The sequence below is a fragment of the Rhodanobacter sp. OR87 genome (genome assembly GCF_000473345.1).
In the GTDB taxonomy this organism is placed as follows: domain Bacteria; phylum Pseudomonadota; class Gammaproteobacteria; order Xanthomonadales; family Rhodanobacteraceae; genus Rhodanobacter; species Rhodanobacter denitrificans.
On the sequence record NZ_AXBJ01000006.1, the window covers coordinates 1 to 200,029 of the forward strand.

The window sequence follows — 200,029 nt, forward strand, 5'->3', positions numbered from 1 at the left end:
AAGCGGCTCAATCGCTTCACCCTTCGCGGCCAAGCGAAGGTGGACGGCCAATGGAAGCTGTTCGCGCTGGTCCACAACATCGAGAAGTGGGCGAACTACCGCAAGGCGGCCTGAGCGGCACAAGGCGCGCCATGGGCGCCTGGGACGCCCACCCATCGCGTCAGATCAAGCCGGGCAACCCGTAACGCGAAACCCCAAGAAACCACGCCGTTGAGTGACGTGATGCAACGGCTGTCATTTTGGCCGTCTATCCATCCGTGGAAAGGGCTTTTTCTACAGCCTCAACGCTTGAGTTAAGCGGCGGCGCAGCCGTCCGCCTTGAACGAGTAGTTAGATGCAGCGACCGGTCAATAAGGTATTGGCACCCATTTGACTATGCGCCGTAGGAATTTGGCAAGGCCAAATTGGATAGTGATAGAACCTGAAATAATGGCCATATAGAAAGCCAGCTTTGGTGCATGTAAGGCCTCGCATGCCTCGTCAACAACTACCACCCAGGTGAGGCTCGTGACTATGAGCGCCGAGATCAGGACAAATCTAGCCTTGCCGTTTATTGTTAGCCAAGTTTTACAATGCTCACATCTGTATTGCTTCAGAGTGCCTCGTCTTGGCAGGTAGTCCATTAATGATGGCTGGATAGTATGGCCGCAGATAGGGCAGGAAGAGTTCATGGCATCTAACGCTGGAGTTAAGCGGCGGCGAAGCCGTCCGCCTTGAACGAATTGTTAGACGGCGGCTCTGCGCACTGATGCGCTATACCGGCCAACGTAGCTAACTGGCTCTGGAAGCCGCCATTGCCGAAGAGCCGTAGAAAGATCCACTCTGGACCAATAGTAGATCTGTGCTCTGCGCCTTGGGAAATGAGCTGCTCAACGATCATTGGTGGAAGGCGCAGCGTTACTCCGCCCATGCCCTCCGCAAATCCAAACGCTAGAGTGCCTACGTACACCACGACGTATCCGAAATTTTGCCGATCGGAGCAGTACAGACGAACGTTCGGTAGCTTTTTGACGGCCTGCCAAAGTGGAATTGCGATGTCCGAATGTGCGGACCTTTCGGCTAAGTAGGCCAATACCTTTTGGTTCTGACCGTGCTGCAGTGCTTCTGGGAGGCTTGCGATCATTTTTCTCCGCCGTCTAACGCTTGAGTTAAGCGGCGGCGCAGCCGTCCGCCTTGAACGAACTGTTAGACAGCATTGCCGCTGGAAGCCTTGCCTGCCTTTGTTGCCTTTGCGTATGCCACCAAGACCAAGAGCGAAATGGCGACAGGCACGATAAGACTTGTAACAAGTGGCGAAACTAGAGACTGAAAATTTTGGCGCAAAACATGAATGGCTGCCGCGTCGACTAGCCAGACTGCGATGAAGCCTACTAGGAACGGAAGCCATTTGTATTGCAAACGAAACATGCCGCGGCATGCCAGAAAGCTGAGTGCCCACCATAGGCAAACGCTCGGAAGACAGTATCCCAGCAGCCCAGCAATATAGGCGGTCATTGATGCAGGCACTTCCATGGACGTTCCCCTTGCTGTCTAACGCTTAGTAGACCCCAAAAGTGGGGTGTTGCACCGAGTATGCGGCTCCGACCCTGACCGCACAAGCCGACAATTCCTAAAACGGATCAGGATCTTGCGCGGCAGCGCCGTCATCGATGCGGGTACAAGCAGCCGTGTTATCCGACACTTTTGAGGCTGTATCAGTTACACAGGCAAAAGTGCGGGTGTAACGGGTGCGAAAATGCCGTGGCTGCCGGATCGGGTGCAGGCACATGGGGAGAGAGGGAGGCGGTTTTGCGTTTCCGGGGTGGGAAGCCGCCCCATCCATGCCCGGCTCTCTTTACGCCTCGGAATTCCACGCCACCTGATTGCGGCCCTGGTGCTTGGCCCGATACAGCGCGACATCGGCAGCATTCACCAATTGCTCGACGTTCGCGTCGACGGCAGTGGCCCCGCCCACACTGGTGGTGATGTCGATGCGGCTGCCTTCGAACACCGCCGGTGCCGCCGCCACGGCGGTGCGCATGCGCTCGGCGAGCGCGGCGGCACGCGCAGGCTCGATGGCGGGCAGCAACAGCATGAACTCCTCGCCTCCGTAGCGCGCGAACAGGGTGCCGCGCGGCAGTCCCACGCTGCGGATCACCGCGACGAAATGGATGAGCACCGCGTCGCCCGCGGCGTGGCCCCAGTTGTCGTTGATTGACTTGAAGTGGTCCAGGTCGAACATCAGCACGCTGCAGCCCTGCCCGCGCGCGCGACAGGCGTCCACCAGGCGGGCGCCCGCCTCGATCAGCGCGCTGCGATTGAGCAGGCCGGTGAGCCCGTCGGTACGCGCCAGCCGGCGCAGGTCCAGGGTCAGCCGCTCGGCCAGCATCAGGGTGAACCCGGTGCTCAGCAGGAACGAGGACAGGATGCCGAACAGGTAATTCCAGGTAGTGAGCAGTTCGTCGAGCGGCGAGTGCGCGAGCAGTTGCGGAAACAGCACCACCACCGAACGCAGCAGGTAGAACAGCGCGTCGATGATGAAGATCAGCGCGGTGAAGCTGCAGGTGCTGCGCATGTCCCGCGGCGAGCGCCACAGCAGCACCCAGACCATCCACGCGTCCCAGACCACGCTGTAGCCGCCGAACATCAGCGCCGAGACCGTCTGCGTCGGCGGCGACAGGTAAACGTCGACCTGGCAGGCGACGAACAGACCCACCACCGCCAGCGGCCAGCGCCAGCGCAGCGGGTAGCACAGGTGGATGGCGATGCCCATCAGCATCAGCGCGTTGGCCAGCGCGATCAGGCCGCCGCCCACGACCGTGGAGAGCAGGCTGCCGTTTTCGTTCAGCCCCTGGGTAAGCGCGGCGGCGGTTATGACCCAGAACGCGGTGGCCCAGATGCGCAGCGCCGGCAGGCCGCGCAGCACCAGCCCGAGCAGGGTGAAACTTATCGAGATGGCGATGCCGATGGCCGCGCCGATGACGCCGAGCGTAAAGAGGTCGAAGTGCATGCCGGTTCCCGTATGCCGACCGAAAGCCGGGGTCGGCGTGCCGCTTCCGTGATGCGCACGCGGGACCTTCGGGCCGCCACGCCCCGCAAGGTAGCACGGCAGGAAACCGGCATCCCCGGCCGATACCGCGTCGCGCCAGCCTCAGCCCGCCCGCCCCCGCCGTGCATATTCCGCCGGCGGACACCCCACCAGCGCCCTGAAGTCGCGGATGAAATGCGCCTGGTCGAAGTAGCCCAGCTCCAGCGCCAGCCGCAACCAGTCCACCGCGTCACCGGCATCGACACGCTGCAGCGCTTCGTGCATGCGGTAGCGGTTGATCACCCACTTCGGGCCGATGCCTACGTACTGGTTGAACCATCGCTGCAGCGTGCGCGGAGTCAGCGGCCAGCGCGAGGCCACGTCGTCGAGGGTACGGATGCTGCGATCCGTGGCGATGGCGTCCACCACTTCGCCCACGCGCAGCGCCTGCGTATCGGGCGGCGGCAGGCGGGCGGCGAGGAAGTCGCTGGCCAGCGTCACCATGCGTTCGTCGTGCGGCTGCGCGTGCAGGATCGCCTCCAGCCGCGCCGCATCCTCGCCGAACACCTGTTGCGGCGGGATCGATCGGTTGCGCAATGCGGACACCGGCTGCCGCAGGAAGCCGCGGAACCCGCCGGGACGGAACTTCACGCCGAACACGCCGCCGCGCCCTTCCAGCGTGGTGCTGAAACGGTCGGTGTGAATGCCGTGGATGCGGCTGCCGCCGGCTTCGCACACCAGGTGTACGTTCGGGTGCGGCAGGGTTTCGCGCAGCTGCGGCGGGCCGCCCTGCAGGTCCCAGCGCACGATCCAGTAGTGCTGCACCACGCCGGCCAGTGCGGGCGGTGGCGCGATACGCGCATGATGGAACACGCCCGCCACCGGCGCATGGCGCAGCACGCCGCGAGCCTCGCCGACGCCCTCGTTCATTGGTGCCACGCGCGGCAGATGGCACCGGCCTGTCGCGTTTTTACAATCATCGATGCTCCAGCCGTGCTCTCATGTCGGCACGCGACACCACGCAGGAGTTTCCCACGAAGGACACGATGCTGTTCCTGCTCGCCGTCGCGGCTTCCCTGCCTTCGGCAGCCCTTGCACGAACCCCCACGGAGCCCGTTCCCATGCACGCCGCCGGCAACTTCGACGTCAAGATACAACCGCAGACCCCCGACAACCCCCAGGCCAGGGCCTCCGGCCTCGGCCGCCTGTCGCTGGACAAGCAGTTCCATGGCGACCTCGACGCCACCAGCCAGGGCGAGATGCTGGCGGCGGGCGACGGCACCATTTCCGGCGCCTACGTGGCGCTGGAAAAAGTCAGCGGCAAGCTGCACGGCCGCAGCGGCAGTTTCGTGCTGGTGCACCGCGCGCTGATGGTCGACGGCACGCCGCAGGAGTGGAGCGTGGCGGTGGTGCCCGGCTCCGGCACGGGCGAGCTGGCCGGCCTGGACGGCGCGATGACGATCACCCTCGCCGGCGCCAAGCACAGTTACAATCTGAGCTACACCCTGCCAGGCCACTGCGCGGCCTGACCGCGCCACCCCGGAAAGCGCCGCCATGAACCAGCCCACGGAAGCATCCGGCAGCGCCACGGCGAAAACGCCTTCCGTGCTGCGCCGGATCCCGGCCGGCATCTGGGCGCTCGGCCTGGTCTCGATGCTGATGGACACCTCCTCGGAGATGATCCACGCGCTGCTGCCGGTGTACCTGGTCGACGTGCTCGGCGCCTCGGCGCTCGCGGTCGGCTTCATCGAAGGCATCGCCGAAGCCACCGCGGCGATCACCAAGGTGTTCTCCGGCGCACTGTCGGACTGGCTGGGCCGACGCAAGCTGCTGGTGGCGATCGGCTACGGCCTGGCCGCATTCACCAAGCCGGTCTTTCCACTGGCGGGCACGCTCGACTGGGTGGTCGCCGCACGTTTCGTGGACCGCATCGGCAAGGGCATTCGCGGTGCGCCACGCGATGCGCTGATCGCCGACCTGGCACCGGCCGAACTGCGCGGCGCCTCGTTCGGCCTGCGCCAGTCGCTCGACACGACCGGTGCGTTCCTCGGCCCCGCGCTGGCGATCATGCTGATGTGGCTGACCGCCGACAACATTCCGCTGGTGTTCTGGTTCGCGGTGCTGCCGGGCTTCGCCGCGTTCGCGCTGGTGGTGTTCGGCGTACGCGACGCGCGGGGCGACAAGGAGGGAAAACCCGCGCGCGCGCCATGGTCGCGCGCCGAGCTGGCACGCCTGCCGCCGCTGTACTGGGGGGTGGTGGCGATCGCCGCGGTGTTCACCCTGGCCCGTTTCAGCGAGGCCTTCCTGGTGTTGCGCGCGCAGGAACTGGGGCTGGGGTTGGTGCTGATCCCGCTGGTGCTGGTGGTGATGAACGTGGTGTACGCGCTGTCGTCCTACCCGGTCGGCGTGCTGGCTGACCGCTTCGACCGCGGGGCGCTGCTCGGGCTGGGCGTGCTGGTACTGGTGGCGTCGGACCTGGCGCTGGCCTTTGTCGGCGGGCTGGCCGGGCTGGCGCTGGGCGTGACGCTGTGGGGCCTGCACATGGGCATGACCCAGGGCCTGCTGGCCGCGCTGGTCGCCGACGCCGCGCCGGCCAACCTGCGCGGCACCGCGTACGGCGTGTTCAATCTGGTGAGCGGACTGGCCCTGCTGGCGGCCAGCGTGGTGGCCGGCGAGTTGTGGGATGCGTTCGGCTCGCACGCCACCTTCCTCGCCGGCGCCTGTTTCGCGGTCGTGGCGCTGCTCGCACTGGTGCCGGTGGCGCAGCGGGTGCGCCGGAACCGGCCCGCGCCGGGCTGAGCGCCGCGCCGCAGGCCACGCTCAGCCCCAGGCATGTTCGGGGTAGAAACGCTGCATCATCCGCGCGACATAGGCCACCAGGTTCGGCTGCACTTCCACCGCCCGGCGCAGCGGCGTGTCGAAGAACGGTGTGGCGGTGCAGGCGAGCATGCCGAAGGCGGTGGCGTCCACGGCACTGGCCGATGCCCCCATGAAGTACGGGCTGTTGCCGAGCAGTTCGGCCAGCGCGTCGATCGAGCGCGTGCCCAGTTCGGCGATCTTTCCCGGCGCATGCCGGCCCAGCCCCTGCGCGTGCAGTTCGGCGAACTTGCGTGCCTGCATGTCGCGGCGCAATGGCGCCCGCTGCGCCTCGGGCGCATCGTCGACGAAGTGCGCCGGCCCCTTGGCGAAGCCGTCCGGATCGATCCAGCGGAACCAGACCATCGCGAAGTACAGGTGGTCCTCCAGCAGGCGCTCGATCGCCCAGGCCTGCGCCCGCTGCTGCGCGTCCAGCCCGGCATCCAGGTCCACGCCGTACCTGCGCTCGATGTGCGCACGGATGAAAGTGGAATCGCCGACCACCTCGCCATGGTCGTCGATGAAGGGCAGCTTGCCGTTCGGCGCCTGCGGCGGAATCGTCGAGACGCAGCCGTAGGCCAACCCGGCCATCTTCAGCTGCACCTCGGTCTTGAGCACGAACGGGCTGGTGTCGGGCAGGCCGAAGCCGGCGCGGCTGGCGTACAGGGTGAGGCCGGTGGACGACATGGCGAACTCGATGACGGAAGGTGCGCGCACTCTGGCGTGGTGCTGCTGACAGCCTCGTGTCAGCAGCGCCGCCGCGCGATGTCGATGCCGCCGGCGCCCGTTCGTCATCCAGGTAGTCCCGAGCCCAGGAGAACCGTGATGAGCCCTGCCCCCACCCTCGTGCCCGCCGCCGAGCTCGCTGCGCGCAACCCCATGCGCTTCCCCAACGAAGGCGATGGCTACCGCCGCGCGCGCACCGCCTTGCTGGCCGAGGAGATCGAGCTGCGCCGGCACATCGAGCGTGTCGCCGAGCTGCGCCGCGCACTGCCGCCCGGCGGCGAGGTGACCGGCGACTACCGCTTCCGCGGCGAACACGGGCCGGTCGATTTCGCCGGCCTGTTCGGCGACAGGCAGACCCTGGTGGTCTACAGCTACATGTTCGGCCCGCAGCGCGCGCGGCCCTGCCCGATGTGCACCTCGCTGCTGGGCGCGTGGGACGGCGAGGCGCGCGACGTGGCCCAGCGCGTGGCGCTGGCCGTGGTGGCGCGTTTGCCGATCGAGCGCCTGGTCGCGTTCAAGAACGAACGCGGCTGGCGCGACCTGCGGCTGTACTCGGATGTCGACGGCGCCTACAGCCGCGACTACTTCGCCGTCGACCCGGACGGCGGCGACGGCGACCAGGCTGCCTTCAACGTGTTCACCCGCCGTGACGGCACGATCCGCCACTTCTGGAGCGGCGAGATGGGCTTCGAGAGCGCCGACCCCGGCCAGGACCCGCGCGGCGCGCCGGACCTGATGCCGCTGTGGACCATCCTGGACTGCACGCCGGAAGGCCGCGGCACCGACTGGTACCCGAAGCTCGACTACCCGATCTGATGCTTGCGTCGGGTCGGCAGCAGATTTCTGCCGACCCGGACGCGCGACGCTTGATGTGCCGGACAATCCGCCAGACGAGCCGCGTATTCAACTCGAGGGGTGTGTCTCCAGCTGACGTACTTCGCACGTGATGTCCCACTCGTCGCCGTGGACTTTCAGAAAGCGCTCGGTCCAGTGGATCGCCTCCTCCATCGACTTCGTCTCCATCACCGCGTAACCGCCGATCACTTCCTTCGCCTCGGTGAACGGACCATCGACTACGCTGATCTTGCCGTGCGAAAGCCGCACGCGGACGCCTTCCGAAGTCGGCCTGAGCCCCGCGGTGTCGAGCATGACCCCGGCTTGGGTCACTTCTTCCAGCAGCTTGCCCATATCGCTCATCAGCTGCTCGCTGGGCTGCAGTCCGCAGTTCTCGTTGATCCTGATCATTGAAAGGAATCGCATCGTCCTCACTCTCCTGTGGGTTTACGGCAGAGCCACGCGGCAGGGCCACGCCGGCCCGCCCAACGTGCTCCTGCCATGGCGACGAACGGCTCCGCGCCGGATCGACACCTGCCGCCGCAGGAGCGCATCCGGCGCCTTCCTACGAAAGCGGGTTCTGCCCTGGTGCCCCGGCATCCGCCTCGCAACGGCCATCGGCGCAATGCCCCGCCGCCGACGCAACGCCCGTCGCCTCGAGGCGTTGCTGCCCCGCCTCGACCAGCAGCGCGCCGATCTCCGCGCCGAGCAGCAGGTCGTCGTACTGGCCGAACACATGGTTGCGCAGGCGCCCCTGCGCGTCGATCAGGATCGCGGTCGGCGTGCCCTGCATGGCGTAGGCGCGCATGGTGCGCGGAATCGGATCGCCGTCCGGGCCGGGCGCGTCGATGCCGACCGGGAAGCCCACGCGATACTCGTGCAGGAACGCGCGCAACGACTCCGGCCCCATCGCCGCATGATGCTCGAACACCGTGTGCAGGCCGACCACCGCCAGCGGCGCACCCTCGAACAGCTTCGCCACGCGTTGCGCCTGCGGGATGCCGTGCGCCACGCAGCCCGGGCAGAGCATCTGGAAGGCGTGCAGCAGTACCACCTTGCCGCGCAGTTGCGCGAGCTCCAGCGGTTGCGGCGTGTTGAACCAGGCCGTGGTCTGCCAGGCGGGAGCCAGTGGCGGCATCATCGGAGATCTCCATCCTTCATGTGCGGGCAGGTCTGCCGCGTCATCTGCTGGAACACGACTTCAGCCACGCAGCGTACCTCTTCCTGGCTTCGGCGGCGGCGTGCCCCGCCAGCGGGATACGCTCGCACGCGCAGCGCGGCACACCGGACTCAGTGCGGCAACGCGGCCTGGCGATCCTGCAGGAAGCGGCGCACGGCGGGATCGGCGGCGAGGCCGATCGCGATGTCGTAGGCCTGCCGCGCCTCGCGGCAGGCGTGCGTCCGGGCCAGCAGCGCCGCTCGCGCCGCCCAGTAGGGCTGATAATCGACGAGCCGGCCATTAGCGGCGAGCGCGTCGACGAGCGCGAGCGCGGCCTGCGGACCCTGCACTTCCGCGATGGCCAGCGCGCGGTTGAGCGCGACCACCGGCGAGTCGCACAGCGCCAGCAGCGCGTCGTAGAGCTGCACCTCCGGCGCCCAGTCGGTGCGGCCGCTGCGGCAACGCTCGACATGCGCCGACTGCAGCGCGGCTTCGAGCTGGTAGCGGCCGATACGGCCCAGCCGGCTGGCGCGCAGCAGCAGCGCCTCGGCTTCGTCGATCATCGCCGCATCCCACCGCGCGACATCCTGTTCGGCCAGCGGCACGTAGTCGCCTGCCTCCGTGCGGCGCGCGTAACGGCGCGCTTCCGCGTGCAGCATGCAGGCCAGCAGGCCCAGCGCCTCCGGCTCCTGCGGCAGCAGCTCGGCGACCAGCCGGGCGAGGAACAGCGCCTCCGCGGTGAGGTCGCGGCGGATCGCATCGGTGCCGCCGGGATCGCTCCAGCCTTCGGCGAAGGCGGTGTAGACGGCCTCCAGCACGCCATCCAACCGCCCGGCCAGTTCGTCGCGCGCCGGCACGACGAAGGGAACGCCGGCCTGGCGGATCTTCTGCTTCGCTCGCCCCAGCCGCTTGCCCATCGCCTCGGGCGAGGCGAGGAACGCCGCGGCGATCGCCTTCGCATCCAGCCCAAGCACCACCTGCAGCATCAGCGGCGCGCGGATGCCGGTATCGATGGCCGGATGCGCACAGGCGAACAGCAGCGCGAGGCGCCGATCCGGGATGGCCGCATCGTCCCCTTCCGTCACCGCGCTCTCCTCGATCTCGGCGAGGATGCGCAACTGCACGGCCGCCACCTCGCCGTTGCGATGCTGCCGGAACCGGTCGATCCCCTTGCGCCTGGCCACGGTCAGCAGCCAGGCTTCCGGATTCGCGGGGCAGCCGTTGCGCGGCCAGTCCGCCAGGGCCGTGGCAAACGCCTCGGACAAGGCATCCTCGGCCGCTGCCACGTCATGCAGGGCAGCGGCCAGGAAGGCGACGAGCTTGCCGTAGCTGCGGCGGACCACCGCATCCGCCGCACGACCTGCCTGCGCGGTGCGATCCAAGCTACATGCTCCAGATCGGCCGCACTTCGACAATGCCGTGACTCGCGGCCGGGCAGCGCGCCGCCCAGGCGAGCGCGGCGTCCAGGTCGGCCACGTCGATCAGGTAGTAGCCGGCCAGTTGCTCCTTGGAGTCCGCATAGGGGCCGTCCAGCACCTGCGACTTGCCGTTCGCCACGCGCACGGTGGTCGCGGTCGTCGTGCCCTGCAGGCGGTTCGACCCGACCAGCGCGCCCGCCGTCTTCAACGCCTGCGTATAGGCCCCGTAAGCCGCGACACCTTGCTCCTGTTCGGCCGGCGACATGCGCGCCCAGCCGCCTTCCTCCGCATACAGCATCAGTAGATATTGCATCGTGATTCTCCGTTCCGGGTGATCGGCGGGCAGCATGCTCCACCTTGCCTATGACGCGTGGGGTCCCGCGATTTGGACAAGACCGGTCTTGCAGGGCGATGGCGGTGCATCCGGCCCGTCGCCCTACCCGCCCGGCGCATGCACTTCCGCGATCAGCGTGGGAAGGAGTTCCGACACGGTCGGGTGGATCGGCACCGTGTGCTGCAGCTGGGTGGCGGTGGCGCCCACGCTCATCATGTCGATGATGCCGTGGATCGCCTCGTCGCCTTCGACACCGAGGATCGCAGCGCCGAGGATCGCCTTCGTCTGTGCGTCGACGATCACCTTCATGAAGCCCTGCGTCTCGTCCCTCTCCACCGCGCGGCCGACCCGGCCCATCGGCCGCTTGCCGACCAGGAACGGACGGCCGCGCTGGCGCGCCTGCGCCTCGTTGATGCCGACGCGGCCCAGCGGCGGGTCGATGTACAGCGCGTAGCCGCTGACGCGCTCGCTGAGCTTGCGGTGTTCGCCGTCGAGCAGGTTCGCCGCGACCATCTCGAAGTCGTTGTACGCGGTATGCGTGAACGCGCCGCGGCCGTTGCAGTCGCCCAGCGCCCAGATGCCGGGCACGTTGGTGCGCAGCTCGTCGTCGACGGTGACGTAGCCGCGCGCATCCGTCGCCACGCCGGCCTGGTCGAGGCCGAGGTCGCCGGTGTTCGGCACGCGCCCCACCGCCACCAGCACGTGGCTGCAGGCAAGCCGCTCGCCGTCGAGCGTCACCGCGAGCGTTTCGCCGGCGCCCGCGAACGCGAGCTCGGCGACGCCGGTGCGAATGTCGATGCCTTCGCCTTCCAGGATTCCGCGCACCGCCGTCGACACGTCCGCGTCCTCGCGCCCGATCAGCTGCGGGCCTTTTTCCAGCACGGTGACGCGGGCGCCGAAGCGCCGGTACATCTGCGCATACTCCAGCCCGATGTAGCTGCCGCCGACGATCAGCAGATGCGCCGGCACGCGGTCCAACTCCAGGATCGAGGTGTTGGTGAGGTACGGGACATCGCGCAGGCCGGGCATCTCCGGCACCGCCGCGCGGCCGCCGACATTCAGGAAGATCTGCGGCGCGGCGAGCCGTTCGTCGCCCACGCGCAGGGTGTGCGCATCCTCGAACTGCGCATGGCCCTCGATCACGGTGCAGCCGTCCATGCCGTCCAGCCAGGTGCGCACGCCGTGGCGCGCGTTCGCGATGACGGTATCGGCACGCGCCTTGACCCTGGCCATGTCGATGCCCACCGCGCCCGTCAGCACCACGCCGAAATCGGCCGCGCGACGGGCCATGTGCGCGGCGCGCGCACTGGCCACCAGGGTCTTGGTCGGCATGCAGCCGGTGTTGACGCAGGTGCCGCCGAACAGCTTGCGCTCGACCAGCGCCACCGACCGGCCGGCGCGGGTCAACCGGTTCGCCAGCGGCGGCCCGGCCTGGCCGGCGCCGACGATGATGGCGTCGAAGCGGCGGCTCATGGCGCTGTCGCCGCGAACCGCGACGCGCCTCGCGGCGGCAATCCGCAACAGTGGAGAAGCATGCCGTCACTCCCTGCACGAAAACGGCTGTTGTATCGCGAAGCACCGAACGGAGCCGGCAAATTTCCGTGAAGCAGCCGTCCATCGGAACGTGGCCGTTCACTCCCCCGTGGAGGGCGGCGCATCGAAGCGGTACGCCGTGCTGCGCGCCGACGCCCGCTGGCCGAACTCGCGGGCGAAAGCCGTGAGCTGGCCGTAAGGCGCCAGCGGGACGGTGGTGCGGAAGGCCAGATGCTCGACCAGGCAGAACAGCGACGCCTCCAGCAGGCTGAGGTCGCGCGGCGGCAGCGCCTCGATGACCGCCACCAGCCTCTCGTCGAGCCACGCCAAGGTGTTGCGCAATCCCGCGGCGGCCTTGGCGAAGTAGATGCTGTCCGCCGGCAGGTGTGCGATCTGCGTGCCGAAGCTGAGCTGCACCTGCGCCTGCATGGCGTGCCAGACGAGCTCCTGCACATTGCGCGCCTGCAGCTCGCGCACGTCCTCGGGCCAGACGACGCGCCGGCGCTCGGGCGCGGATTCCGCCAGCACGCGGCAGATGTTCTCGGCGCCGAACACCGTCACCCCATCGATGGTGAGTACCGGCAGCTTGAGCGCGGGATTCCCCGCGTAGTCGCGCGCCTCGAGCGACGCCAGGTCGTAGACCGGGGCGAACTCGCAGGCCACGCCCAGCTCCTGCGCGAACACGCGCACCAGGCGAGTGAAATGCGAACTGCTGCGGCCGGTGATCCGCGGCGCCGGACTCACACGGGTCGTGTCATTTGCATCAGACAAGGCACTACCTCCTGCGTTTCGTCAATCAACCGCGGCTTTCACGGATTCCCCGCCGATCCGCCCTGCGCGAACGCGACGAAGCCTTGCATGAACTGGCGCAGCTGCTCGTCGGTGCGCGCATCGGCGATGGCGCCGTCGGCATCGAACACGCTGCCCGCGCGCGACACCAGCAGGCGGCCGCCGCTCCACAGCTCCGCACCGATGGTGCGCAGCACCGGAAGCCAGGCGTTCTGCGACAGGATGGTGCCGAAGCCGCCGGGTGAGGCGCCGATCAGCGCCACCGGCTTGCCGGCGAACACGCGCGGGATGTCGGCCGGCGGGCGGGTCAGCCAGTCCAGCGCGTTCTTGGTCACGCCGGGAATGCTGTTGTTGTATTCGGGCGTGGCGATCAGCAGGCCATCGGCGGCGGCAATCGCCTCCTTGAGCGCGGCGACCTCGGCCGGAATGCCGTGCGCGGCTTCGTCGTCGGCGTTGTACAGCGGGAAGGCGGCGATCGACATGACCCGCAGCCGGCTGCCGGCCGGCATCGCCGCGACCGCGGCACGCAGCAGCGCGGCATTGAACGAGCCTTTGCGCAGGCTGCCGGAAAAGCCGACCAGTACGGCCATGTTCCACCTCGGAGCGGCGACGGTAGCGGCAAGGGTAGCGCGGAAACGACGGCAGGCAGGGCGGCCGGACCAGCCCGCCTGCGTCACGCCGGGCAGCGGCCGGGTTACGATGCCGCTCCTTCGCTGCGCCGTCGTTTTCAGGAAAGCCCGCCGTGCCGCACTACTCCGGTCCCCTGCTCACCCGCCCCGTCGCCGCCTCGCTGCTGGCCGCGCGCGACGCCGGCGCGGATGCATGGCCCGGCTCGCTGGATCTGGGGGCATCGACCGGCGAAGCCTCGCTGCAGGCCGACGCCTGGCTGTGGCGGCAGCGGCGCTACCCGTACCCGTCCGCGCTGAAGGACCGCACGATCTACTACTGGGACGGCGACGCATTCGCGCCGGTGGCGCGCTACGCCGGCTCGCTGATCAAGCTGGTGCCCACCGAATGGGGCGCACCCACGTTCGAGATCGACGGCATCAAGATGCTGCCCACGGCGAAAGCGTCGCCGCTGGACGACGCGCGCCGCAAGGTGGCGCTGGTCGAGCCACGCGGCAAGGTGGTGCTGGATACCTGCGGCGGGCTGGGCTACTTCGCCGCCTGCTGCCTGGTGGCCGGCGCGACGCGCATCCACTCGTTCGAGAAGAACGCCGACGTGCTGTGGCTGCGCACGCTCAACCCGTGGTCGCCCGATCCCGAGTCACCTGCCAGCGGCGGCCGCCTGCAGCTCGCCCATGCCGACGTGTCGCAGGCGATCGCGCAGCTCGCCGATGCCTCGGTGGACGCGCTCTTGCACGACCCGCCGCGCTTCGGCATCGCCGGCGAACTGTACGCGCAGGCGTTCTACGACCAGCTGGCCCGCGTGCTGCGCAAGGGCGGCCGGCTGTTCCACTACACCGGCAGCCCGAACAAGCTCACCAGCGGCCGCGACGTGCCGCGCGAGGTGGCCAGGCGGCTGGAGCACGCCGGCTTCAAGGCGCAGCCGGCGCTGGATGGCGTGCTGGCGACGCGGCGCTGAGCCGGCGTCCGGACAGATACAGAGTCGGTCCCCGCGCCGTTCCGGCCCTCGCCTACTTCCGCGCCGCAATGATCTCGCCGAGGTAATCCGGCGTACCCTCGATGCGCACCAGGTGCGGGTACTGCAGGCCGTCGTGGTAATCCACCGGCAGCGTGCGATAGGCGCCCTGGTATTTCAGCAGCAGCTGGATCGGCGCCTTGCTGCCTTTCGCCGCCGTGATCGCATCTTTCAGCACATCGTCGCTGTAGTTCTGGCCGTTCACCGCGACGAGGGTGGCGCCGGCGCTGACCCCGGCCTTGAACGCCGGCCCCTCCCAGCGCACGTCGTTGATCTTGCCACCCTTGGCCATGGTCAGGCCGATCGACCAGGCGAAGTTGTACAGGTGGCGTGACGATTGCGGCCGGCTGTTGTACTGCTTCTCGTAGGCGCTCTCCTTGTCGGTGTAGACCAGCTTCCAGCCGGTGCCCTCGATGCCGTCCAGCAGCGGCGGCATGCGCGTATCCACGTGCGCATGCAGGAAGCTCGCCCAGTCGTACTTCGCCACGCCGTTCAACGCGGCCACCACGTCGTCGAAGGTGTAGGTTTTCGTCACGTAGCTGCCGTTGTCGACGCCGAAGAACGCGCGCGCGAAATCGTCCAGCGACTTGCGGTCGTGGGTCAGCGCGCGCAGCCTGGCGTCCACCTCCAGCCACATCATCTGGCCGGCGCTGTAGTACTCCTCGCTCATCTGCCAGCTGCGATACGGCAGGCCCGAGCGGCGTGCAGCGGTCGGGTCGTTGGTGGTGTCCTCGAGCGTGCGCCACCGGAAGCCCTCGCGGTTGCGGTCGTAGTTGGCCGCCACCATCGCCAGCGCGTCGCGGAACTGTTCGGGCGTCCACAGGCCGGCGCGCGCGGTCAGCACGTAGCCCCAGTACTGCGTCTGCCCCTCGTACACCCACAGCAGCGAATCGCCCATCGGCACGTTGAAGTTGGGCGTCCACAGGTCGGCCGGACGGCGGAACTTGCCGTTCCACGAATGGGTGTATTCATGCGCCAGCAGGTCGCGGCCGGGCGCGTTGTCGTCCCAGGCGGTGAAGTAGTCGGCACCCAGGCCGTCCTCGCTGGACTGGTGGTGCTCCGTGCCGTTGCCGCCCAGCTGGTCCGACAGCGAGAACAGGAAATCGTAGTGGTCGTAATGGTGCGAGCCGAACAGTCTGGTCGCCTGCACCGCCAGTGCGCGATGCGCCTGCACCTGTTCGGGCGTCATGGCCAGGTACTTCGGTGCGTCGGCGACAACGTCCAGGTGCACCGGCGCCCCGCCGGGCGGCGTCAGATCGACGCGCTTGAAGTACTGGCCGGCGTAGACCGGCGAGTCGACCAGGTTGTTGAAGGTCACCGGCCTGAACGTGGTGGTATCGCCCGACTGCGAGGCCGGCTCCAGCGCACTGCCGAGCTGCCAGCCGTGCGGCAGCGTCAGGCTGGGCGCGAAGGTGATGCCGCGGGTGAAATGGCCGGCCGGATACAGCGCCAGCTTGCTCCATTCCATGTCCATCATGCGGTCTGTCATCTCGAATCCGCCATCGCGGGGCGACAGGTACTGGAACTCCACGTCGATGCTGGCGACCCCCGCGGGGACGTCGAGGTGGAACGCGTACACGTCGTACTCGTCACGCTTCCACGCCAGCGGCTTGCCGTTCGCGCTCAGCGCGAGGCCGGCAAGCATGGCGATCGGGCCGGTCGGCGAGTGGTCGCCGGGAATCCACTGCGGATACAGCAGGGTCAAGGCGCCGGGCTGCACCGGAATCGTCTCGTGCACGCGGAAGATGCCTCGCGCGGTGTCGCCGGCATCGACATGGATGGCGATCGTGCCGGGGTACGGCACGTCCTGCGGCGGCGGCACTCCGGCACCCGGAACTTGCTGCGCTCCCAGGGGAGCCACCGCGAGCGCAATCAATACGGCCACGACCCCGCACGCCACCCGGCGGGATACGGCAGCCGGCAACCCGGCGAAAAAGGCAACGGACATGACGACTCCAATGGGCGGGAGAAGGACTCGCGCCAACTTAGCACTGCTCGACCACGAGGTGAGCGTCTACCGCGGCGCCACCTTGCCGATCCAGCACCCGCTGGTTCGCCGCATGGCGCTGCGCAACCAGCTCGGCTCCGAACTGACCGCCGGGGAAACGGTGGTGCTACCGCTCGCCGCGCCCTTGAAGCAGAATCGGGCCATGCGCGAGCGGCTGGCGGCGCTGGACCAAGGAAGTCCTGCATCGCCCGACACGCTGTGGCCATCCGCGGCGTTTGCAGAACGCATGCCCGGGGAATCCGAAAAAGGGGGAAACATGCCGGATACGATCGAACTGCTGGAAACCATCGGCCAGAACGCGGCGCTGCGCCATGCATCCGCCGACGAACTTGCACCGATGCTCGAACAAGCGAATGCATCCGAAGCCCTCAGATCTGCCGTTGCCGCCGGCGACAGCTCGCTACTGTCCAGAGAGTTCGGGCACAAGCTGAACAAGGCACCGCAGATCTCCAATGCCCCGGGACACGAGGAAGACGAACCCGACCACGATGGCGGCGACGAACCGCGTCATCCACCCGAACCTGATCGCCACGAGCCGCGCAAACGATAGTCTCGCGCGCCATGCCCGTCGGCCGGCAAGGAAGAGGAAGGGGGACCGCCCTGGCCGCCCTGCTTCTTTGCGCCCTGGCGCTGGCAGGTCGCGCTACTGATCCTCCCCGGATTACCGACGCAAGCGCCTTCCTCGACCAGACCGAGGAGCTGCGCATCAGGGACCACCGGCAGTTCATCGAACGACTGGCGCAGATCCATCGCGAATCGCCCGCGCTGACGACGGCCGAGCAATGGCATCTGCGCTATCTCGACGCGCTCGAGTCTTCGCTGGAGGGCAGCTACGCCACAGCGGAGCAGCCGCTGCGCGATGTGGTCGGCCATTCAGGCGATCCGACGCTTGCCACCAAGGCATCGGCGCTGCTCATGAACAACCTGGCGGTCGGTCGCCGCTATGAAGACGCCTTCCAACTGGCCCAGCAGCTCACGATCGACCTGCCCCGAATCCGGGACAAAGAGGCCCGCCTCCAGGTCCTCAGCTACCTGTCCCAGACGTTGAACCTGGCCGGGCAGACCAATCTGGCGATCAAGTACGCCCACATGATGGAGGACATCGATCCTTCGAAGACGACCTCGTGCTACTCGCGTACCAAGCTGGTGGCCGCGCTCTACAACGCCAAGCGGCTCACCTCCGCGAGTCCGGAACTGCAGCAGGTCATCGAGACATGCGAAGCGGCTGGACAGCCCATCATGGCGACGACCATGCAGCTCATCCTCGGCACGCTCCACCTGGAAGAACACCAGCCGGCCAAGACCTTGGCGCTGCTCGACCGGATAGCGCCCGGCATCCGGATCAACCATTACTACCCGCACACGCTGTCCGCGCAGGTGCAACGAGCTCAGGCGTATGCACAGCTGGGTAAAGACGATGACGCCCAGAAGGCGGCACTCGCCGCCTTGGCGATGGCCGGCCCGGACGACGTCAACGACTATCTCAAAGATGCGTATGAAGTGCTCTACCTGGTCACCAAGCGGCACGGCAACACAGCCGCCGCGCTTGCCTACTACGAACGCTATGTCGCCCAGGACAAGGGCTCGCTCAATGATGCCTCCGCACAGGCATTGGCTTACCAGACGGTCCAGCAGCAGATTCTGACCCGCAAGCTGGAAACCGAAGAGCTTGGCAGGCAAAACAGTGTCCTCAAGCTGCATCAAGCATTGGACGCCAAGGCCGCGGAGACCGACCGGCTCTACATCACGCTGCTGATCATCCTGCTGGCGGCCATCGCGCTCTGGCTGCTCCGCACCATGCGTTCGCAGAGGCGCTTCAAGCGCATGGCGATCCGCGACGGGCTCACTGGCATCCTGAACCACCAGCACTTCATCCACGAGGCCGATCGCATCTTGCGCCTGCTGGAGAAGAAGCTCGGCCACGCCTGCCTGATCTCCATCGACCTGGACCACTTCAAGCAGATCAACGACACCCACGGCCACGCCATGGGCGACGCCGTGCTGAAGCGGGCCGTGGCGATCTGCCAGCAGCACCTGCGCCCCAGCGACCTGTTCGGCCGCCTGGGCGGCGAGGAATTCGGCATCCTGCTGCACGAGTGTTCCCGCAACCAGGGCCTGGACATCGCCGAGCGCATCCGGATCGCGATCGGCACGACGCCGATCGAGAAGGACGGGCAGCACATAGCGATTTCCGCCAGCGTCGGACTGGCCTCCACCGATACCTCCGGCTACGGGCTGCAGCGGCTGTGCAAGGAGGCAGACGTCGCGCTGTACCGCGCCAAGCGCGCCGGGCGCAACCGGGTCGTCGCCGACGCCGGCAACCTGGCCGAAGCCTGAAGCCCCGCGCCGGAGCAGCGGCATCGACGTGCGTGAAAGCCTGCCGCCGGGCGGGCCGCTCGCGTTCCGGCCCCGCACCCCTTCAGGAAACCGGCGCCGTGCCGATGACCGTAGCAAACCCGAAGGATCCATCGATGCTACGCCACATCCGGATGCTCTTTAGCGCAACGACGCCACCCGCGGGAAACGGGGGCCACCGGCCACGTCGGCCATGCCTGCCGGGCGCGTGCCACCGGCGCACGGACGCACATGGCGAGCCCGGCCGCAGCAGCACCGCCCACCGCAGCGAATGGCCCGCATGATGGTCGACCGCAGCAACCCCACCCGCGCAGGCAATCGCGTCGACTGGAGCGATCCCCAGTTGCAGAAGCTGCTGAGCAAGATCGAGGACTGGGACCTGGACAACCGCGATAACTTCCCGCGGGAAGAAGTGCAGGTGCAGATCGGCTGGAGCGCCGGCGGCGGACGGACGGCGGTGCTGGTGTGGAAGCGCGACAAGGTCATGGTGCTGGAAGCCAGCTTCCCGATTCCCACCGCCGAATATGTACGCGTGGACCGCTTCTACGGCGACGGCATGCGCAGCGTATGGGGCGTGGTGGTCGAAGGCCGCGCCGGCAGGCGCGCGGAAGACTGCAGCAACGGCGTGAGCATCTACTGGCTGCACGAGTGCTGACCGCCGGCGCCGCTCGCGCCATGGCGCCAGACCGGGTACCGCCAGCGAGCGCGAATGGCGCGTGCTGCCCTGCCTTCAGCCGATGCGCAACTTGTTCAGGAACAGGCCGTGCTCGCGGTCCTCGATGCGGTAGCCCTCGCGTCCTTCGATAATCCAGCCCCACACGCTGCGCGTGCCACCCGCCTGCTGGTTGTCCACGCGCACATGGTCGCCCTGTGGCAGCGGAAACCGGGTCACCAGCACCATGGTCTGCTCGTCGATCGAAATCAGCTGGGCCGGCTTGCTCACGACGGAGTTGGCCGTCCACCCGGAGCTGACGTGGATCTGCACTTCCTGCGGCGGCTGGTCGCTGCGGTTGTCGACCTTCCAGCCGTCGACTTTCTGCAGCAGCGCATCCAGATGCGGATCATTCCAGTCGACCGCGCCGACTGAAACGCTCGATCGTGACTTGTCGTGGCCCATGAGGCTGACCCCTGCCGGGTGAGTGCGAATGGACATGCAGACCGGTTCCCCGCAGCCAACATACCAGAACTCCGGCCCGGCGACGGGCTGCGGAGAAAGCAGCCATGGCCATGATCCGTGCCACCGAGGCAACGAGGCGAAGCCCGCGCCGCGAGCGGCCGCGGCATCCGCCCGGGCGCTTCTGGCGTATAAGCTGTCTGACCCCCTGGCCCGAGGAATCGCCATGAACGCCTTGTTGAAATTCGCCGCGCTCGCCCTCGTCGGCAGCGCCACCCTCGCCGCACCGGCCCTGGCAGCACTGAAGGAAGGCGCCAGGGCGCCCGACTTTTCTGCGCCAGCCTATCTTGCCGGCCAGCCGTTCACGTTCAAGCTAGCCGATGCCCTGAAGAAGGGGCCGGTGGTGGTGTATTTCTTCCCCGCCGCGCACACCCCGGGCTGCAACCTGGAAGCGCACCTGTTCTCAGAGGCCATCGACCAGTTCAAGGCGCAGCACGCCACCGTGATCGGCGTCACCGCCGGCAATACCGCGGAACTGGCGGCGTTCTCGCAGGAAACCGAGCATTGCGGCGGCAAGTTCGCGGTCGCCGCCGACAACGGCGCGAAGATCGCCAGGGAATACGATGCACTGCTGCCGCTGCGGCCCGGCTGGTCGGACCGCACGTCCTACGTGATCGCCCCGTCCGGGCAGATCGTGCACGTCTATTCGAACCTGAGCCCGAAGAAGCATGTGCAGGAGACGCTGGACGCGGTGAAGGCGCTCGGCAAATAGCGCGGCGCGAAGGCCGGCTCGCCCCGGGGCGAGCCGGCCGGTCCTGCCTGTCCGGCAGGTGGTCGAAAAGAGCGACCCTGCCCTCTCCAGCGCACCCGCCCGGTTGTCCGTCGCTGGCTGCGCCGGATCAGGTGCCTGGCGTGCCTGACTGGCGGCACGCCTTGTGTGGCCCGCCCCCGCCCACGCGCTTTTCGACGCCGCGGCGGGGACGCAGCCGGCTCACGGACCGATCGCCGAGATGCGGGTGGCCCAGTTGCCCAGCGCACCGCGCGTACCGCCGCACTGGAACCGCGGGGCAGTCAGGTACTGGCTGAGGGTGCAGGTCTGGGCGATGTATTCGGAGGCAGTCCAGATCGTGTTGCCGTCGGCCGCCGCCGCGCCGTAATCGCCCCAGCGCGGACGATCGCCGGCGAGGTAGGGGATGCCGGTGAAGCCGTCCCACGGCCCCGCACCCGCCGCGGCGATATGCACCTCGCCGGCGCCGAGCTTCGCGTCCAGCCCGGCATAGCCGGCGCCCGGATGATCGTTCGGGCCGACCACGGTGAACGCGATGACGCCGCGCCCGCTTTGCGTGACGGCCGCCGCACCGTAGGTCAGGTTCGCGTCGGGCAAGGCCAGCGTACCGTTGGCGGAGAGACCGCCGGACGCCGGATTGATGACGAAGTAGTTGATGCCCGAGCCGTGGCTGCCATCGGCCAGCAGCACGTCGGTATCCAGCGTGCCCCAGAGCTTGCCGTTGGCGTAGCTCACCTGCTGCATGCGCGAGTCGTTCACCGCCATCGGGCGCGGCGCCGGATAGACGATGTTCGGGTAGCCGAGATAGGTCGGCGCGCAGCCGGTCAGGGCAAAGCAGTCGCGCAGCGGCGCACTGCCCGGCTTCTGCCGCGCCAGGCTGCTCGGCACGGCATAGGTCTGCACGGTCAGCGGCGACACGTTCAGCGTCAGCGCCGCCGGCGCGCTGTCGATGGCCTGCGTGTTCGACACCGACCACAGCCACAGCGTGTTCGAGACGCCCGAGTCGTAGAACACCGCGTCCGAGCTCAGCAGGTACTCGGTGCCGCCGCGCGTGTCGACATACTGCCCGCCGGAGGAGATGGCCGGCCAGACCGTGAATGCGGGCGCGGGGATGCTCGGGTCGCCAGCGTTGAACAGCGCCACGTTCGGCGCAGCGGCACCGGTTGCCAGCGCCTGCTTGGAGATGGCGTAGATCTGCGCGCCGTAGAAGCCGTTGTCGAACAGCGCGAACTCGTTGGTGGTCAGGAAGATCGCATGGGCATCGGCGCCGATGTGCGGGTAATCGCCCAGGCAGAAGCCGCCCGCGCAGCTGTGGTCTGGCGTGCCGTCGGTGCCGTTGTTCTGCACCGGCAGCCGGTAGATGGTCCAGGCCCCAGTGGGGTCGGCACTCTGGCTGACGGCGATGTCCAGATGGTTGGTGCCGGCCAGCGACGAGGTGGTGCCGACGCGGTCCAGCGTGAGCACGACCTGGAACCAGCGCTGCGTGCCGGCATCGTAGTAACAGGACGGGTCGGTGATGCTCGGCCCGTACGCCCCGGTCGTGCGGTTGATCGCCGCGGGGTAGCCGTAGAAGGTGTTGAGATCGACCGGACCGACGAGCTCGTTGCCGGCCTTGTCATAGATCGCCAGCACGTCGTTGACGCTTTCCATGACGAAGCCGTTGCCGGCGCACAGGCCCTGGTCGGGCGGCTCCACCGAGAACTGGTTGCCGCCGTTGGCATAACGCTGGTCATGGAAATCGAGGCCATCGAAACCGCCCAGCAGCTGCGGGTTCGCCTTCGCGCGGCGGGCCGTTCCCATCCGGTTGCTGCCGGCGTGACCGCGGGCAATGCTGCGGTTCACCACTGGCTGCGGCCCGAGTTCGCCGCCGGCGCCCGAACCGGCCTCTCCCGCGGTCATGGCCGGATCCAGTTCCAGGTTCGTCAGCGCCTGCCCGCCCACGGGCGTGGTCGTGGGCGTGGTGGTACCTGCCTTGTGCAGCTTGAGGGTGGTTGGCGTCGCCGCCAGCGCGCCGGTGGCAAACGCCACGGCCGCCACTGCGACGAGCAGTCGAGTCTTCATCATGTCGGTCTCCCGTTCGTGAGTAGGTGACCGCGTCCCCTGGGACGTCGGGGTCGGTCGTGCCGACGGGCGTCCACGCAAGTACGCATATTGGACATATGCGCCCGGCCACGATACGCGCGCCCGAGGGAAGTCGCCATCCCCCCGCTGGAACCAGCCGGTTCGCGCCGGCATGCCGGCGCCGAAGCCGCCGATCCGCGGGCGCGGGGTTGCTGCACACCGCGTGCAGACGGAAGGCCGGATGGGTTTGCGCCAGCGCCGCCAGCCGCTGGCCGAACACCTGTTCCCGCGCACTGCGCACGCCGTAGTAGAGGTGTACGCGACGCCCGGGCTGCGCGGCGAGACACCCGCGCAGCATGCACAGCGGGGCGTGATCCCGATGCCGCCGGCGATCAGCACCACCGGCACGTCGAGGCCGGGATCGAGCACGAAGCGGCCGGCCGGCGCCTTCACCTTGAGCACGTCGCCGACGTGCACCGCGTCATGGAAATGGTTCGCGACCTTTCCCGCCGGAAGCTCCGGCCGGCCGGAGCCGGCGTGCGCTTGACCGTGATGCGATAGTGCGTCGGATCGGGCGGCGCGGACAGCGAACAGCAGCGGACGAGCGGGCTGGCCTGGTCGTCCCCGGCGACGGCGGCGAAGGTCAGGAACTGGCCGGGCAGGAACGCGGGCAACGCCGCGCCATCCAGCGGGGCCAGGTAGAACGAACAACGGATGGAAGCTTGGGCATGGGCCGAAATCGCCCGTCTGGACGAGCTCAAGCTACGCCACGCGCCGATACCCATATTGACCATGATGAAAAGAGCCCGAAGGCGCTGCGGACCCTGCGAGCGGCGGCGCGGCGGCGCGCCGACTTCCGCCTCTCGCGCCAAGCCGAGGGGCACCGCACGAAAATCACCGGCTGATCTGTATCAGTGCGGCCCACAGGGCCGGGTCGTATAAAAGCGACAACTCTCCGGGAAGGAGAGTATCGATGCGATTTCGAGCTGCCGTCGCATTCACGCTGCACGGTATCCCGCCATGCATCGAGTGCATGGCCACAAGAGTGCATCCCATACGCGACCGGGCTTTTGCGACAACGGTCGTACCACTCGACCTCGACCCGCCAGGACAGACCCCGGGAAGGATTATTTCCGGGATTACCCATGAATGTCGGAAGACCCATACAGAGGGAACGCGACGCCATGTCGCAACAAACCACCGGGCTGCTGCTCATGGCGTACGGCACGCCGCACGGTCCCGACTCCATCGATTCCTTCTACACCCACATCCGTCACGGACAGCGTCCATCCGACGCGCTATTGCAGGAGCTCAGGAACCGCTACCAGGCCATTGGCGGCACCTCGCCGCTCGCCCGCATCACGAAAGCGCAGGCAGACGCGCTGGCGACACGGCTGAATGCCCGCCACGCCGATCAGCGATTCAAGCTGTACATCGGTCTGAAACACGCGGAGCCGTTCATTGAAGATGCCGTCGAAGCCATGCACCACGATGGCATCACGCAGGCCGTTGCCCTGGCGCTGGCACCTTACGATGCCAACGCCAGCGTCCACGGTTACGGCGAGCGCGCACAGGGTGCAGCTGCGTGGCTGGGCGGACCTGCGATAACGGTCGTGTCCGACTGGTGCCGGCAAGGAAAATTCGTACGTTACTGGGCCGAGCAGATCCGGACTGCCCTCGCGGTCATCCCCGAGGATGACCTGCGCACGACCGTCGTCATTTTCTCCGCGCACAGCTTGCCCGCGGCGATGCTGGGTCCCCCCGACCGCTACCCGCGCCAGCTGGAAGAAAGCGCACGATCAATCGCCCAGGCGGCACACCTGAAACACTACGCAACCGGATGGCAGAGCGCAGGAAGAACCGCGGATTCGTGGCTGGGCCCGGACATCCGCGAGCTGACCCGTGATCTGTGGAGCAGCGGCGGCTACCGCACCTTCGTCTACTGTGCGACCGGATTCGTCGCCGACCATCTCGAGGTTCTCTACGACCTGGACGTCGAATGCCGGGCGGTCGTAACGGCCCTGGGAGGGCGTTATATCCGTCCCGCCATGCCAAACACCGCCACCCTGTTCATTGATTGCCTGGCCGACGCGGCAAGCGACGCTTTGGCGCACCAGGCGGGGGTGCCCGCATGACCGGGCAGCCGCTGCACGCCGCCATTATCGGTGGCGGCATCACTGGACTCACCGCGGCCTTCTATCTGCAACGCCGACTGGAGGACATGGGCTCGGCGCCGAGGCTTGCGTTACTGGAGTCGGAGCCTCGGCTCGGCGGGAAGATCAGGACGACTATCCGCGACGGCTTCCTGATGGAACACGGCCCCGACTCCTTCGTGGCGAGCAAGAAGAGCGCCTACCAGCTCGTGCAGGACATCGGCCTGGAAAACGAGCTGGTACGCAACCACACGGGGCAGGCCTTCATCGCGCGAGGCGATCGGCTCTATCCGATCCCTGCCGGCACGATGATGGGCATTCCCGTCAGGCTGTGGCCGCTCTTGAGGTCGCCGCTGCTCTCCCCGCTAGGCAAGATGCGGGTAGTCCAGGATCTGTTCTGGCCGCGGAAGGAAACCGGCGGCGACCAGCCGGTCGGCGATTTTTTCCGAAGGCATCTGGGGAATCACATCGTCGATCGCCTGATCGAGCCGCTGCTGTCGGGCATCTACGCCGGCGACATCGACCACTACAGCCTGCAGGCCCTGTTCCCGCAGATCCATCAACTGAGCAAAAACCGCCGCAGCCTGATCCGCGCGATGAGCGGAGCATACGCCCATGTCAAGCAGGCGCCCGCCGGCAAAGCCCAGGGGCAATTCCTCAGCTTCAAGACGGGGCTGCAGTCACTGACCGCGCGGATCGAAAGTCGCCTGAAGTCGTGCACGATCATGAAAGGCAGCCCCGCAAGAGCCATCCGCAGGCAGGGCGGGCACTATCGCGTGGAGCTGGACGATGGGCGCACGCTGGACGCCTGCTCGATCATCCTGGCCGTACCGGGCTCCGCCGCCGTGAAGCTGTTTCCTGCCGCAGGAAATGCCATCTCGCCCGTGCTGCTGACTCCGCCGACGTCCGTCGCCAATGTCGTGATGGCGTTCCCGCAGGGAACCGCAGGCATGTCGCTGAACGGCACCGGCTTCGTAGTGCCACGCGGGTCGGGGCATGCGATCACGGCGTGCACCTGGGCGCACCTCAAATGGCCTCACGTGGCCCCGAACGGCGCGGCGTTACTGCGCTGCTACATCGGTGGCCCGCATGACGCGCAACTTGTCGACGAGTCCGACGCCACCATCGTCGACACCGTCATGGCCGATTTGCGGCACCTCATGGCGCTTCGCGAAACACCGGCCTTTTACCAGGTGACCCGCTGGAAGCACGCGATGCCGCAGTACTCGGTAGGCCATCTCGAGCGCCTCGGGGACACCCGCAGGACCATCGCCACGCAGTTCCCTGGCGTCTTCCTGGCCGGCGCCACCTACGGAGGCGTGGGCCTGCCGGACTGCATTCGACAGGGGGAGCAGGTCGCGCACGACCTGGTCGACCATCTGGCGCAAAGAAACCTGTTGAACTCACGAGAGGCATCACATGTTGATTGAAAACCTTGGCACGACTCGCGAGAAGCTCCTGGACAGCCTCGAAGGCCTGACGGAAGAGCAGTTGAATGCGAAGCCGCATACCGGCGGGCCCTCGATCGGCCAGATCGTTCACCACCTTTACGCGAGCGAGCGGGAAACCGCGGCCATGGTGCTCGATGCACTGCAGTCCCGCAGCGGGAAGGTCGAGGAAAAGGACGCGTCGCTTCTGGCGGCCGGCCTGCAGCAAGGCTGCGACGAGGAGCAGGCAACCGCCGAGCGATTCACCAAGGCGCAGCTGATCCGCTTGCTGGAGGAATCGCGCTTCAGGGACCTGCAGTCGGTATTCAACGAAACGCACGAATGCGTCCTGGCCGAGCGGTCACTGGAGCATCCCGCCTTCGGCAGGGTCAGCCTGAAGAACCTGCTCGACACCATCTGGATCCACGACGAGCTTCACGGCAAGCAGATTGCGGCGATCAGGCAGTCGCTTTGACACTCCCAACATAGTCACGGAAAGCAACCAACATGCGAACTCAGTACACCGCACAGCTGGCGATAAAGTACACGTCGGCATGGCACGAATCGGAGAAGGGCGACAGGATCGCCGCCATCAAGGAAGTGGTCGACATCTTCCGGAAATACGAAGACCGGGTGGGATTGCGTGGAACCTACGTGGTCCAGGGCTTCCAGGCCCATACGGACATCCTCTTCTGGATGTTCGCCGATCATTTCAACGACATCCAGGATCTGCAGCTGGAGATCAGGCGCTCGTCCTTTGGCCGGTATATAACCACGCCCCACGCCTTTACCGGAGTCACCAAGCCGTTCGAATTCTCCGAACACCCGACGTCCTTCGCGATCGGCATGCGGCCGAGGGAATACCTGTGCTTTTACCCCTTCATTCGCAAGCCGGAATATTATCTGTTGCCGAAATGGGAGCGCAAAGCACTCATAGGGGATCATGGCGATATCGGCCACGAATTCACGCCCGACATCCTCACCAATGGCGTTTATGGCTTCGGGCTCGGCGATTACGAGTGGCTGTTGACCTTCGAAACCAACGATCTGCAACGGCTCGTCGACTGCGTGCGAAAGCTGCGGGAGTCCAAGTCGAGACTGTATATGCAGGACGAGCACCCCTTTATCGTGGGGCGGTATTTCGAACTGGAAGCCGGCCTGTTGCAATATGGCTGACAACGAGGGGTGGCACCGGGAGGTGGCCACTCCGACCTACGCCCAGTTCGCGGGCCTTCAGGCCGACGGCTTCGGCCACCGTCACGGCGCAGCGTGGCAGCAGTCACCCGGCGGAGAGCGCCGCCGGTGCCGCCCCGTCGCCGCACCCTTCACGGCCCCAGGATCCGCGGCACGAGCGCGTGCCATCCCGGCGTGTCCCACAGCAGGTGGACGGCGACGGCGAAAGGCAGGTACAGGCCCAGCCATACCAGGTAGGCCCGGTGCACCGTCCGATGCCGGGCCACGTCCCACACGAACAGCGGTGATACCGCCAGCAGCGTGTAGAGATCGGTCGAGAGCGGGCTGACCGGGGCGGTGGTCGGCAGCCAGGCGATCCGGTCCATCGCCGCCTGCAACGGCGTGGCGACGGCCAGGAACATCATCCGCTTGTGAAAGCCGGGATCGGCGTGCCGTGCCCGCAACGCCAGCACGATGCAGAGCGGAAAGAAGATGCCGATGCGCGTCTGCAGCAACGCGATGTTGTCGAGGAAATGAAGCGTCTGCCGCAACTGTTCCCGCACCGGCGGCGGTGCTGCCTGGGCGCCGTTCCAGACCTGCTGGTAGATCGTCGGGACGAGGATGAAGCCGACCACGACGATGGCCGGAACGAGCACGAAGGCCGCGCGCCCCAGCAGCATGTGTCGATCGCGCCGGCCGGTCGCCATCAGCCAGGCCTGGGTGAGCAGCAACAGCAGGAAGGCGCCCATCAGGACCGCGTGCACGTGCAAGATCGGCGGGAACGGCGGCCTTGCCCCGGCCCGCACCATGGCAAGTTTGCCGAGCGAGTCCGGAATGAAGCCGGCCAGCGTAATGGCGATGAAGAAAGCCGCCATGAAAACCCAGATCCAGCGGTCGATCGCCAGGGCAAACGGCCTGGCAGGCACATAGAGCGCTTGCGCGTGGTTCGTGGTCATGACGCCCCCGATTAGCTCTTTCCACAGCGGACGGCTCGGCCCGGATCGGCCACCGTGTCGATCACGGTGCCGGGAGCACGGCTGAGCCCGATGGCACATCGCGCCGCCATTTACCCGGGGAAACCCAGGAGCGCGGTGGCGTTCGTGCCTGCCCCGAAACGTTGTTTCCCCCTCACTACTTCATCGCACATGGCGCGCGATCGAACACGGCGAAGCATTCGCGCACGTCGCCCATGGTGAGCCTTCCGGAGTGGAGCCGCAACAGCCGGCTGGATGGCCAAAAACTGCCACGGACAATGTGGCCGTGGAAGGTGTTGCCGCCCGGTTCTGGACCGGATCGCGACGAACCGGCCCGTGCGCGGAAAGCGGAAATCGCGCGCCCTTTTCCCGCCGACTCGGGCTAGGCTATCCGTCGCTTCCCCCTGTGCCCGAACCCGACCATGGGAGAACCACGATGATCCGTCGACCCTTGCTCCTGCCGCTGCTGGCGGTCCTGCTGGTGGGCTGCGATCCGGCGCCGAAGGCGACCCGCGACGCGGTATCCGCCGCCGAAGCCACCCCGCCGCTGTTCGATACCTTCGGCGACCTGCACCACGACGTGGCCACCCGCGTGCCCGCCGCGCAGCGCTATGTCGACCAGGGCCTGCGCATGGCCTACGGCTTCAACCACGAGGCGGCCGGGCGCGCCTTTGCCGAGGCGGCGCGGCTGGACCCGCAATGCGCGATGTGCGTGTGGGGCCAGGCCCTGGTGCTGGGGCCGAACATCAACCTGCCGATGGACCCGGCGCACGCGAAAGACGCCACTGCCCTCGCCGCGCGCGCCGCGCGCCTGGCCGCCACCGCACGCCCGGTCGATCGCGCGCTGATCCAGGCGCTGCAGTTGCGCTATGCCGACCCGGCGCCGGCGGATCGCGCACCGCTGGACCGTGCCTATGCCGACGCGATGGCGCGCGTGGTCGAGCAGTTCCCCGAAGACGACGACGCGGCGACGCTGTATGCGGAAGCGCTGATGGACCTCTCGCCCTGGGCGTACTGGGAAAAGGACGGCAGCCCGGCCGAGTTCACCCCGCGCCTGCTCGGCGAACTGGAACGCGTGCTGGCGCGCAACCCGCGCCACATCGGCGCGATGCACTACTACATCCACGCCACCGAGTCCTCGCCCGACCCACGGCGCGCCGAACCCTGGGCGGATGCGCTGGCGGCGCTGGCGCCCGGCTCAGGCCATCTGGTGCACATGCCCGCGCACACCTACATCCGCGTCGGCCGCTACCACGACGCCACCCTGACCAACCTCGCCGCCACCACCGCGGACACGGATTTCCTGGCGATGTGCCGCGGCAGCAACGGCGTCTACCCGCTGGGTTACGTGCCGCACAACTGGCACTTCGCCAGCATGACCACCGGCCTGACCGGCTCGCGCACGCTGGCGCTGCAGGCGGCCGAGCAGACCGCCCGGCGCGCCGACCGTGCCGCGATGGGCGCGGCGCCGATGGAGTTCATGCAGCAGTTCGTGGTCACGCCGCTGCTCACCCGGGTCCGCTTCGGCGATTGGGACGCGATCCTCGCCGATACCGCCGCGCCGCCGGCACTGCCGTACCCCGCCGCGATCCGCCACTTCGCCCGCGGCATGGCCCAGGCGCGCAACGGTGCCCTGGCCGAGGCCGCGCGCGAGGCCGCCGCGCTGCACGCGATCGCCATCGACCCGGCCATGGCCAAGGTGAGCTTCTTCGACATCAACCACGCCGACGGCGTGCTGCGCGTCGCCGATGCCCTGCTGCGCGGCGAACTGCTGCGTGCGCGGGGCAAGCACGCGCAGGCCATCACTGTGCTGCGCGAAGCGGCGGCCGCCGAAGATGCCCTGGCCTACAACGAACCGGCCGACTGGCCGCTGCCGGTCCGCCCCTACCTGGGTGCCGCGCTGCTCGAAGCGGGCGACGCCAAGGGCGCGGCGGAAGCCTTCGAGCAGGACCTGAAGACCTACCCGCTCAACGGCTGGTCGCTGTTCGGCCTGGCGCAGGCGCAGCAGGAACTCGGTCAGGCGGATGCCGCGCGCGAAACGTCAGCGCGGCAGGTGGCCGCGTGGCAGTGGGCCGATGCGCCGCTGACGGCGGCGCGGTACTGAGCGCTGCTGCAAAGGGAAACGGGGCGTCCCAAAGGGGCGGAGGGAATCCGGCAACCAGGCCTTCCGACGCGGCCTGGCGCCGTTGCTCCGGCCTCCCGACGGCGCGGGTGAGCCATCGACAGCAAGCCTGCGGCATGCCACGTCGTCCGCGCCTCCAGCTTCCCGGGGCACCCCTTCATGTCGCCCGGCGTGGCGTCAATCGTTGCGCGATCTTCGTCGACGACCTCGACCGCAACCACGTCCACGACCTGCTGCGCGAAGCCATGGCCGAGCAGTTGCCGGACGCACATGCCTACGTTTTCGTGGGCAACCACGGGCACCGGCTGCCGGCGCCGCCGGGCCGCAAACTGCCATCGACGTGCCGGCATACCCTGGCGGGGACGGTTCAAGTCCTGCCTGGTCGACACCGACCGTTGCCCGATGACCGCCCACCCTTACCTCGAGCTCAGTCCCGTGCGCGGCCATGGTGGCGCTGCCCGAGCGGTACCGCCGGTCAAGCGTGCACGTGCGTCCCGGCTTGCGGAAAGACAAGCTGAGCGCGCCTCGCCCCGCCTTCCTTGCGCAAGACCACGATCCCGGATGCGCGCGGCAGCCTAGCGGGCCTGGCGGCGTGAAGGTCCCGGCGAGGACGCGCTGCCGAGCATCGTCCTCTTGTTGCGCAGATGCGTCCGTGCCTGCTCCATCACCGCTTGCCGCAGGTGGCTCAGCGCCGCCGACGGCGAGCCGGGGGCGGCATGCAGGCACAGCTCCACGCCCGGCAGCGACGGCAGGCCGTGACGTTCATCCAGGCGCATCAGCGTGGGCGGCAGGTCGGCACCCGTGCGCACGGTGATGCCCAGGCCCGCGGCCACGCCGGCCCACAGGCTGTGCAGGCTGGCGGTGACGAAAGCCGGCCGCCAGGCGATGCCGGCCCGATCCAGCGCCGCCGTACCCGCCTGACGGAAGAAACACGGCGGCTGGTAGAGCGCCAGATCCAGCACCGTATCCGGCCGCACGACCTCGCCCGTACCTGCCGGTCCGATCCAGGTCATCGGCAGCGTGGCCAGACGCTCGGCGTCCGCGCGCCCGCCCTGGTTCATCGCAAGCACCAGGTCGAGCTCGCCGCGGTCGAGCCGTTCGAGCAGCAGCCCGTTGCGTTCGACCAGCACATCCACCCGCACCGCCGGGTAGGCCTTCCGGAACTGCCCCAACGCCATCGGCAACCAGGACTCGGCGAAATCGCCCGGCAGGCCGAAGCGCACCGTGCCGTCGATCGCCGCACCGCGCACCGCGTGGACCGCTTCGTCATTGAGTTCCAGGATGCGCCGCGCGTAGGCGAGAACGCGGTCGCCCGCCTCGGTCAGCACCACGCGGCGGCCCTGCCTGCGGAACAGCGGCTGGCCCAGCTGCAACTCCAGCTTGCGCATCTGCTGGCTGATCGCCGAGGGCGAGCGCCCGACCCGCTCCGCGGCACGCGCCAGTCCGCCCAGGTGCAGGATCGCCACCAGGCTGCGCAACGCGTCCATGTCGAGATTGGGGAGCGGCATCGGTAAGCAATTCGAAAGTATTACCCTCGAATTATTCGGTTTTCCCGCGTTTCGGCAAGCCCTACGATCGGCGCCTCACCCACGCATGCGCCACCCGATTCGAAAGAGGAAAACCCCATGAGCCTGTACCGTACCTTCTCCCGCCTTGCCGCCCTCGCCTGTCTGCTGCCCGGCCTAGCCTGGGCCTCCGGCGCCGGGGCGGCCGATGCCCGCGGCGATGTTTCGCTTGCCGGCACCTGGACGCTGGTGGCGGCCGACGTGCTGCATCCGGACGGCACGCGCTCGCACGACTACGGCGATGCGCCGAAGGGGCTGCTGCTGATCGACCGCGCGGGTCACTACTCGCTGCAGATTTTCCGTGCCGACCGCCCGCGCTTCGCCAACCCGGACAAGGCCAAGGCCAGCGCGCAGGAATATCGGGCGGCCGTGATGGGCGCAAGCACCCACTACGGCATGCTTGCGGTCGATCCGGGCCGGCACCAGCTGGTGTTCCATATCGAAGGCGCCTCCTTCCCCAATTGGGAGGGACAGCAGCAAAGCCGCGCCTTCGAGTTGCGCGGCGACACGCTCAGCTACCGGGTACCGCCGCGTCCGGACGGCAACGTGCCGATGTCGGTCTGGCGGCGCATCGGCGACTGAGCCGCCCGTAAAACCGGGGCAGAGGCGACGCTGCCGAGAACGTGCACTCTGCCTGCCTTGTTCCGGCAAGGGCTGGCGCTAACCGCCTGTCCGACAGCGAGGCCTGCCGATATCCTGCAGACGGGTCAGGTTGCGCGCAAGCCAGCCACCGCGCTCGAGAGAGCGCCCCTGTTCGGAATCCACGACATGCAGCCCAGCCAACGTATCGAGGCGTACTTGCGGCATATGCAGGGCGGCGGAATTGCTCGGAGCAACTTCGCGCCGCCGATCTGGACCGGCTTGTGCTCCGTAGGCATATTCCTGCCGCCTCCACCGTTTCTGAAATTACCGGCGATGATCGCGATATCGGCCGTTTCGGGCGTGTTGCTGGTTCTCGTCCTGTGGGTTGTCTTCGGACTCATGGCGCTGCTCCGCCCCATCACGGGACATCCGCCACCCTTTCGACGTTCTTGTGGACGGCCCCGATCAGCGCGGCTCTCATGGCGATCGGCAACCCGATCTACTATCGACGCATGGCGCGCCGACACGGTCTCGCAACCTGGTAGAAACCGCCGGTCCGGCTGGCGTCGGGAGGACGCCAACCGGACCGGCCAATCCGAGGTACCGCCAGCCGTACTCAGTGCGCGTCTTGCGCCACGGCCACGCTGTGCTCCTCCGCGCCATGGGCGGTGCCTGCCCCCACCCGATCCACATTCTCGACGTAGTGGATGTACTGCACGTAGTCGTTCACGTAGGCCCGGCCGTTCGCGACACTGGTATCGGCGCTGGCCCGTGCCGCCCGTGCCGCCGCGTAGCGCGCACGGATGCCGTGCTCGATCTTGCCGGTGATTTCGGTGACGAGTGCATCGACGTTGCCGCCCTTCAGGGCGGCATCGGCGGCGGCCACGCTTGGCTCGATCCCGCCGGCGGGCTTGATGACGCCGTCGAAGGCCACGCCCTCCGAAGCGCGATGGACTCGAACCAGCGTTTCGAAGAAGTGCATGTCGGCCAGCTGGCGGGCTTCCGGGCTCAGCTGACGCAGCTTGCGGGCCTGCGCATAGGCGCGCTTGACGGTCGCCTCCTCGGTTTCCGGCACCCACTTCAACAGCGGGGTGATGTCGCCGGTATTGAGGGCGACGGTAGCCTGGGTGATGACCGGGCCGTCTGCCGCATCGCAGTGGGCGGAGGCGGTTCCGACCATGCCGAGGCCGAGTGCGGCGGCGACGCCGACGGCGATCACGCGTTGGCGCAAGATGGAAAAGTTCATGGAGTGCTCCTGTTGAATGGTTCGGAACGAAGCGCCGAGCCGGTACCGACAGTTCGCGGCCCGATCCCTTCGCTGGGAACCATGATGGGGTCCGCCAGTGGCGGCGTCGTTCGCACGCACGCACTCGAACGCCTCCAAGATCAAGGCGTTATTTGCCTGATAAACAAAGAGTTGCTGGTTCGACCTTGAGCACAACCGAAAGTCGATCCGAAGGCCGCCGCTGCCTTGCCATGGCGGACCGGACTACCCGCAGGTTTCGTCGTGCCTGCCGGACACCGCCGTTCGCCGGGATCGCGCCACCGGGTGGTTCGGCCCGTCAGTCGAGCGGCGCACCGGCGGCGACTGAACGTGGGCAGCGCGGTACTGGCTGGGGGTCATGCCGGTCGATTTGCGGAACGCCGTGTTGAAGACGGATTTCGAATTGAAGCCCGCGTCGTACATCACCTGCAGGATCGTGTCCGTGCAGGTGCGATCCGCCAGCCGGGCCTTCGCCTCTTCCACTCGGTAGCCACTGATGAACTCGAAAAAATTCTGGTCGAAGCCCTGGTTCAGCAGGTGCGACAGCTCGCGCGGCGCCACGGCCAGCGCGCGGGCGAGCTGCGCCACGGTCAGGTTGGAGCCCAGATGGGGGCGCTGTTCGCGCATGTACTGCTGCAGTCGCTGCCTGAGCGCCTGATCGTCGTTGGCCACCGTCGCAGGCGGCGGCGATGCGGCTGCCGCCACCTCCTCCAGCAGCGCCGCTTCCTCGGCATCCAGTCCGCGGAAGATCACCGGTTGGCGCAATGCATTGAGCAGCAGGTAATTGACGAACACGAACCCGGTCACGCCGGCAAAGCCCACCACCCAATCCGCCTCGCCGGGACGCTTGAAGATGTGTGCGGAAAGGCAGTACAGCAAGCTCACCAGCCACACCGCGAAATAACCCAGCAGCAGCGAGCGCAGCCACGACAGCTGCTTGTTCTCGAGATCGGAAAAAACCCGCCGCAGGCCCGCACCGAAACGCGAAATGGCGCGGATGGTTGCGTACAGGTAGCCAAGCACCACGGCGTGGATGGCCACCGCCAGCAGCGGCGAGGTCAGCACACCCGGATAATCGCGCCGCTGCAGGATCTGCAGCTTGATTGCGCTCGGCTGCTGGTAGTACTCCACGATCAACACCGCAGCGACCACCCAGAACAGCAACGTGTGCACCAAGTGCTCCTTGCGCAAGCGGAAATCGCGGAGCATCAGCGATTTGGCATACAGATACAGCGTGCCAGCCTGCAGCAACCCGAGCAGCGTGCCGAGATAGGCCAGCCCTGGATGGCGCAGCGTGAGCCCGGTGCCGTAAAACAGGATTTCCGTCAGACCGCCGGCAAAACTGATCAGAGTGACCAGCAGCAGCCGATTGCTGGTCGTGCGGATGTTCTCGGGCAGCAGCAGGAACGCGGCCAGTGCCAGCGCCTGGATGATGCTGGTCACCAGCAGGATGTCGATCAGCGAAAACTGCATGGCGCGCCCCTCGTCGATTCAGGCCGGATAGCCGGTGATCCGGCGGATCTTCCGGTACAGCGGCCGCAGCTGGCGGTACATGCGCAGATACACCTCGGCATACAGCTGCTGGTAGATGCGTTGCGCCTGCGGGTCGGGCTGGAACACCTGGCCGACCCGGGTCATCGCCCTGATCGCGGCCGGGAAATCCGGATGCAGGCCGAGCCCCACCGCGCAGCAGATCGCCGCGCCCAGGCCGGAGGTTTCGTAGACCTGCGGGCGTTCGGCCGGCAGGCCGAAGACGTCGGCGGTGAGCTGCATGGCCGCCTCGCTTTGCGAGCCGCCACCGGAAACACGCAGCCGGGTGATCCGGGTGCCCGAGCGCCGCTCGATCTTCTCCTTGCCCTGGCGCAACGCGTAGGCGAGGCCTTCCAGGATCGCCCGGTAGACATGCGCGCGGGTGTGCACATCGCCGAAGCCGATGATCGCGCCCTTGGCCTCCAGCCCCGGATCGCGGATGCCGGGCGACCAGTACGGCTGCAGCGTCAGCCCCATCGAACCGGGCGGCACCGCGTTGACCAGCTCGTCGAACAACGCCTCCGGCTCGACGCCCAACGCCTGCGCGCGCTGCATCTCGCGCAGGCCGAATTCCTGCTTGAACCAGCTGACCATCCAGAAGCCGCGGTAAATCATCACCTCGGTATTGAAGTGATCGGGCACCGCGGCCGGATACGGTGGAATCATCGGCACCGTTTCCAGATAGCTGCGCCGGGTGGTGTTGATGGTGGCGGTAGTGGCATAGGACAGGCAGGCCGTGTCCGGCTCGACGCCGCCAGCGCCAAGCACCTCGCAGGCCTTGTCGGCGCCGGCGGCAATCAGCGGCAGACCTTCCGGAATGCCGGTGTGGCGGCTGGCTTCGGCACTGATGCGGCCAAGCTGCTCGCCCGGCTTGCAGAGCTTCGGCAACTGCGCACGATGCACCGGCATCGCCTGCCATTTCCAGTCGCGCGGCGCCGCCCAGCGCAGGCGCTTGTAATCGAACGGCAGGTAGGCCACGCAACAGGCCACCGAATCGACATACTGCCCGCACAGGCGCTGACTGAGAAAGCCCGACAGCAACAGCACCTTGTGGGTCTTCGCCCAGATTTCCGGCTGCTGCTGGGCAACCCAGTTGACCTCGGCCTGAGCGCGGAAATAATCCACCGTCGCCTGCGCGCCGGCCAGCTTGAACAGCCAGCCCCACGGCCCCTTGATCCGGCCACGCACCTCGGCGCGGCGCTGATCCAGCCACAGGATCGCCGGGCGCAGCGGCCGGCCGTGTTCGTCGACGTTGATCACGGTGCCGCGCTGGGTGGTCAGCGACACGCCCCTGATCAGGCTGCGGTCGATGTCCAGCTGCGCCCACAAGCGCCGACAGGCCTCGCCCACGCTGGTCCAGTAATACTCCGGATCCTGTTCGGCCCAGCCCGGCTGGGTGGAGTAGTACGCCTGCAGCTCGACCTTGCCCTTGCCGATCAAATGGCCGTCCATATCGAACAGCAACGCGCGCACGCTCTGGGTGCCGTTGTCGATCGCCAGCAGGTAGCCTTGCCCGCTCATGGCTCCGCGCCCTCCGCTGGTTGCCGCACTGCCACGGGCTCGGGCAGGCTGTAGCAACGCCGCCAGAGTGCCAGATAATCCTGCTGCTCACGCTCCCAGCGCTGGTCGCTCCAGCCCAGCCGCGGCTGGCACAACGCGCGGATGCGCGGCAGCTCGGCCAGCGCACCGCCGGCCAGCAGCAGGCCCAGCCGGGTTCGCCGCAGCAGCAGGTCGTCGAGGTGCAGCACCAGTTCGTTGTCCGCCGCCCACGCCAACTCCGCCCACAGCGTTTCGGTCGCGCCGACCCGTTCGCTGCCGACGCTCGCCAGCAGCGCCAGCAATCCTGGCAACGCTCGCCCGTGACGCCCGCGCAGGCGTCGCTGCCGGGCCGGGCTGAGCATCGGCAACGGTAGCGGCTGGCACGGGCCGAACACCGCCGCCGGCGGGTCACCCAGCGCGCGGCCGACGAATCCGGCACAAGCGCGCAGCACTTCCAACGCGAGCGGGCGGAAGGTGGTCAGCTTGCCGCCGGCCAGCGTCACGCAGCCCGGTTCGATCCACAGTGCGTGCTCGCGGTTTTCGTCGGAGGGTTTGCGGGCTAGCGCGCCGGCGCTGACCACCGGCCGCACGCCGGCCCAGGTGGACAGCACGTCGCCGGCGCGGACCCGCGCGCCGGGGAATACCTGCGCGATCGCGGCGAGCAGGTAATCCAGCTCCTCGGTGCTGATGCGCGCCTCCATGTCCAGCGGGTCGTGATGATCGAGATCGGTGGTGCCCACCACGGTGGCGCCTTCCCACGGAAACACGAACACCGGCCGCCGGTCGGCGGCGTGCATGAAGCTGATGGCGTGCGCCACCGGCAGCCGCCACGCCGGCAGCAGCAGATGGCTGCCGCGCAGCGGGCGGATATGCCCGGGGTGGCTCGGGTGGCGCAACTGATCCGCCCACGCCCCGGTCGCCTGGGCCACCGCCAAGCTGTGGAAGCGGTAGCGCCGGCCACTCTCGGCGTCCTCGGCGAGCACGCCGACGACCCGGCCGTCCACGCGCAACAGCTCTACCACCCGCATGCCGTTCAGCGCCTCGCCACCGTCGGCGCGCGCCTCGCCGAGCACGCGCAATACCAAGCGTGCATCATCGGTCACCGCGTCAAGGAAGCGCGTGCCGCCGAGCAGACCTTGCTGTTTCAGACCCGGTGCCAGATAGCGCAGCGGCGGCGGCGGGTAATAGCGATGGCGGCGCTGGCCGGCCAGCGCGTCGTACACCGTCAGCAGGCCGCCGAAAACTTTCGGCCCAGGGAAGTCGCCGCGGTAATGCGGCAGCACGAAGCTCAATGGATCGACCAGCCCGGGGGCCTCGTGCAGCAGGCGCTGGCGTTCATGCACCGAAGCACGGGTCAGCCCGAACTGGCCCTTGGCGATGTAGCGCAGGCCGCCGTGCACCATCTTCGACGAGCGGCTGGACGTGCCCCAGGCGAAATCGCGTTGCTCAAGCAGCAGGCAGCGCCAGCCGCGCCGCGCCGCCTCGCGCAGGATGCCGGCGCCGCAGATGCCGCCACCGACCACCAGCAGATCCCACTCCTGCGCCGCCAGCCCGGGCAGCGCATGTTCACGCCAGGCAGCGTTCCAGGCGGTGTTGCTCACGACTGCTCGATCAGCACGCCGGGCACCAGCTGCTGCTGCGGATCGAAATGTGCGGACAACGCCCGCAGCGTGGCCATGCCCAGCGCACCCTTCTCCACCGGCAGGTACGCGGCGTGGTCGCGACCCACCCCGTGCTGATGGCTGATGGTGCCGCGCTGGCCGACGATGGTCAGGCTGGCCGCGTGCTTGAGGCGCTGCCAACGCGCCAGCGCTTCGGCATAACTGGCACCTGGGCGGAACACGTAGGTGGTGTACAGACTCGAACCCTCGCCGTAGGCGTGCGACAAATGGGTGAACACGTGCACCCGTTCGCCTTCGGCAGCCAGGCCCTCGCGCAGACTCGCTTCGACCTGCTGCAGCAGGTTGTCGACGTTGCTCCAGTCGGTGGCGGTTTCCAGCGTGTCCACCACGTAACCGGCGCTCCACAGGCTGTGCCGCAGATACGGGAACCCAAAGCGGTGCTCCGCCCACTTGCGGCCCAGCACCCGGCCGGTGAACACGCCGCCGAAACCCTTCAGCAGCTTTCTGGCCTGCCGCAGCGAGGCTGCGTTCTGCACGCGGTTGCCGGTGACGCCGAAGGTGAGCATGCACTTGCCGTCACCGGCACCGCGCAACGCCAGATACTTTTCCAGCCAGGCCATCGGCCGCGGCTGGCCGGCCAGCACCAGCTGGGTCTGTGTCTCGACCGCGCCGGACAGGCGCAACATGGACAGCGGCACGCGCGCCTGCACCAGCTGGCGGACCGCCTGCATCGCCTGGTTCCAGTCGGGCAGGAATACCGCATAGAAATGCTCCTGCGCGGCCAGCCGGGTGATCCGCACCTTGACCTCGGAGAGGATGCCGAAGCGACCTTCCGAGCCCAGTACCAGCTCGCGCAGATCCGGCCCGGCGGCGGACGCCGGGAAGGCCGGAATCACCAACGGGCCGGCGAAGGTTTCCAGCGTGCCGCCGGCAAACAGCTGCTCGATGCGGCCATAGCGCAGCGACTGCTGGCCACTGGAACGGCTGGCCACCCAGCCACCCAGCGTGGACAGCTCCCACGATTGCGGAAAATGGCCCAGCGTGTAGCCGTGTGCGCGCAACTGGCTTTCCACTTGCGGCCCGTTGGCGCCCGGGCCGAAGGTGGCGAGCAGGCTGTCCTCGTCGATCTCGAACAGCTGGTTCAGGCGTTCCAGCGACACCGTCAGCACCGGCCGCGCGGACGCCTGCGGGTTGATGTGGCCAACCACCGAGGTGCCGCCGCCGTAGGGAATCACGACCACGTCGTGCGTCCTGGCCCAGTCCAGCAGCTCGCGGACCTGGGCGGCGGTTTCCGGACAGGCGACGCCGTCGGGAAATATGCCGAACTCGCCGGAGCGCATCGCCAACCAGTCCGGCAGGCTCTGCCCGCGGGCATGCCGCACGCGCTCCTCGGCACCCACGCTGACCAACGGATGCGCCGGCAGTCGCGAAACCGGCACCGTGCCCAGCACCTGCGCCAAGCTGGCATCGGCCAGCCGTTGGCCGGGGCCCACCCGCGCGGCGAGAAACGCCTCGCCGGCGGCCGGCAAAGCCATGACGGTCGTCTCTTCGCCCCAGCCGTTCCAACGCCGCATTGCCCACTCCGAGTGCTGTCGCCGACACTCCATACTATCGCGCATGTCGCCCGGTTTTCTGCACCCCTTCGGTCCCTCGCCGTCACCCATGGCGGCTCCGGTGAACAACGATCGGAGCACACGCAATTTCCTGAAACCGAGCGGCGCGGTATTGGCCATGGGCGCGGCCGGTGCCGCCACCGGCGGATTGCAAAATCCCTGCCGACGTTCCCATAGTTGCGAACGCAACCCCCTCCATGAGGACCCCCAGCACATGAAGACTGCCGCTCTGGGCTCGGCGCTTGTTTCGCTTGCCTGCCTCTTTTCCATCACCGCATTCGCGGCGCCTCCGACGAGCCGGGATGCGGCGAAGATCACGCCCGACATGATCCAGACCGCGTCGGACATCCCGGCCGGGGGAAACTGGGACCGGAAACCGGGACGGAGGAAGTTAAACGACCCTGAAATCCGGAAACCGGGACGGAGGAAGTTAAACGACCCTGAAACCCGGCTTGCACTTACCCACACCATCTGGTCTTGCCGATGCCATCCGCTGCTGTGCACGCAGACACTGGGGTACCAATCCACGGTCCCTCACATGCCTCGGAAACCGGGACGGAGGAAGTTAAACGACCCTGAAATCCGGCTTGCACTTACCCACACCATCTGGTCTAGGCCAGAAACAGAAACCGGAAACCGGGACAGCGGAAACCGCGGAAACCGGGACGGAGGAAGTTAAGCGACCCTGAAACCCGGCTTGCACTTACCCGCACCATCTGGTCTTGCCGATGCCATCCGCTGCTGTGCACGCGGACACTGGGGTACCAATCCACGGTCCCTCACATGCCTCGCCAAGCTCGCCTGGAAATTCCCGGGGTACCGCTCCACATCACCCAACGTGGGGTCAATCGATGCGCCATCTTTCTTGATGACGAAGACCGGCGCCACTATCTCCGTCTGCTGGGCGAGAGCGCCGCGAGCCACGGTCTGCGCATTCACGCCTACGTTTTGATGGGCAATCACGTGCACCTGCTCGTCAGTTCCGACGAGTCCGGCCAGGTATCGCTGGGCATGCGCCAACTGGGTCAGGCCTATGTCACCGCTTTCAACCGTCGCCATGGGCGCACCGGAACGCTGTGGGAAGGGCGCTTCAAATCCAGTCTGGTCGACTCGGACCGCTACCTGCTCGCCGCCTATCGGTATATCGAGCTCAACCCGGTTCGTGCCGCGATGGTCGAGAGGCCCGAACATCACCACTGGTCCAGCGTGCACGCCAACCTGGCACTTTGCGAAGACTCATTGGTGACACCCCACGCCTGTTTCATCGAGATGGGGACTACGCCACAGGTGCGCGCCGAAGCCTATCGGACATGGCTCAAACAAGGCGTCAGCGACGACGAGCTGATCGCCATTCGCCAGCACCTGCAGCAGGAACGCGCCTTTGGAAGCAAACGCTTTCAGGCCATGGCGGAAAGAACCTTGGGGCGTCCGGTGAATGTGCGGCGACCCGGGCGGCCGGGGCGAGACCAAGACAAACCCAAAGGCATTTAACTTCCTCCGTCCCGGTTTCCCGCCCGGCGCGGTCCCGGTTTCCCGCCCGGCGCGCAGCAGAACCACACGATAAAGGGGCAACCCGCCGCCTTTCGTCGCTGTTCCAGCTGCTGCCTGGACGGTTACGTCAAAGCCTTTTTACTGGGGATTGATGCAGATCACCACGACCCGTCTACGATCAGTCCATCATCATGTAACGCGAATCATTCGTATCGACACTCGGACGAGCTGTGCCCTTTCGCGTGCGTGAAATTTTGCTTGCGTGTCGATACGCCTCTTGACCAGGGAGAGTCTCTGACCATGACTGAAGTCCAGCAATTGGCGACCTTTGTCCACGGTGCCCAGTACGTACAAATCAGTGCGCAGGCAGTGGAACAAATCAAGATCCGCATCCTCGACACGCTCGGCGTTGCCATCGGCGCACTCGATGCGCCACCTCTGCGGGCGATCCGCAAGCTCACCGAATCACTCGGCGGCAACAGCGCTTCCACGTTGATTGGCGGTGGCAGCTCGGCGCCCGACCGGGCGGCGTTCTACAACATCGGTCTCAGCCGCTATCTCGATTTCATGGACAGTTACCTCGCCCCGGGCGAGACCTGCCATCCATCGGACAACATCGGTGCGGTGTTGGCGGCGGGCGAAAGCGTCAACGCCAGCGGCAAGGATTTGCTCACCGCGGTGGCAGTGGCGTACCAGGTGCATACGCGGCTGTCCGATGTGGCGCCGGTACGAGCCAAAGGTTTTGATCACACCGTGCAAGGCGCATACGCCGTAGCCGCCGCGGTCGCCAAGGTAATGAAACTCGACGCGTCCAAGACGGCTAACGCGATCGCCATTTCCGGCACCGCCAACAACGCCCTGCGCGTCACCCGCACCGGCAATCTGTCGAACTGGAAAGGCCTGGCCTACCCGCAAGTCGGCAAGGAAGGTACGCACGCGGCGCTGCTGGCCAGCGTGGGCATCAGCGGCCCCGAGCAGGTGTTTGAAGGCAACAAGGGGTTGAAGGAAACCATCACCGGCCCGTTTGATATCGACTGGTCGCGCGAAGATCTGGAAAGCGTCCTGCGCACCATCATCAAGAAGCACAACGCGGAGATCCATTCGCAGTCGTCGATCGATGCAGCCATCGAGATCACCGCTCGGCCCGGTTTTCGCGCTGATGCAATTCGGGCGGTGCACATCACCACGTTCCAGGTCGCCTACGACATCATCGGCGGTGGCGAGGAAGGCGACAAATGGCATATTCGCAGCAAGGAAGAGGCGGATCACTCGCTGCCGTACATGGTGGCCGTGGCGTTGCTGGATGGCGAGGTACAACCGGCCCAGTACGCTGCCGAACGCATCGTCGGCGCAGACGTGCAGGCGCTGCTGCAAAAAACCACGGTGACACCGGACGCCGCATTTTCCGCCCGCTTCCCGAAGGAAATGCCCAGCAAGGTGGAAGTGGAATTGAACGACGGGAAAATATTCTCTGCCACCGCGGCGGCTTACAAGGGGTTCACTTCGCAGCCGCTGGATTGGGCCAGTGCCTGTGAAAAATTCGATCGGTTGGTGACGCCTTTTGCGGGCGCTGAACTGGCCGACAAGATCGCGCGCACCGTGCATGAGCTGGATACCCACAGCGTGCGCGACTTGACCGCATTACTGGCAAAGGTTCCGTCGCAGCGCCACATCTCGGCTGCCGCCTGATCCCTGCACTACCCCCTGCAACGAAAGGAGAAATACCATGGCTACCACCAGTTTCGACTTCGTTCCGCGCGCGTATCGCCCCGACAAACCCCGCTCGTTCGGTCTGACCGAAATCCGCGGTCCGTATTACGCCACCTATGGCACGCGGCATCTGGAAGACGTGCTGGACGTCGCCGGCCAGTGGGTCGATGGCGTCAAATGGGCCGGCGGCTCGTTCGCCCTGCTGCCGCGCGAACAGGTACGTGCCTTCAGTGATCTGGCACACAAGCACAACGCCTACATTTCCTCGGGCGGCTGGATCGAAACGGTATTGCGCTACGGCCCGGACGCCGTGGACAAATACCTGAAAGAAGCCAAGGAAGTCGGCTTCGATGTGATCGAAATTTCCACCGGCTTCATCACCATCCCCACCTCCGGCCTGCTGCGCCTGATCGAGCAGGTCAAGAAGGCCGGGCTCAAGGCCAAACCGGAATTGGGCATCCAGTTCGGCTCCGGCGGCGATTCCACCGAGACCGAGTTGGCGGCCGAAGGCAAGAAGGATGTGGGCGATCTGATCAATCGCGCCAAGAGCGCGCTGGATGCCGGCGCCGACATCATCATGATCGAGTCCGAAGGCATCACCGAGAACGTGGTGACATGGAATACCGCGGCGGCGGCTTCGATCATCAACGGCGTGGGCCTGGAGCACGTCATGTTCGAGTCGGCCGACCCGTTAGTGTTCGAGTGGTACATCAAGAACTACGGCAACGAGGTCAACCTGTTTGTCGACCACTCGCAGATCCTGCAGCTGGAAGGCCTGCGCCAGAACATCTGGGGCAACAAATCCACTTGGGGCCGCATTGCCAATCCGGCACCCGCAAAGGGCTAAGTAACCCGAGGTGAGGACCTGCAACACGGCGTTCTGGCAGGTTGCCGGTGACAACCGCTGTTGTGCAAAAGGTGTCAGGGACAATTTGAACATCCCTGCGGCGAGACCGGGACCGGGACGGAGGAAGTTAAATCCCGTTCCGGTGTCCTTCAAAGCTTGAGCTTGTGTATTCTCGCACCAGCTGCCGCTCCCTCGCCGACCACACCGGGCAGAACGCCTCAACTACAACTAAAGCGGGTCAGAGCCCGTTCCATCAGATTCACTGCTGCGTCTCGGGCGGTGCGCAGGGCGGACGCTGGCGCAACGGCCCATCATCACCTCTATCTCGCGCTGGAATCGCGGCGAACCAAGCACGCGTTGCTGTTGGACATAGGCACGAATCTCGGCCAGACGATCCGCGCTCAATGCATCCTTGAGTAATGCTCGATAGGCGACGCAACGTTCCGCCGCATCAGCGCCAAGACGCAGGTATTCCGCGTGTGGGACCACCATCGCGTCTGGCAGCAATTGCGCATTAGCGTGATAGCTCGACCACGCATGGTTCCCCGGGTCAGCCACCATGGCGGCACGGACCGGGTTCAACTCGATATAGCGATAACAGCTAAGCAGGTAGCGCTCGGTATCGGCCAGACAAGACTTGTAGCGGCCTTCCCACAACGTGCCGGTTCGTCGATACCGCCCGTTGATGTAACCCACGTATTGCCGACCGAGGCCACTGCATCATCCGCGACACCGCACCAGCCGATGAGGGTGTCACCAGCACATGCACGTGATTGGTCATCAACACATACGCGTGCACCACACAGCCGTAACGGATGGCGGATTCCCGCAACCCGGCGAGGTAACGACGATAGCCGTCCTCCACGTAGAAACACGGCTGTCGATCGTTCCCTCGCTGCACGACATGTGCGGCACGTCCGCAAGATCTGGCCTGGGTTGGCGGGGCATCCGGCTTCTCCGTGGCAAACACCACGTCAGCCTGGCAACCCATCGCCGCCCCGCCTATCAGGCTTCCCTCGTCCCCACGTCGGCCCGGCCAAACCTTCTTGGTAAGGGGCTCTGACCCGGTTAGCTTCTCGTACGGGTTTGCGGGGGGCAGCGCGGGATGCGTGCTGACTTGCATCATGTGCGTTTGGATGGCTGAGCGTTACTATGCCGCGGTTTTGCGCAGACGATGGCCGGGCAACGATGCCCGGTCAGCGCGCGTGGTCAACAAGGAAATTCGCTCATGTTTCTTCGAATCAGTACTCTGGCGCTCGCCGTCGCTGGTGCGCTCGGTGCCAGCTCGGTCGCGTGCGCGCAGGACACCGGCGCCGTACCACCAGCTACCAACCTGCAGACGGTGGTGGTCACCGGTACGCGTACGCTCGACCGCACCATGGCCGACTCGCTCGCCCCCGTCGATGTGTTGACGACGGCCGATATCACGGCGACCGGCGCCACGGATCTGCCCAGCGCGTTGAACGTGTTGCTGCCGTCGTTCAATTTCCCCCAGGCCACTTTGTCGGACGCCACCGATGCCAACCTGCCGGCGCAATTGCGCGGGCTATCGCCGGATCAGAGCCTGGTGCTGATCAACGGCAAGCGGCAACATCCCACGGCCACGCTCAACAATGTTGAAGTGATGGGACGTGGGTCGTCGCCGGTTGATCTGTCGGCGATTCCGCTCAATGCCATCGAACGGATCGAGGTGCTGCGCGATGGCGCCGCCGCGCAGTACGGTTCGGACGCGATTGCCGGCGTCATCAACATCATCCTGAAGCAGGGGCCCGGGCACGGCTCGGTCAACGTGGGGCGAGGCATGTGGGCGGGCAGGCAGGGCGGTACGTCGACGGCGGGCGCTGACGCCGGCTTCCGCATTGGCGACGGCTGGCTGCGCGTTGCGGCCAACTACCAGAACCAGGACCCGACCAATCACGCCGCTGTCGATCGCCTGTTTCCCGGCGATTCCAGTTACGGCCGCGTCACCTTCCACTACGGCATGCCCGAGAAGATCGCCAGGCAGGCCGCCATCAACGGCGAATATCCGCTCGGTGAGCACGCGACGCTGTATGTGGCGAGCCTGTTCAACAAGCGCGATGTGAGTTCGCCGGGTTTCTTTCGCTGGCTGCCCATGTACGAGGGCGCGAGCCCCGCGGCCGCAGCGGTTTACCCGAACGGCTTTTTGCCGGTGGAGAACAGCGCGATCCGCGATGACACCTCGCAACTCGGTGTGCGCGGTGAAGTGGCCGGCTGGCATTACGACGTGGGCGCGGCGACCGGTGGCAACCACTGGAAACTCGACACCTCGAATACCTTCAACTATTCGCTTGGTGCCGACTCGCCCACCGCGTTCTACATCGGCACGCTGACGCTGCGGCAGAACCAGCTCAGTGCGGACTTCAACCGCGATTTCGACATGCCGTGGCAACACGCACTCGGCGTGGCGTGGGGCTTGATCACGCGCGAGGAGACTTTCGCGATCAAACCCGGTGATTCGGCCTCCTATGCCGGTGCTGGCGCGCAGGTGTTTCCCGGCTATCAACCCACCGATGCCGGCTCGCACAGCCGTCACAACCAAGCCGCTTACGTCGATCTGGAAACCGATTTCACCGACAAGTTCTCGGCTGGGCTTGCCGCGCGGCAGGAGCATTACAGCGACTTCGGCAACACCACGTCGTGGAAGCTTTCGGGTCGCTACACGATCACACCGGTGGTCGCGCTGCGCGCCTCCGCGTCGACCGGCTTCCGTGCGCCGTCGCTGCAGCAGGAGTACTACTCCGATACCGCCATCGACATCATCAACGCCAGCTCGGGGCACCAGAGCTTGACCACGGTGCGTACTTTCCCGGTTGCTGATCCGGCCGCCATCGCGTTGGGCGCCCAGCCGCTCAAGCCTGAGCGCTCGCGCGATTACAGCGCCGGGCTGGTGCTGACGCCGGGGTTCGGCCCTTACGCCACGCTGGATTTCTACCAGGTGGATATCAGTGACCGCATCATCCTCAGCGAAGATCTGACCGGTCCGGTGGTTGAGGATTACCTCACCTCGGTGGGCATCCCGTTCGTCAGCGGTGGTCGCTTCTTCACCAATGCGGTCAATACGCGTACGCGCGGCGTGGATCTCGTCGGCACGTGGCCGCTCACCTTTGGCGCGAACGATCTCAAGTTCACGGGCGGCTACAGCCACAACCAGACGACGATTCGCCACATTCGCGCCAACCCGCCGCAACTCGGCCTCGCCGGGCTTGAGTTGCCGGTGATCGGGCGCGAGGAGGCGGGCATCATCACCGAGGGTAGCCCCCACAATAAAGCGTTTGTCGACGCGAACTGGCGTCGTGATAAGTGGACGCTGCACGCGCAGCTGACCCGCTACGGTGCGTTCACCTTTGTGGTACCGGTGCTGCCGGGCGATCAGACCTACGCCGCGCGCACGCTCACCGATCTCTCCGTCAGCTACCGCGTGGGCAACTGGACGGCGACGTTGGGTGCGAACAACCTGTTCAATGTCTACCCGCAGCACAGCAGCCCGACCAACGATTTCTACGGTCTGCTGCCGTACCCGGAAGGCTCGCCGTTCGGCTTTAGTGGTCGCTACGTGCACGTCAACCTTGGCTATCGCTGGTAAGCGATGCCGGCAAAAGGTATCAGGGACAATTTGAACGATAGCTCGACCACGAGTACTCGTTCGGCTGGGCCACCATCCACGCGCGAACCGGATTGAGCTCGATGTAGCGACTGCAGGCCAGAAAGTAGCGCCCCGAGTCCACCAGGCACGCCTTGTAGCGCCCTTCCCACAGCGTCCCCGTGCGCCCGTGCCGACCATTGAACGAGCCGACGTAGTTGCGCGCAAAAGTGTGCATCAGCCGCGACACCCCACCCGCCTCGTCAGGCGTCAGCAGCAAGTGCACGTGGTTATTCATCAGCACATAGGCATGCAGCCTGCAGCCGAACCGCAACAACGCCTGCCGCAGGCACTGCAGATAAAGCTGGCGATCCTCATCGTCCAGAAGACATGGCAGACGATTGTTGCCCCGCTGCACCACGTGCTGCGGAACGCCGGCGAGTTCGAAGCGTGGAAGTCGCGCCATGCCGGACAGGATCACTCAGCGCCCGCCCCGCTACGATCAGTGCGAGCCGCGCCAGACCCTCATCCCACCAGCCCGGCTGCTGTCAGAAATTGTCCCTGACACCTTTTTGCAGGAAAAGCACGCCGGTACGCTGATCAAGCCGGCGGCAACCGAGTGAGTTCGCTGCGCGGGCCTGCCCTGGCGGTGCCCGCGTGAGCGCGCCGCCAACCAAGGCAGGTCAGAACCGAATGACACTTGCTTAAGGGCAGTCCACTGACCCGGCCGGCTTCCTGCCGCCCACGCGGGCGACCAAGGCCGGCCAGCGCCAAGGGTAGGGTTTAACTAGCCACGCCCCCTTTATTCCCTCTGACCTTAGGTATCCGAACAGCTACAAGTGAACCCGATCACTGCCTTGTTGCGGCGGCCTTGCATAGCCGTTCGACGAAGCCACTGCCGTGCCGCGCAGCGCGTTCGTCCGAAGGTGCAAACTCGGTGATCGTCAGACCGACCAGATCGGCGGCAACGCTGCGCACCAAGGCAAGCCCGGCGTCGAACGGCAGCTTGCCATCGGGATAGGCAACGTGCGGGAATTCAGCAGGATCGAGCGCGTCCAGATCGAAATGAATGTGGATGGGCCCCGAACCGACCTGTTCGGCGATGCGTTGCCCGGGTTCCAGCCACCTCAGGTCACGAGCTCGCTGGAACGCCCAATCGCCCTCATCGCCAACATGTGCCGAGAAATAACGGAATTGTGTCGGTGACAGCGGTGTCGAAAGCAACGCCTGCAGCTCGACTGGAGCGGAACCCAGGATCGCGGCCACCGGCATGCCGTGGAAATTGCCGCTGGGCGTCGTGTTTACCGTGTTCGCGTCGAGATGCGCGTCCACCCAGATCACGGTCAGGTCCGGATATCGTCGACGCAGGTAGTCGATGACCGCAATATCGCAGGCGCAATCCCCGCCGGCGGTCAGGATGCGCCTGGGCTGCCTCGCATCAAGGATCGCCTGGGCCGAACGGAATTGCTCGGCGATCGCTGTCCAGCGCCGGACACCGCCGCTGGCCTCGCCCCCGCCAGCCTCCGGGACACGCTCGAGTGGCCCGTAGTTGCGGCAGACATCGGCCGCGGCCTGCGCGCCCCGACGCAGGTGTTCCGGGCGTCCCGAGCCTTGCCATTGCGGATAGGACAGCACCAGATCGAATGGATGATCGACAGCTTGCACGATTTCGCCCCCCGGGAACGTCGGATCAGCAAATCAAGGCGAATCAAAGCGGGTCAGAGCCCGTTCCGAAAGCATCTTTGTTCCGTCGCGGGCGGTGGGCGGCACGGACGCTGGCACAACGGCCGATCATCGCCTCGATCTCGCGCTGGAATCGCGGTGTGCCAAGCGCGCGCTGCTGCTGCACGTACGCACGAATCTGGGCCAGGCGATCATCGTCCAATACTTCCTTGAACAGTTGCCGGTAGGCAACTCAGCGTTCCGACACATCGGTACCAAGACGCAGATATTCGACGTGTGGCACTACCACTTTGTCCGGCAACGCCTGCGCGTTGGCACGGTAGCTTGACCACGCATAATCGGCCGGATCGGACACCATGGCTGCCCGCACAGGGTTCAGTTCGATATAACGATAGCAGGTGAGCAGGTAGCGCTCGGTATCGACCAGGCAGGACTTGTAGCGGCCTTCCCACAACGTGCCGGTACGCCGATACCGTCCGTTGATGTAGCCCACATACTGACGACCCAGCCACTGCATCATCCGCGACACCGCGCCAGCCGACGACGGTGTCACCAGCAAGTGCACGTGGTTGGTCATCAGCACGTACGCATGTACCGAACAGCCATAGCGGATGGCTGATTCGCGCAATCCGGCAAGATAACGTCGGTAGTCGTCAGTCACGTAAAAGCATGGCTGACGATCATTGCCCCGCTGAACCACATGCTGCGGAACACCGGCAAGATCAGGTCTGGGTTGGCGCGGCATCCGGAGTCTCCTCGTCACCGCTCCAGCCTGCCAAGCCGACCACGTCCTGCCCATCAGCCTCCGCCCCTCACCACGTCAGCCGCCACGAACCGCACCTGTAAGGGACTCTGACCCGGTTACGACCTACGACCGATTACGACCTAGGCTTGGAGACACGAGGCTTGCTCTGCTTCACCTGCGGGGCCGTACTTTCCGCTCGCTGTTTGCGAAGATCCTGAAAATGTACGGTCGGCAGTGTCGCGAGTCCCAAAGGCATGCGAGCTGTCAGGTTGCAAACCTGCTCGCGAATCGCCGACCACAATAGCGATGTGCCGTTCACGACGACGATATCCTCGATGTCGCCGAGTGTTTCCGCGCCCTTTGCGACACGAATAATTGCACCGGCCTCGATGTCGACGAGGTAGGGTGAGGGCTTCGAGGCGCTACCATCGTCTGGGACCTTGTTGTCGATCACCACTCGCAAAGTCAGCAAGAACTCCTTTCCCTCGGAATCTTCCTTAGTGACCGGCAATAAATTCACGTGGGTAGCAATCAGGACGTTATCGAAGGTGAGATTCTGGTCGACTTGGCTCGGCCTGTCCGCGTCCAGTGTTGCCACATTCACTTCAACGCTCACGCGTCGGAAGGACAACTGGTGTAGTTGAATCGGCGCCGCCTTCATGCGTAGCTAGCCCCTGAGGAAGCGTAACAACCATCATTGGCGGGGGGGCTGTTCACCATTTCCGCATTCCAACTCTCGAAATGGGAAGTTGACCCAAGAGCATCGCGGCTCGCCTGGACCACGCTTGCCAACAGCTCTCGCTGCGTCTGACTCCTTGTTGTCGAATCGACTACGCCATCGAATATCTGCCATAACACTTTGGCCCCACGCTCATCCTCACACCGTGCTTTCCACAGCGGCAAGTCAACACCCGCATCGTCAGCAAGAAGCTTGCACACATCCGGTTTCTGGATGGCAAGTTTCAGTAGCTTGGTGGTGCTCTCGTCCGGGTAGCTTGTTTCATTCTCATAACGCGAGAACGCGATCTTGCCTTTGCCAAAGACCTTCGCCGCCGCCTGTTGCGTGATCCCGTAACGGCGACGCAGCGCAAAAATCTCCTCACCCAGCAACAAGCCGCCGTACTCGGCCTTGCGCGCCTTCAACCGGACAAGATTCTCCTCATGCTGGGCCACGCTGGTGAATTCGGCCTCACAAGACGCGCAGCGAGAGGTCAACAGCGTCACCGGCACTATTTTCCCGTGGGGGTGGAACTCGCGCTGGTAAGTCGTCGATACCACATCAACGGAACGACAGACAGGGCAGCGACGCTGCTTGGCGGTCTGGACATTCATTTCATGCACTCCGGGGACTCTCATAGATGCGCGCTGATCATCACCAGCGTCAGCGCACCGTCTTCGTCAATGGAAAACTTCAGAAAAAACTCAAGACCCGCGCTACTCCGGCATCGCCGGGTTTCGTCATAGCGAATGGCATATGCATCACATGCGCGCCAGCGTCCCGTTCTGTCCAGGCACCATTCGGAGTTTTTGAAGTCACCGCCGCTTTTCCGAGGGAGCGGTTTGAGGCACCGAAAGCAGTCCAACAGATTCCGCATAGACCAGGAGAGATCCTGGACGTTGTTCTCACACTTAAGCGTAGCCAACCAGACATCTTCATCGTCAAGCGCTCCACTATGGATGGCAGCTTGCAGCCCAGCCAGGTCGATCAATGGCTTTCGGCCGATCTTCCGGGCCTTGGCGGACGGTTTTGGCAGGGTCGCCGGGTCAACCAGCCAAAGCGTGGCCATCTAATTTATCACCATGATAAATATTTTGCATCCTTTGTGCATAGTCGGCGACTACTCCTGTTCAGTCAAGCGCGTTCGATGGCCGGCCGCAGTGCGGGCTGGCAAGGCCTGATATCACGATGCTTGCCGAACCCGGCGACCGCGCGCAATGGCGGCGGGCCGCCATTCGTTCAGGGGTTTCCTGGGTCCAGTCGTGCCGGCTGAGCTGCTCGCCCAGGCAGCTGCGGAAATAGTCGTCGGGGGCGTACTTCCGGTCTGGAAACGGGGTCACCATTTCGCCCGTGTCAAACGATCAAAGCCTATAGGCCCCCACCCTCGTCGCATCCACATTCGGCCACACCGGACACAACGCCTCCACCGCATCCATCAACTCCATCCAATCCGACAGATCGCCCCTGCCCGCCTGCACGGCATCCAGCACGTCGCTGCCGACCAACGGCTCGCGGACACCTTCATGCTCTGTCGCTGGCGATTTCGGCGAGTAATTCATCCAGCATCTCCTGGCGATCGAACAGCGCGAAGTACCCCTGCACTTCCTGCATGTTGAGCCGGCCACGCTGCGCGCGCAACAGCGCGCGGATGTCTCTGCTCGACCAGGCGGGACATGGGTTACATATTGCGCCGGTATTCGCCACCCACCTCATACAACGCATGACTGATCTGCCCCAGCGAGTTGTACTTCACCGCCTCGATCAACTGCTCGAACACATTCCGCCGATCCCGCGCCGTCGTTTGTAGCACCCTCAAGCTATCGGCAGCCAACGCATTGCGCGCCTCCCCATACCGCTTCACGTTCGCGATCTGCTGGCCCTTCTCCTCCTCCGTCGACCGGATCAACTCAATCTCGGTAGCAATCTCCCCGCCATGATCCTTCGGCAGGAACGTATTGACCCCAATCAGCGGCAACGACCCATCGTGCTTCCTTGTGCTCGTAATACATCGACTCTTCCTGGATCTTCCCGCGCTGGTACATGGTGTCCATCGCGCTCGAAAACGGGACGGAGGAAGTTAACCCCCTTGGTGTTCTTCAAAGCTTGAACTCGAACTGCTTCGCCATCGGGTGTTTCCCCCTCGGCCACACCGGGCACAACGCCTCCACCGCCTCCATCAACTCCACCCAATCCGACAGATCGCCCCTACCCGCCTGCGCGACATCCAGCACGTCGCTGCCGACCAGCGGCTCGCGGACACCTTCATGCTTTGTCGTTGGCGATTTCGGCGAGTAATTCATCCAGCATCTCCTGGCGGTCGAACAGCGCGAAGTATTCCTGTACTTCCTGCATGTTGAGCCGACCACGCTGCGCATGCAACAGCCCACGGATGTCGTCGAGGTCGCGCGTGCGGGACGGGTTGTTGACCAGAGCCTGCAGCTTGAAGCCGATCAGGCCTTCCGCGCTGATGACGCGCAGCGACCCCATGGCTGTGGAACGTTCCTCGGCGTTGGCGAGCAGACGTCGTGCCGTCGGGCGATGCGCGAACAGCAGATCCAGGCCTTCATCCTCGCGCAGGTAGTTGGCCGCATCCTCGCTGCGATGGACACAGCGATAGCCGAGCGCGAGCAGGATTTCGTGCAACCGATCGGCATCATCCGCGTCGGCGAGAAAATCCACATCGCGCGTGGCGCGTACCACCTGGTGTGCAGCCAACGCCAATCCACCGATCAGCGCAGGCGTCGTCTTGCAGCCGACAAACGCGGCAACGGCCTGCTTGATCTGCTCGACCAGGCGGGACATGGGTTACATATTTCGGCGGTATTCGCCGCCCACGTCATACAACGCATGGGAAATCTGCCCCAGCGAGTTGTACTTCACCGCCTCGATCAGCTGCCCGAACACGTTGCGCCGATCGCGCGCCGTGGTCTGCAGCACCTTGAGGCTGTCTGAGACCAGCGCATTCCGCGCCTCCCCATACCGCTTCACATTGGCGATCTGCTGCCCCTTCTCCTCCTCCGTCGAGCGGATCAACTCGATCTCGGTAGCAATCTCCCCGCCATGATCCTTCGGCAGGAACGTATTGACCCCGATCAGCGGCAACGAGCCATCATGCTTCTTGTGCTCGTAATACATCGACTCTTCCTGGATCTTCCCACGCTGGTACATGGTGTCCATCGCCCCAAGCACGCCGCCGCGCTCGCTGATCGCCTCGAACTCCTTGTACACGGCTTCTTCGACCAGGTCGGTGAGGGTGTCGACGACGTAGCTGCCCTGCCACGGGTTCTCGTTGAAGTTGAGGCCGAGTTCCTTGTTGATGATCATCTGGATCGCCACGGCGCGGCGCACGCTTTCTTCGGTGGGCGTGGTGATCGCTTCGTCGTAGGCGTTGGTGTGCAGGGAGTTGCAGTTGTCGAACAGCGCGTACATCGCCTGCAGCGTGGTGCGGATGTCGTTGAACTGGATTTCCTGCGCGTGCAGCGAGCGGCCTGAGGTCTGGATGTGGTACTTCATCATCTGGCTGCGGCTGCTTGCGCCGTAGCGCTCGCGCATGGCGCGGGCCCAGATGCGGCGGGCGACGCGACCGATCACGGTGTATTCCGGGTCCATGCCGTTGGAGAAGAAGAAGCTCAGGTTGGGCGCGAAGTCGTCCACCTTCATGCCGCGGGCGAGGTAGTACTCGACGATGGTGAAGCCGTTGCTGAGGGTGAAGGCGAGCTGGCTGATCGGGTTCGCGCCGGCTTCGGCGATGTGGTAACCGCTGATCGACACCGAGTAGAAGTTGCGCACCTTGTGGTCGACGAAGTACTGCTGGATGTCGCCCATCATGCGCAGCGCGAATTCGGTGGAGAAGATGCAGGTGTTCTGCGCCTGGTCTTCCTTCAGGATGTCGGCCTGCACGGTGCCGCGCACCTTGGTCAGCGTGTCGGCCTTGATGCGGGCGTAGGTTTCCGCATCGACCAGCTCGTCGCCGCAGACGCCGAGCAGGCCGAGGCCGAGGCCGTCGTTGCCCTTGGGCAGCGCGCCGTGGTACTGCGGACGCGGCACGTTCTGGTATAGCGCAGCGATCTTCTTCTCTGCCGCGGCCCAGCGGGCATCGTCTTCGCGCAGGTACTTCTCGACGTTCTGGTCGATGGCAGTGTTCATGAACATCGCCAGGATCATCGGCGCGGGGCCGTTGATGGTCATCGAGACGGAGGTGCTGGGCGCGCTCAAGTCGAAGCCGGAGTACAGCTTCTTCATGTCGTCCAGGGTGGCGATGTTGACGCCGGAGTTGCCGATCTTGCCGTAGATGTCCGGACGCGGCGCGGGGTCTTCGCCGTACAGGGTGACCGAGTCGAATGCTGTGGACAGGCGCGTGGCGGCACCGCCCTGGCTGAGGTAATGGAAGCGACGGTTGGTGCGCTCGGGCGTGCCTTCGCCGGCGAACATGCGGGTGGGATCTTCGCCGCTGCGGCGGTATGGATACACGCCGCCGGTGTACGGGTAGTGGCCCGGCAGGTTCTCGCGGCCGAGGAAGCTGACCAGTTCGCCCCAGTCCTTGGATTTGGGCGGCGCCACCTTGGGCACCTTCTGATGGCTCAGCGACTCGCGGTAGTTGTCGACGCGGATGACCTTGTCGCGCACCTTGTATTCGTTGACGTCGGCGGTGACGGATTGGTACAGCGCGGGCCATTCGCGCAACTGGTGGATGGCTTCGTGGCTGAGTTCCTTGAGCGCGGCGTTGTAGCGCTGGCGCAGGAGCAAGATGCTGCGATCCACTGCATGCTCGTCGCGCTCTGGTTCTTTTTTGCCGTCATTCCGGCGCAGGCCGGAATCGCTCTTCGTCGCCGAATGCGCGGCCTTCGCACTGTGTGCTTCGTGCGCGGTGGGTGATGCGATCCCGGCCTGCGCCGGGATGACGGTTTGGGGGGTTGAGGCGTTTGGAGTAGTGACGGGCTGGTGCAAATCCGCGCTGACGTAGAGGTCGAGCGGGCGCGGCAGCTTGGGATCGCCCAGTTCCTTCAGCGCCTCGTAGTAGTGCTGCGCCTTGCTGGCGTACTCGGCCTGGGTCTCGATGCTGCGGTTGATCGCGCGGCCCTGTTCGGCGATCTCGGCGAGGTAGCGCACGCGGTTGCCGGGGATCAGCACGGTGGCGCGCGGCTCCTTCAGGGTGGTGTCGAGCTCGGGTTTCCAGTCGCAAGGTACGGCAAGAGCGACCCCACCCTGCCCTCCCCTTGAAGGGGAGGGTTCAAGATGCAGTTTTTCGCGCATCAGCCGGCATAGGTTGGCGAACATCCAAGTCACGCCCGGGTCGTTGAACTGGCTGGCGATGGTGGGATAGACCGGCACGTCTTCGTCGGCCACCTTGAACGCGGTGTGGTTGCGCTTCCACTGCTTGCGCACGTCGCGCAGCGCGTCCTCGGCGCCGCGCTTGTCGAACTTGTTCAGCACCACCAGATCGGCGAAGTCGATCATGTCGATCTTCTCCAGCTGGCTGGCGGCGCCGTAGTCGCTGGTCATCACGTAGACCGGGAAGTCGACCAGGTCGACGATCTCCGAATCGCTCTGGCCGATGCCGGCGGTCTCGACGATCACCAGGTCGTACGGCTGGCTCTTCAGGAAGTCGATGCAGTCGTGCAGCACGATGCTGGTGGCGGCGTGCTGGCGGCGGGTCGCCATCGAGCGCATGTACACGCGCTTGGAGCGCAACGAATTCATGCGGATGCGGTCGCCGAGCAGCGCACCGCCGGAACGCCGCCGCGTGGGATCGACCGCGAGCACGGCGATGCGCATCCCGGGGAACGCGTGCAGGAAGCGCAGCAGCAACTCGTCGACCACCGACGACTTGCCGGCGCCGCCGGTGCCGGTGAGGCCGAGCACCGGGGTGTGCTTGCCGGCCAGCTTCCACTGCTTGCGCTGGTGCTCGAGTTCGGCCCCGGCGAGCTTGCCTTCCTCGATGGCCGAGAGCATGTGGCCGATCGAGATCTCGTCGTCGATGTCGACCTTGGGCAGCGTGTGCGATTCGGACCCGGCGCGCTTCGCGGCAGCGCTGCCGGTGCGTTGCACCACGTCCTCGATCATGTGCACGAGGCCCATGTGCATGCCGTCGTTGGGGTGGTAGATGCGTTCCACGCCGTAGGCTTCCAGCTCGCGGATCTCTTCCGGCGTGATGGTGCCGCCGCCGCCGCCGAACACGCGCACGTGGCCGGCGCCGCGCTCGCGCAGCATGTCGACCATGTACTTGAAGTACTCGACGTGGCCGCCCTGGTAGGACGACAGCGCGATCGCGTCGGCGTCTTCCTGCAGCGCGGCGCGCACCACGTCCTCGACCGAGCGGTTGTGGCCGAGGTGGATCACCTCCGCGCCCTGACTCTGGATGATCCGCCGCATGATGTTGATCGCCGCGTCGTGGCCATCGAACAGGCTGGCCGCGGTGACGAAACGCAGCGGAGTGGTGTCGGCCTGCGTGGCGCTGGCGGGGACGTGCTTGGCGGGGGAACTCATGGCAACTCCGGACATCGGTGCTTGAACTTGCCGATTCTAGTGGATCGACAGGGAGCGCGGAGTTTTGAGCTACCACGCCGTCATCCCGGCGAAGGCCAGAAGTGCGATCCCGGCCTTCGCCGGGATGACGGCGTTATTTCCCCTGAAATTCCGGGGGAGAAGGGAAACCTACATGCAGCGCGCGAGGTCAGGACTGCCGACCACACGCGTGCCTACCTCTTCGCCACGCACGAAGGCCAGCGCCGCCTCGATCACTTCGGGGGCGTCGAGCACGCGGCGGTGGCCCAGGCCCTGCGTGGTGTGCAGCCGCGCGCCGGGCCAGTGCTGGGCGTAGCGTTCGCCCTCGCCCCACGGCACGTCCGCGTCGTCGAGGTCGTGCACGATCAGCGCGGGCTGGCCCAGCATGGGCAGCTTGCGTTCCACCCGCAGCTCGTCGATGTGCACACCGGTGCGCCGGTGCAGCCATGCGTAGAACGGCTGGCGCAGGTAGCCGGCCAGGTGCACGAAGCGGAAGAAGCGCCGCGTCGCCGCCTTCATGTCGGCGGCCGGTGCCACCAGGATCAGCTGCTCGGCACGCCACGCCTCGTCCTGCGCGAGGGTGACCGCGGCACCGCCGAGCGAGTGGCCGACCGCCAGCGCGGCGTTGCCGTAGTGCGCGCCGATCGCGCGGATCGTGGCGATGAATTCCGGCAGCGTGCACAGCTTGCCGCTGCTGTGGCCGTGGCCGGGCTGGTCGAAGGTGACCACGGCCAGGCCCTGCGCACGCAACTGCGCCACCCACGGCAGGAAGCGCAGGCCGAAGCTGGACCAACCGTGCGCCAGCAAGGCGTAGGGCTGGCTGGCGGGGTCGCCCCAGACGTAGGTGGCGATGGTTTCGCCGTTGACGTGCAACTCGCCGCGCTGCATCTCCGTGTCGCCCTGCGCCGCCTGTGCGCGGCTGCGGCTGCTGGCGAACGGAGTGGCGAACAGGCGCGCGGCACGGTTCACCGTGCGCTGCGGTGCGATCCGGCCGCCCAGCACGAAGCCGGTGCGCATGGTGGTGAGCTTGAGTCGGTCGATGACGGTGGACATGGGTCTCGCCTCAGGTTTGCCAGCTGCGCCACAGGCGCTCGAAGGCCGCTCGCGTAAGGCAGCCGGCTTCATCGAACCCGAACAGCCCGGCGTCGTGGTGCAGGCCGAGCATCAGGGCGTAGATCTCGAAGGCGAGCTGGGCGACGTCGGTGTCGCTGCGCAGGTGGCCCAGTTCGACCGCCTGCGCGATCGCCTTCTGCAGTTCGTCGCGCCAGCCGGCCTGCTGCCGCACCACGCCGTCGTGCAGCGCGCCGTCGCGGCCGTCGTATTCGCTGACGGCGGACAGCAGCACGCAGCCGCTCTGGTGCTCGCGGCCCCACTCGAACCAGTTCGCCACGATCGCGCGCAGCCGCGGCAGGCCGCGCGGCTGCTGCAGCGCCGGCAGCAGCACCCGGGTCACGAAGCGCTGGCGGCCGGTGCCGAGCACGGCCAGCTGCAGGTCTTCGCGCGAGCCGAAGTGGGCGAACACGCCGCTCTTGGACATGCCCACGTCCACCGCCAAGCCGCCGATCGACAGGCCTTCCAGCCCGCCGTTGCAGGCCAGCGCGTAGGCGTGGTCGAGGATGGTGTCGCGGGTGGCCGCGCGCTTGCCGGGGTGGGTTGCGATCGTCATGGCTGCATAAATAGCACGATCGTTCGTTCTATATCAAGCGGCAGTCACGCGGCCTCGGCAGACCTTGTAGGTATGCTTTGCCACTGCACGCCAAGGAGGATCCCGCATGAACATCCGCAACCTGAGCATCCCGCTCGCCACCGCCCTTCTGGCCGCCTGCGTCACCTCGCCGACCGGCCGCTCGCAGCTGATGATGGTGTCGGACAGCCAGATGAGCCAGATGGGCCTGAGCGCGTTCAACGACATGCGCAAGCAGGGCAAGTTCGTCGACGCGCCGCGTGAACGCGCCTACGCCACCTGCGTGTCCAACGCGCTGATCGCGGTGCTGCCGCCGCCGTGGAACGCCCAGCAGTGGGAGGTGCAGATCATCGGCGACGACACGGCCAACGCGTTCGCCCTGCCCGGCGGCCGGATCGGCGTGAACCGGGGCATGTTCAAGCTCGCCACCGACCAGGACCAGCTGGCGGTGGTGCTGGGCCACGAGCTGTCGCACGTGGTCTCGCGGCACGGTGCGGAGCGCGTGTCCGACAACATGGCGGCGCAGGCGGCGGTGGCCGCCGGCAGCATCTACGCCGGCACGCGCGGCAGCGACACCGGCAACGTCGCGGCGCTGCTCGGCGTGGGCGCGCAGGTGGGCATCCTGCTGCCGTTCTCGCGCACCCAGGAAAGCGAGGCCGACACGCTGGGCCAGCGCTACATGGCGCAGGCCGGTTTCGACCCGCGCGCGGCGGTGACGCTGTGGGACAAGATGGGTGCGCAGGGCGGCAGCAAGCCGCCGGCGTTCCTGTCCACCCACCCGTCTTCCGGCAACCGCGCGCAGGCGCTGGACCGGCAGGCGCAGCAACTGCTGCCGGTGTACCAGCAGGCGCGCGCCAGCAGCCGCGCGCCGAACTGCCGGCTGTAGGCGGGCCTGGCCGCCATCGCCGACTGAACGGGGGACGACGCCCCGTCAACTGCGCGCGCCGCTCCTCGTTTCCCGTCCCGCCTGCCGCGCCTTGCGGCGCTGACGGAGGACACCATGACCCAAGCACTCAAGCTGGCCCTGCTGGCTGGACTCGGCCTGACGTTCGCCGGCGCCCTGTATGCGCCGCCCGCTGCCGCGCGCACCCAGATGGCGGTCGGCATCAGCATCGGCGTGGCCCCGCCGCCGCCGCGTTTCGAACGGCTGCCGCCGCCACGCCGCGGTTACGTCTGGGCACCGGGCTACTGGCGCTGGAACCCGCACGCCCATCGCCACGTGTGGGTCGACGGCGGCTGGCTCCGGCTGCATCCGGGCCGCCACTACCGCCCGGCGCACTGGGTACGCCACGGCCAGCAGTGGCGTTTCCGGCCCGGTTACTGGGGTCGCTGAGCGCTCCATACGTCCGTGACTTGTTGCGTCGCGTCACCACCCTCGGGGGCGACGTACTAAACTTGTCGCTTTGATTCATCGCCCCGGCTCCGGTCGGGGCGATGAGTTTCAGGTGTTTTCATCACCCTCCGGCGGATTCCCGCGGTCTCTTCCGCCACCCTCTGTCGATGCCCACCGGCACCGTAAATCATGGAGTCACCGTTCCAATGATCTTTGAAACCATCGCCAACACGGGTCACGAAGAAGTCGTCTTCTGCCACAACAAGGACGCCGGCCTGAAGGCCATCATCGCGATCCACAACACGGTGCTGGGCCCCGCGCTCGGCGGTCTGCGCATGTGGCCGTACAAGACCGAGCAGGAGGCGGTGAACGACGTGCTGCGCCTGTCGCGCGGCATGACCTTCAAGAACGCCGTGGCCGGCCTGAACCTGGGCGGCGGCAAGGCGGTGATCATCGGCGATCCGAGCAAGGACAAGTCCGAGGCGCTGTTCCGCGCGTTCGGCCGCTTCGTCAACTCGCTCAACGGCCGCTACATCACCGCCGAGGACGTCGGCATCGACGTCAACGACATGGAATACGTGTTCCGCGAGACCGAGTACGTCACCGGCGTGCACCAGGTGCACGGCGGCTCGGGCGACCCGTCGCCGTTCACCGCCTACGGCTCGCTGCAGGGCCTGATGGCCGCGCTGCAGTTCAAGCACGGCAACGAGGACGTGGGCAAGTACAGCTACGCCGTGCAGGGCGCCGGCCACGTCGGCGGCGAGTTCATCAAGCTCTTGCGCGAACAGGGCGCCAAGGTGTTCGTCACCGACATCAACAAGGAAGCGGTGCAGCGCTGCGTGGACGAGCTGGGCTGCGAGGCGGTGGGCCTGGACGAGATCTACGACGTCGACGCCGACGTGTACTCGCCGTGCGCGCTCGGCGGCACGCTGAACGAGCAGACCATCGACCGCATCAAGGCCAAGATCATCTGCGGCCCGGCCAACAACCAGCTGGCCACCGACGCGATCGGCGACGAGCTGAACCGCCGCGGCGTGCTGTACGCGCCGGACTACGCGGTGAACGCCGGCGGCGTGATGAACGTGTCGCTGGAGATCGACGGCTACAACCGCGAGCGCGCGATGCGCATGATGCGCACGATCTACTACAACCTGGGCCGCATCTTCGAGATCTCCAAGACCGAGAACATCCCGACCTACAAGGCAGCCGACCGCCTGGCCGAGGAGCGCATCAGCGCGATCGGCAAGCTGAAGCTGTCGCACATGGGCAACGGCGGCACCCGTTTCCAGGGCCGCATGCGCGGACAGTAAGCCGCACCGATACGGGCAAGCCGGCCTTCGGCCTGCCCCCCGGTTTCAACCAGGGCCTGCCGCCACCCGCGGCAGGCCTTTGCTTATGCGGGGCGGTTGATCGAATAATCGCAGGCAAGGGGACCGAGGGTGCGCAGGATGATGATCTGGCTGGGCTGGGGATTGTTCGCACTGGTGTTGCTGGTGACCAGCGGGCTGCTGCTGGCCGACCGCCTGACCCCGCGCGCCACCGGCACACCGAGCACTGCACTGCCGCCGGAGCCGGCACAGACCCCGATCGACCGCGAGCTGGCCCCGTACCTGGCCGCGCACCCGGGCGAGACCGCGGCGACCCTGCTGCCCGACGGCCTGGACGCGTTCGCCGCGCGCGCCGCCTCCGCGCGCCTGGCCGGGCGCAGCCTCGACCTGCAGTACTACATGTGGCACGACGACCTGGTCGGCCACCTGCTGGCGCGCGAGGTCTACGCTGCGGCCGAGCGCGGCGTGCGCGTGCGCCTGCTGCTGGACGACATCAACACCCAGGGACTGGATCCGGCGCTGCTGGCGCTGGATGCGCACCCGAACATCGAGGTGCGCCTGTACAACCCGTTCCGCAACCGCCGCGGCGTGTGGCGTTTGCTGGAGATGGTGCAGCGCTTCTTCAGCGTCAACCACCGCATGCACAACAAGGCGTGGATCGCCGACGGCCGGATCGCGCTGGTCGGCGGCCGCAACATCGGCGACGAGTACTTTGACGCCAATCGCAGCGTGAATTTCCGCGACCTCGACATGCTGCTGCTCGGTCCGGCAGTGGCCGACGCCAGCGCGATCTTCGACGACTTCTGGAACTCCAGCGCCGCCGTGCCGATCGAGGCGCTGAACCCGCAGACGCCGGAGAACCTGCACAGGCTGGTGGCCGCGCTCGCCCACGAGTGCGCCGACGCCGCCGCGCAGGTCTACCTGGACCGGGTCGCTGCGTCGCCCTCGGCGCAACGCCTGGCCAACCGCGAACTGTCGCCACACTGGAGCGCGAGCATCACGGTGGCGTCCGATCCGCCGCTGAAGACGAAGGCCGCCGACCGCAGCGGCTGGCTGCAGCCGCGGCTGGCCGCCCACCTGGACGGCGTGCACAGCGAGGTGCTGCTGATCTCGCCCTACTTCGTTCCCGGCAAGCAAGGCACGGCGACCCTGCTTGGGCTGGCACGCGGCGGCACCCGCGTCGGCGTGGTCACCAACTCGCTGGCCGCCAACGACGTGCCCGCCGTGCACAGCGGCTACGAGCGTTATCGCCGGCAGTTGCTGGATGGCGGCGTGGGCCTGTTCGAGATCCGCCGCCGCGGCCCGGTCGCCACCCACGGCCTGTTCGGCAGCGGCGCCAGCCTGCACACCAAGGCGTTCGTGATCGACGGCGCGCGCGGCTTCGTCGGCTCGTTCAACCTCGACCCACGCTCGGCCAACCTCAACACCGAGATGGGCGTGCTGTTCGATGACGCCAGCCTGGCCCGCGACCTGCGCCAGGAATACCTGCGGCTGGCCATGCCGGAGCTGAGCTACCAGCTGCGCCGTGGCGCGGACGGCTCGCCGCAGTGGCTGGACCGCAGCGTGCAACCGCCGCTCGTGCTCGAGCACGAGCCCGAGGCCGGCTGGTGGCTGCGCACGATCACCCGCCTGATCAGCTGGCTGCCGATCGAATCGCAGCTGTAGGAGCGCACACGGGCCAGGCGGTGCGGCGTGCGCTAAAATCGCCGGTCTGCATCCAAGGAGTTCGCCATGCGTCCGTTTCCGCTCGGAGAAGACATCGACCTGCTGCGCGAGTCCGTGCATGCCTTTGCGGAAAAGGAAATCGCCCCGCGTGCCGACCGCATCGACCGCGACAACCTGTTTCCCGCCGACCTGTGGCGCAAGTTCGGCGAGATGGGCCTGCTCGGGGTGACTATCCCCGAGACCTACGGCGGCAGCGGCATGGGCTTCCTCGCGCACATGGTGGCGATGGAGGAAATCTCGCGCGCGTCCGGCTCAGTCGGCCTGTCCTACGGCGCGCATTCCAACCTGTGCCTCAACAACATCTTCCACAACGGCAACGAGGCGCAGCGTCGCAGGTACCTGCCGAAACTGTGCAGCGGCGAGCACGTCGGCGCGCTGGCGATGAGCGAGCCCGGCGCCGGCTCCGACGTGGTCGGCTCGATGAGCTGCAAGGCCGAGTTGCACGGCGACACGTGGGTCGCCAACGGCAACAAGATGTGGATCACCAACGGCCCCGACGCCGACGTGCTGCTGGTCTACATGCGCACCGCGCCGCGCCCAGCCGGCAGCCGCTGCATGACCGCCTTCATCGTCGAGAAGGGCATGCAGGGCTTCTCCACCGCGCAGAAGCTGGACAAGCTCGGCATGCGCGGCTCCAACACCTGCGAGCTGGTGTTCGAGAACTGCGAGATCCCCGCCGAGAACGTCGTGGGCGAGGTGAACGAGGGCGTGCGCGTGCTGATGAGCGGGCTGGACACCGAACGGCTGGTGCTGTCCGGCGGCCCGATCGGCCTGATGCAGGCGGCGCTGGACCTCACCCTGCCCTACGTGCGCGAGCGCAAGCAGTTCAACGCGCCGATCGGCACCTTCGAGATCATGCAGGCCAAGGTCGCCGACATGTACACCGCGCTGCAGAGCTCGCGCGGCTTCGCCTACATGGTCGCGCAACAGTTCGACAGCGGGGTGAAGTCGCGCATCGACCCGGCCGCCTGCCTGCTCAACGCCTCGGTCAACGCGGTGAAGGTGGCGCTGGAGGCGATCCAGTCGCTCGGCGGCAACGGCTACATCAACGAGTTCCCCGCCGGTCGCCTGCTACGCGACGCCAAGCTGTACGAGATCGGCGCCGGCACCAACGAGATCCGTCGCATGCTGATCGGCCGCGAGCTGTTCCACGGCAAGGCATGAGGAACATGCGCCGACAAAGGCATCGGCGCCGGCACACCGAACCGAATTCCGCCGCATGCTGATCAGCCGCGAGCTGTTCCACGGCAAGGCATGATGAACATGCGCCGACAAAGGCATCGGCACCGGCACACCGAACCGAATTCCGCCGCATGCTGATCGGCCGCGAGCTGTTCCACGGCAAGGCTTGAGGAACATGCGCCGACAAAGGCATCGGCGCCGGCACACCGAACCGAATTCCGTCGCATGCTGATCGGCCGCGAGCTGTTCCACGGCAAGGCATGATTCCGCCGCAATCGGAAAAGGCAAGGCCCGCACCATGCGGGCCTTTCTTCTGTGTGCACCGATGCGCTCAGAACGCCCAGCTGAAATTCACCGTACCCATCTGCGCCTGCTGGCGATCGCCGAAGTAGCGGTCGTAACCCAGTTGCAGGCTGGCGTGCGGTGTCATCTTCCAGTCCAGCGTGGTGCCGAGCATGCCGCCGTAACGCGACAGGCCGATACCCCCCACCGGGGCGAACTGGTTGATTCCGCTGAAGCTGGCATCGAATACCTCGCCGCGCATACCGAACGACTGCTGCCACAGCATGCGCCCCTGCAAGGCAAGGCTCCCGCCTCCGGCCAGCGCCCATTCGCGGGTGGCACGCAGACCCGCGCCGGCCTGCCAGCGCACCGTGCTCTGCGCCGCCGATTTCAGGCCAAAGCCGTATGCACCCAGCTCGTTGAAACCATCGCGCCGGATCTGCGCGTACTGCAGGTTCATGTACGGGGTGAGCTGCGTGCGGCCCAGGGCGAAGCGGTAGCCGCTTTCACCATAGGCCACGCCGTAGCGGCCATGGACGTCGCTGGCGACCCCGGCGAACTGGTTGCCCAATTGCAATTGGCGACGCATGGTCTCGCGATAGTTGCCGATGCCGAAGCGTCCCATCGTGTACCACGAGCCGCGGATCATGCCGCCATACAGCATGCCCTCCAGGGCGTGGCTGCGCCCTTGATCCGCACTCTCGGCCAGTCGTCCCAGCCCCTGGCTCTGGCTCAGTGCATAACCGGCGACGCCGTTGCCGCCGACGCGCAGATCCTGCCCGACCAGTGCGCCGCTGAGGTCGTAGCCGACGTGCTCGTAGCCGCCACGCGACATGCCGCCGTGATAGCCAAGACCCTGCGTCCAGGCCCCGGCCTGCGGTGCATCGAGCAGGCTGTCGAAACGGTCGGACAGCGCCCGCGTGCCGGCGTCGATCGCCTCGAAGGTCATCGCCGCACTGGCCGCATGCAACTGGCCGGAAAGGCTTTCCAGCGAATGCTGCGCCGCAGCCAATGAGGCCGACTGCTGTAGGCTGGCAGCACCCGCGACAAACGTCGTCGCCACCGGCGTGGCACCCGTGGCAGCCGTACCGGAGCCGAGCTGGGCATTGATCAGCCCGAACGCGCCGTCCACCCGCTGCGCAGCGCCATACGAAGCGGCGGTGTACGTCATGCCCTGCACCGCCGTAGCCTGTACCTGGGTCACGTCGAGCCATGCGCTGCTGGCGTCGTAGTTGAGCGTGGCATCGAGCAGGACGACGTTGCTCGCCTTGTTCAAGGCGCTGAACGTGCCGCTCAATCCGCCGCCAGCACTGAGCACATTGGTATGCGAATTGACGACGTAACCCGGGTTGGTGCCGATCACGTAGAGGTCGCCGCCGGCGAGGCTGGCCGTGCCGATGATTCGCAGCGACGAACCCAGCGATACCGCCAGTCGGCCATTGCCCTGCTGCACGTAGTTACCGCCCACGACGACGTCGCTGCCGACGGCAATGCCGCTGATTCCGAATACGCCGGCATTCGTGACATCGCCGAGAATGGTCTGTGCGCCGGCCAGCGTGCCGGCCGCCCCGATGCTGACGCTCCCGGCCAGTGACTTGGCGTTCAAGGTGCCGCCCTGCACCTGGGTCAGGCCGGTATAGCTCGCCGGCTGGATGAGATTGAGCGTGCCGCTACCCTGCTTGATCAGGCCGCCTGCACCATTGATCGGATTGCTCCAGTTGGAGGTGCCGCTGAAGTTCACCGTGACATCGCCCCAGTCGAACTTCATCGGCCCATTCACCGCGCGGCCCACGTTCAATTCGCCGTAACCGAACACGGGATCCGGACCGGTGGCACCGAGATCATCGGCGGTGCCGAGCAGGGTCTGCCGCACCAGGTCGTTGCTGAAGTACGGGAAGGCCTGCCACACCAGTGCGGCCGCGCCGGAAACCTCCGGCGCCGCGAACGAGGTGCCGCTGACCACCCAGTAGCTCGGGCTGACGCCGGCGACCGCGCCCTTGTCGCTGACGATCACATCGCCCGGTGCGGCGAGGCAATAGTTCATCGCCCTGCCGCAGGCGTTCGAGTAACTCGCCAGCTGGGTCGGGTGATTGCTGTCGACCGCCACCGCGACCAGCCAGCCCGGCCCCAGTTGCGGTGCCAGGCTGGGCAGGCTGGCGATGTCGCTGGGGTCGCTGCGGGAGTCGTTGCCGGCCGCGAACACCACCAGTCCGCCATGCTGCAGCACGAACGGCTCGTAGGCCTGCGCGAAGGCCTGGTTGATCGAGGCGTTGGTGGTGTCCCAGTAGATGCCGCCCCAGGAGTTGTTCATCACCTGCACGCCGGCGGTGATCAGGTCCGGGTTCAGGGTCTGCGCGAAGAAGGCCGCATCCGCGGCGGTGACCGCGTTGCCCTGACCCGAGCCATCGTCCTTCGGCGCCACGTCGCTGATGATGCGTGCCGAAACCAGGCTGGCAGCGGGTGCGATGCCGCCGGGAAACTTGTCGAACGCCCCGCCGGCGGCGATCTGCGAGACCCAGGTACCGTGGCCGACCACGTCGTCGATCGCCGTGTTGTTGGCAGTCGGGTCGACGTAGAGCAACTCCTGCTTGACTCGCCCGACCAGTGCCGGGTGGTTGCGCATGATGCCGCTGTCGACCACGCCGATGGTCACGCCCGCGCCGGTGTAGCCCAGGCTGTGCGCGGCGTAGGCGTTGGTGAGTGACAACTGGGCATCCAGTGGCGGCTGGCCGGTCGGCGTGCCTGGCGGCGGCGAACTCGGTACCGTCGGCGGTGGCGTCGGCTTGACGTTGCCGCCTCCACCGCAGGCACTCAATCCCAGTGCCATGGCCACCAGCCAGGCCATTTCGCGACGCCGCAAGCCCGAGTCGAGCATATTCATCAATTCCCCTCTCGATACCGTCAGACCCCATGCATCGCCGGCGCGACGGATACGCCGCGATGCTTCCCCGCCGCGCATCTTGGCACAACGAAAATCCAATGAAACGCGCGCAAATCCTCACGCCGCAAGGATTTGCGGCCGTTTGCCGAGTTTTGCGGCGGGCTGCGATAATTGCCCGGTTGTCTGTCAGGCGTTCGCGCCCCTCACGTCTCGCAAGCGGAGTTACCCATGTCGGATGTCAGCGTCGTCATCGTCGGTGCCAAGCGCACCGCCATCGGCTCCTTCCTCGGCCAGTTCACCGGCGTGCCCACCCCGAAGCTCGGCGCCACCGCGATTCGCGCCGCGCTGGAGCAGTCGGGCGTTGCCCCGGCCGACGTCGGCGAGGTGATCATGGGGTGCGTGCTGCCGGCCAACCTCGGCCAGGCGCCGGCACGCCAGGCCTCGCTGGGCGCCGATCTGCCGGCCGGCACCGGCTGCACCACGATCAACAAGGTGTGCGGCTCAGGCATGAAGGCGATCATGCTGGGCCACGACCTGATCAAGGCCGGCTCGGCGGCCATCGTGGTGGCCGGCGGCATGGAGTCGATGACCAATGCGCCGCACATGGTGCAGGCGCGCACCGGCATCCGCTACGGCGACGGCCAGCTGGTCGACCACATGGCCTGGGACGGCCTGACCAACCCGTACGACGGCAAGGCGATGGGCGTGTTCGGCGAGCTGTGCGCCGACAAGTACCACTTCACCCGCGAAGCGCAGGACGCGTTCGCGATCGAGTCGGTCAACCGGGCCAAGGCCGCGCAGCAGAATGGCGCGTTCGCCGGCGAGATCGTGCCGGTGACGGTGAGCGGCCGCAAGGGCGACGTGGTGGTCGACACCGACGAGCAGCCCGGGCGCTCCGACGTGGCCAAGATTCCCTCGCTGAAGCCCGCCTTCCGCAAGGAGAACGGCACGATCACTGCCGCCAGCTCCTCCAGCATCTCCGACGGCGCGGCCGCCGTGGTGCTGCTGTCGGCCGACGACGCGAACAAGCGCGGCCTGAAACCGCTGGCGCGCATCGTGGCGCACGCCACCCACTCGCAGGAACCGGAGTGGTTCACCACCGCGCCGGTCGGTGCGATCCAGAAGGTACTGGACAAGGCCGGCTGGAAGGTCGACGAGGTCGACCTGTTCGAAATCAACGAGGCGTTCGCGGTGGTGGCGATGACCCCGATGAAGGAACTCGGCATCCCGCACGCCAAGCTCAACGTCAACGGCGGCGCCTGCGCCCTGGGCCATCCGATCGGCGCCAGCGGCGCGCGCCTGGTGGTGACCCTGCTGAACGCGCTGAAGGTGCGCGGGCTCAAGCGCGGGGTCGCCTCCCTGTGCATCGGCGGCGGCGAGGCGACCGCGATTGCGGTGGAGTGCATCGACTGACGCCGATCCATGACCAGCGCGTGATATCCAGATGACGGCTGGATAAATCTGTTTTTAATACGCCCTGAAGCGCCACGACAAAGATGTGGCGCAATTACCGCGAAAGCGCTATTAATACACGGCCAAACGGCATTCCACGGCAAAGGAGATCCACCATGAAGTTTACGCGTACCCTACTCGCCGCCGCGCTCGTCGCGCTGTTGGCGGCATGCAGCAACGGCGCGCAGGATTCCGCGCAAGACGCCCAGAAGTCGGCGGACACCGCCCAGCAGGCGGCCGACACCGCGCAGAAGGCTGCTGCAGCGGCTCCGACTGAGGCTCCGGCTGCGGCTCCGGCCACCACCGCTGCCGCTCCGGCTGCGGCTCCGGCCACCACCGCTGCGACCCCGGCCGCCGCCACCACCGCTCCGGCCGCCGCCGCAGTCGACGCTGCCGCCAAGGCTGCCGACGCTGCCAAGGACGCCGCAGGTGCGGCCAAGGACGCGGCTGACAAGGCCAAGGACGCCGTGAAGGGTCATTGATCCCTTGCTGGTTTCCTGAAAAAACGGCCGCCTCGCGCGGCCGTTTTTTTCGTCCATGGTTCGCCGCTCCGCCACTGATTTTGGCCGCCGGCCGGCGCCCGCTATCATCCGTGGTTTGGCCTTGATGGCAGCCTATCCGTGAGTCCGCACCCATGAGCGTCATTGCATCGCAGGTTGATCCGCGTTCCGCCGAATTCCAGGCCAGCAGCCGCCAGCTGCGCGCCGTGGTGGACGATCTGCAGCGCGAACTGGTACGCAGCGCCGAGGGTGGCGGCGCCAAGGCACGCGAAAAGCATGTGGCACGCGGCAAGCTGCTGCCGCGCGAGCGCATCCGCGCCCTGCTCGACCCCGGCTCGCCGTTCCTGGAACTGTCGCCACTGGCCGCGCACGGCATGTACGACGATGCCGCGCCCGCCGCCGGCCTGATCACCGGCATCGGCCGGGTCAACGGCGTCGAGGTGGTGGTGGTCGCCAACGACGCTACCGTCAAGGGCGGCACCTACTTCCCGATCACCGTGAAGAAACACCTGCGCGCGCAGGAAGTGGCGCTGGAGAACAACCTCCCTTGCGTCTACCTGGTTGACTCCGGCGGCGCGTTCCTGCCGCTGCAGGACGAGGTGTTCCCGGACAAGGAGCACTTCGGGCGGATCTTCTACAACCAGGCGCGAATGTCCTCGCTCAACATCCCGCAGATCGCGGTGGTGATGGGCAGCTGCACGGCCGGCGGTGCCTACGTGCCGGCGATGAGCGACGAAACGATCATCGTGCGCGAGCAGGGCACCATCTTCCTCGGCGGCCCGCCGCTGGTGAAGGCCGCCACCGGCGAGGTGGTCGACGCCGAGACGCTGGGCGGCGCAGACGTGCACACGTCGATCTCCGGCGTGGCCGACCACTTTGCCGAGAACGACGCACACGCGCTGGCGATCGCGCGCGACATCGTGGGCCATCTGAACCGCACCAAGGCGATGCCGCTGGCGCTGCGCGCGCCGGTCGAGCCGAAGTATCCGGCCGAGGAACTGTACGGGGTGATCCCGCAGGACACCCGCCGCCCGTTCGACATCCGCGAGGTGATCGCGCGCATCGTCGACGGCTCGGAGTTCCACGAGTTCAAGGCGCGCTACGGCAAGACCCTGGTGTGCGGCTTCGCGCACATCCACGGCTACCCGGTGGGCATCGTCGCCAACAACGGCATCCTGTTTGCCGAGAGCGCGCTCAAGGGCGCGCACTTCATCGAGCTGTGCAACCAGCGCAACGTGCCGCTGGTGTTTTTGCAGAACATCACCGGCTTCATGGTCGGCAAGAAATACGAGCAGGCCGGCATCGCGAAGGACGGCGCCAAGATGGTCACCGCGGTGGCCTGCTCGCACGTGCCGAAATTCACCGTGGTGATCGGCGGCAGCTTCGGCGCCGGCAACTACGCCATGTGCGGTCGCGCCTACGGCGCGCGCTTCCTGTGGATGTGGCCGAACGCGCGCATCTCGGTGATGGGCGGCGAGCAGGCCGCGTCGGTGCTGGCCACCGTGAAGCGCGACGGCATCGAGGCCAGGGGCGGCGCGTGGTCGGCCGCCGAGGAGGAAGCGTTCAAGGTGCCGCTGCGCGAGCAGTACGAACGCCAGGGCCACCCCTACTACGCCAGTGCGCGGCTGTGGGACGACGGCGTCATCGACCCGGTCGATACCCGCCGCGTGCTCGGCCTGGCGATCTCCGCCTCGCTCAACGCGCCGATCGAGCCGCAGCACTACGGCGTGTTCCGCATGTAAGCTTTCGCTCCACGCGAGACGACTTCACGGGGGAAGTCAGGGATGATCGTCGGCATCGATCTGGGGACCACGCATTCGTTGATCGGCTGCCACGACGCGACGGGGCCACGGCTGTTTACGAATGCACTGGGGGAGTTCCTGACGCCCTCGGTGGTGAGCATGGACGCGTCCGGCCAGGTCGTCGTCGGCCAGCCCGCGCGCGACCGCATGGTCAGCCATCCGCAGGCCAGCGTGGCAAATTTCAAGCGCTGGATGGGCAGCCCGCGCGAAACACGGCTTGGCGCGCACGGCTTCCGTCCGGAAGAGCTTTCCGCCCTGATCCTGCGCTCGCTGATCGCCGATGCCGAGGCGGCGCTCGGGGAAAAGATCGACGAAGCGGTGATCAGCGTGCCGGCATACTTCTCGGACGCCCAGCGCAAGGCGACCCGCGCGGCGGGCGAACTGGCCGGCATCCGCGTCGAGCGACTGATCAACGAGCCCACGGCTGCCGCGCTGGCCTATGGCCTGCGCGAGAAAGCCGATGGCGCCCGCTTCCTCGTCTTCGACCTGGGCGGCGGCACCTTCGACGTCTCGGTGCTGGAGATGTTCGAGGGCGTGGTGGAAGTGCACGCCAGCGCCGGTGACAACTTCCTCGGCGGCGAGGACTTCCTCGACCTGCTCGAACAGGCCTGCCGCGCCGACCTGAAGCTCGCCGACAGCGCGCTGGACGCAAGCCAGCGTGGCCAGTTGCGTCGCCGGCTGGAAGCGGCCAAGCGCGATCTTGGCAGCCGTGGCCAGGCACAGGTCGAGCTCTCGCTGGGTGACCGGCAGCTGGCATGGCAGATCGACGAGGACCGCTTCGCCCGGCTTGCCGACCCGCTGGTGCAGCGCATGCGCGCGCCACTGGAACGGGCGATGCGCGACGCCCGCCTGAAGCCGGAACAGCTGGACGAAATCGTGCTGGTCGGCGGCGCCAGCCGCATGCCGCTGGTCGCCAGGACGGTATCGCGCATGTTCGGCCGGCTGCCGCTACGCCACGTGAATCCGGATCGGGCGATCGCACTGGGCGCCTGCATCGCCGCCGGGCTGAAATCGCGCGACCAGCAGCTGGAGGAGGTCATCCTCACCGACGTCTGCCCCTACTCGCTCGGTACCGAGGTGGCGCGACGGGACGAACGGGGGCGCGTGGTGACGGGATTCTTCGAGCCGATCATCCAGCGCAACAACAGCGTACCGGTCAGTCGCGAGGAAACCTTCTGGCCGATCCACGAACGCCAGAGGCAACTCCAACTGGACGTCTACCAAGGCGAAAGCCCGCTGGTGGAAAAGAACATCAAGCTGGGCGCATTGACGGTAGACATCGACCCCGCGCTGCCGATCGCGCAGAACGCGGTGACCGTGCGTTTCACCTACGACATCAACGGCGTGCTGCAGGTCGAGGCGCGCGTGCATGCCGACGACCGCCGCTACGAACTGCTGCTGGAACAGAACCCCGGCCTGCTCGATGCGCAGCAGATCCGCGAGCGTCTGGCCGCGCTGAACGACATCAAGATGCATCCCCGCAGCAAGCAGGAAAACCTCGCCGTGCTGGCGCGCGCCGAGCGCCTGTACGAGGAACACCTGCTTGCACGGGACAAGCTGCAGGAGTGGATCGCGCGTTTCCGCGCCGCGCTGGAAAGCCAGGACGACGCCCTCATCCGCGAGCATCGCCGCGAGTTCGCCCGCGCGCTGGACACGCTGGAGTCCGCCTGATGTCGCCGTTCGAGCTGCTCGGGCTGGCGGCGGATGCCGACGAGCGCGCGATCAAGCGTGCCTATGCGCAGCGCTTGCGGACCACCCGCCCGGAGGACGACCCGCAGGGGTTCCAGCGCCTGCATGCCGCCTACCAGGCGGCACTGCAGCACTGCCGGGCATGCATGACCGGCGAACTGGCAGCGTCTTTCAACCCGCCGATGGACCGATCGGTTCTCGTGCCGACACGGTCGGAGCCCCTGCCCGCCGCGCCGGAGCCACCGACGCTTCCGCATGTCGACCCCGACGCCTTCTGCACCGCCGCGTTCGAACTCGCCGCGGCCGGCGACGCGCCGGCGCTGCAGGCATGGCTGGCCGGCCGGCCGGAGCTGTGGTCGCTGCAGCGCAAGGCCCGCACCGGCCATGCCCTGATGGAAAAGCTCTACCGGCAGGTCCCGCCGATGCCGGCCAACTGCCTGGCAACCCTGCTGCGTTTCTTCGACCTCGACCACGCCCTGGCCGGGCACGATCCGCTGGCCCTGCTGCAACTGGAGCGGCGCACACGACTGGCCTGGCAACTGGAAGTCGCCGACCGGGAGGTCCTGGCCGCGCGCCTGGCCATCCGCAGCTCCTCGCAGCGCCGGCGGGCGCACTGGATCGTGCGGCTGCTGATGCGTCCGTTCCGCTGGCCGCGGGTGCTGTTCGTCGGCATGAACAGCGCCAATGCCGGACTCATCGCCGACTTCGTCGACGGCGTGAGCGACAACCATCCGGAGGATCTTCCCGCCGCCATCGACCGTCGCCAGCTTGCCTTCTGGCGCGCGGCGGCCGAACGCGATCGGGTCACTCGCCCGCGACTGATCCTCGGCGGCGCACGCAGCGCGGCGATGCTGCTGCTCGGCATGCTGCTGGCGCCACTGCTGAGCCAGTGGTTCAGCGGCCGCATGTCGCTTCAAACGATGCTGATCGCGATCGGCATGCTGATGATCCCCAGCGCGCTGTGGACCCTGTGGATGGCCTGGTCGCTGCTCGTTTCCTGGTATCTCCGGCCCGAATGCATGACCGCGCGCCGCTCCGTGCGCGCGTACCTGGTGCCGGCGCTGTGCGCGGGCGGCGTGGTCCTTGGCGCAGAAGGGCTGGACGGGTTCGGTCTCGTCCTGATCGCACCGGCCTTCTGGTTGGCCGTGCGTCGCTACTGGTACCGCCACGCGAGTCGGCACGCGCTGCTTCGCTCGGGCCACGTGCGGCTGATGAGCCTGCTGGCCATTCCCGTGCTGCACGGCGTACTGAACGCCGGGCGGGGCGGTGAACTGGTGTCCTTCGGCGAGATCATCGCCGCGTTGGCCATGCTGGCCTGGACGGCAGACCTGCGGAAGCAGCGCCAGCGCAGCGCCGAAGCGGGATAACCCGGGCGCGCCAACCCGTCGTCAGCAGGCCGGGTGCACGGCGGGCTGGCCATCCAGGGGCCGCGTCGGCGGCTGGCGCTTGACGAAACGCGCGCCCATCCACAACGCGAGCAGGGTCAAGGCGTAGAACACCAGCTGCATGCCGGCCGGCTGCGCATCGTAACCGACCAGGATATGCGCGGTCTGGCCCGGCACCGAGCCGTTGCCGAGCAGCCACGAGCTGTCCCACAGCTGGTTGCCCCAAGCCGGCAGCAAGTCGGCCTGGATCAGGTAACGCGCGGCCGTCGAGGCGAGGCCCGCGGCCAGCAGCACCAGCATGGCGTTGGTCACGCCGAAGAAGTGCCGCAGCGGGATGCGCAGCAGGCCCGCGTACAGCGCGAAGCCCAGCGCCGCACCGGCGACCACGCCGATCGCCAGGCCGGCCCACAGGTGCTCGGCACCGCCGGCGCGCATGCCGTACAGGAACAGCACCACCTCCGAGCCCTCGCGCAGCACCGCCAGTGCCACCACCGCCAGCAGCAGCCCCAGCGAACTGGCGCCGCTGTGCACCGCATTGCCCAGCAACTGCATCTGCCGGCTCAGCTCGCGGCCGTGGCTGGACATCCACAGCACGTGCCAGCCGATCATCAGCACCGCCGCCAGCAGCACGCCGGCATTGAACAGTTCCTGCCCGACGCCGCTGAACGCCGCGGCCAGCAGGTCGGCCGACAAGGCCACCAGCACCGCCCCGAAGCCCCCCAGCGCGATCCCGCCGCCAATGAACCAGCCGCGCCGGGGCACGCCACGGGTGGCAGCCGCCACCACGCTGACGATCAGCGCCGCCTCCAGCACTTCGCGAAATACCAGCAGGGCTACGGCTCCCATGGCGCTACTCCACCACCAACGTGCCCTGCGCGGTGGGCTGGTGGAAATCGCCATAGAAGCGGTAGTGCCCCGGCTTGAACGGGCCGATCAACAAGCTGGTGCGGCTGTTCGGCATCACGATCTTCTCGACCGGGAAGTCATCGCTCTCGAACTCCTCCGGCGAGGCGTCCTGGTTGACCAGTTCGAGCCTGACCCGGGTATCCGCCGGGATGCGCAGCTCGCTGGGCTGGTAGCGGTGATCCTTCAAGGTCAGCGTGTAGCTGGTCGTGTCAGCCGCGCTGGCCAGCAGCGGCAACGACAGGGCGAACACGAACGGCAGCAGGCGTAGCATGGGAGTGCTCCTGTGTTTCGGGTAAATGACTGATAGTCATTCTCATTCAATGGGCGCATGATACCCGATCGTTCGGCATGCCGCCAGTCGGCATCGCTCGGCCACGCCCGCCGTCATGCCGGCAGGCGCGAACCGCCTTGCGTCGATCCGGACCCGCGACGCGGCGCCGGCAGCCTGAATCAGCCTTGCGGCGCTTCCCCGCGCAGACGTACGTCGTTCGGCAGCATGTCGGTACGCTCCACGCTGGCCTCACGCTGCGACTCGAAGAAGCGCTGCACCTGCTGACACACCGCCATCGTGCCCTCGCGCGCGATGGCCGAGATCAGGAACCACGGCTGACTCCAGCCCAGTTTGTCGATGATGCCTTGCGCCACCGCCTGGCGTTCGTCCTCCGGCAGCACGTCCGCCTTGTTCAACACCAGCCAGCGCGGGCGTTCGAGCAGCTCCGGGTTGAATTTCTGCAGTTCCTGCTCGATCGCGCGCACCTGGCCGGCCACGTCGGCGCCGTCGATCGGCGCGATGTCGACGATGTGCAGCAGCAGGCTGGTGCGTGCCACGTGGCGCAGGAACTGGATGCCCAGCCCGGCACCTTCGGAGGCGCCCTCGATCAGGCCGGGGATGTCGGCGATCACGAAGCTCTGGTCGGTGCCAAGGCTGACCACGCCCAGGTTCGGATGCAGCGTGGTGAACGGGTAGTCCGCCACTCGCGGCGTCGCCGCCGACACCGCCCGGATGAAGGTGGACTTGCCCGCGTTGGGGAAACCGAGCAGGCCGACGTCGGCCAGCAGGCGCAGTTCAAGCTTCAGCTCGCGCACCTCGCCCGGGGTCCCCGGGGTGGCCTTGCGCGGCGCCCGGTTCACCGACGTCTTGAAATGGATATTGCCCAGGCCACCCTTGCCGCCCTGCGCCACCAGCATGCGCTGGCCATGGGCGGTGAGGTCGCCGATCACCTCGTCGGTGTCGACATTGGTGATCATGGTGCCGACCGGCACGCGGATCGTGGTGTCCTCGCCGCCCTTGCCGTACATCTGGCTGCCCATGCCGTTCTCGCCGCGCTGCGCCTTGAAGCTGCGCTGGTGGCGGAAGTCGATCAGGGTGTTCAGGCCCTCGTCGGCCACCAGCCAGACCGAGCCACCAAAACCGCCATCGCCGCCGTCGGGGCCACCGAACGGGATGAACTTCTCGCGGCGGAAGCTGATGCAGCCATTGCCGCCGTCACCGGCCTGGACTTTGATGTTTGCTTCGTCGACGAATTTCATTGGAGAACCGGGATTCCGGATTGGGGATTGGGAAGAGCAGCCCATCGTGGACATGGTACGGGACGGGACGCGTGCTGGCTTCTGCGAGGCCCGAATCTCGACATCCCGTGACAAAAAACAAAAGCCCCGCCGAAGCGGGGCCTTCGCTGTCGCATCGCGGAAGGCTTACGCCTGGACGACGTCGACGAAACGACGATTCTTCGCGCCGCGGATCTTGAACTGGACGGTACCGTCGACCAGTGCGAACAAGGTGTGATCGCGGCCCAGACCCACGCCGGCCCCCGGATGGAACTGGGTGCCGCGCTGACGCACGATGATGTTGCCGGCCTCGATGGCCTGGCCACCGTAGATCTTCACGCCGAGGTACTTCGGGTTCGAATCGCGACCATTGCGGGTGGAACCGCCTGCCTTCTTGTGTGCCATGACTTTCTACTCCGGCTGAATCAGGCGTTGATGCCCGTGATCTCGATTTCGGTGAAATGCTGCCGATGGCCCTGCTGACGCTTGTAGTGCTTGCGGCGGCGGAACTTGATGATGCGGATCTTGTCGGCACGGCCGTGCTTGCGCACGGTGGCGCTGACGGTGGCGCCTTCGACGACCGGCGCACCAACGGTGACCGACTCGCCGGAACCGACCAGCAGCACCTGGTCGAAGCTGACCGTGGCGCCTTCGTCGGCGGTCAGCAGCTCCACGCGCAGCACGTCGCCCTGCTGCACACGGTACTGCTTGCCACCGGTCTTGATGACTGCATAACTCATGGAAATGCCCTTCTGTCGTTATTCTCTTGGGTGTTTCGCCCCGAACCGGCCGGAACGAACGCAGAAGTATAGCGAGGCCACCGGCGGCTGGTCAATTCCTGACCAGCCGGTCAGGACTGGGGTGCCGCCGGCGCCGCGGATTTCACCGGCACCGGTGTCGCCGGCTTGGGCTTGGCTGCCGGCTTGTGATGGTGCACCGGCTTGTGCCGGACATGCTTCTTCGCCGGCCGGGCCGCGGGTTTGGCCTCGCCCTCGTCGGCCGCCTCCGGCACCGCCGGACAGCGGCCCTGTGCGTCGAGGCTGCCCTTCTTCTGCAGCTCCTGCAGCATCGTGCGGGCGCGCTCCTGCCCCCACTGTTGGCCGGCCTGGGTCGCCTCGGCCATGGCCGCCGGCATTTCGGTCAGCACCTTCTGGCCCAGCGGCGAGCGGTAGAATTTGAGCAGCCCGTCGATCTCCTCGCCGCTGAAATGGCGCTGGAACACCGGGACCATGCGCTGCACCACGGCGGTGGCGCCGTCGCCGTCGACGAACCCTTGCCAGTATTCCGCCGGCACGCAGGGAAGCTTTTGCCGCATCTGCGCGGCCATCTGCGTGTTCATCTGGCCGAGGGTCTGTTCCACCCGCATCACCTTGAACAGGTCACGCACCTGCTGCTCGCTGGCGGTCACGGCAGCCGTGGCCGCTCCGCAGCTGACGAGCAGCCACAGCAAGGCGCCGATCCGGATCCGGGTACGCATGGGCAGTGATCTCCGAGGTAGCGGCGTGGCGGCCGGGAAGCCTCGCATTAGGCCATACGCCGCCGCCCACCGGAACTTTCCGGCTGAAGCGGCAATAACTGACCTGCCCAGGTTGGTATAGTGCGCGTTCCCCCCCATATCCGGCGTCCATGGACACCATTCGCATCCGCGGCGCACGCACGCACAACCTCAAGAACATCGACCTCGACCTGCCACGCGACCAGTTGATCGTGATCACCGGCCTGTCCGGCTCCGGCAAATCCTCGCTGGCGTTCGACACCATCTACGCCGAAGGCCAGCGCCGCTACGTCGAGTCGCTATCGTCCTATGCACGGCAGTTCCTGTCGATGATGGAGAAGCCCGACGTCGACCACATCGAAGGCCTGTCGCCGGCCATCTCGATCGAGCAGAAATCCACCTCGCACAACCCGCGCTCCACCGTCGGCACGATCACCGAGGTGTACGACTATCTGCGCCTGCTGTACGCCCGCGTCGGCACGCCGCGCTGCCCCGATCACGGCATTCCGCTGGAGGCGCAGACGGTGAGCCAGATGGTCGACGCCACCCTGGCGCTCGACCCTGAGCAGCGCTACATGCTGCTGGCGCCGGTGATCCGCGAGCGCAAGGGCGAGCATGTGCAGGTGTTCGAGCAGTTGCGTGCACAGGGTTTCGTGCGCGCGCGCGTCGACGGCACCGTGTTCGACCTGGATGCGGTGCCGCCGCTGACGTTGCGGCAGAAGCACACCATCGAGGTGGTGATCGACCGTTTCCGTCCGCGCGAGGACATCAAGCAGCGCCTGGCCGAATCGTTCGAGACCGCGCTACGGCTGGGCGACGGACTGGTGATCCTGGCCAACATGGACGCCGGTGCCAACGCGAAGGAGCAGATGCTCTCGTCACGCTATTCCTGCCCGGTCTGCGACTACTCGCTGCCCGAGCTGGAGCCGCGGCTGTTTTCGTTCAACTCGCCGATCGGCGCCTGCCCGTCCTGCGACGGCCTGGGCGTGACCCAGGTGTTCGATGCGGCGCGCGTGGTCGGCCACCCCGAACTGCCGCTGTCCAACGGGGCGGTGCGCGGCTGGGACCGGCGCAACGCGCACTACTTCCAGCTGATCCTGTCGCTGGCCACGCACTACGGCTTCGACGTGGACACGCCGTGGAACAAGCTTCCCGCGGACGTCCAGAAGGCCATCCTGTACGGCAGCGGCAAGGACAGGATCGCGTTCCGCTACATCACCGAACGCGGCGGCAAGGTCACCCGCGAGCACGCGTTCGAGGGCATCCTGCCGAACCTGGAGCGGCGCTACAAGGAAACCGAATCCGCCGCGGTGCGCGAAGAGCTGGCCAAGTACATCAGCGACCAGCCCTGCCCGGAGTGCGCCGGCCAGCGGCTGAACCGCTCGGCCCGCAACGTGTTCGTGGCCGACCACGCCCTGCCCTCGCTCACCGCGCGCTCGATCGACGACGCGCTGGCGTTCTTCGAGGAGCTGAAGCTCGCCGGCTGGCGCGGCGAGATCGCGGTGAAGATCGTCAAGGAAATCCGCGAGCGGCTGAGCTTCCTCAACGACGTGGGCCTGAACTACCTCACCCTGGACCGCCAGGCCGACTCGCTGTCTGGCGGCGAGGCGCAGCGCATCCGCCTGGCCAGCCAGATCGGCGCCGGCCTGGTCGGCGTGATGTACGTGCTGGACGAACCCTCGATCGGCCTGCACCAGCGCGACAACGAACGCCTGCTCGGCACGCTGACCCGCCTGCGTGACCTCGGCAACACGGTGATCGTGGTCGAGCACGACGAGGACGCGATCCGCATGGCCGACCACGTGCTCGACATCGGCCCCGGTGCCGGCGTGCACGGCGGCGAGATCGTGGCGCAGGGCAGCGTGCAGGACATGCTCGACTCGCCGCGCTCGGTCACTGGCCAGTTCCTCTCCGGTGAGCGGGCGATCGAGGTGCCGAAACAGCGCCGCCTGCCCAACGACGACGCCTACTGGCTGTGCCTGAACGGCGCCAGCGGCAACAACCTGAAGAACGTCGACCTGGCGATCCCGGCCGGGCTGTTCACCTGCGTCACCGGCGTGTCCGGCTCGGGCAAGTCGACCCTGGTCAACGACACCCTGTTCCGCCTTGCCGCGGCCGAACTCAACGGCGCCAGCGCGCAGCCGGCGCCGTTCCAGTCGGTGACCGGGCTGGAGCTGTTCGACAAGGTGGTCGACATCGACCAGTCGCCGATCGGCCGCACGCCGCGCTCCAACCCCGCCACCTACACCGGCCTGTTCACTCCGCTGCGCGACATGTTCTCGCAGGTACCCGAGGCGCGCGCACGCGGCTACACGCCGGGCCGCTTCAGCTTCAACGTGCGCGGCGGCCGCTGCGAGGCCTGCGAGGGCGACGGCATGCTCAAGGTCGAGATGCATTTCCTGCCCGACGTCTACGTGCCCTGCGACGCCTGCCACGGCAAGCGCTACAACCGCGAGACGCTGGAGATCCTGTACAAGGGCCACACCATCGCCGACGTGCTCGACATGACGGTGGAGGACGCGCTGAAGCTGTTCGAGAACGTGCCGACCATCGCGCGCAAGCTCGACACGCTGCGCGCGGTGGGCCTCGACTACATCAAGCTCGGCCAGAGCGCGACCACGCTGTCCGGCGGCGAGGCGCAGCGCGTGAAACTGTCCAAGGAACTGTCCAAGCGCGACACCGGCAACACCCTGTACATCCTCGACGAGCCCACCACCGGACTGCACTTCCACGACATCGAGCAATTGCTCGACGTGCTGCACCAGCTGGTCGACCAGGGCAACACCGTGGTGGTGATCGAGCACAACCTGGACGTGATCAAGACCGCCGACTGGGTCGTCGATCTCGGCCCCGAGGGCGGTGCCGGCGGCGGCCGCATCCTGGTTGCCGGTACGCCGGAGACCGTGGCCGCCACGCCCGAATCACACACCGGCCACTTCCTCGCGCCGCACCTGAAACCGGCCAAGCCGAAAAAGCCCGGCACCGCCCAGCGGGTCAAGGCCGCCACCAAGCACATCGCCTCGGCCGACAAGTACAAGCCGATGCGCGGGAAGAAGAAATCATCATGAGCCCGACCCGGACCGCCGACGCCAGCGGCACGACCGAGCCGGCCGCCGACACCGGCCAGCCGCTGCACGTCGCCTCGATCGGCGTGCGCTGGCGCGACCTCGACGCGTTCAACCACGTCAACAACTCCAACTACCTCACCTACCTGGAAGAGGCTCGGCTGCAGTGGCTGAGCCATGTACCCGGGCCGTGGTTCGACGACCACGCGATGCCGGTGATGGCCGCCAGCCAGGTCAACTACCGCCGCCCGATCGCCTGGCCGGCGCAGTTGCAGGTGCAGCTGTTCTGCGAGCGCATGGGCAACAGCTCGATGACGATCACCCATCGAGTGCTCGACGCCGAACACCCCGACCAGCTGTACTGCGACGGCCACGTGGTGATGGTGTGGATGGATCCGGCCAGCGGCAAGCCGGTGCCGTTGCCCGAGGCGATCCGCATCGCCGTGGGATGAACGACCCATGCGCACCGCCCTCGCCCGCACGTCCTTCGCGGTCAGCGCAACCGGTTCCGGCCGGATCGAAACGATCGCCGGTGCGCGCCATGCCTGGCGCTTCCGGCCGCATTTCCACGCCGGCGACGAAGTCGTGCAAGTGTTGGCGGGACGGGCGCGGCTGCGCCTTCCCGACGCCTGCCGCGAGGTGGTCGCCGGCAATACCGTCGTGGTGCCGGCCGGCGTGATCCATCGTTTCGAGCCAGTGGATGGCAGCGGCTGGGCTTTCAGCTCACGCTTCGTGCCGCCCGCCGCAAACGACGCCGCCACGCCAGGCGCCCTCGATGCGCTCGGCGTCCAGGCGATGGCCCTGCTGGCCGAACGAGCTTCGCTGCGTACCGACGTGGAGGCGATCGCGCAGGCCTGCGCGGTTTCCGCCGGCCACCTGGCGCGTGCGTTCCGCCGCGCGACCGGCAGCAGCCTGCACAACTTCCACGTCCTGCTGGCCGTGCACAAGGCGAAGACGCTGCTGCATCAGCGCGCACCGATCATCGAGGCGGCGCTCGACGCCGGCTTCTGCGACCAGGCCCATCTCAACCGCGAATTCGTGAAGACGTTCGGCCTGACCCCGGCCGCCTTCCGTGCAGGCTGGGCCATGGCCGCCTAGGCCGCGCCCGGCCCCAGTTCCAACGCCATGTACAAGGTACCCGGCACCGGGTTGTCGTAATACGGCGCTACCGGACGAAACCCCAGCGCGACGTAGAGCTGCCGGGCCGCCTGCATCGAAGCCAGCGTGTCCAGCAGCACGCGCGCGTAGCCGGCCTGGGCAGCCCACGCGATCGCCGCCTCGGCCAGCCGCCGCCCCAGCGCCTGCCCGCGCGCCGCGGGCTTCACGTAGAGGCGCTTGATCTCGCCCACGCCCGGCTGCCGCCAGGGCCGCAGCGCCACGCAGCCCAGCGCCGCTCCCGCGCCGTCGCGCGCGAGCAGGATCACGCCCCGCGGCAGGGCGTACTTGCCGGGCAGTTGCGCCAGTTCCGCGCCCACGTCCTGGAAGGAAAGATCAACGCCGAGACCGGCGATGTATTCCGCGAACAAGCCGCGCACGAGCTCAATGTCGTCCGGCAGGCGGGCAGGCGCAATGTCGATCGTCGAAGGTGCAGGCATGTCCGCTCGCCGGTGGGAATTCGCGCAGCACGATAGTGAATCGGTGCCCTCGACGCTTGGACAATCCTGACCGGCGGTGCACCGGGCCCGCGGCCGGGCGCATCCCGGACACGCAGTGACGCGATCGACGCACGGCCTGCCCGCGCCGTCGCTATGATGGCGATTCGGTCCCCACGATGGAAGGCGCCTCATGACGACAGCACATCGCCCCGCTCTTGCCCTCGCCTGCCTGGCCGCCCTGGCCGGCGCATCGACGGCACGGGCCACCGACAGCACGGCACTCACCCTGTATCGCAGCAACAGCCCCGCGCTGTACGCCAGCCAGGGCGGCGGCGACGTCGACGAAGGCTACGCGGTGGTACGCGAGCAGCGTTCGCTGAACCTCGCCGCCGGCGTCCACGACGTGGTGGTCGGCGACCTGCCGAACGCGCTCGACGCCGAGGCGCTGGCGCTGGGCTTTCCCGACGGCAACGCGAAGGTGATCTCGCAGCGCCTGCTGCTGGCGCAAGGTGCGGGCGCAGCGCTGAGCGGTCTGGTCGGACACGAGGTGAGCGTGCTCGGCGGCAGCGGCGAAGCGCTGGCCGGCGGTACCCTGTTGCGCGCAGGCAACGGCTTGCTGGTGCGCGGCACCACCGGCACCACGCTGGTGCGCGACTACGCCGCCGTGCGCAGTGCCGAAGGCGGCTTTCCGCTCGGCTCCAGCCTCAGCCTGCGCGTGGACGCTGCGCGTGCTGGCCAGGCCCGCGCCGTGCTCAGCTACCCCACCGCCGGCCTCGGCTGGCGCGCCGCGTACGTGGCCACGCTGCAGCCTGGCGCAGCCTGCCGCATGCGCTTCGAGTCGCGCGCCAGCATCGCCAACCGCAGCGGCCGCGACTGGCACGATGCGCAAGTCACCCTGATTGCCGGCGAACCGAACATGGCCAAGGCCTCGGCACCGCGGCCGATGGCGTCGATGGCGCGCGGCTACAGCGCGAAGGCCGAAACCCTGCCGCAGCAGGACAGCCTCGGCGACTACCGCAGCTACACCCTGCCCGGCACGGTCGAACTGCCCGACGGCAGCGTCAGCCAGGTGCCGCTGTATGTCGACCGCACGCTGGACTGCGAACGCACCGCGCTGTACGAAAACGGCAACCGCTACCAGCCGCCACGGCCGATCCTCGAACGCGACTACAACCCGGGCGGCGGCAGCGCCATCGTCAGCACGCTGAAGCTGAAAGCGTTCGACAGCCTGCCGGCCGGCTACCTGCGCGTGCTCACCGCCGACCGCCACGGCACGCCGCAGTTCATCGGCGAAGGCCGCATCGAGGACACTCCGAAAGGCAGCGACGCCAGCATCACGCTGGGCACCGCCTTCGACCTGCGCGCGGCACGCGAGCGCACCGCCTTCCAGGTGGACAAGGCCGGCCGCACGCTGGACGAGGCGTTCCGCATCACTCTCGGCAACGCCGGCGACAGCGCCCGCACGGTGACCGTGCGCGAGCATCCCGGCCGCTGGCGCCAGTGGACGCTGGTCTCCTCCAGCAGCAAGCCGAGCGCACAGACGCCGGACACGCTGGAGTTCCGCATCGAAGTGCCGGCCGGCGGCAAGGCCGCGCTGGACTATGCGGTGCGCTACCGCTGGACCGCCGACGAACAACCGCAATAACCCCGACCGGAGTTTTTCATGCTCAACCTCGGCAACCACGACCACGGCATCCGCGAGATCCAGCTCGCCCGCCCGCCGGTAAACGCACTGAACCTGGAACTGCTGCGCGCGCTGCGTGCCGCCGTCGACGATGCCGTGCAGGGCGGCGTGCGCGGCATCGTGCTGTCCGGCGCGCCGGGGCTATTCTCCGCCGGCGTCGACGTGCCGGCCCTGCTGCAACGCGACCGCGCCGGCGTACGCGAATACTGGCGCGAGTTCTTCGCACTGTGCGGCACGCTCGCCCGTGCGCCGATCCCGCTGGTGGCGGCGATCACCGGCCACAGCCCGGCCGGCGGCGCGGTGCTGGCGCTGTTCTGCGACTACCGGGTGATGGCCGAAGGGCCGTACCGGATCGGCCTCAACGAGGTGCAGGTCGGGCTGATCGTGCCCGAGGCGATCCAGCTGGCGCTGCGCCGCGTGGTCGGCACTTACCGCGCCGAACGGCTGCTGGTCGCCGGCGCAATGATCGAATCATCCGCGGCGCTTGCCTGCGGTTTCGTCGACGAGCTCACCGGCGTCGACCAGGTCACCACCCGCGCGGTCCGCTGGCTCGGCGACCTGCTGGCGCTGCCCTCGCACGCGATGCTGACCACCCGCGCGCTGGCCCGCGCCGACCTCGCCGCCGCCTACGCGGACATGGACGCGCTGCCGCTGGACGATTTCGTCGACGCGTTCTTCCATCCGCAGACGCAGGCGGTGCTGCAGCAACTGGTCGCGCGGCTCAAAGAGAAGAAATGAATGCGCTGCAGGAGCGCACCCGGCGCGCGATGCTCTTGGCTCCGATCGACATCAGCGCATCGCGCGCGAGCGAAGGAAGTCCCTTGTGGACAGGCTGCGCTCCTGCCCGTCAGCCTGTCGCTACCGGCCGCGACGGATCACTGACCCAGCCGCTCCACGACGGCGCGTACAGCCGCGAGCCGTGCAGGCCGGCGTGTTCCATCGCCAGCAGGTTGTAGCAGGCGGTGACGCCGGAGCCGCACATGTGCACGACCCGGTCGGGCGCGGTATCGCCCAGCACCGCGGCGAATTCCTCGCGCAGCTGCGCCGGCGGCTTGAAGTGGCCGTCGGCGCACAGGTTGTCGAGGTACGGCCGGTTGCGCGCGCCGGGCACGTGGCCGGCGGCGCGATCCAGCGGCTCGACGTCGCCACGGTAGCGCGCGGCGGCGCGGGCATCGAGCAGCAGCGGCGCCGGCGCGGCATGCAGGGCGGCGTGATCGACGATCACCTGCCGCGCATCCCAGGCCAGCGCCACCGCGGTGGACGTGCGCCGATGGGCGGCGGTTTCCAGCGGCTGCCCGGCCGCCTGCCATGCGGCGAAACCGCCGTCGAGCACCGCCACCTCCCGTACGCCGGCGAGGCGCAGCAGCCACCACAGCCGCGCCGCCGCCAACGCGCCCGGCCCGGTGTCGTAGCACACCACCTGCAGGCCAGGCACCCAGCCCCAGCGGCCGAGCACGGCACTGAACGCCGCCGCCGTCGGCAGCGGATGCCGGCCCAGTCCCGCGGGCACGCGCGACATGTCGGAAAGGTCGCGCTCCAGGTCGGCGAACACGGCGCCGGGAACGTGCCCGGCCAGGTAGCTGCGCTCGCCCTGCGCGCGGTCGACCAGGTCGACGCGGCAGTCGACGATCAGCACGTCGCTCGCCGGCAACGCGGCCAGCGCGGCGACGTCGATCAGGGTGGTTTTCAGCGTCATGTCCGTCCCATCCTTTCGAGCAGGTTGTACAGCATCGCGGCGGTGGCGCCCCAGATACGGTGGCCGCCGTGGACGAATTCCACCATCGGCCGGCGATGGCCGCGGAACTCCATGGTGTAGCGGCGCAGGTTCGCCGGTTCCAGCAGGAACGCCAGCGGCACCTCGAACACCTCGGCTACCTCGGCCGGCGCCGGATACAACCTGGCCTCGGCGGCGATCCGCGCCACCACCGGGGTGATGCAGTAGCCGCTGATCGTCTCGAAGCGGTCGAGGTAGCCCAGCGGCGTCACCAGCGTGCGATCGAGACCGATTTCCTCCTCGCTTTCGCGCAGCGCGGTGGCCAGCGCGTCGCCGTCACCGGGATCGCTGCGCCCGCCGGGAAACGCGACCTGGCCGGCATGCGCCTGCAGGTGGTCGGTGCGCACGGTCAGCACCAGCCGCGGCTGCACGCCTTCGCGAAAACCCATCAATACCGCGGCCGGCAGGCGCTCGCTGTTGCCGAGCAAGCGGGACATGTCCGCGTGGTTCCAGCCCGGTCCGATCGGCGGCGTCGACAACGGTCGCAGTGCACTGACCAGCTGGTCGATCATGGCACCCTGCGCAGCGGCAGGATCTCGCGCATCACGCGCAGCCGTTCGGCGTCGCCCATCGCACGCCAGCGGCCGATCTCCTCGCCGGTGCGCCGGCAGCCGACGCAATAGCCGCGCGCATCCAGCCGGCAGGTGCCGATGCAGGGCGTCAAGGGCGGCGGTTCGGCGGGATGCGGGGTGTTCGACATGCCCCGCCATGCTACCACCGCGGGGTTGGCGTCGGCTTTCAGGGCTTGCCCGTATCCGGCTTGATCGCGAGCAGCTCGATCTCGAACACCAGCGCCTCGTTCGGCCCGATCCGCGGCAGCGCGCCGGTTTCGCCGTAGGCCAGTTGCGGCGGGATCACCACCTTCCAGCGATCGCCCACATGCATGCGCGGGATCACGTCCTGCCAGCCGCGGATCACCTTGTCGACGGTGAAGCTGACCGGCGCGCCATGCGCCCAGGTGCTGTCGAATTCGGTGCCGTCCACCAGCATGCCGCGGTAGTTCACGGTGACCGTGCTGGTCACCGTGGGGCTGGCCTTGCCGCTGCCCGCGCTGAGCACGGCGTACTGGATACCCGACGGCAGCTGCACCACGCCGGGCCGCTGCCGGTTCTGCGCCAGGTACTGTGCGCTCTTGCGCGCGTTGGCGGCGGCGACCCGCTTGAACTCGGCCAGCGCATCGGCGTGCATCTGCTGGTCGAGCCGCTGCAATTGCTGATGCATGTCCTGCATCGATACGCTGGGGTGGCGCCTGGCGTAGGCATCCTGGATCGCCCGCAGCAGCACCGGGATTTCCACGTCCGGCTTGCCGTCGGCAAACTGGCTGCCGATCTGGTAGCCGATCGCGTACGACAACTTCACCTTGTCGGGCTTCGTTGCCGGCGCCGACGCGGCGCTCTGCGCATGTGCCGCGCCGCCCAGCAACAGCGCTGCGCCGAGCAACCCGCAACGCAGATGTGTCATGCCTTTCTCCACCGGGCCCTTCCCTATCGGACAGTCGATCCTGACGGTTCATCCTAAGCGGTCAGCGCGCTTCGTGCAGCGCCGGCGTTCGTGGCTTGAGAAACCCCGCGGCGGCAAAGGTTCCCACTGCTACCATCGCGGACTAACCACCGTCAGGAGCCGGCCCATGGCCTACCGCAATCTGGAAATCAGCAACCGCGGCGCCGTCCGCACGATCGTCGTCAACCGCCCGGACAAGCTCAACGCACTGAACCGCGACACCCTCAACGAGCTGAGCCTGGTGTTCGCGCAGGCCGCGCAGGATGACGCCGTGCGTGTGGTGGTGCTGACCGGCGCGGGCGAAAAGGCCTTCGTCGCCGGCGCCGACATTGCCGAGATGAACGGCTACACGAGCGTGCAGGCGCAGGGTTTCTCGCGCGCCGGGCAGCGCCTGATGGCGTCGATCGAGCGGCTCGGCAAGCCGGTGATCGCGCGCGTGCAGGGCTTCGCCCTGGGTGGCGGCATGGAGCTGGCAATGGCCTGCCACCTGCGCGTGGCCAGCGAGAAGGCAAAGTTCGGTCAGCCGGAGATCAACCTCGGCCTGATCCCCGGCTTCGGCGGCACCCAGCGGCTGCTGCGGCTGGCCGGTCGTGGCGCCGCGCTGGAGCTGTGCCTGACCGGCGCGCCGATCAGCGCGCAGCGCGCGTACGAGCTGGGCATCGTCACTCGCGTGGTGGCGCCCGAGGCGCTGGACGACGCCGTGACCACGCTGGCCGACCAGCTTGCCGCCGCCGCGCCGCTGGCCGCCGCCGGCATCCTCGACGCCGTGCTGCAAGGCGGCGAGAGCGCCATCGACCAGGGCCTGGAGTTCGAGACGCAGGGCTTCGCACTGGCGTTTTCCACCGAGGACATGCGCGAGGGCACCACGGCGTTCCTGCAGAAACGCAAGGCCGAGTTCAAGGGACGCTGAAACCGCCGAGGACAAGTGACAAGAGCGGAGGCGCAGTTCGCAAGGCAGGTAGCGCCTCCGCTTTACATCAGGGCATCAGACAACAGGGCCTCCGCTTTGCTGAGCCGCAACTCGTTTCGCAAAATCTGCTTATGTCGCACGCGAGCAGGAGTTGGTCACGTTCCTCTTGTATTCCGTCAACTCCCAACCGGACGATCCATCAGGATAATGGACATACGTGTATTCCCACTCTTGGGTATATCCCGAGAGACAAGTCGATACCTTGTAGGTATCGCCGACGGCATGATGACCTCCCGGGGGTGGAAATGGCGGCTCAGGCACCGAAGCCTGAGGGCTGATTGTCCCGACCAATGTAGGTCCATTCACCTGCCTTGACCATGTGACCACAAAATCGCCCAGCTGCGTGAAGTCACCCATGGCACTCTGGCTGGTTCGAAGATCCATGTCTGGATGTTGGAGAAAAGCCTGAACTTGTGCGTACTCGGCAGTTCCAGCCGCAATATGGCGCGTGGTAGTGATGCGGACCACTTGCGCTCCAGAGGCAGGCGAATCAAACGCGATGGCAGATCCCATGCACAGCAAAAAAGCCACCATCGACAACAGAATTACAGCGCGTTTCATGAGTAATCCCTCACTTCAAAGAAACCGGCAAGCCATGTAGTCACGCCTACCCGTGGCAACCACTAGTTCTGTCAATCGAAATTGTCAAGCGCAATTTGCGAGGTCACGCCCCACCATCGCCGACAACTGTCAATGCGCGCCAGCGTATTTTTTCTCGCCGGCCGTCACTCTCAGATCCAAACGGTTTTCCGGCGGCGCCAGCGGGCAGGTGGCGAACGGGGTGAACGCGCACGGCGGGTTGTAGGCCTTGTTGAAGTCCAGCACGACCTTGCCGTCCCTGGGCGGGTCGATGTACAGGAAGCGCGCGGCACCGTAGGTTTCCCTGCCGCTGGTGCGGTCGGCGAACACGATGAAGTATTGCGCGTCGCCCGGCACCTCGATCACCGGCAGAATCTCGAAGCGCTTGCCGTCGCGGGTGAACTCCAGCTTGCCCGGCACCGGGTACTTGTCGACGGTGCCAATCACCGTGCCCATCTCCAGCGTCTCGCCCGGTGCCGCCGGCAGCCAGGTCGCCTCGATCCGCCACGACGGGTCGACCGGGAACGCGTCGATGCCGGCGAAGTGCTTGCGCGATGGCGCTTCCGTGTCCTTGACCCGCAGCCCCTTGCGGCCGTCGCGGTCGATCACGTAGAAGCTCGCGCTGCCGAACGCCACCCGCGTCGGCGCAGCGTCGCCGGCAACCTGGGCGTCATCCACCAGCGGCGCTTCGGCCACGGCCTTGCCGTCGATCGTCGCGCCATTGTGCTTGTCCAGCACCATGCGCACGCTGCCGTCGTGCGCCAGCGTGACCACGCCCAGGTGCGCCGGCCCGGTGCCCAGCACGATGTCGTTATCGGCGGCGCTGCCGACGCGGTTCGCGCCTTCCTTCAGCCACTCCAGCCCGATCAGGCTCAGCCAGCCGTCCGCCGCGGTGAGCCGCTCGATCCGCCCGGCACGCCACTGCTCGATGCTTTGCTTGTAGTTGTCGATGGTGGCGGCTGGCACGGTGGCGACTCCCAGGATGGCGGCGGCAACAAACAGGCTGGTACGTATCATCAATATCTCCGGCAATGTTTTCTTGAAGGCGCGTCAACGGCCGCGCATGAACAACTTGTCGAGCTCGGCCAGACTCAGCTGGACCCAAGTCGGACGCCCATGATTGCACTGCCCGGAGCGTTCGGTCGCCTCCATCTCGCGCAGCAGCGCATTCATCTCGGGGATGGTCAGACGCCGTCCCGCACGCACCGAGCCATGGCAGGCCATGGTGGAGAGCAGTTCGTTCTCCAGCTCCTGCAGCCGGCGCGAGCTGCCGTGCTGGGCCAGTTCGGACAACACGTCACGGCTGAGCTGGCCCACGTCGGCGCCTTCCAGCAGCGCGGGAATGCGCCGCACCACGATCGTCGCCGGGCCGCTGCGCGACAATTCCAGCCCCCACTCGGCCAGCGCCTCGGCATGTTCCTCGGCGGCCGCCACCTCCTTCGCGCTGACCGCGATCGACAGCGGCACCAGCAGCACCTGCGAGCGCAGGTTGCTGGTGACGCGGCCGGACTTCAGCTTCTCGTAGGTGATCCGCTCGTGCGCCGCGTGCATGTCCACCAGCACCAGGCCGTGCGCATTCTCGGCCAGCACGTAGATGCTCTTCAGCTGCGCGATGGCGTAGCCCAGCGGCGGCGATTCGGCGTCGTCGGCGGCCGGCATCGGTGCGGTGCCGGCCATGCGCGGCGACTCGCCCAGCAGGGCGGCGTAGTCGGCCAGCGGAGCCTCGCGCACGCCCAGCGCCAGCCGGCTCTGCCCGGCACGCCCGAGCCAAGCCGACGCCGCGGCGACCGCCGGCATGCCGGGCGGCGGCGAAGCGCTGGCGCTGGCCAGGCGCAGATGGCCGTCCTCCGCCTGCACCGGCGAGGCCACCTGCCCCGCACGTGTCTGCGCCAGCGCCTCGTGCAGGGTGCGGAACAGGAAGTCGTGCACCAGCCGCTGCTCGCGGAAACGCACCTCGTGCTTGGCCGGATGCACGTTCACGTCGACCCCGGCCGGATCCAGTTCCAGATACAGCACGAACGCGGCGTGACGACCGTGGAACAGCACGTCGGCGTAGGCCTGGCGCACCGCGTGGGCGACGATGCGGTCGCGCACCAGCCGGCCGTTGACGTAGAAATATTGCGCGTCGGCCTGCGCGCGCGACGCGGTGGGCAGACCGACCCAGCCGGACAGGTGCAGGCCCGCCGCGGCGTGGTCGATGCGCAGGCTCTGCGCCGGGAACTCCTCGCCGAGCACCTCGGCCACGCGCACCAGCTGCGCCTGTTCGTCGCACGCCGCCTTCCAGATACGCACCGGCTTGCCGTTGTGACTGAGCCGGAACTCCACCGAGCTGCGCGCCAGCGCCAGCGATTTCAGCAGGTCGTCGATATGCGCGAATTCGGTGCGTTCGGCGCGCATGAACTTCTTGCGCGCCGGCACGTTGTAGAACAGGTCGCGCACCTCGACACTGGTGCCTTGCGGATGCTGCGCCGGACGCGCCGCCTGCAGCCCGCCGCCATCGACCTCGATGCGGAAGGCGGCGTCCTGGTCGCGCACGCGCGAGGTCAGCGCGAAGCGCGCCACCGACGATACCGAGGCCAGCGCCTCGCCGCGGAAGCCCATGCTGGCGACATGTTCCAGGTCGTCGAAACTGCCGATCTTGCTGGTCGCATGCGAGGCCACCGCCAGCGGCAGTTCGTCGGCATGGATGCCGTCGCCGTCGTCGCGCACGCGGATCAGCCGCGCGCCGCCGGCCTCGATCTCCACCTCGATGCGGGTGGCGCCGGCGTCGAGGCTGTTCTCGACCAGTTCCTTGACCACCGAGGACGGGCGCTCGATGACTTCACCGGCGGCGATCTGGTTGATGAGCTCGGGGGGAAGCGGGCGGATGACGGTCATCCGCGAACTTTAGCAGCGATCGCCGGCCAGGCCGCTGGCGCAGCCGGGATCAGCCGGCGGGGATGGTCAGCGTGGTGCCTGCGCGCACCGTGTTGCTGTTGATCCGGTTGGCGTTCTTCAATGCGCTGACGCTGACGCCATACTGCCGCGCGATGCTGCCCAGGCTCTCGCCGTGGCCGACCTTGTGCACGTCGTGCGCGGGCTCCTGCGCACGAGCCACAGACCGGCTGGCCGACGCCGCCACCTTGCCTGCGCCGGCAGTCGCACCGGAAGCCAGTTGCACGCCATTGCGACGCGCAGCCTCGGCCGCGAACCAGGTGCCGGGCGGCGGCGTGGATTCGAAATAATTCCGCACGCCGCCCATCACCGCCTCGGCGAGCTTCTTCTGGTGCGCCGGATCACGCAGCTTGCGCTCCTCGGCGGGATTGCTGATGAACGCGGTCTCGACCAGGATCGAGGGCACGTCCGGCGAACGCAACACCACGAAATTCGCGCGCTCGACATAGCCGCGGTGGGTCGGTCCCAACTGGGCCAGTGCCTTCAACACGTTGCCAGCGACCACGTCGCTGGCCTGCATCGCCCAACCCTGCTGCAGGTCGAGCAGCACCTTGGCCAGGCTGTCGTCCTTGTCGTCCAGGGTGGTGCCGCCGATCAGGTCGGCGCGGTTCTCGCGGTCGGCCAGCCAGCGCGCGGCCTCGCTGGTCTTGCCGCGCGGCGACAGTACCCACACCGACGAACCACGGGCGTCGTCGCTGGTGAATGCGTCCGCGTGAATCGACACGAACAGGTCCGCATTGTGTTCGCGGGCAATCCGATAACGCTGCGTGAGCGGGATGAAGAAGTCGCTGTCGCGGGTCAGCACGGCCTTCATGCCGGGCTGGCGGTTGATCTGCGCCGCCAGTTCGCGCGCCACCGCCAGCGTGACGTTTTTCTCCAGCGTGCCGCCGGGACCATGCGCGCCCTGGTCCTTGCCGCCGTGGCCGGCATCGATCGCCACCACCACCTGGCGCTGGCCATCGAGCATCGCCGCCGCCTGCTCGGCCGCCACCCGGCGGCTGTGCGTGGGGTTGCTGTACGACGGAAGCACCGCCGGCGTCTTGGTGACGGCCGCCGGTGCGGCGGCACGGTGCGGCGCCGCAGCGGCGGCGATGCCGGCACCGTCACCGGCCGGATACAGGTCCAGTACCAGCCGGTAGGCCGTGCCGCTGGCCGGCTTCAGCACGAAACTCTTCAGGTGGCTGGCCGGGTCGACCTTCGCGGTCAGTTGCAGGCCGTCGCCGACCCGGGCGTGGCTCATGCCGCGATACAGGCCTTGGGCGGCCGGGCTGGAAAAACCGCGGGCCGCCCGGCTGCCGGGCAGGTCCACCACGACCTGGCCATCCTTCTGGCTGATCGAGTAACGCAGCGGGCCGGAGGCGTCGAGCACCACGCGGGTGTATTCGGGGCCGGCCCAGGCCCGCGCGCCTTCCAGTTCCGCTGCCTGCGCCGCACACAGCGGCAGCGCCGCCAGGATCGCGACGACAGCCCATCCGCACCGGTTGTTCAGCTGACCCCTCATGACGCGGCATTGAAACGCAGCCTTGCGAGGAATGCAAGATACTTTCCCTTGAATATCCATAACCTGCGCATCATTCATCACGCTGCGTCAAGTTATGGGGTGCAAGTGGCACATCCGTAACGGATCCTTGCCTGCCCCGCCGTCGGCAATTTTTTCAGGGAAAATCAGGACTTGGCCAGCCGCGCCAGCAGCCGCTCGCCGCGGGCGGTACGCGCGCGCAACGACACCCGACGCCCCTGGCCGGCATAGTCCAGACGTACGTCAAGGTCGGCTGCCGGCAGCGCCCCGGCGCCGCGCTCGGGCCATTCCACCAGCACCAGCGCGGCCGGCTCGGCCAGCGCATCGAGGCCCAGCCATTCCAGTTCACCGGGGTCGGCGATCCGGTAGAGGTCCAGGTGCCAGGCTGGGCGATCACGCGTCGCATAGCCTTCGATCAGGCTGTAGGTGGGGCTCTTGACCCGCTCGCCCACGTCCAGCGCGGTCAACAGGGCGCGCGCGAAACTGGTCTTGCCAGCGCCCAGCGGGCCATGCAGGTACAGCACCAGGCCGTCGTCCAGCAGATCGGCCAGGCGCGCGGCCAGCGCCGCCGTGGCTGCCTCGTCGGGCAATGTCCAGGCCAGGTCGGTATCGATGGATTCAATCATGCTCATAGCCCGTCATGCCGTTGCCGAGGGCACGCAGGGGAGCCAGCAGGTCGCCGGCCAGCAAGCCGCGCTCGCCCTGCTGGGCGGCACGATCGCCGGCCCGCGCATGCAAGCCGACGCCGAGGCAAGCCGCCTGCCAGGCGCCGCAACCCTGCGCCAGCAGGGCCGCCACGATGCCGGTGAGCAGGTCGCCCATGCCGCCCGAGGCCATGCCGGGGTTACCCCACGGACAGACGTCCAGACGTCCATCCGGATCGGCGATCAGGCTGCCGGCGCCTTTCAGCACGACGACCGCGGCGTAGCGTCGCGCCAATTCGCGCACCGCGGCGAAACGGTCGCGCTCCACGGCAGCGGTGGACACCTCCAGCAAGCGTGCCGCCTCGCCCGGGTGCGGCGTCAGCACGGTCGGCGCACCGAACCGGCGCGGCTCGCGGGCCAGCAGGTTCAGGCCGTCGGCGTCGAGCACCAGCGGCTTGCCCGCGTCCAGCGCGGTCAGCCATAGCGCGTGGCCCCAGGCGGCCTGCCCCAGGCCCGGCCCCAGCGCCAGCACGCTGGCCCGTTCGAGCAGCGGCGCCAGCGCCTGCGGTCCATCCACCCCGTGCGCCATCAGTTCCGGCCGCACCGCATTCAGTGCGAACACGTGGTCGGCGCGGGTCGCCACGCTGACCAGGCCGGCGCCGGCGCGCAACGCCGACTCGCCGGCCAGGCGTACCGCGCCGGCCATGCCGTATTCGCCACCGATCACCAGCACATGGCCGTAGCTGCCCTTGTTCGCGTAGCGGGCGCGCGGCGGCAAGGCTTCGGCAACCAGCAACCGCGCGTCGGGCAGCATGTCGGCATGGACGCTGTCCGGCACGCCCAGGGTGGCCAGTTCGAGCACGCCTACCTGGTCGACCGCGCGACCGGTATGCAGCCCGCGCTTGCCGGCGACGAAGGTCACCGTGACCTGCGCGCGGATCGCCGCGCCGGGACAGCTGCCGGTATCCGCATCCAGCCCGCTGGGCACGTCCAGCGCCAGCACCGGGCAGGCGCTGTCGTTGATCGCCTCGATCAGCTGCGCCGCTGCCGGCTCCGGCGCGCGATGCAGACCGATACCGTACAACGCGTCCACGTGCAGCTCGGCATCGGGCAACTCGCTCTGCGCATCCCACAACCGCACCCGACCGCCACCCGCTTCCCACGCCGCGCGTGCCGCCGCGGCGTCGCCGGGCGAGGCAGCGGTCAGTGCCACCAGCTCGACCTGCAGGCCGGCCTCGCGCGCCAGCACGCCGAGCAGGAAGCCGTCGCCGCCGTTGTTGCCGGGGCCGCAGTGGATGCACACCTGCTGCAGCTGCGGCCAGTGCCGGCGCAGGCTGTTCAGAGCGGCGCTGGCCGCGCGACGCATCAGCTCGGGGCCGGAGATGCCCAGCGCCGACAACGCCGCACGCTCCATCGCGCGCAACTGTTCGACGGTGTGCAGATGGCGGCTGTACGGGTGAGCAGGCATGCGCGGATTATAGGCATGCGCCGCATCTACAATAGATGGATGTCCGGCACCGACATCCAGGCCCCACCCGATTACGCCACGCTCGCCCGCGACATCAAGCGCTGGGCGATCGAGCTGGGTTTCGCCGACGCCGGCATCAGCGGCACCGACCTGGGCGAGGACGAACAGCACCTGCAGCGCTGGCTCGATGGCGACCATCACGGCGAGATGGAATACATGGCCCGCCACGGCACCAAGCGCACCCGCCCGGCCGAACTGGAGCCGGGCACGCAGCGGGTGATCTCGGTACGCATGGATTACATCCCGCCCGGCACCGCGAACGCCTGGGACGTGCTGGGCGACGCCGAGGCCGGCTACGTGTCGCGCTACGCGCTAGGCCGCGACTACCACAAGCTGATGCGCCAGCGCCTGCAGAAGCTGGCCGAGCGCATCCACGGCGTGGTCGGCGACTTCGGTTATCGCGCCTACGTCGATTCCGCGCCGGTGCTGGAAAAGGCGCTGGCGCGCAACGCGGGGCTGGGCTGGATCGGCAAGCACACCGTGCTGATCAACCGCCACGCCGGCTCGTACTTCTTCCTCGGCGAGCTGTACACCGACCTGCCGTTGCCGGTGGACGAGCCAGCCAGCGCGCATTGCGGCAGCTGCACGCGCTGCATCGAGGTGTGCCCGACCCAGGCGATCCTGGGGCCGTACCGGCTCGACGCGAAGCGCTGCATCTCGTATCTCACCATCGAGCTGAAGGGCAGCATTCCGGAAGAGCTGCGCACGCCGATGGGCAATCGCATCTTCGGCTGCGACGACTGCCAGCTGGTCTGCCCGTGGAACAAGTTCGCTCAGATGACCGCCGAGCCGGATTTCGCGCCGCGGCACAGCCTGGACGGCGCCAAGCTGGTCGAGCTGTTTGCGTGGAGCGAGGAGGAATTCCTCAAGCGCACCGAAGGCATGGCGATCCGCCGCACCGGCTACGAGGGCTGGCTGCGCAACATCGCGGTGGCGCTGGGTAACGCGCCGAAGTCAGCAGCGGTAATCGCGGCGCTCGCCGCCCGCGCCAACCACCCGTCGGCGGTCGTGCGCGAGCATGTGGCGTGGGCGCTGGCAAAGCAGCGCAGTTGAAGGTTCAGGCCGCGGCCATCTGCTTGGGGATGGAACGGTTGGTGTGGCTGATGCGGTTGCCCGGACCCGGTGCGATGTAGACGCAGGTCGGCTGATACTGCTCCAGCTCCGCCTCGCTCAGCTGCGCGAACGCGGCGATGATGACGATGTCGCCGGCCTGCGCACTGCGCGCGGCGCTGCCGTTGACCGAGATGATGCCCGAGCCTTCCTCGGCGCGCAGCGCGTAGGTGACGAAGCGCTGGCCGCTGTTGACGTTCCAGGCGTGGATCTGCTCGTACTCGCGGATGCCGGAGGCATCCAGCAGCAGACCGTCGATCGCGATCGAGCCTTCGTAGTGCAACTCGGCGTGGGTCACCGTGGCGCGGTGGATCTTGGCCTTGAGCATGTTCAGGTGCATGACGTTCTTTCCGGCAGGGACATCCTGCAAAGTCGGCAATTATCGAACCGATGACGCTGCGCCGCAACATCAAGCGGCACGGGCTCGATATGCGGCCGGCTCAGTCCAGCCGCAAGTTGTCGATCAGCCGGGTGCCGCCCAGGCGGGCCGCCACCAGCGCCACCAGCCCTTCGCGCTCGCCCTCGGCCGGCTCGGCCAGGTCTTCGGCACGGCGGATCGCCACGTAATCGGGAACGAAACCCGCGCGTTCGAGGCGCGCGGCGGCGGTCTGCTCGACGGCCTGCCACGGGTGGCCCTGCGCCAGCAGTTCGCGCATCTTCTGCAGGGTGTCGTGGATCAGCGGCGCACGCGCGCGTTCCTCGGCACCCAGGTACTGGTTGCGCGAGCTCAGCGCCAGGCCGTCGTCGGCGCGCAGGATGGGCGCTGCCACCACCTTCACCGGCAACCCCAGGTCGCGCACCATCCGCTCGACCACCTTCAGCTGCTGGAAGTCCTTTTGGCCGAACACCGCCAGGTCCGGCTGCACCAGGTTGAACAGCTTGCACACCACGGTGGCCATGCCGTCGAAATGCCCGGGACGGTGCGCGCCTTCCAGCGTGTCGGTGATCTGCGGCACGCGCACGCTGACGCTGTGCGCGGGGCCGAACGGGTACATCGTGGCCACGTCCGGCGCGAACAGCAGGTCGCAATCGTGCTCGGCCAGGGCCGCCTGGTCCTGCACCAGGGTGCGCGGGTAGCGGTCGTAATCCTCGTTCGGCCCGAACTGGGTGGGGTTGACGAACACGCTGGCCACCACCCGTTCGGCGCGCGCGCGCGCCAGCTTGATCAGCGACTGGTGGCCCGCGTGCAGGTTGCCCATGGTCGGCACGAAACCCACCGTCTGGCCCTGCGTGCGCCAGCCGCGGATCGCGGCGCGCAGCGCCGGAACGTCTTGTACGGTCTGCATGAGGCAGGCTCGCTCAGTTCAGTTGAAGCAATGCTCGGGTGCCGGGAACGCGCCGCTGCGCACGTCTTCAGCATAGGCAGCGATCGCCGCGCCGACAGAATCGCGCCCGGCCAGGAAATCCTTGCTGAACTTCGGCCGTTTGCCCGGGGTGATGCCGAGCATGTCGTGGATCACCAGCACCTGGCCGTCGCAATGCGGGCCGGCGCCGATGCCGATCACCGGGATCTTCAGCGCCGCGGTCACCCGCTGACCCAGCTCGACCGGCACGCCTTCCATCACCAGCAGGTCCGCCCCGGCCGCCTGCACTGCCAGTGCTTCAGCCAGCACGCGGTCAGCCGCCGCCTGCTCGCGGCCCTGGATCTTGAAACCGCCGAACTTGTGCACCGACTGCGGAGTGAGCCCGAGGTGGGCGCAGACCGGGATCGCGCGCGCGGTGAGCGCCGCGATCGCCTCCAGCACATGCGGCGCGGCCCCCTCGATCTTCACCATCGCGGCGCCGGCCTCGCCGACCAGCCGAGCGCCCGCCTCCAGCACATGCGCTACGTCGCGGTCGGCCATGAACGGCAGATCGGCCACCAGCATCGTGGCCGACAGCCCGCGCGCCACCGCGGCGGTGTGGTAGACCATGTGCTCCAGCGTCACCGGCAGCGTGCTAGCGTGCCCCTGCACCACCATGCCGAGCGAATCGCCGACCAGCGCAACATCGACGCCGGCCGCCTCCAGCTGCCACGCGAAACTGGCGTCGTAGGCGGTAAGCATCACGATGCGCCGTCCCTGCGCCTTCATCGCAAGCAGGCCTGGCACGGTCACCGGCTTGCGGTCGGGGACACTGGCGTTCTGCACGTACACGGCAATTCCTGGGATGGGGGTGGCCGCCGATTATCCGGCGCGCCACGGTGATGGCTCAAGCCACGCGTTCGCAACCGGCCGGATCGAGGCGGGCGAGCCATTCCGCCACCGTGGCCTGGCCGGACGGACGCAGCGTGGGCGCAATGTCGTGCAAGGGCAACAGCACGAATGCCCGCTCGGCCATGCGTGGGTGCGGCAGGATCAGCTGCGGGTCGTCGAGCCGCACGCCGTCGACGTGCAGCAGGTCCAGATCCAGCGTGCGCGGCCCGTTGCGCTCGCCGCGCACGCGGCCGGCGCGCTGCTCGATCGCCAGCAAGGCGTCCAGCAGGGCATGCGGCGACAGCGCGGTATCCAGTTCCACCGCCGCGTTGATGAAGGGGGGCTGTTCCAGCACGCCCCACGGCGGCGTGCGGTACAGCGGCGAGCGCTGCAGCAGGCGGGTGTCAGGCAGTTTCGCCAGCGCGTCCATGGCATCGAGCAGCTGTTGCCGAGGATTGCCGAGATTGCTGCCCAGCGCGACGTAGGCCAGGGTCATGCGGAACCGGACTTGTCGGCCGGCCGGCGTCGCCGCCGGCGCGCGCGCGGCGGCCTGGCGGCCACCGGCGCCGCCACCACGTGATCGCTGCCGCCGCCGGCCGGCAGCGCGGCGGCCAGCACATCCGGCGGCAGTTGCTGCGCATGCGCCCACCACTGGCCCAGCTCGCGCATTGCCGGCGATTCGTCGCCGCGCAACAGCAGGAAGTCGAACGCCGCGCGAAACCGCGGGTGCGCCATCAGGCGGAACACCCGCTTGCGCTGGACCTGTTCGAAACGCGGCTGCAGCGACCAGATCTCCTCCATGGTGAAGGTGAACCGGCGCGGGATCGCGACCCGCTGGCACTGCTCGCCGACCACCTGCGCCGCGGCGCGCGACCACGCCTCGTTGCCCTCGACGCCGCGACCAATCAGCTGGTGCGCCACATCGCGCACCTCGCCCCACAGCAGCACCGCAAACAGGAACGCCGGGGTCACCGACTTGCCCTCGGCGATCCGCGCATCGGTGTTCGCCAGGCCGTGCTCGACCAGCGCACGCAGCGCCTCGTCGCCGCGCTTGAGCGCGCGCGCGGTCGCCGGGAACAGGAATTTCAGCAGGCCGCATTGCTCCAGCACGCGGAAACTCTTCAGGCCGTGGCCGGAGAGGAACATCTTCAGCGACTCGTCGAACAGCCGTGCCGGCGCCGCATCGGCCAGCAGCGGCCCCAGCGTCTCGAACGGCTCCATCGCGGCGGCATCGATGTGCATGCCGAGCTTCGCCGCCAGTCGCGCCGCGCGCAGCATGCGCACCGGGTCCTCGTGGTAGCGGGTGTCCGGGTCGCCGATCAGCCGCAGCATGCGGTCTTCGAGATCCCGCATGCCGCCGACATAGTCGCGCACCGAGAAGTCGCTGATGTCGTAATACATCGCGTTGACGCGAAAGTCGCGGCGTACCGCGTCTTCCTCGATGGTGCCCCAGATGTTGTCGCGCACGATGCGGCCGTCGATGATGTGGCGGTCGCCCTCGCCACCTTCCTCGCCGGTGCCGCGGAAAGTGGCCACCTCGATGATCTCCGGGCCGAACACCACGTGCGCGAGCCGGAAGCGGCGGCCGATCAGGCGGCAGTTGCGGAACAGCTTCTTCACCTCGTCCGGCGTGGCGTTGGTGGCCACGTCGAAGTCCTTCGGGCGCAGCCCCAGCAGCAGGTCGCGCACCGCGCCGCCGACCAGGTAGGCGGCGTAGCCGGCCTCGTTGAGGCGGTACAGCACGCGCAACGCCGACTTGCTGATGTTCTTGCGCGAGATGATGTGCTGGTCGCGCGGAATGACCCGCAGCGTCGGCGTGGCGTCGGTCCTCGATTCGAGATTCAAGCGGTCGGAATCCTTGCGGGGCGAGCTGCCCGTGGGTTGCAATATATCGCGGCGCGCAGCACCGCGAACCGTCCCGCAGGGGCGCGGAACCTCTGCGCCGACGGGGCCTGTCTCGAACCGCGCAAGCCGATGGCTGCCGAGCATTGCCGGGCGAAACAATTCCGCTATACTAGCGCGCCTCGCAAGTTAACGCTCCCTTCGTCTAGTGGCCCAGGACACCGCCCTCTCAAGGCGGGAACACGAGTTCGAACCTCGTAGGGAGCGCCATTGCTTTTGCAATCTTCCGTGATTGCTCCAGTTGGGCCGGCCAGTGCCAACGTACAGCTCGGCGCCACTGGCTGGATCAGAAGCGGCCATTAATGGCCGCACTTTTCATCACCTGTGCGATCGTCCATGATCGCCGCATCTGGAAGAGCTTCGACGAGCCACATTGCTTGGCCGTTGGCTAGACTAAAGGCGGCCATCCATGGCCGCACTCTTCACAAGAGCGCTCCGATTCGCTTCTCTCAGAGCAGAGCCGCCCATGACTTTCGTTGTCATCGACAACTGCATCAAGTGCAAGTACACCGACTGCGTCGAGGTCTGCCCGGTCGACGCCTTCCATGAGGGCCCGAATTTCCTGGCGATCGATCCGGACGAGTGCATCGACTGCACGCTATGCGAGCCGGAGTGTCCGATCAACGCCATCTATCCGGAAGACGACGTGCCAGCCGGACAGGAAGGATTCGTCGCGCTGAACGCGGAGCTGGCCAAGAGCTGGCCGGTGATCACCGAACGCAAGGATGCGCTGCCCGATGCCAGGGAGTGGGAAGGCAAGCCGGACAAGCTCGCACTGCTGCAGCGCTGATGCCCCTCTGCAAAAAAGAACGCCGCCCTCGGGGCGGCGTTCTTTTTTGCATGTCTGCGCTCCGCCGATTAGCCGCCCAGGCGCGACTTCAACGCATCGACGACCTTGCCCACGGCCGCGGCATTGCCTTCGGCGCGTATTTCGCTGGCCGCGGTGCCGCTACCGTTCACGCTGATCTGCACCTGGTGCGAGCCGGCACCTGGGGCGGCCACGGAGTCGCTCTTGTCGCGCCCGAACAGGCGGCCGAAGAAGCCTTTCTTCTTCTGCTGCACCATCGCGTCGGAAACATTCAGCGTGTAGCTGTGCGTGGCATCGTCGTGACCCACCAGCTCGCCCAGACTGCCGCTTTCCAGTACCTGGCCGACCCGGCGATAGGCATTGTCGACGCTGTCGGCCAGCACGAAGCCATCGCTGATCTGGCCGCCAACCGAACCGACGCGCGCGGTGGCGCCATTGGCGGTCGGCTGATTCGCACCCGGCGGCGGGATCACCAGCGCTTCGCTGGTCGAGGGCCGGTCGAGGCTCGGCGGAATCTCCAGCGGAGCCTCCTGCACGGCCTTGTCCCACGCCTTGTGCGAACGGAACACACCGCAACCGGAGAGCAGCAGGCCAGCGAGGGCCACGGCCGGCAGGGCCACGAGGAGCGAGGTTTTCTTCATGTAATCGGATTCCGTGAGTAAGTCGGGCAACCGTCAACCGGCCGCAGTCGCCAAGGATGCCAGACTGGACAGCGCTTGGTGCAATCGGGCGCGATCCGGGCCGTCGTTCAATTCCACCAGCGGCAACCTCGGCAGGGCCAAGCCCAGCCCCAGCAGGGGCAGGCCGGCCTTGACCGCGATCGGGTTGGGCGCGCAGTTGAGCGCCTGCACCAGCGGCTCCAGCGCCGCATGGCACCGCGCCGTCGCCGCCTGATCGCCAGCGGTGGCCGCATCGCACAAGGCGCGGAACGCCTGCGGCACCAGATTGGCCACCACCGAGACGGTGCCGGCCGCACCAGCCAGCATCGCCTCGCCGGCACTGCCGTCGTCGCCGGAGAGATAGACGAAATCCTCGCGCACAAGTTCCGCCAGTGCCGACATCCGCTCGCGATCGCCGCGCGCCTCCTTGATGCCGACGATCGCCGGATGCTCGCGCAGCGCGGCCACGGTCGACGGCAGCAGGTCGCAGCCGGTGCGGGTCGGCACGTTGTACAGCAGCACCGGCAGGCCGCCGTGCTCGGCCACTTCCAGGAAATGTCGGCGCAGGCCTTCCTGGGTCGGGCGCACGTAATACGGCGTCACCACCAGCGCCGCGTCGGCGCCCAGCGCCTGCGCGCGGCGGGTCAGCGCCACCGTCTTGGCGGTGCCGGCCTCGCCGGTGCCGGCGATCACCGGCACCCGTCCGGCCACGCGCTCGAGCGCGAACGCCAGCAGGCGGTCGAACTCGTCGTGCTCCAGCATATGCGCCTCGCCGGTGGAGCCAGCCACCACCAGCGCCTGGGTACCGCCGGCCAGCTGGTGATCGAGCAGTCGACCGAAAGCATGCAGATCGAGCCCGCCGTCAGCGGTGAACGGGGTGGCCAGCGCGCAGATGCTTCCGCGAATGTTCAAGACACGATTCCGCTACAAGGCAAGCCCCGCATGTTACTTGCCGCCTCGCGAGGCGGGCAAGTAAGCTCGACCGGAGTAGTCTCATGGCTCCGCATCGCGCGGGCTGACGTCCACAGGCAGACCCTCTTGAAATCCTCCCCCGGCCCCTCTTCCGCTTCCACGCGCTCGGGCAACGACAACCAGTTGCTGATCCACGCGCTTACCCCGACGACCAAATCGCCGCTGCTGGCGCTGGCCAAGCGCATCGCCGACGCCGGCTGCAACCTGTCCGAGTCGCGCGTGTCCACCATCGGCACGGAAATCTCGCTGATGCTGCTGGCTACCGGCGCCTGGGACGCGCTGGCCAAGCTGGAAACCGCGCTGGCCAAGCTGGGCCGCGACGAGAGCATGCGCCTGGTGCATTACCGTACCGGCCCGCGCCAGAACAGCTCGCACCTGCTGCCCTACCTGGTGGAAGTGGTGGCGGCCGACCGGCCCGGCATCGTGGCGCGCATCGTGGACTTCTTCAGCCAGCACGGAATCAGCGTCGAGCAGCTGAACTCCACCCGCTACCAGGCGATGCAGACCGGGGCGGAGATGTTCCAGGCCCAGTTCACCATCGGCATCCCGGCGGAAATCCACATCGCCGCGCTGCGCGACGACTTCCTGGAACTGTGCGACGGCCTGAACCTCGACGCAATCATGGACCCGGTGAAGTTCTAGGATGCGCCTGTGCGACAGGCCTGACAAGGCTGTCATCCGCCACAGCCATCGCGCTAGTCTCTGCCACGCACACCGGCGAAACCCCGTCGGGTTTCCGGAGAGACCATGCCAGACATCGGAAAGAAGGCCCCCGCCCTCAGCGGCACCACCGGCGACGGCAGTACCCTGAAGCTCGCCGATCTCAAGGGCCAATGGGTGGTGCTGTACTTCTACCCCAAGGACTCCACCCCAGGCTGCACCAGCGAGGCGAAGGACTTCCGCGACCTCCACCCGAAGTTCAAGAAGCGCCATGCGCAGATCATCGGCGTCTCGCGCGATTCGCCGAAGTCGCACGCCAACTTCGCCGCGAAGCAGGAGCTGCCGTTCCCGCTGGTATCCGACGCCGACGAAAGCTGGTGCCGCGCGTTCGACGTGATCCACGAGAAGGTGCTCTACGGCAGGCGCCACCTGGGCATCGTGCGCAGCACCTTCCTGATCGACCCCGACGGCAAGCTGGCGCGAGAGTGGCGCGGCGTGAAGGTACCCGGCCATGCCCAGGCCGTGCTCGACGCCATTCCCGCCCAGTGAGCGCCCCGCCGCGCATGGCCTCCATCCGCCGACTCCCTCCACCCACCAGCGAGGACACTTCCGCATGACCGGAAGCAAGCGCATCTACGCTCTCGACACCAACGTCCTGCTGCATGACCCGACCTCGCTGTTCCGCTTCGAGGAACACGACGTCTTCATCCCGATGACCGTGCTGGAGGAACTGGACGAGAAGAAGAAGGGCGCCTCGGAAGTCTCGCGCAACGGCCGCCAGGCCAGTCGCTTCCTCAACGAGCTGATCGAACGCGGCAAGCAGCACGAGCTCGCCGACGGCCTGGAACTGAGCAACCCGCAGGGCGTCAAGCTCAAGCGTGGCACCTCGGTCGGCCGGCTGTATTTCCAGCACCGCACCAGCAGCAACGGCCACGCCAAGGCGGACAACCAGATCCTGGCGGCGGTGATCGAGCTGCGCGACCAGAACCCGGGCCGCGACGTCATCCTGGTCACCAAGGACATCAACCTCAGGATCAAGGCCAGCATCAACGGGCTGGTCGCCGAGGACTACGAGAACGACCGCGCGCTGGACGATTTCTCCCTGCTCTACACCGGCTCGACCGCCTTGCCGGAGGATTTCTGGGAGCTGCACCCTGAGGTGCGCTCGTGGACCGAGCGCGGCCGCACGTTCTACGAGGTGAAGCGGCGCGAGGAGGAAACCTGGTACCCGAACGAATGCCTGTACCTGCCCGGCGAGAACGCGATCGAGCTGCGCGTGCTGCACCTGGACGAGGTCAGCGCCACGCTGGTGCTGCTGGACGACCACTCGCACGCCAACCACCACGTGTGGGGCATCGGCGCACGCAACCGCGAGCAGAACTTCGCGCTCAACGCGCTGATGGATCCGGACATCGACTTCGTCACCCTGCTCGGCAACGCCGGCACCGGCAAGACCCTGCTCGCGCTGGCCGCCGGCCTGGCCCAGGTGATGGACCAGCAGCGCTACCGCGAGATCATCATGACCCGCGCCACCGTCTCCGTCGGCGAGGACATCGGCTTCCTGCCCGGCACCGAGGAAGAGAAAATGACGCCGTGGATGGGCGCGCTGACCGACAACCTCGAAGTGCTGGCCAACCCCGAGGACGGCGGCAGCTGGGGCCGCCAGGCCACCAACGACCTGCTCGCCTCGCGCATCAAGATCCGCTCGCTGAACTTCATGCGCGGGCGAACCTTCCTGAGCCGCTACCTGATCATCGACGAGGCGCAGAACCTCACTCCGAAGCAGATGAAAACCCTGATCACCCGCGCCGGCCCCGGCACCAAGATCGTCTGCCTCGGCAACGTGGAGCAGATCGACACGCCCTACCTCACCGAGACCACCTCCGGCCTCACCTACGCGGTCGACCGCTTCAAGAACTGGGAGCACTCCGCGCACGTCACCCTGCGCCGGGGCGAGCGTTCACGGCTGGCGGATTTTGCGGCCGAGGCGCTATAGGGCCGGGACCCGGGATTCGGAAGAAACACGAATTCGCCACATCGTCACTCCCGCGAAGGTGGGAGTCGCTCTTGCAGCTGGCACCGACCGCTAAGGATGAACAGGCAAGCGCCCGGGCCGAAGCCAGGGCGCCGCATCCGGGTAGAATGCAGTTCTCGATAGTCTCCCGCTGCCCGCGTCGTCATGATCCTCACCCCCCGCCTGATCCTGCTGGTCCTGTTCGCCTTCTTCGTGCTGTGCGTGCTGCTGGTGCACCTGCGCGGCCGCGTACGGCTGCGCTTCGATCGCCAACTGGTTGACCACTCGGCCGTGTTCGCACCGTACAACCTGCTGATGTATGCGTTCTCGGCGGTGCCGGCCAAACCGATCCTCGATCGTCGCGGCTTTCCCGAACTGGACCTGCTGCAGGCGAACTGGCAGACCATCCGCGACGAAGCATTGCAGCTGACCGAAGCCGGCCACATCCGCGGCACCACGAAGAACGACGACGCCAGCTTCAACAGCTTCATCAAGCAGGGTTGGAAGCGCTTCTACCTGAAGTGGTACGGCGAGCCGCTGGCCTCGGCCGAGGCACTATGCCCGAAGACGGTCGCGCTGCTCAACGCCATTCCCGGCATCAAGGCGGCGATGTTCGCCACGCTGGCGCCGAACAGCCGCCTCAATCCCCATCGCGATCCGTTCGCCGGTTCGTTGCGCTATCACCTCGGCCTGATCACGCCGAACTCGCGCGACTGCCGCATCTTCGTCGACGGCGAGGAACACGCCTGGGGCGACGGCAAGGACGTGGTGTTCGACGAGACCTACGTGCACTGGGTGGAGAACAAGACCGACCAGACCCGGGTGATCCTGTTCGCCGACGTGGAACGCCCGCTGCGCACGCACTGGATGAGCGCGGTCAACCATCGCGTCGGCGCCTTCATGGGCCGGATCACCGCCTCGCCCAACAGCGACGCCGGCACGGAGAAGACCGGCGCCATCAATCGCCTGTACGCATGGAGCCAGCACAAGGGCGCCCTGCACCACTGGAAGGCGGCGTTCAAGCGACGGCACAAGAAGCTGTACAAGGCCGGCAAGTACGCCGGCATCGTGCTGCTGATGTGGCTGGTTTTCCTGGCGCCCTGGCCGCTGTTCCGCTGAACTGTCACGTTTTGCGGGCGTGGCGCGTCCTGGCTGGGTCGACCTCCGGAGCATCCCATGGACCCGCAAACCGCCCTGTTCCAGCAACACCGCCAGCGCCTGTTCGGCCTGGCCTACCGCATGCTCGGCACGCCCAGCGATGCCGAGGACGTGCTGCACGATGCCTGGCTGCGCTGGCACGCGCAGGATACCGACGCGCTGGACGATCCGGAGGCGTGGCTGGTCACCGTGACCACGCGCATCGCGCTGGACCGCCTGCGCCGCGCCAAGACCGAGCGCGCGCACTACGCCGGACCGTGGCTGCCGGAGCCGCTGACCGTCGATGCCGACCAGCCCGAAGCGCAACTGGAGCGCGCCGAAAGCCTCACCCTCACCTTCCTGTTGCTGCTGGAGCGGCTGAGCGCGGAGGAGCGCGCCGCCTTCCTGCTGCGCGAGGTGTTCGATTACAGCCACGCCGAGACGGCCGCGATGCTGGAGATCAGCGAGGACGCCTGCCGCCAGCGCGTGCATCGGGCGAAACAGCGGCTGCGCGAGGATCGACCGCGCCAGGCGATGCCGAACATCGACACCCAGCGGCGCCTGCTCGAACGCTTCATGCAGGCGCTGCAGCAGCCCGACATGCCTACGCTGCGCGCCCTGTTTGCCGAAGACGCCATGAGCGTCTCCGACGGCGGCGGCCTGGCACGGGCCATCCTGCACCCGCTGCACGGCGCCGAGCGGCTGGCCCGGTTGTACATGCAGATCGCGCTGCAGCAACAGCGCCACGGCGGTGTGCGCTATGAGATCCATCAGCTCAATGGCATGCCGGCGCTGTTCGGCTGGCACGGCGACACGCTGATCTCGGCCAGCTGGATCGACGACGACGGCGAGCGCATCACCGCGGTGCACGCGTTGCGCCATCCCGGCAAGCTCGCCCGACTGGCGGCTGTCACGAAATCGGCGGCATCCACGTCCTTGCATTGAATGGCCAATCCCGGCCGCACTGCAAGGAAAACCCCATGCCCCGTTTCGATGTCACCAAACGCCCCGACGCCATCAAGCCGCTGCTCGCGCTGAGCGAATATGTCAAGAACTGCGGCCTCGAACCGAGCCTGATCGAGCTGGTGCTGATGCGCGCCTCGCAGCTCAACGGCTGCGCCTACTGCCTGGACATGCACAGCAAGGACGCCCGCGCCGCCGGCGAGACCGAGCAGCGCCTGTACCTGCTGCAGGCTTGGCGCGAAGCGCCGTTCTACAGCCCGCGCGAACGCGCCGCGCTGGCCTGGTGCGAGGCGGTGACCCGGCTCGACCCGATCCACGGCGTGCCCGACGAGGTCTACGACGAAGTCCGCGCCCAGTTCAGCGCGGAAGAACTGATCGACCTCAACATGGCGGTGATCGTGATCAACGGCTGGAACCGTATCGCCATCCCGTCGCGCGCCGAGCCGGGCAGCTATCGGCCGGCGAAGCACTGACGCGCGGGTAACGGCAGGCTCCGGCTGCGTCTCGAAGAAGAAGCCGCGGCATGCCCGCGGCTTCTTCTTCAACGAGGGCGCGGATCAGGCCGCGAGGCGCTTCACGATCGCGTCGGCGAAGCTGCTGGTGTTGCCCTTGCCACCCAGGTCCGGCGTCACGCTGTCGCGGTCGTGGGTCATGGTGTCGCGGATTGCCTGGCGCAACCGGTCGCCCTTGGCCACCATGTCCAGGTAATCGAGCATGTCGGCCGCGGCCAGCAGCAGCGCGCACGGATTGGCGATGCCCTTGCCCGCAATGTCCGGCGCCGAGCCGTGCACCGCCTCGAAGATCGCCGCGCGCTCGCCGATGTTGTCGCCCGGCGCCAGGCCGAGGCCGCCGACCAGGCCGGCGCACAGGTCGGAGAGGATGTCGCCGAACAGGTTGGTGGTGACGATCACGTCGAACTGGTACGGGTTCATCACCAGCTGCATGCAGGTGTTGTCCACGATCATCTCGTTGAACTCGATCTGCGGGTACTCCTTGGCGATCTCGCGCGCCACGTTGAGGAACAGGCCCGAGCTGGTCTTCAGGATGTTCGCCTTGTGCACCGCGGTGACTTTCTTGCGGCCCTTCTTCACCGCCAGTTCGAACGCATAGCGCACGATGCGGCTGCTGCCCTTGCGCGTGTTGCGCGCGACCGACTCGGCGATCTCGCCGTCCGCGGACAGGGTCTGTCCCTCGGAACGGTACGCGCCTTCGGTGTTCTCGCGCACGGTGATGATGTCGATGTTCTCGTAGCGCGACTTGGTGCCGGGGAAACTGACCGCCGGGCGCACGTTCGCGTACAGGTCGAAGTGCCGGCGCAGGGTCACGTTGACCGAGGTGAAGCCGCCGCCGATCGGCGTGGTCAGCGGGCCTTTCAGCGCCACCTTGTGCTCGGCGATCTTGTCCAGCGTGGCCTTCGGCAGCAGGTCGCCGTGCTTCTCCAGCGCGACCATGCCGGCGTCGACGAAGTCGTAGGAAAGACCGCAGTCCAGCGCGTCGAGCACGCGCAGCGTGGCAGTCATGATCTCCGGGCCGATGCCGTCGCCGGGGATCACGGCAATCGTCTTGCTCATGGGGGTAACTCCTTGGAACGGAATGCTGCGGGCAGTGCGCGCGCATGGGGATGCGCACGCGCCGAAACCGGACGATTATCGCCGATCGGCCCCGGTGCGAACAGGGCAGGCGCCCTGCAAGGCGTTGAAAATACTCGCACGCAGCATTGCAAAAAACCGCAGACGGACGCCGGCTATGCCGGGGCGTGGTCGGCACAGGCGGCCGCATCGTTCGCGGCACCCGACTCCAGTTGGTCGAGCAGGTCCACCGCACGGCGCAGGTGCGGGATCACGATCGAGCCGCCTACCACCAGGCCCACGCTGAACACCTCGAAGAACTCGTCGCGCTGCACGCCGGCGTCCTTGCACTGGGCCACGTGGTAGCTGATGCAGTCGTCGCAGCGCAGCACCAGCGAGGCGACCAGGCCCAGCATCTCCTTGGTCTTCACGTCGAGCGCGCCGGCCTTGTAGGTCTGCGTGTCCAGCGCGAAGAAGCGCCGCACGACCTGGTTGTCCTCGGCCAGGATGCGCTCGTTCATGCGCTGGCGGAACGCGGTGAACTCGGCAAGCTTGTCGCTCATGCGGCCTGCCCCAGCAGCTCGCTCAGCTTGCCGCTGCGGTCGGCCGCCACCAGGTCGTCGTAGCCGCCCACGTGCCGATCGTTGATGAAGATCTGCGGCACCGTGCGGCGGCCGCCGCTGCGCGCCAGCATCGCGTCGCGCTGCGCCGGGTCGGTGTCGACGCGCACCTCGGTCCACTCCAGCCCCTTGGACTTGAGCAGGTTCTTCGCCGCCACGCAGTACGGGCATACCGCGGTGGAATAGACCTCGATCTTCGACATCACGACACTCCGCAACTTGGGGAAAGGCCACCCTCATATGGGGCCGCACGCCGGCAGCTCAAGCGGAACCGACGCGGCCGGCCACGGTCTCAATGCTATTGTCACCCACCTGATGAGCATGGCACCACGACCACTTGCACCGCGCCTGCTGACGGCGCTGATCACCGCCGGGCTGGCTTGCGCCGCCGGCGCCCAGCAGGACGTGCGCCTGCCCGACCTGGGCAGCTCGGCGAACGCGCTGATCTCGCCGCAGGAAGCGCAGGACTACGGCGCTTCCATGCTGCGCCAGATGCGCGCGCTGGACATGGTGGTGGACGACCCGCTGCTGGACGACTACATCAACGACCTCGGCTACCGGCTGGTCGCCAGCAGCGACAAGCCGAAGGACCACTTCGCGTTCTTCGTCGTCAAGGACCAGGAGATCAACGCGTTCGCCGCCCCCGGCGGCTACATCGCGGTGAACGCCGGGCTGATGACGATCACCCGCGACGAGAGCGAACTGGCCGGCGTGGTCGCGCACGAGATCGGCCACATCACCCAGAACCACCTGCAGCGCGCATTCGAGGATTCGAAGAAGGACGCGCCGCTGATGGCGCTGGTGCTGCTCGGCGCGATCGCCGCCGGCGCCGGCAGCAAGAGCGGCGACGCGCCAATGGCGGTGCTGGCCGGTGGCCAGGGCCTGATCGCGCAGAAGTCGATCAACTTCACCCGCAAGGACGAGATCGAAGCCGACCGCGTCGGCATCCAGACCCTGGCCAAGGCCGGCTTCGACCCGAACGCGATGGCCGGCTTCTTCCAGCGCATGCAGGACGTGATGAGCGCCGGCGCCGGCGGCGAGGACGTGCCGGCCCTGCTGCAGACGCACCCGGTGACGACGATGCGCATCAGCGACGCGAAAGCACGCGCCGGCGCGCTGATCGCCGCGCAGAAGCTGCGCCCCGCCGCCACCCTCATGGACAAGCTGCAGTGGGAGAAAAGCACCGCACCGATCGCGTTCGTGAAGGATCCCACCACGTTGTTCCAGCCGCCCGCCCGCGGCCACCTGGACAGCTACGCCCTGATGCGCGAGCGCGTGCGCGTGCTGGCCGGCGATGCGACCAAGCTGGCCACCTACTACAGCGCCAACCTGCAGACCCGGCCGGACTTCGACATCCCGGCGAACCGCTACGGCTACGCGCTGGCGCTCACCCGCAGCGGTCGCGGCGCCGCGGCCGTCGAGCAGCTGCAGCCGCTGCTGCAATCCCACCCCGAGAGCCTGATCCTGAAGCTGGCGCTGGCCGACGCCCGCCTGCAAGCCGGGCAGCGCACCGCGGCGCTGGCGGCGTACGCCGGGCTCAACACCCAGTCCCCGCGCAATCGCGCCGTCGCGCTCGCCTACGCCAAGGCGCTCACCGCCGGGGGCGACCAGCAGCAGGCCCGCCTCGCCGCCGACCTGCTGCGGCCGCTGCTGGACAATGCCAGCGAGCCGGAGATCTACAGCACCTACGCCCGCGCCAGCGACAAGGCCGGCGACAGCGTGCGCGCCGGCGAGGCCTTTGCCGACGCCAGTTACTATTCCGGCCGTCCGTACGATGCGATGGAGCAGCTCAAGCGGCTGCTCAGGCGCGACGACCTGGACTACTACGCGCGGGTGCGCATCCAGGCGCGCATCGCCGAGCTGACCCCGCTGGTACTGGAACTGCACAAGCGCAAGATCAAGACCGAGGACAGCCCGGACGACGGTTCCCGGCAATAGATGCGGGCTCCGTGTCATCGACACGTAACATCCATCCGCTGCAATATGTCCGTCACAAGCCAAGGCAGACCACGGCGTGCACAAACGCATCCTGATCGTTGAAGACGAAACCTCGATCCGCGAGATGATCGCCTTCGCCCTGCGCAAGGCCGGCATGGATGCGATCCAGGCGGCCGATGCCCGTGCCGCCCAGCTGGCGCTGGCCGAGCAGGTGCCCGACCTGATCCTGCTCGACTGGATGCTGCCGGGCATGAGCGGCCTCGAACTGGCCCGGCGCCTGCGCAAGGAAGAGCTCAGCCGCGAGATCCCGATCATCATGCTCACCGCCCGCGGCGAGGAAATGGATCGCGTCAACGGCCTCGAGGCCGGCGTCGACGACTACGTGGTGAAACCCTTTTCCACCCGCGAGCTGGTTGCCCGGATCAAGGCCGTGCTCAGGCGCAGCCAGGGCGACGACGGCTCCGGCGTGGTCGAGCTGGGCGGCCTGCGCATCGACGGCCCGGCGCACCGGGTGTTCGCCGGCGACGAGCCGGTGCCGATCGGTCCCACCGAATACCGCCTGCTGTATTTTTTCATGACCCATCCCGAGCGCGTCTACTCGCGCACGCAGCTGCTCGACCACGTCTGGGGCGGCAGCGTGTACGTGGAGGAGCGCACCGTGGACGTGCACATCCGCCGCCTGCGCAAGACGCTGGAGCCGTGGAAGCTGGACGAACTGGTGCAGACCGTGCGCGGCACCGGCTACCGCTTCTCGACCAGCACCTGAGCCGGCGCGGGCAAGCTTGCGGTATCCGCGGCTATTGCCGATGCTGGCCCGCCTTCCATACTCTGGCGCCAGCATGACCCCGCCCACCACGCCATCCTGGAAACTGCCCGCGGCGCTCGCCGCGGCGCTGTGCACCGGCGCTGCGCTGGGCTGGCTCGCCGACGGCCGCTTGGCGACAGGCATCGCCGTGGTCGCGGTGGCCGAAGTCGTCTTGCTGCTGACCCGGATCCGTCATCAAGCGCGAGCCATGATGGCTGCACCGACCGCCGTCAGCCCTCTCCAGCATGACCGTTTCATGACGCGTTCCCGTCGCATTGCCTCCTCCCTGCGCGATCTTCGCAACGCCGCCGGGCAGCTGCCGGATGCGGTGGTGCTGCTCGACCGCCAGCAACAGATCCGCTGGTTCAACCACGCCGCCGAGAACCTGCTCGGGCTGCGCCGGCCGGACGACCGCGGCGCGTCGCTGCAGCAGCGGCTGGCCGGCTCGGAACTGGCCGGCTGGCTGCGCGACGGCGCGCGCGAGCCGCTCACCGACGCCGCAGCCCCCGGCCGGGCGGACAGCCAGCTCAACGTCAGCCTGCTGCCGTTCGGCGATCACGAACAGCTGCTGCTGGCGCACGACATCAGCCACCTGAACCGGCTCGAACAGGTGCGCCGCGACTTCGTGGCGAACGTGTCGCACGAGTTGCGCACGCCGCTGACGGTGATCCACGGCTACCTCGAACTGCTCGATCCGGAGGACGTGCCCGAACTGGCGCCGGTGCTGGGCGAGATGCGCACGCAGTCGAAACGGATGGGGCAGATCGTGGAAGACCTGCTGACCCTGTCGCGGCTGGAAACCCAGCACGAAGTGGCCGACGAACGCGTGCCGATGGCGGCGCTGCTGGCCACCGTGCGCAAGGAAGCCGAGGCGCTCAGCCAGGGCCGCCATCGCATCGTGCTGGAATCCACCGCCGAGGCGGACCTGCTCGGCTCGCCGAAGGATCTGCACAGCGCGCTGTCGAACCTGGCCAGCAACGCGGTGCGCTACACCCCGGCCGGCGGCAGCATCACGATCCGCTGGCAGCGCGTGCCCGACGGCGCGGTGTACTCGGTCACCGATACCGGCTTCGGCATCCCCGCCTCGCACCTGGCCCGGCTCACCGAACGCTTCTACCGGGTCTCCTCCAGCCGCTCGCGCGAAAGCGGCGGTACCGGGCTGGGCCTGTCGATCGTCAAGCACGTGCTGAACCTGCACCAGGCACAGCTGAAGATCGAAAGCGCGCCGGGCGTCGGCTCCACCTTCTCCTGCCATTTCGGCCCGGCGCGATTGCTCGCTCCCGGCGGCAGCGACGAAAGCTGAGCGCCGCTTCAAAGTCGGCCCGGGAATTTTGAACACCCTCCCGGGCCGCGGCGGCGCCGCATGCAATGGCCCAGGCCATGCGCCAGAATGCGGCATGGCCCAACCCTCACCCACCCCGCCCGACGCCACCGATCTGAGCACTCCCGGCCTGTACCTCAGCCGGGAGCTGGCCGCGCTGGAGTTCAATTTCCGCGTGCTGGCGATGGCCCGCGATGCCGCCGTGCCGCTGCTGGAGCGGTTGCGCTACCTGAGCATCGTGGCGAACAACCTCGACGAGTTCTTCGAGGTGCGGGTGGCGATGCTCAAGCACCACCACGCCTACGGTTCGGCCGCGCCGGGGCCGGATGGCATTCCCTCCGGCGAGTTGCTGACGCGTATCCGCAGCCGCGTGCTGGACCTGGTCACCGAGGTCTACGCCGCCTGGCAGGAGCAGATCGGCCCGCAACTCGATGCCGAGCAGATCCACATCCTCACCCGCAAACGCTGGAGTCCGCGCCAGCACCGCTGGCTGCGCGGCTACTTCGAGCACGAGGTGCTGCCGGTGCTGTCGCCGCTGGGACTGGATCCGGCGCATCCGTTCCCGCGCATCCTCAACAAGACGCTGAACATCGCGGTGGTGTTGCGCGGCCGCGACGCGTTCGGCCACGAAGGCCACATGGCGCTGGTGCGCGCGCCGCGCTCGCTGCCGCGAATCATTCGTGTGCCGGCCGAGGTCAGCGGCCCCGGCGAGCATTTCGTGTTCCTGGCCGAACTGCTGCAGGCCTTCGTCGACCTGATGTTTCCCGGCCTCAAGGTGGTCGGCTCGTACCAGTTCCGGGTCACCCGCAACAGCGAGCTGATCGTCGAGGAGGCCGAGGTGGAGAACCTCGCCTTGGCGCTCAGCGAGGAACTGGTCGGGCGCGGCTACGCGCGGCCGGTGCGGCTGGAGATCGCCAACGATTGCCCGCAGGCGATCACCGCGATGCTGACCCGGAACTTCGAACTGGACGACGCCGACGTCTACCGCTGCGACGGCCCCGTCAACATCATCCGCGCCGGGCTGATCTACGACTGGCTGGACCGGCCGGAGCTGAAGTTCCCGCGCTTCAACCCGCAGCTGCCGCCGGCGCTGGAGAGCAGCCGCAACAAGTTCGACGTGATCGGCCAGCACGACGTGCTGCTGCACCACCCGTACCAGAGCTTCAACGCGGTGATCGACCTGCTGCGCCAGGCCACTGCCGACGCGCAGGTGCTGGCGATCAAGCAGACCCTGTACCGCGCCGGCGAAGACACCCCGCTGGTCGACCTGCTGGTGGAAGCCGCGCGCCACGGCAAGGACGTCACCGTGGTGATCGAGCTGCGCGCGCGCTTCGACGAGGAGGCCAACATCCGCCTCGCCACGCGCCTGCAGGAGGCCGGCGTGCAGGTGGTCTACGGCGTGGTCGGCTACAAGACCCACGCCAAGATGATGCTGATCGTGCGCCGCGAGGGCGAGGCGCTGCGCCGCTACGTGCACCTGTCCACCGGCAACTACCACCAGGCCAACAGCCGCATGTACACCGACATCGGCCTGATGACGGCGAACCCGGAGATCGGCGAGGACCTGCACAAGGTGTTCCAGCAGCTGTCCGGGCTGGGTCCGATCATCGAACTGAAGCGGCTACTGCATTCGCCGTTCACGCTGTACCCCAGCGTGCTGGCGAAGATCGAGCGCGAGACCGCGCACGCGCGAGCCGGGCGCCCCGCCCGCATCGTGGCCAAGTTCAATGCGCTGAACGAGGCGCGCGTGATCGAGGCGCTGTACCGCGCCTCGACGGCCGGCGTGGAGATCGACCTGATCGTGCGCGGCGCCTGCACGTTGCGCCCCGGCCTGCCCGGCATTTCCGAGCGCATCCGCGTGCGCTCGATCGTGGGGCGCTTCCTCGAACACAGCCGGGTGTACTGGTTCGCCAACGACGGCGACCCCGAGATCTACTGCGCCAGCGCCGACTGGATGGAACGCAACCTGATGCGGCGGATCGAGGTGGCGTTCCCGATCCTCGACCCCGAACTGGCCGCACGCGTGTTCGAGGAGACTCTGGCCAACGGCCTGGCCGACAACACCCAGGCGTGGCTGCTCGGCAGCGACGGCCGCTACACCCGCGCCGAACCCGGTGACGACCCGCCGTACAGCGCGCAGCAGGGCCTGCTCGAGCGTTACTGCAAGTGAACCGGCGCACCGCATGAGCCATCGTTTTCCCCATGCCGCACCTGCGTGCGAGAATTCGCGCTTTGCCGTCGCGGGAGCCCGGGCGTGAGTCCAGCCGAACAGACACCGATCCGCGACGGCGAACTGATCGCCGCCGTGGACATGGGCTCGAACAGCTTCCACCTGGTGGTGGCGCGCATGGAGCATGGCGAGCCGCGCGTGATCGATCGCCTGCGCGATACCGTGCGGATGGCCGCCGGCCTGCGTGCCGACGGCACCCTGGACGCCGAGCGGCGCGCCCGCGCGATGGCCTGCCTGGCCCGTTTCGGTCAGCGCATCGCCGGCCTGCCGTCGATGCGGGTGCGCGCGGTGGCCACCAACACGGTGCGCCGGCTGGCCTCGCCGCAGACCTTCCTGACCACCGCCGAGGCCGCGCTCGGCCACCCGATCGAGGTGGTCTCCGGGCGCGAGGAAGGCCGCCTGATCTTCCTCGGCGCGGCCCACGACCTGCCCGCTTCGCGCGAACCGCGGCTGGTGATCGACGTCGGCGGCGGCAGCACCGAGTTCATCATCGGCCGCGGGCTGGCGCCGCTGCACACCGAAAGCGTGCAGGCCGGCTGCATCGCCTCGACCTTGCGCTTCTTCCCCGGCGGCAAGCTCACCCGCAAGCGCTGGCAGCGCGCGCGCAGCGAGATCGGCGTGCTGCTGCAGCAGTTCGCCGAGGACTATCGCGAATCGGGCTGGCAGGACGCCTACGGCTCCTCCGGCACCGCCAAGTCGATCGGCGCGGTGGTGCAGGCGATGAAGTTCTCCGACGACGGCATCACCCCGGCCTCGCTCGCCTTATTGAGCGACGCGCTGATCGAGCACGGCCAGATCGGCACGCTGAAGCTGCCCGGCCTGGTCGAAGAGCGTGCGCCGGTGATCGCCGGCGGCGTGGTGATTTTCGAGGCGGCATTCGCCGCGCTCGGCATCGAGCGGTTGCGCGTGTGCGAAAGCTCGATGCGCGAAGGCCTGCTGTGGGACCTGCTCGGCCGCGCCGGCGGCAGCGATCCGCGCACCGCCAGCATCGACGCGCTGGCTACCCGCTACGGCGTGGATCGTGCCCAGGCGCGCCGGGTCGAGTCGACCGCCCTGATGCTGTTCGACCAGGTCGCGCACGCCTGGAAACTGGACGCCGATGCCCGCGAGTGGCTGTCGTGGGCCTCGCGCGTGCACGAGATCGGCCTGGCCATCGCGCACAGCCAGCACCACCACCACGGCGCCTACATCCTGCGCCACGCCGACCTGGCCGGCTTCTCGCGGCAGGAACAGCAGCTGCTGGCGGCGGTGGTCGCGATGCACCGGCGCAAGCCGGACAAGGCGGTGGTCGCCACCCTGCCGCAGCGCTACCGCCAGCTGGCCCGCTACAGCACCGCGCTGCTGCGCCTGGCGGTGCTGTTCCGCCGCGCGCGTCGCGCCGAGTCGCTGCCGCAGATGAAGCTCGCCGCCAGCAGCAAGTCGCTGCGGCTGACCCTGCCGCTGGCCTGGTTCGAGCAGCACCCGCTCAGCGAGGCCGACCTGCAGCAGGAACAGGCGCCGATGGCCGAACTGGGCATCAAGCTGGACATCTCCAGCAGCTGACCGCGCCGACCAGCCCGCTTTTGCCGCGGCCGCGTATCATCTCCGGACACCCAGACCATACTGATGCCCATGTTGAAATGCCTGCTCGCCACGCTGCTCCTGATCCTGCCGCCGACGCTGGCGGCGCAGACCGCCAGGCCGGCGCCAGCCACCCCCGCCACGCCACCGCCACAGGTCGTGCTGCGCACCTCGCAGGGCGACATCACGCTGGAGCTGTACCCGGACAAGGCGCCGAAGAGCGTAGCCAACTTCCTGCAGTACGTGCGCGACGGCTTCTACGACGGCACCCTGCTGCACCGGGCCATCCCCGGCTACCTGGTGCAGGGCGGCCTGTACACCCGCGACCTGCAACCCAAGCGCACGCGATCGGCCGTCGCCAGCGAGGCGGACAACGGCCTGTCCAACCTGCGCGGCACCGTCGCCGTCGCCCGCGGCGCCGACCCGAACTCCGGCACCGCGCAGTTCTTCTTCAACCTGGTCGACAACCGCCGGCTGGACTTCGTCGGCAACCAGAGCGGGCTGACCTGGGGCTATACCGTGTTCGGCAAAGTCATCAAGGGTATGGAGGTGGTCGACAAGATCGCCGCGCTGCCCACCCGTCCACTGGGTCCGTTCGCCGGCGACGTACCGAACCCGCTGGTGCTGATCGAGGCCGCCCACGTGGTCGGCGAGGAAGCCCCGGCCCCTGCCGCCAGTGCGGCAGCACCGGCCACGGCCGCGTCGGCGACCACCAAGCCCGCCGCCAGACCGGACAGGAAAGCCGCCAAGCCCGCCGGCAAGGGCTGACGTTGCGATGGCCACCCTGTTCATCGCCGACCTGCACCTGGACCCCGCCCGTCCGCAGATCACCGACCTGTTCGAGCGCTACCTGGCCAGCGACGAAGTCCGCCACGCCGACGCGCTGTACATCCTCGGCGACCTGGTCGAGGCCTGGATCGGCGACGACGACGACGCCGAGTTGCCTGCGCGCATCGCCGCCGCCACCCGTACCGTGCGCGATGCCGGCGTGCCGGTGTATTTCATGGTCGGCAACCGCGACTTCCTGCTCGGCTCGGCGTTCGCCGCAGGCGCCGGCCTGACCCTGCTCGACGACGGCACCGTGCACGACATCCACGGCCGCCGTACCCTGCTGATGCATGGCGACGTGCTGTGCACCGACGACCTCGCCTACCAGGCCGTGCGCCAACAGGTGCGCACGCCCGAGTGGCAGGCGCAGATCCTGGCGATGCCGCTGCAGGCGCGCCGCGCGTTCGCCGCCAAGGCGCGCGAGGACAGCAAGGCGCATACCGGCAGCACGATGGAAAGCATCATGGACGTCAATGCTGATGCCGTGGCCGAAGCCATGCGCAAGGCGGACGTGACCCGGCTGATCCACGGGCATACGCACCGCCCGGCCATCCATCGTTTCGAGCTGGACGGGAAACCGGCCGAGCGGATCGTGCTGGGGGACTGGTACGAGCAAGGGTCGGTGTTGGTGGCGGACGGCGATCGCGTGGAGCTGCGCGGATTGGCGGTGGGGTGAGGCCCGCACGGGCCAGAGACTTGGCGTCAAGAATTGCCCCCAGCCGTCCGGACTGAACGTAACGCCGAAGCTGCGGAGTCGAAGCCTCGGTGCAGCCTCCTGCCAAACACGCCCTGCTTCACCGGCGAGCAAAAGCTCACTTCAATGGAATGCGTCGCGGCGTAGAGGGCGCGGGGATTGTTCGGCGCATCCATGGTGAATCCCATCCATGGGATTCACCCTTCCGCGCTGCGCGCTCCAGGGCCAGCCTGCGGCTGTCCAAAATGGTTCCAGACAATTTTGTCGAACGAAGGGTTCGTCCACCACCTCTCTCTCCGCCAGATACGCAAAACGCCCCGTGCGGGGCGTTTTGCGTATCTGGCGGAGAGAGAGTCATCCGTCAAAGTGGCCACCTGAAACCATGCGAACGTCTAGGGACTGCTAACCTCTTGTACACCTTGCCCTACAACGTTCTCAGCAGTTCACACTAGACCGTTGACAGCCGCCTAAAGCCGGAGCACCGTAATGGGAACGGCGGGTGATACGCCGGACTTTGGCGGACACTTTTGATGGCGCACAAAATCAACCGTCTGACCGCCTTGGCGGTCAAGAACGCCAAGCCTGGCCGTCACGGCGACGGCGGCAACCTTTACCTGCTGGTGAAGGATGACGGGCGCAAGACCTGGACGTTCCGCTATCGCGCTCCACTGACCGGCAAGGTACGGGACAAGGGCATGGGGCCGGCGTGGGACGTGAGCCTGCCAGAAGCCCGCGAGCGTGCCGCCGAGTACCGCCGCATGCTCCGCGACGGCATCGACCCGATCGACTCCGCGAACGAGATCAAGCAGAAGGCCCGCACCGAGCACGCCAAGCGGATGACCTTCGGGCGGTGCTCTGAGCTGTACATAGAGGCCCATAGAAGCGGCTGGCGCAACGCCAAGCATGCCGAGCAGTGGGACAGCACCCTGCGCACCTACTGCGCGCCCCTGTGGCCGCTGGACGTGGCGGCGGTCGATACCGCGCTGGTCATGAAATGCCTTGACCCCATCTGGACGACCAAGACCGAAACCGCCAGCCGCTTGCGCGGCCGTATCGAGTCCGTGCTGGCGTGGGCGACCGTGCGCAAGTATCGCAGCGGCGACAACCCTGCCGCGTGGCGCAACCATCTAGACCAATTACTCCCCAAGCGCTCCAAGGTGCAGAAGGTCGAGCATCGTCCCGCGCTGCCCTATGCCGACGTTGCCGAGTTCATGGCGCAGCTACGCCAGCGGCAAGGGCTGGCCGCTCGCGTGCTGGAGCTGCAGATCCTGACCGCCACGCGCCCCGGCGAAGCATCCGGCGCACGCTGGGAAGAAATCGACCTTGATGCGGCCCTGTGGATCATCCCCGAAGAGCGCATGAAGGCCGGCAAGGAACATCGTGTGCCGCTGTCTGATGCTGCCGTGGCGCTGCTGCGCTCCATGATCCCCAAAACCAAGGGCAAGCCCGTCACGCCGCACGGCTACATCTTCCCCGGCAACAAGGGCAAGGCGATCACGACCGCTGCCGGCATGGCGCTGCTGAAAGAAATGCAACCCGGTATCACCGCGCACGGCTTCCGCTCCACGTTCCGCGACTGGGCCGCCGAGACGACCCAACACCCCCGCGAAGTGATTGAAGCCGCGATGGCGCACCGACTCAAGGATGCCGCCGAGGCCGCGTATCAGCGCGGGGATCTGCTGCAACGGCGCAAGCGCCTGATGGCCGACTGGGCCGGCTACTGCGCCACGATCCGCAGGGGTGACAACGTGACACCGATCAAACGCAAGGAAGGCTGACAGAGTTCAAAGCGGCGGGAACGGGTGGTAGTGACACCCGCCCCGCCTTCCACAACCGCCCAACAGGGGAAACGATCATGGCAAACGCGAGTGTAGCAACTGCAACCGGCAAAGCTTCGGCTAAAACTGGGAGCAAGCACGACCTATGGATAACTGGTGGCGACAAGGTGCTGACCGTCACCATTGATAAGCAGTGCAAGGAGTTCCCGCCAGAAACCGAGCACTGCCGCCATTTGAACAACACGATTCAAGGTTTGGCACGTGCTGCAAAGGCTGTGGTGTTCCATGCCGAGAACGATTCCGATGCGTCATTTGCGATGCAGCCCATTGAAGACATTGCGGACGCGATCATTCTTTTGTCGCAGCTGTCTGATGCCATCCGAAGCGAAGTCGGCGGGGTGCAATCATGAGCATGGCCAAGCATTCCGAAAAGACCGTGACCGTGGTTTTCCAGCAGCATCCGGGAGAGCCTGGCGGTGTACTGATGCGCGTCACGCCGTTAGCAGCATCCGTCATGCGATGCATGGATGCCATGAAGGCCGAAGAGCGGCAAGATGTGTTGCGCATCCTCCGTGCCGTCAAGGCTGGCTTGTTCCCGTACAGCGCCGCAGAAGTCGAAGCCTGGACGCCAGAGCAGTGGCAATCAGTCATCAACTCGCTGCCGGGGGCGATGGCATGACCACAGTCGATGAGTTTCTTTCCATCATGACGGCCGGCGCCGCAAGACAAGAACGCCGCAGGCAGCGGATGCAGCCCATCCGCAGTGGCAAGGTGCTATCCCTGATGCGTGCCAACGGCGAATGGCTGGCCATCGTCGCGGCATTCACCAGTAAACGCGATGAGCCGGTCTTGTCCAAGATCGTCCCTATCGTTGACCTGAAAGGCTCCGCACGCCGCAAGGCTGATCGCTGGGTGAAGGAACTGTCATGACCGGCAACATCACCCAAATTGACGCCGCCCGTGAACGTCGCGCTGATCGACCGCCGCCGCTGAGCGATGCCGAGCTGATACAGCTGCGGCGGATGCTCAGTGAATTCTCAACTATCAGGGTTTGCTGCCCGATCGCAAAAAGGGCAGTGGAAGACACAGGGCACGAACACCCGGCCAATGCGTGACGACCCCACCCCGCGCTAGCTGGCCCGGCTGGCGCGGTTCTTTTACAGGGCGCGGGAGTCCGCGATGAAACATCAACAGCTCGAACATGGGTTAGCGCATAAGGCCCTACCCATGGACGACATCTACAAACGGGCGGCTGGCTTTCAAATAGAGTTCCCCGGAATAGCAACGCTAAAAGCTTGCCATGATGGCGTCTGCCGCGTGCTGTCGGAGTTTGATATTGCAGAGGAGCGGTTATTTAACGCAGACGAGCGTGCACTCATAAAAAATACGATCGGCTTCATATCACCGGATCACGAGCAGTGTACGATTAGCAATGCAGTTACAATGTTCATCCTTTTTTATGTGGCGGTAACCGACACGCCAATTTCAGGTGAATGCGATGATGACATTCAACCAAAATTGGATTTATCGTCTTTTGTCGGCATCATAAGCGAATCGCAGCTTGGGGCTGCAGCCGTTGTGTCATCGGTCATTATTACCGCGTATGCGCGCGTAACGAAAGCAAATGTTGATTTGTGGAAACTCGCAGATTTCAATGTGTCCAACGCATTCAAGTTAGTCTCATTGCGGGTCCGGGAAGGCAACATTGCGAGGGTGCGTTACCACGCTCAGAAGGCGGCCAACGCCAGCCATGATGCGCACCGCTCCAACAAACAAAAGGCCCGCGACTGGTACGCCGAACACAAGACTATGACCAAGGATGCCGCCGCCGAAAAGATGGCGAAGGATGGCATCGTGCACGCCTCCTTCCGCACAATCCGTGGCTACTTGACCGGCCAGTAGCTACCTACGCGCTGCGCCGCAGACTGTACGCGCTGCGCCGCAGCTAGCTTTAGAACCCCATTTTCTGCCGCTAGCTTGTCTATCCGAACCCGTGCAACCCCGCACGGCCGGAGAACGACAACATGGCAACACCGAACACCCCCGCGTACCGCCCGTTTCTGGAAGCCTGCCGCGAACACGGCATAAGCAAGACCGTCGCCTATGAGCTGGCAAACGCCGGCCTGGTCGAAACCTTCAAGCTCGGCGCGAAACGCTACGTCATCGTCGAGAGCCTGCGCACCCTGCCCGAGCGGCTGGGCAAGGCGGGTGAAGTTTGAACGCCACGCATACGAAAACCCCCGGCAACGGCGGCAACCGTTCCGGGGGCATGTCAAACACTTCGTACATCCATCCTATCGCCAACCACGCCGACCGTCTACTGGATCGGCTGGACGGCGTGCGCAAATCCGGCAGAGGCTGGATTGCCAAGTGTCCCGCGCACACTGACCGCTCCGCGTCCCTGAGCATCGCGCAAGGCGATGACGGCCGCGTGCTGCTGCATTGCTTCGCGGGCTGCCCAGTGCATGACGTGCTGGGCGCTGTCGGCTTGTCCATCGCCGATCTGTTCCCGCAGCGGATCACCACGAACATGAGCACCGCAGAGCGCAACGCCCTGCGCGAATACGCCAAGCAGGCGCAATGGAAAGCGGCATTGAACGCCTTGCAGCTTGAAGTCGGCGTGGTGCATATCGCCGCCCGCACGCTCGCCGAGGGGCAAGCCCTGACCGCTGACGACCTGAAGCGCGTAGGCGTTGCCTGCGACCGCATCCGCGACGCACGGGAGGTGCTGACCCATGGCCGCTGAAAAGATTGCCGCAATCGAGGAATTGGCGGCGCGGGAATCTTGGTGCGCTGGTGCAAACCCTGAGAATGCACCAACGCACCAAGACGAAAGACCGCCGCGTAAGGTGGTGGTGGTTGACGCTGCCGGCCTGCTATCGGCGAAGTTCCCCACGCGCGACAAGCTGCTGAAGCCGTGGTTGACCACGCAATCGCTGGCGATGATCTACGCACCACGCGGCATCGGTAAAACGCACATGGCGCTGGGTGTGGCTTACGCACTCGCATCGGGTGGCGAGTTCCTGGGCTGGCAGGCAACGGCACAAACCCCCGTGCTGTACCTGGACGGCGAGATGCCCGGCGCGGATCTGAAATCCCGCGTTGCGACCGTCATCGCCAGCAATGACCAAGAAGCAGCGGCCGGATACCTGCGGTTTGTTACGCCCGATCTGCAAGAAGACGGCTTGATGCCGAACCTGTATCAACCGGAAGGCCGGGAAGCCATCAACGCGGCGATAGGGGCCGCTCGCGTGGTTATCGTGGACAACCTTAGCTGCCTGGTGCGCGGCGGCAAGGAGAACGAGGGAGAGAGCTGGCAGCCCGTACAGGAGTGGGCGCTACAGATGCGCTCGCAAGGTCTTAGCGTGGTTTTCGTTCACCACGCCGGCAAGGGAGGCCAGCAACGCGGCACGTCCAAGCGCGAGGACGTACTGGATACCGTTATCGCACTCCGCAAGCCTGCCGATTACGAACCCGACCAAGGTGCACGGTTCGAGGTTCACTTCGAGAAAGCCCGCGCGCTGTACGGGCAAGACGTGTCGCCCTTCGAGGCTGCACTTACCACGCTGCCGGACGGCACCCAGACATGGGCAACGCGCGCGGTATCCGATGCCAGCGAAGAACAAATGATCGAGCTGGCCGGGCTGGGCCTGACCACGCGTGAGATCGGCAGCGAACTGGGCGTGAATCACTCGACCGTGGTGCGCACACTGAACAAGGCTAAGGACGCAGGCCGCTACACCCCGAAGCCTAAGCGGGCAAAAAGGCCCGCGACGCCGCGAGGTGACGACCGTGACGACTGACCAGAATGGCGCTTGGTGCGCTGGTGCACCACTAGGGAACGCACCAGCGCACCAAAGCCCTAGAACATCGCTCAAAGCCCTGGCAGACAACGCTTTGCAAGGAAATGACCGCGCACCAAATGAGACTGCGCCTGGTGCGCGTTCGGGTGCCGCTTCTGGTGCATCTGGTGCGCTTGGTGCAAGCGGTGCGCTTGGTGCATCTGGTGCGGTGGAGTCGATGCAGCGTGACGCCGACGACCGCCGCGCCGGACGCGTACCGGCTGGCGACACGGGGCGGATGTTGTGCAAAGGGTGCGGCCCGGTCTGGATTCACCCCGACATTGCGGCGGTGCTGCCCGTTGCGGGTGGCTGGCCGCGTGCGCTGGGCTGCCCGTGGTGTTTTGTGCGCAAGGCTGGTGGGCACATACCGCGCCCATCCGTGACCTGTGAGGGCTGCCGACACTTCAGCCGGGGCACGATCAACCCTGATGCCGGCATGGGCACCTGTGGCGCCGGCAAAGGCAGCCACTACCCGGCGCAGCGGCACAAATGCGACACCTTCGACCCGGCGCGGGGCTGACCGATGACCCAAGCCTGGCGGGGCGAAACCATCGCGGCGGACGGCCGCGAACTGACCGTGCGGGGACTGGATTCTCCGGACGGCAATCCCCTGGAACCTGAGCCGGAGTTCCTAGCCTTTGCCGATGGCGCGACATTCCGGCCGGAAGCGATGGCGGTTCATTCCTGCCTGACCGTGACCGCTTCCGGCAGTTGGAGCTATCACACCGACAAGCCCGCCGGCTCACATAGCCCCGTGGCTGGCTCCGATTGGGTGCAGTCGGCATCCCTGAGTTTCACCGGCACATCGCCGCACGATGTACGGCCGTACCTGCTGGCGCTGATGCGCTGGGAAGTGGGCGCAGCGATCACGCCATGCCTGCGCTACGGACAGGCTTACCTGCGCGTCTGGTGCGACCGCAAGGGACAACGGCCACGACCGGCCGTTATCGCGGCGGCAACCCTGGACGCGCTCGCGCTGGCGTTCTGGGGACGGCGTAGGCAGGGCATGCCGACGATCGAGGAGCGCCGCGTGGAGCTGCGCGTGGACAAGGGGCGTTATGCCGACTATCGCGCGCTGATGGTGACGGTGTTCGAGCAGCGATTATCCGAAGCGGCGGGCCGGTACAAGGCAATCAGCCATTACCGCGCGATTAAAACAACTGATTATCGGGCAAACGGGCTTGCGGGGAGTTCACTGTGGATCAAGGCGCATGCAATGGCGGGGCCGGTGCTGACATTAATACCGGCCATTCAACACCCGCAATCCGACATTATGAAAGATAGGCAGGATTTCACCGCCATGACTGCGCCAGCCTCGCGATCCCGTGCCGCGTAATGCACGGTATTCCTTTCCAGTAACCCGACAAGAGCGAGGCGGTTTGATGATGAGCACTGTGCCCTTGAGCGCGCTGATCGTGGGCCCGAGCAGCGGACTGTTCGCGGAGACCGATGCTCCTGTTGATGCCTTTCGGATACACATCAGTCCCGCACTGGGCAGCCTGCTATTCGAGCGCGTTATCGATCCGGTCAAGGGCTCATCCCCAACATCGTTCCAAGCGCGTGCATGGCTTCATGCCCGTGACTCAGACCCATATCCAGAAGCTTCAGCACAAGGTGTTTTGTGGTCTCGGCGGGCAGCGCTTGAAGCGCATCAGTCCATCGCTTCTTATCGTGAGGCGGTAGGTCTGCCTGCTGAATCTTTGCCGCGATCAAATCCTTCAGGGTGTCCTCATGAAGCTTGATCGTCACTACCCCGAGTATTGCGCTCAATCCGCCATCGTCGGCAAGAAAGTCAATGCCTCTGGCGGTGATGGTTGCGGGAGACGGCAGCATCTCCCCGCTGAGGTAGGTCTGCAGCTTGCAATTGACCAGACCGTGATCGGCGAGATAGGCGAGCTGGGCCAAGACGTCCTTTTCGTTGCGGTGAAGAAAAAGCTCGGTATGCATGGACTTGGGATACGTCTCGCGCAGCTGCGTCAGCAGGGCGAGCTGAAGTTCACGGTTCGGTTCCAAGAAGCTCTCCGCGTAGTGGTTGGTTGCCGGGCAGGCGCACCAGCTTACCGCGCAGCTGGTTTCACCCATTTGGACGAACGAATGCTACCCCGTCCGCCGCATAGACCCGGCAAGCCGTTGTCGCCACTAGCTTCAAGTTAGTTCCATCGACGTTGTTCCCTATCTTGTACCCCAACCGACGCATTCGATGAGCGCGCCGACGTCACCGCGTGCACCTGATGGTCTACGCGGACATCTAATCCACAGAGGCGGCAATGAATCATGAATTGATGCGGCAGGCGGCAAAGCGCTCGCTTGCCACGGTGACCCAGGCACAACGCGATCTAGCCGCGCTGACGGCAGAGCTAGAAGCCGAAGTGCCCAACTTCTACCGCGTCACAGAGATGCTCGTTGCTGCGGGCGAAACCTATGGACAGGGATTCAAGGAACTGAACAGGGTTGCTGCCTGCTACGAGGCATTGGTGGCCGACTGGAAGAAGAACGGCGAACCACCGCAACCACCAGAGCCTAAGGGCAAATTTCTGGCTTGAACCACTGCCCGTGGCCGGAACTTAAGAGAGGGAGCAAACATGTTTGAAGCATACAAAATCGGGGTACGCATAAGCGTCATTGACGCTACCGGCGGTGGCATCCTCAAGCTCGCGATGCAGTTCAACAAGGCGGAAAAAGAAGCCGCATCCTTTTTAGCAACGCTGCGCAATGTCAATGAGGAGCTTCGCCGCTCTGCAGGGGGATGGTCAAATAGCGCTGCCAACGGGTTCAACAATGCCCGACGGGCTGCGAATGACTACGCCAATGCTGCATCCCGCGCAGCACGTGCTGGCGGCAGTGGATTGGGAGTCGTGGCAGGCATGGCCTTTGCCGGCGGCGCGGGCGGCGGCGGTTTCGGCGGCGGCACATTCCCTGCGCTTAGTGGACCAGCCGGCCATTCCGGCGCCGAACGGGCCCGAAGGTTCCGTGCTGGTGGTGCCGGTGGCGCGGGCGGCACAGGCGGTGGTGGCTTCGGCTATGGCCCGTTCGGCGCTATCGTCGGCGGCGCTATGGTCGAGCACGCTGGCAAAGACATGTTCGGCATGTTGGGTGGGCCGATAGATGAGGCGGCGAAATATCAGCAAGCGGTCGCCAAATTCAGCCTATACGGACTCGGCGACAGGTTGAATGCTGAGGCGGTCAAGTTTGCCAGCGGCATGAAGATCTTTGGCACGTCGATGACAGATGCCATGGAGGACGTTAGCGAAGCACAGGGCGTATTCCGCGAATCAGGTCTAAGCGGTTCGCGCGCCTTGGCTGGCGCCAAGCTCGCCGCCCCTATGCTGGCAAAGATCTCTGCCGCAACGTCTGGCCTCGATTCCGAATCGCAGGCCAAGATGCACACGCAAGGCCTGGACATGCTGCGCTTTATTGAGATGCGCGGCGGACTGTCAAGCCCCGCCAAGTTCAACGAGATTGCGAACGAAGGCTGGAAGGCCATTCGATCCTCTGGTGGCAACGTGGCATGGAGCCAGCTGCGCCAGTTCATGTCCACCGGCAGCGTGGCCGCACAGGGGCTGAGTGATAAAGCCCTGTTCGGCGAAATGGAACCGATCATTGGCGAAATGAAGGGAGGTGCTGCCGGGCACGCCTTCATGACGGCGTACTCGCGCGTTAACGGTCTGCAGCGTCTGATTCCGCGCATCATGCAGCGCGACATGATGAATCTTGGCCTGTGGGATAAGTCGAGGCTCGTGCTGAACAGCCAGGGTGGCATCAAGGAGTTCAAGGGCAACCCGTTAAAGGATGCCAACCTGTTCAGCAGTTCGCCTTTCGAGTATTACAAAAATGTCGTGCTACCAGCCTACAAGAAGAACGGCATCACGAACGATCAGGACGTATTCCGCGAGAACGCGATCCTCTTCGGCAACACTGGCGGCAAGATGTTCAGCATCATGTATCGCCAGATGGAGCAGATTGAAAACTCGGTCAAGTCGCAGCAGAAAACGCTTGGCATCGATGCGTCCGTCCGTGCGGTAAAAGGCACCTTCGCCGGTCAGATGCTCAACTACCACAAGCAGATGCAGACACTGCAAACGCAGCTCGGTCTGGTGATTCTTCCAATGCTCATCAAGGGTCTGAAGTGGCTTAATCCGCTACTCCAGAATGCGGCCCACTGGATTAGCGAACATTCCACGTTGACGAAGGGGCTTGTCATCCTCTTCGGTGCCGTCGCCGGACTGGCGCTGGTGGGCGGTTCGATCATTGCGATTGCTGGCGGCTTCACGTTGATCTCTGGCGCGATTGCGGCAGGCGGTGGTTTGGCAACGTTGATTGGCGGCGTCGGAACGGCCATGTCCGCACTAACTCCCATGGTTGCAGCATTTCTCGCCGCCTACGCCGGCTGGAAAGCAGGCGGCTTCATCTACGATCACGCCCTCGCCGGCACCAAGTCAGGCGACATGATCGGATCGGGCATTGCACATACGCTGGCTTTCTTTGGCAACAAAGATGCGCAGGAGGCCGTGGCGATGAACAACCGCGCTGTCACTCATGTGACCCATGTGCACTTGGACGGCAAGCAAATCGCCAAGGTAGTCAGCCATCATCAAGCCAACGCCGCCAGCAGGCCACAGTCCGGCACGTCAGGCTTTGACGGCTCCATGTCACCGATCCCGGTCGGCTCTACGGGAAGCTGGTGATGACACAGATTTCAACCGACTGAACGGGCGGGCATGGTTCCGACCATGGTGCCGCAGCGCCAGCTCACCAAGCGCCAGGGGCCCATAAGCGCCACTGACATGACCTCTGCCGAATACCTAATAGCCCGAAAGAAGATCATCCAACCGCCATCCCCAATCAAAGGAAACAAATGACGATGACCACTGCCACTGCCGTTACCACCGCCGAGGAGCGCGTGCACGCACTCATCGAGTCTTCTGCCCGTGGAGAGAAAGTCACTCACGCGCAAATCCAGGCTGCACGCGAAGACGTACAGCGCGCCAAGACCGACGCCGAAATTCAGGACGCCATCGAGCGGGCAAGAATACGCCACGGCCACGAGCAAGAGGTGGCCGCGCACCTCAAGCTAGCCGCAGAACTAAGTGACGCCGTTGATCAAGCCTACCTAAGGGAGGAGGAGGTGCGCGCGAATGTCAGCGCAACCATTGCTGCGGTGAACAAGGCACTGGAGGAGTACTCCAAAGTGGTGAGCGAAGTGAGCGAAGCAAGATATGCCGCAGAGATGCACAATGCGATGGTCCAAGATCCACACACGGCAAACCCATTGCTGAAAACCGCACAGGGGACAGGTAAGCCGATGGTGCGGAATATTCGCTTGCGTCAGCCATTGCCGAATTCAGATTGGACAGTGTTTTTGCGGCGCGGTAATGCTGCTGCAAATGACTATCATCAGACACTGCCACCCTATTAAGGCAGGCGATTGGCGATGATTGCATCGAGGCCGCCATCATGAGCATGGGGGCCTCGGTGATTGTGCGAAGATCAAAGGCTATGACCTCTTCGCAAACTGTATGACACCATAAAGAAGCAATACTGCGCCGAAGACTGCCGCGTCCATAGGAAAGATGAAGTACAGCCGTGGACCAAACCATAGCCAGCATGATCCGATGCCGAGCAAGATGGCTAACGTTGCTTGCGCGTTTGACCGTGGTTTCGCCGTGGCGATAGGGTGGCCACAGCTTGGACAGCTGGATGCCGCCTCTGAGACTTCGGTTACACATTCAGGACACTTGATTAAGGCCATCGCACCATCTCCTCGCTGAGTAGCAAATACCTTCAGTCGCTGCCGCTAACGATTCGGCGGAAGAACTATCGGACTGGTGGGTTGTTTGGCACACCGGGATCAAGCTCATGCAACCGGTGCAGATCCTTCAGATTATCGCCATCAATTGGCGTTCCTGTTCTGGCTTTGTCGACAAGCGCCTTGTAGTACATGGCGGTCAGCGCCTCTGGCGGCAGAGCCGCCGGTTTCGCGCCGCTGAGCAAGAAGAGAGTGACAAACCTGTGAGGCAGTGCTGTCTGCGGCATCAAGAATTCGCAATAACCGGTACCCGTTGGCGCGTCAAAACCGCATCGGTAGGCGCTAAATATCTTGCGCGACGAAGTATCGGCAAAAAGGACACTAACCCCACTATGCCTAGATTGAGTCCATGAGATCGACACATATTCATCGCCCTGTGGTTTTGCTGGGCGATGTGCACCGAAGTCATTGGCTCCAACTCCAAAGAGTACCGCGACGTTGATGTTTGTCGCTTCTATGGAGCCCAGTTTCAACGTGGGAAGGCCTGCGCTGACGAACACCCTCTCTCCGTTGATCTCTACAGGCTTCATACCATCTTTCGCCGCTAGAGCTGTGACACGCCCCCTGTCGTATTCGTCCTCTGTGCCAACCCAGATACTGCCATCGTCATGTGTAACGACGATGTAGTCGCCCCAAGGCGTGATAACCCTATCACCCCCATACGGACCAGGCTCAATATGGACCACCACAGATGCCGATACGTAGCACGACATCATGAGGGCAGTGGCGAAGACGAATTTAGCAATTCTCATCAAGACCATTCACCAAGATTGGGGATATCGCTGCATTCTGTTTCCAGGCCAACACGTCCGCTTGGAATCTAGGTGAATGCACTCGCCAATGCAAACGGCGGCTTAATTTGGCCTTTTCCGCAAAAGGCTTCCATGCGGTTTCCACCGAAAGTGAGGACTTAGTCTAATGATTTCGTATTCTGTGGAAATTGGCCCATGAGCAGGGGCGGATGGCGGGTTGGAGCTGGGCGACCAGGACGGCACGCAAAGACTGCCGGAAAGCCGCAGATAGACGTGCGTCAACTTCATCGCGAGGGCCACCTAAATGCGGGCCTTCAGCTGCAATTGACATGGAAGGGCAACCAGACCGCCGAGATTAGTGTGACATCGAACGCGGCGATCCTGGCCTATCGCTACAAAGACCGCAAAGGCGAATGGCACGACGTCAACCAGCAAGTGTGCATCGCGCAGACCCCCTGCCACTTCGGCGGCACCCGACCATGGTTCAACTGTCCGCAATGCCAACAGCGCGTGGCAATCCTTTATCTGTGGAACGCCCCCGTGTGCCGGCGATGTGCTCGGCTGACGTATTCGTCTCAGAGTGATGATCCGGTCGGACGGAGCTGGAGGCGCACACGGAAGATCGAGCGCAGGCTGGCGGGAGGCACAGGCAAGTGGAACTTTCGGCGACCTAAAGGCATGCGGATGGCTACTTACGAAAGGCTAACGGCAGCCTACTGGCACGAGGAACAGGTGCGCGCCGCCGCATTGGTCGCATTCGCTAGTCGCCTGTGCACGCGCCTTCGCCACTGAGTGCGCCCGCATGCGCGGGGCATTTCTTTTGCCTATCAGCCGGCGCCTACACGCCTTGACACGCTCTGCCGATCCTCATCTGCGTCTAATGCCGGCAACATGCCTATGCCCCGGGAGTCAGGCCCATACTGCCCTCTGCTAGCACGGACCGATGACCGGGGCGACTTCCCTTGCATGGGCGCCGCGCATGATTGTCTACACCGTCAAGCAGAACGAAAGCCGGCTCTGGTGCGTTTGCACTATGAGCGCAACGCTCGCGGATGGCCTGCAGCTCGGTCCTGCCATCAAACAGGCGAGGGACGCTGCGCGCGCAGAGCACCTGGAATCCGGCCTCGCCACCCGCGTGGAAATGCACGGTGCTGCCGCGATCGTGCCCCTGGCCAACTACCAGAAACTGCAGGACACCTGGACAGGCGCCACAGCGTGAGTGCGAACGAGCGGATTAACCCCCGTAATTCGCTCAGCCGCGCTCACTGGTGCGGCTGCTTCAGCTGCAGCGAGCGGGAACTGATTGACGCGATACGCGCAACCGGCAGCACCGAAGTCGGCGCGGTCGGGCTGTACCTTGCGACCCGGTACGCGCTGGAGGCGTTCGAGCCGGCGAGAGCGTCCTAGGCGGGCGAAGCTTTGAAAATCAATCAATCAACAATCAAAGCGGCTGCCATCCGCAGTGCTGGCAGCGTCTCTAAATTAGACGGCAAATAGATAGCCGAGCCGTCGCACAGTGCGAACACCTGCCATTGCAAACAGTGGGGAACTTTAAAGGGAACAAAATCACGCGTCCACAAAAAAACCCCGTTTTTCAGGGGCTTAAATGTGTATCTGGCGGAGAGAGAGGGATTCGAACCCTCGATAAGGCTTTTGACCCTATACTCCCTTAGCAGGGGAGCCCCTTCGGCCACTCGGGCATCTCTCCGGGGTTTTCTTCGCATTGCTGCGGAGCCGGCAAGGATACCGACCGGCGCGGTCGAGGTAAAGCCTCAATTCACCGGATCAATGCTCAGCGGACTCATCAGGTGTGCTGCCGGCGTCGTGTTCGCCCTTGATCCGCTGATAGATCTCTTCGCGATGGACGGCCACGGTTTTCGGTGCATTGATGCCGATGCGCACCTGATTGCCTTTCACGCCAAGAACGGTAACGGTCACCTCGTCGCCGATCATCAGGGTTTCACCGACCCTGCGGGTCAGAATCAACATGATTGCTACTCCATAGTGCTGTTGGTCACAGGCCTGCGAATCGACGGTGCCTCACCCCTGAGCGCCCGCCTGTCCACAGTTCGACGATTGATCCGCCGAAGGCCCTACCGCCTTCCCGGCTCACAGCCAAAACACTCCTGAGCGTCCTGACTGGCGACACCACCGTTACCGATCGCGCCGACACTGGACCGATAGTAACTGAGCCGGAATCTCCTGCGCAATGCACCGCCAGCATGGCGGACGGTGCGTTCAGCTCGGCTGCTTGTCGCCTATTGGGCCGCGACCCAACTCGGCAGTGCGGCAAGGATGGCCGGCAAATTCGGAGTGTCGGTGCCGCCCCCTTGGGCCATGTCCGGTCGGCCACCACCCTTGCCGTCGATCTGGCTGGCGACGTGGGCCACCACGTTGCCCGCCTTGACCCGCTCCAGCGCCCTGCCGTGCACGCCGGCGATCAGCGCGACGCGGCCCTCGGCCGCGCCGGCCAGCAGCACCACGCAGTCACCGAGCTGCTGTTTGAGCTGGTCCACGCTGTCACGCAACGACTTCGCGTCGAGCCCTTCCAGCCGCGCAGCCACCACCTTGATGCCACCGACATCCTTTGCGGCTCCGGCCAGGTCGGCGGTGGCCGAACCTGCCGCCTTGCTGCGCAGCGATTCCAGCTCGCGCTCGAGCTTCTTCTGGCGGTCGAACAGCTGGCGCAGCTTCTCCACCGCCTCGTCGCCGCTGCTGGAAAGCAGCTGCGCGAACTCGGCCAGGCGACGCTCCTCGTCGACCACCCAGGCCAGCGCGCCGGCGCCGGTGACCGCCTCGATGCGGCGCACGCCGGAAGCCACGCCGGCCTCGCTGACGATCTTGAACAGGCCGATGTCGCCGGTGCGCCCCACGTGGGTGCCGCCGCACAATTCGGTGGAGAAGTCACCCATCTTCAGCACGCGCACTTCGTCGCCGTACTTCTCGCCGAACAGCGCCATCGCGCCGAATTCGATCGCCTGGTCGTAACTCATGTTGTGCACCTCGGCCGCCGCGTTGCGGCGTACCTCGGCATTCACCATGGCCTCGACCCGTGCTACCTCGTCGTGGCTCATCGGCTTGTGATGCGAGAAATCGAAACGCAGCCGTTCCGGCGCCACCAGCGAGCCCTTCTGCGCGACGTGCGTGCCTAGCACCTGGCGCAGCGCCGCATGCAGCAGATGAGTGGCTGAATGGTTGAGCACGATCGCCTGGCGGCGCGACGCATCCACCCGCGCCTCGACCGTGTCGCCGGTACGCAGCGGCTGCCCGCCATGCCAGCGGCCGGCGTGGCCGAAGAACACGCCACCCATCTTCAGCGTATCGGCAACCTCGAAGCAACCAGCCGCATTGGACAGCGTGCCGGTGTCGCCGACCTGTCCACCGGACTCGGCGTAGAACGGCGTGCGGTCGAGGATCAGCAAGCCCTCCTCGCCTTCGCCCAGCTGATCGACCTGCTTGCCGCCGCGCACGATGCCGAGCACCTTGCTGCCTTCACTCTGCAGCGCCTCGTAACCAAGGAAAATCGTGGGCTTGAGCTGGCTGGCCAGCTCGGCCGGCATCTGCCCCTTGGCCTCAAACTTGCCGGCGGCGCGAGCACGCTCTCGCTGTTCATTCATCGCCTGCTCGAAACCGGCCATGTCGACCTCCAGCCCGCGCTCGCGCGCGATATCGGCGGTGAGGTCGACCGGGAAACCGTAGGTGTCGTAGAGGCGGAACGCGTCGACGCCGGGAATGGTTTTCCCCGACTTCGTCGCCCGGCTCTTATTGGCGATGTCGTCGAACAGGCGCATGCCGTGTTCCAGCGTCTCGCCGAAACGATGCTCCTCGGTGCGCAGCGCGTCCTCGACGAATGCCTGCTTCGCCGGCAACTCGGGGTAGGCCTCGCCCATTTCCTCGACCAGCGGCTGCACCATCTTCCAGAAGAAGTCGCCGCGCACGCCGAGCATCCAGCCGTGGCGCAGGGCGCGGCGGATGATCCGGCGCAGCACGTAGCCGCGGCCTTCGTTGGACGGCAGCACGCCGTCGACGATCAGGAAGGAGCAGGCGCGGATGTGGTCGGCGATCACGCGCAGCGACTTGTTGCCCAGGTCCTTCGTGCCGGTCAGCTCGCCGGCGACGCGGATCAGGTGTGCGAACAGGTCGATCTCGTAGTTCGAATGCTTGTGCTGCAGCACCGCGGCAAGGCGCTCCAGGCCCATGCCGGTGTCCACGCACGGCGCCGGCAACGGGCTCAGCGTGCCGTCGGGCGCGCGGTCGAACTGCATGAAAACCAGGTTCCAGATCTCGATGTAGCGGTCGCCGTCCTCGTCCGGCGAGCCGGGCGGGCCGCCGGCGATCGCCGCGCCGTGGTCGTAGAAGATCTCGGTGCACGGGCCGCACGGGCCGGTGTCGGCCATCTGCCAAAAATTGTCGGATGCATATGGCGCGCCCTTGTTGTCGCCGATGCGCACAATGCGTTCGGCCGGCACGCCAACCTGCTTGTTCCAGATGTCGAACGCTTCGTCGTCGGTGTGGTAGACGGTCACCCACAGCTTGTCCGCCGGCAGCTTGAAGACTTGCGTCAGCAACTCCCACGCATAGGCGATCGCGTCGCGCTTGAAGTAGTCGCCGAACGACCAGTTGCCCAGCATCTCGAAGAAGGTGTGGTGGCGCGCGGTATAGCCCACGGCGTCCAGGTCGTTATGCTTGCCGCCGGCGCGCAGGCAGCGCTGCACGTCGGCCGCGCGCACGTAGGACAGTTTCTCGCTGCCCAGGAACACGTTCTTGAACTGCACCATGCCCGAGTTGGTGAACAGCAGGGTCGGGTCGCTGGCCGGCACCAGCGAGCTGGACGGCACGATGGTGTGGCCCTTGGAGCGGAAGTAGTCGAGGAAGGCGGAGCGGATGTCGGAGGTTTTCATGCGGATCAAAGGTGGCAGGCGATAAAGGCCACGCCGCGGCCAGGCCGCCCGACCCGTCAACCCATCATCTGCGGATGACGGATTTCAGGAAATATCGTCGGCTTCGTCCACATCGGCGTGGGTAACACTTCGTACTGTGGCGGCGGCAAAGCCGCGGCGCAAGAGGAATTGCGCCCGCCGGGTACGCTCGGCGGGGTCCGCCGTACCCGCGCCACCGTAGCGGCGACGCAGCTGGGCGGCGGCCGAAGCGACCCAGTCGACCTCGGCCGCGTCCAGCAGCTCGCGGATACGCGCGTCGGCCAGGCCGTGGCTTTTCAGCTCCACACGCAGACGCAACGGGCCGTAACCCTGGGCGATCCGGCTGCGCAGCAGCACCTCGGCGAAGCGGTCGTCGTCCTGGTAGTGCTGCTCGCCGAGCCGCTCCAGCGCGTCGGTCGCTTCGCCGCCCTCGTAACCGCCCTGGCGCAGCTTGGTCTTCAGCTCTTTGCGCGAGTGCTCGCGGCGCGCCAGCAGGCCCAGCGCCTTGTCGTACGCGCTGCGCTTCGGCCTGGCCGGATCGTCCTTGCCTGGCGGGCGCTTCATGGCCACGTAAACGGACATGGCCCGGGCGAGCCGGGCCATGTCTTCCGCTGGGGAACACCAATCGATCACCGCTCAGACTTCCTCGAGCGCCTCTTCCGGCGCGGCGGGGGCCGGCTTGCCGACCGGTACCAGCAGGCGCTCGCGCAGCTGCTTGTCGATCTCGTTGGCGATCGCCGGGTTGTCGCGCAGGAACTGGCGCACGTTCTCCTTGCCCTGGCCGATGCGGTCGCCGTTGTAGCTGTACCAGGCGCCGGATTTGTCGATCAGATTCTGCGCCACGCCCAGCTCGATGATCTCGCCCTCGCGCGAGGTGCCCTCGCCGTACAGGATCTCGAACTCGCACTGGCGGAACGGCGGCGCCACCTTGTTCTTGACCACCTTGACGCGGGTTTCCGAACCGATGATCTCCTCGCCCTTCTTCACCGCGCCGATGCGGCGGATGTCCAGGCGCACCGAGGCGTAGAACTTCAGCGCGTTGCCGCCGGTGGTGGTCTCGGGGCTGCCGAACATCACGCCGATCTTCATGCGGATCTGGTTGATGAAGATCACCAGGCAGCCGGATTTCTTGATGTTGGCGGTGAGCTTGCGCAGCGCCTGGCTCATCAGGCGGGCGTGCAGGCCGACGTGGGAGTCGCCCATCTCGCCCTCGATCTCGGCCTTCGGAGTCAGCGCGGCCACCGAGTCGACCACCACCATGTCCACCGCGCCCGAGCGCACCAGCATGTCGGCGATTTCCAGCGCCTGCTCGCCGGTATCCGGCTGCGATACCAGCAGGTCGTCGACCTTGACGCCGAGCTTTTCGGCGTAAGTGGGATCGAGCGCATGCTCGGCGTCGATGAATGCGGCGGTGCCGCCGGCGCGCTGGCAGCTGGCGATCGCCTGCAGCGTCATGGTGGTCTTGCCGGACGATTCCGGGCCGTAGATCTCGACCACGCGGCCGCGCGGCAGGCCGCCGACGCCGAGCGCGATGTCCAGCCCCAGCGAGCCGGTGGAGATCGTCTCGATCGCCTCGTTGACGCGGTCGCCCATGCGCATGACCGCGCCCTTGCCGAACTGCTTTTCGATCTGGCCGAGGGCGGAGGTGAGCGCCTTGCGCTTGTTGTCATCCATCGTCTTGTGTTCCGGTTGGGCTGTGATTGGGGGGCATGATGCCCGGATCGGATCTCACGGGCTGCGATCAGGTCGGATCGCCGGCGGCCGGGCCAGTATCCCACATCGGTCAAGCCGGTCTGGCGGGCGATTGCGCGTCACTCCGTCAGCGTTTTGCGCAAGCCGATGAGCGCCGCCGCCACGGTCTGCCGCCGCACCGCCTCGCGGTCGCCGGGAAAGTGGAACAGTTGTGCGTGGCCGTAGCCGCCGCGGCGTTTCCAGCCGATCCACACCGTGCCGACCGGCTTGTCCGGGGTACCGCCGGACGGCCCGGCGATGCCGGTGACCGCCACCGCCACGCCGGCGCCGAAGCGCGCCAGCGCGCCGGATACCATCTCCAGCACGGTTTCCTCGCTGACCGCGCCGGTGTGCTCCAGCGTACGCGGGTTGACCCCGAGCAGCGCCTCCTTTGCCTCGTAGCTGTAGGTCACCACGCCGGCGTCGAACCAGGCCGAGCTGCCCGGCAGGTCGGTCAGCGTCTTGGCAATCCAGCCGCCGCTGCAGGATTCGGCCGTCACCAGCATCAGCCGACAACGTTGCACCTCGCTGGCCACCTCGCCGGCCAGTGCCAGCAACTCGGCATCGGTAGGAACAGACGACGACTCCATGCGAGACTCCCGGACTTGGACGAAACTGTGCGCCACGCGCAGAGGCACCGTTCTACCCGTTCCGCGCGACCACGCCAAGACTTGCATTGCATGAGCCAAGACGATCTCACCAAGCACACCCCGTTCATGCGCCAGTACCTGTCGGCCAAGGCCGCGCACCCGGACGTGCTGCTGTTCTTCCGCATGGGCGATTTCTACGAGCTGTTCTACGACGACGCCCGCAAGGCAGCGCGGCTGCTCGACATCACGCTGACCCAGCGCGGGCAGTCGGGCGGCGCGCCAATCCCGATGGCCGGGGTGCCGTATCACGCGGCGGAAAATTATCTGGCGCGGCTGGTGCGCCTCGGCGAATCGGTGGCGATCTGCGAACAGATGGGCGACCCGGCGCTGGCCAAGGGCATCGTCGAGCGCAAGGTGGTGCGCGTGGTCACGCCCGGCACGGTGACCGACGCCGCGCTGCTGGAGGAACGCCGCGACAACCTGCTGCTGGCGATCGCCACCGGTGCGCACGGCGCCTACGGGCTGGCCTGGGTCGACCTGTCCAGCGGCCGTTTCCTGCTCAGCGAAGTGCCCAACGCCGAGGCGCTGGCCGCCGAGCTGGCGCGGCTGCAGCCGGCCGAGACCCTGGTCGGCGAGGACGTGGCGTGGCCGAAACTGGTCAGTGCCCTGCCCGGCCTGCGCAAGCGCCCGCCGTGGCACTTCGACGGCGATGCCGCAAAACGCGGGTTGAACCGCTTCTTCGGCACCCGCGACCTCGGCGGCTTCGGCGTGGACAAGCTGCCGCTGGCGGTCGCTGCCGCCGGTTGCCTGCTCGGCTACGTCGAGGAAACCCAGAAAAGCGCGCTGCCGCACCTCACCGGCATGGCGGTGGAAAGCGCCAGCGAGACGATCGCGCTGGACGCGGCCACCCGCCGCAACCTGGAACTGGACACCCACCCCAGCGGCCGCACCGAACATACCCTGCTCGGCGTGCTCGACGAGACGGTGACGCCGATGGGCGCGCGAGCGTTGCGGCGCTGGCTGACCCGGCCACTGCGCTCGCGCGAGGTGCTGCGCCAGCGCCACCAGGCGATCGGCATGCTGATCGACGGCCGCCGCGGCGAGATGCTGCGCGAAACGCTGCGCGGCATCGGCGACCTGGAGCGCATTCTCGCCCGCGTCGCGCTACGCTCGGCGCGGCCGCGCGACCTGTCTACGCTCAGGGACGGCCTGCTGGCCGCCCCTGAGCTCACTCGTGCGCTCGTCCCTGATCGCGAAAATCAAGAAGCGGGAGTTGCCAGTGCGATCATCCCTGATCGCGGAAATCAAAAAGCGGCCATCCATGGCCGCACTCTTCAAGAAAGCCTCGGCCCATTGCTGCACGCACTGGTCGAACGCATCGGCAACCACGCGGATACGGCGGCCTTGCTCGCCCGTGCCGTGGTCGAACAGCCGCCGGTGCTGCAGCGCGACGGCGGCGTGATCGCCGACGGCTACGACGCCGAACTCGACGAACTGCGCCGGCTGTCCACCCACGCCGACCAGTTCCTGGTCGAGCTGGAGGAACGCGAGAAAGCCGCCAGCGGCATCACCACGCTGAAGGTCGGCTACAACCGCGTGCACGGCTACTACATCGAGATCACCCGCGCGCAGTCGGACAAGGCGCCCACGCATTACACGCGCCGGCAGACCACGAAGAACGCCGAGCGCTACATCACCGAGGAACTGAAGGCGTTCGAGGACAAGGTGCTGTCGGCGAAGGAGCGCTCGCTGATGCGCGAGCGCGCGCTGTATGAGGCGCTGCTGGACACGCTGACCGAGAAACTCGAACCGCTCAGAACCGCTGCTGCCGCGATGGCCGAGCTGGACGTGCTGGCCACCCTGGCCGAGCGCGCCGAGGCGCTCGACTGGAACGCCCCGCAACTCACCGACGAGCCCGGCATCGCGATCGAGCGCGGCCGCCATCCAGTGGTCGAGAAAGTCCGTGACGAGCCGTTCGAGCCGAACGACCTGAAGCTCGACGACACCCGCCGCATGCTGGTGATCACCGGCCCGAACATGGGTGGCAAGTCCACCTACATGCGCCAGAACGCGCTGATCGTGCTGCTCGCGCACATCGGCAGCTACGTACCGGCGTCGCGCGCCGTGATCGGCCCGATCGACCGCATCTTCACCCGCATCGGCGCCGGCGACGACCTCTCGCGCGGCCAGTCCACCTTCATGGTGGAAATGAGCGAGACGGCCAACATCCTGCACAACGCCACCGCCGACAGCCTGGTGCTGATGGACGAGGTCGGCCGCGGCACCAGCACCTACGACGGCCTGTCGCTGGCCCGCGCCGCCGCCGTGCATCTGGCGCGCCACAGCCGTGCCTACACGCTGTTTGCCACCCACTACTTCGAGCTCACCGAACTGGCCAACGAGTTCGCGGCGATCGCCAACGTGCATCTGGACGCCGTGGAATATCACGACAAGAAGCAGGGCGAGCAGCTTGTGTTCATGCACGCGGTGAAGGAAGGCCCGGCGAACCGCAGCTTCGGCCTGCAGGTGGCCGCGCTGGCCGGCCTGCCGAAATCGGTGATCGCCGACGCCAAACGCACCCTGGCCGAACTCGAGCGCGGCATGCACCTGCACGCCAGCACGCCCGCGCCGGCCGCCGAGTCCTCGCCGCAACTGGGCCTGTTCGCCCCCGCGCAGCCTTCCGCCGCCGAGCGGATGCTGGAAGCGATCGACCCGGATGCGCTGAGCCCGCGCGAAGCGCTGGAACTGCTGTACCGCCTGAAACGATCGGGCTGACTCCGCCGGCGTGCAACGCCGCCGGCCACCACCTTGCGCTCACGCCTCCTCGGCGATGCTGGCCTGCCAAGTGAGGCAGCAGCCATCCATCCATAGCCATGGACTATCGTCCACATCGGAACATTCGAATTCCATTGATCGTCATGCCTGCGTAGTTTGGCCGAACACCCAAGTCCCTCCAGGAGCCCACCATGAGCCAGGACCGCAAGACGCTGACCACCGACGCCGGTGCACCGCTGGCCGACAACCAGAACAGCCTCACCGCCGGCCCGCGCGGCCCGCTGCTGGTGCAGGACGTGGCGCTGTTCGAGAAACACGCGCACTTCAACCGCGAGCGCATCCCCGAGCGCGTGGTCCATGCCAAGGCCTCGGCCGCGTTCGGCACGCTGACGATCACCCACGACATCACGAAGTACACCCGCGCCAAGGTATTCAAACCAGGTGCGCAAACGCCGATGCTGGCGCGCTTCTCCACCGTGGCCGGCGAGCGCGGCGCGGCCGACGCCGAGCGCGACGTGCGCGGCTTCGCGCTGAAGTTCTACACGGACGAAGGCAACTGGGACCTGGTCGGCAACAACACGCCGGTGTTCTTCATCCGCGACCCGTACAAGTTCCCCGACTTCATCCACACGCAGAAGCGCGACCCGCGCACCAACCTGCGCAGCCCCACCGCGATGTGGGACTACTGGTCGCTGTCGCCCGAGTCGCTGCACCAGGTCACCACGCTGATGAGCGACCGCGGCATCCCGGCCACGCTGCGCCATATGCACGGCTTCGGCAGCCACACTTACAGTTTCTGGAACGAGGCCGGCGAGCGCTACTGGGTGAAATTCCATTTCAAGACCCGGCAAGGCATCAAGAACCTCACCCATGCCGAAGCGGCGACGCTGATCGGCAACGACCGCGAATCGCACCAGCGCGACCTGTACCAGGCGATCGAGCGCAAGGATTTCCCGCAGTGGACGCTGTACGTGCAGATCATGCCCGAGGCCGATGCGGAGAATACCTGGTACAACCCGTTCGACCTGACCAAGGTGTGGCCGCACAAGGACTATCCGCTGATCGAGGTCGGCGTGATGGAACTGAACCGCAACCCGGACAACTACTTCGCCCAGGTCGAGCAGTCCAGCTTCTCGCCGGCCAACGTGGTGCCCGGCATCGGCTTCTCGCCGGACAAGGTGCTGCAGTTCCGCCTGTTCTCCTACGCCGACGCGGCGCGCTACCGGCTCGGCGCGAACCACGACCAGCTGCCGGTGAACCAGCCGCGCTGCCCGGTGCACAACTACGCCCGCGACGGGTCGATGCGCCATGGCGACAACGGCGGCGGCAGCGTGAACTACGAGCCGAACTCGTTCGGCGGCCCGGTCGAGGATCCGTCGGTGAAGGAGCCGCCGCTGCGGATCTCCGGCGACGCCGATCGCTACGACCACCGCGCCGGCAACGACGACTACCGGCAACCCGGCGATCTGTTCCGCCTGATGAGCGAGCAGCAGCAACAGCAGCTGTTCGACAACATCGCTGCGGCGATGCAGGGCGTGCCGGAGAACATCATCCGTCGCCAACTCGGCCATTTCGCCAAGGCCGATCCGGCCTACGCGGCGGGCGTGGCCAGGGCGCTGGGCATGACGCTCTGAGGCAGGCGCTCAGCCGATGCCGTGAACCACCTGCAGCGGGGCCACGCCGGCCAGGGGTGGCGCGACCTCGGCATCGGGCATTGCGATGTCGGGAATGTCGGCCAGCTCGTCGGCCGACAGTTCCGCGGCCAGCGCCGGCAGCGCCTCGACGGGTACCGGCGCCGAAGGCAGCCGGCCGTCCAGACGTCCGGAGCCTACTAGCTGGCCGATACGCAGGTAGACCTCGTCGCGGTCGAAGGGCTTCTGCATGAAGTCGTCGGCGCCGAAGCGTTGCACGTAGAACTGCTCGGTCGCCTGCGGGTTGCCGCTGATCATCACGATCGGGATGTCGCGGGTCAGCGGGTCGTGGCGCAGCGCGCGCAGCACCGCGAACCCGTTCATCCCCGGCATCACGATGTCCAGGAAGATCAGCGCCGGCCGTTCGCTGCGGGCCAGCTCGATCGCCTCCTTGCCGTCGGTGGCCTTGAGCACGGCGTAGCCGTCCTGACGCAGCATCTTGCCGAGCACGGCGCAGATCGTGGGCGAGTCGTCCACCACCAGCATGCGCGCGCCCAGCGCGGCCTGCGGCTCCACGCAATGTTCGGCAGCCGCCTGGCTACCCAGCAGGCGCTTGAAGAAACCGAAGCCATTCATCAGTGCATGTCCGTCCATGCGAGCCCCCGGGCTTGTCGGTCGGCGGCGCCAACCCTTTGGATTGGCATGGATATTCCCGCAGATCCGGCCGACATTCTGCGATGCACTGCTCAGCGCCTGTCTCTGAGCCGTCGCAATTCGCGCCGCGCCTGCTTGTCCGGGCGCTTCGGCGGACCGCTTGCACCGACCAGGCGGTGCTGCTCGCGCACCGCCTCCCGTGCGACGCGACTGGCTTCGGTCTCAGCGTACAGCGCCTGCGCCACGCTGGCCGGGCCACGCCGCTCGGACAGCGCCAGCACGCCGACCTCCAGCCGCTCCTCGCCGCGGCTGATCCTCAGCCGGTCGCCGGCGTGCAGGGTCTTCGCCGGCTTGCAGCCGGCGCCGTTGACGTCGATGCGGCCGCCGTCGATCGCCTGCCTGGCGAGACTGCGGGTCTTGAAGAAGCGCGCGGCCCACAGCCACACGTCGACGCGCACGCCATTCGTCGGAGGGGCGGAAACTTGGCTCATCGCGCGGATTATCGCGCGATCGCGCGCCGTTCAGTCCTGCCCGGCAGGTGGCATCACCATGTCGTGCGGGTCCGGCATCGCGATGTCCGGAATGGCGGCGTGCTCGGCCGCGCTGGGTTCGGGCTCGGCCGGGATCCTTTCCGTCTCCGCCCGCTGGCGCACCACCAGGCGCCCGCTGCGCGTGAGGTTGTCGATGCGCGCGAATACTTCGCTGCGGCCGAACGGCTTCTTCATGAAATCGTCGGCGCCGAAACGCTGCACGTAGAACTGCTCGGTCGCCTGCAGGTTGCCGCTGATCATCACGATCGGAATGTCGCGGGTCAGCAGGTCGTGGCGCAAGGCGCGCAGGACCGCGAAGCCGCTCATGCCGGGCATCACGATGTCGAGGAAGACCAGGTCGGGGCGTTCGGTGCGCGCGATCTCCAGCGCGCTTTCGCCATCGGCCGCCTTCAGCACCACGTGACGGTTCTGCGCCAGCATCTTGCCGAGTACCGCGCGGATGGTCGGCGAGTCGTCCACCACCAGGATGCAGGCTTCCTTCGGCTCGCCGCTGCGCGGCGCCGCGCGGCGCTCGCCGTGATCGCCGAACATGCGCTTGATCAGTTCGAAACCTGCCATGACACGAGCTCCCCCCGCCCATGAGACTGCGCTAGTCTCGGTGCAGCGGGTGCCCGGTGCAAGGGTTCCTAGCCGCCCAGCAGCCAGTTGCCCAGCGGGACGGTAAGCAACGACAGCACGATGCCGGCACCCAGCACGGTATTGGCCAGCGCCGGCTCCAGGCCGTACTCGTCGGCCAGGATCGTCGCCGATACCATCGGCGCCATCGCCGCCTGCAGCACGCCGACGGTCAGCACCAGCCCGTCGACACCGGTGGCGGTGCCCAGCGCCCAGCACAGCAGCGGCGCCAGCAGCAGCTTCCAGCCCAGCCCCCAGCCCGCTGCGCCGAGTTGCCGCTGGCCCGGATGGAACTTGAACTGCAGGCCGACCGAGAACAGCGCCAGCGGCGTCAGCGTGGCGCCGATCGGCGCGAACACGCCATCCAGCAGCGCGGGCCAGCCACCGCACAAGCCGGCGACGATGCCCACCACTAGCGCGATGAACGCCGGAAACGTGACGATGCGCCGGACGATCAGGCGTAGCTGCAGCGTGCGCCCCGAATAGACCGAAGCCACCACGATGCCGGCCGAGGCCAGCACCGGAAACGCCCCGATCTGATCGGCCACCACCGCCAGCGCCAGGCCCGCCTTGCCGTGCAGGGCCTCGATCATCGGATAGCCCATGTACGCCGTATTGCCCAGCCCGCAGACCAGGATCAACGCCCCCGTGCGCTGCCGCGACCAGCCCAGCCGCGGCCCGAGCAGGCCGAACAGCAGCCACGCGCCGCCGAAGGTGAGCCACATCGCCGCCACCGGAAACCACAGCTGCGGATCGAACTTCAGCTTCGGGATCAGTTCCAGCACCAGCGCCGGCAGCGCCACGTTGAGCACCCACCAGTTGATGCCCGGCACGATCCCCGCCGGTGATTTCGCATAACGCGCCACCAGGGCACCGAGGATCAGGCAGACGAACAGCAGCAACATCGCGCTCATGGAACGGGGCACCGCGGGGAAAGTCGGCCATTATAGGGACGGCATCTCGCATGCCGGCGGCGGCTGGACGCGAGGCCTGCTCCTTTCGGGGATAATCCACGGCCTGCCCTGCCTGCGGACGCCCCGCCATTCCATGAACGACCCGCTCCACCTTGCCCACGGGCTGGCCGGCGACAACACGCCGCCGGACTGGCCGCCACTGGCCATCGTCGAGGTCGAGGCACTGCTGCGCAGCTACCCGCCACTCGGCGCGCCGACCGGTATCGCCTGGCACAGCCCACGCCCGCTGTCCGCGGCGTGCCTGGTCGAGACGGCGCACGCCACCGTCTTCGTCAAGCGCCATCACCGCCGCGTGCGCTCGGCCGCCACGCTCGCCGAGGAGCATCGCTTCATCGCACACCTGCGCGACCGTGGCATGCCGCTCCCGGCGGTGTTGCGCGATGCGCACGGACAAACCGCGGTGGCATCCGGCGACTGGGTTTACGAGGTGCACGAACAGGCCGCCGGCATCGACCTGTACCGCGAAGCGATCTCGTGGGAACCGCTGCCGGATCTCGACCATGCCCACACCGCCGGCCGCATGCTGGCCACGTTGCACGACGCCGCCGCGGACTACCGCGCGCCCCAGCGCGACACCCACATCCTGGTCGCGCGCAGCGAGCTGATCGCCGCGCCCGATCCCGTCGCCGCGCTGCGCGCGCAGCTGCCGCAGCGCGCGGGCCTGGCCGACTACCTGCGCGATCGCGACTGGCCGCGCGACTTCGCCGAACTGCTCGCTCCGTGGCACGCCGCCGCCCAGCCACGACTGGCGCAGCAGGCGCCACTGTGGACGCACGGCGACTGGCACGTCTCCAACCTGTGCTGGAGTGACGGCGGCAGCGACGCGCGGATCAGCGCCGTGCTCGATTTCGGCCTCGCCGCCGCCAACGTCGCGCTGTTCGACCTCGCCACCGCGATCGAGCGCAACGCGATCGCCTGGCTCGCGCTCGACAGCGGCCTTGATGCCGCCCATCCCGACATCGCCCGTGCGCTGATCGAGGGCTATCGCCGGCAACGCCCGCTGGGCGCGGCCGAACTGCACCTGCTGGCCGACCTGCTGCCGCTGGTGCATGTGGATTTCGCCTTGTCCGAGGTGGAGTACTTCCACGCCATCACGCACTCGCGCGCGAACGCCGACGTGGCCTACGACACCTTCCTGCGCGGCCACGCGGCGTGGTTCCACACGTCGGCCGGGCAAGCCCTGCTGCAGGCCATCCGCGCCGCCGGCTGAGCATGCTGCGGCGAATCGTGGTTCAATAGGCGCTTCTTGAAGCGGGGGTGCCCGGCGTAGCCGGGCTGAGAGAGTCCCTTGGAACCTGACCCGGTTAGTACCGGCGTAGGGAGCTTGCAGATCCGGCATGTCCTCGCGACAGCCGGGTCGCCGTCGCTTCGTCCGTACCCACCGACGACGACGATGACCATGCCACTTTCCCGCACTCCCCTGCTGCTCGCCCTGCTCGCGGCGGTCGCGCCCGCCCACGCCAACGACAGCGCCGACAAGCCGCAAGCGACGCAGCTGGCGCCCGTCCGCGTGGAAGCCGACCGCGCCAAGGGCTACCGCGCCGACAGCTCGCAGATCGACACCTTCGGCAGCTTCGGCAGCGCGCCGCTGCACGACACGCCGGCTTCGATCAGCGTGATCACCCGCGACCAGATCGACGACCGCCAGCCGCGCACGCTGAGCGAGCTGGCCCGTTCCGACGCGGCGCTCGGCGACAACTACGCGCCGGTCGGCTACTACCAGGACATCGCCATCCGCGGCTTCACGCTGGACCTGGCCACCGGCTACCGGCTGAACGACATGACCATCAGCGGCGAGCAGCTGACGCCGCTGGAGGACAAGCAGCGGGTGGAGATCCTCAAGGGCCTGGGCGGACTCGAGGCCGGCGTGGTCGCGCCGGGCGGCCTGGTCAACTACGTCAGCAAGCGCCCCGCCGACGTGCGCAGCGCCACCGTCGGCACCGACTCGCACGGCTCGCGCTACGTCGCGGTGGACGTCGGCGGCTGGCTGTCGCCCGCCTTCGGCGTGCGGGTGAACGCCGCGCACGAGGACATGCATTCCTGGGTCGAGCACGCCGACGGCCGGCGCAACTTCCTCTCGCTGGCGGCGGACTGGAAGATCAGCGCGGACACCACACTGCAGCTTGACACCGACTACCAGACCAGCGGCCAGCGCTCGGTCTCCGGCTACCAGCTGCTGGGCGGCACGGCCCTGCCGCCCCACCCCAGCCGCACCCGCATGCTCGGCTTCGAGCCGTGGCAGCAGCCGGTGGGCATCGCGGCCAGCAACACCACCGCGCGCCTCGACCACCGCTTCGGCGACGCCTGGAGCGTGCAGCTCTCGGCCGGCCACAGCCGCAGCCGGATCAACGACAACGTCGCCTTCGCCTACGGCTGCTTCTATGCGCCGGCCTGCGCCAGCGGCGCCACGCCGGGCTATTTCTTCGCGCCGAACGGCGACTACGACGTCTACGATTTCCGCAGCCCCGGCGACACCCGCGTCAACGACGAGGTGCGCGCCGTGCTCAAGGGCAGCGTCGACACCGGCGCCATCGGCCACGAGATCAGCCTTGGCGCCAGCGCGTTCCGCCGCACCCTCGATCAGCGGCCGTATGTCTACGACTACGTGGGCACGGCCAACATCGACGAGGCCAACCCGCCCTATTTCGCCCCCTCGCCGAGCCAGCCGGGGCCGTCCGCGCGCACGCTGACCAGTTGGCAGCATTCGCTGTTCGCGCTGGACCGCCTGCACCTGGGCGAGCACTGGCAGCTGCTCGGCGGCGGCCGCTTCGTGCGCCTGCACGAACGCGACTATGACGGCAGCGGGCTGCTCCAACGCGATACCCGGTTGAGCAAGTTCCTGCCGCAGACGGCGCTGATGTGGCAGCCGATCGCGCCGCTGACCACCTACCTCAGCTACAGCAAGGGCCTGTCGCTGGGCGCGCAGGCGCCGTACTGGACCTCCAACGGCGGCACCACGCTGGCGCCGATGCTGTCGCGCCAGCTCGAGGCCGGCGTGAAGTACGACTGGAGCGACGCGCTCAGCCTCAATGCCGCGCTGTACCGCATCCGTCAGGCCTACCAGTTCGCGCAACCGGACAGCACCCCTGAAGGCTTCACCTTCGTGCAGCGCGGCAGCGAGGTGCACAGTGGGCTGGAGCTCGGCGCCGCCGGCCGCATCAGCGATGACCTGCGCCTTACTGCCAGCATCAACCTGATCCGTGCCCGCACGCAGGACACCGGCACGCCCGCCTACGAAGGCCACCAGGTCATCAACGTGCCGCGCCTGCGTTCGGCCGTCTATCTGGATTACCGCCTGCCGTTCGCCCCGCAGCTGAGCCTGCTCGGCGGCTGGCGCTACGCCGGCAGCAATCCCGCCACGCCCGAGGGCACGGTCAAGGTGCCGGCCTACCACGTGTTCGACGCCGGACTGCGCTACGAGAGCCGGTGGCGCGACCACGCGCTGACCTGGCGGCTGAACGTCGACAACGTGTTCGACCGCTTCTACTGGCGCGACACCGGCAGCACCGGCGGCGACCGCTACCTGTTCCCGGGTGCGCCGCGGCTGGCCCGGCTCTCGCTGACCGTGGCATTCTGAGCGCCGGCGCATGGTACGGATCGAACTCGCCGCCGCGCTGGTCAGCGCCTGGGCCGTCTGGCTCACCACCCGCCGCCGTCCGTGGTGCTGGCCGGTGGGACTGGTCTCGGTGCTGGTCTACGCGTGGGTGTTCGTCCACGCCAAGCTGTACTCCGATGCGCTGCTGCAGCTGGCCTTCGCGCTGCTGATCGGCTACGGCTGGTGGCGCTGGCTGCAGCACATGGGCGGGGACGGTCGTGTGGAAGTGGCCGCCCTGCCGCGGCGGCAGGCCGTCGCGCACCTGGCGATCGGCGGTCTCGGCGCGCTGGCGCTGGGCGCGTTCATGCACTACCGCACCGACGCCGCGCTGCCCTGGCTGGACGCGGCGCTGACCGCCTTCAGTCTGGTCGCGCAGTGGTGGCAGGCGAAGCGGCACGTCGCTTCGTGGTGGCTGTGGATCGCGGTAGACGTGATCTACGTGGGCGAGTACGTCTACAAGCACCTGCTGATCACCTCGGTGCTGTACGCCGGCTTCGTGCTGCTGGCGGTGCTCGGCCTGCGCGCATGGCGGCGCGTGGCCAGGGCGCCGGCGCCACACCCCCTGGGCGCGTCGCATTGAAGCGGCATGGCTCCCGCAAACCGTCCGCAACGGTCAGAGCTTGCTGTGCTCGACCTGCCGCTCGCGCTGCATCAGGGTCCATTCGGCCTGTTCGGTGAGCGCGGCATCGCCGAGTGACAGCAGGATCTGCCGCTGCAGCACCAGATCGTCCGTGCGATCCAGCGCGGCGCGCGCGCCGGTGAAGATGCGCTGCATGAAACGGTACTGCCGGATCAGCTCCTTGTCGGCCTTGCGGTAGGCATACGCCTCGCGCACGGCCGCCATGATCGACAGCACCGCCATGATCATCACCAGGGTGGTCTTGGCGTCCTGCGACAGCTGGCGCACGAATACGGCCAAGAACACGCTGATCGCGACGCCGCCCCACAGGCTGAGCGAGCCGATTGCCTCGGTGACATGGTGCAGTCCGGTGCGCTCGGCGGTCTTGCGCTCGTAGTAATGAAGCTGCCCGGACTTGCCGGACTCGCCGACCCACTCCGCAATGACGCCCGCCAGTGCTGCAGGCGACGGTTCCGCCGGCCGGGTCGCTGCCTGCAGGCCGGCGGCACGCATGACGTTGCGGATCCAGCCCAGCTCGATGTTCTGCCTCTGCAGGAAGTTGTCGTGGGCGAACTCGTGGTCGGCGTTCGCCGAGATGTTCGCCCGCTGCCAGTACGACTGGATCCGCAAACCCTCCGCCAGCGCGCGGTAGTCCAGGTACTTGCGATGCCAGCCGCGGCGCCGGGCCAGCATCGCCACCGCGCCGCCGCTGGCGAACAGCAGCAGGAACAGATAGATCAGGAAATCCTGCGCGGGCAGATGGGCGTAGAAGGTGAAAGCGATGCCCATCAGCGCCGCCAGCGTGTAGGTCAGACGCATCGCCAGCAGCACGCGCCGCTGGAAATGCAGCGCCAGCCAGTCGGCGGCGTGGAACAGGCTGTCGATGTCTGCCGCGTCACCCGCCGCGTCGGCCTGCCGCACCGATGCCGCGATCTCGCCGGCATACGTGTCGCACTCGCCGTTGAACTCGACCATGCGCGCGAACATCAGCCGGAAGTCCGCCGGCAGGCTGCCGGCGGCTGCAACCGTATCGCCCGTGCGCCACAGCGTCTGCAGGGGCGCCAGCCCGGTGGCCGGTGTGCCATCGGCCCCGTCGCGCGAACAGACGATGTGATAGAGCAGGCTCTCGTCGCCACCGCCGAGCACGTGGCGCGTATCCTGCCGCCGGTCGATCAGTCCGGGCATGGTGCCGTTCAGGTGGTAGTTGACGATCTGCGCGGTGCCGCCGAGCCGGCCCGATACCTTGCCGTCCCAGATCGCCAGCAGAATGTGGCAGTGGCTGGCGATATACACGCCCGCCTTGGCGTACTGGCGATCGCGCGGCACGCCCGGCGAACCGATCGCCTGCCGCGGCTGCTCCATCAGCTGCGGCAGCAGCACGACCTCGGCCTGGCTGCACAAGCGGTGAAAGTCGGCACGCACGGCCGCACTGGAGAAATCCTCGACGTACAGGTCCGGCGGCAGCGGCAGCGGCGCGACCAGCCGCGCTCCGGCGGCGAGCGCCTCCTGCGCCACCAACTGGTCGCCGCCCTCGGCCAGCGCGGACACCACCACCAGCGGCAGCCCGGGAAAATCGTGCCGGAGCTGCGCCAGGAAATCCCGCACGCATTGCCGGATCGGCTCGATTTCGTCGGCGGGGATGTTGCGATGGCTGGTGACGCCGATGACCAGTGGAGTCATGTGGCTTCCTGGCGATGAATGGTCACGATGGACAGGTCACACGCAGCTTCGCCGGCCCATGCTTCGCAGGAATCCATGCGGCTGCCTTCTCGCGAAGCTGCATGAGCTGCTGGACGCATGGCGTGGTATCGGCGCCAACGCGCCTACGTGTTTTTTATCATCGGGTTGGTGGCTTGGTCCGGCGTTGGCGTTCCTGTCAGCCCGGATTCCGGAGCGGGTTCGTTGGCTGCACCGTCCTTCTCGTTGTCGGCGGGCGGAGGCACTGCCGGGGTGTTCTGATTTTCCTTGCTGGTGGTCTTGGACATGATGGTCTCCAGAGTGTTGGAACCGATGGATGCAGGCGCTAGGTATTCTTGATCGACGGATTCGTAGTCTGCCCCGTGATGGAAGTCTTCTTCGACTGATAGACCACATTGCCAATCGTGGCGCTCAGCTGATAGATCCACTCTCCCGCCGTGCTGGCGCTGTTGTTGAGGTCGCTCATGGTTATTTCGTTGCCGTTCGGACTCAGCGTTGGGGGCCCGAAGATACCCGCGGGTGGCGGCGTGCCGACCCAGGCGAAACCGGGTTCCGGATCGCTTTGCGTATTGAACGATCCCGAGGCCGCGTTGCCGGTCAGCTGCCAGGTGATGGTTTGCGCGTTGGGGCTACGGCTGACGTGGTTCGCACCGTTACTCTGATCGATATCGAGACTTGGCGGGGTCGTGCTCGTGTCGAGCGTGACATGGAGATTGTTCGGCATGATGGATTCCTTGGTGATGAGGGTTTGATCCGATACCGCACTTGCCGGTGTTGCCTGTCCCCTGTTCGTTGCGCCCGGCCTTACTGGTGGGCGCTGGTGTCGGTTGCCGCCAGCAGTTTCTGCTGGAAGGCCGCATTGACCGGGTAGTCGATCCGCTCGCGCCGCAGCACGGCCAGCAGCACCGCATCGCGGTAGCCGCTGCTCCACAGTTGCCGGATCACGGCCTGCGCCTCGGCTTTCCTGCCCTGCGCCAGCAGCGCCTCGACCTGCAGCGCCAGCAGACGCGGATCGTCGCCGCCGCTTTTCACCGCCCGCATCGCGTTCAAAGCATCGTTGCGCAGTTGTCGAGCGACCCGCGCCTGATCGGATACCGCCGCGAGCAAAAGCTGCGCTCCTGCCGTCGCCAGCAGGGTGGCGCGGTCGTCAGGCTGCCTGGCGAGCAATGGGGCGAGGATAGCCAGCGCCGCCTGCGCCTGCCTGCGCGCTGCATCGGCTTGGCCGGACGCTTGCAACTGCGCAGCGTGTTCAAGCTGTGCCTCGGCGAACTCGCGCTGCATACCGACGTTCGCCGGATCCTGTTTCGCCAAGGCAAGGAAAATGGACAACGACTGCGCATTCAGCGTCCGCGCCGCGGGCAGATCACCGCTCAGGCGATGCAGTCGGCTCGTTTGCGAGGCATATAGGGCGAGACGATCCTTGAAGCTGGTGTTGCCCGGATCGACCTTCGTCAATTGTGTGGCGATGTCGACCGCCTGTTGCAGGTCGTGCATGCCCGTATCGACGTCGCCGCTCAGGGCCAGCGTGCGCCCCAGAATGGCGCGAACGGTAAGCATGTTCTCGCGCTGGTCGTTATTCTGCGGATCGCGTGCGGAAAGTGCGGTCTCGATTGCGTCATCGGCAGCATATTCGGTGATGGCCGTCGCAAGGTCGCCGCGCATCAAGGCCAGCTTGCCAAGATTGTTGTGCGCGCCGCCCAATTCCAGCGCCCACTCGGTCTTGCCGGGACTGGCGGCCGCCAGCTTGCGGGACAACGCCAGTGCGTTGCGGTAATGGCCGGCCGCCTCGTCCACCCGGCCGCGTGCTTCGAGCACATGACCGATATTGTTTTCGATCATCTCCTGCTGGTACTGCAACGGCAGTTCATCCGCCGTACTCGGCACGGCCCGCTGCAGCACGGTTTGAGCTGATTCAAAACTCCGTTGCGCGGCATCGAGCTGCCCTTGATACCAGTGAGTCATGCCGACGAAGGCCAGGACCTGCGCATAAGCGAGCTGTCGCGTGGTGTCGGCGGGAGCCTTCTCGGCCAGCGCGGCAGCAAGCTTCGAGGCCGCCTGATATGACTCCATCGCCGCCGAAAGATGACCTTGGTCCTGGCGCACGCTGCCGATCTTCTCCAGTGCCTTGGCGCGCTGCGCCAGCGCGGCGTCGGTGACGTCGGCGGTCGGCAACGCCTGGAAGTAGCTCATCGCGTGGTCGTCGACGGCTTCCAGGATGTCCAGGCGCGACACCTGCCGAAGCTTGTCGTTGAGGTCACCGAGCATGAAGCCGACCAGATCCTCGGCCTGCTTCTGCCGGCGCTCGGCCGCCTGGCTGGCGACCACGGCGGCGTGGCGGGCGATCAGCGCGGTGATCGCCAGAGCGGTGGTCGCCGCCATCACGATCAACGCCAGCGTGGCCAGCGCCGCCATGCGCCGGGCGCGTCGCTGCAATTCGCGCCGCTTCAGCGCATCGAAGCCGAGGTCCAGCATGCCGGCGATCAGCTTCAGCTTGGCATTGGCCTTGCCGTCCTTGCCTGCGCGCGCGTCGGCGGCGATCGGCTCGGTGCTCTGGTGGCTCAACTCACCGTCCGCGCCGAGTGGATGACGCAGCGCCGGCGCGAAACATTCCTCGGCGGCGCGGCCGGGCAGCTCGCTGGCGCCGGGTTCGCCATCGACGATCAGGCAGAAGATGCGCTCGCTGCGGCCGAGCCGCTTGAACGCCAGCACTTCCTCGTTGACCCAGTGCGAAGTCGCCGAGTGCGGCGAGCAGATCACCAACAGGTTGGCCGATTGCGCCAATGCCTCGTTGACCTTGCGGCCCAGATCGGTGGCGCTGGCCAGCTCGTCGCGATCACGGAAGATCGGCGCGAGGCGGGCGGGGATCTCGCCGAACGCCGTCGCCTGGCCGACCAGGCGCTTCGGCACCGCGTAGGTTTCCAGCGCCCGATGCAGCCAGCCCGCCCAGGTCTTGTCCCGGTGGCTGTAGCTGATGAAAGCGCGGTACCGGAATGCCGGCACCGCGGAAGCTTGCGTCATGACGCGTTGCTCCCGCACGAGGTGACGCATTCCCTTGCCGGGAAGTCCCCATCCACTCGACCTGACCCCGGACGCCGGCCGGTCAGGACACTCCGGCAGGCACCCGTGACGCGGCACAATAGCACTTGAAATGTGATGCAAGTCTCATTTTTCAGGGCTTGGCGGCGATTCCGGGGCCAGGAACAGCGCGATCGACCTTCCGGCGCACCGGCAGGCATACCGCTGGATTCCGCGGGCCAAACCGCCAGGCCGCACACCTGGCGGCTTTCCGTTCCGGACCCATGGTGCAGGCAACACCGGCCGGAGGCAGAATGTGGCCACCATGAAAAGCCTGACGATGGGAATCCGCTTCTCGGCTGCCGCCATGCTGCTGGCCACGGCACCGATCGCCGCCGGCCAGAACATCTACAAGTGCACGCAGGGCGGGCAAGTCGCCTATACCGACCACCCTTGCCCGGGCGGCAACGGTGAGCTGCTGCACCAGGCCGACGACACCGAAGTCATCGACCGCTACCTGCGCCTGGGTCAGGACGAGCTGGCGAAACGCTATGCGGATTCACGCCACCTGGAAACGCTCTACCAGCAGCGCATCGACGCCCGCCGGCAGGCGCTGGACGAAAAGGCCCAGCGCGACGCCGACGAGGCTTACGCGGCGCAGCAGCGTGCCGACGAGGAGCAGCAGCAGGCGCTGGCCGACCAGGCGGCCGAGCGCGACCGGTTGCAGGCCGAGAACACGGCGCTGCGCCAGCAGAACGCGGATTACCAGAACCAGCTGAGCCAGCCGGTCTACAACGCCCCGCCCGCCTACTGGGGCGCCCCGCCGTACCCGCGCCGCCATCGCGACCGAGACCACGACGGCGACCATGACCACCAGCCGCCACCGGTATCGGACAAGCCGATCTTCCACCCGTGCAAGCAGTTGGCCGGTGGCCGCACGCAGTGCTGAAGCGGCGGCGTACCGCCCCTACTTGAACCGATGGATGAAGCCCACCTTGAAGCCGCCGGGCAGCCAGCTGATGATCAGCGGCGAATCCCGGTGCGCCGCCCACAGGCCGATCCCGGTGCCGAGCGCGGCGCCGACCAGCACGTCGCTCTGCCAATGGCCCCGGGTCTTCACCCGCGCCACCGCGTCGTACGCCGGCAGCAGGGCCAGCGCGTACACGGCCGGATGGTCGCGCCCGTAGGTGACGATGAACGGCGTGACCGCCGCCGATATCGCCGCCACTTCCCCGCTGGGGAAGCTCTGCGCGTGGCTGCCGCTGAAGAAGCGATCGGGATTGTCGGTCTGTGAAGGCCGCTCGCGCTGGAACGTGTATTTCATCGCCTCGGCGCCGACGCCGGTGATCACCATGGCATCCACCGAGCGCCAGAACGTGTCGCCCAGCTGGTCGTTGTCGCCAAAGACCAGGGCGCCGCCGGCGATCGCACCGATCATGCCGTACATCAGGGCATTCTGGTTGGAGCGTTTCCAGATGCCGCTGTTGTCGTAGTGGACGCGGTGGTCGATGCCGAGCGGGCCGCCTCCCGCATGGGCAGCGCCCGAAACCAGGATGGCGGCGGCGCATAGCCAGGATCGCAATGCAGGCATCTCGCGGCTCCCGCATGACAGGCAGCGCCTGCCTTCCGGCCCGAACGCTACGCAGCCCAGCTTTCGGTTGGCTTACGCGACCGGCCCGGAAGGGCCGTCGAACCGCGCGCGGAAGAAGCGCACTCTGGGCTACCTTGGCCGGACCCGGATGCCGGGACGAATGGGAACCTCATGCAAAGTGCGGACGCGATCATCGTCGGCGCGGGCCCTGCCGGCCTTGCCTGCGCGGCATGCATGCGCCAGCGCGGCCTCGACGTGGTGATCCTGGAAAAGGCCGGTGCGGTCGCTTCCATATGGCGGCGCCACTACGACCGGCTGCACCTGCACACGGACCGTGGCCACTCCGGCCTGCCCGGCATGGCGATGCCGCGCAGCTGGCCCAGGTATCCATCGTGCGCCCAAGTCGTCGACTACCTGGAAAGCTACGCGGCGCAGTTCGACCTGCAGCCGGTCTTCCACTGCGCGGTGCGCACGGTCCGTCGCGATGGTTCCGCTTGGCGCGTGGAAACGGCGCGGGGCGAGTTCACCGCGCCGGTGGTGGCGATCGCAACCGGCTGGGCCGATTTCCCGCACCGTCCGCGCTGACCGGGGGTGGATACCTATCAAGGCCTGCTTGTTCACAGCAGGGACTATCGCAACCCGGCGGCCTGCGCGGGCAAGCGCGTGCTGGTGGTGGGCTTCGGCAATTCGGGCGGCGAGATTGCGCTGGACCTGGCGCAAGCCGGGGTCGACGTGACGCTGGCCGTGCGCGGCCCGGTGCAGATCCTGCCACACGAGCTGCGGGGCATTCCGATCCTGACCTGGGCGATCGCGCAGGCGCGCCTGCCCGCACGCGTGGCCGACTTCATCAACGCGCCGGCGATCCGGCTCGTCATCGGCCCGGCCGGGAAGCTCGGCTTGACCATCGCCCGCAAGGGGCCGCGCCGCATGATCGAGGAAGACCACCACATCCCCTTGCTCGACGTGGGCACGCTGGCCCGGATCCGCGACGGCACGATCAAGCTGCGCGGCGGCATCGAGCGCTTCACCCGCGATGGCGTGGTGTTTGCGCAGTCGCCAGCCGAACCGTTCGCTGCCGTCATCCTCGCCACCGGCTTCCGGCCCGACCTGCGCCCGTTGCTGCCCGAGGCGCATGGCGTCCTCGACGACCACGGCATGCCGCTGGCGAGCGGCCGGACAACGCCCGAACCGGGGCTGTTCTTCTGCGGCCTGATCGCCGCGCCCACCGGACAGTTGCGCGAGATCGGCATCGAGGCCCGGCGCATCGCCGGCCTGGCGGCGGCTTGCCAGCGGTAACCACGAGCACCTTGCCGGTGGACGCGGCAGCACCGCGCGATAACAGCCGGCATACCGGAGAGATGCCACAATGCACCGGAGTCTCCACGCGACTCCGTGATGCTCCGAGGAGGTCACCATGAAACGGTTCCAAACCACCCTGCTTTTCGGAATGCTGTCGCTCGCGGCAAGCACGGCCCTGGCTTCCTCGGGCTCGCTCAACGAATTCCGGCCCAAGGTCATGCCGGTGCTGGTGCAGGTGAACGCCCACGGCAAGGTCACCGACGCCTCGCCGGCGATCGAACTTTCGCCGCGGCTGCGCCGGCTGCTGTTGCAGAACCTGAATGAAATGATCGTCAAGCCGGCGACCGAACACGGGCGCCCCGTGTCCAGCCAGTTCGTCGCCAACCTGGTCCTGCGCACCACGCCTCGCACCGAGGGCGACTACGACGCGCAGTTTGCCTTCGTATCAAGCTCGCCGGTGCCGTCGGGCTCCTGGTACTGGGTCCATATCGATGGCCACCGGCTGGCGCTGGCGAGCCGGGATTCCATCAACCGCGGGGCACGGATCCGATTCAACGACGACCGGAGAATGGACCGGTCCTCGAACCCCATGAACTACCGGTCCGCACCGACTCCGCTCATCCAGAACGCCACCCGCAACACACCCAGCCCCGCACCTGCACGCGTGCCCGGGCACGGAGGGTAATCCGGCCAGGAAGAAGGCCGCCTGCTCCCGGGTAGCACCTGGCAGCAAACAGTGAAAGGCCCGCCGCATGCGACTGGCCTTTCTTGCTGGAAGCGGAACGTACGGTGAGTTGCGACGCCGACATCCGCTACGACGCACGCCTCACGCAGGACACGATTGCCGTACCGATCGGCTCGCGCACGCAACGACGGGTGAGCGCGGCTGCTAGGCTCAAAATCCTTCATGCCATGCCGACCACCTCCAGCCGCAGGACTATTACCGTCGCGCGCAGAGCGTCGAGCCTTTCGCTTCGGAGCTTCTGACTTGCAAGCCAGGGAGCAAACCGTTGTCAGCGGATATTCGGGTATGGCGCCCGGTTTTCCCCGGCGGACGTTTGCAGTACGGTGGGCCTCGCCAGGGAGCACTCAGGGGGAGTGATATGGCGAAACACAAGCAAAGCGGCATCGAGCAGATCGCCTCGATGCCATGGCAGGCAGGTGTCCTGCTCGGGCTGATCGGTTATCTCGCCGTCCGCTTCGGCATCGGCTGGTACTTCGGCGCCCACACCGATCCTCTTTCCGCAGGCATTGCGAAGGATGCTCGCGACGGCATGCTGGCGCCGCTCGCGTGGATGTTGCTCGCGGGCTGCTGGATCGGCGCGCTCGTCTCACTTGTCAAACGTAACCAGCGTCGCCGGCTACTCGACTCGCAAACCGGCATCGAAAGCCTGCGCACCATGCGCTGGAGCGAATTCGAGCTGCTCGCCGGCGAAGCGTTTCGTCGCCAGGGCTACGCCATCGAAGAAACCGGCCTCGGCGGCGCCGACGGCGGCATCGACCTGATCCTGCGCAGGAACGGCCAGACCACGCTGGTGCAATGCAAGCAATGGCAGAACCGACAGGTCGGCGTCAAAGTCGTGCGCGAAATGTACGGCCTGCTCGTGCACCACCAGGCCGCTGCCGTGAAGATCGTGGCGCTTGGCGACTACACCCCCGACGCCCACCGCTTCGCCCAAGGCAAACCCATCGAGCTGATCCACGGCGGCGAACTGATCGCCACGGTGCGTAAGCTGCAATCCGGCAAGGCTCGCGCCACACATCCGCTGGATACGCCGCTGGCGTTTGGCGGAAGCATCGCCGCCAGCCTGCTCCTCATTGCGGGACTCTCGCCTTCTACAGCGAGCACCTCGCAGGCACGACAGATCGCTGCGCCTACTGCCGCTTTCCAGCCCACACTCGGACCGGAGCCGCCGTCGATCCCTCATCGCCCCACAGCATCGACACCACGCGCCCATGCAGTGATCTATGCGAGCGATTCGCAGGACGACGCGGAATTGCGCGAGTGGAAAAAGAGGAACGCCGAGTCGATGAAGATTCTGGAGAAGACCACGAAGGAGATGCCGCTGCGCTGATGTTCCTTCGTGCGGCAATACTCGAAACCAGATGTGTCTAAACCCACCCAATGGCGTACACCATGAGCTAGACAAGTTGATGGAGCGGGGGTTACGCATACCGTTCAACCCCGACCTGCGGTCTCATGCGGCCTATCTTGTGTGGCACCTAGACCATTGCTTCAAGCATTAACAAAGAAATCTCCCCTCATTTTTGTAATTCATCAACCCACTACCTGGAAAATTTTCGATGACACCTCCGCAAGTGCCGAAAGCGAAACTTCCTCCGTATTTTTTCTTGGGCCAGCCCATTGGACTCGCTGCACTGACGCTCGGCGCGCTTACCTTGTTTACGCAAAAACGTGATGCGATCGTCGGGGCCATACCGATTCTGGCGAATCGATCGCTCGACTGGTGCCTTCTGGCGCTGGGAATCCTCGTCCTAGCATCCATGTCCTTGCTCATCTTCAAGACGACACAGCGCCACCAGGATCTGAACCGCAAAATGCACGAACGTCGAGTCGAAGAAGCGCGACAACGTCAGCTTTACGAGCCAAGACCATTGCAGTCGCCGATGACTCTGAAGCCACTCGAAAATGTGTGGATCGGAGTGATTCTCGGCTGGGTGGTCGGTCTCGGCATGATTGCCCTTGGCGTTGCCGGGTTCATGCAACACTCCAGTCTGAGTTCATTCGCCATATGCATGCTTTTCAGCCTGTTTGGTACTCTTATCGTGTTGACGGCCACAAATAAACTGTTTTGCAGGGTGGAGCTTCGGGGCGAAGAAATTTTCTACACTAGTATGTTTTGCAAGAGAAGTTTTCGAGCACAGGACATTCGCTCGGCCATCTACAGCAGCACCGGCAACGTCAAGACGCTGAAGGTAAGCACCGCTCAATCCTGGTTCATCGTCACCACCAGCAACTTTACCCAGGGGCAACTGGAAATCATCCGCAAGTTCTGCGATCCGTCGGCAACCTGAAGCCTGCTATGAAGGCGATTTTGAACTAGCAGGACGGGGCAATTAAATCGCCCTAGCCCGCGCGGCGAGTGTACCGAGTGCGGGCCAGGATGGCCCGCCGTTCTACCCGGGCTCGCGTGCGGCGATGAACTGGGGACAACAGGCCGCGTAGCGGCACGAAAGCTCTTCGCCCCAATGCCAGTGCACAGAAATGCAAAAGCGATTCCGGCCTTCGCCGGAATGACGAAAAGGAAAGAGCGTGGCGGGCACCCGCCCGCCCCCCGCAGGGGAGAGGGAGCAAAGAAAAGCCCGCCGGATGGCGGGCTCTCTAATATCAACAAAGTACCTCGCGCCTCACCCCAGCAACACCCGATTCATCCGCTGCACGAACGCCGACGGATCCGGCAACTGCGCGCCGGCCGCAATCTCCGCCTGCTCCAGCAACAGGGTCGCCAGATCCTTGGCCTTCGCCTCGTCCGCTTCCGCCTCGACACGCTTCAACAGCGCGTGCTGCGGGTTGATCTCCAGCGTGGGCTTGTTCTCGGGCATCTCGTGACCGGCTTCACGCAGCAGGCGGGCCAGGTGCGGCGCCATCTCGTAATCGGAAAGGGCCAGGCATGAGGGCGAGTCGGTAAGGCGGGCGGAAACCTTGACGTCGGCCACGCGGTCGCCGAGCAGATCCTTCAGCTTCTTCAGCAGTGGCGCGGCTTCCTTCGTCGCCTCTTCCTGCTTCTTCTTGCCGGCTTCGTCCAGCGGCACCTCGCCCTTGGCGACGCTCTTGAGTTTCTTGCCTTCGTACTCGCTGAGCGAGCCGATCATCCACTCGTCGATGCGGTCGGACATCAGCAGCACTTCGATGTCCTTGGCCTTGAACGCTTCCAGTTGCGGGCTGCCGAAGGCGGCGGCGTAGCTGTCGGCGGTGATGTACCAGATCGCGTCCTGGCCCACCGCCATGCGGCCGATGTAGTCGTCGAGCGCGACGGTCTGCTGGCTGCCCTCGCCCTTGGTGGAGGCGAAGCGCAGCAGCTTGGCGATGCGTTCGCGGTTGTTGGCGTCCTCGCTGATGCCTTCCTTGAGCGTGTTGCCGAACGCCTTGTAGAAGGTGGCGAACTTCTCCGGCTCGTCCTTCGCCAGCTTCTCGATCAGGTCCAGCACGCGCTTGACGCAGGCGGCCTTGATGCGCTCGAGCTGGCGGTTGTGCTGCAGGATCTCGCGGCTGACGTTGAGCGGCAGGTCGTCGGCGTCGACCACGCCGCGCACGAAGCGCAGGTAGTTCGGCAGCAGCTCTTCAGCCGCGTCCATGATGAAGACGCGCTTGATGTAGAGCTTCACGCCCTTGCGCTCGTCGCGGCCGCCCATCATCAGGTCGAACGGCGGCTGCGAGGGGATGTACAGCAAGGTGGTGAAGCTCTGGCTACCTTCGACGCGGTTGTGCGTCCACGCCAGCGCGTCGTTGAAGTCGTGGCCGAGCGACTTGTAGAAGCTCTGGTAGTCCTCGTCGCTGATCTCCGACTTCGGCTTGGTCCACAGCGCCGAGGCGGCGTTGATGGTCTCGAACTCGTCGGTCGGCTTGCCGTCCTTCTCGACCGGCATGCGGATCGGGAAGGCCACGTGATCGGAGTAGCGGGTGATCAGCGCGCGCAGCTGCCAGCGGCTGAGGAACTCGTCCTCGTCGGCCTTCAGGTGCAGGATCACGGCGGTGCCGCGCTCGGCCAGTTCGACCGGCTCCAGCGAGTACTCGCCCTTGCCGTCGCTCTCCCACTTCACGCCCTCGCCGGCCGGCGCGTCGGCGCGGCGGCTGAGCACGGTGACCTTGTCGGCGACCACGAAAGCGGAGTAGAAGCCCACGCCGAACTGGCCGATCAGCCGCGCGTCGGCCTTCTGTTCGCCCGACATCGCCTCCAGGAAACGGCGCGTGCCGGAGCTGGCGATGGTGCCGATGTTCGCCACCACCTCGTCGCGGTTCATGCCGATGCCGTTGTCGCGCACGGTGACGGTGCGCGCGGCCGGGTCCCAGCTGACGTCGATGTGCAGCTCGCTGTCGCCGGCGGAAAGTTCCGGCTTGGCGATCGATTCGAAGCGCAGCTTGTCGCAGGCGTCGGAAGCGTTGGAGATCAGCTCGCGCAGGAAGATCTCCTTGTGCGAGTACAGCGAATGGGTGACCAGGTGCAGCACCTGGGCGACTTCGGCTTCGAACTTGCGGGTTTCGGCGGGTGCGTTCATGCGTGGATGTTCCGTTGTTGCGTTGACTATGTGAGATGGTCCCTCCCCCCGCTTGCAGGGGGAGGTCAGGAGGGGGTTCGCCTTTGATCTTGGCATTCAGGCAAGGTCAAGAGCACCCCACCCCAACCCTCCCCTGCTTTGCAGGGGAGGGAGCAAAGCAGAGGTCAGCCGGCGTTCTGCAGCGCGGCGATGCGCTCCTCCAGCGGCGGATGGCTCATGAACAGGCGCTTGAAACCCTCGGCCAGCGGACCGGAGATGCCGAACGCGGCGATCGTTTGCGGCAGCGTGCTCTCGCCATGGTTGGCCTGCAGCCGCTGCAGCGCCGAGATCATCGCGCCTCGCCCGGCGAACTGCGCGCCCGCCGCGTCGGCGCGGAACTCGCGCCAGCGCGAGAACGCCATCACGATCATCGAGGCGAACAGGCCGAACACCAGCTGCAGCACCATCACCGTCACGAAGTAGCCGATGCCGGTGCCGCCGCGGTTGTCGTCGCGGCCGCCGGACATCCAGCTGTCGACCAGCCGGCCCACGATGCGCGCGGCGAGGATCACCAGCGTGTTCAATACGCCCTGGATCAGGGTCAGGGTGACCATGTCGCCGTTCGCGACGTGGCCGATCTCGTGGCCGAGCACGGCGCCGGCCTGTTCGCGGTTCATCTGCTGCAGCAGGCCGGAACTGACCGCCACCAGCGAGCTGTTCCTGGTCATGCCGGTGGCGAACGCGTTCATCTCCGGCGCGTCGTAGATCGCCACCTCGGGCATGCCGATGCCGGCGTTCTGCGCGTGGCGGCGCACGGTGTCGACCAGCCAGCGCTCGGTCTCGTCCTGCGGCTGCTCGATCACCCGCGCGCCGGTGGACCACTTGGCGATCGTCTTGGACATCGCCAGCGAAATGAACGCGCCGCCCATGCCGAACACGGCAGCGTAGGCCAGCAGGCCGCCCATGCCGCCGTAGCCGCGGGCGGCGGCCATCTGGTCGATGCCGAACAGGCGGCAGACGATGCTCAGCAGGAGCAGGACGGCAAGGTTGGTGGCAATGAACAATGCGATGCGACGCATGGCTGTCTCTCTATCGTGGCAGTCATGAAGGGGACTGGGGGTGGACTGAAAATTCGGGGCGGCGGCCGGCGCTTTCAAGGGCTCGGCACGGCATCTAAGATGCGCCGATGAGCTATCGCGGTCGCTTCGCCCCCTCGCCGACCGGACACCTGCACTTCGGCTCGCTGGTCGCCGCGGTGGGCAGCTGGCTGTGCGCGCGGCACGCCGGTGGCGAGTGGCTGTTGCGGATGGAGGACATCGACCCGCCGCGCGAGGTTCCCGGTTCGGCGGCAAGCATCCTCGCCGCCCTGCCCGCGTTCGGCCTGGGCGCCGACGCGCCGGCGCTGTTCCAGTCGCAACGCATTGCCGCCTACGACGCGGCGTTCGAGCGCTTGCGCGCGGCAGACCAGGTGTTCCCGTGCTGGTGCAGCCGCAGCGAACTGGCCGATGCCGGCGGCATCCATCGCGATGGTCGCTGCGTCGCGTCGCCGCAGGCGGCACAGGCGCCGGCCTGGCGGCTGCGCGTGCCGGACATCGCCATCGCCTTCGACGACGCCCTGCAGGGACCGCAGCGGCAGAACCTGCGCGACGAGGTGGGCGACTTCGTGATCCGCCGGGTCGAGGGGCTGTATTCCTACCAGCTCGCCTGCGTGGTGGACGACGCCTACCAGCGCATCACCGAGGTGGTGCGCGGGCTCGACCTGCTCGACTCCACCGCGCGGCAGATCTGGCTGCAACGCTGCCTCGGGCTGCCCACGCCGGCTTATCGCCACCTGCCGCTGGTGCTGGACGGCGAGGGACGCAAGCTGTCGAAGTCCGGGCAGGCCTTTCCGATCGACCCGGCCGCCCCCCTGCCGGCACTGCGGCAGGCGCTGGCATTCCTGCGGGTACCGGCGCTGCCTGCGGCAGCGGATGCACACCAACTGCTGGTGCAGGCGCTGGCGAACTTCGACCCGGCGGATTTGCCGCATTGCAGCGGTCACTCCGTCGCCTGAAACGCTATAAATGCGCAACGCACCGGCGTCCCGCGGCAACGGCTGCAACATGCTCCCGCCATGCTCCGGCGCGACAGCCCCCGCTTCACCTGCACAGGAGTTCCAAGGACATGACGCAGCGCACGGCATTGGTCACAGGCGGCACCGGCGGCATCGGCAGCGCGATCGTTCGCTACCTTGCCGGACAGGGGCATCGGGTGGCCACCAACTATCGCAACCCGGACAAGGCCGAAGCCTGGCGCAAGGCGATGGCGGCCGAAGGCATCGACGTGTGCATGGTGCAGGGCGATGTCTGCGACCCGGATGCCTGCGCAACGATGGTCCGCGTGATCGAGGCCAGATACGGACCGGTCGACATCCTGGTCAACAACGCCGGCATCACCCGCGACACCACCTTCCACAAGATGACCTACGAGCAGTGGATGGACGTGATCAACACCAACTTGAACGCCTGCTTCAACGTCACCCGCCCGGTGATCGAGGGCATGCGCGCGCGCAAGTGGGGCCGCATCGTGCAGATCAGCTCGATCAACGGCCAGAAAGGCCAGTACGGCCAGGCCAACTACGCCGCAGCGAAGGCCGGCATGCATGGCTTCACCATCTCGCTGGCGCAGGAGAACGCGAAGTTCGGCATCACCGTCAACACCGTTTCGCCCGGCTACGTCGGCACCGACATGGTGATGGCGGTGCCCGAGGAAGTGCGCGAAAAGATCGTGGCGCAGATCCCGGTCGGCCGCCTCGGCAAGCCGGAGGAGATCGCCCACGCGGTGGCCTTCTTCACGGGCGACCAGGCCGCCTGGATCACCGGCGCCAACCTAGCGATCAACGGCGGGCATTACATGGGCTGGTGAGGCAGCGCCAAGCGAACGGATGGCGCGTCGGCATGACCTGGCGCGCACTTGCATCACCGACCGCCCCGGGCGTATATCCCATTGCCACCCACCTGGTGAAGGGAGATCGCTCATGGTCATGGAACGTGTTTCCGGCACCTGCGTATGGATGCTTGCTGGCCTGGCCCTCGCCGTGGCGCTGCCGTGCAGGGGGCAAAGCGGCGCGGCGGCCACCGGCAGCACTGCCGCTTCCCCTGCCTACCCGCCTTCCACCAACGCGCCCTCGTACGACAGTGACCCGAGCTTCGGCGCCTCGCCGAACGAGGATTTCACCAGCCCCGAGAGCGACGCCAGACCGGGGGTGTATTTTTTCAGGCTCGCCGCCCGCGCCTACGAGCAAAAGAACTACCGCCACGCGATCGACATGTACAAGGTTGCAGCGTCCTGGGCTTACAAGCCGGCCGAATACAATCTCGGAGTGATGTACTACCGCGGCCAGGGTGTGCCGGTGGATCGGCCACTGGGCGCCGCCTGGATGGTGCTGGCGGCCGAGCGCAGCACACCTCAATACGTCGCGGCGCGCGACCTGATGATCACGCCGCTGAGCAAAGCCGAATTCGCCCGGGTCGACGCCCTGTGGAACGAGCTCAAGCCTACCTACGGCGACGCCACCGCCCTGCATCGAGCCAAGATGCGCTGGGCCCAGGTGCGCGCAGGAATGACCGGCTCGCGCACCGGCGGCAGCACCGGGCCGCTGAAGGTCGGATCGAGAGGCGGCCCCTCATCGCCCAGGACGGGCAAGAGCATGACGGGCGCGCCCTTGCATACGGACACCACGGGCTTCGAGATCACCAGCGGACATGACATGCATGGCGTGGTGGCCTATCAGCAGTTCCGCGAAAGCGACAACCCCTACGACCCGAAATTCAAGACGGATCCAGCCGGCACCACCTCGGTGGGTGCCCTGATGCCGATCCCAGCCAGCGAGGCCAGGGAAGCTGCGGACAAGACCCCGGATAACAACCCACCGGCGAACGACAAGCCCGTCCATCCGTAACCGTTCGTCGCCCGGGCGCGAGAACCGCACGGCAGGCTTGACCCGACCCCGGTCGTCTCGACACGCAAGCACGGGCGCGCTCGCGCCCGTGTCCACTCACCCCAGCAGCTTCTCCAGCACCTTGCCCACCGCCGCGAAAGCGAATGCCCCGGTGATGTGGGTGGCCGCGCCCAGTCCGCCACCGCAGGCCAGGTTCAGCGCGTCGCCGCCGGGCGGGCGGGTGCCGCAGACACTGCCGTCGGGCTGCGGGTACTGCACGTTCTGCAGCGAATAGACGGCCGACACGCCGAAGTAGCGATCCGGGTTGCGCGGAAAGTTGAAATCGGCGCGGAGCTTCTTGCGGATCAGGCTGAACATCGCGTCGTGCTCGGTGCGCGACAGGTCGCGCACGCGGATCTGGGTGGGGTCGGTACGACCGCCAGCCGAACCCACGCTGACGATCGGCAGCTTGCGCCGGCGGCACCAGGCGATGGTTTCGAGCTTCACGCGGAACGCGTCGCAGGCGTCCAGCACCACGTCGTAGCCGCGGTCGAGCAGTTCGTCCAGCGTGGACGGGGTGAGGAAGCGCTCGATCGCCTCCAGCCGGATGGTCGGGTTGATCGCGTGCGCGCGCGCCGCCATCACGCCCACCTTCGACTTGCCGAACTCGCCGTCCAGCGCGTGCAGCTGGCGGTTGGTGTTGGACACGCAGACCTCGTCCGCGTCGATCAGGGTGAGCCGGCCCACGCCGCTGCGCGCCAGCGCCTCGGCCGCCCACGAACCGACGCCGCCAATGCCGATCACGCACACGTGCTTGCCTGCCAGCGTGGCCACGCTGCCGCTGCCGTACAGCCGCTCGACGCCGGCGAAGCGTTCGGCCGGGAACGTCGCGCCGGGCGGCTGCATGGTCGTGTCTGCGTGGGTCACCGGGGAATCCTGTTGCAAAGGCACCATTTTATCCTGCCCGCATGGATGCCGCGCGGCGGCGCGCGCTATCCTGCGGGTTTCCCCACCTGAGGAATCGTAGCGATGCGCGCAGCCCTGATGATCCTGCTTGGCCTGGTGATCGGCGTGATCGGCACAGCCAACGTGATGAACGCGCTGGCTGCGCGCAACCCGATGCCGAAGGCGGTGATGGAGACGATGGGTTACCACGTGGGCGAACTGAAGAACGCGATCAAGGCGAAGCAGTGCGACCCGGTGAAGGTGCAACATCACCTGGCCCGCCTGGAGTCCACCGCCAGCGACATCACGCCGGTGTTCGGCATCGACGAAAAGGCCTTCACCGACGACGCCGCCCAGCTGCAGGAACGCCTGCACCAGGCCGTGCAGGCCGCGCCGGCGAGCTGCGCAGCGGTGGCGGCCGCGATCAAGCCGGTCGGCGAGACCTGCCAGAGCTGCCACCAGCAGTACCGCTGAGGGGAAGAGCGACCCCACCCCGGCCCTCCCCTGCCAGCAGGGGAGGGAGAAAATCTGTCAGAAGCGGATCTTGCCACGCAGCATCTGGCCGTACATCACCCAGTCGCCCATCAGGCTGTACAACGGGTGCTTGAACGTAGCCGGGCGGTTCTTCTCGAAGCCGAAGTGGCCGATCCAGGCGAAGCCGTAGCCGACCACCGGCGCCAGCCACAGCCAGCGCAGCTGACCGCTCGCCAGGGCCAGCACGACCACAACGATCACCAGCGTGCTGCCGATGAAATGCATCCGGCGGCAGCCGCGGTTGCCGTGCTCGCTGAGGTAGAACGGATAGAACTCGGCAAAGCTGCTGTAGCCGGACATGTTCCTGCTCCGCGAGGGGATGGTCCGATTCTGCCACGCAGACATGCCGCGCGCTCTGTAGGGCGGGTACTGCTCGCCGGGTTTTGCATGTTGATGAAGCGCAAGAGCGGCGGGCAGTGCCCGCCCCACGAAGCAAGACAATCCGCGCCGGCTAGTCCGGCAACGGGATGAATTCCTTGTCGTCGCCGGGCACTTTCGGGAAGCGGCCTTCGCGCCAGTCGGCCTTGGCCTGCTCGATGCGCTCGCGCGTGCTGGCCACGAAGTTCCACCACAGGTGCCGTTCGCCATCCAGCGGCGCGCCGCCGAACAGCATCAGCCGGCTGGCCTCGTGCGCACGCAGCGTGGGCGCCGACGCGCCGGCCTGCACCGCCATCTGCTGCGCGCCGAACGCCAGTTCGCCCCAGCGCACCGCACCCTCGACCACATGCACGCCGCGCTCGGCATGCTCGGCGGGCAGCGCCAGTTCGGCGCCCGCCTCCAGCCGCACTTCGAGGAAGAACATCGGCGCGAACACCTTGACCGGCGAACGCTCGCCATAGGCCGTTCCCGCGATCAGCACGGCTTCGACGCCGGGCTGGCGAATCCGCGGCAGCGCGTCGCGGTCGTGATGGTGGAATTCCGGCGCCACCTCGGCATCGGCCTGCGGCAAGGCCACCCAAACCTGGATGCCGTGCAGCATCTGCCCCCCCTGGCGCGCCTCCGGCGGCGTACGCTCAGAGTGGGCGATGCCGTGGCCGGCGGTCATCCAGTTCACCTCGCCGGGGCGGATGTCGGCCAGGCTGCCGAGGCTGTCGCGGTGGCGGATCACCCCATCGAACAGCCAGGTCACCGTGGCCAGGCCGATGTGCGGATGCGGCCGCACGTCCATGCCGTTGCCGGCGGCGAACGTGGCCGGCCCCATGTGGTCGTAGAACACGAACGGGCCGACGTGCCGCGCCAGCAGCACCGGCAGCATGCGCCGCACCACGAAGCCGTCGCCGAGATCGTGCAGGCGGGTACCTTCAACCAGGGTCGGCACGGCGTCCATCATGTTCTCCTCGACGATTTACCAGGCCCGCTGATATTGCGCCGGGGCGTCGATCTTCGCACCCAGCTGTTGCGCCGCGCGGCGCGGGAAGTACGGGTCGCGCAGGCTCTCGCGCGCGATCAGCACCACGTCGGCCTCGCCATTGGCGACGATCTGCGCGGCCTGCTCCGCGCCGGTGATCAGGCCCACCGCGCCGGTGGCGACACCGGCCTCGCGCCGCACCTGCGCCGCGAACGGCACCTGGTAGCCCGGCCCCAGCGGGATCTTCGCGTGTGGCAGCAGGCCGCCGCTGGAGACGTCGATCAGGTCCACGCCCAGCGGCTTCAGCTGGCGCGCCAGTTCGACGCTCTGCCCGATATCCCAGCCGCCTTCGTCCATCCAGTCGGTGGCCGAGAGACGCAGCCACAGCGGCAGTTCGGCCGGCCACACTTCGCGCACGGCGACGATCACCTCGCGCACCAGCCGGGTGCGGTTCTCGAAGCTGCCGCCGTAGCGGTCCTCGCGCCGGTTGCTCAGCGGCGACAGGAACTGGTGCAGCAGGTAGCCATGCGCCGCATGCACCTCGACCAGGTTGAAGCCGGCCGCCAACGCACGCCGGGTGGCCTCGCGGAAATCCGCGATCACCGCCTGGATGCCCGCCTCGTCCAGCGCTTGCGGCACCTGCCAGCCATCGTCGAACGGCAGTGCCGACGGCGCCACGATGCGCCAGTCGCCCTGCCCGGCCGGCACCGGGCCATGCCCTTCCCACGGCCGCAGCGTGCTCGCCTTGCGCCCGGCGTGCGCCAGTTGCACGCCGGCGATCGCACCATGCGCCTTGATGAAGCGGGCGATCGGCTGCCACGCCTCCACCTGGGCCTGGTTCCACAGGCCGGTGTCCTGCGGCGAGATGCGGCCTTCGGCAGAAACCGCGGTGGCCTCGGCGATCACCGCCCCCGCGCCGCCCACCGCGCGGCTGCCCAGGTGCACCAGGTGCCAGTCGTTCGGCACGCCGTCGACGGCCGAGTATTCGCACATCGGCGAGACCACCAGGCGGTTGCGCAGGGCCAGGCTGCGCTGGGTGAACGGATCGAACAGTTTCATGCGGGCATCCGGCAGATCGGGCCTCTCGACATGCAGGCAGACTCCCGGCGAATCAACCCGCTGCGCCGTCGCGCCCGGCGAACGCTGCGTCCGGCCCAGCCAGCCAGTCGGCGACGCGCGCGGCGATCGGCGCGGGTGTCTTCATCCAGCCGAAATGGTCGGCCGGCAAGCCGCCCAGGTCTTCCCGCGCGATCGCCTCCACCCGGCGTTCGCCCGGTCCCAGCTTGCCCAGCAGCCAGTCCAGCGACGCCGGCGGCCCCAGCCAGTCCTCCTGCAGGCGCAGCGCCAGCAGCGACAGTGGCAGCGCGGCCAGCCGGCGCTCGAAATCCTGCGCCATCCCGGCCGCCGCGTAACGGCCAGTGCGCCCGCTGCGTGCCCAATCGGAGATCACCCCGCGCGCCTCGTTGCCGCCAAAACCGATCCGCCGCCCGGGCAGGTAACCCACCAGCCTGGCCAGCAAGGGTGCCAGCACGTAAGCCACGCCGATCAGCCAGCCACGCCGGAAGCATCGCCAGTACGGCGAGCCGCTGGCCACCAGCAGCAGGCCGGTGAAGTCGCCTGGATGGAGGCTGGCGTAGAGCAGGCCGAGCTGACCGCCGAGGCTGTGCCCACCGAGCAGGCAGCTCGCCTGCGGCCAGCGCCGGCGCACGGCGGCCAGGCCCGCGGGCAGGTCGTCCTGCAACAACTGGCGATAACCCCAATTGCTGCCGCGGCCGGCGCGCCGATCGCTGGAACCGATGCCGCGCCATTCGTGCAGCACCACCGCGATGCCCCGCGCTGCCAGCGCCTGGGCCAGCGGCAGGTAATGCCGAGCCGGGATGCCCATCGCCGGAATCCAGTACAGCAGGTGCCGCCAGCTGCCGGCAGGAAGTACGGCCAGCCATTCGTAACGCGCGCCGTCGGCTGCGGTTACCGGAACCACCAGCGGCTCGGCCGCGGCGAGGGTGCTCTCGATGGATCGGTCGGACATCCGCACAGGCTAGCGAATTGCCGCCATCACCACAAAAAAGAGGCCGGCTTGCGCCGGCCTCTTCAAACGAACGCCGCCACCACGATCAGACCGGGGTGACGTCTTCGGCCTGCAAGCCCTTCTGGCCGTCGACGACCTTGAAGCTCACCTTCTGGCCTTCCTGCAAGCTCTTGAAACCCGAGCCGGTGATGGCGCGGAAATGCACGAATACGTCAGGGCCATTTTCACGGCTGATGAAACCGAAACCCTTGGCGTCGTTGAACCACTTGACGGTACCTACTTCACGATCCGACATGACTCACTCCGATCCTATCCAGACGCTGAGACAAACCGGCCCCAACGGGCCGACGGTTTACTGAGCATGCAGGGTCCGGTGCAACAGTCGGATTCAGGAAATCCCTACCGGGCACTCACGTAGCCAAGCAGACGCAGTGGCCCAAGCATAACGGATTTTCAGCCGGTGAGTGATTTGTCAAGCGGGCTGCCAGGGACATTATCCAGGCAGGAAAAAACCGGGCATCGCTGCCCGGTTTTCCTTACACGGGACGGCACTCAGGCCGGGGTGACTTCCTCGGCCTGCAGGCCCTTCTGGCCCTGCACCACCTTGAACGAGACCTGCTGGCCTTCCTGCAGGCTCTTGAAGCCGCCGCCGGTAATGGCGCGGAAATGCACGAAAACGTCCGGGCCGTTGTCACGGGCAATGAAACCGAAGCCCTTGGCATCATTGAACCACTTGACGGTACCGATCTGACGATCAGACATGTTAATCACTCCACAGGTTTATAGACGCGGCGCCATGCGGCAACCGGCCGGCTTGACTGGTGTGCAAGGAAACAACCCAGGGGTGAACGATGAGGCAGATCGCAGATCGGCTGCATCGGGCCACAAACTCTGCTGACCCCGGCAAACACAGTGGGCGGATCATAACGGCACAACGGGGCCGAACGGAATGGAACGAATGCACCGTTTCCGGTCGCGCCGGCGGCAAATTCAGATTCCCTTGACCTTCGTCGCGCTCTAGTGGCGGCGATTCCCCGTATCCGTACCGGTACCCCGAGGGCCGGCACGGTCGCCACCCCGAGGAGAACGATGATGCCTGCCCTGTCCCGCCTTGCCCTGACCAGCGTGCTCGGAGGCCTGCTGCTGGTTGCTTGCGCGCAGCATCCCCGCAGCACCCAGACAACGACCCGTTCCACCGCGGCGACGGCACCCGCCGCCACGAAGGCTGTCGGCGCCTCCCACCGGGAACATGCCGCGACCGCCCCGCGCAGGCCCGCCGCCGAGCCCGACCTGTCGGAGAACACCGGCATCACCGCCTGCGACGACTACTTGGCCAGCTACATGGCCTGCCACCGCGCGGCGGAGATCTTCCCGCCGAGCCAGCTGCCATCCCGCTACGAGGCGATGCGCGCCGGCCTGTTGCGCGACGCGAAGAACCCGGAGATCCGGCCGCAACTGGCGGCACGCTGCAACTCGCTCGCCAGCCAGTTGCGGCAGGCCCTGCACGGCAAGCCGTGCGCGGCGAACCCGGCCCCCGCCGGCAGCACGCCGTAGGCCGCCCGGGCCTGAAGGAGCGGGGCTAGCCGGTGCCCCGCCAGGCGGCGCGCAACAACCGCGCGAGTCCCGCCGGCCGGGTGCGCCCCAGCTGGATCTCCGGGGTGCCGTGCCAGCGGGCGGTCTCGGCGATCGCCCCGGCTACCGCGTGCGCCAGCGTCGGCTCCGGCGACACCGCGGGTTCCAGGAACAGCGCCTTGACCTCGAACACGCCGCTGCCGCGGTGAGCCTTCGCATCCAGCCGGCCGACCAGCCGGCCGCGATGCAGGATCGGCAGCACGTAGTAGCCGTAGCGGCGTTTCGGCGCCGGCGTGTAGCACTCGATGGTGTATTCGAAATCGAACATCGCCAGGGCGCGAGCGCGATCCCACACCAGCGGGTCGAACGGCGACAGCAGCGCGGTACGGGTGGCGCGCAGGCGTCCGGCCAGCGCCTTGTCCAGCGCGTCGGCATGGTCGCGGTGCACATAGCCCGGCACCTTCCAGCCCGCCACCGGCACCGTCAGCAGTTCGCCGCTGGCCACCAGCGGCGCCAGTTCGCGATCGCCGACCTTCGGCTTCAGGCGGAAGTAGTCGGCGATCCACGCCGCCGGGGTCACCCCCAGCGCACGCACGCTGTCGAGGATGAAGCGCTCGCGCTGCTCCGCCACCGACGGCGCGAAGGCGGGATCGAACGGCGGGTCGAGCCGGGCCATTACGTTTTCGGCCAGGTCGTAGACGCGCTGGAAGTTGTCCCGTCGCGCCACCATCAGCTCGCCCAGCGCGAACCATGCCTCCAGCCAGCGCTTCTCCGGTTTCCACTCCCACCAGCCCGGCTTGCCGGCGACGTCCGTGCGCGCGAAATCGGCCGACCGCACCGGGCCGGAGGCGCGGATCGACTGCAGCAGCGCATCCATCTCGGTACGTTGCTCGCGGTACATGCGCGCCGCATGGCGATGCGCCCAATGATGCGTGCGGTGATCGTGGCCGCCACGGTGCCAGGCGACGTCGGCGGCGCCGACGAAGCACGCCTCGTGCGCCCAGCACTCGGCCAGCCGCCCCTGCGCCAGCGCCTCGTCCAGCCACGCCGTGGGATAGTTGCCCAGGCGCGAGTGCAGCACCAGGTAGGGGCTGCGCGCCACCACGTGGATGGTGTCGATCTGCAGCAGGCACATGCGCCCGATCGCCGCCACCACGTCGTCGCGCCGGGGCCGTCGCCGCGGCGGCTGCAGCAAACCCTGCGCGGCCAGTTGCAGCGCCCGCGCCTGGGCCAGGCTCAGCACGCGACCATCACCTGAAGGGACACCCAACGGCGGCGCACCTTCACGACCCCATGACGCGGATAGTAAGCCGGCATATACAAAGCCCCTGCTAGCGTGAAACGCGAGTTCGGCCGAACGGCATTCCGCCCGATCGATCGCGCATGCCCGCACAGCCTCCTCCGATCATTCTGGCATGGAGTACCGATAATGAAACCGCGCAAATCACTGTTGATCGTCTTCGCCACCGTCGGCCTGCTGTGCGGCGGTCCCCTGATCGCGCAGAACACCGCGCCGCAGACGCCACCGCAGGCGCCGATGGATACGGCACCGGCACCAGCTGGCACGGCGGCGGCGACCGCCACCCTGAACACGCCGGCCGGCGAACTGGTGGTGCACTCGAGCATGCCGCCGCCTCCGCCGAGCGGTCCGGCGCCCGCCTTCGAGCAGTTGTCCGGCGGCGGGAAATACATCAGCGAGGAGCAGGCTTCGGCCTATCCACTGCTCGCCAACGACTTCCTCTATGCCGATCACAACCGTGACGGCCGGATCAGCAAGAGCGAGTACGCACGCTGGACCGCAGGCAAATAAGCCCGCACGCCGCAGACGCCGGCCGCGCGCGCGGCCGGCGTTTTCACGCGCCGGTCAGCGTCGCCCATGGCCGCTCCGCTAGACTGGTCCGCCGCCCTGCCAGAAACTTTTCTTCATGAAGCGATTGACTGCGGCCGCCCTCCTGGCCTTGTTCGCCGTTACCCTGGCCTCCGCCGCGCACGCGCAGAACCCGGACCCCACCGACATCCGCGCCTGCACTGCCATCGAGAGCGACGCCCAGCGGCTGGCCTGCTACGACCATGCGACCGGCCGGGTCAACCTGCCGATCGCGCAGAAGCGGGTGGACGAGACGACCACGACGCCGAACATCTTCGGTCACGACCACCGGAAGACACCCAGTGCCGGCGCGGAACCCAACAGCGAAGTGGCCACGCCGCTGTCGCTGCTCGACAGCCGCTGGGAGCTGTCGCCGGAAAGCAAGCTCGGCACCTACAACATCCGCGGCTACAAGCCGGTGTACGTGCTGCCCGTGTTCGCCACCAGCAACCAGAACAACCGGCCGCACAGCCCGAACCCGGACAACACCGTGCCAGGTCCGGGAGAACAGCTGGACAACGCGGAAGCGAAATTCCAGCTCAGCCTGAAGACCAAGCTGTGGCAGGGCGTGTTCGGCGACGCCGGCGACCTGTGGGTGGGCTACACCCAGTCCTCGCGCTGGCAGGTCTACAACTCGAAGCAGTCGCGCCCGTTCCGCGAGACCAACTACGAGCCCGAGGCGATGCTGGTGTTCGACACCCACTACCAGGTACTGGGCTGGGAGGGCCGGCTGCTGGGCATCGGCTTCAACCACCAGTCCAACGGCCGCGGCAACCCGCTGTCGCGCAGCTGGAACCGGGTGATCGCCAACGTCGGCTTCGAACGCGACGGCTGGACCGTGATGCTGCGCCCGTGGTGGCGCGTGCCGGAAGCACGCCGCGACGACAACAACCCCGACATCGGCAACTACATGGGACGCGCCGAAATGCAGGTCGTGCACGAATGGCGCGGCCAGGAATTCGGCATGGCGCTGCGCCATTCCCTGCGCGGCGGCAGCCGCAGCCACGGCTCGGCGCGCTTCAGCTGGAGTTTCCCGGTGGCCGGCAACCTGCGCGGATACATGGAGGTGTTCAAGGGCTACGGCGAAAGCCTGATCGACTACAACCACAACGCCACCTACCTGGGGCTGGGCGTGTCGCTGCTCGACTGGTACTAGGTCGGGCCGCAAACGACGAAGGCCCGGCGCCAGCGCCGGGCCTTCACGCATCCGCGGATCGCGGCCTGGCCGCGCCGGCGATCGATCAGTGGTGATGCCCGCCGGCGCCGTGCACGTGGCCGTGCGCCAGCTCTTCCGCGGTGGCGCCACGCACGTCGGTCACCTCGATGGCGAAATGCAGGGTCTTGCCGGCCAGCGGGTGGTTGGCGTCGATGAAGACCACGTCGTTCTCGACCTTGGTCACGGTGACGTTGATCTGGCCTTCCGGGCCGTGGCCCTGGAACTGCATGCCGGGCTGGATGTCCTCGACGCCCTGGAACGCCGCGCGCGGCACCTCCTGCATCAGCTCCTCGTGGCGCACGCCGTAGCCTTCCTCGGCGGCCACGTCGGCGGTGAACCTGTCGCCGACCGCGCGGCCTTCCATCTGCTTTTCCAGGCCCGGCACGATTTGCCCGCTGCCATGCAGGTAGGTCAGCGGCTCGCGGCCTTCGGAGCTGTCGATGACCTGGCCCTCGTCGTCGGTCAGCGTGTAATGGAAGGCGGCAACGGCGTTCTGGGCAATCTGCATGAGGTTCTCGCGAATAGGTTCAAGTCCGCCGGCCAGGTGCCGACACGAACCGCGCAGGTTACCAGAATCGCGAAGAACCGCCTGCAGGCCACGGGAATGCGCCAGCGTTGGCACCGGCGAACCGGCGCGGGAATTCGAAGGGAACCCGATCAGCCGGCGAGCCGGGCCCGCGTGTCCTTGCCGATCTTTTCCGGCGTGTCGGTGGAGGCATAGCGCTTCACCACCTGGCCATCCGGGTCGACCAGGAACTTGGTGAAGTTCCACTTGATCGACTCGCTACCGAGGATGCCCTTGCCTTCGCTCTTCAGCCACTTGTACAGCGGATCGGCATGCTCGCCATTCACCTCGACCTTGGCGAACATCGGAAAGGTCACGTCGTACTGGGTGCTGCAGAAGGTCCTGATCTCGGCCTCGTCGCCGGGTTCCTGGTGGCCGAACTGGTCGCACGGAAAACCCAGCACCACCAGACCCAGATCGCGCTGGTCCTGCCACAGCGTCTCCAGCCCCTGATATTGCGGGGTGAAGCCGCATTTGGAGGCGACGTTGACGATCAGCAGGGTCTTGCCGCGCCATTCGGCGAGCGAGCGCTGGTTGCCATCGATATCGCGAACGGTGAAATCGTAGACGCTGGACATGGACGGACTCCGTCTTGATGGATCAATCCAGCAGCATACGCCATCGACCGTGATGTCCGTGGCATAGAATGGCCCACCACCCGCAAGCCAGGTTCCGTCGTGATCCGCTTCGTCGATGTCCACAAGTCCTACCGGGTCGACGGCAAGGACATTCCCGCGCTGCAGCCGTTCAGCCTCGACATCGTCGATGGCGAGGTGTTCGGCATCATCGGTCTGTCCGGTGCCGGCAAATCGACGCTTATACGGCTGATCAACCTGCTCGAACGACCCAGCGGCGGGCGCATCTTCGTGGGCGACACCGAGATGACCGCGCTGGCCGAACCGGCGTTGCGCGCGCAGCGGCGCCGGATCGGCATGATCTTCCAGCACTTCAACCTGCTCGCCTCGCAGACGGTGGCGGACAACGTCGCGTTTCCGCTGCGACTGGCCGGTGAACGCGATGCCAGCGTATTGCGCGCACGTGTCGACGCATTGCTGGCGCGGGTGGGACTGACCGCGCACGCCGACAAGTACCCGTCGCAACTTTCCGGCGGCCAGAAGCAGCGCGTCGGCATCGCCCGCGCGCTGGCCAACCGGCCGTCGATCCTGCTGTGCGACGAGGCCACCAGTGCGCTCGACCCGCAGACCACCGCCTCGGTGCTGGAGCTGCTTGCCGAGATCAACCGCGAGCTGCAACTCACCATCGTGCTGATCACCCACGAGATGGACGTGGTGCGCCGCGTGTGCGATCGCGTGGCGGTGCTTGACGCCGGCGCGATTGTCGAGCGCGGCGCGGTGGCCGACGTGTTCCTGCATCCGCAGCACCCCACCACGAAGCGCTTCGTCAACGAAGCGCTGCCGGAAGAAGCGGCCAGCGAGCTGGCGCCGTTCGCGCGGGTGCCCGGACGCATCCTGCGCCTGAGCTTCCGCGGCGACGCCACGCTGACGCCGGCGCTGGGCCGCGTCGCCCGCGAGACCGGAGTCGAGTTCAACATCCTCGCCGGCCGCATCGACCGCATCAAGGACCTGCCCTACGGCCAGCTCACGCTGGCGATGCAGGGCGAGCGGATAGACGCTGCGCTGGCCGCGCTGCGCACGGCCGGCATCGAGATCGAGGAGTTGCACCGATGAACCCGCTGCAAAAACTCTTTCCCAACATCGACGACTGGGGCGAGATCGGCCGCGCCTGCATCGACACCCTGCTGATGCTGGGCGGCTCGCTGGCGCTCACCGTGCTGATCGGCCTGCCGTTGGGCGTGCTGCTGTACCTCACCGGCAAGGGCCAGCTGCGGCCGATGCCGAAGCTCTATGCGATCACCTCGCTGCTGGTGAACATATTGCGCTCGGTGCCGTTCATCATCCTGATGATCGTGCTGATGCCGATCACCTATGCCCTGGTCGGCACCAAGCTGGGCATCCGCGGCGCGATCCCGCCGCTGGTGATTGGCGCGGCGCCGTTCTTCGCGCGACTGGTGGAGACCGCGCTGCGCGAGGTACAGCAGGGCGTGATCGAGGCCAGCCAGGCAATGGGCGCCAGCTTGTGGCAGATCGTGCGCCACGTCTTGCTGCCGGAAGCCCGCGGCGGCCTGTTCGCCGGCATCACGGTCACTGCGATCGCGCTGATCGGTTATACCGCGATGGGCGGCGCGATCGGCTCGGGCGGCCTCGGCGACCTGGCCTATCGCTACGGCTATCTCAGCTACAAGTCCGATTACATGCTGGTCACCGTGGTGCTGCTGATCGTGCTGGTGCAGCTGTTGCAGATGGTCGGCGACCACATCGTGACGCGTTATAAGCAACGCTGATTTGGTTATTTGCGTTGGCGGCATGGGCAGCCTAGTTTCGTTTGACCGCCCATGAGAATCGCCGCCATGAGACTGCTGCTCGCCGCCGTCGCCGCCATCCTGGCCCTGCTCCTGCTGGCTGGCTACGCCGCGCCGAAATCGTAACGCACCGAGAGCCGCGCTTTCCCCATGTTTGTATTTGGCAGTATAGACGGCTTATTATTGTGCGCCGCACAAGCGAATCCGCCATGAAACTGCTGCTTGCCTCCCTCGCCCTGACCCTGCTGTTGCTTGCCGGCTGCTCCGGCTCCGGCAAGCAGGACGACAATGTCCTCACCGTGGCCGCCACCGCGGTACCCCACGCGGAAATCCTCAAGCAGGCAAAGCCGCTGCTGGCGAAGGAAGGCGTGGACCTGCAGATCAAGGTATTCGCCGACTACGTGCAGCCGAACACCCAGGTGGCCGAGAAGAACATCGACCTGAACTACTTCCAGACCAAGCCCTACCTGGACGCGTTCAACCGCGAACGCGGCACCCAGCTCACCATCATCACCGGCGTGCACATCGAGCCGTTCGGTGCGTACTCGCACAAGTACAAGAGCATCGACCAGCTGCCCGACGGCGCCAGCGTGACGCTGCCGAACGACCCCAGCAACAACAGCCGCGCGCTGTTGCTGCTGGCAAAGCACGGCCTGATCACGCTGAAGGATCCGACCGACGAGATGGCCACGCTGAAGGACATCACCGCGAACCCGAAGCAGCTGAAGTTCCGCGAGCTGGAAGCGGCGATGCTGCCGCGCACGCTGGACGAGGTCGACCTGGCCCTGATCAACACCAACTACGCGCTGGCCGCCGGACTGAATCCCACCAAGGACGCGCTGCTGATCGAGAGCAAGGACTCGCCCTACGTGAACTACCTGGTCGGCCGCCCCGACAACCAGAACGACCCGCGCGTGCAGAAACTGGCCAGGGTGCTGAACAGCCCGCAGATCAAGGCGTTCATCGAGCAGAAGTACCACGGTGCCGTGCTGCCCGCGTTCTGAGATGTGCTCTCACCCCTGCGATGCAGGAATCTCGAACACCTGCCGCAGATACGCCACGTAGGCCTTGTCCTCGCACATGTTCTTGCCTGGCGAGTCGCTCAGCTTGGCCACCGGCTGGCCGTTGCAGCGGATCATCTTGATCACGATGTTGAGCGGTGTGGGGCCCACGTCGTTGGTGATGTTGGTGCCCACGCCGAACGCGAGCTGGCAGCGGCCGCGGAAGTGCGCGTACAGCTGCATCACCTTGGGGATGTCCAGCCCATCGCTGAACACCAGCACCTTGCTGCGCGGATCGACGCGGTTCGCGCCGTAGTGCGCCAGCACTTTCTCGCCCCACTCGAACGGATCGCCGGAATCGTGGCGAGTACCGTCGAAAAGCTTGCAGAAGTACATGTCGAAATCGCGCAGGAACGCGTCGAGTCCGTACACGTCCGACAGCGCGATGCCGAGGTCGCCGCGATACTCCTTCGCCCACGCTTCCAGTGCCGCCACCTGCGAGTCGCGCAGGCGCGGACCCAGCGCCTGGTGCGCCTGCAGGTATTCGTGCGCCAGCGTACCCAGCGGGGTCAGGTTGAGCTTGCGCGCCAGCCACACGTTGCTGGTGCCGGCCAACTGCTCGCCCAGTCCCTCGCGCAGCGCGGTCACCACCTCCTCCTGCCACACCCGCGAGTAGCGCCGGCGCGTGCCGTAATCGGCGATCTTGCAGCCGGCGTAATCCGGCGTGTCGCGCAGCAGCGCGATCTTCGCCTGCAATCGCCGGCGTCCTTCGGCAAGGTCGAGACCGCCGCTGGCATGGCGGAAGTAAATCTCGTTGACGATCGCCAGCAGCGGCACCTCGAACAGGATGGTGTGCAGCCACGGTCCGCGGATGCGGATCTCGATCTCGCCGTTGGCCGCGGCGGCCGGCGCGATCTCCACGTACTTCTCGTTGAGCTGGAACAGCCCCAGAAAATCCACGAAGTCGCTCTTGATGAAGCGCCAGGTACGCAGGTAGTCGAGCTCGTCCGGCGCGAAACGCAGCTGGCACATGGCTCTCAGCTCGGTGCGGATCTCGTCGATGTACGGCACCAGGTCAATGCCCGGCGTGCGGCACTTGAAACGGTACTCGACCTGGGCCGCCGGATACTGGTGCAGCACCACCTGCATCATCGAGAATTTGTACAGATCGGTGTCGAGCAGCGAATCGATGATCATCAGCAGCCCATGCGGGGAACGAGAATGGAGCATTATCCACGCGAACCGCATGGCTTGTTCCGCGCAAAAAAAACCCCATCAGCCAGGGGAGGACTGATGGGGTTTGTCAGGCGGCGTCCAGGGGAGGAAATGCCGGCCCCTCAGTGACGCGATGCCCTGCGCCACTTTCTGTCGCCATCACGGCGATACACGTGGTTAGTGCGGCCAGTCGCCGATGAGTTCAACCGGCATGGCGACGCTTGTTCAGCTTTCCGACAGGCTGGCGGCCGCAAACGGGCGAGACGGTATGCGCTTCGCCGTCTACAATTTCCTCAACCTCGGGCGGGATCGACCATGAAGCTGTTTGCCGTGTGCCTGCTCGCGCTGTGCCTGGTCCTGCCCGCGAGCGCGGCCGAGCTGAAGGTCGACCTCGGCCACGGCGTCGTCACCTATCGCAGCGAAACCCTGCTCAGGCGCCCCGATGCGCGCACGATCAGCGTACCCGGCGACGTGGCGTTCCGGCGCGCGATGCATTACCGCGCAGTGCCGCTGGTCGCGCTGCTCGACGGCATCGGCCCCGGCGATCATCTGCAGTTCGTCGCCGGCGACGGTTTCGCCGCCGAGATCCCCGCCGCGCTGCTGCTGAACGCGCAAGGCAGTGAAGCGTGGCTGGCGATCGAGGATCCGGCGCAACCGTGGCCGACGCTCCCGGGGCATGGCCACGCCGGGCCGTTCTACCTGGTGTGGACGCGGCCGCAGGCCGCCGGCATCGGCACGGAACAATGGCCGTACCAGCTGGCGAGCATCCGCAGGCTGGCCGGCGTGGCCGAGCGCTTCCCGGCGATCCTGCCCGATCCGGCGCTGCCGGCGGACAGCGAGGTGCGGCACGGCTTCGCGGTATTCCAGCGCACCTGCTTTGCCTGCCACACGCTCAACGGCCAGGGCGACGCCAGGCTCGGCCCCGACCTGAACCTGCCGCACAACCCCACCGAATACCTGCGCGCCGACCTGCTGCGCGCCTTCATCCGCAACCCGCAGTCGCTGCGGCAATGGCCGCAGGCGAAGATGCCGGGGTTCGACACGCACGCGCTGCCCGATGCCGACCTCGACGCCGTACTGGCCTACCTGCGGCACATGGCCGGACGCAAGCGCGGCGGCTGAAGCGACCGCGCGATTCACGGCACGGCCAGCGCATCGGCCTGCTGCGAATCGCACAACGCCTGCAGCGTCCGTTCGCGCTGTGCCTTCGGCTCGCGCGCCAGCTTGCGCACGCTGGCGTAGAACGCCGGCCACTGCCCCTCGGCCTGGCGGAACAGCGCGGCGAAGGCCGGCGTCCAGCGTTCGTACAGGCCGAACGGCAGCAGCCGCGCATTGTTGATCGGCTGCGCGACCCAGGCGTCGTAGCGGTGCTCGCCCGGCCAGTCGCGCTCGCGCCACTGCGCATAGCGGACGCGGAATGCCGCGATCTCGCCCTGCTTGCCCGCCTCCATCGCCGCGGCGTCCGCGCCGCTGGCATACAGCGTCGCCAGGCGCGTACGCAGGTCCAGCACCAGGCGGGTGAAGCCCTCGTCCATCGCCCGGGCCCGCTCGTCCGGCGGCGGCAGGCCGCGCGACTGGCGCCATTCGCGCAGGCCCTCGCTCTGCACGAAGCTGGCGAACGATTCGTTGAACGCGGTGTCGCCCTTCACGTAGATCAGCTGGTGCGCCAGCTCGTGGAAGATCGTGCCGTCCAGTTCGTCGTCGTCCCAGCGCAGCATGCTCGACAGGATCGGATCGGCAAACCAGCCCAGCGTGGAATACGCCGGCACGCCGCCAATCCAGACGTCATCGCCGCGCGCGCGCAGCCGCGCCGCATCGGCCTTCGTGTCGGCCTCGGCGAACCAGCCGCGATAGGCGACGCAACCGCTGACCGGGAAGCACTGCGGCACCGCCTGCACCGAGTAACGCGGCGTGGCGAACACGTTCCACACCACGTAGGGCCGATCCAGCGCAACATAGCCGGTGTAGCTGCGGTTGTCCGGCAGGGCCAGCCGCTGCGAGGCGAACCGGCGCGCCTGCCGCGCCTGGCGCAGACGCGCGGCGAGCTGCGGATCGGTGGCCGGGTCGTGCACCAGCTCGCTCACCGCGCGGCGATGCGCGATCAGCTCGCCCTGCCCGTGCACCGCCTGTGCGTAGTAGCGCAAGCCGCCGCAGGCGCACAGCAAAAGGCCCATCGCCGCGATGGCGATGAGCCTTGGAATGCATTTGCGTGGCGGCACGAATCCGGGCATCCCCCGATGGTGCCTCAAACCTCAGCGGCGATCGTCGCGGTCGTAACGATCGCGCCGCTGCGGGTTGCCGTCGCGACGATCGCCGCGATGGTCGCCGCGGTCGCCGCCGTGGCCCTGCCACTGGCCGGCATGGCCGCGATAGTCGCGATGGTCGCGGTAGCGATAGTCGTCGTGCCGGTAGCGCGAACCGCCGTACCACACGCTGCTGACGCCCACGCTCACGCCGGGCGCATAGCAGCAGCCGTAGTAGCCGCCGTAATAGTCGTCGTAGTAGGCCGGCGCCGCGTAATAGGCGTTGCCGCCGTCGCCATAGTAGGCGTCGCCGGCGTAGCCGGAGCCACGCACATAGCTGTAGCCCGGATCGTAATAACAGCCCGACAGCGTCGCCGCAGCGACGATCAGGACAACACTGGCCAGCAGGCGTTTCATGATCCGTCCCCGTGTGGGAGTAGCGAGGCCACGGTAGGCCGCGCTGCTTGAACCCGCACTGAGTCCTGGCGCCTGCCCTGCCGGCGTTTACCCGCCAGCCATGTGCCGCCGTCCGCCCGCGGTAGCGGCCTCGGGAATCCGGCCCGCGCGCTGACTGTCACCCGCTCCTCTTGGCCGCCAGCAAGGCCTGGATTCTCGCCACGGCGTCTTCCTGGCTGATGCGCTGGACCGGCGCCGGCGGGCGTTTGCGCGCTGCCGGCTTCTTCGCCGCGGCGGCGGCAACCGGCCGGCTCGCCACCTTCCGGGTAGCTGGCTTCTTCACGGCCGCCGGCGTCGCCGCGGCCTTCTTCTGTGTCCCCTTGCGCGCAGCGGTCTTCTTTGCGGTCGGCTTCGCAGCTGGCGTCTTTCCGGCAGCGGCTTTCCCTGTCGGGGACTTCTTCGCAGCCGGCTTGCGGATGGTGGCCATACGTTCGTTCTCCTGCGGCGGGCAATGGGACCGTGACCAGTATGCACGCCCCGGCCGCGCCGGGCATGACGCGGCGCAGGCCGCGTTCATCATCAGAAGCTCGGCTGCATCAGCGCGTCGAGGAAATGCGGCAGCACCCGCGGCTCCGCCAGCAAGGTGAAGACCATGCCGTAGGCCGCGCCCCACAGGTGCGCGCTGTGGTTGACGTTGCCCTGCCCGCGGCGGTCCATGTAGATCGAGTAACCGGTGTACAGCACCGCGTAGACGATCGCCGGCATCGGGATCACCAGCACGATGATCCGCGACCATGGCGCCAGCAGGATGAAGGCGAACAAGACGGCCGATACCGCGCCCGAGGCGCCGAGGCTGCGGTAGCTCGGGTTGCCGCGGTTCTTCAGGTAGGTCGGCAGGATCGAGACCACCAGGCCGCCGATGTAGAACAGCGCGAAGCCGAACGGCCCCATGCGCGCGGCGAAGAAGCCCTCCATCACCCGGCCGAAGAAGAACAGCGTGATCATGTTGAACAGCAGGTGGCCGAAATCCGCATGCACCAGGCCGTAGGTCACCAGCCGGTGGTATTCGCGCTGGCGGGCGATCGCCGGCGGCCACAGGATCAGATCGTTCAGCAGGCGGCTGTTCTTGAACGCCATGAACGAGACGATGCAGGTGATGGCGATGATGGCCAGGGTGATCGGCATGGGCGATTCCGCGTCGGGCAGCAAATGCGCACATCTTGGCGCCCGCGCCGCGGCTTGTCGACTTTCCGCCCGCGCCACCGCGACCACCGGCGCTTATGCCCCGCCCGCTCGTCGATATTCCGCGGGATCACTGCCCAGCCCGGAGACAGGCGGCTATCATTCGCCGCTTTACGCGACCGCTGCGGTCGCCCGGCGCATGCCATGACCTCGCTCCGCTACCTGCATCTGGACGTCTTCGCCGCCACCTTGGGCGGCGGCAACCATCTTGGCGTGGTGATCGGCGCAGGCGACTGGAGCGCCGAGGCAATGCAGCGCTTCGCGCGCTGGACGGCGCTGGTGGAGACCACCTTCCTGCTGCCGCCGAGCGACCCGCGGGCCAGCTATCGCGTGCGCATCTTCACTCCGCACAAGGAAATCCCGTTCGCCGGCCACCCCAGCATCGGCAGTGCGCACGCCGCGCTGGAATGCGGCCTGGCCCAGCCGCACGATGGCCTGTTGTGGCAGGAATGCGGCGCCGGCGTGCTGCCGATCCGCGTCGAAGGCAACGGCACCAGCCGCGAACTGTTGCTGCAGTCGCCCGGCGAGCGGGTGCTGGGCACCGGCCGCGACGCCCATCCGCTGCTGGCGGCCACGCTGGCCGGCATCGAACTGGGCGTGCTGCCGCCGGCGCTGGTCGACGGCGGGCGGCGCTGGTGGCTGGCCGAGGTGGCGGACGAAGCCAGCCTGCGCGCGTGGCGGCCCGACCACGCGGCGATTGCCGCGCTGGCGCAAGCCAGCGACAGCATGGGATTGTGCGCATTCGCAAGAAGCGGTCACCCCGACTACCAGCTGGTGGTGCGCGCGTTCCCGGCGGGCGTGGGCATCGTCGAGGACCCCGCTTCCGGCGCCGCCAACGGGCTGATCGCCGCGTATATCGTGCACGCCGAACCGCACGGCGCGCTGGCCCGTGGCTACCAGGTCAGCCAGGGTCGCGAGATCGGCCACGACGCGCAACTGCTCGTGCACATCGACGGCAACGCGATCTGGGTCGGCGGACGCAGCCACACGGTGATCGACGGCACGCTGCAGTGGGCGCCGTAACGCCCTGTACCGGCTATTCGCGTTCGTCCAGATGCGCCCGGCGCGCGGCGACCAGCGCCAGTGCCGACCAGTCCAGTTCCGCATCGCCGGCGGCCAGCGCCTCCAGCATGGCGTCGCGCAGCACGCCGGCGAACGGCAGCGGCACACGCTGCGCCTCCCCCGCGGCCAGCGCCAGCCCCACATCCTTGTAGCCCAGCGGCAAGGCGAACCCGGCCGGCTTGAAACGCTGCTCGGCGATCAGCCTGCCGTAGCCCTGATAGGCCGGCGCGGCAAACAGCGTATTCGTCATCACGTCGAGAAAGTCCGCCGCGCTGACGCCGTGGGCGCGCGTCAGCGCCGTCGCCTCGGCCATGCTCTCGATCGCCGCCGCCAGCATGAAGTTGCCCGCGATCTTCGCCACGTTCGCGCGCTCCGGCGCCTCGCCCAATGGCCACAGTTTGCTGCCCATCGCCTCCAGCAGCGGCCGCACGCGTTCGATGGCGGCCGGCTTGCCGGCCACCAGGATGTTGAGCTTGGCCGCAGCGGCCATGTCCGGACGGCCGAACACCGGTGCAGCGACGTACTCCAGCCCGCGTTTCTCGTGCTCCGCGGCCAGCTCCCGCGCCAGCGCCACCGAGATCGTGGCGTGGTTGACGTGCACGGTGCCGCGATCCATCGCGTCGAGCAGGCCGCCGTCGAGGAACACCTCGCGCACCGCCCGGTCGTTCGCCAGCATGCTGCACAGCGCCGCGCCCTGCGCGGCACGGTCGGCGGTTTTCGCCACCTTCGCACCCAGCGAGGCCAGCGGTTCGCTGGCGGTGGCCGAACGGTTCCATACCGTCAGCGTGTGACCGGCCGCCAGCAGGTTGCTGGCCATTGCGCTGCCCATCGCGCCGAGTCCGATGAATCCGACTTTCATGCAGGTGTCCTCATGCCGAAACCGGCGCACAGTGAAGCACGCGGGATATTCAATCCATGCGAAATCCGCCGCGTGCGGGCAGCCTCATGCCGCCTGCCCTGCCGCCTGCCCCGACGCCCACGCCCACTGGAAGTTGTAGCCGCCGAGCCAGCCAGTGACGTCGACCACCTCGCCGATGAAATACAGCCCCGGCACGAGCTTCGACTGCATCGTGCTGGAGGACAGGCCGTCGGTGTCGACGCCGCCCAGGGTGACTTCGGCGGTGCGGTAGCCTTCGGTGCCGCTGGCGGTGATCGGCCAGGCGTTGAGTTGCGCACCGACCTGGCTCAGTTCGGCGTCGCGGTACTGGCGCATCGGGCGGCTCTCGTACGCGGGGAGCGGCCAGGGATGGCCGCTGTTTTGAGGAGCGAGGAACCATTGCTCGCACAGACGCTGCGCCAGGCGTTTCGGCAACACGTCGCCCAGCACGGTCTTCAGTTCCGCCAGCGGCCGCGCCGCGCGCTGCTCGACCAGGTGCGTGCCGGCGTCCCGGTCCGGCAGCAGGTCGATGCGCAGGTCGTCGCCGGGGTGCCAGTACGAGGAAATCTGCAGGATCGCCGGACCACTGATGCCGCGATGGGTGAACAGCAGGCCGGCGCGAAAACCCTGCCTGCCCACGCGCGCTTCCACCGCGGGTAGCGCCACGCCGGCCAGATCCTGGTAGTGCTCCTGGTGCTTGCCGCTCAGGGTCAGCGGCACCAGGCCGGCGCGCGTGGGCAGCACGGCGTGGCCGAACTGGCGCGCCAGCTCGTAACCGAAGCCGCTGGCGCCCATGCTGGGGATCGACAGGCCGCCCGAGGCGACCACCAGCGATTCGGCGTGCAGCTCGCCGCGCGCGGTGTGCACGCTGAAACCTTCCGGCGTCTTGCGCACGCGCTGCACGCCGCAGTTCGCTTCCACCGCGACGCCGGCAGCAACGCATTCGTCCAGCAGCATGCGCACGATCTGCTTGGCCGAGTCGTCGCAGAACAGCTGGCCCAGTTCCTTCTCGTGGTAGGCGATGCGGTGCTTCTCGACCAGCGCGATGAAATCCCACGGCGTGTAGCGCGCCAGCGCGGACTTGGCGAAATGCGGGTTCGCCGACAGATAGTTCGCCGGCGTCGCGCCCGTATTGGTGAAATTGCAGCGCCCGCCGCCGGACATCAGGATCTTCTTGCCGACCTTGTTGGCGTGGTCGACCACCAGCACGCGGCGGCCGCGCCGACCGGCGGCGATCGCGCACATCAGGCCCGCGGCGCCGGCGCCGATGATCAACACGTCGGTTTTCAAGAACTAACCATGGTTGCACCGTTGTGCTTTGGCTCGTCATCCCGGCGCAAGCCGGGATCCAGTGCCTTTGCCAACTATGAGGCGCTGGATTCCGGCTTTCGCCGGAATGACGAGAAGGAAAGTCGCGCATTATCGCCCAGCCGCATGGCTTACACTTTGTTCCTGTTCCCAGCGAGCCGCCGCCATGCCTTCCTTTGACGTGATCTCCGAAGTCGACAAGCACGAACTGACCAATGCGATCGACCAGGCCAACCGCGAGCTGACCACGCGCTTCGACTTCAAGGGCGTGGACGCGCAGTACGTGCTGGACGACGGCGTGATCACCCAGAACGCGCCCAGCGAGTTCCAGTTGCAGCAGATGCTGGACATCCTGCGCGGCCGGCTGACCGCGCGGAAGATCGACATCCGCGCGCTCGACGTCGGTGACCCGGAAACCAACCTGGGCGGCTCGCGGCAGAAGATCACCGTGAAGCAGGGCATCGAGCAGCCGGTGGCGAAGAAGCTGGTCGCCGAACTCAAGGCGGCCAAGCTCAAGGTCGAGGCGCAGATCAACGGCGACAAGCTGCGCATCAGCGGCAAGAAGCGCGACGACCTGCAGGCGGCGATGGCGGTGCTGCGCAAGTCCGAGGTCGAGCTGCCGCTGCAGTTCGACAACTTCCGCGACTGAGTTCAGGCCCTCGACAGCAGCCGGCCGCCCATCGCGGCATTGACCGCCACCACCACGATCACCGCCAACGCGTGGGTCAGCAGATCGGTGGCGGCGGAGTCGAACGCGTGGCAGATCTCCAGCAGGCTGGCCGAGGCTGCCGCGCTGGCTAGGCCGATCAGCACCGCGGTGAGCACCGGCCGCAACGGACACGCGCGGCGCAGCAGCACGATCAGCAAGGCGGACAGCGGCACCGAGAAGCCGATGATGAAAATCAGGCAATCGGCGGACTGATGCATGCCGGCGATCTCGGTGCCCGGCGCGATCCATTCGCGCAGGCAGCCGAGGCCGCTGGCACCGATCCACAGCAGCGCTCCGGGCAGCGGCAGCCACGCCCACGCCGCACGGCGCCCTGGCACGCCCAGCGCGAACGCGGCCCACGCCGCGCAGATCGCGGTGATCGCCGCGCCGATGCCGGCCCAGGCCAGGTCCGGCGTGGCATCCCAGCGCCGCAGCATCGGGCCCGCGCCGTAATGCATCAGCAACCCGACCGCGAGCGCCACCACCACCAGCAGCCAGCCGGCGGTACGCAGCCATGGCGGCAGCAGACGCCGCACCGGCACCAGCTCGGTGCCAAGGCGGTCGATCAGCGCCTCATGGGATTGCGGGTCGGACATCACGTCAGGGTTCTCCATGGAAACGTTCGCGCAGTGCCTTCAGCGCGCGGTGCAGGTTCACTTTCAGCGCGCCGGTGTTGCGCCCGGTCAACTCGGCCGCCTCGCTGAGCGAACGCTCGCGCAGGCCCAGCTGTTCCACCGCCTCGCGCTGGCCCGGCGGCAATTCGGCGATCGCCTCGTGCAGGCGCTGCGCGCGCTGTTCGCCCTCGGTGGCGGCGCTGGCGTCGTCGGCATCCGGATGCTGGTCGAGCGCGACATCGTCGCGCAGTTCGCGGCTGTCGCGACGACCGCGGCGGCGCAACGCGTCGATCGCGCGGCGACTGGCGATCGCGGTCAGCCACGCATCGTACGAACGGGTCGGGTCGTAGGTGTGGCGCACGCGGTGCACGGTGATCAGGGCCTCCTGCACCACGTCGTCCAGCTGATCCTGCGCCACGCCCTGGCGCCGCGCGGTGGCGCGGATCAGCGCCACCGAATCGGCCAGCAGCCTCTCGTAGGCGCGTCGGTCGCCGGCCTGTGCCGCAACCATCCACGCCGCCCGGCGCTGGCTGGGCGACTCGCCGTCATTCGCGGTGGCCACATCGGCTGGCACGGTCGGGGCGGGACTCGTTCGCAGGGAAAGTACGCTATCTAGACCCATGAAGCCGGTGGCGGTCAAGGCTTGCGACATGCTTCGCTCCGCGGCGGAACGCCTGACAGGTATTCGCTGCCGTCGGCGCCAACGTTACTTCGTGCCGGCGTGTAACCCTCGCCAGGGCAACGGCGAATAACCAGACAACCTTCCACGGATGCCCCCCATGCTCGTGTTGATCCTCGCCTATCTAGGCGGCGTACTGACCATCCTCAGCCCGTGCATCCTGCCGGTGCTGCCGTTCGTGTTCGCCCGCTCCGACCGCCCGTTCATGCGCAATGGCTTGCCGATGCTGCTGGGCATGGCGATCACGTTCGCCGCCGTGGCCACGCTGGCTGCGCTCGGCGGCGGCTGGGCGGTGCACGCGAACCAGTACGGCCGCTACGTGGCGATGCTGGTGCTGGCCTTCCTCGGCCTGACCCTGTTGTCGACCCGGCTGGCCGAATGGATCACGCGCCCGTTCGTGGCGCTGGGCAACCGGCTGTCGCAGCGCTCGGCCGGCGATGGCGATTCGGTCTGGGCCGCGGCCGGCCTCGGCGTCGCCACCGGCCTGCTGTGGGCGCCGTGCGCGGGACCGATCCTGGGCCTGCTGCTGACCGGTGCGGCGCTGAACGGCGCCAGCGCGCAGACCACCTTGCTGCTGCTCACCTATGCCGCCGGTGCAGCCACTTCGCTCGGCCTGGCGCTGCTGATCGGCGGCAAGGTGTTCGCGCTGATGAAGCGCTCGCTCGGCGCCGGCGAGTGGGTGCGCCGCGCGCTCGGCGTGCTGGTGCTGTGCGGCGTGGCGGCGATCGCGCTGGGCCTGGATACCGGCCTGCTCACCCGCGTCTCGCTGGCCAGCACCGGCGGCATCGAGCAGAAGCTGATCAACGCCGTGCGCCCGGCGCCGGCGCCGCAGTCGGTGCTGAAGGCCGGCGAGCCGTTGCCGGTGGAAGGCACGCTGCCGTCGCTGGCCGGTGCCACGCAATGGCTGAACAGTCCGCCGCTGACCACCGAAGCGCTGCGCGGCAAGGTGGTGCTGGTCGATTTCTGGACGTACTCCTGCATCAACTGCATCCGCGCGCTGCCGTACGTGCGTGGCTGGGCCGACAAGTACAAGGACCACGGCCTGGTGGTGATCGGCGTGCATGCGCCGGAGTTCGCGTTCGAGAAGGATCCGGCCAACGTGACCAAGGCCGTGAAGGACCTGGGCGTCGACTACCCGGTCGCGCTGGACAACGACTACGCGATCTGGAAAGGCTTCAACAACGAGTACTGGCCGGCGCACTACTTCATCGACGCACAGGGGCAGATCCGCCATCACCATTTCGGCGAAGGCGAGTACCGGGAAAGCGAGGACGTGATCCGCCAGTTGCTGGCCGACGCCGGCCAGAAGAACCTGCCCGGCGGCTACGTCAGCGACGACCACCGCGGCGTCGAGGCGGCCGCCTCGGATGACCCCACCCGCTCGCCGGAAACCTACGTCGGCTACGCCCGCGCAATGAACTTCGTCGGCGGCCGGGTGGCGCGTGACGAGGCGCACGACTATCACGCACCCGCCTCGCTCGCCGTGGACCAGTGGTCGCTCGACGGGCGCTGGACCGTACGCGATGAAAACGCGCAACTGGAGCGGGCCGGCGGCCGCATCGTCTATCGCTTCCGCGGCCGCGACCTGCACCTGGTGCTCGGCCCAGCGGCGGACGGCAAGCCGATCCGCTACCGCGTGAGCATCGACGGCAAGCCGCCCGGCGCCGATCACGGCATGGACACCGACGCCGACGGCCACGGCACGATCACCAGTCAGCGGCTGTATCAGCTGGTACGCCAGGCCCACGGCAGCGGTGAGCGGCTGTTCGAGATCGAGTTCCTGGACCCGGGCGTGCAGGCCTACGCCTTCACGTTCGGCTGAAGCGACACGTAGGAGCCCGCTTGCGGGCGATGCCTCTGCGCTCGCGGAAAAGCATCGCCCGCAAGCGGGCTCCTACACAAAAGAACATCCACGGAGGTTGTCATGCCACGTCTCGATGAAACTCTCGCGATGGATCGCCGCCGCTTCCTGCGTGCCGCGCTCGGCGGCGGTGCACTGTTGGCCGTCGGCGGCGGCCTGCTGCTGCCGCGCCTGCATGCGGCGGCGAATGCGCCGGTCGGCGCGCCGGGCGAGGTGTTGCTGGAAATCTTCGACGACGCCGGCCACGACCTCGGCGCGCGCAAGGTGGCGAAGCTGGTGCTGAGCGACGCGCAATGGCGGCAGCGGCTGTCGCCGGCGGCGTACGAGGTGATGCGCCACGAAGACACCGAGCGCGCGTTCAGCGGCGAGCACGAGCGGCCTGCCGTGCCCGGCCTGTTCCGCTGCGTGGCTTGCGCCACTGCGCTGTACGACGCCGCCACCGAGTTCGACTCCGGCACCGGCTGGCCCAGCTTCTGGCAGCCGATCGCCGCGCGCAACGTGATCGAGCGCAGCGATCATCTGTTCGGCATGCAGCGCACCGCGATCAGCTGCGCCGGCTGCGACAGCCACCTCGGCCACGTCTTCGACGACGGCCCGCGGCCGACCGGGTTGCGCTACTGCATGAACTCGGTGGCGCTCCGTTTCGTGCCGCACGCAGCAGCCTGACCGCGCAAGCGGCTCAGCGGCCTTCCCGCGACCACGGCCACCAGCCGCGCCCCGAGCGCGCGTAGCGATCGGCCGCGCGCTCGAACGGATTGCGCGCGCTGATGCCGCCGCACAGCAGGTACAGCGGCAGGAACAGCGGGCCGAGCAGCATGTACTGGTAGACATGTGCGCGTTCGTGGTCGGCCAGCGACACCGGCGGCTCGATGCCGCGACCGGCGCGATGCGCATAGGTGAGGCACGGCGTGTCCAGATGCTCGCCGGTATGCACGATCACGTTGCCCAGGGTCAGCGCACCGCCGCGCCCCCACGGCCAGCGGCGCACCACCAGCGCCAGCTCGCGCCGCTGCCAGCGCAGACGTGCGCCGAAAGCCACACCGACCACGCCCAGCAGCAAGCCCAGCAAGGTATTCGGTACGGTCCACAGCATGCCCAGCGCGAGCGGACTTCGCCGCGGCCAGCGTGTACCGGATGAGTCGGGATGTCGCAGCATGTCGGCTCGGCTTGGGTTCGGCGGTGGTCGTCGCCATCTTGTCGGCGTTGGCGCCTGGCGCCTGACCCGTTACCGGAGTCTGCCATGAGTACACCACTGGCCATCCCCTGCCCGCATTGCGGTGCGCTGAATCGCGTGCCGGCCGAACGGGTCGGCGAGCATCCAAACTGCGGTCGCTGCAAGCAACCGCTGTTCGAGGGACACCCGGCGGAATTGACCGCGGCGAACTTCGAGGCGATCGTCGGCCGCGGCGACCTGCCGGTGCTGGTGGATTTCTGGGCGCCGTGGTGCGGCCCGTGCGTCGGTTTCGCGCCAGTGTTCGTGCAGGCCGCCGGCAGGTTCGAACCGCGCCTGCGGCTGGCCAAGCTGGACACCGAGGCGCAGCCGCAACTGGCCGCACGCTTCAACATCCGCAGCATTCCCACCCTGGTCATGTTCAAGCACGGCCGCGAGATCGCGCGGCAGTCCGGCGCGCTGAACGCGGCGCAGCTGCAGCAGTTCGTCGAAGGCGCGCTGGCGCGCGGCTGATCACATGGCTGGCTGGCCGGTACCCGCCGCCTGCCAGCGCAGCCAGTCGATCACCGCGGCCACCGCCGGGCGCGGCTTGGCCGGCGGCCGCACGATCCAGTACGACGGCCCCAGCGCCACCTCGAGTTCGCCGAACGGACGCAGCAGGCTGCCGTTCGCCACGTCGTCCGCGGCCAGCCGATGGCGCGCCAGCGCCACGCCCTGGCCCTGCATCGCCGCGCGCAACACCAGGTCGGACGAGGTGTAGCGTGCGCCGCCCTGCAGCGACAGCTTCGCCGGCCCGTGCGCCTGTCGCCAAAGCTCCCACGCTGCCTGCGGGTCGCGATCGTGCAGCAGGCGCAGGCCAGCCAGTTGCGCCGGCCTGGACGGACGCCCGGACGCCTGCCACAGCGCCGGGCTCATCACCGGATACAGCGCGTCGTCCATCAGCGACTCGGCATGCAGTTCCGGCCACGGTCCCTTGCCCATGCGGATCGCCAGGTCGATGCGGCCGTCGTCCAGCGCATCGAGGCGCTGCTCCACCTGCACCGACAGTTCGATCTTCGGGTGCGCTTTTTCCAGCGCGGGCAACCGCGGCAGCAGCCAGCGGATCGCGAACGACGGCGAGGCGGACAGGGTCACCGCATGCGCCGGGCGGGTCTCGCGCAACGCCGCCACCGCCTGTTCGATCCCGCGCAGCCCGGCCAGCGTGGCACGACCCAGCGCCTCGCCCTGCGGCGTGAAAACCAGCGCGCCGCGACCGGCCGCCGTGCGCAGCAGCGGCACACCCAGCCAGCGATCCAGCTCGCTCAGATGCCGGCTCACCGAGGAGTGCACCATGCCCAGCTCGCGCGCGGCGGCGCGTACGCCGCCGTGCGCATAGACCATGGCGAAGGCACGCAAGGCATTCAGCGGCAGCTCGTTCATGGTCGCAATTCTAGACCATAAACCACACGGCACAGACCAGCCGCAGCCACGAGAATGTGCTTCATCCGACCATTAGCGATGAGGGACATGCCATGGATCCGTTGCTCGCCGCGTGCGGCCTGCTCTGCGTGGCCGCGATCACGCCCGGTCCGAACAACCTGGTGGTGCTGCGCGCGGCAGGGCAGGCCGGCCTGCGCGGCGCGATGCCGGCGATCGCCGGCATCGTGTGCGGCGGCCTGCTGCTGCTCGCCGTGATGGCGCTGGGTGCGGGCGCGGCGTTCGCCACACATCCGCCACTACGGCGCTGGACCGGCGTGATCGGCGCCGTGTACCTGGCCTGGCTCGGCGTATCGCTGTGCGCCGCCGGCATCGCGCCACGGCACGCCGCCGCGACCTCGGCAGCCTTGCCGGCCGGCATCCTGGGCCTGATCGGCTTCCAGTTCCTCAACCCGAAAAGCTGGGTGATCGTGCTGAGCGTGCTGGCGGCGGTGCCGGCCGCCGGCCTGCGCGACTACCTGCCGCTGGCCGGACTGTTCGTGCTGATCCCCACCCTGTGCCTGCTGCTGTGGGCCGCGCTTGGCGCGTGGCTGGCCCGCTGGCTGGTGCGCCCCACGATCCGCCGCGGCGTCGACATCGTGATGGGCGCCCTGCTGGTCGCCTGCGCCTTCCTGTTGCTGATCGAACCCTGACCCCCTTGCTTCACTGGAGATACCGAGATGACCGTCTTCCATACGACTCCTGCCCGCCGCGTGCTGTGCCTCCCCGGCAGCCTGCGCCGCGATTCCTGGAACCGCCGCCTGCTGCAGGCGGCTGTGGCCCAGGCGCCGGCGACACTGCAACTGGACGTCTACGACGCATTGTCCACCGTGCCGCTGTTCGACGAGGACCTGGAACAGCGCGAACCGGCCGGCCCCGCCGGCGTGCGGGCGCTGCGCGCGGCGATCGCCGCCGCGGACGGGCTGATCATCGCCACGCCCGAGTACAACCACGCCATGCCCGGCGTGCTGAAGAACGCGCTGGACTGGCTCTCGCGCGAAAGCCCGGCCGGTGACGTGCTGCCGGAGAAGCCCGTCGCCGTGCTCGGCGCCAGCAGCGGGCCGTGGGGTACGCGCCTGGCGCAGGCTTCGCTGCGCCAGGTGCTGCATACCTGCGGCGCCCTGGTGATGCCCGCCCCGACCCTGTTCGTGGCGAATGCGGCCAGCCGCTTCGACGCGGGTGGCGCGCTGACCGACCTGGCCATCGCGCAGTCGCTGCAGGATTTCACGCTGGCGTTCGAGCGATGGATGGAGCGCACCGCGCCGTCATTCGGCAATCGGGAACCCGCGGTGGCGGCGCGGCGCTGACCACGATCACCCATGCCTTTACGCACACTCCCGCCGCGACGGCGCCGGTTAAGCTGGCCGCTTTCGCCCGCGAGGAAGAACCGTGCACAAATCCCTGCGATCCGTCCTGCTGGCGGCCTTCGTGCTGGCCGTCGCCAACGCTGCCCCGGCCTTCGCCGCCGACACCCACAAGCCGGCCGCGCCGGAGTCGGCAGGCAGCGACGGCTTCCAGCTGCCGCCGCTGCCTGCCGATGCGCACGTGACGCAATCGGCCACGGTGGACGGGCGCACGCTCAAGTACACCGTCACCGTCGGCTCGCTGCCGGTGCGCGACGACAAGGGCAAGACCACCGGCGAAGTGGTGTTCACCGCCTACACCATGGCCGGCAGGGACCGCCCGGTGACGTTCGCGCTGAACGGCGGCCCGGGCGCCTCCTCGGTGTACCTCAACCTGGGCGCGATCGGGCCGAAGCGGGTGAACTTCGGCGCCGAAGGCGACAACCCGTCCGACCCGGCCACGCTGCACGACAACCCCGGCACCTGGCTGGGCTTCACCGACCTGGTGTTCATCGACCCGGTGGGCACCGGCTACAGCCGCGCATTGGTGGACGACAAGGAAGCCACCAAACAGTTCTACAGCACCGATAGCGACATCCAGTATCTCTCGCGCATCGTCTACGACTGGCTGGTGAAGAACGGCCGCATGGCCTCGCGCAAGTACCTGGTCGGCGAGAGCTACGGCGGCTTCCGCGGCCCGCGCATCACCGAGTACCTGCAGACCCGCCTCGGCGTGGCGATGAACGGCGTGGTGCTGCTGTCGCCGTACCTCGACCCGGCCGCGTTCGAGGACGGCAACGTGTCGCCGCTGCCGTGGATGCTCACCCTGCCCTCGATCGCCGCCGCCCATCTGGAGCGCGAGCACAAGCTCAGCGCCGCGGCGATGGCGCTGATCATCGAATACACCCGCGGCGAATACGCCAGCGACCTGATGCGCGGCCGCGCCGACCCGCAGGCCACCGAGCGCGTGGTGAAGAAGGTCACCGAGCTGACCGGACTCGACCCGCTGTTCGTCAAGCGCTCCGGCGGCCGCATCGAGACCCAGGCCTACCTGCGCGAGGTATACCGCGCCGAAGGCAAGCTGGGCAGCCGCTACGACTCCAACGTCACTGCGTGGGACCCGTTCCCGTACGCGCCGCACCAGCAAAGCGGCGACCCGATCCTCAACGGCATCATCGCGCCGACCACCACGGCGATGGTCGACTTCGTCACCCGCGTCGTGGGCTGGAAGTACGACGGCCGCTACAACGCGCTCAGCTACGAGGTGAACAAGCTGTGGCACGAGGACAAGGACGCCAACAAGGGCTCGGTGTCGCAGCTGCGCGAGGCGGTGGCCAACGACCCGGGCCTGCGCGTGCTGATCACCCATGGCTGGGACGACCTGTCCTGCCCGTTCATGGCCTCGGTGCTGATCGTCGACCAGATGCCGGCGATGGGCGACCCGACCCGCGTGCAGGTGAAGAACTACCCCGGCGGCCACATGTTCTACGCGCGCCCCGACAGCCAGGCCGCGCTGACCGCCGACGTGAAGGCGCTGTACGGCGTCAAATGAGACAACCGCAACCGGAGACCGGACGCACTACCACCTCGTGCTCGCGCGCTGAGCGCGAGTGCACTCTCCCGCACACCGAGCAATCCCCGAGCCTTGTTTCACTCAGTTTTCGCGAACCATGGACGACTCGACTGTCACTCAAAGCGGGAGACGTCGAACCTGCCGCGCAGCAAACTGGGTGGAAACCTGGTTCCTTCATAAAATGGCGGGGTTCGAGGTGCTCATCCCAGTCTACGCGGGCTTTTAGCCTCATCGACACAACGAAGCCAATCGTCCCACGCAGCAGGATCCAACGGCTTGCCGTCGCTTTCAATCGTGATATCTGCGATGAGAGTTTCCATATCATTTCCCGCTCGAGCATAGAACTGCTCGAGAAACAATCGCATAGCTATAAGCGCTTCATGCTCGGTAATCAAGGTGGGAGTCTCCATCATTTCGGGACTTCATTGACGCCGCCGTTGGTGATCTGGGTGCCATTGCGTACCTCCACCCATACTTGGCGTCCATCGGGCAGCGTCTCACGATAGACACTGATGCTGCCACCCGGGCCGCGAGTGCCGACAAAGTTATCCGATTTCACCGCGCCCTGAAGTAGGGCGCGATTTTCCGCAGTATCCTCAGCAAAATGCCCTCGAGCATTTCGGAAAATATGTGACGTATCGTCTCTGAAGGCGATTCCGGCATCTTTTTTTGCAAATCTCAGTACTGTCCGGGGAAATTGCTCGGCGATCTCAGTAAACGATTGATCATGCGCTAAAAAATGACAGCTCCGGGGTGTTAGCGATTTCAACCATGCAGGCCTCAACCTGGACGACCTCACGGGGAGGGCGTCGCCATGCAC

197 protein-coding genes, 2 tRNA genes, 6 pseudogenes and 1 riboswitch are annotated in these 200,029 nt (G+C 67.0%); of the genes and pseudogenes, 100 read left to right on the forward strand and 105 right to left on the reverse strand.

Translation table 11 applies throughout. The features are described from left to right. A partial coding sequence (locus tag RHOOR87_RS19770) for a transposase (protein WP_043795419.1) occupies window positions 1-114 on the forward strand: 114 nt, incomplete at its 5' end. 574 nt (window positions 115-688) lie between these two features. On the opposite strand, the gene RHOOR87_RS20270 is transcribed toward RHOOR87_RS19770, so the two are convergent. From RHOOR87_RS20270 to RHOOR87_RS0107175, 3 genes are all read right to left on the reverse strand, one after another. Then, entirely contained in the window at window positions 689-1,123 is a 435-nt protein-coding gene (locus RHOOR87_RS20270; protein WP_155950921.1) for a hypothetical protein, read from the reverse strand. Window positions 1,124-1,834: 711 nt separating this feature from the next. Next, a complete protein-coding gene (locus tag RHOOR87_RS0107170; protein ID WP_027484632.1) occupies window positions 1,835-2,989 on the reverse strand; it encodes a GGDEF domain-containing protein in 1,155 nt (384 codons plus the stop codon). Between the two features lie 141 nt (window positions 2,990-3,130). Further along, window positions 3,131-3,937 carry a helix-turn-helix transcriptional regulator gene (locus tag RHOOR87_RS0107175; RefSeq protein ID WP_027484633.1) on the reverse strand — a complete coding sequence of 269 codons (807 nt, stop codon included), beginning with the start codon at window positions 3,935-3,937 and terminating at the stop codon, window positions 3,131-3,133. 191 nt (window positions 3,938-4,128) lie between these two features. On the opposite strand from RHOOR87_RS0107175, the gene RHOOR87_RS0107180 reads away from it, so the two are divergent. Beyond that, window positions 4,129-4,536 (forward strand): DUF3224 domain-containing protein, encoded by a 408-nt coding sequence (locus RHOOR87_RS0107180; protein ID WP_007511786.1) that lies wholly within the window; start codon window positions 4,129-4,131, stop codon window positions 4,534-4,536. Window positions 4,537-4,561: 25 nt separating this feature from the next. Next, window positions 4,562-5,806 (forward strand): MFS transporter, encoded by a 1,245-nt coding sequence (locus RHOOR87_RS0107185; protein WP_015448136.1) that lies wholly within the window; start codon window positions 4,562-4,564, stop codon window positions 5,804-5,806. A 21-nt stretch (window positions 5,807-5,827) separates the two neighbouring features. Here the strand turns inward: RHOOR87_RS0107185 and RHOOR87_RS0107190 are convergent, their stop codons facing one another. Next, entirely contained in the window at window positions 5,828-6,550 is a 723-nt protein-coding gene (locus tag RHOOR87_RS0107190; protein WP_027484634.1) for a glutathione S-transferase family protein, read from the reverse strand. Between the two features lie 138 nt (window positions 6,551-6,688). Here RHOOR87_RS0107190 and RHOOR87_RS0107195 point away from each other — a divergent pair, with 138 nt between their 5' ends. Further along, window positions 6,689-7,405 carry a DUF899 family protein gene (locus RHOOR87_RS0107195; RefSeq protein ID WP_027484635.1) on the forward strand — a complete coding sequence of 239 codons (717 nt, stop codon included), beginning with the start codon at window positions 6,689-6,691 and terminating at the stop codon, window positions 7,403-7,405. 87 nt (window positions 7,406-7,492) lie between these two features. Here the strand turns inward: RHOOR87_RS0107195 and RHOOR87_RS0107200 are convergent, their stop codons facing one another. From RHOOR87_RS0107200 to RHOOR87_RS0107230, 7 genes are all read right to left on the reverse strand, one after another. Further along, on the reverse strand, window positions 7,493-7,849 hold the full coding sequence (locus RHOOR87_RS0107200; RefSeq protein WP_015448139.1) for a YciI family protein: 357 nt from the start codon (window positions 7,847-7,849) through the stop codon (window positions 7,493-7,495). A gap of 139 nt (window positions 7,850-7,988) precedes the next feature. Further along, window positions 7,989-8,564 carry a redoxin domain-containing protein gene (locus RHOOR87_RS0107205; protein WP_027484636.1) on the reverse strand — a complete coding sequence of 192 codons (576 nt, stop codon included), beginning with the start codon at window positions 8,562-8,564 and terminating at the stop codon, window positions 7,989-7,991. A gap of 149 nt (window positions 8,565-8,713) precedes the next feature. Further along, window positions 8,714-9,964, reverse strand: a complete 1,251-nt coding sequence (locus tag RHOOR87_RS0107210; RefSeq protein WP_027484637.1) for a DUF6596 domain-containing protein — start codon at window positions 9,962-9,964, stop codon at window positions 8,714-8,716. Window position 9,965: 1 nt separating this feature from the next. Further along, on the reverse strand, window positions 9,966-10,313 hold the full coding sequence (locus RHOOR87_RS0107215; protein WP_027484638.1) for a YciI family protein: 348 nt from the start codon (window positions 10,311-10,313) through the stop codon (window positions 9,966-9,968). 123 nt (window positions 10,314-10,436) lie between these two features. Continuing rightward, window positions 10,437-11,807 carry an FAD-containing oxidoreductase gene (locus RHOOR87_RS0107220; RefSeq protein WP_027484639.1) on the reverse strand — a complete coding sequence of 457 codons (1,371 nt, stop codon included), beginning with the start codon at window positions 11,805-11,807 and terminating at the stop codon, window positions 10,437-10,439. Between the two features lie 159 nt (window positions 11,808-11,966). Continuing rightward, window positions 11,967-12,638: a glutathione S-transferase N-terminal domain-containing protein gene (locus tag RHOOR87_RS0107225; RefSeq protein WP_027484640.1), complete on the reverse strand. Its 672-nt coding sequence runs from the start codon at window positions 12,636-12,638 to the stop codon at window positions 11,967-11,969. A gap of 38 nt (window positions 12,639-12,676) precedes the next feature. Continuing rightward, window positions 12,677-13,246, reverse strand: a complete 570-nt coding sequence (locus RHOOR87_RS0107230; protein ID WP_007511813.1) for an NADPH-dependent FMN reductase — start codon at window positions 13,244-13,246, stop codon at window positions 12,677-12,679. A 152-nt stretch (window positions 13,247-13,398) separates the two neighbouring features. Between RHOOR87_RS0107230 and RHOOR87_RS0107235 the strand changes: the two genes are divergently transcribed. Next, the gene (locus RHOOR87_RS0107235; protein ID WP_027484641.1) at window positions 13,399-14,241 is read left to right on the forward strand and encodes an MnmC family methyltransferase; all 843 of its coding nucleotides are present in this window, start codon (window positions 13,399-13,401) and stop codon (window positions 14,239-14,241) included. A 52-nt stretch (window positions 14,242-14,293) separates the two neighbouring features. Here the strand turns inward: RHOOR87_RS0107235 and RHOOR87_RS0107240 are convergent, their stop codons facing one another. Further along, entirely contained in the window at window positions 14,294-16,246 is a 1,953-nt protein-coding gene (locus RHOOR87_RS0107240) for a M61 family metallopeptidase (protein WP_027484642.1), read from the reverse strand. 58 nt (window positions 16,247-16,304) lie between these two features. Between RHOOR87_RS0107240 and RHOOR87_RS20715 the strand changes: the two genes are divergently transcribed. The 3 genes from RHOOR87_RS20715 to RHOOR87_RS0107255 all read left to right on the forward strand — a co-directional run bounded on the left by RHOOR87_RS20715 (window position 16,305) and on the right by RHOOR87_RS0107255 (window position 19,316). Continuing rightward, complete coding sequence (locus tag RHOOR87_RS20715) at window positions 16,305-16,856, forward strand: hypothetical protein (RefSeq protein WP_231381740.1); 552 nt, start codon at window positions 16,305-16,307, stop codon at window positions 16,854-16,856. A gap of 11 nt (window positions 16,857-16,867) precedes the next feature. Further along, window positions 16,868-18,643: a GGDEF domain-containing protein gene (locus tag RHOOR87_RS0107250; RefSeq protein ID WP_027484644.1), complete on the forward strand. Its 1,776-nt coding sequence runs from the start codon at window positions 16,868-16,870 to the stop codon at window positions 18,641-18,643. A 298-nt stretch (window positions 18,644-18,941) separates the two neighbouring features. Continuing rightward, window positions 18,942-19,316: a hypothetical protein gene (locus tag RHOOR87_RS0107255; RefSeq protein ID WP_007511824.1), complete on the forward strand. Its 375-nt coding sequence runs from the start codon at window positions 18,942-18,944 to the stop codon at window positions 19,314-19,316. A 75-nt stretch (window positions 19,317-19,391) separates the two neighbouring features. Here RHOOR87_RS0107255 and RHOOR87_RS0107260 read toward each other — a convergent pair whose 3' ends face one another. Further along, window positions 19,392-19,814 (reverse strand): hypothetical protein, encoded by a 423-nt coding sequence (locus RHOOR87_RS0107260; RefSeq protein WP_231381741.1) that lies wholly within the window; start codon window positions 19,812-19,814, stop codon window positions 19,392-19,394. Window positions 19,815-20,001: 187 nt separating this feature from the next. On the opposite strand from RHOOR87_RS0107260, the gene RHOOR87_RS0107265 reads away from it, so the two are divergent. Next, window positions 20,002-20,547, forward strand: coding sequence for a peroxiredoxin (locus tag RHOOR87_RS0107265; protein WP_007511828.1), 546 nt, complete (start codon window positions 20,002-20,004; stop codon window positions 20,545-20,547). 219 nt (window positions 20,548-20,766) lie between these two features. Here the strand turns inward: RHOOR87_RS0107265 and RHOOR87_RS0107270 are convergent, their stop codons facing one another. Further along, window positions 20,767-22,626, reverse strand: coding sequence for a hypothetical protein (locus tag RHOOR87_RS0107270; protein ID WP_007511829.1), 1,860 nt, complete (start codon window positions 22,624-22,626; stop codon window positions 20,767-20,769). 169 nt (window positions 22,627-22,795) lie between these two features. On the opposite strand from RHOOR87_RS0107270, the gene RHOOR87_RS20595 reads away from it, so the two are divergent. The 5 genes from RHOOR87_RS20595 (at window position 22,796) to RHOOR87_RS0107295 (ending at window position 27,379) form a co-directional block, all read left to right on the forward strand. Further along, window positions 22,796-23,170 carry a hypothetical protein gene (locus tag RHOOR87_RS20595; protein WP_027484645.1) on the forward strand — a complete coding sequence of 125 codons (375 nt, stop codon included), beginning with the start codon at window positions 22,796-22,798 and terminating at the stop codon, window positions 23,168-23,170. A gap of 637 nt (window positions 23,171-23,807) precedes the next feature. After that, a complete protein-coding gene (gene hemH / locus RHOOR87_RS0107280; RefSeq protein ID WP_007511833.1) occupies window positions 23,808-24,758 on the forward strand; it encodes a ferrochelatase in 951 nt (316 codons plus the stop codon). After that, window positions 24,755-26,206, forward strand: a complete 1,452-nt coding sequence (hemY, locus tag RHOOR87_RS0107285) for a protoporphyrinogen oxidase (RefSeq protein WP_027484646.1) — start codon at window positions 24,755-24,757, stop codon at window positions 26,204-26,206. The genes hemH and hemY overlap by 4 nt, the downstream gene beginning before the upstream one ends. Next, the gene (locus RHOOR87_RS0107290; RefSeq protein WP_027484647.1) at window positions 26,196-26,678 is read left to right on the forward strand and encodes a DinB family protein; all 483 of its coding nucleotides are present in this window, start codon (window positions 26,196-26,198) and stop codon (window positions 26,676-26,678) included. The genes hemY and RHOOR87_RS0107290 overlap by 11 nt, the downstream gene beginning before the upstream one ends. Window positions 26,679-26,710: 32 nt before the next feature. After that, entirely contained in the window at window positions 26,711-27,379 is a 669-nt protein-coding gene (locus RHOOR87_RS0107295) for a chlorite dismutase family protein (protein WP_015448156.1), read from the forward strand. A gap of 149 nt (window positions 27,380-27,528) precedes the next feature. Here RHOOR87_RS0107295 and RHOOR87_RS0107300 read toward each other — a convergent pair whose 3' ends face one another. After that, a complete protein-coding gene (locus tag RHOOR87_RS0107300; RefSeq protein WP_015448157.1) occupies window positions 27,529-28,332 on the reverse strand; it encodes a hypothetical protein in 804 nt (267 codons plus the stop codon). Between the two features lie 454 nt (window positions 28,333-28,786). Between RHOOR87_RS0107300 and RHOOR87_RS0107305 the strand changes: the two genes are divergently transcribed. Beyond that, entirely contained in the window at window positions 28,787-30,454 is a 1,668-nt protein-coding gene (locus tag RHOOR87_RS0107305; RefSeq protein ID WP_027484648.1) for a tetratricopeptide repeat protein, read from the forward strand. 593 nt (window positions 30,455-31,047) lie between these two features. Here RHOOR87_RS0107305 and RHOOR87_RS0107310 read toward each other — a convergent pair. After that, complete coding sequence (locus tag RHOOR87_RS0107310) at window positions 31,048-31,980, reverse strand: LysR substrate-binding domain-containing protein (RefSeq protein WP_051357940.1); 933 nt, start codon at window positions 31,978-31,980, stop codon at window positions 31,048-31,050. 117 nt (window positions 31,981-32,097) lie between these two features. Here RHOOR87_RS0107310 and RHOOR87_RS0107315 point away from each other — a divergent pair, with 117 nt between their 5' ends. Beyond that, window positions 32,098-32,619: a lipocalin-like domain-containing protein gene (locus tag RHOOR87_RS0107315; protein ID WP_027484650.1), complete on the forward strand. Its 522-nt coding sequence runs from the start codon at window positions 32,098-32,100 to the stop codon at window positions 32,617-32,619. 225 nt (window positions 32,620-32,844) lie between these two features. After that, window positions 32,845-32,949, forward strand: a pseudogene (locus RHOOR87_RS20720) (hypothetical protein); the annotation flags it as partial. Window positions 32,950-33,235: 286 nt separating this feature from the next. On the opposite strand, the gene RHOOR87_RS0107320 reads toward RHOOR87_RS20720, so the two are convergent. The 5 genes from RHOOR87_RS0107320 to RHOOR87_RS0107340 form a co-directional block, all read right to left on the reverse strand. Beyond that, a complete protein-coding gene (locus RHOOR87_RS0107320; protein WP_027484651.1) occupies window positions 33,236-33,865 on the reverse strand; it encodes a DUF6448 family protein in 630 nt (209 codons plus the stop codon). Between the two features lie 243 nt (window positions 33,866-34,108). Then, window positions 34,109-35,356: a helix-turn-helix domain-containing protein gene (locus RHOOR87_RS19045; RefSeq protein WP_231381742.1), complete on the reverse strand. Its 1,248-nt coding sequence runs from the start codon at window positions 35,354-35,356 to the stop codon at window positions 34,109-34,111. An 18-nt stretch (window positions 35,357-35,374) separates the two neighbouring features. Further along, complete coding sequence (locus RHOOR87_RS0107330) at window positions 35,375-36,934, reverse strand: FGGY-family carbohydrate kinase (protein ID WP_027484652.1); 1,560 nt, start codon at window positions 36,932-36,934, stop codon at window positions 35,375-35,377. After that, window positions 36,931-38,553, reverse strand: a complete 1,623-nt coding sequence (locus RHOOR87_RS0107335; RefSeq protein ID WP_027484653.1) for a glycerol-3-phosphate dehydrogenase/oxidase — start codon at window positions 38,551-38,553, stop codon at window positions 36,931-36,933. Before RHOOR87_RS0107335 ends, RHOOR87_RS0107330 begins: the two co-directional genes overlap by 4 nt. Beyond that, entirely contained in the window at window positions 38,550-40,109 is a 1,560-nt protein-coding gene (locus tag RHOOR87_RS0107340; RefSeq protein WP_231381743.1) for an FAD-binding oxidoreductase, read from the reverse strand. Before RHOOR87_RS0107340 ends, RHOOR87_RS0107335 begins: the two co-directional genes overlap by 4 nt. An 861-nt stretch (window positions 40,110-40,970) precedes the next feature. Here RHOOR87_RS0107340 and RHOOR87_RS0107345 point away from each other — a divergent pair. The 3 genes from RHOOR87_RS0107345 to RHOOR87_RS0107355 all read left to right on the forward strand — a co-directional run bounded on the left by RHOOR87_RS0107345 (window position 40,971) and on the right by RHOOR87_RS0107355 (window position 44,235). Further along, complete coding sequence (locus RHOOR87_RS0107345; protein ID WP_015448168.1) at window positions 40,971-41,678, forward strand: transposase; 708 nt, start codon at window positions 40,971-40,973, stop codon at window positions 41,676-41,678. A gap of 300 nt (window positions 41,679-41,978) precedes the next feature. Beyond that, window positions 41,979-43,367, forward strand: coding sequence for an MmgE/PrpD family protein (locus tag RHOOR87_RS0107350; RefSeq protein WP_027484655.1), 1,389 nt, complete (start codon window positions 41,979-41,981; stop codon window positions 43,365-43,367). 37 nt (window positions 43,368-43,404) lie between these two features. Then, a complete protein-coding gene (locus RHOOR87_RS0107355; protein WP_007511860.1) occupies window positions 43,405-44,235 on the forward strand; it encodes a phosphosulfolactate synthase in 831 nt (276 codons plus the stop codon). A 228-nt stretch (window positions 44,236-44,463) separates the two neighbouring features. Here RHOOR87_RS0107355 and RHOOR87_RS19785 read toward each other — a convergent pair whose 3' ends face one another. Together RHOOR87_RS19785 and RHOOR87_RS20925 are read right to left on the reverse strand one after the other, a co-directional pair. Further along, the gene (locus RHOOR87_RS19785) at window positions 44,464-44,931 is read right to left on the reverse strand and encodes a hypothetical protein (RefSeq protein ID WP_345775221.1); all 468 of its coding nucleotides are present in this window, start codon (window positions 44,929-44,931) and stop codon (window positions 44,464-44,466) included. Beyond that, entirely contained in the window at window positions 44,837-45,361 is a 525-nt protein-coding gene (locus RHOOR87_RS20925) for a transposase (protein WP_345775219.1), read from the reverse strand. Before RHOOR87_RS20925 ends, RHOOR87_RS19785 begins: the two co-directional genes overlap by 95 nt. Window positions 45,362-45,463: 102 nt before the next feature. On the opposite strand from RHOOR87_RS20925, the gene RHOOR87_RS0107365 reads away from it, so the two are divergent. Continuing rightward, window positions 45,464-47,839 (forward strand): TonB-dependent receptor, encoded by a 2,376-nt coding sequence (locus RHOOR87_RS0107365; protein WP_027484656.1) that lies wholly within the window; start codon window positions 45,464-45,466, stop codon window positions 47,837-47,839. Window positions 47,840-47,858: 19 nt separating this feature from the next. On the opposite strand, the gene RHOOR87_RS19050 is transcribed toward RHOOR87_RS0107365, so the two are convergent. Next, window positions 47,859-48,302, reverse strand: coding sequence for a transposase (locus tag RHOOR87_RS19050; protein WP_345775220.1), 444 nt, complete (start codon window positions 48,300-48,302; stop codon window positions 47,859-47,861). Between RHOOR87_RS19050 and RHOOR87_RS20280 the strand changes: the two genes are divergently transcribed. After that, window positions 48,301-48,459, forward strand: coding sequence for a hypothetical protein (locus tag RHOOR87_RS20280; RefSeq protein ID WP_155950226.1), 159 nt, complete (start codon window positions 48,301-48,303; stop codon window positions 48,457-48,459). The genes RHOOR87_RS19050 and RHOOR87_RS20280 overlap by 2 nt on opposite strands. 226 nt (window positions 48,460-48,685) lie before the next feature. Here RHOOR87_RS20280 and RHOOR87_RS0107380 read toward each other — a convergent pair whose 3' ends face one another. From RHOOR87_RS0107380 to RHOOR87_RS0107435, 12 genes and pseudogenes are all read right to left on the reverse strand, one after another. Then, window positions 48,686-49,501: an arginase family protein gene (locus tag RHOOR87_RS0107380; protein ID WP_027484657.1), complete on the reverse strand. Its 816-nt coding sequence runs from the start codon at window positions 49,499-49,501 to the stop codon at window positions 48,686-48,688. Window positions 49,502-49,544: 43 nt separating this feature from the next. After that, window positions 49,545-50,264, reverse strand: a pseudogene (locus RHOOR87_RS19055) (transposase). 133 nt (window positions 50,265-50,397) lie between these two features. After that, on the reverse strand, window positions 50,398-50,925 hold the full coding sequence (locus tag RHOOR87_RS0107390) for a hypothetical protein (protein WP_027484658.1): 528 nt from the start codon (window positions 50,923-50,925) through the stop codon (window positions 50,398-50,400). Beyond that, window positions 50,922-51,596, reverse strand: coding sequence for a type II TA system antitoxin MqsA family protein (locus tag RHOOR87_RS19590; RefSeq protein ID WP_051357941.1), 675 nt, complete (start codon window positions 51,594-51,596; stop codon window positions 50,922-50,924). The genes RHOOR87_RS0107390 and RHOOR87_RS19590 overlap by 4 nt, the downstream gene beginning before the upstream one ends. 20 nt (window positions 51,597-51,616) lie before the next feature. Continuing rightward, complete coding sequence (locus RHOOR87_RS0107400) at window positions 51,617-52,051, reverse strand: hypothetical protein (protein ID WP_027484659.1); 435 nt, start codon at window positions 52,049-52,051, stop codon at window positions 51,617-51,619. A gap of 292 nt (window positions 52,052-52,343) precedes the next feature. After that, window positions 52,344-52,541 (reverse strand): hypothetical protein, encoded by a 198-nt coding sequence (locus RHOOR87_RS19065; RefSeq protein ID WP_043795423.1) that lies wholly within the window; start codon window positions 52,539-52,541, stop codon window positions 52,344-52,346. Window positions 52,542-52,660: 119 nt separating this feature from the next. Beyond that, window positions 52,661-53,036: pseudogene (locus tag RHOOR87_RS0107410) on the reverse strand (methylmalonyl-CoA mutase family protein); the annotation flags it as partial. 42 nt (window positions 53,037-53,078) lie between these two features. Then, a complete protein-coding gene (locus tag RHOOR87_RS0107415) occupies window positions 53,079-53,282 on the reverse strand; it encodes a hypothetical protein (RefSeq protein WP_027484661.1) in 204 nt (67 codons plus the stop codon). Then, window positions 53,245-53,784 (reverse strand): nucleotidyltransferase family protein, encoded by a 540-nt coding sequence (locus RHOOR87_RS0107420; protein WP_027484662.1) that lies wholly within the window; start codon window positions 53,782-53,784, stop codon window positions 53,245-53,247. The genes RHOOR87_RS0107415 and RHOOR87_RS0107420 overlap by 38 nt, the downstream gene beginning before the upstream one ends. Window positions 53,785-53,787: 3 nt before the next feature. Further along, window positions 53,788-57,468, reverse strand: coding sequence for a methylmalonyl-CoA mutase family protein (locus tag RHOOR87_RS0107425; RefSeq protein WP_027484663.1), 3,681 nt, complete (start codon window positions 57,466-57,468; stop codon window positions 53,788-53,790). 168 nt (window positions 57,469-57,636) lie between these two features. After that, complete coding sequence (locus tag RHOOR87_RS0107430) at window positions 57,637-58,539, reverse strand: alpha/beta hydrolase (protein ID WP_027484664.1); 903 nt, start codon at window positions 58,537-58,539, stop codon at window positions 57,637-57,639. 10 nt (window positions 58,540-58,549) lie between these two features. Beyond that, window positions 58,550-59,152, reverse strand: coding sequence for a TetR/AcrR family transcriptional regulator (locus RHOOR87_RS0107435; RefSeq protein ID WP_027484665.1), 603 nt, complete (start codon window positions 59,150-59,152; stop codon window positions 58,550-58,552). Window positions 59,153-59,258: 106 nt separating this feature from the next. On the opposite strand from RHOOR87_RS0107435, the gene RHOOR87_RS0107440 reads away from it, so the two are divergent. The 5 genes from RHOOR87_RS0107440 to RHOOR87_RS0107460 all read left to right on the forward strand — a co-directional run bounded on the left by RHOOR87_RS0107440 (window position 59,259) and on the right by RHOOR87_RS0107460 (window position 64,720). Beyond that, entirely contained in the window at window positions 59,259-60,056 is a 798-nt protein-coding gene (locus tag RHOOR87_RS0107440; RefSeq protein WP_027484666.1) for a M48 family metallopeptidase, read from the forward strand. Between the two features lie 114 nt (window positions 60,057-60,170). Then, window positions 60,171-60,503 carry a YXWGXW repeat-containing protein gene (locus tag RHOOR87_RS0107445; RefSeq protein WP_027484667.1) on the forward strand — a complete coding sequence of 111 codons (333 nt, stop codon included), beginning with the start codon at window positions 60,171-60,173 and terminating at the stop codon, window positions 60,501-60,503. A 206-nt stretch (window positions 60,504-60,709) separates the two neighbouring features. Continuing rightward, window positions 60,710-61,813 carry a Glu/Leu/Phe/Val dehydrogenase dimerization domain-containing protein gene (locus RHOOR87_RS0107450; RefSeq protein ID WP_007511915.1) on the forward strand — a complete coding sequence of 368 codons (1,104 nt, stop codon included), beginning with the start codon at window positions 60,710-60,712 and terminating at the stop codon, window positions 61,811-61,813. Window positions 61,814-61,951: 138 nt separating this feature from the next. Beyond that, window positions 61,952-63,496: a phospholipase D family protein gene (locus RHOOR87_RS0107455; RefSeq protein WP_027484668.1), complete on the forward strand. Its 1,545-nt coding sequence runs from the start codon at window positions 61,952-61,954 to the stop codon at window positions 63,494-63,496. A 66-nt stretch (window positions 63,497-63,562) separates the two neighbouring features. Further along, window positions 63,563-64,720 carry an isovaleryl-CoA dehydrogenase gene (locus RHOOR87_RS0107460; protein WP_007511919.1) on the forward strand — a complete coding sequence of 386 codons (1,158 nt, stop codon included), beginning with the start codon at window positions 63,563-63,565 and terminating at the stop codon, window positions 64,718-64,720. A gap of 349 nt (window positions 64,721-65,069) precedes the next feature. Here the strand turns inward: RHOOR87_RS0107460 and RHOOR87_RS0107465 are convergent, their stop codons facing one another. Beyond that, entirely contained in the window at window positions 65,070-67,901 is a 2,832-nt protein-coding gene (locus RHOOR87_RS0107465; RefSeq protein ID WP_027484669.1) for a S8 family serine peptidase, read from the reverse strand. Window positions 67,902-68,129: 228 nt separating this feature from the next. Between RHOOR87_RS0107465 and RHOOR87_RS0107470 the strand changes: the two genes are divergently transcribed. The 5 genes from RHOOR87_RS0107470 (at window position 68,130) to RHOOR87_RS0107490 (ending at window position 74,711) form a co-directional block, all read left to right on the forward strand. Beyond that, window positions 68,130-69,314, forward strand: coding sequence for an acetyl-CoA C-acyltransferase (locus RHOOR87_RS0107470; protein ID WP_007511923.1), 1,185 nt, complete (start codon window positions 68,130-68,132; stop codon window positions 69,312-69,314). A 155-nt stretch (window positions 69,315-69,469) separates the two neighbouring features. Beyond that, window positions 69,470-69,835: a hypothetical protein gene (locus tag RHOOR87_RS0107475; RefSeq protein ID WP_007511924.1), complete on the forward strand. Its 366-nt coding sequence runs from the start codon at window positions 69,470-69,472 to the stop codon at window positions 69,833-69,835. 152 nt (window positions 69,836-69,987) lie between these two features. Next, the gene (locus tag RHOOR87_RS0107480) at window positions 69,988-71,595 is read left to right on the forward strand and encodes a carboxyl transferase domain-containing protein (RefSeq protein WP_027484670.1); all 1,608 of its coding nucleotides are present in this window, start codon (window positions 69,988-69,990) and stop codon (window positions 71,593-71,595) included. Between the two features lie 42 nt (window positions 71,596-71,637). After that, entirely contained in the window at window positions 71,638-73,326 is a 1,689-nt protein-coding gene (locus tag RHOOR87_RS0107485; protein WP_027484671.1) for a molecular chaperone HscC, read from the forward strand. A 164-nt stretch (window positions 73,327-73,490) separates the two neighbouring features. Then, complete coding sequence (locus tag RHOOR87_RS0107490; RefSeq protein WP_231381744.1) at window positions 73,491-74,711, forward strand: J domain-containing protein; 1,221 nt, start codon at window positions 73,491-73,493, stop codon at window positions 74,709-74,711. 21 nt (window positions 74,712-74,732) lie between these two features. On the opposite strand, the gene RHOOR87_RS0107495 is transcribed toward RHOOR87_RS0107490, so the two are convergent. From RHOOR87_RS0107495 to RHOOR87_RS0107520, 6 genes are all read right to left on the reverse strand, one after another. Then, entirely contained in the window at window positions 74,733-75,575 is an 843-nt protein-coding gene (locus RHOOR87_RS0107495) for an FTR1 family protein (protein ID WP_007511933.1), read from the reverse strand. A 4-nt stretch (window positions 75,576-75,579) separates the two neighbouring features. Then, window positions 75,580-75,906 (reverse strand): cupredoxin domain-containing protein, encoded by a 327-nt coding sequence (locus RHOOR87_RS0107500; RefSeq protein WP_027484673.1) that lies wholly within the window; start codon window positions 75,904-75,906, stop codon window positions 75,580-75,582. A 179-nt stretch (window positions 75,907-76,085) separates the two neighbouring features. Beyond that, window positions 76,086-77,165 carry an Obg family GTPase CgtA gene (gene cgtA, locus RHOOR87_RS0107505; RefSeq protein ID WP_007511937.1) on the reverse strand — a complete coding sequence of 360 codons (1,080 nt, stop codon included), beginning with the start codon at window positions 77,163-77,165 and terminating at the stop codon, window positions 76,086-76,088. A gap of 165 nt (window positions 77,166-77,330) precedes the next feature. Beyond that, the gene (gene rpmA, locus RHOOR87_RS0107510) at window positions 77,331-77,588 is read right to left on the reverse strand and encodes a 50S ribosomal protein L27 (protein ID WP_007511939.1); all 258 of its coding nucleotides are present in this window, start codon (window positions 77,586-77,588) and stop codon (window positions 77,331-77,333) included. A gap of 20 nt (window positions 77,589-77,608) precedes the next feature. Beyond that, window positions 77,609-77,923 carry a 50S ribosomal protein L21 gene (gene rplU, locus RHOOR87_RS0107515; protein WP_007511941.1) on the reverse strand — a complete coding sequence of 105 codons (315 nt, stop codon included), beginning with the start codon at window positions 77,921-77,923 and terminating at the stop codon, window positions 77,609-77,611. Between the two features lie 110 nt (window positions 77,924-78,033). Continuing rightward, window positions 78,034-78,660 (reverse strand): DUF2059 domain-containing protein, encoded by a 627-nt coding sequence (locus RHOOR87_RS0107520; RefSeq protein ID WP_027484674.1) that lies wholly within the window; start codon window positions 78,658-78,660, stop codon window positions 78,034-78,036. A gap of 149 nt (window positions 78,661-78,809) precedes the next feature. On the opposite strand from RHOOR87_RS0107520, the gene uvrA reads away from it, so the two are divergent. From uvrA to RHOOR87_RS0107535, 3 genes are read left to right on the forward strand one after another with little or no spacing between them, the layout of a single operon-like run. Next, window positions 78,810-81,746 carry an excinuclease ABC subunit UvrA gene (gene uvrA, locus RHOOR87_RS0107525; protein ID WP_027484675.1) on the forward strand — a complete coding sequence of 979 codons (2,937 nt, stop codon included), beginning with the start codon at window positions 78,810-78,812 and terminating at the stop codon, window positions 81,744-81,746. Further along, complete coding sequence (locus RHOOR87_RS0107530) at window positions 81,743-82,195, forward strand: thioesterase family protein (RefSeq protein WP_027484676.1); 453 nt, start codon at window positions 81,743-81,745, stop codon at window positions 82,193-82,195. The genes uvrA and RHOOR87_RS0107530 overlap by 4 nt, the downstream gene beginning before the upstream one ends. A gap of 7 nt (window positions 82,196-82,202) precedes the next feature. Further along, on the forward strand, window positions 82,203-82,841 hold the full coding sequence (locus tag RHOOR87_RS0107535) for an AraC family transcriptional regulator (protein ID WP_027484677.1): 639 nt from the start codon (window positions 82,203-82,205) through the stop codon (window positions 82,839-82,841). Here the strand turns inward: RHOOR87_RS0107535 and RHOOR87_RS0107540 are convergent. Beyond that, window positions 82,838-83,338, reverse strand: a complete 501-nt coding sequence (locus RHOOR87_RS0107540; RefSeq protein ID WP_027484678.1) for a GNAT family N-acetyltransferase — start codon at window positions 83,336-83,338, stop codon at window positions 82,838-82,840. The genes RHOOR87_RS0107535 and RHOOR87_RS0107540 overlap by 4 nt on opposite strands. A gap of 190 nt (window positions 83,339-83,528) precedes the next feature. Between RHOOR87_RS0107540 and RHOOR87_RS0107545 the strand changes: the two genes are divergently transcribed. Both RHOOR87_RS0107545 and RHOOR87_RS0107550 read left to right on the forward strand, forming a co-directional pair. Beyond that, window positions 83,529-84,983: a DUF4139 domain-containing protein gene (locus RHOOR87_RS0107545; protein WP_027484679.1), complete on the forward strand. Its 1,455-nt coding sequence runs from the start codon at window positions 83,529-83,531 to the stop codon at window positions 84,981-84,983. Between the two features lie 18 nt (window positions 84,984-85,001). After that, on the forward strand, window positions 85,002-85,760 hold the full coding sequence (locus RHOOR87_RS0107550) for an enoyl-CoA hydratase/isomerase family protein (RefSeq protein WP_027484680.1): 759 nt from the start codon (window positions 85,002-85,004) through the stop codon (window positions 85,758-85,760). A 109-nt stretch (window positions 85,761-85,869) separates the two neighbouring features. On the opposite strand, the gene RHOOR87_RS0107555 is transcribed toward RHOOR87_RS0107550, so the two are convergent. From RHOOR87_RS0107555 to RHOOR87_RS0107570, 3 genes and pseudogenes are all read right to left on the reverse strand, one after another. Then, window positions 85,870-86,718 (reverse strand): sulfurtransferase, encoded by an 849-nt coding sequence (locus RHOOR87_RS0107555; RefSeq protein WP_027484681.1) that lies wholly within the window; start codon window positions 86,716-86,718, stop codon window positions 85,870-85,872. Continuing rightward, window positions 86,715-87,496 (reverse strand): annotated as a pseudogene (locus RHOOR87_RS0107560) (DUF1289 domain-containing protein). The gene RHOOR87_RS0107555 and the pseudogene RHOOR87_RS0107560 overlap by 4 nt, the downstream one beginning before the upstream one ends. 38 nt (window positions 87,497-87,534) lie before the next feature. After that, on the reverse strand, window positions 87,535-88,257 hold the full coding sequence (locus RHOOR87_RS0107570; protein WP_015448198.1) for an FKBP-type peptidyl-prolyl cis-trans isomerase: 723 nt from the start codon (window positions 88,255-88,257) through the stop codon (window positions 87,535-87,537). 166 nt (window positions 88,258-88,423) lie between these two features. Here RHOOR87_RS0107570 and RHOOR87_RS0107575 point away from each other — a divergent pair, with 166 nt between their 5' ends. Then, a complete protein-coding gene (locus tag RHOOR87_RS0107575) occupies window positions 88,424-89,206 on the forward strand; it encodes an enoyl-CoA hydratase-related protein (protein WP_027484683.1) in 783 nt (260 codons plus the stop codon). 129 nt (window positions 89,207-89,335) lie between these two features. Here RHOOR87_RS0107575 and RHOOR87_RS20285 read toward each other — a convergent pair whose 3' ends face one another. The 6 genes from RHOOR87_RS20285 to RHOOR87_RS0107600 all read right to left on the reverse strand — a co-directional run bounded on the left by RHOOR87_RS20285 (window position 89,336) and on the right by RHOOR87_RS0107600 (window position 96,410). Further along, the gene (locus tag RHOOR87_RS20285) at window positions 89,336-89,827 is read right to left on the reverse strand and encodes a hypothetical protein (protein ID WP_155950924.1); all 492 of its coding nucleotides are present in this window, start codon (window positions 89,825-89,827) and stop codon (window positions 89,336-89,338) included. A gap of 129 nt (window positions 89,828-89,956) precedes the next feature. Then, complete coding sequence (locus RHOOR87_RS0107580; protein ID WP_027484684.1) at window positions 89,957-90,862, reverse strand: DUF1684 domain-containing protein; 906 nt, start codon at window positions 90,860-90,862, stop codon at window positions 89,957-89,959. A 33-nt stretch (window positions 90,863-90,895) separates the two neighbouring features. Next, entirely contained in the window at window positions 90,896-92,722 is a 1,827-nt protein-coding gene (mutL, locus tag RHOOR87_RS0107585) for a DNA mismatch repair endonuclease MutL (RefSeq protein WP_027484685.1), read from the reverse strand. A 49-nt stretch (window positions 92,723-92,771) separates the two neighbouring features. Next, the gene (locus RHOOR87_RS0107590; protein ID WP_007508049.1) at window positions 92,772-94,280 is read right to left on the reverse strand and encodes an N-acetylmuramoyl-L-alanine amidase; all 1,509 of its coding nucleotides are present in this window, start codon (window positions 94,278-94,280) and stop codon (window positions 92,772-92,774) included. A gap of 164 nt (window positions 94,281-94,444) precedes the next feature. Then, window positions 94,445-94,930 carry a tRNA (adenosine(37)-N6)-threonylcarbamoyltransferase complex ATPase subunit type 1 TsaE gene (tsaE, locus tag RHOOR87_RS0107595; protein WP_027484686.1) on the reverse strand — a complete coding sequence of 162 codons (486 nt, stop codon included), beginning with the start codon at window positions 94,928-94,930 and terminating at the stop codon, window positions 94,445-94,447. Further along, window positions 94,917-96,410, reverse strand: a complete 1,494-nt coding sequence (locus RHOOR87_RS0107600; RefSeq protein WP_027484687.1) for a bifunctional ADP-dependent NAD(P)H-hydrate dehydratase/NAD(P)H-hydrate epimerase — start codon at window positions 96,408-96,410, stop codon at window positions 94,917-94,919. The genes tsaE and RHOOR87_RS0107600 overlap by 14 nt, the downstream gene beginning before the upstream one ends. Before the next feature lie 15 nt (window positions 96,411-96,425). Between RHOOR87_RS0107600 and queG the strand changes: the two genes are divergently transcribed. Next, window positions 96,426-97,523 (forward strand): tRNA epoxyqueuosine(34) reductase QueG, encoded by a 1,098-nt coding sequence (gene queG / locus RHOOR87_RS0107605; RefSeq protein ID WP_027484688.1) that lies wholly within the window; start codon window positions 96,426-96,428, stop codon window positions 97,521-97,523. Window positions 97,524-97,527: 4 nt separating this feature from the next. Here queG and panD read toward each other — a convergent pair whose 3' ends face one another. From panD to pcnB, 5 genes are all read right to left on the reverse strand, one after another. Further along, window positions 97,528-97,920, reverse strand: coding sequence for an aspartate 1-decarboxylase (panD, locus tag RHOOR87_RS0107610; protein WP_007508045.1), 393 nt, complete (start codon window positions 97,918-97,920; stop codon window positions 97,528-97,530). A 100-nt stretch (window positions 97,921-98,020) separates the two neighbouring features. Further along, window positions 98,021-98,866: a pantoate--beta-alanine ligase gene (gene panC / locus RHOOR87_RS0107615; RefSeq protein WP_027484689.1), complete on the reverse strand. Its 846-nt coding sequence runs from the start codon at window positions 98,864-98,866 to the stop codon at window positions 98,021-98,023. A gap of 18 nt (window positions 98,867-98,884) precedes the next feature. Further along, window positions 98,885-99,715 (reverse strand): 3-methyl-2-oxobutanoate hydroxymethyltransferase, encoded by an 831-nt coding sequence (gene panB, locus RHOOR87_RS0107620; RefSeq protein WP_027484690.1) that lies wholly within the window; start codon window positions 99,713-99,715, stop codon window positions 98,885-98,887. A 55-nt stretch (window positions 99,716-99,770) separates the two neighbouring features. Beyond that, the gene (gene folK / locus RHOOR87_RS0107625) at window positions 99,771-100,250 is read right to left on the reverse strand and encodes a 2-amino-4-hydroxy-6-hydroxymethyldihydropteridine diphosphokinase (protein ID WP_027484691.1); all 480 of its coding nucleotides are present in this window, start codon (window positions 100,248-100,250) and stop codon (window positions 99,771-99,773) included. After that, entirely contained in the window at window positions 100,247-101,599 is a 1,353-nt protein-coding gene (gene pcnB, locus RHOOR87_RS0107630) for a polynucleotide adenylyltransferase PcnB (protein WP_007508041.1), read from the reverse strand. The genes folK and pcnB overlap by 4 nt, the downstream gene beginning before the upstream one ends. A 191-nt stretch (window positions 101,600-101,790) precedes the next feature. Here pcnB and RHOOR87_RS0107635 point away from each other — a divergent pair. Together RHOOR87_RS0107635 and fdxA are read left to right on the forward strand one after the other, a co-directional pair. After that, window positions 101,791-101,866 (forward strand) — tRNA-Glu (locus RHOOR87_RS0107635). 256 nt (window positions 101,867-102,122) lie between these two features. Beyond that, window positions 102,123-102,446 (forward strand): ferredoxin FdxA, encoded by a 324-nt coding sequence (gene fdxA, locus RHOOR87_RS0107640; RefSeq protein ID WP_007508040.1) that lies wholly within the window; start codon window positions 102,123-102,125, stop codon window positions 102,444-102,446. Window positions 102,447-102,514: 68 nt separating this feature from the next. Here fdxA and RHOOR87_RS0107645 read toward each other — a convergent pair whose 3' ends face one another. Together RHOOR87_RS0107645 and dapA are read right to left on the reverse strand one after the other, a co-directional pair. Then, window positions 102,515-103,105, reverse strand: coding sequence for a hypothetical protein (locus RHOOR87_RS0107645; protein ID WP_007508039.1), 591 nt, complete (start codon window positions 103,103-103,105; stop codon window positions 102,515-102,517). A 33-nt stretch (window positions 103,106-103,138) separates the two neighbouring features. Further along, complete coding sequence (gene dapA / locus RHOOR87_RS0107650; RefSeq protein WP_027484692.1) at window positions 103,139-104,035, reverse strand: 4-hydroxy-tetrahydrodipicolinate synthase; 897 nt, start codon at window positions 104,033-104,035, stop codon at window positions 103,139-103,141. A 126-nt stretch (window positions 104,036-104,161) separates the two neighbouring features. On the opposite strand from dapA, the gene RHOOR87_RS0107655 reads away from it, so the two are divergent. From RHOOR87_RS0107655 to RHOOR87_RS0107680, 6 genes are all read left to right on the forward strand, one after another. After that, window positions 104,162-104,737, forward strand: coding sequence for a glycine cleavage system protein R (locus tag RHOOR87_RS0107655; RefSeq protein ID WP_027484693.1), 576 nt, complete (start codon window positions 104,162-104,164; stop codon window positions 104,735-104,737). A gap of 105 nt (window positions 104,738-104,842) precedes the next feature. Next, the gene (locus RHOOR87_RS0107660; RefSeq protein WP_007508033.1) at window positions 104,843-105,304 is read left to right on the forward strand and encodes a peroxiredoxin; all 462 of its coding nucleotides are present in this window, start codon (window positions 104,843-104,845) and stop codon (window positions 105,302-105,304) included. 64 nt (window positions 105,305-105,368) lie between these two features. Continuing rightward, the gene (locus tag RHOOR87_RS0107665; protein ID WP_007508031.1) at window positions 105,369-106,751 is read left to right on the forward strand and encodes a PhoH family protein; all 1,383 of its coding nucleotides are present in this window, start codon (window positions 105,369-105,371) and stop codon (window positions 106,749-106,751) included. A gap of 201 nt (window positions 106,752-106,952) precedes the next feature. Continuing rightward, complete coding sequence (locus RHOOR87_RS0107670; RefSeq protein ID WP_274378364.1) at window positions 106,953-107,888, forward strand: aspartyl/asparaginyl beta-hydroxylase domain-containing protein; 936 nt, start codon at window positions 106,953-106,955, stop codon at window positions 107,886-107,888. A gap of 57 nt (window positions 107,889-107,945) precedes the next feature. Then, entirely contained in the window at window positions 107,946-108,851 is a 906-nt protein-coding gene (gene sigJ, locus RHOOR87_RS0107675) for an RNA polymerase sigma factor SigJ (RefSeq protein WP_007508026.1), read from the forward strand. A 35-nt stretch (window positions 108,852-108,886) separates the two neighbouring features. Then, window positions 108,887-109,342: a carboxymuconolactone decarboxylase family protein gene (locus tag RHOOR87_RS0107680; protein ID WP_007508024.1), complete on the forward strand. Its 456-nt coding sequence runs from the start codon at window positions 108,887-108,889 to the stop codon at window positions 109,340-109,342. Between the two features lie 84 nt (window positions 109,343-109,426). On the opposite strand, the gene RHOOR87_RS0107685 is transcribed toward RHOOR87_RS0107680, so the two are convergent. The 3 genes from RHOOR87_RS0107685 to grxC all read right to left on the reverse strand — a co-directional run bounded on the left by RHOOR87_RS0107685 (window position 109,427) and on the right by grxC (window position 111,260). Then, on the reverse strand, window positions 109,427-110,440 hold the full coding sequence (locus tag RHOOR87_RS0107685) for an isocitrate dehydrogenase (RefSeq protein WP_007508022.1): 1,014 nt from the start codon (window positions 110,438-110,440) through the stop codon (window positions 109,427-109,429). Window positions 110,441-110,613: 173 nt separating this feature from the next. Beyond that, window positions 110,614-111,000, reverse strand: a complete 387-nt coding sequence (locus RHOOR87_RS0107690) for a carboxymuconolactone decarboxylase family protein (protein WP_007508020.1) — start codon at window positions 110,998-111,000, stop codon at window positions 110,614-110,616. Further along, the gene (gene grxC / locus RHOOR87_RS0107695) at window positions 110,997-111,260 is read right to left on the reverse strand and encodes a glutaredoxin 3 (protein WP_007508018.1); all 264 of its coding nucleotides are present in this window, start codon (window positions 111,258-111,260) and stop codon (window positions 110,997-110,999) included. The genes RHOOR87_RS0107690 and grxC overlap by 4 nt, the downstream gene beginning before the upstream one ends. A gap of 112 nt (window positions 111,261-111,372) precedes the next feature. Between grxC and RHOOR87_RS0107700 the strand changes: the two genes are divergently transcribed. From RHOOR87_RS0107700 to RHOOR87_RS0107780, 17 genes are all read left to right on the forward strand, one after another. Next, window positions 111,373-112,995, forward strand: coding sequence for a M48 family metalloprotease (locus RHOOR87_RS0107700; RefSeq protein ID WP_027484694.1), 1,623 nt, complete (start codon window positions 111,373-111,375; stop codon window positions 112,993-112,995). 76 nt (window positions 112,996-113,071) lie between these two features. Then, window positions 113,072-113,761, forward strand: coding sequence for a phosphate regulon transcriptional regulator PhoB (gene phoB / locus RHOOR87_RS0107705; RefSeq protein WP_007508013.1), 690 nt, complete (start codon window positions 113,072-113,074; stop codon window positions 113,759-113,761). Window positions 113,762-113,834: 73 nt separating this feature from the next. Beyond that, window positions 113,835-115,103, forward strand: a complete 1,269-nt coding sequence (gene phoR / locus RHOOR87_RS0107710) for a phosphate regulon sensor histidine kinase PhoR (RefSeq protein ID WP_007508011.1) — start codon at window positions 113,835-113,837, stop codon at window positions 115,101-115,103. Between the two features lie 94 nt (window positions 115,104-115,197). Further along, window positions 115,198-117,291 (forward strand): polyphosphate kinase 1, encoded by a 2,094-nt coding sequence (ppk1, locus tag RHOOR87_RS0107715; protein ID WP_007508009.1) that lies wholly within the window; start codon window positions 115,198-115,200, stop codon window positions 117,289-117,291. 84 nt (window positions 117,292-117,375) lie between these two features. Further along, window positions 117,376-118,893, forward strand: coding sequence for a Ppx/GppA phosphatase family protein (locus RHOOR87_RS0107720; protein ID WP_027484695.1), 1,518 nt, complete (start codon window positions 117,376-117,378; stop codon window positions 118,891-118,893). 69 nt (window positions 118,894-118,962) lie between these two features. Further along, window positions 118,963-119,679: a peptidylprolyl isomerase gene (locus RHOOR87_RS0107725; protein WP_015448217.1), complete on the forward strand. Its 717-nt coding sequence runs from the start codon at window positions 118,963-118,965 to the stop codon at window positions 119,677-119,679. A gap of 7 nt (window positions 119,680-119,686) precedes the next feature. Then, the gene (locus RHOOR87_RS0107730) at window positions 119,687-120,415 is read left to right on the forward strand and encodes a UDP-2,3-diacylglucosamine diphosphatase (protein ID WP_015448218.1); all 729 of its coding nucleotides are present in this window, start codon (window positions 119,687-119,689) and stop codon (window positions 120,413-120,415) included. Window positions 120,416-120,963: 548 nt separating this feature from the next. After that, entirely contained in the window at window positions 120,964-122,211 is a 1,248-nt protein-coding gene (locus RHOOR87_RS19075; protein WP_043795427.1) for an integrase arm-type DNA-binding domain-containing protein, read from the forward strand. 77 nt (window positions 122,212-122,288) lie between these two features. Continuing rightward, window positions 122,289-122,621, forward strand: coding sequence for a hypothetical protein (locus tag RHOOR87_RS20290; RefSeq protein WP_155950925.1), 333 nt, complete (start codon window positions 122,289-122,291; stop codon window positions 122,619-122,621). Then, window positions 122,618-122,890: a hypothetical protein gene (locus RHOOR87_RS0107745; RefSeq protein ID WP_027484696.1), complete on the forward strand. Its 273-nt coding sequence runs from the start codon at window positions 122,618-122,620 to the stop codon at window positions 122,888-122,890. Before RHOOR87_RS20290 ends, RHOOR87_RS0107745 begins: the two co-directional genes overlap by 4 nt. Next, window positions 122,887-123,141 carry a hypothetical protein gene (locus tag RHOOR87_RS0107750; protein WP_027484697.1) on the forward strand — a complete coding sequence of 85 codons (255 nt, stop codon included), beginning with the start codon at window positions 122,887-122,889 and terminating at the stop codon, window positions 123,139-123,141. The genes RHOOR87_RS0107745 and RHOOR87_RS0107750 overlap by 4 nt, the downstream gene beginning before the upstream one ends. Beyond that, window positions 123,138-123,326, forward strand: coding sequence for a hypothetical protein (locus RHOOR87_RS20295; protein ID WP_155950926.1), 189 nt, complete (start codon window positions 123,138-123,140; stop codon window positions 123,324-123,326). Before RHOOR87_RS0107750 ends, RHOOR87_RS20295 begins: the two co-directional genes overlap by 4 nt. A gap of 112 nt (window positions 123,327-123,438) precedes the next feature. Then, a complete protein-coding gene (locus tag RHOOR87_RS20300) occupies window positions 123,439-124,113 on the forward strand; it encodes a hypothetical protein (RefSeq protein ID WP_155950927.1) in 675 nt (224 codons plus the stop codon). A 122-nt stretch (window positions 124,114-124,235) separates the two neighbouring features. Next, window positions 124,236-124,430 carry a hypothetical protein gene (locus RHOOR87_RS0107760; RefSeq protein WP_027484699.1) on the forward strand — a complete coding sequence of 65 codons (195 nt, stop codon included), beginning with the start codon at window positions 124,236-124,238 and terminating at the stop codon, window positions 124,428-124,430. Next, the gene (locus RHOOR87_RS19080; protein ID WP_196806973.1) at window positions 124,427-124,957 is read left to right on the forward strand and encodes a hypothetical protein; all 531 of its coding nucleotides are present in this window, start codon (window positions 124,427-124,429) and stop codon (window positions 124,955-124,957) included. Before RHOOR87_RS0107760 ends, RHOOR87_RS19080 begins: the two co-directional genes overlap by 4 nt. Continuing rightward, window positions 124,947-126,014, forward strand: a complete 1,068-nt coding sequence (locus RHOOR87_RS19085) for an AAA family ATPase (protein ID WP_081699994.1) — start codon at window positions 124,947-124,949, stop codon at window positions 126,012-126,014. The genes RHOOR87_RS19080 and RHOOR87_RS19085 overlap by 11 nt, the downstream gene beginning before the upstream one ends. Window positions 126,015-126,576: 562 nt before the next feature. Then, the gene (locus RHOOR87_RS0107780) at window positions 126,577-127,389 is read left to right on the forward strand and encodes a hypothetical protein (RefSeq protein WP_027484700.1); all 813 of its coding nucleotides are present in this window, start codon (window positions 126,577-126,579) and stop codon (window positions 127,387-127,389) included. 191 nt (window positions 127,390-127,580) lie between these two features. Here RHOOR87_RS0107780 and RHOOR87_RS0107785 read toward each other — a convergent pair whose 3' ends face one another. Continuing rightward, window positions 127,581-128,066 (reverse strand): hypothetical protein, encoded by a 486-nt coding sequence (locus RHOOR87_RS0107785; protein WP_027484701.1) that lies wholly within the window; start codon window positions 128,064-128,066, stop codon window positions 127,581-127,583. A gap of 254 nt (window positions 128,067-128,320) precedes the next feature. Between RHOOR87_RS0107785 and RHOOR87_RS0107790 the strand changes: the two genes are divergently transcribed. The 3 genes from RHOOR87_RS0107790 to RHOOR87_RS0107800 all read left to right on the forward strand — a co-directional run bounded on the left by RHOOR87_RS0107790 (window position 128,321) and on the right by RHOOR87_RS0107800 (window position 131,469). Next, a complete protein-coding gene (locus RHOOR87_RS0107790) occupies window positions 128,321-128,596 on the forward strand; it encodes a hypothetical protein (protein WP_027484702.1) in 276 nt (91 codons plus the stop codon). Window positions 128,597-128,635: 39 nt separating this feature from the next. Next, window positions 128,636-130,738, forward strand: coding sequence for a phage tail tape measure protein (locus RHOOR87_RS19090; protein WP_155950928.1), 2,103 nt, complete (start codon window positions 128,636-128,638; stop codon window positions 130,736-130,738). 176 nt (window positions 130,739-130,914) lie between these two features. After that, the gene (locus RHOOR87_RS0107800) at window positions 130,915-131,469 is read left to right on the forward strand and encodes a hypothetical protein (RefSeq protein WP_155950929.1); all 555 of its coding nucleotides are present in this window, start codon (window positions 130,915-130,917) and stop codon (window positions 131,467-131,469) included. A gap of 398 nt (window positions 131,470-131,867) precedes the next feature. Here RHOOR87_RS0107800 and RHOOR87_RS20305 read toward each other — a convergent pair whose 3' ends face one another. Continuing rightward, on the reverse strand, window positions 131,868-132,611 hold the full coding sequence (locus tag RHOOR87_RS20305) for a hypothetical protein (protein ID WP_155950930.1): 744 nt from the start codon (window positions 132,609-132,611) through the stop codon (window positions 131,868-131,870). A gap of 273 nt (window positions 132,612-132,884) precedes the next feature. On the opposite strand from RHOOR87_RS20305, the gene RHOOR87_RS20310 reads away from it, so the two are divergent. Both RHOOR87_RS20310 and RHOOR87_RS20600 read left to right on the forward strand, forming a co-directional pair. Beyond that, on the forward strand, window positions 132,885-133,403 hold the full coding sequence (locus RHOOR87_RS20310; protein ID WP_155950931.1) for a hypothetical protein: 519 nt from the start codon (window positions 132,885-132,887) through the stop codon (window positions 133,401-133,403). A gap of 187 nt (window positions 133,404-133,590) precedes the next feature. Then, complete coding sequence (locus RHOOR87_RS20600; protein ID WP_027484704.1) at window positions 133,591-133,830, forward strand: hypothetical protein; 240 nt, start codon at window positions 133,591-133,593, stop codon at window positions 133,828-133,830. Between the two features lie 396 nt (window positions 133,831-134,226). On the opposite strand, the gene RHOOR87_RS0107810 is transcribed toward RHOOR87_RS20600, so the two are convergent. From RHOOR87_RS0107810 to RHOOR87_RS0107835, 6 genes are all read right to left on the reverse strand, one after another. Continuing rightward, window positions 134,227-134,319: transfer RNA gene (locus RHOOR87_RS0107810), tRNA-Ser, on the reverse strand. A gap of 77 nt (window positions 134,320-134,396) precedes the next feature. Further along, window positions 134,397-134,600, reverse strand: coding sequence for a carbon storage regulator CsrA (gene csrA, locus RHOOR87_RS0107815; RefSeq protein ID WP_007508001.1), 204 nt, complete (start codon window positions 134,598-134,600; stop codon window positions 134,397-134,399). 269 nt (window positions 134,601-134,869) lie between these two features. Next, the gene (alaS, locus tag RHOOR87_RS0107820) at window positions 134,870-137,512 is read right to left on the reverse strand and encodes an alanine--tRNA ligase (RefSeq protein ID WP_027484705.1); all 2,643 of its coding nucleotides are present in this window, start codon (window positions 137,510-137,512) and stop codon (window positions 134,870-134,872) included. An 84-nt stretch (window positions 137,513-137,596) separates the two neighbouring features. Then, entirely contained in the window at window positions 137,597-138,133 is a 537-nt protein-coding gene (locus RHOOR87_RS0107825; RefSeq protein WP_007507998.1) for a regulatory protein RecX, read from the reverse strand. A gap of 33 nt (window positions 138,134-138,166) precedes the next feature. Further along, window positions 138,167-139,204, reverse strand: coding sequence for a recombinase RecA (recA, locus tag RHOOR87_RS0107830; protein ID WP_007507996.1), 1,038 nt, complete (start codon window positions 139,202-139,204; stop codon window positions 138,167-138,169). Between the two features lie 137 nt (window positions 139,205-139,341). Next, window positions 139,342-139,851 carry a CinA family protein gene (locus RHOOR87_RS0107835; RefSeq protein WP_015448235.1) on the reverse strand — a complete coding sequence of 170 codons (510 nt, stop codon included), beginning with the start codon at window positions 139,849-139,851 and terminating at the stop codon, window positions 139,342-139,344. Between the two features lie 90 nt (window positions 139,852-139,941). On the opposite strand from RHOOR87_RS0107835, the gene mutS reads away from it, so the two are divergent. Then, window positions 139,942-142,626 carry a DNA mismatch repair protein MutS gene (gene mutS / locus RHOOR87_RS0107840; RefSeq protein WP_015448236.1) on the forward strand — a complete coding sequence of 895 codons (2,685 nt, stop codon included), beginning with the start codon at window positions 139,942-139,944 and terminating at the stop codon, window positions 142,624-142,626. Window positions 142,627-142,817: 191 nt separating this feature from the next. After that, complete coding sequence (locus tag RHOOR87_RS0107845) at window positions 142,818-144,260, forward strand: catalase (protein WP_015448237.1); 1,443 nt, start codon at window positions 142,818-142,820, stop codon at window positions 144,258-144,260. Between the two features lie 9 nt (window positions 144,261-144,269). Here the strand turns inward: RHOOR87_RS0107845 and RHOOR87_RS0107850 are convergent, their stop codons facing one another. The 4 genes from RHOOR87_RS0107850 to RHOOR87_RS0107865 form a co-directional block, all read right to left on the reverse strand. After that, a complete protein-coding gene (locus RHOOR87_RS0107850) occupies window positions 144,270-144,911 on the reverse strand; it encodes a response regulator (protein WP_027484706.1) in 642 nt (213 codons plus the stop codon). Between the two features lie 92 nt (window positions 144,912-145,003). Next, window positions 145,004-145,402 carry an RNA-binding S4 domain-containing protein gene (locus tag RHOOR87_RS0107855; protein WP_027484707.1) on the reverse strand — a complete coding sequence of 133 codons (399 nt, stop codon included), beginning with the start codon at window positions 145,400-145,402 and terminating at the stop codon, window positions 145,004-145,006. A gap of 30 nt (window positions 145,403-145,432) precedes the next feature. After that, entirely contained in the window at window positions 145,433-146,020 is a 588-nt protein-coding gene (locus RHOOR87_RS0107860) for a response regulator (RefSeq protein WP_015448239.1), read from the reverse strand. Between the two features lie 68 nt (window positions 146,021-146,088). Further along, window positions 146,089-146,982 (reverse strand): AEC family transporter, encoded by an 894-nt coding sequence (locus tag RHOOR87_RS0107865; RefSeq protein WP_037115198.1) that lies wholly within the window; start codon window positions 146,980-146,982, stop codon window positions 146,089-146,091. Between the two features lie 142 nt (window positions 146,983-147,124). Here RHOOR87_RS0107865 and RHOOR87_RS0107870 point away from each other — a divergent pair, with 142 nt between their 5' ends. The 3 genes from RHOOR87_RS0107870 to pnuC all read left to right on the forward strand — a co-directional run bounded on the left by RHOOR87_RS0107870 (window position 147,125) and on the right by pnuC (window position 151,226). Then, window positions 147,125-148,261 (forward strand): phosphotransferase, encoded by a 1,137-nt coding sequence (locus tag RHOOR87_RS0107870; protein ID WP_027484709.1) that lies wholly within the window; start codon window positions 147,125-147,127, stop codon window positions 148,259-148,261. Window positions 148,262-148,294: 33 nt separating this feature from the next. After that, window positions 148,295-148,390: riboswitch (TPP riboswitch) on the forward strand. A gap of 54 nt (window positions 148,391-148,444) precedes the next feature. Beyond that, window positions 148,445-150,628, forward strand: a complete 2,184-nt coding sequence (locus tag RHOOR87_RS0107875; protein ID WP_027484710.1) for a TonB-dependent siderophore receptor — start codon at window positions 148,445-148,447, stop codon at window positions 150,626-150,628. A gap of 10 nt (window positions 150,629-150,638) precedes the next feature. After that, a complete protein-coding gene (gene pnuC / locus RHOOR87_RS0107880; RefSeq protein WP_027484711.1) occupies window positions 150,639-151,226 on the forward strand; it encodes a nicotinamide riboside transporter PnuC in 588 nt (195 codons plus the stop codon). A 33-nt stretch (window positions 151,227-151,259) separates the two neighbouring features. Here pnuC and RHOOR87_RS0107885 read toward each other — a convergent pair whose 3' ends face one another. The 4 genes from RHOOR87_RS0107885 to RHOOR87_RS0107895 form a co-directional block, all read right to left on the reverse strand. Continuing rightward, the gene (locus RHOOR87_RS0107885; protein WP_027484712.1) at window positions 151,260-152,945 is read right to left on the reverse strand and encodes a hypothetical protein; all 1,686 of its coding nucleotides are present in this window, start codon (window positions 152,943-152,945) and stop codon (window positions 151,260-151,262) included. A 143-nt stretch (window positions 152,946-153,088) separates the two neighbouring features. Continuing rightward, window positions 153,089-153,250, reverse strand: coding sequence for a hypothetical protein (locus RHOOR87_RS20320; RefSeq protein WP_155950933.1), 162 nt, complete (start codon window positions 153,248-153,250; stop codon window positions 153,089-153,091). Window positions 153,251-153,288: 38 nt separating this feature from the next. Then, window positions 153,289-153,687: a hypothetical protein gene (locus RHOOR87_RS0107890; protein WP_027484713.1), complete on the reverse strand. Its 399-nt coding sequence runs from the start codon at window positions 153,685-153,687 to the stop codon at window positions 153,289-153,291. 80 nt (window positions 153,688-153,767) lie between these two features. Next, window positions 153,768-155,981, reverse strand: a complete 2,214-nt coding sequence (locus RHOOR87_RS0107895; protein ID WP_027484714.1) for a toll/interleukin-1 receptor domain-containing protein — start codon at window positions 155,979-155,981, stop codon at window positions 153,768-153,770. 322 nt (window positions 155,982-156,303) lie between these two features. On the opposite strand from RHOOR87_RS0107895, the gene RHOOR87_RS0107900 reads away from it, so the two are divergent. Further along, window positions 156,304-156,927, forward strand: coding sequence for a DUF4124 domain-containing protein (locus RHOOR87_RS0107900; protein ID WP_027484715.1), 624 nt, complete (start codon window positions 156,304-156,306; stop codon window positions 156,925-156,927). Between the two features lie 18 nt (window positions 156,928-156,945). Here RHOOR87_RS0107900 and RHOOR87_RS0107905 read toward each other — a convergent pair whose 3' ends face one another. Continuing rightward, entirely contained in the window at window positions 156,946-157,569 is a 624-nt protein-coding gene (locus RHOOR87_RS0107905; protein WP_027484716.1) for a phosphatase PAP2 family protein, read from the reverse strand. 171 nt (window positions 157,570-157,740) lie between these two features. Here RHOOR87_RS0107905 and RHOOR87_RS20725 point away from each other — a divergent pair. The 5 genes and pseudogenes from RHOOR87_RS20725 (at window position 157,741) to RHOOR87_RS0107925 (ending at window position 161,904) form a co-directional block, all read left to right on the forward strand. Continuing rightward, window positions 157,741-158,865, forward strand: a pseudogene (locus RHOOR87_RS20725) (NAD(P)/FAD-dependent oxidoreductase). A gap of 118 nt (window positions 158,866-158,983) precedes the next feature. Further along, a complete protein-coding gene (locus tag RHOOR87_RS0107915) occupies window positions 158,984-159,553 on the forward strand; it encodes a hypothetical protein (RefSeq protein ID WP_027484717.1) in 570 nt (189 codons plus the stop codon). A 110-nt stretch (window positions 159,554-159,663) separates the two neighbouring features. Beyond that, a pseudogene (locus RHOOR87_RS20730) lies at window positions 159,664-159,759 on the forward strand (LysR family transcriptional regulator); the annotation flags it as partial. Window positions 159,760-159,971: 212 nt separating this feature from the next. Continuing rightward, complete coding sequence (locus RHOOR87_RS0107920; protein WP_007507950.1) at window positions 159,972-160,943, forward strand: restriction endonuclease; 972 nt, start codon at window positions 159,972-159,974, stop codon at window positions 160,941-160,943. A gap of 229 nt (window positions 160,944-161,172) precedes the next feature. Beyond that, on the forward strand, window positions 161,173-161,904 hold the full coding sequence (locus RHOOR87_RS0107925; RefSeq protein WP_007507949.1) for a hypothetical protein: 732 nt from the start codon (window positions 161,173-161,175) through the stop codon (window positions 161,902-161,904). Between the two features lie 333 nt (window positions 161,905-162,237). Here the strand turns inward: RHOOR87_RS0107925 and htpG are convergent, their stop codons facing one another. Beyond that, entirely contained in the window at window positions 162,238-164,106 is a 1,869-nt protein-coding gene (htpG, locus tag RHOOR87_RS0107930) for a molecular chaperone HtpG (RefSeq protein ID WP_027484718.1), read from the reverse strand. A 164-nt stretch (window positions 164,107-164,270) separates the two neighbouring features. Next, complete coding sequence (gene htpX / locus RHOOR87_RS0107935; protein ID WP_027484719.1) at window positions 164,271-165,164, reverse strand: protease HtpX; 894 nt, start codon at window positions 165,162-165,164, stop codon at window positions 164,271-164,273. 107 nt (window positions 165,165-165,271) lie between these two features. On the opposite strand from htpX, the gene gluQRS reads away from it, so the two are divergent. The 3 genes from gluQRS (at window position 165,272) to RHOOR87_RS0107950 (ending at window position 168,025) form a co-directional block, all read left to right on the forward strand. Further along, window positions 165,272-166,138, forward strand: a complete 867-nt coding sequence (gene gluQRS, locus RHOOR87_RS0107940) for a tRNA glutamyl-Q(34) synthetase GluQRS (RefSeq protein WP_027484720.1) — start codon at window positions 165,272-165,274, stop codon at window positions 166,136-166,138. A 110-nt stretch (window positions 166,139-166,248) separates the two neighbouring features. After that, window positions 166,249-166,989 (forward strand): beta-ketoacyl-ACP reductase, encoded by a 741-nt coding sequence (locus RHOOR87_RS0107945; RefSeq protein WP_027484721.1) that lies wholly within the window; start codon window positions 166,249-166,251, stop codon window positions 166,987-166,989. A 112-nt stretch (window positions 166,990-167,101) separates the two neighbouring features. After that, window positions 167,102-168,025 (forward strand): sel1 repeat family protein, encoded by a 924-nt coding sequence (locus tag RHOOR87_RS0107950; RefSeq protein ID WP_015448250.1) that lies wholly within the window; start codon window positions 167,102-167,104, stop codon window positions 168,023-168,025. Between the two features lie 96 nt (window positions 168,026-168,121). Here RHOOR87_RS0107950 and RHOOR87_RS0107955 read toward each other — a convergent pair whose 3' ends face one another. Further along, window positions 168,122-168,910, reverse strand: a complete 789-nt coding sequence (locus tag RHOOR87_RS0107955) for a tRNA threonylcarbamoyladenosine dehydratase (RefSeq protein ID WP_037115194.1) — start codon at window positions 168,908-168,910, stop codon at window positions 168,122-168,124. A 123-nt stretch (window positions 168,911-169,033) separates the two neighbouring features. Here RHOOR87_RS0107955 and RHOOR87_RS0107960 point away from each other — a divergent pair, with 123 nt between their 5' ends. Then, the gene (locus tag RHOOR87_RS0107960; protein WP_027484722.1) at window positions 169,034-169,423 is read left to right on the forward strand and encodes a cytochrome c; all 390 of its coding nucleotides are present in this window, start codon (window positions 169,034-169,036) and stop codon (window positions 169,421-169,423) included. Between the two features lie 57 nt (window positions 169,424-169,480). Here RHOOR87_RS0107960 and RHOOR87_RS0107965 read toward each other — a convergent pair whose 3' ends face one another. From RHOOR87_RS0107965 to RHOOR87_RS0107990, 6 genes are all read right to left on the reverse strand, one after another. Further along, window positions 169,481-169,783, reverse strand: coding sequence for a DUF962 domain-containing protein (locus RHOOR87_RS0107965; RefSeq protein WP_027484723.1), 303 nt, complete (start codon window positions 169,781-169,783; stop codon window positions 169,481-169,483). A 151-nt stretch (window positions 169,784-169,934) separates the two neighbouring features. After that, window positions 169,935-170,810 carry a pirin family protein gene (locus RHOOR87_RS0107970; RefSeq protein WP_027484724.1) on the reverse strand — a complete coding sequence of 292 codons (876 nt, stop codon included), beginning with the start codon at window positions 170,808-170,810 and terminating at the stop codon, window positions 169,935-169,937. Between the two features lie 18 nt (window positions 170,811-170,828). Then, a complete protein-coding gene (locus RHOOR87_RS0107975) occupies window positions 170,829-171,890 on the reverse strand; it encodes an NADH:flavin oxidoreductase/NADH oxidase (protein ID WP_027484725.1) in 1,062 nt (353 codons plus the stop codon). A gap of 52 nt (window positions 171,891-171,942) precedes the next feature. Further along, window positions 171,943-172,860, reverse strand: a complete 918-nt coding sequence (locus tag RHOOR87_RS0107980; RefSeq protein WP_027484726.1) for an alpha/beta fold hydrolase — start codon at window positions 172,858-172,860, stop codon at window positions 171,943-171,945. Between the two features lie 85 nt (window positions 172,861-172,945). Then, the gene (locus tag RHOOR87_RS0107985) at window positions 172,946-173,155 is read right to left on the reverse strand and encodes a cold-shock protein (RefSeq protein ID WP_007507924.1); all 210 of its coding nucleotides are present in this window, start codon (window positions 173,153-173,155) and stop codon (window positions 172,946-172,948) included. 257 nt (window positions 173,156-173,412) lie between these two features. Next, window positions 173,413-173,622 (reverse strand): cold-shock protein, encoded by a 210-nt coding sequence (locus tag RHOOR87_RS0107990; RefSeq protein ID WP_007507922.1) that lies wholly within the window; start codon window positions 173,620-173,622, stop codon window positions 173,413-173,415. 330 nt (window positions 173,623-173,952) lie between these two features. On the opposite strand from RHOOR87_RS0107990, the gene RHOOR87_RS0107995 reads away from it, so the two are divergent. Beyond that, window positions 173,953-174,414, forward strand: a complete 462-nt coding sequence (locus tag RHOOR87_RS0107995; RefSeq protein WP_007507920.1) for a hypothetical protein — start codon at window positions 173,953-173,955, stop codon at window positions 174,412-174,414. A 25-nt stretch (window positions 174,415-174,439) separates the two neighbouring features. On the opposite strand, the gene RHOOR87_RS0108000 is transcribed toward RHOOR87_RS0107995, so the two are convergent. Further along, complete coding sequence (locus tag RHOOR87_RS0108000) at window positions 174,440-175,675, reverse strand: crosslink repair DNA glycosylase YcaQ family protein (RefSeq protein ID WP_027484727.1); 1,236 nt, start codon at window positions 175,673-175,675, stop codon at window positions 174,440-174,442. A gap of 186 nt (window positions 175,676-175,861) precedes the next feature. Between RHOOR87_RS0108000 and RHOOR87_RS0108005 the strand changes: the two genes are divergently transcribed. After that, a complete protein-coding gene (locus RHOOR87_RS0108005) occupies window positions 175,862-176,242 on the forward strand; it encodes a hypothetical protein (RefSeq protein ID WP_027484728.1) in 381 nt (126 codons plus the stop codon). Between the two features lie 115 nt (window positions 176,243-176,357). Next, a complete protein-coding gene (locus RHOOR87_RS0108010; protein ID WP_027484729.1) occupies window positions 176,358-177,455 on the forward strand; it encodes a phospholipase A in 1,098 nt (365 codons plus the stop codon). An 85-nt stretch (window positions 177,456-177,540) separates the two neighbouring features. On the opposite strand, the gene RHOOR87_RS0108015 is transcribed toward RHOOR87_RS0108010, so the two are convergent. Beyond that, on the reverse strand, window positions 177,541-178,023 hold the full coding sequence (locus RHOOR87_RS0108015) for a peptidylprolyl isomerase (RefSeq protein WP_007507912.1): 483 nt from the start codon (window positions 178,021-178,023) through the stop codon (window positions 177,541-177,543). A 149-nt stretch (window positions 178,024-178,172) separates the two neighbouring features. After that, a complete protein-coding gene (locus tag RHOOR87_RS0108020; RefSeq protein ID WP_027484730.1) occupies window positions 178,173-178,658 on the reverse strand; it encodes a glutathione peroxidase in 486 nt (161 codons plus the stop codon). Between the two features lie 99 nt (window positions 178,659-178,757). On the opposite strand from RHOOR87_RS0108020, the gene RHOOR87_RS0108025 reads away from it, so the two are divergent. The 3 genes from RHOOR87_RS0108025 to RHOOR87_RS0108040 all read left to right on the forward strand — a co-directional run bounded on the left by RHOOR87_RS0108025 (window position 178,758) and on the right by RHOOR87_RS0108040 (window position 181,464). Then, window positions 178,758-179,768, forward strand: a complete 1,011-nt coding sequence (locus RHOOR87_RS0108025) for a methionine ABC transporter ATP-binding protein (protein WP_027484731.1) — start codon at window positions 178,758-178,760, stop codon at window positions 179,766-179,768. Then, window positions 179,765-180,442 (forward strand): methionine ABC transporter permease, encoded by a 678-nt coding sequence (locus RHOOR87_RS0108030; protein WP_027484732.1) that lies wholly within the window; start codon window positions 179,765-179,767, stop codon window positions 180,440-180,442. The genes RHOOR87_RS0108025 and RHOOR87_RS0108030 overlap by 4 nt, the downstream gene beginning before the upstream one ends. Before the next feature lie 227 nt (window positions 180,443-180,669). After that, entirely contained in the window at window positions 180,670-181,464 is a 795-nt protein-coding gene (locus tag RHOOR87_RS0108040; protein WP_027484733.1) for a MetQ/NlpA family ABC transporter substrate-binding protein, read from the forward strand. 9 nt (window positions 181,465-181,473) lie between these two features. On the opposite strand, the gene pncB is transcribed toward RHOOR87_RS0108040, so the two are convergent. Next, complete coding sequence (gene pncB, locus RHOOR87_RS0108045) at window positions 181,474-182,658, reverse strand: nicotinate phosphoribosyltransferase (protein WP_027484734.1); 1,185 nt, start codon at window positions 182,656-182,658, stop codon at window positions 181,474-181,476. A gap of 333 nt (window positions 182,659-182,991) precedes the next feature. On the opposite strand from pncB, the gene RHOOR87_RS0108050 reads away from it, so the two are divergent. Then, complete coding sequence (locus tag RHOOR87_RS0108050) at window positions 182,992-183,798, forward strand: cytochrome c (RefSeq protein WP_027484735.1); 807 nt, start codon at window positions 182,992-182,994, stop codon at window positions 183,796-183,798. A gap of 14 nt (window positions 183,799-183,812) precedes the next feature. Here RHOOR87_RS0108050 and RHOOR87_RS0108055 read toward each other — a convergent pair whose 3' ends face one another. The 4 genes from RHOOR87_RS0108055 to RHOOR87_RS0108070 form a co-directional block, all read right to left on the reverse strand. Then, window positions 183,813-184,850 (reverse strand): aminopeptidase, encoded by a 1,038-nt coding sequence (locus RHOOR87_RS0108055; RefSeq protein ID WP_043795429.1) that lies wholly within the window; start codon window positions 184,848-184,850, stop codon window positions 183,813-183,815. Between the two features lie 78 nt (window positions 184,851-184,928). Continuing rightward, window positions 184,929-185,336, reverse strand: coding sequence for a hypothetical protein (locus RHOOR87_RS0108060; protein WP_027484737.1), 408 nt, complete (start codon window positions 185,334-185,336; stop codon window positions 184,929-184,931). Window positions 185,337-185,493: 157 nt separating this feature from the next. Beyond that, window positions 185,494-185,802 (reverse strand): hypothetical protein, encoded by a 309-nt coding sequence (locus RHOOR87_RS0108065; protein ID WP_015448266.1) that lies wholly within the window; start codon window positions 185,800-185,802, stop codon window positions 185,494-185,496. A gap of 92 nt (window positions 185,803-185,894) precedes the next feature. Beyond that, window positions 185,895-186,500 carry a rhomboid family intramembrane serine protease gene (locus tag RHOOR87_RS0108070; RefSeq protein WP_007507894.1) on the reverse strand — a complete coding sequence of 202 codons (606 nt, stop codon included), beginning with the start codon at window positions 186,498-186,500 and terminating at the stop codon, window positions 185,895-185,897. Window positions 186,501-186,701: 201 nt separating this feature from the next. Here RHOOR87_RS0108070 and RHOOR87_RS0108075 point away from each other — a divergent pair, with 201 nt between their 5' ends. After that, window positions 186,702-187,580 (forward strand): PhzF family phenazine biosynthesis protein, encoded by an 879-nt coding sequence (locus RHOOR87_RS0108075; protein ID WP_027484738.1) that lies wholly within the window; start codon window positions 186,702-186,704, stop codon window positions 187,578-187,580. 13 nt (window positions 187,581-187,593) lie between these two features. Here the strand turns inward: RHOOR87_RS0108075 and RHOOR87_RS0108080 are convergent, their stop codons facing one another. Then, window positions 187,594-188,478, reverse strand: coding sequence for an NAD(P)-dependent oxidoreductase (locus RHOOR87_RS0108080; protein WP_007507890.1), 885 nt, complete (start codon window positions 188,476-188,478; stop codon window positions 187,594-187,596). Between the two features lie 84 nt (window positions 188,479-188,562). After that, complete coding sequence (locus tag RHOOR87_RS0108085) at window positions 188,563-189,786, reverse strand: NAD(P)/FAD-dependent oxidoreductase (protein ID WP_027484739.1); 1,224 nt, start codon at window positions 189,784-189,786, stop codon at window positions 188,563-188,565. A 9-nt stretch (window positions 189,787-189,795) separates the two neighbouring features. Here RHOOR87_RS0108085 and RHOOR87_RS20610 point away from each other — a divergent pair, with 9 nt between their 5' ends. Further along, window positions 189,796-189,984, forward strand: a complete 189-nt coding sequence (locus tag RHOOR87_RS20610; RefSeq protein ID WP_196806975.1) for a hypothetical protein — start codon at window positions 189,796-189,798, stop codon at window positions 189,982-189,984. Next, window positions 189,971-190,453 carry a YajQ family cyclic di-GMP-binding protein gene (locus RHOOR87_RS0108090; protein ID WP_007507886.1) on the forward strand — a complete coding sequence of 161 codons (483 nt, stop codon included), beginning with the start codon at window positions 189,971-189,973 and terminating at the stop codon, window positions 190,451-190,453. The genes RHOOR87_RS20610 and RHOOR87_RS0108090 overlap by 14 nt, the downstream gene beginning before the upstream one ends. A 2-nt stretch (window positions 190,454-190,455) precedes the next feature. Here RHOOR87_RS0108090 and RHOOR87_RS0108095 read toward each other — a convergent pair whose 3' ends face one another. Both RHOOR87_RS0108095 and RHOOR87_RS0108100 read right to left on the reverse strand, forming a co-directional pair. Next, the gene (locus tag RHOOR87_RS0108095; protein ID WP_007507884.1) at window positions 190,456-191,109 is read right to left on the reverse strand and encodes an NrsF family protein; all 654 of its coding nucleotides are present in this window, start codon (window positions 191,107-191,109) and stop codon (window positions 190,456-190,458) included. A gap of 4 nt (window positions 191,110-191,113) precedes the next feature. After that, the gene (locus tag RHOOR87_RS0108100) at window positions 191,114-191,779 is read right to left on the reverse strand and encodes a sigma-70 family RNA polymerase sigma factor (protein ID WP_015448271.1); all 666 of its coding nucleotides are present in this window, start codon (window positions 191,777-191,779) and stop codon (window positions 191,114-191,116) included. Window positions 191,780-191,906: 127 nt separating this feature from the next. Between RHOOR87_RS0108100 and RHOOR87_RS0108105 the strand changes: the two genes are divergently transcribed. Together RHOOR87_RS0108105 and msrB are read left to right on the forward strand one after the other, a co-directional pair. Continuing rightward, window positions 191,907-193,628 (forward strand): cytochrome c biogenesis protein DipZ, encoded by a 1,722-nt coding sequence (locus RHOOR87_RS0108105; RefSeq protein WP_027484741.1) that lies wholly within the window; start codon window positions 191,907-191,909, stop codon window positions 193,626-193,628. 102 nt (window positions 193,629-193,730) lie between these two features. Continuing rightward, window positions 193,731-194,333, forward strand: coding sequence for a peptide-methionine (R)-S-oxide reductase MsrB (gene msrB / locus RHOOR87_RS0108110; protein ID WP_015448273.1), 603 nt, complete (start codon window positions 193,731-193,733; stop codon window positions 194,331-194,333). 13 nt (window positions 194,334-194,346) lie between these two features. On the opposite strand, the gene RHOOR87_RS0108115 is transcribed toward msrB, so the two are convergent. Continuing rightward, entirely contained in the window at window positions 194,347-194,823 is a 477-nt protein-coding gene (locus RHOOR87_RS0108115; protein ID WP_027484742.1) for a hypothetical protein, read from the reverse strand. 84 nt (window positions 194,824-194,907) lie between these two features. Here RHOOR87_RS0108115 and trxC point away from each other — a divergent pair, with 84 nt between their 5' ends. Continuing rightward, complete coding sequence (gene trxC, locus RHOOR87_RS0108120; RefSeq protein WP_027484743.1) at window positions 194,908-195,351, forward strand: thioredoxin TrxC; 444 nt, start codon at window positions 194,908-194,910, stop codon at window positions 195,349-195,351. On the opposite strand, the gene RHOOR87_RS0108125 is transcribed toward trxC, so the two are convergent. Continuing rightward, complete coding sequence (locus tag RHOOR87_RS0108125; RefSeq protein WP_027484744.1) at window positions 195,352-196,257, reverse strand: LysR substrate-binding domain-containing protein; 906 nt, start codon at window positions 196,255-196,257, stop codon at window positions 195,352-195,354. It lies immediately after the preceding gene. Window positions 196,258-196,349: 92 nt separating this feature from the next. Here RHOOR87_RS0108125 and RHOOR87_RS0108130 point away from each other — a divergent pair, with 92 nt between their 5' ends. The 3 genes from RHOOR87_RS0108130 (at window position 196,350) to RHOOR87_RS0108140 (ending at window position 199,188) form a co-directional block, all read left to right on the forward strand. Continuing rightward, window positions 196,350-196,946, forward strand: a complete 597-nt coding sequence (locus tag RHOOR87_RS0108130) for a LysE family translocator (RefSeq protein ID WP_007507870.1) — start codon at window positions 196,350-196,352, stop codon at window positions 196,944-196,946. A gap of 27 nt (window positions 196,947-196,973) precedes the next feature. After that, window positions 196,974-197,600 carry an NADPH-dependent FMN reductase gene (locus RHOOR87_RS0108135; RefSeq protein WP_027484745.1) on the forward strand — a complete coding sequence of 209 codons (627 nt, stop codon included), beginning with the start codon at window positions 196,974-196,976 and terminating at the stop codon, window positions 197,598-197,600. Between the two features lie 82 nt (window positions 197,601-197,682). Continuing rightward, window positions 197,683-199,188 carry a peptidase S10 gene (locus RHOOR87_RS0108140; protein WP_027484746.1) on the forward strand — a complete coding sequence of 502 codons (1,506 nt, stop codon included), beginning with the start codon at window positions 197,683-197,685 and terminating at the stop codon, window positions 199,186-199,188. Window positions 199,189-199,409: 221 nt separating this feature from the next. Here RHOOR87_RS0108140 and RHOOR87_RS20325 read toward each other — a convergent pair whose 3' ends face one another. After that, window positions 199,410-199,622, reverse strand: a complete 213-nt coding sequence (locus tag RHOOR87_RS20325; protein ID WP_155950934.1) for a hypothetical protein — start codon at window positions 199,620-199,622, stop codon at window positions 199,410-199,412. Next, window positions 199,619-200,029, reverse strand: a 411-nt coding sequence (locus tag RHOOR87_RS20330; RefSeq protein ID WP_231381745.1) for a hypothetical protein, incomplete at its 5' end; no start/stop codon positions are given. The genes RHOOR87_RS20325 and RHOOR87_RS20330, both read right to left, overlap by 4 nt.

What these genes read in the sequence shown, in the direction of transcription:
- RHOOR87_RS20270 (WP_155950921.1), bottom strand. Translation starts at nt 1,123, where the DNA reads ATGATCGCAAGCCTCCCAGAAGCACTGCAGCACGGTCAGAACCAAAAG.
- RHOOR87_RS0107170 (WP_027484632.1), bottom strand. Translation starts at nt 2,989, where the DNA reads ATGCACTTCGACCTCTTTACGCTCGGCGTCATCGGCGCGGCCATCGGC.
- RHOOR87_RS0107175 (WP_027484633.1), bottom strand. Translation starts at nt 3,937, where the DNA reads ATGAACGAGGGCGTCGGCGAGGCTCGCGGCGTGCTGCGCCATGCGCCG.
- RHOOR87_RS0107180 (WP_007511786.1), top strand. Translation starts at nt 4,129, where the DNA reads ATGCACGCCGCCGGCAACTTCGACGTCAAGATACAACCGCAGACCCCC.
- RHOOR87_RS0107185 (WP_015448136.1), top strand. Translation starts at nt 4,562, where the DNA reads ATGAACCAGCCCACGGAAGCATCCGGCAGCGCCACGGCGAAAACGCCT.
- RHOOR87_RS0107190 (WP_027484634.1), bottom strand. Translation starts at nt 6,550, where the DNA reads ATGTCGTCCACCGGCCTCACCCTGTACGCCAGCCGCGCCGGCTTCGGC.
- RHOOR87_RS0107195 (WP_027484635.1), top strand. Translation starts at nt 6,689, where the DNA reads ATGAGCCCTGCCCCCACCCTCGTGCCCGCCGCCGAGCTCGCTGCGCGC.
- RHOOR87_RS0107200 (WP_015448139.1), bottom strand. Translation starts at nt 7,849, where the DNA reads ATGCGATTCCTTTCAATGATCAGGATCAACGAGAACTGCGGACTGCAG.
- RHOOR87_RS0107205 (WP_027484636.1), bottom strand. Translation starts at nt 8,564, where the DNA reads ATGATGCCGCCACTGGCTCCCGCCTGGCAGACCACGGCCTGGTTCAAC.
- RHOOR87_RS0107215 (WP_027484638.1), bottom strand. Translation starts at nt 10,313, where the DNA reads ATGCAATATCTACTGATGCTGTATGCGGAGGAAGGCGGCTGGGCGCGC.
- RHOOR87_RS0107220 (WP_027484639.1), bottom strand. Translation starts at nt 11,807, where the DNA reads ATGAGCCGCCGCTTCGACGCCATCATCGTCGGCGCCGGCCAGGCCGGG.
- RHOOR87_RS0107230 (WP_007511813.1), bottom strand. Translation starts at nt 13,246, where the DNA reads ATGGCCGTACTGGTCGGCTTTTCCGGCAGCCTGCGCAAAGGCTCGTTC.
- RHOOR87_RS0107240 (WP_027484642.1), bottom strand. Translation starts at nt 16,246, where the DNA reads ATGTCCGTTGCCTTTTTCGCCGGGTTGCCGGCTGCCGTATCCCGCCGG.
- RHOOR87_RS0107250 (WP_027484644.1), top strand. Translation starts at nt 16,868, where the DNA reads ATGCCCGTCGGCCGGCAAGGAAGAGGAAGGGGGACCGCCCTGGCCGCC.
- RHOOR87_RS0107255 (WP_007511824.1), top strand. Translation starts at nt 18,942, where the DNA reads ATGATGGTCGACCGCAGCAACCCCACCCGCGCAGGCAATCGCGTCGAC.
- RHOOR87_RS0107260 (WP_231381741.1), bottom strand. Translation starts at nt 19,814, where the DNA reads ATGTCCATTCGCACTCACCCGGCAGGGGTCAGCCTCATGGGCCACGAC.
- RHOOR87_RS0107265 (WP_007511828.1), top strand. Translation starts at nt 20,002, where the DNA reads ATGAACGCCTTGTTGAAATTCGCCGCGCTCGCCCTCGTCGGCAGCGCC.
- RHOOR87_RS0107270 (WP_007511829.1), bottom strand. Translation starts at nt 22,626, where the DNA reads ATGATGAAGACTCGACTGCTCGTCGCAGTGGCGGCCGTGGCGTTTGCC.
- RHOOR87_RS20595 (WP_027484645.1), top strand. Translation starts at nt 22,796, where the DNA reads ATGCCGGCGCCGAAGCCGCCGATCCGCGGGCGCGGGGTTGCTGCACAC.
- hemH (WP_007511833.1), top strand. Translation starts at nt 23,808, where the DNA reads ATGTCGCAACAAACCACCGGGCTGCTGCTCATGGCGTACGGCACGCCG.
- hemY (WP_027484646.1), top strand. Translation starts at nt 24,755, where the DNA reads ATGACCGGGCAGCCGCTGCACGCCGCCATTATCGGTGGCGGCATCACT.
- RHOOR87_RS0107290 (WP_027484647.1), top strand. Translation starts at nt 26,196, where the DNA reads ATGTTGATTGAAAACCTTGGCACGACTCGCGAGAAGCTCCTGGACAGC.
- RHOOR87_RS0107295 (WP_015448156.1), top strand. Translation starts at nt 26,711, where the DNA reads ATGCGAACTCAGTACACCGCACAGCTGGCGATAAAGTACACGTCGGCA.
- RHOOR87_RS0107300 (WP_015448157.1), bottom strand. Translation starts at nt 28,332, where the DNA reads ATGACCACGAACCACGCGCAAGCGCTCTATGTGCCTGCCAGGCCGTTT.
- RHOOR87_RS0107305 (WP_027484648.1), top strand. Translation starts at nt 28,787, where the DNA reads ATGATCCGTCGACCCTTGCTCCTGCCGCTGCTGGCGGTCCTGCTGGTG.
- RHOOR87_RS0107310 (WP_051357940.1), bottom strand. Translation starts at nt 31,980, where the DNA reads ATGCCGCTCCCCAATCTCGACATGGACGCGTTGCGCAGCCTGGTGGCG.
- RHOOR87_RS0107315 (WP_027484650.1), top strand. Translation starts at nt 32,098, where the DNA reads ATGAGCCTGTACCGTACCTTCTCCCGCCTTGCCGCCCTCGCCTGTCTG.
- RHOOR87_RS0107320 (WP_027484651.1), bottom strand. Translation starts at nt 33,865, where the DNA reads ATGAACTTTTCCATCTTGCGCCAACGCGTGATCGCCGTCGGCGTCGCC.
- RHOOR87_RS19045 (WP_231381742.1), bottom strand. Translation starts at nt 35,356, where the DNA reads ATGCAGTTTTCGCTGATCGACATCCTGCTGGTGACCAGCATCATCCAG.
- RHOOR87_RS0107330 (WP_027484652.1), bottom strand. Translation starts at nt 36,934, where the DNA reads ATGAGCGGGCAAGGCTACCTGCTGGCGATCGACAACGGCACCCAGAGC.
- RHOOR87_RS0107340 (WP_231381743.1), bottom strand. Translation starts at nt 40,109, where the DNA reads ATGGCTTTGCCGGCCGCCGGCGAGGCGTTTCTCGCCGCGCGGGTGGGC.
- RHOOR87_RS0107345 (WP_015448168.1), top strand. Translation starts at nt 40,971, where the DNA reads ATGCCTCGCCAAGCTCGCCTGGAAATTCCCGGGGTACCGCTCCACATC.
- RHOOR87_RS0107350 (WP_027484655.1), top strand. Translation starts at nt 41,979, where the DNA reads ATGACTGAAGTCCAGCAATTGGCGACCTTTGTCCACGGTGCCCAGTAC.
- RHOOR87_RS0107355 (WP_007511860.1), top strand. Translation starts at nt 43,405, where the DNA reads ATGGCTACCACCAGTTTCGACTTCGTTCCGCGCGCGTATCGCCCCGAC.
- RHOOR87_RS20925 (WP_345775219.1), bottom strand. Translation starts at nt 45,361, where the DNA reads ATGATGCAAGTCAGCACGCATCCCGCGCTGCCCCCCGCAAACCCGTAC.
- RHOOR87_RS0107365 (WP_027484656.1), top strand. Translation starts at nt 45,464, where the DNA reads ATGTTTCTTCGAATCAGTACTCTGGCGCTCGCCGTCGCTGGTGCGCTC.
- RHOOR87_RS20280 (WP_155950226.1), top strand. Translation starts at nt 48,301, where the DNA reads ATGCCGGACAGGATCACTCAGCGCCCGCCCCGCTACGATCAGTGCGAG.
- RHOOR87_RS19050 (WP_345775220.1), bottom strand. Translation starts at nt 48,302, where the DNA reads ATGGCGCGACTTCCACGCTTCGAACTCGCCGGCGTTCCGCAGCACGTG.
- RHOOR87_RS0107390 (WP_027484658.1), bottom strand. Translation starts at nt 50,925, where the DNA reads ATGAAGGCGGCGCCGATTCAACTACACCAGTTGTCCTTCCGACGCGTG.
- RHOOR87_RS19590 (WP_051357941.1), bottom strand. Translation starts at nt 51,596, where the DNA reads ATGAATGTCCAGACCGCCAAGCAGCGTCGCTGCCCTGTCTGTCGTTCC.
- RHOOR87_RS0107400 (WP_027484659.1), bottom strand. Translation starts at nt 52,051, where the DNA reads ATGGCCACGCTTTGGCTGGTTGACCCGGCGACCCTGCCAAAACCGTCC.
- RHOOR87_RS19065 (WP_043795423.1), bottom strand. Translation starts at nt 52,541, where the DNA reads ATGAATTACTCGCCGAAATCGCCAGCGACAGAGCATGAAGGTGTCCGC.
- RHOOR87_RS0107415 (WP_027484661.1), bottom strand. Translation starts at nt 53,282, where the DNA reads ATGAATTACTCGCCGAAATCGCCAACGACAAAGCATGAAGGTGTCCGC.
- RHOOR87_RS0107420 (WP_027484662.1), bottom strand. Translation starts at nt 53,784, where the DNA reads ATGTCCCGCCTGGTCGAGCAGATCAAGCAGGCCGTTGCCGCGTTTGTC.
- RHOOR87_RS0107425 (WP_027484663.1), bottom strand. Translation starts at nt 57,468, where the DNA reads ATGAGTTCCCCCGCCAAGCACGTCCCCGCCAGCGCCACGCAGGCCGAC.
- RHOOR87_RS0107430 (WP_027484664.1), bottom strand. Translation starts at nt 58,539, where the DNA reads ATGTCCACCGTCATCGACCGACTCAAGCTCACCACCATGCGCACCGGC.
- RHOOR87_RS0107435 (WP_027484665.1), bottom strand. Translation starts at nt 59,152, where the DNA reads ATGACGATCGCAACCCACCCCGGCAAGCGCGCGGCCACCCGCGACACC.
- RHOOR87_RS0107440 (WP_027484666.1), top strand. Translation starts at nt 59,259, where the DNA reads ATGAACATCCGCAACCTGAGCATCCCGCTCGCCACCGCCCTTCTGGCC.
- RHOOR87_RS0107445 (WP_027484667.1), top strand. Translation starts at nt 60,171, where the DNA reads ATGACCCAAGCACTCAAGCTGGCCCTGCTGGCTGGACTCGGCCTGACG.
- RHOOR87_RS0107450 (WP_007511915.1), top strand. Translation starts at nt 60,710, where the DNA reads ATGATCTTTGAAACCATCGCCAACACGGGTCACGAAGAAGTCGTCTTC.
- RHOOR87_RS0107455 (WP_027484668.1), top strand. Translation starts at nt 61,952, where the DNA reads ATGATGATCTGGCTGGGCTGGGGATTGTTCGCACTGGTGTTGCTGGTG.
- RHOOR87_RS0107460 (WP_007511919.1), top strand. Translation starts at nt 63,563, where the DNA reads ATGCGTCCGTTTCCGCTCGGAGAAGACATCGACCTGCTGCGCGAGTCC.
- RHOOR87_RS0107465 (WP_027484669.1), bottom strand. Translation starts at nt 67,901, where the DNA reads ATGAATATGCTCGACTCGGGCTTGCGGCGTCGCGAAATGGCCTGGCTG.
- RHOOR87_RS0107470 (WP_007511923.1), top strand. Translation starts at nt 68,130, where the DNA reads ATGTCGGATGTCAGCGTCGTCATCGTCGGTGCCAAGCGCACCGCCATC.
- RHOOR87_RS0107475 (WP_007511924.1), top strand. Translation starts at nt 69,470, where the DNA reads ATGAAGTTTACGCGTACCCTACTCGCCGCCGCGCTCGTCGCGCTGTTG.
- RHOOR87_RS0107480 (WP_027484670.1), top strand. Translation starts at nt 69,988, where the DNA reads ATGAGCGTCATTGCATCGCAGGTTGATCCGCGTTCCGCCGAATTCCAG.
- RHOOR87_RS0107485 (WP_027484671.1), top strand. Translation starts at nt 71,638, where the DNA reads ATGATCGTCGGCATCGATCTGGGGACCACGCATTCGTTGATCGGCTGC.
- RHOOR87_RS0107490 (WP_231381744.1), top strand. Translation starts at nt 73,491, where the DNA reads ATGACCGGCGAACTGGCAGCGTCTTTCAACCCGCCGATGGACCGATCG.
- RHOOR87_RS0107495 (WP_007511933.1), bottom strand. Translation starts at nt 75,575, where the DNA reads ATGGGAGCCGTAGCCCTGCTGGTATTTCGCGAAGTGCTGGAGGCGGCG.
- RHOOR87_RS0107500 (WP_027484673.1), bottom strand. Translation starts at nt 75,906, where the DNA reads ATGCTACGCCTGCTGCCGTTCGTGTTCGCCCTGTCGTTGCCGCTGCTG.
- cgtA (WP_007511937.1), bottom strand. Translation starts at nt 77,165, where the DNA reads ATGAAATTCGTCGACGAAGCAAACATCAAAGTCCAGGCCGGTGACGGC.
- rpmA (WP_007511939.1), bottom strand. Translation starts at nt 77,588, where the DNA reads ATGGCACACAAGAAGGCAGGCGGTTCCACCCGCAATGGTCGCGATTCG.
- rplU (WP_007511941.1), bottom strand. Translation starts at nt 77,923, where the DNA reads ATGAGTTATGCAGTCATCAAGACCGGTGGCAAGCAGTACCGTGTGCAG.
- RHOOR87_RS0107520 (WP_027484674.1), bottom strand. Translation starts at nt 78,660, where the DNA reads ATGCGTACCCGGATCCGGATCGGCGCCTTGCTGTGGCTGCTCGTCAGC.
- uvrA (WP_027484675.1), top strand. Translation starts at nt 78,810, where the DNA reads ATGGACACCATTCGCATCCGCGGCGCACGCACGCACAACCTCAAGAAC.
- RHOOR87_RS0107530 (WP_027484676.1), top strand. Translation starts at nt 81,743, where the DNA reads ATGAGCCCGACCCGGACCGCCGACGCCAGCGGCACGACCGAGCCGGCC.
- RHOOR87_RS0107535 (WP_027484677.1), top strand. Translation starts at nt 82,203, where the DNA reads ATGCGCACCGCCCTCGCCCGCACGTCCTTCGCGGTCAGCGCAACCGGT.
- RHOOR87_RS0107540 (WP_027484678.1), bottom strand. Translation starts at nt 83,338, where the DNA reads ATGCCTGCACCTTCGACGATCGACATTGCGCCTGCCCGCCTGCCGGAC.
- RHOOR87_RS0107545 (WP_027484679.1), top strand. Translation starts at nt 83,529, where the DNA reads ATGACGACAGCACATCGCCCCGCTCTTGCCCTCGCCTGCCTGGCCGCC.
- RHOOR87_RS0107550 (WP_027484680.1), top strand. Translation starts at nt 85,002, where the DNA reads ATGCTCAACCTCGGCAACCACGACCACGGCATCCGCGAGATCCAGCTC.
- RHOOR87_RS0107555 (WP_027484681.1), bottom strand. Translation starts at nt 86,718, where the DNA reads ATGACGCTGAAAACCACCCTGATCGACGTCGCCGCGCTGGCCGCGTTG.
- RHOOR87_RS0107570 (WP_015448198.1), bottom strand. Translation starts at nt 88,257, where the DNA reads ATGACACATCTGCGTTGCGGGTTGCTCGGCGCAGCGCTGTTGCTGGGC.
- RHOOR87_RS0107575 (WP_027484683.1), top strand. Translation starts at nt 88,424, where the DNA reads ATGGCCTACCGCAATCTGGAAATCAGCAACCGCGGCGCCGTCCGCACG.
- RHOOR87_RS20285 (WP_155950924.1), bottom strand. Translation starts at nt 89,827, where the DNA reads ATGAAACGCGCTGTAATTCTGTTGTCGATGGTGGCTTTTTTGCTGTGC.
- RHOOR87_RS0107580 (WP_027484684.1), bottom strand. Translation starts at nt 90,862, where the DNA reads ATGATACGTACCAGCCTGTTTGTTGCCGCCGCCATCCTGGGAGTCGCC.
- mutL (WP_027484685.1), bottom strand. Translation starts at nt 92,722, where the DNA reads ATGACCGTCATCCGCCCGCTTCCCCCCGAGCTCATCAACCAGATCGCC.
- RHOOR87_RS0107590 (WP_007508049.1), bottom strand. Translation starts at nt 94,280, where the DNA reads ATGAGGGGTCAGCTGAACAACCGGTGCGGATGGGCTGTCGTCGCGATC.
- tsaE (WP_027484686.1), bottom strand. Translation starts at nt 94,930, where the DNA reads ATGAGCATGATTGAATCCATCGATACCGACCTGGCCTGGACATTGCCC.
- RHOOR87_RS0107600 (WP_027484687.1), bottom strand. Translation starts at nt 96,410, where the DNA reads ATGCCTGCTCACCCGTACAGCCGCCATCTGCACACCGTCGAACAGTTG.
- queG (WP_027484688.1), top strand. Translation starts at nt 96,426, where the DNA reads ATGCGCCGCATCTACAATAGATGGATGTCCGGCACCGACATCCAGGCC.
- panD (WP_007508045.1), bottom strand. Translation starts at nt 97,920, where the DNA reads ATGCACCTGAACATGCTCAAGGCCAAGATCCACCGCGCCACGGTGACC.
- panC (WP_027484689.1), bottom strand. Translation starts at nt 98,866, where the DNA reads ATGCAGACCGTACAAGACGTTCCGGCGCTGCGCGCCGCGATCCGCGGC.
- folK (WP_027484691.1), bottom strand. Translation starts at nt 100,250, where the DNA reads ATGACCCTGGCCTACGTCGCGCTGGGCAGCAATCTCGGCAATCCTCGG.
- fdxA (WP_007508040.1), top strand. Translation starts at nt 102,123, where the DNA reads ATGACTTTCGTTGTCATCGACAACTGCATCAAGTGCAAGTACACCGAC.
- RHOOR87_RS0107645 (WP_007508039.1), bottom strand. Translation starts at nt 103,105, where the DNA reads ATGAAGAAAACCTCGCTCCTCGTGGCCCTGCCGGCCGTGGCCCTCGCT.
- RHOOR87_RS0107660 (WP_007508033.1), top strand. Translation starts at nt 104,843, where the DNA reads ATGCCAGACATCGGAAAGAAGGCCCCCGCCCTCAGCGGCACCACCGGC.
- RHOOR87_RS0107665 (WP_007508031.1), top strand. Translation starts at nt 105,369, where the DNA reads ATGACCGGAAGCAAGCGCATCTACGCTCTCGACACCAACGTCCTGCTG.
- sigJ (WP_007508026.1), top strand. Translation starts at nt 107,946, where the DNA reads ATGGACCCGCAAACCGCCCTGTTCCAGCAACACCGCCAGCGCCTGTTC.
- RHOOR87_RS0107680 (WP_007508024.1), top strand. Translation starts at nt 108,887, where the DNA reads ATGCCCCGTTTCGATGTCACCAAACGCCCCGACGCCATCAAGCCGCTG.
- RHOOR87_RS0107685 (WP_007508022.1), bottom strand. Translation starts at nt 110,440, where the DNA reads ATGAGCAAGACGATTGCCGTGATCCCCGGCGACGGCATCGGCCCGGAG.
- RHOOR87_RS0107690 (WP_007508020.1), bottom strand. Translation starts at nt 111,000, where the DNA reads ATGAGCGACAAGCTTGCCGAGTTCACCGCGTTCCGCCAGCGCATGAAC.
- grxC (WP_007508018.1), bottom strand. Translation starts at nt 111,260, where the DNA reads ATGTCGAAGATCGAGGTCTATTCCACCGCGGTATGCCCGTACTGCGTG.
- RHOOR87_RS0107700 (WP_027484694.1), top strand. Translation starts at nt 111,373, where the DNA reads ATGAGCATGGCACCACGACCACTTGCACCGCGCCTGCTGACGGCGCTG.
- phoR (WP_007508011.1), top strand. Translation starts at nt 113,835, where the DNA reads ATGACCCCGCCCACCACGCCATCCTGGAAACTGCCCGCGGCGCTCGCC.
- ppk1 (WP_007508009.1), top strand. Translation starts at nt 115,198, where the DNA reads ATGGCCCAACCCTCACCCACCCCGCCCGACGCCACCGATCTGAGCACT.
- RHOOR87_RS0107725 (WP_015448217.1), top strand. Translation starts at nt 118,963, where the DNA reads ATGTTGAAATGCCTGCTCGCCACGCTGCTCCTGATCCTGCCGCCGACG.
- RHOOR87_RS0107730 (WP_015448218.1), top strand. Translation starts at nt 119,687, where the DNA reads ATGGCCACCCTGTTCATCGCCGACCTGCACCTGGACCCCGCCCGTCCG.
- RHOOR87_RS19075 (WP_043795427.1), top strand. Translation starts at nt 120,964, where the DNA reads ATGGCGCACAAAATCAACCGTCTGACCGCCTTGGCGGTCAAGAACGCC.
- RHOOR87_RS20290 (WP_155950925.1), top strand. Translation starts at nt 122,289, where the DNA reads ATGGCAAACGCGAGTGTAGCAACTGCAACCGGCAAAGCTTCGGCTAAA.
- RHOOR87_RS0107745 (WP_027484696.1), top strand. Translation starts at nt 122,618, where the DNA reads ATGAGCATGGCCAAGCATTCCGAAAAGACCGTGACCGTGGTTTTCCAG.
- RHOOR87_RS0107750 (WP_027484697.1), top strand. Translation starts at nt 122,887, where the DNA reads ATGACCACAGTCGATGAGTTTCTTTCCATCATGACGGCCGGCGCCGCA.
- RHOOR87_RS20295 (WP_155950926.1), top strand. Translation starts at nt 123,138, where the DNA reads ATGACCGGCAACATCACCCAAATTGACGCCGCCCGTGAACGTCGCGCT.
- RHOOR87_RS20300 (WP_155950927.1), top strand. Translation starts at nt 123,439, where the DNA reads ATGGACGACATCTACAAACGGGCGGCTGGCTTTCAAATAGAGTTCCCC.
- RHOOR87_RS0107760 (WP_027484699.1), top strand. Translation starts at nt 124,236, where the DNA reads ATGGCAACACCGAACACCCCCGCGTACCGCCCGTTTCTGGAAGCCTGC.
- RHOOR87_RS19085 (WP_081699994.1), top strand. Translation starts at nt 124,947, where the DNA reads ATGGCCGCTGAAAAGATTGCCGCAATCGAGGAATTGGCGGCGCGGGAA.
- RHOOR87_RS0107780 (WP_027484700.1), top strand. Translation starts at nt 126,577, where the DNA reads ATGACCCAAGCCTGGCGGGGCGAAACCATCGCGGCGGACGGCCGCGAA.
- RHOOR87_RS0107790 (WP_027484702.1), top strand. Translation starts at nt 128,321, where the DNA reads ATGAATCATGAATTGATGCGGCAGGCGGCAAAGCGCTCGCTTGCCACG.
- RHOOR87_RS19090 (WP_155950928.1), top strand. Translation starts at nt 128,636, where the DNA reads ATGTTTGAAGCATACAAAATCGGGGTACGCATAAGCGTCATTGACGCT.
- RHOOR87_RS0107800 (WP_155950929.1), top strand. Translation starts at nt 130,915, where the DNA reads ATGACCACTGCCACTGCCGTTACCACCGCCGAGGAGCGCGTGCACGCA.
- RHOOR87_RS20305 (WP_155950930.1), bottom strand. Translation starts at nt 132,611, where the DNA reads ATGAGAATTGCTAAATTCGTCTTCGCCACTGCCCTCATGATGTCGTGC.
- RHOOR87_RS20600 (WP_027484704.1), top strand. Translation starts at nt 133,591, where the DNA reads ATGATTGTCTACACCGTCAAGCAGAACGAAAGCCGGCTCTGGTGCGTT.
- csrA (WP_007508001.1), bottom strand. Translation starts at nt 134,600, where the DNA reads ATGTTGATTCTGACCCGCAGGGTCGGTGAAACCCTGATGATCGGCGAC.
- alaS (WP_027484705.1), bottom strand. Translation starts at nt 137,512, where the DNA reads ATGAAAACCTCCGACATCCGCTCCGCCTTCCTCGACTACTTCCGCTCC.
- RHOOR87_RS0107825 (WP_007507998.1), bottom strand. Translation starts at nt 138,133, where the DNA reads ATGGCCCGGCTCGCCCGGGCCATGTCCGTTTACGTGGCCATGAAGCGC.
- recA (WP_007507996.1), bottom strand. Translation starts at nt 139,204, where the DNA reads ATGGATGACAACAAGCGCAAGGCGCTCACCTCCGCCCTCGGCCAGATC.
- RHOOR87_RS0107835 (WP_015448235.1), bottom strand. Translation starts at nt 139,851, where the DNA reads ATGGAGTCGTCGTCTGTTCCTACCGATGCCGAGTTGCTGGCACTGGCC.
- mutS (WP_015448236.1), top strand. Translation starts at nt 139,942, where the DNA reads ATGAGCCAAGACGATCTCACCAAGCACACCCCGTTCATGCGCCAGTAC.
- RHOOR87_RS0107845 (WP_015448237.1), top strand. Translation starts at nt 142,818, where the DNA reads ATGAGCCAGGACCGCAAGACGCTGACCACCGACGCCGGTGCACCGCTG.
- RHOOR87_RS0107850 (WP_027484706.1), bottom strand. Translation starts at nt 144,911, where the DNA reads ATGGACGGACATGCACTGATGAATGGCTTCGGTTTCTTCAAGCGCCTG.
- RHOOR87_RS0107855 (WP_027484707.1), bottom strand. Translation starts at nt 145,402, where the DNA reads ATGAGCCAAGTTTCCGCCCCTCCGACGAATGGCGTGCGCGTCGACGTG.
- RHOOR87_RS0107860 (WP_015448239.1), bottom strand. Translation starts at nt 146,020, where the DNA reads ATGGCAGGTTTCGAACTGATCAAGCGCATGTTCGGCGATCACGGCGAG.
- RHOOR87_RS0107865 (WP_037115198.1), bottom strand. Translation starts at nt 146,982, where the DNA reads ATGTTGCTGCTGTTCGTCTGCCTGATCCTCGGTGCCCTGGTGGCGCGT.
- RHOOR87_RS0107870 (WP_027484709.1), top strand. Translation starts at nt 147,125, where the DNA reads ATGAACGACCCGCTCCACCTTGCCCACGGGCTGGCCGGCGACAACACG.
- RHOOR87_RS0107875 (WP_027484710.1), top strand. Translation starts at nt 148,445, where the DNA reads ATGACCATGCCACTTTCCCGCACTCCCCTGCTGCTCGCCCTGCTCGCG.
- pnuC (WP_027484711.1), top strand. Translation starts at nt 150,639, where the DNA reads ATGGTACGGATCGAACTCGCCGCCGCGCTGGTCAGCGCCTGGGCCGTC.
- RHOOR87_RS0107885 (WP_027484712.1), bottom strand. Translation starts at nt 152,945, where the DNA reads ATGACTCCACTGGTCATCGGCGTCACCAGCCATCGCAACATCCCCGCC.
- RHOOR87_RS20320 (WP_155950933.1), bottom strand. Translation starts at nt 153,250, where the DNA reads ATGTCCAAGACCACCAGCAAGGAAAATCAGAACACCCCGGCAGTGCCT.
- RHOOR87_RS0107890 (WP_027484713.1), bottom strand. Translation starts at nt 153,687, where the DNA reads ATGCCGAACAATCTCCATGTCACGCTCGACACGAGCACGACCCCGCCA.
- RHOOR87_RS0107895 (WP_027484714.1), bottom strand. Translation starts at nt 155,981, where the DNA reads ATGACGCAAGCTTCCGCGGTGCCGGCATTCCGGTACCGCGCTTTCATC.
- RHOOR87_RS0107900 (WP_027484715.1), top strand. Translation starts at nt 156,304, where the DNA reads ATGAAAAGCCTGACGATGGGAATCCGCTTCTCGGCTGCCGCCATGCTG.
- RHOOR87_RS0107905 (WP_027484716.1), bottom strand. Translation starts at nt 157,569, where the DNA reads ATGCCTGCATTGCGATCCTGGCTATGCGCCGCCGCCATCCTGGTTTCG.
- RHOOR87_RS0107915 (WP_027484717.1), top strand. Translation starts at nt 158,984, where the DNA reads ATGAAACGGTTCCAAACCACCCTGCTTTTCGGAATGCTGTCGCTCGCG.
- RHOOR87_RS0107920 (WP_007507950.1), top strand. Translation starts at nt 159,972, where the DNA reads ATGGCGAAACACAAGCAAAGCGGCATCGAGCAGATCGCCTCGATGCCA.
- RHOOR87_RS0107925 (WP_007507949.1), top strand. Translation starts at nt 161,173, where the DNA reads ATGACACCTCCGCAAGTGCCGAAAGCGAAACTTCCTCCGTATTTTTTC.
- htpG (WP_027484718.1), bottom strand. Translation starts at nt 164,106, where the DNA reads ATGAACGCACCCGCCGAAACCCGCAAGTTCGAAGCCGAAGTCGCCCAG.
- htpX (WP_027484719.1), bottom strand. Translation starts at nt 165,164, where the DNA reads ATGCGTCGCATCGCATTGTTCATTGCCACCAACCTTGCCGTCCTGCTC.
- gluQRS (WP_027484720.1), top strand. Translation starts at nt 165,272, where the DNA reads ATGAGCTATCGCGGTCGCTTCGCCCCCTCGCCGACCGGACACCTGCAC.
- RHOOR87_RS0107945 (WP_027484721.1), top strand. Translation starts at nt 166,249, where the DNA reads ATGACGCAGCGCACGGCATTGGTCACAGGCGGCACCGGCGGCATCGGC.
- RHOOR87_RS0107950 (WP_015448250.1), top strand. Translation starts at nt 167,102, where the DNA reads ATGGTCATGGAACGTGTTTCCGGCACCTGCGTATGGATGCTTGCTGGC.
- RHOOR87_RS0107955 (WP_037115194.1), bottom strand. Translation starts at nt 168,910, where the DNA reads ATGCAGCCGCCCGGCGCGACGTTCCCGGCCGAACGCTTCGCCGGCGTC.
- RHOOR87_RS0107960 (WP_027484722.1), top strand. Translation starts at nt 169,034, where the DNA reads ATGCGCGCAGCCCTGATGATCCTGCTTGGCCTGGTGATCGGCGTGATC.
- RHOOR87_RS0107965 (WP_027484723.1), bottom strand. Translation starts at nt 169,783, where the DNA reads ATGTCCGGCTACAGCAGCTTTGCCGAGTTCTATCCGTTCTACCTCAGC.
- RHOOR87_RS0107970 (WP_027484724.1), bottom strand. Translation starts at nt 170,810, where the DNA reads ATGGACGCCGTGCCGACCCTGGTTGAAGGTACCCGCCTGCACGATCTC.
- RHOOR87_RS0107975 (WP_027484725.1), bottom strand. Translation starts at nt 171,890, where the DNA reads ATGAAACTGTTCGATCCGTTCACCCAGCGCAGCCTGGCCCTGCGCAAC.
- RHOOR87_RS0107980 (WP_027484726.1), bottom strand. Translation starts at nt 172,860, where the DNA reads ATGTCCGACCGATCCATCGAGAGCACCCTCGCCGCGGCCGAGCCGCTG.
- RHOOR87_RS0107985 (WP_007507924.1), bottom strand. Translation starts at nt 173,155, where the DNA reads ATGTCGGATCGTGAAGTAGGTACCGTCAAGTGGTTCAACGACGCCAAG.
- RHOOR87_RS0107990 (WP_007507922.1), bottom strand. Translation starts at nt 173,622, where the DNA reads ATGTCTGATCGTCAGATCGGTACCGTCAAGTGGTTCAATGATGCCAAG.
- RHOOR87_RS0107995 (WP_007507920.1), top strand. Translation starts at nt 173,953, where the DNA reads ATGCCTGCCCTGTCCCGCCTTGCCCTGACCAGCGTGCTCGGAGGCCTG.
- RHOOR87_RS0108005 (WP_027484728.1), top strand. Translation starts at nt 175,862, where the DNA reads ATGAAACCGCGCAAATCACTGTTGATCGTCTTCGCCACCGTCGGCCTG.
- RHOOR87_RS0108010 (WP_027484729.1), top strand. Translation starts at nt 176,358, where the DNA reads ATGAAGCGATTGACTGCGGCCGCCCTCCTGGCCTTGTTCGCCGTTACC.
- RHOOR87_RS0108015 (WP_007507912.1), bottom strand. Translation starts at nt 178,023, where the DNA reads ATGCAGATTGCCCAGAACGCCGTTGCCGCCTTCCATTACACGCTGACC.
- RHOOR87_RS0108020 (WP_027484730.1), bottom strand. Translation starts at nt 178,658, where the DNA reads ATGTCCAGCGTCTACGATTTCACCGTTCGCGATATCGATGGCAACCAG.
- RHOOR87_RS0108030 (WP_027484732.1), top strand. Translation starts at nt 179,765, where the DNA reads ATGAACCCGCTGCAAAAACTCTTTCCCAACATCGACGACTGGGGCGAG.
- RHOOR87_RS0108040 (WP_027484733.1), top strand. Translation starts at nt 180,670, where the DNA reads ATGAAACTGCTGCTTGCCTCCCTCGCCCTGACCCTGCTGTTGCTTGCC.
- pncB (WP_027484734.1), bottom strand. Translation starts at nt 182,658, where the DNA reads ATGATCATCGATTCGCTGCTCGACACCGATCTGTACAAATTCTCGATG.
- RHOOR87_RS0108050 (WP_027484735.1), top strand. Translation starts at nt 182,992, where the DNA reads ATGAAGCTGTTTGCCGTGTGCCTGCTCGCGCTGTGCCTGGTCCTGCCC.
- RHOOR87_RS0108055 (WP_043795429.1), bottom strand. Translation starts at nt 184,850, where the DNA reads ATGGGCCTTTTGCTGTGCGCCTGCGGCGGCTTGCGCTACTACGCACAG.
- RHOOR87_RS0108060 (WP_027484737.1), bottom strand. Translation starts at nt 185,336, where the DNA reads ATGAAACGCCTGCTGGCCAGTGTTGTCCTGATCGTCGCTGCGGCGACG.
- RHOOR87_RS0108065 (WP_015448266.1), bottom strand. Translation starts at nt 185,802, where the DNA reads ATGGCCACCATCCGCAAGCCGGCTGCGAAGAAGTCCCCGACAGGGAAA.
- RHOOR87_RS0108070 (WP_007507894.1), bottom strand. Translation starts at nt 186,500, where the DNA reads ATGCCGATCACCCTGGCCATCATCGCCATCACCTGCATCGTCTCGTTC.
- RHOOR87_RS0108075 (WP_027484738.1), top strand. Translation starts at nt 186,702, where the DNA reads ATGACCTCGCTCCGCTACCTGCATCTGGACGTCTTCGCCGCCACCTTG.
- RHOOR87_RS0108080 (WP_007507890.1), bottom strand. Translation starts at nt 188,478, where the DNA reads ATGAAAGTCGGATTCATCGGACTCGGCGCGATGGGCAGCGCAATGGCC.
- RHOOR87_RS20610 (WP_196806975.1), top strand. Translation starts at nt 189,796, where the DNA reads ATGGTTGCACCGTTGTGCTTTGGCTCGTCATCCCGGCGCAAGCCGGGA.
- RHOOR87_RS0108090 (WP_007507886.1), top strand. Translation starts at nt 189,971, where the DNA reads ATGCCTTCCTTTGACGTGATCTCCGAAGTCGACAAGCACGAACTGACC.
- RHOOR87_RS0108095 (WP_007507884.1), bottom strand. Translation starts at nt 191,109, where the DNA reads ATGTCCGACCCGCAATCCCATGAGGCGCTGATCGACCGCCTTGGCACC.
- RHOOR87_RS0108100 (WP_015448271.1), bottom strand. Translation starts at nt 191,779, where the DNA reads ATGTCGCAAGCCTTGACCGCCACCGGCTTCATGGGTCTAGATAGCGTA.
- RHOOR87_RS0108105 (WP_027484741.1), top strand. Translation starts at nt 191,907, where the DNA reads ATGCTCGTGTTGATCCTCGCCTATCTAGGCGGCGTACTGACCATCCTC.
- msrB (WP_015448273.1), top strand. Translation starts at nt 193,731, where the DNA reads ATGCCACGTCTCGATGAAACTCTCGCGATGGATCGCCGCCGCTTCCTG.
- RHOOR87_RS0108115 (WP_027484742.1), bottom strand. Translation starts at nt 194,823, where the DNA reads ATGCTGCGACATCCCGACTCATCCGGTACACGCTGGCCGCGGCGAAGT.
- trxC (WP_027484743.1), top strand. Translation starts at nt 194,908, where the DNA reads ATGAGTACACCACTGGCCATCCCCTGCCCGCATTGCGGTGCGCTGAAT.
- RHOOR87_RS0108125 (WP_027484744.1), bottom strand. Translation starts at nt 196,257, where the DNA reads ATGAACGAGCTGCCGCTGAATGCCTTGCGTGCCTTCGCCATGGTCTAT.
- RHOOR87_RS0108130 (WP_007507870.1), top strand. Translation starts at nt 196,350, where the DNA reads ATGGATCCGTTGCTCGCCGCGTGCGGCCTGCTCTGCGTGGCCGCGATC.
- RHOOR87_RS0108135 (WP_027484745.1), top strand. Translation starts at nt 196,974, where the DNA reads ATGACCGTCTTCCATACGACTCCTGCCCGCCGCGTGCTGTGCCTCCCC.
- RHOOR87_RS20325 (WP_155950934.1), bottom strand. Translation starts at nt 199,622, where the DNA reads ATGATGGAGACTCCCACCTTGATTACCGAGCATGAAGCGCTTATAGCT.